This window comes from Zwartia lucis (assembly GCF_965234455.1).
Lineage (GTDB): Bacteria > Pseudomonadota > Gammaproteobacteria > Burkholderiales > Burkholderiaceae_B > Zwartia > Zwartia lucis.
Genome location: NZ_OZ248472.1, coordinates 173,014 through 403,699, shown reverse-complemented (window position 1 = coordinate 403,699; position 230,686 = coordinate 173,014). Strand labels below are relative to the sequence as shown.

The following is a 230,686-nucleotide window of genomic DNA, read 5'->3' as shown; positions in this document are numbered from 1 at the left end:
TGCGACATGGCTGCGTCACCTAATGGCTGTGATGGCCGTACTGGGTAGAACTTCAAGCCGTAATGGAATTCTGACTGCGTTATCGTTTGTATGCGGCCCTCAGTCGCCAGTGTTTTATATGGCTATAGTGAGGGGTTTGCGCGACAAAGTCGGGAAGGACTTCAATGAATGAAATTTGTGCGTTGGTGGCAGCTGCAGGTCGAGGTAATCGGGCAGGCTTGACTTATCCAAAGACGCTATTTAAGTTGAAGGGGAAACCAATTTTACTTCGGATCATCGACCTGTTGGCACCTTACGACGTGAGCCCCACGGTTATAGTCAGTCCTGAAGGTGAGGGTCCTATTCGGGAATGCCTAGCAGCGGAACATTACGCTGCTCACCTTGTGCTGCAACCTGTAGCAAATGGAATGGGGGACGCAGTGTTGAGCTTTGAACACTCACCTGCGTACGCAAAAGCTCAGCACATTTTGCTGATCTGGGGAGACATTCCTTTCATTCAGCCTAAAACTGTTGCGGCAATTGTTGAACGGCATCTAGAGCATGGAAACGATTTTACATTTGCAACGCGCCCGGTTGATGCAGCCTACACCGTGGTGTCCCGCGATATGGCTGGCCGGGTTACCGGCGTTGTTGAAACTCGGGAGGCAGGCATCTCTGACCCACAGCAAGGCGAGCGTGACATTGGGTTGTTTGTGTTCCGCAAGCAGATAGTCTTTCCAGCATTGCGCAAGGAACTTCCCTGTAAATGGGGTGCCAACACGGGCGAGCATGGATTTCTCTACATAATTGGACATTTGGCAGCCCGTGGCTATCAGATTGAGGCGTTACCTGTAGCTACAGAAATGGATCTTGTATCCTTAAACAGTATGAGTGACGTTTGTGATTTTCTATAAGAACCCTGTGATGCTTTCATTTTAGAATTCTATCGAATGTGTGGATTTTCTGGATTTTTTTTAACTAAGCCCTGTGCATCAGGAAGTATGGCGGAGCAAGTCACTCGCATGGCGTTGGCAATAGCCCATCGTGGCCCGGATAATGCGGGAGTCTGGACTGATGATCGGGCGGGAATTGGATTGGGGCACAGGCGCCTTTCGATTGTTGACTTGTCGGCTGCAGGTCATCAACCTATGCACTCAAACGCTGGACGCTATGTGATGGCTTTCAATGGGGAAATTTATAACCATCTGGAGTTGCGCGCTGAGTTGGGAGGCATCGAGTGGCGCGGGCACTCTGATACCGAGACTTTACTGGCCGGGTTTGAGGCTTGGGGGGTGGTAGCAACTCTTAAAAAGGCCGTGGGCATGTTCGCCATTGCTCTTTGGGACCGGCAAGATCGTGTGCTGACATTGGTACGGGACCGTTTTGGAGAGAAGCCGCTGTATTACGGTTGGGTGAATGGGGCATTTGTGTTTGGCTCGGAGTTGAAGGCGTTGCGGGCTTTCCCTGGGTTTGACAACCCTGTGAACCTCGAGGCACTGGCGCAGTATATGCGGTTTACTTATGTGCCTGCGCCGCTGTCGATTCACCAAGATATTTATAAATTGGAACCTGGGTGTTTGTTGACCTTGCATGGATTGCCGCGCTTCGCTCGCAATGAGCGTGATGACGGCTCGCGTAATGACGGGATACAGATCACGCGCTGGTGGGATTTAGCGGATGTGGTGCATGCTGGGCAACAGAACCAGTTTACTGACGATATCCAAGCGGTGGATGCGCTGGAAAAGTGTTTGGGTAAGGCTGTGCAATTGCAGTCTTTGGCTGAAGTGCCCTTGGGAGCGTTCTTGTCGGGCGGAGTAGATTCTTCAATCATTGTAGCCTTGATGCAGCAGCAGGCAACGCGGCCAGTCAAAACCTTTACCGTGGGTTTTGAAGAGGCTGGGTTTGACGAGTCACCACACGCCAAGGCGGTGGCGAAGCACTTGGGTACCGAACATAATGAGTTATTTGTGTCGTCGGCAGATGCTCGGGCGGTAATACCGAAGTTGCCCATTATGTACGACGAACCCTTTGCTGACTCGTCTCAAATTCCAACGCACTTGATCTGCAAGGCTGCGCGCCAGCAGGTAACGGTGGCACTTTCGGGCGACGCAGGAGACGAGCTGTTTGGCGGCTACAACCGCTACTTTTGGGGGCCGCGCATTTGGAATCGGTTGGCCTGGATACCTTACCCAATTCGCCAGGTTTTGGGCAATGCGATTGCTGGTGTGCCTGCGAGCGTGCTTGAAGTGCTGGGTAAGCCCTTAAATGCTATGCTGCAAGGCTCACAGGGCATATCCCTCTTTGGTGACAAGGCGCACAAGCTAGCGGCGCGGCTGCAGGGTGTGCGCAACATGGATGACCTTTATACGAGTTTGGTATCGGAGTGGCAAGATCCGGGGAGTGTGGTGAAGGGGGTAGGGGATAATGCCGACGAGATAATCCGTGTACCAGCAAACTTATTGCCTGAAGAAAGAATGATGTACCGGGACAGTATGAACTACTTGCCTGACGACATTTTGTGCAAAGTGGACCGTGCCGCCATGGCCACCAGTCTCGAAACACGCGTGCCGTTTTTGGACCACCGGGTAGCCGAGTTGGCTTGGCGCTTGCCGTTGCATATGAAGATACGTGGTAATCAAGGCAAGTGGGCCTTGCGCCAGGTGCTCTACAAATATGTCCCTCGCAAACTCATCGACCGGCCCAAGGCCGGTTTTGGTATACCCGTGGGTCAATGGCTTCGTGGGCCTCTGCGCGAATGGGCTGAGGGCTTGCTTGATGAGCAAAGACTTGAGCGTGAGGGCTACTTTTATCCAGCGCCTATTCGCACCAAATGGGCTGAACATCTGAGCGGTAAGAGGGACCATACGCCTAGCCTATGGGCTGTGCTGATGTTTCAGTCCTGGCTGGAGGGAAACAAATAGTATGTTGGCATATTGGTTGTTATTTGCTGTGTCCGCATGGCGCGCCGATTATCGCTTGCCCTATGGTGTGACGGCCACTACCAATTGGCCAAACTGGTGGCTTTTGATTTTTGGGTTGCTGGTGCTGATGATTGGATTACGCCACGAGGTTGGGGGCGATTGGGGGAATTATGTTCAGCAAATTTACGAAGCATCGTTTGATACCTTTCAAGAGTCAGTCATAAAGAAAGACCCGGCTTATAGCATCTTGAATTGGCTTTCCGCTCGGTTTTACTTAAGTCCTCATTATATCAATGCGGTGTGTGCTGTTCTGTTTTCTTGGGGCCTGATAGTGTTTTGCCGGGTACAGCCCTTGCCTTGGCTGGCCCTTACAGTTGCTATTCCTTATTTAGTAACCGTGGTGGCCATGGGCTACACGCGCCAAGGCGTGGCCATTGGGCTCATTATGATCGGGTTGGTGGCTCTTACTGAACAGAAAATTTTAAGGTTCATGGTGTTCGTTGCGTTGGCAGCTTTATTCCACAGATCGGCCATTATATTGATTCCGTTTGCGATACTAGCCGGTACTCAAAATCGACTTTTGACGGTGCTGTGGGTGAGCGGTTCGGGGCTTGTGTTACATTTTTTGTTGTTACAGGAATCGGTTGACAGTCTTTATGAAAACTATATTGTTGCTCAATACGATTCAAGCGGCGCTGCCATTCGTATAACCATGAATGCGGTGCCCGCAATGTTGTTTTTGTTGTTCAGGCAGCGCTTCGCTATGCCCAAAAAAGAACGCACTTTTTGGACCTGGATGTCTCTGAGCGCCTTGATGCTTATTGGCTTGCTAGTGGTGTCGCCCTCTTCTACGGCGGTAGACCGTGTGGCGCTGTACTGGATACCGTTGCAGTTATTTGTGTTGTCACGCTTGCCTGATGCGATGACGCGAAACCCTAAACGAAACATCATCTGGATTCGTTTGGTAATTTTTTATAGCGCAGCTGTGTTGTTTGTTTGGTTGTTTTTTGCCACGCATGCATCTTCGTGGTTGCCTTACCAGTTTTATCCATGGGTTCTATTTTGGCAGTGAAAGTACTAATTTGTCTGAATACAGCATGGAATCTCGTTAATTTCCGTTCTGGTTTGATCAAGGCCCTTGTGGCTCATGGCTTTGAAGTGGTGGCGGTGGCCCCGCCAGACGAATTTGTCAATCAGCTGTCAGCGCTGGGTTGCCGTTTTGTGCCACTGCCTATGGCCAACGGCGGCACCAACCCACTGCACGATGGTTTATTGCTTTGGCGCTTTTGGCGCTTACTCAAGCAAGAGCGGCCCGATGTGTTTTTGGGCTACACCGTCAAGCCAAATGTGTATGGCTCACTGGCTGCGCATTGGCTAGGCATACCCGTGATCAACAACATTGCCGGACTTGGCGCGGTGTTCATCAGCGGCGGCTGGTTGGTCAAGGTGGTGCGCAGCCTGTACCGCTTGGCGCTAGGTCGCTCGACAAAGGTCTTCTTTCAGAACCCGGATGACCGAGCGATGTTTGTGGAGGGCGGCTTGGTACGCGACGAGGTGACGGAACTGCTCCCTGGGTCGGGGATTGATTTGGTGAGGTTTACTCCGCCTGTCTCGTCGTTGCAAGTCAAGCTCGACCATCCAGCCAGTTTAGGTGATAAGGATTACCACGGCGCTGACACGACTCGCCATGACGCTTTAATCAAGTTTCGCTTTTTGTTGATTGCACGCATGCTGCGCGATAAAGGTGTGTACGAATACGTCGAGGCAGCCCGGCAACTGCGCAAGCGTTGGCCGCACGTCGAGTTCTGCCTGCTTGGGTTCTTGGATGTGCAAAACCCCGCGGCCATCGCCCGATCCGAGATGGATGCTTGGGTGGCCGAGGGCGTGGTGAATTACCTAGGTTCCAGCGATGACGTGCGCACTCACATTGCTATGGCCCATTGCATTGTGTTGCCCTCGTATCGCGAAGGCACCCCCCGCAGCCTCTTGGAGGCCGCAGCCATGGCCCGTCCTATTATTACTACTGATACCGTGGGCTGCCGTGAGGTCGTGGATGATGGCATCAATGGCTACCTGTGCAAGGTACGCGATGCAACAGATTTAGCTGAAAAAATGTCACTGATGTTGCAGCTATCTTGTGCGCAGCGCTCCGAAATGGGTTTGCGCGGGCGCGCCAAGATGGAAGCCGAATTTGACGAGCAAATTGTGATCGACAAGTATTTGGCATCGGTGCGGGAGGCTCATTCCCCGTTTGGTGTATTACGTGGTTAAATATTCTCTTTTGTACGAAAGTGGTTTTTGGCCTATTTTTTTGATACTTTTACTTTGATAGGAACGGTTTAATGTCGTTTTTGGTGAAATGGTTTAGACGCGGTCGGTTTTTGTTACCGCTCCTGGCGTTATCGTTGAGCGGCTGTTCGTTATTGCCGGGCATGTATGCTTCGTACGACAAAAAGCCCAAGATACTGGAGAGCGCTCAAGAGCCCGCTACGATGGATTACAGCTTGTTGCAGGTGACGCCAATGCTGGTGCGTCAACTTAATGAGCAATTTAGCGCGCTACAGGTGCCTATCAAAGGCCAACTACCAGCCCCTAAAATCCCAAGTCATCCTTATCGTTTAGGCCCCCAGGACACGTTGCGTATCTTTGTGTGGGGCCACCCAGACTTGACGCCGGTGACGTCTAGTGTAAGCACGGCTGGGTTTGCCAGCACACCTGCCGGGCGCACAATCGATAACAACGGTAACTTGTTTTTCCCCATGGTGGGTCAAATTAAAGCCTCGGGCATGACGATCAACGAGTTTCGTGGGCGCTTGGCAAAGGCCTTGTCGGCGTATATTCCTGACCCCCAAGTCGAAGTCGACGTCGCGGCATTTCGAAGCCAACGCATTTTTGTGGCGGGTGCGGTGAAAGCGCCTGGTGCGATTCCGGTGGCTGACCAGCCCTTGAGAGTGACCGATGCACTGGCAAGCGCAGGCGGTGCGCTTGATAATGCGGATTTGTATGACGTGGTGTTGACCCGTGGCAACCGTAGCGTGCGTCTGGATTTGGATGGCCTCTACTATAACGGTCGTTTAGAAAGCAATGTGTTATTGACCAATGGCGACATATTGTCAGTACCAGACCGTCTGACCCGCAAGATCTTCATGTTGGGTGAGGTTGGCAATTCCGTGGGTTCAAACCAAGCACGTTCGTACGTCATGCGCCGTGGACGTATGACGTTGACTGAAGTGCTGTCAGATGCGGGTGGCGCCAGTCCCTTCAGTGCTGCGACCAACGAGATTTATGTGTTGCGTGTTGATCCAACGGCTTCCTCGAGCATTGAGGGGGCACGGCTGCCCATCGTGTATCAAATTAATGCACTCAACCCAGAGTCCTTGGTGTTGGCCGATCAGTTTCCGATGTTGCCTCGTGACGTCATCTTTGTAAACCCAACAGGCCCCACGATGATTGGAAGGTTCTTGGGTCAGTTTTTGCCGGTGTTTTCGACGGTGAACGCTGTCAACAGTGCGAGCCCATTCTGATGGAAATGAATTCAACTTCAAATAATCAACAAAACAAACCCCTTATCCAGGGAGAAGACACGATTTCGATTGTTGATTTGCTGGATAACCTGATTTATTACAAGTGGTATTTTTTTGGGGTCACCATATTGGCGATAGCCTTTTCATTGGCTTACGCCATCATGGCTACGCCGATCTATACGGCCGATGCACTGGTGCAGGTAGAAGAGAAAAAAGGCACTTCGATGATTGGTGCGCTTGATCAGGTTTCTAATGCTTCGTTTGCGCAGCAATCTCCGGTAGTGGGCGAGATCGAAATCATTCGCTCGCGAACGGTGATTGGTCAGGCGGTTGAACGGTTGAAAGCTAACGTGGGCGTCACCGTCGAAAACCGTATGCCGGTGATTGGCAATTGGCTCTCGCGGGTGCTTGATAAGGATGAGCAGGGTTTGGCGATTGCCCCCACTAAAGCTCTGTCTTATGCTTGGGGTGGAGAGAGGCTTGAGATTGGTCTAGTGCGCGTGCCTCAGCGCATGAATGGTAAGCCCATGTTGTTAACGGTGGCGGAGGGTCGCCAGTGGGTCTTGTCGCTGGATGCAACGGGTGAGGTGTTGGCCCGAGGCCAAGGCAGTGGCGAGAGGTTTACAGGCATGGATGGCCAGTTTCAGTTTGAGCTAGGGGCTTTTGTGGCGAGACCCGGCACCGTGTTTCGGATGGTGGTCTATTCCCTGCAGTCTGAGATTCGTCGAACCTTGTCTAATTTGACGATGTCTGAGTCCAACCGTAGGTCCAATTTGATTTCGATGAAGTATACGAGTCCAAACCCAGCGTTTTCTGCATTGATGCTCAACACCATTGCTGATGCGTATCTTCAACAAAACTTGGCGCGCAGATCAGCCGAAGCCGACAAGACCTTGCAATTTTTGACAGGCGAGTTGCCAAGGCTCCGGCAAGAATTAGATGAATCTGAAGACTTATTAAACAAGTTTCGCATTGAAAGTCGTACGGTTGACATCACGTTTGAGTTGCAAGAGTTGCTCAAGCTCTCAGCGGACTTACAGACCCAGCAGTCACAGCTTGATTTAAAGCACAAAGAGTTGTCAATTCGCTATGATGCTACGCACCCTTTAAGGCGCGCTTTAACAGCTCAGACCAATGCGCTATCGGTACAGGGGCAAACGATAAATGACCGGATCAGCCGCTTGCCAGCGGTGCAGCAAGACTATCTTCGCTTGGCACGAGACGTGAAAGTGAACAATGACTTGTATGTGAGTTTGTTAAACAACACCCAGCAGTTGGAAATTGCCAAGGCCGGTACAGTGGGTAATGTGGCGATCATTGATCGGGCATTGACACCAGAATTTCCGACCCAACCAAAAAAGCGACAGATTGTTGCGATTGGTACTTTGGCAGGTTTACTCTTGGGATTTTTGCTGACCCAAATGCTTGCGATGATGGCCAAGGCCGTCAGAGACCCCAAGAAGCTGGAACTAGAAATTGGTATACCCACGCTTTCGATCATGCCTTTGGATGGTGAGCAGTCCAGTAAGCAGATGTTAGGCGCTCAATCGGTCTTTATGTTGGCCAAAGAGTCGCCAGATAGTGCTGGGGTTGAAGCCCTGCGCAGCTTGAGAACGGCGTTGATGTTTGCGCTGTCAGAAAAGCCTAGATCAAAGGTCATTTTGATTACCTCAGCAGTACCATCGCAGGGCAAGAGCTTCATTTCAGCCAATTTGTCTTATCTATTGGGCGCCACGGGTAAGCGTGTCTTGTTGATTGATGCGGATATCCGAAAGTCTAGTTTGCATCGCTATTTTGCTTTTGATACCAATACTCCGGGTTTGTCGTCGATACTGCGTGGCGAGCTCACGTCGGATGCCGCGATGATCAAAAACGCATATGAAAATTTGGATTTTTTGCCACCGGGTCCTCGGGTGCGTAACCCTGGCGATTTGTTGGCTGGCGAAGCGCTTCAAAAAGTGATCAATGATCTCGCTGAGCACTACGACTTTGTGGTGATTGACTCGCCACCGCTTTTACCTGTTCATGATGCCCGTGCTTTGGGAAAGGCAGCTGATGTGTCGTTATTTGTGGCACGCCAAGACAAAGTGAGTTTGACCGAAGTGCAGGACGCGATTGATGTGTTTAATAAGTCAGGCAATCGCTTTGATGGCGTGGTCTTTAACGGCTTTGTACCTTCGCGGGTGCGGTATGGCTATGGCTATGGCTATGGCTATGGCTATGGCTATGGCTATGGTAAGTATGGCCGTAAGTATGGTGGCAAGTACGGTAAATACGCCACCTACGGTAAATACGGGAAATACTACGATTCAGGCGCGAATGTGGATGCGCAGGATAAAAAGTAGTTTTTGTTGGGTTTACCGGTTCGCTAACCCAAAGCGGTAACCCAAGCCAACGGTGATGGTATTGGCTTTGAATTGACCATCAAAGGCTTGCATGCGCCCGCCGGAGAGCGTGAGGTCAAGATCTTTGGTGAGCCTGTAGCCCACACCTGCGTTCAGCTGCCAGACTCCACCCCTGCCGGTATCTAGGTTGCCACCCGCAGAGGCACCTAAGAGTCCCTCGGCCATCACGTACCAATCGCGGCTAATGGGTTGTAGCCAGCCAGCACCCAACAGGCCCGTGAGTTCCATCGCGGCAGTAACCGAGCCGTTTTGACTGTTCCCTGTATAGGCCACTAGTCCTTGTCCAGTGATGTAGGCGCGATCGTTTAGAAAGTAATCAAGACCGAAGCCTAAGTTGTTAATGGATGTATTGCTGTCGTTGTTGCGCCATTGGTCATCGGCTTGAAGGAAGGTTGCGTTCATGAGGCGAAGGCGCAGCGGCGCAGACGCGCCATCTTGTTGGCTAAGGCTGTTATGCGTTGCAGCACTGCTGGCGTTGGCGAGTCCAAAGGCGTAGCTTAGGGTGATGCCGTAGTTCCAGGCCTTAAACTCCCCTGTGGTGGCTTTGGCGCCACCGACCCCGATTTCAATGCCCCAGCGGTCGGTGAGCATTTGTTGTAGGGCAATCCCACCTCCGAGCAGTAATCCGCCACCCGTGCTGACCACAGCGTTGCCGGCGCCACCAGGGCCGGCAAGACCGTAGACTTTAAGACCGGTGCTCGCTCCCAGGGGCAGGCGATAGCCAATCCCTCCCAGAATCTGCACGTAGCCTGAGGTGCTGGCGGTGTATGAGCCATCGGCTTGCACACTCATATACCAACGGTCATTGAGGTATGAGGTCCATCGTACGCCGGCCAAGTCGATGTTTGCTTGCTTGGCACCTTGAGCGTTGATGACAGAGGAAGGAACCGAGTATCGGCTCCAGGTCAATCCAATTTCTTGACGTCGAGTGGTGTTGCTTGTATCAAGCAAGGTGTTTTGGGTGGCCGTGCCTGACTGTCCTGCAGGGCGTTGCCAGCCTTGCCAAATCAGGGTGTCAAAAGGGTATTCGTACATCAAGTAGGGTTGCGTGCTGCGAATGTCACCGCTAGGAAAGGTGATCCAAGATACACCCACACCAATGTTGCCATAGCCCTGGGTGAGGTAAGTCAGCCCTGCATCGGCTCTAAACATGAAGCCGTTGCCGGTTAAGGCGTAGCCTGCGGCACCGCCACCCCCCCCCACAAAAAGGCCCGTACGCACTCGCCAGCTGGGACTGATGTCATATTGGTATTCACCGGCCAGACCCATGGTCATGAGGCCGCCTTGCTCGCCTGTCAAGGCGCCATATGACGCCATGCCAAGCTTAAAGTTTGGGTGAACATCAAATAGTAGGTTGAGTCCCAGCATGCCGGCATTCTGGCCGTTGGGCAGTCGCCAATTTTCAAAGGTGGTGCGGATGCTGGTGGGAACAGCAGTGGACACTAAAGTGGAGTCAACTGAAGGTGTGCTCGAGGCTGTGTTGTTGTTAACTTGGCCTTGCGCGAGCGAACAGGTAGCCGCATAAGCCACAAAGACCCCCAACGCAATGGAAGCCTTTAAGGGTGAGATAGCCATCACATTGGCAGTACTTGGCGAAAACAAATGTTCAGGCGCAAACGGGCGAGTAGGTTTTTTTGTTTTCATCAGTGCCATTGAGCGTTATAGCCAGCGAAATCGAGTCAGGCGTCGGTACAGTAGGAGGTAAATAACGGCAGTGACAGCAATGGCCGCAATGCAGGCCCACGTGTTGCCATACAGAAATATACCCGCGAAAGCTGGACCCGCTGCAAAGAGCCACAGAAAAGGGGAGGTGAGAGCGTTGCGAGTGGTTTTGGAGGTATTAGGGAATAAACGGGGGATGAGACGCCGATAAACAAGGCTATGAAGGTGAGTGCGGTCAGGATGATCTATGCGGCGGTTGCTTAGAATGCGGCGCAACATAGAAAACAGTGTTTCGAGGATAGGGTAGGCGCAAATGAGAAAGGGCGCCCAGGGTGAGACGAGGCCGTCAGCGTCGCTCACGAGCATGACCGCGATCCATGCCAAGAAAAAGCCGAGGGTGTAAGCCCCCCCATCACCCAAGAATAGCTTGCCAAAGGGATAGTTCAATATAAAAAATCCCAAGACCACGGCGATCAAGACCAAGATAAGGTTTAACAGTTCAGTGTGATTGAGCTCGGCGGCAATCCAACCCAATGCCGTCAAGCAAATCAGGACGGTGCCAGAAGCCAAGCCATTAAAGCCATCAATAAGGTTGACCGCATGGGCCACGCCCGCCACAGCAAAAAAGGTAAAAATCACAGCCACGGGGGTAAAAGCCAATATGGCATCAACCCAGGGTAAGTCAACGGTTTTGATGGAGTAGCCAGTCAACCACCAAGCAATCAAACCACTGGCCATGGTGGCTACAAGCCGAAAGGTGGTGCTAATGGTTTTAGTGAGGTCTTCGGCAATGCCGAAAAGCCAAGTCGGTAACACTGCCAATAGCAACAAAAACATCAGCTGAGAGTCGGGTGCTGTCAAGAGAGCGGTGGCGGCTACTAAACTCAACAGAATTGCAAAGCCACCCACCCTAGGCACTGAACCGGAGTGTACATTTTGAATGCCATCAAGCCTGTCTTCAGTCAATCTCTTGAGCCAGCGATGCGTAAAGACCAGTAAAGCAGATAGCACTAAGGAAACAGCGAGTCCGAAGATTGTCGCAAAACCTAAAGTAGGATTGTAAAACATGGGCAAGAAGATTTCTGCTTAAATGCGTGAAATGGTGATTTTAAGTCTGAAGTACAGCGTTATGAGGTAATTTTAAGCGTGAAGTGCAAATAATTACTTTACATGAAAAATTGGCAATACTGATTTGCAATACTTGTTAGTATTACTTACCAAATATACCATTTTTAAGTAGGCTATTTGGCTTACTCGGTATTTATTTTTGAGGGTCCTAACGTAATGAGTCGATCTTTACGCATTCGCAGTCGCTCGGCGCGTTTTCTCGGGGCGCTGGTGGGATTGCTGCTGTTTATGTTGTTGGTTTTCTTATTGGAGCCGGAAAGCGCGGACCCCACCAGTAATTCGGGCTTGTGGTCGTTTTTGCTTGGGGCTGTGGTGATGATGGGTCTTGGGGCTTGGTTATTGCCTTGGATTCCACAGCGTTTTTCGGCACGCTATGCACGGCGCCGAGGTTTGAGATGAGTATGAGCCTGAAAGGACGTTGGAATGTTTAAGATTTTGGTGGTGTGCACGGCCAATATTTGCCGCAGTCCAGCAGCGCAACATTTTCTGCTGGAAGCGCTGCGTGGTAAGCAAGTGAAGGTGGAGTCGGTTGGGACCTTGGCGCTGGATGGTAATTTTGCGGATGCAACGATTCAATCGTTGATGCTTGAGCGCGGCTTTCAAGGGATTACACAACATCGCTCACGGGCATTGATGCCGTCGCATTTGGCGCAAGCGGACTTGGTATTGTGCATGGAACGTGATCACATGGCGCGAGTGCAGCGACTCAATCCGCTCAGCGTGAATAAAACGCGTTTATTTGGCCACTGGGAAAATCAGGCAGAGGTCGAAGACCCGGTAGGGCGCTCAGAACAGACTTACGCGCGCTCCCTAGACGAAATGCAGCGATTGACGAGTCAGTGGGTGGAAAAGATGTCGATGATGGGTATGGTGAAATAGTGGTTTTAGTTTAAGGTCAGCTTTTGTCTTTGCAATGAGCATCAGGAGAACTTCTAGAATGCGTTTTCCACCCATCATGGCATCAGTCGAAGAGCGGATCGCTCTGGCGGCTCGCTGTTCGGACAGCGATGACATCCCCAAGGTCTCGGGCGCTGGGCTTGTTTCTCTAGATGAGCAGGGTAGCCGTATTCAGACCATGCACAACGGGCTCAAGATATTGGCTGACGGTTATCACGGTGCATGGATGACCGAGCTCATTCGCCAATGCCGCGGTCACCATGAGCCGCAAGAGGAGCGTGCTTTTTACGAAGTGGTTCGCCGCCTACCCGCCGACGCAAAAATGATGGAGCTCGGTGGATTCTGGACGTATTACACCAACTGGTTCTTGATGGATCAGCCGCGACGTGCTGGCGTTGTGCTTGAACCGCGTCCAGGTAATCTCGAGCTAGGAAAGCTCAACGCATCCCTCAATAATCTCAGCCCCACTTTTTTCCATGGTTTTGCTGGTCGTCATGATGTGCCGGATGCTCGTTTCAACAGTGCTGAGGGCGTGGAGCTGAGCCTACCCTGTTATACGGTGCCGCAACTGTTGGCTGTCATGGGGTGGAAGCAGCTCGATTTGCTGCATTGTGATATCCAGGGCGCAGAGTTTGATATTTTGGAATCATGCGTGCCACTGTTCAAGGTAGGTGCGATTAACTGGATTTTCATTTCAACCCATGCGCATCATATCAGCGGTGACCCGCTCACTCATGAACGCTGCCTCGATCTTGTCAAAGCATGCGGTGGCGTGATCGAAGCGGAACACGACGTGTACGAGTCTTTTAGTGGTGACGGACTCATCGTTGCCAGGTTTAAACCAGCCCCTGAGGCTTGGCGGCCTATCCCCATCACTTACAATCGGCATTCGCAGTCGGTGTTTCGCTCGCTTTCCTACGATTTTGCCGAACACCAAAGTTAATTCTTATTAGGTTAACGCATGACGCCCCGCAAGTTCTTTTTTCTTCATAACCCGAAGGCGGGTGGTGTTTCTATCCGTTTTTTACTCAGCACTGTCAGCAATGGGGGAACGATCGCACCCCAATTCATGAATGCTCCTCAAGACTACTTATCGAGTCGCGACAAAATCAGTACGTTGCGAGGGTACGATTTATATTTTGGGCACTATGGGTACGAGGTGTATCAAGTTGTAAACGAAGGCCATACGCTTGTGACCAACTTTAGAGATCCAGCGCGACGCGTGCACTCTATGTACCGGTATTGGCGCCACAATGTTTTGGACATACATCTCGCTCAACTCCTTGAGAAAGACGCCTATCTGGTCAGGCTCGCCAAAGAAAAGAGTTTTTCTGAGTTCATCCGAGTCAAGGATGAGCACCTCTTGTGCTACATCAGCAATTTTCATTTCCGACAAATCTATATGACAGGTTGGCTTCAGCAACCTTACACGGATGCGGCAAAGTTGATGGTGTATCGCCGAATTAAAGACATGCCATGGTTCTTTGTGGCTGAAACGCCAGAGGCCTCGATGTCACTTTTTCGCTTGGCGTTTCCTGAGGTCAAGGATATGGATATGCCGATTGAAAATGTCTCTCTGGGAAATCGTGATGAAATCTCTCAACAAGATGTGGATTATTTGAAGTCACTCAATCGGTTGGATGATGATATTCATGCATACGCGTTGAACATTCAGTCGGAGCGACTCGCAAAAAACTCAAGAGGCTTTTAAGTTCAAGGCCGCTAAAAGCTGAGCGCTTGCCTCGGTCCAGCTAAGCGGTGGAGGAGCATCTTCGCATGGCGCGAGCTGCGGGTTGGCTGCGATCCAATGATGCAAGGCTTGTGCCAGCTGCGCAGGGCTCTCCGCACGAAAATATGTCACGCGATCTCCTGCAATCTCTTTGAAAATCGGCAGATCACGTGCGAGCACAGGGCGCTGATGTGCTAAAGCTTCCACCACAGGCAAACCGAAGCCCTCACCCTCAGAGGCAACCAAAACGCCACTGCAACGCGCATAGAGCTGCCCTAATAATCCGTCGTCCGGACCGTTGAACCAGAACAGGCGTTTGCCATTTTCTGGGTGTTCTGCAATCCGACTGATCAGCTGATCTAGTCCCCAGCCAACTTGGCCAGCGAACACGAGGTTGACATCCTCACCAGCCTGCCAAAGTCGCTCAAAGGCATCTAGGGTCTGCTCATGTCCCTTTCGCTTCCACAAGATACTGACTAGGAGTACTGTTGGTCTCTCCAAGAGCTGCTGTGGCAACTCGCCTTTTGGTTTGGTCGGAAGTTCACAGCCGAGATGAAACCAACTGACTCGGGGGTGCTGATGTCCGGGCAGGCGTTGCTGCAATTCGGAGAGTACATCCTCGGCAACGGTACGTGAAATGCAAACGAGATCGTCGAACTGCGAGAGAGTATCGAACCAGCGGTGATGCGCTTCGTCAAGCCCCGGAGGAAACCAATCTGGCCGTTGCAGAGGCAGTAAATCGTACACCAGCCCCGAAAGCCGTCCACCGGCTTGCCGTACCTGGTCCAGAAATGCTGTTCGGTGCACGAGAGAATGATTCAGGTCCATCGCGAAAAAATGGTCGCCTGGGCGCAGCTTAACCCGCTCCTCTCTGCCAACAAAGAATTCGCCGAGCAGCGAGGCCTGATAGCGTCGAGCGGCTCGAAAATGTTTCGGATCATCATCTGCCCTGATTGGCGTTACCGCTAGGCCTTGGGGTGGCCGTTTTAGCAGCTCGAACGTTAATCGGTTGACGACACGACCGATGCCACTGCTTGGCTGGTTCATACGCTGCGCCGTCCACTGAGTTGTCGTGTCCAACAGAAACCGCGGCGGGTTTTGCGAGGACCGTTGAACGAGGCGTTTTAGGGTGTGCAGAAGCGTATCACCTATCCGATACTTCATATTGAATGTTCCAATTCATATCCATAACCAAAACTGCGAAAGTCCTCTTCATAGGTTTCAATCAACAATTTTTGGGTGTCGGCATCTAATAAGTGCTTCAAGGGCGGACGGCGTGAAGCATTGATCACAGGTAGAGAGGCTTGAGTCAGTTCAAGCTTGCGGCAAACGGCGTCAAAGTCGTCGGCAAGCTGTTCGTATCTCATCAGATGAATGTTGAGCCCTGTATTGGACTTCAGGAAGCTGAGCTGGGACGGCACACCGGAGACCAGAAAATTGTGAAACTCGCTCTTGCTGAAACGATCTCTTGCCTCATCGGAGTGATCTTCAAGCCAAGAAACTTTGTGTTGGATCATCGCCTGTTTCATAAAAAAATAAGTCGATATCGCGCGATCGAACGGGTTTCTAACGGTACTGAATAGAAAATAATCGGAAATGCTCTTGCCCAGTAACGCATTCCACTGCTCAACGGAAAAGTGCTTGATGCTGCCATAGAGGGGGTCAAGGGGCCAAAAGTTTTCGCTGATGCCAAAACCTTTTGGGGAGTTCGCTGCCACGAACTTAATATCCGTATAGGGTTGTAATGCGGTAGAAACCGAATTGCCGCCCGTTTTTGGGACGTGAATGAAAAGAAATTTCTTTGTGTGAGAAATCATTTGGATCTAATGCGAGTGATTGATCAAACCAGTCATCATTGCGAGGGTCATTGTCTCTCCGATTGCGGAGCACGAATAATGAGTCCAAGAGAGGTAGAAACGTATTCGTTCGCAAGCAGCAGTCTCAGATGGGGCTCATCGAGATAGGGAGGGAGATCGACATAGCGCTCGAGTTCGTCTTCGCCAGAAGAGAAATCGATAGGCTCCACTTCAAAACCCTCAGCCTTAAGTTCACCAACCAACAACTCGATGTCACAGCGTCTAAAAATGACAAAACTCGGATTGTTATCCAACGTTTTTGAATTCGAAGTGACGTTATATTCGGTTGTATGAACCGCGATACCTCCCGGTTTTAACAATCGGGCTGAATTCATGACAAAATCCAATCCTTTACGGATCGAGCCAAGATGCTCAAAAGCACAAGATGACCAGCAGAAGTCGAAAGCGCCAATATCTTTTGGAATGTGATTCATGTCCACAGTCCGAAAGCTTGCTAATGCATTAAATTTTTCCGAATCACATAATTGACGCTCATTTAATCCACTCAGGTTGTCACTATGTTGATCCGAGGAAACCCAGCCCAACTCCTGCGCCTTGTTTAAGTCCAGATCTGTTGCTAAAACTTTAACGCCATGACTTGCGAAGTAAGACACAAGCGGTTCTTTACCCACTCCGAAACCGATCGCAGACAAGCCTTCTCGCAAATATCCTCGCTCAAAGAGCGTTTGGCATATATACACAAACTCCCATTGTTTTCTATTAAATCTCAGTGGTTCACCAAGTATTCTGGACCAATAGGTGTAGAGAGGCAGATGGAAATGCTGCTCTCGACAGAGCATCGATGAAAACACATAGGGCGCAGTGATCTTGGAGTAATCCGGAATGGTCGTTGAGAAATGATCAGATACTTTTAATTCCGCCGCTGACAAGAGCGGCTTGTCATTTGTGTGAGCATGCTCACTAGTAACCAATGCCTTCGTCAATAAATTTTTTATTCCTAAGCCATTCTCTTTTGTTAGATGCAGATCATTGTCTTTGAAAGATTTTTCTACAAAATCTCTAAAAGAGAGATAGCGCTCAGGCTGTCCAGGAACAAAATCTGAGTGTTTTTTTAGAATAAATTGTGCAGCCGTATGAGCCGTAATCTTCCAGGAAAAGCGTGAAGATTGCTCTAGGCCGCGTTCAATGAGTTGTGCGCGATATGTCTCATCAACCAAGCCTTTTTCAAGTTTATTTAAAAACTCAGATTCATTTGCAGGGTCAAATAAAGCATCCTGATGACCCACCACTTCAGGCAAACTCGCACGGTTAGATGAAATCGTTGGAATGCCTAGGGTCATGGCTTCAAGAGGCGGTAAACCAAATCCTTCGTCTAACGAGGGGAAAACAAATAAATGTGCATTCTCATACAAATGGATCAGTTGCTCATCATCTACAAAGCCAAAGAAAATCACCTGATTTTTATATAATTTTTTCCGTGCAACGTAATTTTCAAGCACCAATCGTCTCGAATCCGAGTTCCCACCTGCAAGCACAAGACGATAGCGATCGCGAATATCAGGAGCAAGCCTAGAGTAAGCAGAAATAAGACCCTCTAAATTTTTTCTCTTATCAAACCCACCGACGTAAAGAGCGTAGGGTTTTAATTCCAACATTTCCGTGGTGACGGCCACGGAGGCTTGATTGCTCCGACCATCTTTATGACCGAGATTTGTTCCTGCAGATATATTTTTTACAATTGAGTCAGGCAAATCCAGTCGTTTTAAAAGATCAAGTCGAACATACTCAGAGATCGCTAACAGCGCATCCGCACGTTTTAATTGCTGCAACCTATCTTCGTACCATTCTTTTAAAACGGTATTCGGGAGATAATGTTCAGGATCCGTCAGAGGGATCAAGTCATAAAATATGGCGGCACAAAAATAAGAACGATCCGCTGCGCTTGGGATCGTGCTAAGCGCATTAAATTCAAAGAGGCTAGTCACCAAAACAATATCAGGTGCCAGCGCTTCGATGAAACGCTCACGCATGATTTTGGACAGCCTGACTTCATCATCGTTTAAATAAAGCGCAGGGCTGACCAGTTCAGCAAGAGGGAACCGAATGGTGTGTTTCTCACCAATTTTTGACTGTATGGCTGTTAAGTCATACGAGTCTTCTTTTGTATCGTCACGTTCATGAAGCAAGACGAAGATGTCGTGATCTTTCAATTCATCAATCAGTGCCAAGGTCAAGGCAGCTGTATACCGACCAATACCACGATGTGCACTTTCTGTTTGCAAAGCTTGCAAGTCAATTAATATTTTCATTTCTGAGGACCCAAGCCATCAAGCACTTGAGAAACAATTTTTTCTTTTCTTATGTACGTGGATGAGCTGTAAATCTCTGGTTTGACGCCTGTTTGAGTGGAGGTTCTTGTGACGGATGTGACTTGCCCACGAAGGAGTAACTTTATCCGTGGAAATTTATTGAGAACCAAGAGAGAAAACTTTTTAAGGGCTGGCTTTCGCTCCACAAGCACTCTCATTTTATTGAGTAGGCGCTTAAATAATACGCGTGGCGGCAATTTGGCGATTTGCATGAAGGCAAGCTTTATAAATCTCTTTAAACGCCCTGCATAAAGTGAGCTGTGGCGCAGGGGCTTGGTGACTTTCCATGACCTACTTTCTATTACGGAGGTCAATTCGTTTGATAAGGCAACGGCCCGCGCTTCTGCGGCTAAGGTCCGCGCTCCGACTCCTACTTGAGACGCCAGCGTAAATTTGTCAAACACATTGGGTGGATATTTAAAATAAACCAACAGGTCTAAGTGCTCATTCTTTACGTAAAACCGATTGAGTCCATCTGCATACGCAAAGGTATAGGAGGCAGCCAATAATTGAGGTTCCCAGGTGTGATGGCACTCGACTTGACTCATGGGGAGGGTTGATTCGACGACAATGATCCATGGCCGATAAAGAGACCAATCGTTACTAGCCAAAACTTTGGCCTCTAGACCCTCAATATCAATTTTTAAAAAGTGAATCTCTTGCTTATTCGGCAAAAATCTTTGAAAGAGACTAGACAGTGTTGCGGTCGTAACACGCATGGAAACACGTTCAAATTTATTTTTGACGTGTTCCTTGGCCACTTCTTCATCTAGTGTGGATAAGCCAGTTTCAGAAAAAAGATTAAAGTTGCCCTCACCATCTTGATCGGATACTGCGATCCGAAGATTGATATCTCTAGGTCGCTGTGCACAAAGGCGAGCGTAAAAATCAGGATTGGGTTCGACATTGATCCCACTCCATCCCTGATCATAAAATAGCTTTGTCACCGAATCCGTATCTGGCCAAGCGGCACCCACATCAACATAGAAGCCATCATTGACATTTTTCAAGGCACGCCAAAGCATGACGTCCTCAAAATTTTGGGAGTAAGAAACTAGATTCATTGTGTGACCCCAGATTATGAAGGGGAGGTTAAGCTCGTTAAGGATTAAAGAGGTGCCCGGCTAATCTGGTTAAGCCGGGTTGGCTTTAAAAATGAACTGCAGCTAACGATGTGCAACTTTGATTGATAAAGCAGATAAACTAAGTTTATTGTAGCATGTCAGAATGATTTGGATCTTTGGCTGAGTGAGGAACAAAGCTGCTCAATGCGAACATGGAAATGCAGTGCACACCAAGCTCTCACACGACATCTACTGCCAGATTGGCAGCTTATCCCACTGAGGCGGGAAGCCCATCGCGGAAACAGGGATTTTGTGCTGATTGATAAGGTCTTGTAACCTAAGCCTCCATCTATGCTGAGGAGCCACGACGTTCATGCAGTACAGCAGAATGACTAGCGAGTTGTAAAGCTTGCGAGAGCCAATATTAAATTGTGATGTCAATGACGAGGGCTTATTACGCGGCAGCAATGGCGTTATTGTGAAATCACGGTTCCATAGACGGCTGTGGTGGGCACATGTGTTGCGCACCAGAGCCAAGTGATGCAGCCAAGAGCCTAATACCTTTTCATCCAGGCCATACGTCGAGGCGATTGCACGACGTGTTTGCATAGGCTTGAGGTTGCCTACCAGCGTGAGAGCAGGCCCATGGCGATGTGCCAGATGGTAAGCCCATTGGCTGCGAGCGGAGACTTCTATGCACTCAATAGCATCCAGAACCAATAGGCGAAGGTTGCGGTCAAAAACGTACAGGTTCAGTACTTCATCAAACCGAGTGCCTGGATGAAATTCATGCGGTTCATGACTTAGTTCAAAAGGCAGCCAATAAGCACTAAGGCGATAGTAGTTTAGGTGCTGAAGGAAAAATTCTGCAGAGGCTGGGTCATCAACACGGATGCCGCGTTGCTGAAGAATGGAAACCTGTTCGGCATATGTTGTTGCTGGTTTGGGAAAAGGAAGTTTAAAAGTCGGCATGATGAAACCATGCCGTATTTGGCGCAGCTAGAGTAAAGGCCAGAAAAAAGTAACCCGCCGGTTTGAGGATTCGCTTTCGCGCATAGCCTTGGCGGGTTTTGTAAATTTAATTATACCCGCATTGAGGTGTCATTTGAACACTCATGCCATGAAAAAAAGCTGCGTATTACACGCAAACTGGACGCTCATTTCACAGCAAACTGATCAACGATCCCACGGCAAATTGGGTAGTTATTGCCGGGCAGTTTCAAGTACTAAGTGCTTCGTTGATCAATGAAGCAGGTTATCCGCTCCACCACAAAAGGCATCCGAATTTCAATATTAAAAATTCAGTGTCCTGTAATGACCATCTGAAAAGAACGCCAGCGTCCGACATCATCGGCTTGTCCGTCTTTGACCTGAATCTGCCAGCCTTGTTGCAACTGCCCCAGCGATGCGTTTTGCGCTGAACCTTGAAGGCTCTCGCCCATGTGTCGGACGCTAGTAAAAGTCCATCCACGTGACAAGTCGCCACAAGGCGCGGTCTGAATAGCAGGGCAGGAGTGCGGTCTTGCGAGTTGGCTGCGCGTGCCGGAGGGTGAAATCAGCATGACATCAAGATCGGCGACATAGGTATGATCTACTGTTAGAGTCACCTCTACAGACTCCACAATGTTGAGAGCGCAATCCTGGAACCGGGTCGTCGTGATCAGCGCAGGAGCTGGGCTGTCACCGATCGCCTGGTCCAGCTGCTGCACACCACTGTCGCAACGCTTTTCAGCAGGAAGCCCAGCAAAGCCGCGCGCCGCAGAGATCGCGTCACCGGCATGTACACGCCCATACCCCACTCGTGGATGAAATCCCTGCGCATTCATGACCGAGGGTTCGGCCTTCTCTGGCAAGAGATCGGCTGGACGAGCTGATCGCGCTAGCAGCCATCGCACATCACGCCAGCTCAGCATAGGGTTGGCCTCTAGCATCAGCGCCACCACACCAGACACCATAGGCGCTGAGGCCGAGGTGCCTCCCGGAAAAGGGCCATAGTCTGCGTTTTCTGCTAGGGCACCAGTTGCTAAACCACGTGGACCGGAAATGTCGGTAGTCCAGATATCTGCCCCAGTGTCGGAGCGGCTCGGAAGGCTAAAAGAGGGCGCACTGATTAAGATGTTGGCACCAGGCTCGGAATACGACGATGGACGGCCACGGTGATCCACAGCCCCCACCGTCAGCACGCCCGGGTAATTGGCATAACCATCTCGGTTGCTGTCTTCATTCGGGCCGCCATTGCCTCCAGCAAAAACCACTACAGTGCCAAGGCCTCGGCGTCCTTGACTCAGCGCCTCTGCCATGGCCTCGCGCCATACAGGATCGCTTCTTAGATAGGTCTCTGACCGCCCGGTTCTAGCGTCAAGCGTACCCCAACTATTATTGACGATATCAGCACCCAGGTTGATGGCCGAGCGCAATGCCGGACCCACCAAGCCTGTTGCAACACCGTCGTAAGCCAAGAATTTAGATCCCGGCGCAACACCCCGACCCCCCAAGCTGTTATTGGCGCTGGCCACAGCAATACCGGCTACGGCCGTGCCGTGTGCGTCATCCCATTGACCCGCACTAGGGTTGTAAAATGCATCAGGTGGTGCTGGAGATGGCGAGGGATTCTTGGTCGGCAGCATGCCATTGATAGTGAACACATTAGCCACCAAATCCGGATGGCTCAATTGCACCGCGCCATCTACAAAAGCCATCAAAACATCACGCCCCGTTTCTTTGACACCTTGTAAACCTACGTCCATGCCTGGCACGCCACCACTTTGCCCAGTGTTAAACAAGTGCCATTGGCGTGCGAGCAAAGGGTCAGGACCTTGTTTGACGGGCGGCACCACGGGTGCGGGCGACAAAACTTGTTTGTCGTCCCTGCTATCACCACCGCATCCGGCCAATAGACTCAACAGCAGTAAAGATGCCATCGTTGTTTTCATGGCCTTACTCCGCGGCTTGAAATACAAGTTCGATCGCATACTCGGTGGCTTGGGGGCCAGTCTGTTGGAACCACAGCGTCATGGGACCCGAAGTCAACTGTTCGGGCGCCAACTTATCAAGCACGTTACGCTGAAGGTCTGGCGGCCCCATGTGCCCATACACCAACATGCGATTCACATCGATACCCGCATCGAAAACCGGTGATCGTTGCAAGGCAAAAAATGCGACCTTATCGGGAGAAACATAATGATACTGCAGCAACAAGCATGAGCCGACCAGTAGGATAATCAAGGTACGAAAACATTTCTTGTTGCCCTTTAAATTTGAAAGGGCCACCACAAGGGTGGTGGCCCAAGCAAAACAACAGTTCTAAGTTGGCAAGCCAACCATGGCTATGTACATCAGGTACCGATCACGCCACCGTCGTTCTTACGGATGACCACTGTGCCCGAGCGTGGGCGACCACCCGTTGGACCATCAGGCCATTTTGAAAAGACAGTTGGATTCTTAGAAACCCATTCCCCTTGCAAGACAGCATCGTTGCCGACATCCTTATAGGCTTGAGGCGCATTAGGATGACTACCGATTTCACCTGGATGCTGGATATTGATGAACATGGTACGACCATCGGGTGTCCAGCAAACGCCTGTGACTTCGCAGCCTGAAGGGCCCACCAAGAAACGGGTGATTTTTTTGGTGGAGAGGTCGGCCACTAACATTTGGTTATTGCCCTGATTAAGGTAGTCACCCGTGTTGGAGAAATTGCCGTCAGATTGGATCCAGAGACGGCCTTCGGGGTCGACCTGAATGCCATCGGGAGAGTTAAAGGTGTTACTGGCATCGATGTTGCTCGAGCCCTTCTTGGCACCGTCCAAAGCCGGGTTACCGGCAATCACGAAGATGTCCCATTTGAATGCCAAGGCCGCATGGTCGGCGCCCGTTTCATTAATACGGATGACATGACCCCAGTTATTCACAGCACGGGGGTTGGCTTCATCAATCGCTGGTTTAGCATCACCAGCCTTGGTCGAACCGTTGACCATGTTAGAAGTCGCAGGTGACGCGCTGCCACGACGGTTGTTGTTAGTGCAAGCCAGGAACACTTCACCGGATTTTGTGCGGTTAGCAGCCACCCACTCTGGGCGATCCATCATGGTGGCGCCGACGCGGTCAGCGGCCTGGCGGGCCTTAATCAACACCTCGGCCTGGTCAGCAAAGTCATTCTCGGGAGTCAAGCCGTTTTGGCCATGAACCAAAGGTATCCAAACGCCCATGCCCTCGTTGTCGCCCGCCACAGTACCCGCTTCAAATTTAGCCACATACAAGATACCGCTATCCAACAGGTCTACACCGCTGGACTTGTCTGCTGGCATGTAGGTGCCGGTCGACACGAATTTGTAGAGGTACTCATTGCGCTCGTCACAGCCTGAATATACGACTGCTTTGTTTGTATTGGACAGGACACATTCGGCGTTTTCGTGCTTAAAGCGGCCCAGAGCAGTACGCTTTTTGGGCTTGCTGCTAGGTGTGTAAGGATCGATTTCTACGACCCAGCCGTGCCGGTTGGGTTCGTTGGGGTTTTCCTTCAGGTCAAAGCGAGAATCGCCCTTGTGCCAGTTGTAACCAAAGCCGGTTTTAGACAGACCGTAGCGGTTTTGCAGGGTATTGGGTTTCCAGGTTCCGTCTTCTGTACCAAAGTAACCGTTGAAGTTCTCTTCACAGGTGATGTAAGTGCCCCAAGGAGTCTGGCCAGCGCCACAGTTGTTGAGCGTACCCAGAACCTCTGTACCTGTTGTGTCAGCGGTGGTTTTGAGCAGAGCGTTGCCGGCAGCTGGGCCAGTGATAGTGATGGGTGTATAGCCGGTAATACGACGGTTATAAGTGGAGTTTTTGACGTATTCCCACTTACCTGAAGCATTGCGCTGAACTTCGATGATCGACACACCATGGGCAGCGAGCTGCTTTTTTGTGTTGGCAGGAATGTTAGGCTTGTTGTAATTGGCTACGTCATGGAAGTACTCGGGGTTGATGTACTCATGGTTCATGGCGAGGATACCGCGGCTGCTGCCATCGGTACCTGGAAATGGGAAAAAGTTAATGCCGTCGTGGTTGTCACCGGACTGTTGTTCTTGCTCCTGCCAAGACTGGCTTGCATCGCCCAAGAACGCAGGGGCGTTGAGACTGATTGGGTCACCCCAGCGATACAGTATGTCGGCGGTGTAACCTTCGGGCACAACAATGGCATCGCCGGAGCTGACTGCTACGGCTTTGAAGCCGATACTGCCACGCGCGGGTTCAGAGCTGATGATAGCTGGGTCAGAGCTGCCGCCACAGGCCGTCAGGGCGCTGCCGAAAATACCGAACAAACCCAAAGCTGCGCCGGATTTCAACAAGCCGCGGCGGTTGGGGTTGCGAACAATTTCACGTTCGATCAGATCATGCAAATGATCGTTAGCTGACTGATTAGATACACCATCATCATCACTAATATAGCTAGACATATTCTCACTCCAGTGGGTTAAGAATAGTCATCTTAAAAACTGAATATTATTTTTTTATGACAAAGAGATTAAGTTTTCGAGACTTATTTGATAGGACTCCTGTCAGATCAAGTCGCAGTTATTACACGCATGCGCAGCGCAATTTGAGTGGCCATTTTTTTCGCAACAATAAAATTGCCATAGGGATTTAAGTGATCGGTATCGATATAGACTTGTTGCGGCGTTGAATCGAAGATATCTCCAAGATCATCACTTGATGAGGACTTGAGGTTTGTTCCTGCGGAAATATTTTTTACAATGGAACCAGGCAAATCCAGTCGTTTTAAAATATCAAGTCGAACATACTCAGAGATCGCTAACAACGCATCAGCACGTTTTAATTGCTGCAACCTATCTTCGTACCATTCCTTTAAAACTGTATTTGGGAGGTAATGTTCAGGATCAGTCAGCGTTTCTTTAACAACGATCGCCGAAGGTTTCATTGGTAGCCTAGCGTTCAGCGAACTGAGCGCATTGCACCGTGCATGAGTTAAGACTATCTTGAAGAATAAATTTAAAGTTAATTGAGTGCTATTTAGATTTAAAAAATAAGCCTAAAAACTTTAAATACATTACTTTGCAGTGGTTTCAACGATATCGACTACTACCAATAAATAAACGATGAAGTGGGAGTCTTCTGACTTTAATGAGTCTAGAAGCTGATTTGCATTTCGGGCAGATTGGGGTGATGGCAGATTCTCGATAACATGACTGTTAAATAATAGATTTAGATATCTTTAGCGATTCATTTACGTCTTGCTCATTTGTAACACGATTTGACCGGCAATTTTTTCCGCAACAATAAAGTTGCCACAGGGATTTAAGTGACCGGTATCAATGTAGACTTGTTGTGGCGTTGAGTCGAATACATGTCCTAGATCATGAAAATACCCTGGTGTCGCGCTCGCGACCACCTGCGCATAGAATGCATGCTGAACACCGCCCATGGGGGGGCTCTGGTTCACAAACTCTTGCTCTCCGGCTGTCATGGGTTTATTGCCCCATGAAAGACAGGGTTGTATAAAATTTAAAAATCCGACGTTTTCGGCCTGGCAGCATGCTTGAGCCAGTTTTGAGAGTCGTAGATAATCTTGCGCGCAGTTTGTCGCGATTTTCTTTGTATCGCCAACGGTAATAGCGTCGATAATCTCTGGAACAAATGAGTGACTGACGTTTGGGTCTAATCTAAGGAAATGATTCAAAACGGTACGACATTTTTTTGTTTGAAAGAGTGCGGCTATTGTTGATAATGTTTTGTTGAGGGAAAGCCAGATTGTTCTCTTTAAGCTGGCTAACCCGTTAAATTGCTGACTCAATTGCATGCCATGCTCAATGTGCCTCGTACTCATGCCAAGGTAGGTATTTGAGGCAACAGATCGCAGTTGATCATCCAATAAGGCAAGGACAGCGGACTGATTGAAAACGCAATTCCAGCCCGTATAAAAAACGACCAAATCTGGGGGAGTTCGAAGCTCATCGGCGACGAGCATATTGAACGAATCCTGAGAGGTCATACCCAAAATGCCACGATTGATGCAAACAGCATCAATGTGATGTTTGAGGGACAGAATTTGTTCGACTAAGGCCGGGATGGTAAATGCAGGCAAGCGACACCCCGTCCCCATAATGGTCGAGCCACCGAAAAAAGTAATGATCTTTTTATTGGATGCGCGTGCGTGCGCTCTTCTTTTCTGGGTGTCGTCGTCAGTGGTTCGGTTTTTGACGATGCCTTCTCCATCGGTGACCAATAGGTCTATATCTTGTGCACCCAAGGCATCGACATCGATGAGGACGTTTTGATTTGCGGCGAGTCTCGTTCCATAAAAAGCGTTCGGCTTAAACACAGATCTTGCTAGTAGCACGTTGTCGATTAAACGTTCGCTCGTAATGCTCCTAAGCTTTTCATTAGACAGTGTTTGCGCGACAGACAGAACATCGTCATTGGTGATGCCAGAGGCAATGCGCGCGCGCAAGGCTTCTAGCGAGGGTTGACCACCATCAAGTGCTTGTAATCTCTGCATTTTTGGATATACTGATTAAGACATTGTTAAAAGGGTTGGTCATGGTCCATCTAATGAGTTCTTTCTTATTGCGTATCGTCTATTTTTTGATCTTAGCCCCGATCGCCATCGTTCTACGTTTAATTGGTTACGACCCTTTAAAACTCAATCCTCAACAATCATCAAGCTATTGGTTTAATAGAAAGCCATCCAAGTACGATGCCAATTTTTTCCACAAACAAGGCTAATTCATTGGTGTGAGGTTCTCATGAAATCATTATTAAATTGGATCAAGGGCAAGTTAAGCGGTTTTTTGCCTAAAAAGAAGAAAGAAAAAAAGCCTGCCAATGCAACGTATCCTCTGTGGTAATTTTTAATCCAGTTCATAAGCATTTTTGTAGTCGAGCTTTAAAGCAGGATCTTGATCCTCTTTGCGCATAATAGAATTTCCCACGACCAGAAATTCGATCTCTGTTCCCATCAAGCAGCGAAAGGCATCCTCGGGGGTGCTGACAATCGGTTCGCCACGCACGTTAAACGATGTATTGACGATGACGGGACAGCCCGTCAGTTTTTTAAACGCTGTCAATAAGTCAAAATACTTTTTATTCGTTTCTTCGTGTACGGTCTGAACCCGAGCTGAGTAGTCCACGTGCGTGACGGCAGGAATACTTGAGCGCGGAACGTTCAATTTATCAATGCCAAATAAATTTTTATCTTCATTTTTTTCAGGTAAACGTTTTGAGGGATGAACGTCTGCCACTAAAAGCATGTAGGGGCTGTCGACATCGAGATCAAACCATTGTGCGGCGTCCTCTTTTAATACGCTCGGTGCAAAAGGTCGAAAGGACTCACGATATTTCACTTTGAGGTTCAATAGTTTTTGAACGGAGGGCGAACGTGGGTCCGCGATAATCGAACGTCCGCCTAAGGATCTTGGTCCGAACTCCATACGTCCTTGATGCCAACCGACCGCTTTCCCATCGCTGAGCGCTTGCGCTGTGAGCGCTATGGTTTCTTCATACGAGTGAGACGTAAAACGTGCACCGACGCTCGTTAATCTTTTCTCTATATCAGTTTGCTCATAGCTTGGCCCAAGATATCCTCCATGCATGCCATCTTGCTGGTCTTTTGGAACGATGCGAGGCTGCTCGAGCATCAAATAATAGCCAGCTAACGCCGCGCCTACGCTTCCGCCCGCATCTCCCGCGGCTGGTTGGATCCAGATATTTTCAAAAATCTTTTCTCGCAACAGTTTTCCGTTTGCCACGCAGTTAAGTGCGACACCTCCCGCGAGACAGAGATTTTTTAAACCCGTGGTCTGGCGAATATTGCGTGCGATCTTGATGACGATTTCTTCTGTTACAAGCTGTATGGAGGCGGCAAGATCCATTTCTTTTTGGGTGAGTGCCGACTCTTCGCTCCTGCGTGGTCCACCAAACAAGTCATCAAAATGATGATTGGTCATAGTGAAGCCCGTGCAATAGTCGAAGTAATGCATGTTGAGTCTAAAGGAGCCATCATCGCTGACTTCGATGAGATGTTTGCGGATCAGGTCGGCGTAACGAGGTTCACCATAGGGGGCTAAGCCCATGACTTTATACTCGCCGGAGTTCACTTTAAAGCCGGTGTAGTAAGTGATGGCGGAGTAGAGCAATCCCAGGGAGTGAGGAAAGTGAATTTCTTTAATCACCTCGATGTTTGAGCCACGGCCAATCGCTAACGATGTGGTCGTCCATTCTCCAACGCCATCCATCGTCAATATGGCGGCCTCTTCAAAGGGAGAAGGAAAAAATGCACTGGCGGCATGGCTCAAATGGTGTTCAGAAAAAAGGAGTTTTTTCTTCCAATCGACGTTGGGATCAAGGGTATCTTTTAATGCGGTAATCACGCGATTTTTTTGAAAAAGTTTGTCCTTTAACCAGATCGGCATCGCCGTGGCAAAAGACTCAAACCCCTTGGGTGCGAAAGCCAAGTAGGTTTGAATTAAGCGATTAAATTTAAGCAAAGGCTTGTCATAAAACACAACATAATCAATATCCTTGGCTTGACACTGTGCGGCTTCAAGACAGTAAGAAATGGATTGCGCAGGAAAGCTTTGGTCATGCTTGATGCGGGTGAAACGTTCTTCTTGCGCAGCAGCGATAATTTTTCCATCTTTGATGAGACACGCGGCCGCATCATGATAAAAAGCGGAAATTCCGATAATAGTGGTCATTTTTTGCTGTCCATTTCTTTTGAGCGGATGACGTTGACTGACGTCTCGGCGTTGAGGTGTTGAACGATCACGTTGGCAATCGCAATACTGGGTTCTGTTTCCCACATTGCACTATGTGATGATTGGATCTCCACGTGTGAGACACCATTCTGTGTATGAGTGGACCAGTCAAACATGGACGGATCTTCCGGTATCGGTTCCATGCCAGCACGAACAAAAATAATAGGGGCTTCGCACGGTTTGATCGAATGACTTGCAGTGAGTTTGGTGGCACTGATCATTTGAGTGACGGTTCGTTTAAATGTTTCAGGCGGAGTGGATTCTGGGATCAGTCGATGTAGAGACATTTTATGAATCAACTTTTTAATGAATGACTCGTTATTGATGTCGATCACTTCATCGGTGATGCCTAACGATTGTGCGGAGCTTTCAAGAATCTTGTTTGACTGTTCTTCATCCGAGCGTGCATCGTTCTGAATCAAATTGGGTTGTGCCACCGTGTCGAGTAAAACAAGCAGACTGACTTGTTGAGACATGGCCTCGAGTTGGACGGTCATTTCTTGTGCGATCGTGCCTCCAAAGGACCAGCCCAGCAGATGGTAGGGGCCTTCGGGTTGTATGGTTTGGATGGCCTGAATATACGCTGTGGCCATTTCAGACACGTTTGCATGGGGAAGCTCATGCTCTTCAAGCCCGCGCGCTTGTAAAGCCCAGACAGGATAGTCCTCAGGCAACGCGTCCTTGAGGTTTTGGTAAACCGTACCGTTTCCACCTCCAGGGTGAATACAGAAAATAGGGTGGCGAGTTCCTGTTTTTCTGAGCGGAAGGAGGGGTTCGTAGGTCCAATTTGAGGAGGTTTCCAAATTGGCCGCAAGCTGTCTAGGCGTTGGATGCTCAAACAGCACTCTCAAATTGAGTTTGATACCGAGTGATAGTTTTAAATGGCTCACTAACTGCATGGCCAAGAGAGAGTGACCGCCAATATTAAAGAAACTATCGTCGATACCCACAGGATCCGTACCGGTGAGCTGCGCAAAGAGGCGGCAAAGATAAGCCTCGCGGGCTGAGCGCGGTGAGGCGTAGTCATCTGTTCTTGTGGCGGCGCTTGGTTCGGGTAGGGAGCGTCGATCTAACTTACCATTCGGCGTCAGGGGAAGTGCGGGCAAGTCGATAAAGTGTGCTGGAACCATGTAATCCGGTAAGGCTTGCGTCAACCAGGCACGGATCGCATGCAAGTCAGGCAAAGGATGACCAGCATTCATCACAATATAGGCAATCAAGCGTTGATGGCCATTCGCAACGGATGCGATCACCGCAACCTGACTGATTTGAGGAATCAGCTTGAGCAAAGCGGCCTCGACCTCGCCAAGTTCTACTCTGAACCCGCGAATCTTGACTTGATCATCGACACGACCCACGTAGTCAATGTCACCGTCAGGCGCTCTGCGTGCCAGATCGCCTGTGCGGTACATCCTTGATCCGGGAGGACCGTATGGATTGGCGATAAATCGTTCTGACGTCAGCGCTGCTTTGTTGAGATAGCCTCGGGCGAGCGATATTCCTGCAATGTATAACTCACCCACGACGCCCTCTGGCACCAAGTTCAGTGACGGATCAAGAATATAGAGCTGGGTATTCCAGATCGGTTTACCGATGGGTGGAAACTCATCCCACTGTTGGGGTGTTGTGGATAACGTGAACGCACTGACAACGTGCGTTTCAGTCGGTCCATAGTGGTTATGTAGGACCGTTTCGGGATGCTTGCTAAATATTTGGCGGATTTCAGGTGTGATTTTCAATTGCTCGCCTGCCGTGATCACTGCCGCAGGCCATGTGTCTTTGAGGTCGTGTTGACTCGCCTGAGCCAGATTACTAAGAACGACATAAGGAACATGTAAAACGTCGATTTTTTTCTGATCGAGATATTCAAGCATGGCGAAGCCGTCTTTTCTGGACTCCTCATCGATCAGAACGAGCTTCGCACCTCTTGTTAAGGTGGCGATAATTTCCTGGGCTGAAACGTCAAAGCTGATAGGTGAGTATTGAAGGACGCAGTCAGGCAGATCGGGGACGGTGGCGGCTTGCCATCGAATGAGGTTGGACAGTGCACCATGAATAAATCCAACGCCTTTCGGACGGCCCGTGCTGCCCGAGGTGTAAATGACATAGGCCAGATCATCTAAACGGAGCGGACGATGACGATCCGCGTCGGTCACGGGCGACGCTGAATATTGCGCTAAGTGTTCAGACTCCAATGCCTTGGAAATCATGGTCACGTGACGATTCACAAGCATCTCCGGGTCTAGTGAATCAATCAGAAGCGTCTCGGTGGAAATAAGGAACGCCGCTTTAGAGTTCTCAAGCATGTAATTCAGTCTATCGTTCGGGTAACTTGAGTCAAGCGGCAGATAAGAGCCTCCAGCTTTCAGCACCGCCAGAATCGCGAGGATCAATTCTGGTGATCGATCCAACATGATGGCCACGACTTGATCAGGGCCAATGCCTTGCGCAATAAAATGTCGCGCCAGACGATTGGTGATCAGATCAAGTGAGCCATAGCTCATTTCACGATCAACATTGGCCTGGACATAAGAAAGCGCGATTCGCTCTGGTGTGTTGCGTGCTTGCGTACTTAATAAGTCCACAAGATTGGGCTGCGCGTGTCGGTCAGTCGTCACAGGTCCACTTGATCGCTCGAGGATTTCCTCACGCTCAAGACCTGTCGTCAGAGGCAATGCTGTTAAGTCTGCATGGATGAAAGAAGGAAGTTCTTCGAGCATCGCTTCTAAACGGCGCACTAACTCCTGCGCATACGGATGATCAAGACGTGACTGATCATAGGTCAAGCGCAGCAGAATCGATGAACCCGGAACAACAGAAAGTGCAATAGGGTAGTGATTACCATCAATCGCTTGAGCATGACTGACGACAAGTTCGCCCGCTGCATCTTTAACGGTATTGACTGGATAATTTTCAAAAACAAACAAGGCATCAAAGAGAGATTCAGAAGAGAATCCTGATAATGCTTGAATCTCTGTCAGTCCGAGATGCTCAAAAGCCTCTTGTTCGACAAGCTCAGATTGTTGCGCGCGTAACCAATCTGCGAGCACCGTCCCGGGCCTCATATGATGATAAAAAGGCAGGGTGTTGATAAATAAACCGAGCGCGCGATCGATCCCCGCAAGCATGCTTGAGCGGCCATGTCTGACGCAGCCAAGGACGATTTCATCAAGCCCGTTCATTTTGCCCAACAAGAGTGCGAACATGCCTTGAAAGAGGGTGGCTTGTGTCACCATCAGTTCGCGCGCGACTTGATTCAAATGCTCAGAAAGCGCAGGGCTCAGCGTGCGTTGAACTTCACCCATTCCTTGAATGGGTTTGCTAGGTGGTGGAAACTCAATTCTGCTGGGCACAGTGAGTTCCGAGAGATGATTTTTCCAATAGGCGCAGGCTCTATCGTGATCTTGAGAGGCCACCCATTGCAGGTGCTCTTGCCAGTTAAAAGGTGCTTCTAGTTCAACCCTAGAGCCTGTTCGCTCAGCCTCATACAAGGCTGACAACTCATTGCCCAAGATCGCGCTTGACCATCCGTCCAAAATGAGATGATGATTACTTAACAGGAGAGCATGGGAATGCGCGTCAAGCTCGCATAGATACATTTTCGCGAGTGGGCCTGTTTCAAGTGAAAAGGGCTGTGAGAGGTCATGTTGTAGCAATGCTGCTTTTCTTTCGGAGGGTGAGCCCGTCAAGGTGACGGATTCCATACCAAGACCTGTGGTGCGACGAATGACTCCGAAACCTGGCGCGACGGCAGCGGGCACCATCGCTAGGCGTAGGATGCTGTGTCGCGCTGTCAGCGTGGTCCACGCACGCCACATCGCTTCTTGATGGATTTTTCCATGAAGCGTCAAAATAATCTGGACATGATAGGGGTCACGGGCAGCGGGCTCAAGCGCCGAGCTTTCATAAGCAAGTCCCTGTTGGAGCGCCGTTAACGGAATGATGTCCTCGACATCGGGATACAAATTCAACACCGTATCGAGTTGCTGCTGATCAAGACGCGGTTTAAATTCATTATCCAACGGGATGCTTGTAAAGTCTGAAGGCGTATGACATATCCTCAAAGGATTTGTCAAAGATTGTGAGGTGATGTGCGCAAGCATGGTCTCAAATCGCTTGGCGAATTGAGTCATGACTTTCTCGCTATGTAAGAGCGTTGAATAGCTCACGCCAAAGACAAATGCCCCTTCGTGATTGATCATGGCATTGATTTCGAGCGCGTACAGTCGTGGGCGATCCGCCGAATCTCCTGAACTCGTTAAACCATTTTCGGCGAGGCTCCATTCGCCGGCTTGAATTGTTGATTGTTCAAATCGACCTAGATAATTGAATAAGACTTGTGGCGGACATGAAGCAGCTTGCTTAAGACTACTTTCTGCGTCCAAGTGACGCAATATTCCATAGCCCATGCCTTTATCAGGCAGTGCGCGCAAGCTTTCTTTGACGCGCTGAATCGCGCGGCCCATTGAATCGGGCGTCAAGGGTGTTGAAAGATCTGCAACCTTTAAGCGCAAGGGAAAGGACGTCGTAAACCAACCCACTGTTTTTGAAACATCTTGGTCACCTTCGCGGCCGTGCCCTTCGAGCATGATGACTGGATCACCTAAATCATATTCAAATTCATCCAAAGACCATTGAGAGAGTGTCAGGCCTAATGCCGCCAGCAACACATCATTGATACCACCAAAATAAAGGTCAGGGACGCGTAAAAGTTGTGTCGTGATTTCCCGTGTCAATTTTCCAGACACATGAGCGGCATGCTCTAAGGTGTCTGTCTTGTCTGTCATAAAAGTCGTTGGCAACGGCTGGATATGCTGAACCTGTGATAGCCAAAGAGGTTCTTCGCGACGACGCTGACCCGTCAAGCCTTGCTGAGAAATAAAATGACACCATGCGACAAAGGACATGGTCTTAGGGGCTGCGCCTTGTGTTTGCGCGGATAAAAGATCATTCAGATCTTCGATCAAAATCCTCCAAGAGACGCCATCAATCGAATAATGATGAATGGTCAACACCAGCATCGGGGGATGCGCCTGTCGGCATACCCAAAGTGCAGACACCATTTGGCCATGCTCGGGTGAGAGCGTCATGCTTAAGTCATGGATGGCCTCAGTCAGCGCACGTTCAGCGTGTTGCTCCTCAAGGTGGGTCAGATCAAGAAGCTTGAGGGACGGTTTTTGGTTTGACCAGGGGTCAATCAAGAATTCTAATTTTTCCTCATGTTGAACGGTTCGCATGCGCAGTGCGGCATGACGCGTCATCAGCGTTTGAAGATAGACCCCAACCTGTTCAAAGGTGACCACAGGCGGTGCGATTAAACAAGCGGTTTGATTAAACCGCTTCAGCGAACCACCCGCATCGATAAAATCATGATAAATGGGAAGTGGGATGAACTGTCCATCCTCAGGCCAGGCAGGCGCTGCACTTTCTTGATTCGCTGAGCGCGCGATATGAGCTAACTCTGCGGGTGTCTGATATTTAAAGATATCTTTGACAGTAATAATCAGATGCTGTGAGCGTGCGCGACTCACTAAACGGATGGAAAGAATACTATCGCCACCGATCGCAAAAAAACTATCGTCAGGATTGACGTGTTCGCATCCAGTCAGGCTTTCAAAGAGTGCACAAAAAATTCTTTCTCGTTCATTTTTTGGTTCAATCAAGGTCTTGAGCGTATGCTCTGGAATCGGCTCTGGAAGTTTGCTTCGGTCAAGTTTGCCATTGGGTGTTAAAGGCAAGGCATCGATCGTGATAAAAGTAGTGGGTATCATATGCTCAGGCAGATGTTGCCCAAGCACTGTTTTGATCGTTGCGGCATCCACAGGTTTTTTATCTGTGATCGGCACGAGATAGGCGACCAGTCGCAAATCGTCCGCCATCTTTTTTGTGATCACGACAGCATGCGCCAAATCATCGATATGATTCAGGAGCGCTGTTTCAATTTCGCCAAGCTCGATGCGATAGCCTCGAATTTTGACTTGGTCATCTACGCGACCCAGATATACAAGCACGCCATCTTCACGTCGTCTGGCCAAATCACCTGTACGGTACATGCGTGCGCCTGGTTCACCAAAAGGGCAGGCAATGAAGCGTTCTGACGTCAGCCCTTGGCGTCCCAAATATCCTCGCGCCAATCCCGAGCCACCAATATAAAGTTCTCCAACAGTTTCATCGGACACAAGGTCTAAATGTGGATCTAAAAGATAGAGTTGAGTATTCCAAATAGGCATGCCGATTGGAATGACGCCGTCTCGCGAGGTCTGTTCACTGACTTCGTATACGCAGCAACCTACGACCGTTTCAGTCGGACCATACTCGTTAATCAATCTTGTCTTGGGGGCATATTTGCGCCAAAACTCAACCGTAGCGGCGGTTAACTGTTCGCCGCCAATCACATAGGAATGTGTTTGATGAGCTAAAGTTTCAGAGGGCAATAAATGACGCAATGCATCAAGATGGACAGGTGTCAATTTAACGAGTGAATAATCTTGATGGCTTTGTAGACTTTCTGCCAAGGCTTCAATTTGATTGTTTTTGTCTAAAAAGTGAACCGTTTTACCGGAAATCAAAGGAAGCCATAAACTGGTGATGGTCGCGTCAAAAGCGATCGAGGTATTGATGGGTGCGCCATTTCCAGTATCGAGCTTGTACGCGTCCATCGCCCATGAGACATAGTTGACCAAGCCAGAGTGTGACAGTGCGACACCCTTTGGCAAACCAGTACTGCCCGAAGTATAAATAAGATAGGCTAAATTCTCAGCGCGTAATGGCGACTTCCTTTCATGATCGAGCACAGCCGTCACCGCATAGGTATCGAGGCGCTTGATGAGGGCAGGATCTGATAAATCGAGCATGTCGGGAATCGATTGATTCCCTGATTGTTGAAAGGCTTGGGCGATCGAGGCGGTACTGATAAATTGCTTGGCTTGGCTATCGTGCAGCATGTAAGCCAAGCGCTGTGTGGGATAGTCGGTCGCGAGCGGCAGATAGGCCGCACCTGCACGCATGATGCCCAGTAAGGCGACAACCAGTTCAGCCGAAGGATCGAGCATGATGCCCACAATATCATCGGGCCCCACGCCTCGAGCCATCAAATGCCGAGCCAGTTGATTGGCGCGTGCATTGAGTTCGGCAAAAGTCATGTTGACGGAAGTAGACGGATCTTGACTCGACAATGCCAGCTTGTCAGCACAGACGGTAAATTGTTTGTCAAAGATATCCAAAATTGACAAAATGGAGGGCTCGACAAGAACATTTTTACCTGCGCCGCTTTCAAGCAAGGCTTTGCGGTCAGTGACATCAATCAGTGGAATGGCGGCGAGTGCCATCTCGATGATGTTGGGCAAATTGCGTATTAATCGCGTGATTTGCTCCAAAATTTCTTGTGCCTGACTGAGGTCCAGTTTTGTCTGATCAAACCCTAGGCGTAAGGTCAAAACTTCGCCAGTGAGTGCAGACAGCCCGATTGGATAATGATTGCCATCCTCACTTTGAGCATGTGTGAGCGTCAGTTGTCCGATTTTTTGAACAGACTGTTCAACAGGGTAGTTTTCGAAGACAAACATGGCTTCAAAGAGTGGCGTGCCAGTCATACCAACAATGTGCTGAATCTCTCTTAAGCCAATATGTCCATAGGTATCTTGATCCGCCATCGCGATTTGCTGTTCGCGAACCCATTCAATGAGTGTTTGACCCGGATGCAGGGTGGTAAACATGGGCAAGGTGTTGATGAAAAGACCGGTGCCTCGATCAATGCGTGCGAGCGGACTGGTCCGTCCATTGCGAACACTTCCAATCACAATTTCATCGAGTTTACTTCTGCGCGCTAAAACCAGTGCGAAGAGACCTTGTAAGAGTGAAGCTTGCGTCACACCTTGTTGTCGAGAAACGGTTTCAAACGTGTGTGAAGTGGTTGCATCAAGGGCCAACTCGATGTTTGCCATCCCTATTTTTATTTCTTTTGGGATGGGCAGATCCAGTCGATTAGGACTTGTCAGCTCGCCCAGATATTTTTTCCAGTAGTCACGCGCACTCACGAAATCTTGGTCCGCAAGCCATTGGAGATGATTCCGCCATTCAAACGGCGTATCAAGGGCGATGGCGACTTGCGCACATTCGGCTTCATACAATTGAGCGAGTTCGGAGGTGAGAATAGGGAGAGACCAACCATCCAAAATAAGATGATGGTTGGAGATCAAGACTGCCCATTCATGGGGCCCTAAGGATGCCTCATAAAACCTGATGAGCGGACCTTGAGTGAGATCGTAACGACGTTGAAAGTCGATCTCTTTAATTTGCTGAATCCGCTCCTCTGAACGACCTGTTAATTCAAGGATTTGATAGTCGATGGCATCTTGATGCAAGACAATGCCTAAGCCGCCGGGTGACCAAGCAGGCGCTACGGCAAGTCGCATCACAATATGACGCTTAACAAGTGCGCGCCAAGCTCTTTGCATGGCATGACTGTCGAACTGTCCGGTAAAAGTCAGTAATAGATGAACGTGGTATGGATCTTTTTCGTTGACCTCTAAGGATAAGCTTTCAAAAGCCAATCCTTGTTGAAGAGGGGTAAGAGGCACAATATCTTCAAAATCAGGATAGAGATCCCCGATCGTATTGAGCATGCCTTGATCGATGTGGCTTGCAAAGTCCGGATTTTGATGGAGAAATTTAAAATCAGACAATGTGCGACGATGAGCGAGGGGGGCATCCAAGCAATGATCGCTCAGCGCGAACAGTTGCTCTTGAAATCGTTTTGCTAAGTCCTCAACATCACTCAGCTCATGTGCGAGGGTACTAAAGGTGATGGAAATCGTTAAACAACCAGAAGGATTGATGGCTGTGTTGAAGTCAAGAACATGCATGCGTTGACGATTTGGATCATCTTTAGCACCAATCAGTCCACCTTCAGCCATGTTCCAATGACGTGCATTGACGGTTGATTGCTCGAATCGCCCGAGGTAATTGAAGCCGATTTCTATGCCTGGGGAAGGCATGCGCGAAAGTTGACTATTCGGATCGAGATATTTCAAAATCCCATATCCGAGACCCTTGTCGGCCATGCCACGAAGGACCTCTTTAACGCGCTGTATCGCAATGCCTAAGTCATTGGAGTGTTGCGCATTCAGATCATCGATTTTTACGCTAACCGGAAATAGGCTCGTGAGCCATCCGACGGTCCTGGACAACTCCGCGTCGAGCTCTCGACCGTGGCCCTCGAGATGCACAACCACATTGCCGACAGGATGCTGAAAGCGGCTCTCAGACCACTGTGCAATTGAAAAACCGAGTGCCGTCAGGAAAAGATCATTGATACCACCTTGATAGATGGCGGGTGCAGAGACGAGCCTTTCGGTGTCCTTCAAACTGAGGGTGCAGTGATAAGTCTCGGAGGCGCCAACGGTATTGAGCTCTTTGTCAAAGTGCGCCTTGACAGGCAGAGTGGAGACGCTTTGAATTTGCTCAAGCCAAAAGGCTTCTTCGCCTCGACGGGACCCTTGTAATCCCTGTGATGCGAGGGTTTCCGCCCAGGCGCGCAAGGACATGCTTGGCGCTGGCAACGCCTTGAGCTCTGGGCTTGTCAGAGCCTGAAGATCATCAATGAGCACACGCCAGGAAACACCATCCACAGCATAGTGATGAATGACTAGTGCAAGTTGGTGCGATCCGTCAGGTTGAGTGATCCAGAGCCCAACCATCAGCGCGCCGGGCTGAGCGGGATCGAGATCGTCGCTCAGATTGAGAAATCTTTCTATGAGTTGTTGTCGAGCCTGAACAGGTTCTTGGGCACTCAGGTCCAATTCAAAGAACGCGATGGGTGGCAGCTTGTCGACTTCATCGATTACGAGTTGATGGGCGTGATTGACCGTTTCGCAATGAAGTCGAAGCGCGCCGTGATGCGCCCGTATTTGTTCTAAAGCCTGCTTGACCATGGAGGCACCGACATGGGCGGGTGCATCCAATAAAACAGCTTGGTTAAAGTGTTTGAGTGAGCCTTTTTGTTCCCAAAAGGCCTGAAAGACCGGTAACGCAGGGACCGCACCATTTTCTTGCCAAACAATCTGTGTGCTGGCTTGTTCGACGGGTTGGGCAATGGCGGCCAATGCTTCAGGTGACTGATGCGTAAAGACGTCTCTAACAGTCAATGACAAGCCTTTTGCGCGAGCAAGACTGACCAAGCGGATCACCGAGATACTGTCACCACCGAGGGCGAAGAAATGATCATCGACGCTGATGTTTTTGTGATTAGTGAGCGTCTCGAAGATCTCGCATAAGATCTGCTCCTCTTGGGAACTTGCCGATTTTTTGGCGCTTGATCCAGTTTGCTGCGTGGGTGCGGGTAGGGTGCGGCGATCTAGTTTTCCATTCGGTGTAAAGGGCAATTCTGAAATGATGACAAAATAGTTTGGCACCATGTATTCAGGTAAAGACGCAGCGAGTCCTTGTTTTAACGCATCAATCTCAAGTGCGGGTTGATCTTCTGTTTGAACGATATAGGCGACGAGTTTTTGATCTGCGCCCATTTCACGCGCGATGACGGCAACTTGGGTGAGAGAGCTATCTAAGGCACGAATCGCGGACTCGATTTCTCCGAGCTCGATACGGTATCCATGGATTTTGACCTGATCATCCTTGCGCCCAATAAACTCGATCGCACCATCGTCGCGTCGACGCGCCATATCGCCTGTTCGATACATGCGCATCCCTGGTTCACCAAAAGGACATGCCACAAAACGCTCGGCCGTTAAACCTGGTCGGCCGATATAGCCTCGTGCTAAACCCGTTCCAGCGACGTAGAGTTCGCCTTGCATGCCGTTTTGAACGGGTTGCAGGGAGGGATCAAGCAGGAAGACTTGCATATTGGCAAGCGGCTGACCAATCGTGACGGGTCCTGCGCCTGGATAAGCATCGATCTCTGGGTTCAATGCTGGACTGATGGTCGCGCAGACGGTGGTTTCCGTCGGACCATAAGCATTGAACATCTTTAAATGGCTTGCAAAGCGAGCAACAATCTCAGGCGAGCATGCCTCGCCCGCAACCACGAGTGTGTTGAGAGATTTCAGGACCTCGATATCTAAGGCTGCAACCAATACCGGAGGCAGTGTTGCATGCGTCACACCAAAAGTCTGAAGATCAAGGGCGAGTCGAGCAGCCGCATCTGTGCGGGTGGATTGCTCAGGAATCACCAAAGCTGCGCCTGAGCCAAAGGCGAGCAGCATTTCCCAAACACTTGCGTCAAAAGCTTGAGAAGCAAACTGTAAAACTCTGTCTGTATGATCCAGTTTAAAAATACTGAGCTGTGCTTGCGCGAGATTGACCGCGGAGAGGTGAGAAATACCTACGGCTTTGGGTTGACCTGTTGAGCCAGAGGTGTAGATCAAATAAGCCAGTGATTGAGGGTGGAGTGGGGCGATTCGATCGTGATCTTGGATGGCGGATTCAAGTTGCATCGATAGTCGAATTTCGAGGATTGGATCTTCAAAATCCAACAACTCTGGAAGTTCAGACTCGATCGAACTTTGCAATGCGTCGTACAGTGCGTTATTACTAATGACACATTGCACTTGACTGTCTTTTAGGATGTATTCGAGCCTGGCTGCGGGATAGCCGGGATCAAGAGGGAGATATGCCGCGCCAGTCTTCAGGACGGCCAAGGTGGACACGAGTAACGCCTCAGAGCGCTCCAGCAGCAAGGCAATGATTTGTCCAGGACCGATCCCTTCGTTTATGAGATGTCTCGCTAACTGATTCGTGCGCGCATCGAGCTCAGCGTAACTGAGCGTCATCACATGCTGCTGATCCTGAGTCATCAACGCTGGTAAATCAGGTTGAACAGAGACTTGCTGAGCGAAAAGTGCGGTCAGGTCGACGATAGACGCATCCGCAGGGATCACGCTTCCCTTGGACTGGTTGATGAGCTGTTGTTCTTCGGGCGCCTCGAGCAATGCAATCGCGGCAAGCGGGGTATGCGCAATGCGGGGCAATGATTGAATTAAGTGGCAAAGACAGTCTAAAAGATGCTGAGCATCTGAAGCCTTAATACGCGTTAAGTCATAGGTCAGGCGCAGAGAGAGCGTGTTGCCCGGTATAGCACCGAGCGCTAAAGGATAGTTTGTACCGTCATGGCCTAAGCTTTCAAGGACTTTCAAATCCCCTACAGGAATCGTTGCGGTATCGGTTGGAAAGTTTTCAAATACAAAAAGTGCTTCAAATATGGACGAACCCGGGAATCCCGCTAAGCTTTGTATCGCAGCGAGTCCGATGTGCGAGTGCGCATCCTGCTCGGATTGTGCCGTTTGTTGCTGTAGGAGCCACTGAACAAGAGACTCACCTGCAGGCAAATGCATGAAAAGAGGCAAGGTATCGATAAATAAACCGATCGCTTGATCAATACCACTCAGGCTATTGGCACGACCGTTGTGCACACTGCCGATGACGATGTCAGAAAGTTGGCTCGTTCGGCCCAGCACAAGCGCATACAGTCCCATGAGAACGCTCGCCTGCGTCAGACCGTGCTGCTTAGAAAAGGCCTCGAACTGATCATTTAAGGCTTGGTCAAAATTAAAGTAAAGCGCTCCAGTGCCAGGCGTTGATGTATTGGGTGCTGAGAGCTGCAATCGACTGGGTTCAGTCAGCTCGCTGAGATGTGCACTCCAATAGCGTCGGGCGACCTCAAGATCTTGCGCGGCGAGCCATTTCAAATACTCCTGCCACATGAATGGTCGGTTTAGTTTTTCTGGTAAACCACGGACATCACAATCGTAGATGTGCGCAAGTTCTCGCATCAGGACGGGCAATGACCAGCCGTCAAGAATCAAGTGATGTTTAGAAATCAAGAGCGCATGTTTTTGATGGCCGAGATCCCCAATTCTCAGTCGCACAAGGGGCGCTTGTTCAAAAGAAAATTTTTCGTCTAAGTCAATTTTTTGAATTTGATCGAGACGCTCAGCATAATCGCCATGCAGATCTAGAATTTTCTGGTCATAGGTTAACTCTCCACCGATGATGCCAAGTCCTGGCGCGATTTCCGAAGGAGCCAGTCGTAAACGTAGGATGGCATGTCTTTTGATGACACGCGACCACGCCCGTTGCATTGCGGGTATATCTAATTTTCCTTGAACAATCAGAATAATTTGAATGTGATAGGGATCTTCAGACCCGACAGCCCGGGCCATACTTTCAAACGCGAGACCTTGTTGCGAGGGTGTGAGCGGAACAATATCTTCGAGGTCTGGATATTGCTGCACCAATTGATCTAGGACACGTTGCTCTAAAAGTTGACCGTGATGTTTGCTCAGTGAAGTCAGAGGATAGTCGGAAGGGGTATGCGTATTTTCAAGTGGATGATGCAGGCAATGCTCCGCAACCGCGTTGAGGCTCAACGTAAAGCTTTGGAGCAGGCGTTCCATAGAAGCCTTTGAATAGGCTGCGCTACAGAAATTTAAATTAAATTGCAGTGAACCCGTGGCGTCAATATTGGCATTGATGTCGATGAGGTGTAGACGCTTTCGATCTGGTGCGTCCTGAGAGGTGCTGGCATAGCCTTCTGCAACGCTCCATTGGTCGATGTTTGAGATTTTTTTCTCGGATTGACCTAGATAATTAAAGACTAATTGCGGTTGTGCAACATTGGACTGCGCAATCTTGCTGCTTTGATCCAAATAACGCAGCACGCCATAGCCAAGACCTTTGTCAGGCATCGAACGCAGCCGGTCCTTAACACGGCGAATCGCATGGCCAGGACTCTTTCTATCCTGTGGATTCAGATCGCCTACTTCGAGTCGGAGGGGAAAAATACTAGTTAACCAGCCGACTGTTTGTGAAAGATCGGTATCGTTTTCACGTCCATGACCTTCGAGCGCTATTAAAAAATCGCCGAGTGTTTGTTGATATTGGTCAAGACTCCATTGCTTGACACCGAGCCCGAGTGCCGCAAGCAAAATATCGTTCATGCCACCGTGATAGACGGCTTGCGATTGAACCACTTGGTCTGTTTGAGCTTTATTGAGTTGCCCATGAATGGTCACGACGGACTGCTGTGTATTCGCGTCTGATGCGATAGCATGATCCTGAGGTAAGGTATCGATACCTTCCTCCTGCAGCAACCAAAGTGCCTCTTCGTGACGACGCTTTCCAAGCTGACCTTCGTCGCTCAAGCTTTGCGCCCAAGCGCGTAAAGACATCGTTCTATCAGGTAAAGATCCGACTGGATTCGAGGTGAGTGTTTTTAAATCATCGAGCAAGATGCGCCAAGACACGCCATCGACGACAAAGTGATGAAGTGTGAGGACAAGTAACGCGGGGGCATTGTTTCGTTTGACCCAGAGCGCGGCTTTCATCAACCCTGGAAGGCTTGGATTGAGCTTGTCACTCAAGGTGTCAATCGCTCGATGTAACGCAAGCTCGGCCTGAGCAGGATCATGCGCGGATAAATCAAGAATATCGATCTTTGAGTTCAGCGCTGCATCGACAGGATCAATAATAAAAGTTGTTTGTAGACCTTCACCTTCGGTGCGCAGGCGCAGTGCGCCATGATGTTTGGAAAGCGCGTGGTAGGCCTGACAAACCGACTCGTAAGATAATGACTGAGGTGCTTGCAACACAACGGTTTGGTTAAATTGATCAAGTCTCTTGTTGATGCTGAGATATTCAAGGTATATGGGGAGTGCTGGAATCTCTCCTTCAATTTCCCAGACAACTTTTGGTGCGTCAGTTTGAGTTTCTTGCAGGACAGGCGCAAGTAAAGCGGGACTCTGGTTTTTGAAAATATCACGGACATTCAATAGAAAACCATGAGCACGGACTCGACTCACGAGCCGAATGGCTGAAATACTATCTCCACCCAGCGCAAAGAAGCCATCATCGATGCTGACCTGTTGAGCACCTGTGATTTCAGCAAAGAGTTTGCAGAGCAAGTCTTCGGAGGTATTGCGCGGTGCGCGATAGGTCTCTGACACACGTCCAATCTCTGGGTCTGGCAGTGCGCGCCGATCGAGCTTGCCGTTGGCGCTCAGAGGAAAGGCGGGCACGTAGACAAAGTAAGAGGGCACCATGTATTCAGGCAAGGACGCCAGCAAGCCATTGCGCAGCACTTCGGCCTGCACAGCGTCTTGACCCTGACGCGTCACCAGGTAGGCCACTAGTCTCTGATCACCCTGGATCTTGCGCGTGATGACTTCCGCTTGAGCAAGCGCTGGATTTTGTGCCAGCAAGCTCGCTTGTATCTCTCCAAGCTCAATGCGATAGCCGCGGATCTTGACTTGATCATCGGCGCGTCCCAAGTATTCGATCGCGCCATCTTCGCGTCGGCGTGCCAGATCGCCTGTGCGGTACATGCGCGCGCCCTTGGCCGCGAAGGGACACGCGATAAAGCGTTCCGCCGTCAAGCCGCTGCGCCCGAGGTATCCACGGGCGAGGTTCGTTCCAGCGATATAGAGCTCACCCACGACCCCGTTCGGGAGGGGTTCGAGCATGCTGTCCAAAATAAAGAGCTGCGTATTCCAGATCGGGTACCCGATGGGAGGGGTCAGTGTGTCATCGGCTTGGCGACAAGGCCAGACCGAGACGTCGATCGCCGCTTCGGTCGGACCATAGAGATTCCACAAACGGGTCTGGGGCAGCTGACGAAAGGTCTGGGCCTGGACCGCACCACTGAGCGCCTCGCCACTGGTGACGATTTGCTTGAGCGAGGGGCAGTCCTGCGCCTCGAGCGACTCAAGAAACACCGCCAGCATGGAGGGCACAAAGTGCATGACGCTGACATGGTGTTGTTCGATCACAGACTTGAGATACGCCGGATCCTTTTGACCCTCTGGGCGGGCAATGACTAAAGCAGCACCCGCCATAAGAGGTAAAAACCACTCCCAGACGGCGACATCAAAGCCGATCGCGGTTTTTTGTAAAACCCGGTCGCGTGACGCCAACTGCATGGTGTCTTGCATCCAGATCAGGCGATTGACGACCGCTTGATGGGTATTGCCCGCACCCTTGGGGGTGCCTGTCGAGCCTGAGGTGTAGATCAAATAAGCAAGATGCTCAGGGTCAAGCGCCTGAGTGCGTTCATGCGGCGCAATCGCAGTGGCAGGAAGCGCACTGAGCTCAGCGACAATACGCGGATCATTCAGATCCCGATGAGCGGGCATGGCAACGTCGTGCGTGGACGCTCCGGCAGAGGCAAGCCGCTCCAAGAGATTGCTGTCGCTCAGGAGCAAACGCGTCTGACTATCTGCGAGCATGAACTGCAGGCGTGAGGTCGGCAGCTCTGGGTCAAGGGGCAGATAGGCGGCTCCGGCTTTGAGGACAGCCAGCATGGCCACGATTAATTGTGGCGAGCGATCGAGTAACACGGCCACGATATGGTCGGGACCACAGCCCAAAGCAATGAGGTGACGCGCGAGTTGGTTCGATCGAGCATCGAGCTCGGCAAAGGGCATACTCGCGTGCTCTCCTATGCTCTGTTCAAAGAGGAGTGCTGGAGCGTGAGGGCTGGCCGCAACCTGAGCGGCAAAGAGGGCGGCAAGCGTGAGAGGCTGGTCGGACAAGTCCCGCACGGGGCCGCAAGACTCCTCAATGATGCTCGCGCGTTGCGAAGGATCGAGTAATGAAAATGAGGCAATGCTGTTTTGACCGTGGAACGGTAAAAGTTTAGTGAGTTGAGCAATATTGACTAAGTGCTGATGCGCCTGCAAAGCGGTATACCGCTTTGGGTGATAGGCAAGACGAAGTTCGATTGGACCCTCATCATTTCTATCAAAAATGAATAATTGCAAGTCTGCAACAGGTTCGGAGGACTCCGTATACAGAGAGCCTTGCGCCGTTCCAAAGTCAGCATGATGATCAAAACTTTCAAGATTGACCAACATTGAAAAGGGCTCAGACTGGTTTTGCTGGAGTCGTTGCTTAACGATTTCTCCAAAGGGAAATTGCCTGTGTCTAAGTGCTTGTTTGAGTTGAAGAGAGAATTGGCGTGCAACAGCGAGAAGAGTCGCTTGAGCAGCGACATGACTACGTAGCGAAAGTACGTTTGTCAGCATGCCTGGTGTTGAACGAGTCTTTCGATTGCGCCCATCTGTTGGGCAACCTAAGCAGAGATCTTGCTGACCCGTCATGCGCGATAGGTAAGCCGCAACTGCGGCAGCAAAGCAAGGGTAGGGGCTCAGGTGATGTTCTTTTCCCCAAGAGAGGATGCGTTCAAAATCTGTTCTTTCTAAATGAACACTGGTGGTTTGACAAACCTGTAGATCGCCCAGGATCGCAGGCTGAGAGGTGAGACTCGCCGGGACTTCGATGCCGGTTAAGGTTTCTTGCCAATATTGACGATCTTCATCCCATTGCGGACTATGTCTGTAGTCGTCATCTTCTTGAACGGCTTCTAGCCAAGAAAGAGCCGTTTTAGGAGGTATTAATTCGTTTGCACAGTACGACTGAACCAATCTTGAAAACATACTTGCAACACCCGCGCCATCCATGATGATGTGGTGATAAAACCAAAACCAAATCCAGCGTTGCTCCGCAAGTCTAATCAGACCAAAACGAAAAAGAGGGCCCTCTTGAAGATCAAAGGGGAGATGTTGTTGCGTGTGCAGTAGGTCTTGACTAGCAAGCTCCGGATTAGGCTCGTTTCGGAGATCCCATTGCGCGAGAGCGGGAGCAGATAAAGGAAAAAAGGTCTGATACGGTGTTTGATCAACCTCTACGAAGCGAAGACTCAGGATCTCAGTATCTTGAACAAGCTTTTTTTGAATACGGTCAAGTCTTTCTGTGTCAAGGTCACCCTCGATCACGATATGTTGACCCGCATTGTAGGCAGTCGCGTTTAAATCGACCTTTTGATGAAACCAGACATTTCGCTGAGCGCCGGTGAGTGGAAAGAGTTTTTTGTTTTCTAACTCAGTCATTTTTACTGACATTTTTCGGAAACATCCATGATTTTTGCTAAATAAAAACCCGCATTTATGACTCTACTATGGATAACCTGCCTTTAAATTACGACATACATGGATTGAGAGAAACTGTGTGCTTTGACCGCTCCCACCTCTCTTTTTTGTGAAAAAAACAGCAACATTTAAGCGAACTCCTGACAAGACGCGAAGCTCTAAAAATTATTTTGATTGTGCTTGTCTTTTAAGCGTTGAAAGTGCAGCGAGTGATATGAATACTAAATATTAATTAGCCTTTAGGTCTTATTAAGTAAATGTTAATGTTGAAGGTATTACTTAGCGAAAGGAGGCATTCAAATGTCCAGTAAGAATAAAAACATCGCCCAGCCTTCAGAGAACACTCTTGACGCTCAAGCCGTCAGTGATAGACGTAAATTCATTCAGGGGGCTGGTCTCAGCGCGGTTGCCGCAGCAGCGGGTTCATTGATCGCTTCAAATGCGACCGCTCAAACAAAAAATACAGGGCCGCGGGCTGCACAGCCAAATATCGTTTTTATCCTGACCGATAACTTAGGTTACGGCGAGGTAGGGTGTTACGGCGGCGGCATCACGCGAGGTGCCGCCACACCGCGTATTGATTCCTTGGCTAAAGAGGGGACAAAACTTCTTAACGCGAATATGGAAACCCAATGAACACCTAGCCGCTCAAGCTTGATGACGGGTCGTTGGGCAATTCGGTCCGGCACCCATTCCGTTCCATTTGGAGGTGTCGCGGATGGACTCACGCAATGGGAAATCACGATCGGTCAGGCTCTTTGCGATGCGGGATACGCGACAGGTTATTACGGCAAGTGGCACCTCGGTAGTTTTGATGGCCGCCTACCAAATGACAAAGGCTTTGATGAATGGTTTGGCATTCCTCGCACAACCGATGAGGCGCTTTGGCCATCCTCGCCCGGTTGGCGTCCTGAAATCATGTCGCCTGAGCACATCATGGAGGGCAAGAAAGGCGAAAAGAGTCAGGTGCTCAAGGTTTACGATGTTGATCAACGCAAGCTGATTGATGCCGAGGTCACCCGACGTTCCGTTGCCTTTATTGAGCGAGGAGCCAAGTCTGGAAAGCCATTTTTTACCTACGTGGCCTTGACGCAACCCCATCTGCCTTCACTTCCGAATCCTAAGTTTGCGGGTAAAACAGGGAATGGGGAATGGGCAGATATGCTTGCCGAGATGGATGCGAACGTTGGTCAGATTCTGGATGCAGTCGACAACGCCGGTGTACGTGAAAATACAATCGTTGTGTTTACGAGTGACAACGGTGCGGAGTTCTATAAGCCTTGGGATGGCTGGTCGGGTCCGTGGCGTGGGCAATATTTCACGGCGCTAGAAGGGGGGATTCGTGTCCCTTTCCTCATACGTTGGCCCGGACAGATTCCTGCTGAACGCATTAGCAATGAGATTGTTCATGACGTAGATATGTTCGCCACTTTCGCAAAAATTTGTGGTGCAAAAATTCCGAATGATCGACCCATAGACAGTGTGGATCAGTCTGATTTCTTGCTTGGAAAAAAAGAAAACTCCGCGCGCGAAGGATTTCCGATCTTCTGTGCAGAGCGTCTTCAGGCCGTCAAATGGCGTAATTGGAAATTGCACTTCATGAGACAGGATACGATGTTCGACCCGCCAGTCAAAAATCCTGTACCGACGATCTTTAACTTATTTACTGATCCTCGAGAGGAAAAGCCGGCGCTCGATACTTGGGTGGTCGGACCAATGTTAAAAATAGTCGGAGAGTTTGAGCAGAGTGTTAAGCAAAACCCTCTCATTCCGATGGGAACGCCCGACCCATATATTCCGACCAAAAACAAACGTATGTCATAAATATTTATACTCGGTTTTGTGCCTGTATTCCTTCATGTATTTTCTATATCAATTAGAGCATATCGGTAGAATTTTTTTAAATGTATTGGATGGGTGAAAATGCAGGCTTTATTGCAGAGAGTCTCTGAAGCAAGTGTCTCAGTGGAAAACGCTATTGTGGGTCAGATCGGCCAAGGGTTACTCGTACTTCTATGTGCCGAGCATGGGGATACTAAAGAATCTTCACTTCAGATGATGGAGAAAATATTAAAGTTGCGTATTTTTTCTGATAAAAATGGCAAGATGAACCTGTCCGTTCAAGATATTAATGGGGCATTGTTAATCGTGTCGCAGTTCACATTAGCTGCTGATACTTCAAAAGGTAATCGGCCTAGCTTTGGCCGAGCAGCTTCTTTTTTAAGTGCCAAAAATTTATATGATGAATTTGTATCGCTTGCTCAAGAGAGCGGCATCCACGTAGAAACGGGTGTTTTTGGTGCTGACATGAAAGTATTCTTGATTAACAACGGTCCCGTAACAATTCCAATGACTGCTTAACGGGCAATCACGAAATCAGGTACTAGATAATTATCACCAGTTCTCCTCTATGAGCTGCCATCAAAGTCCTCCGTCATTTATTCGGTACCAAGTGACTACTGCATTGACGTAAAGTCTTCGAAGACCATAAAGAGGAAAAGATTTTGCAACAGTAATTGGGAATGGAAGTTTTAGTTTATCTCCACTGGTGACGTATTCTGCTATTGCACGCCCCATACTAGTTTGGAGACCGACACCTCTACCCATACAGCCAATATCAATTAGAAGTCCTGGTGCAGGTTCGTGCAGATGAGGTAGATAATCTCTTGTTACTGCTACGCGTCCACACCATCGAAACTCAATCGGTTGGCCTTTTACTTGAGGAAACATTTTGTACATGACTCGTTCGAGATGAGCCCAGTCTGCATCGCCTTTGGGTTCACGAAATGGTCCACGTCCCCCCATCAATAACCGTCCCTGGTGATCCAGCCTAAAGTACAGAAGCAAATTACGTGTATCCGAGCAAACATGGCCTTGAGGTAGGATAGTTTGCCTAATATGGTCGGGGAGGGGTTTGGTTGCGACCTGAAAAGTATTGGCATCAATAATTGTAGTTTTAAGTTTTGGCCATAAGTCGCCGCCGTAGGCATTTGTGCACATGACTACTCGATCTGCTGTGATACTTGCCCCGTTATTTACTCGAACAGACCACTTTCCATCTTTTAGAGATAAGTGTTCAACAGGTGATTGAGTGTAAATGTTTGCGCCAGCATTTATGGCAGCACGCCCCAATTCTCTAACGTAACTCAGTGGCTGAACAGCTCCAGCGCGTTCATCAACCCAACCACCTAGGTATCTATCCGTGCCAAGTAAGGATTGTGCCTGTGATTGATTGAGATATTTTACAGGTGCACCGTGTCGACCCCATTGCTCAGCTCGCTGATTTGCAAGACTCAAAGCAGCTTGCGTGTGCGCACCTTGTATCCAGCCGTTTCGTACGTGTGGAACGTTCATTTTATTACTATTAATTAAATCAAAGACTGAGTCTGCTGTACTTCCAGCAAATTTAATTAAATGACTACCGCGCTCAGATCCATACATGCTGATCATTTCTTGAGGATCGTATTTAAGCCCTGGAATGACTTGTCCTCCATTTCGACCAGATGCTCCAAACCCAATCTCTTGCGCTTCAAGAACGGTCGTTTTTACGCCTTTCTGTGAAAGATGAAGCGCAGTGCTTAGGCCTGCGAATCCACCACCAATCACCGCTACATCACAATGATGATTTTTTTCTAAGGAATCAGTTTGAGGCGCAGGTATTGCAGTGGCTGACCACAGTGACGGAGATAAGGGGAATGGAATTGGGTACATGATAAATCCTTAAATTCAGATCGGATGCAAAACACGTCGTAAAAAGTCTTGTGTTCTAGGATGCTTTGGATGATTGAGGATGTTTGCAGCAGGACCTTCTTCGACAATAACGCCCTCGTCAATGAACATCACCCGATCAGCGACTTCTCGTGCAAATCCCATCTCATGGGTGACGACGACCATAGTCATTCCTGATTGGGCTAGTTTGCGCATTACGCTCAATACGTCACCGACTAGTTCAGGGTCTAAGGCAGATGTAGGTTCATCAAATAAAATAGCTTTAGGTTGCATTGCAAGCGCTCTGGCGATAGCTACGCGCTGTTGCTGACCTCCGGAAAGTTGCGGGGGATATGCATCCTCTTTATCTCCTAGGCCTACACTCACTAAAAGAGCACGTCCTCGCTCAAAAGCAGAATCTTTACTTTCTTTTTTTACGTAAATGGGTCCCTCAACTACATTTTCTAACGCAGTTCTATGGGGAAAAAGGTTGAATTTTTGAAACACCATTGAAACCTGTGTACGTATCATTCCAATTGATTTTTTCTCGCTGTCAACGATTACGCCATCTATCGAGATTTCACCGGATTCATAACGTTCAAGACCATTAATACATCTTAAGATTGTGGATTTCCCTGACCCTGAAGGGCCTATGATGCATACGACTTCACCCTTGCAAATTGATGCTGAAACGCCTTTTAATACCTCATTTCGTCCAAAGCTTTTATGCACATTTTTTAATTCAATCATTTTGCAGCATTCCTTTTTTCCAGGTGTCTGACCAAAATAATGAGAGGGATGCACATAATGAGATACATCAGAGCTACTAAAGTAAACACAGTTGCATTTTTAAAGTTTGATGCTGCGATAAGTTTTCCCTGAAGTGCCAGCTCTGCAACAGTAATCGTGGATGCTTGAGACGAATCTTTTAACATCATGATCATTGTGTTTCCATAAGGAGGAAGAATGATGCGTACTGCTTGCGGGAGAATTACCCGTCTCATTGTCATTGATTTATTCATTCCCATCGCCATCGCTGCTTCAACCTGTCCTTTATCAATTGCCTCTATTCCAGCTCTGAAGTTCTCAGCTTGATAAGCTGAGTAAGCAATGCCAAGGCCTATGATTGCAGCATGAAGTGCAGAAAGAGATAAACCAAAATCAGGCATGACAAAGTAAATATAGAACAGCAGCACAATGATCGGAATTCCTCTTAAAAGATTAATCATTGTGGTGCTGAACCATACCAATGCGTGTATTTTGGATACACGCATTAATGCCCAAATCATTCCAAGCACGGTTGAGAAAATTAATGATCCAGTTGTTACTAATACAGTCAACTGAGCACCTTGGAGCAAAATCGGAACGAATTCGACTGCATCTTTAAAAAATTGAATCATATGATTGGCTCTTCTGGTGCTGTTGAGACTTTGTGTAGACGTTGTTATCTTGTTTTCGAATTATTTTTTATACACCAAGTCCCCATTTTTTCAAGATCGTATCGATGGTTCCATTCGCCTTAAGTTTAGCCAGGGCAGCATTTACTGTTGCTAACAACTGAGGGTTATCCTTATTTGCGGCAATTCCGATATTGCCCATTATGGTTGGCTGATAAGACTTATCAAGCCGAACATTAGGGTTATTTCCTTGGCTCAGGATGTAAGCCGCAATGGGGTAGTCCAATAAGCCAGCTTCAATTCTGCCTGCATTAAGGTCGCGGATCATGTCCCCCGATCCGTCATAAAGTTTTACTTCTTTAATCCCCTGAGTTTTTTTCAATGGTTCGACAAATGCTGTTCCAACCTGCACGCCAACTGTCATTCCTTTTAGATCAGCAAAAGATGTATATGTTTTTTGAGCAACCTTGGTACTTAACATCAAACCCTCACCATATCGATAAATAGGTTCGGAGAATGCAACAACCTCTTGCCGAGGAGGAGTGATGAACATCGCAGCTGAAATAAGGTCGATGCGCTTAGATGTAAGGGATGCTATCAGTGTTGAAAAAGGCATTGGTTCAATCTGTACAGTAAATCCTGCTTCTTTACCAACAGCTTTTATAATATCAACCATCGCGCCTTCAATTGTGTTTGTTTTTGTATCTAAGAAAGTGAAGGGGATACCTGTCGGTGTTGAGCCGACTTTTACTACTTTTTGGGCAAGAGCATTTGTACTAAGTGCGAATGCGACTAAAGATACTAGAGTTAATGTAAGTGACTTTATTTTCATGGTGCTTCTCCTGAGGTGAGTAAGATTTTTTAACTAGTTTGAATGTTTGAAATAGCCCAAATAACTTCTGCTGTGGAAGTTCCTGGGTTGCGCCATCGACGAGGTGTTCGACTGCTATAACAAAAACTATCTCCTGCATTGAGTAACATAACTTTATTGTCAATCCATAGTTCTAGTGCTCCACTTAAAACCATTCCAACCTGTTCTCCTTTATCTGTAGAAAACCACTGATCACCAGAAGATGCGCCAGGTTGAATCAGGGCACGGCATAGGTCCAAATCTTTAGCGAGTGCTGGCGTGACGATTTCCTTTGCAATTCCTTTGTCCTCTAAGTTCAAACGCCTATGTGACCCCGCACGAGCGATCGCTCCTTCAGCATTGTCATTTTCCAATTCAGCATTTCTGATTAGCGAATCAGGCGACACGCCAAGCTCATTGGCGAGTAAATGGAGAAACTTGATTGATATGGAGCTCATGCCTCTCTCTATCTGACTTAATAGTCCGACAGACATTTGACATGCACTGGCAACCTCTACAAGCGACTTTTGTCGGCTCTTGCGAAGTTGCCTAATGTGCTGCCCAAGCCACATATCAACGGCAGATTGAGCCTTTAAAGGTTTATATGTTTTTGGAATGACGGAAATGGGTTCTTTTTGCACGTTATTGAAATTTTCATTTTTGTATAATTTTCAATATTAAAGATACTGTAATGTTTCACAACCTAGTAAATACCCTATGCCGCTTGTTAATGGACTAATCAGTTCGTTCAATATCACTATGCTGCTGAACTTAAGCGGTTCTAAACAAAGCATCGAAGAAGAGAGTCATCAAAAGCGAAATGTTGATAGTTAACTGCGGTTAACATTTGGGCTTCTACTAGTAAAAGCGTTCACATGCAAAATCTTAGAAAAATAAGTGCTGGTGTACTCGAGATCGCCTATGCCGAATCAGGACCTGCGGAGGGGCCACCCGTTTTCTTGATGCATGGATTTCCCTACGATATTCATGCCTACAGCGAAGTGGCTCCTATACTCGCCAAAGCAGGTTGCCGGGTCATCGTGCCATATTTACGCGGTTACGGTCCCACTAGATTTTTAAATCAAGAAACACCGCGTTCTGGTGAACAAGCCGCATTAGGTGCAGATCTTCTTGCCTTGATGGATGCCTTGGCGATTCCTCAGGCTGTATTGGCGGGGTATGACTGGGGTGGACGCGCTGCCTGTGTGGTGGCTGCGCTGTGGCCAGAGCGCTGTAAAGGCCTTGTATCCTTTAATAGCTACAACATTCAAAATATCGCGCAAGCGATGGTGCCAGACTTGCCTGAAAACGAGCATCGTCTTTGGTATCAATACCATTTTCATAGCGAGCGAGGCCGTGCCGGTCTTGAAAAGGACCGTCGCGCTGTCACGCATTTACTTTGGAAACTTTGGTCGCCGACGTGGCGTTTCAATGAAGACACTTTTGCAAAGAGTGCTGCGTCTTTTGATAACCCTGACTTTGTCGACGTTGTGATTCAGTCTTATCGACATCGTTTTGGACTGGTCGAGGGAGATCCTGCCTACGCTCAGATTGAGGCTCGACTGGCGCAGCAGCCTGCGATTACAGTACCTACCATCACTTTCGATGGAGAAGACGATGGTGTACGTCCACCCTCTAGGGTTGGACCCCATGCTCAGCGCTTCACGGGGTCACGCTCTCATCGCGTCATCCCAGGGGTGGGGCATAACATGCCGCAGGAAGTGCCTGAGATATTTGCGAATGCGGTGCTTGAGCTTTTAAGTTCTTCAGCGAAGCGTTCGTGATAAAAGCGTTCTTGATAAATAATTCACAAATTGACGCAACCCCAATGTAAAATTACTAACCGGATATTTTTATTATTGAGTGTGGCAACATGACAGCGTCTAAAGATAATGATCTTTTTGGTATTCCGGATGAATTAAATATTCCTTCTAAAAATACCAAAAAAAAGACTGATCGAAAAACGACCACCAAGCAAACAACTCTCGCCACAAGGTCGGGTAAGCCACCCAAAGCTGGGACATCGACTGCTGCGGTTTCCACATCCCCTTTACCGGGACAGGGTTTTTTGCCGGGCTTATCCAGGAGAGGCCGCCCCAGACTCGCCAAACCGATATCCGCCGTTGAGCGCACAGCCGAACATCGTCGCAAACGCATCGCCAATGGCGCAAAGCGCGTGGAGATTATTCTGGATGCTGATGTGTCGCAAGCCTTGGATCGACTCGCATCACATCATCAAGAAGCGCGCAGTGAGGTGATCGCAACCCTTATCCGCAAGGCTGCGTCACGACTCAAAGTTTAGCGATCACCTTTCCGGTTAGCGGGGCCACCGCGGTTAGCACCTTCTTCAGGTCGATCTGCACCCCTGCCGGGAGCCACCCCCGCGCCAGGTGCACCTACACCTCTACCTGGAGCCACCCCCGCGCCTGGAGCACCTGCACCTCTGCCAGGAACCACCTCCGCGCCTCGTGCACCTACACCCGGACCAGGCAGAACTCCAACGCCTGGTGCACCTACACCCGGACCAGGCAGAACCCCCACACCTGGTGCACCTACACCAAGGGGTTCAGCGACACAGCCGACAGGTAAGCCTGGAGCGGTGCACACAATGCGAGCGTTTGCATGGCTGGTAAAAAGCGTGAGGGCGGCGACAGGCGCCATCAGGCCGAGCATCACTGAGCGTTTCATATTTTAAGACCTATAGGCGTGGATGTGAGACCCACCCACTATAGCAACATGCTGACATCCGCATATCATTTTTGCTAGTCTTTGAGAGGGTTCAGCGCTTTGAACGTTCGTATCTCTGGGCATAATGCCAGCCAATATCAGCAAGTGGTCGCGCTTTACTACCGGTTTCCTTCGCATCAGGCGCTGAGGCTGTACCATCTGCCGCGCGTCTCGCAATCCCTTGCAAAATAGCGGCCATGCGGAACAGGTTGTAGGCGATATAAAAGTCCCAGTGTTCTTCTCCGGCAAAACCTGTTGCGTCGGTATAGCGCTTGACATACGTGGTCTCGTCTGGAATCCCTAACGCAGCTAAGTCCAAGCCTGCGATGCCACGCCAAAGCGAGGCAGGAATATGCCAACTCATGCAATGATAGGCAAAATCAGCCATGGGATGACCGAGGGTTGCGAGCTCCCAGTCCAGTAAACCCAGCGCGCGTGGCTCGGTTGGATGGAACACCAAATTATCCAAGCGATAGTCGCCATGCACGATTGACGTTTGATCGCCCGCAGGAATGTTTTGAGGCAGCCACTCAATCAATGCGTGCAAGGACGCAATGTTTTCAGTGTTGGCTTCCAGATATTGGCGGCTCCAACGTGCAATCTGACGTTGAAAATAATTACCGGGTTTGCCAAAGGTCTCAAGACCCACTGCGCCAGGATCAACTTGATGGAGCGCTGCAATCACGCGGTTCATTTCTTCGTAAATCGCGCCACGTTGCACAGGGGTCATGCCCGGTAGCGACTGATCCACAATCACACGTCCCTTGAGGAACTCCATGATGTAAAAAGGCGTGCCGACAATCTCAAGGTCATCACTAAACGCATGCAGCTTCGGCACAGGCACATCGCTGTCTTGCAGCGCCTTCATCACGCGATACTCACGGTCGACCGCGTGCGCAGAGGCCATCAAGACGCCGGGCGGTTTTTTACGAAGAACCAGTTGTTGCGCGCCGTTAGTCAACAAAAAAGTAGGGTTTGATTGCCCCCCCGTCAAGGGCTGACAAGAAAGCGCGCCGCGCTCAACAATCCCTTGCGCACGCAGCCAGTCTGCCAACACTTCAAGCTTAAACTGTCCGTAGGTGTTTGAGCCGCCAGGTTGCTGAGCAGAAATGTCACTCATAGCGAGCTCACCAGATGCCCCCAGTCGACGGGTAAGGTCGTTCCAGTCATTGCTTGACTTGCTTCCGAAGCAAGTAAAAGCAAGGGGCCGTCCAAATCTTCCATCTGACAAAAGCGCCGAAAGGGGATGCGTAACTCGAGTTTTTTCCCCGCTTCGCTCGCTAAAAATTCGCGATTAAGATCCGTGACAACATACCCCGGCAAAATCGCATTCACACGGATCCCGTAGCGTGCAAACTCCAGCGCAAGTGCTTTAGTGAACTGGATCACGCCCGCTTTCGACGTGGCATAGGCGACAACAGCGCCAGCGACTCGCTCGCCTATGATCGACGAAATATTAATGATGCTGCCTTTCTTCTTGTGCTTGACAAGCCGTCGAGCCGCCTCCGTATCCACCATCCAACAACCTTTTAAATTGGTGTCAATCACATCGTCCCAATCTTGCTCGGTGTGATCAAGCGCAGGTTTTGCAACGGTTGTGCCGGCATTGCTGATAATGACATCTGCCACGAGTCCAAGCGATTCGATTTGATCAAAGCAGGCCTTGACGCTGTCAGCGCTTGTCACGTCGAGTGACACTGCAGAGGCTTGTGATCCCGAGGCTTTGAGTTCGTCGACAAGTGCTTGAAGCTTGTCCACGCGTCGGGCAGCGACAATGACATGAGCGCCCGCCTGTGAGAGCGTTTTTGCCATGTGGCGGCCGATGCCGCTTGAGGCGCCCGTGACCAGTGCCGTGCGACCCTGCAGACTAAATAGTGTGTGATGCAAGGCTGTGGCGCTCATGCTTTGACTCCTGTGTGCACTCCTGCGCGTTTATCTGCTGCGTCCAGGATCTTGCGGGCCATGCTCCAGCGATGGACTTCGCTTGGACCGTCATAAATCCTGAAGGCGCGCATATCCAGAAAAATACGCATCACAATCGTTTCGCCTGTGACACCTTGACCACCCAGCATTTGGACGCAACGGTCCACAATGCGCCATTCGGCCTCTGAGCACGTGACCTTTGCGCGGCTTGATTCAAAATTACAAGTTTGTCCTTGGTCAAGGAGCCAGGCCGTGTGCGCGATATGCAAGCGCGAAGTCTGAATATCCATATCGTTGTCCGCAAGCATGAAGCCCACGCCTTCGTGCTTACCTAACGCGCGTCCAAACGCTTGGCGCGTGCGCGCATACTCTGTGGCGATATCATGCGCACGGCGAGCTTGTCCTAGCCAGCGCATGCAATGTGTGAGTCGAGCAGGGGCCAAGCGCACTTGCGCGTACTTAAAGCCACGGCCGATTTCTCCAAGCACGTCGGTTGCTGGAATACGAACATTCGTAAACTCCATGACGCAATGACCACCGGTAAAACAGCTATCCATCGCATCCATTTGGCGGGTCACGCTGATGCCGGCGCAATTCATATCTGATAAGAACATGGTCGCAGAGCCATCTTCCATTTTTGCCATGATGATGACGTAGGTGGCCCCTAGCGCACCCGTGATAAACCATTTGGTGCCGTTGATGACATAGTCGTCACCGTCTTTGACCGCAGTCGTCAGCATCATCGAGGGGTCCGCGCCCGCACCGGGATGGGGCTCAGTCATTGCAAAACAAGAACGCGTCAATCCCTGCACTTGTGGGCGCAACCAGCGCTCTTTTTGTTCTTCGGTGGCCACCATCTCCATCAGGTGGATGTTGCCTTCGTCGGGAGCATGGATATTCATGGCCGTTGGGCCGAGTGTCGAATAACCGGCTTCTTCAAAGACGATCGCCTTGTCCGTATGTGTCAGTCCCAAGCCACCCATGTCGATCGAGGCATGGGGGGTCAGTAAACCTGCTTCGCGGGCCAGGCCCACAAGTTGAGCGCGAAGCTCTTCAGTCGGTCCATGAGAAGTCGCCCGTGGGTCTTTTTCAAGAGGAATAATCTTGTCGGCGATAAAGCGTCGAGTGCGGTCTTGCAGCTCGAGTTGTGCGGAGGTCAGGGAAAAATCCATGTTACGTGTCCTGTTTGCTGAGTAGGGCGAATCTAGCGCATGCTGACGCAATCTTTAATATTACCCAATCAACGACAACGCGTACGACGTCGGCAATAATCGCTATGATCTCCATATCGAACATTCATCCTCTTTAAATGTCCACCATGCGTCACATTGCCCACCCCGGAATACCCGATTCGCAGCGTATTTTTTATGTGCCTACTTCTGCACGTACTCTGCAAGGTTCGCTCTCTACAGGGCAAACCTTATTACGCGCAGTCACCGAGTTGGCTGAGATGCATGGTGTAAAAAGTGGTGCGTTCACGTTAAATGGGGGTGCGTTCGGCTCATTTAGCTACGTAATGCCGGCTCTTTCAAAAAATCCTGAACATGCCGTCTATTTTAGCGACACCTTTTTTGTTGAGGGCCAGGTCGCGCTTGAAACGGCCACCGTCACCTACGGACTCAAGGAGGGTCGTCCCTGGTTGCACTCTCATGCCGTCTGGATTGAGCCCAGCGGTCGACGTCATTGTGGCCATTTATTGCCCGATCAAATCATTGTGGTAGCCCCCATCGCACTGAGCGGCATTGCACTTGACACCGCAGCCTTCACGGTTTGTCCCGACGCAGAGACAAACTTTTCATTATTTATGCCTTTGCCGCATGGTGCGCAAGTGCCGCCTCCTAAGACCTCTGTGACGAATCATCAGACTGCGTATGCGCTGAGGCTCGCGCCCAATATTGATTTCTGTACGGCCTTGGAGGACTTTTGTCGCGCACACGAGATTGAATGTGCGACAATTTTCGGCGGTGTCGGTAGCACTGTGGGCGCGGTGTTTCAGGATGGTAGCGTGGTAGAGCCTTTTGTCACGGAGTTATTGATTCGCTCAGGATGTATCGTGTCCGGACCTCAAGGGCACGCGCTTGCTGAGCTTGATGTCGCGATGGTGGATTACAAAGGTGGCATCTCAGAAGGGCGACTTGCCAGAGGCTCGAACCCTATTCTGGTCACCGCCGAGCTGGTGATTTGTCCAAATTAAAATCAAGCAAAAAAGGGAGCAATCGTGCATACAGCACTGACAAAAAAGCTGGGAATCGAACATCCCATTATTCAGGGAGGCATGCAGTGGATCGGTCGGGCCGAGCTCGTCGCCGCTGTTTCCAATGCGGGGGCTCTAGGCACGTTGACGGCGTTGACCCAACCAACACCCGAAGCCTTACGAGATGAAATCGCGCGCTTACGCACGATGACAGACCGTCCTTTTGCCGTGAATCTGACATTTTTACCGACGCTCAAACCCATACCTTATGAGGCTTACCGGGATGTGATCATTGACTGCGGCATCAAAATTGTGGAAACCGCGGGCAATAATCCTTCTGCCCATATGCCTGAGCTCAAGGCCGCTGGCATTACCGTCATCCACAAGTGCACGACTGCCCGTCATGCACTGAAGGCTCAGCAAATCGGTGTGGATATGGTGAGCATTGATGGCTTCGAATGCGCAGGTCATACCGGCGAAGAAGACATTCCCGGGCTCATCTTGATCCCTTCGGCCGTTGCAAAACTAAGCATCCCTGTGATTGCTTCTGGAGGATTTAGTGATGGTAAGGGTCTGGTTGCGGCCTTGGCGCTTGGTGCAGAGGGCATCAACATGGGAACCCGCTTCATGTGTACCCAAGAGTCCCCGGCCCATTTAAATATCAAGCAAGCGATTGTCGATAACGCCGAGACAGATACGGCGCTGATTCTACGTAGCCTACGCAACAGCAGTCGTGTTGCCCGTACGCAGCTGGCCCAGAGCATTATCGACATGGAAAAGGCAGGGGCGACTATCGAGGAGATTGGTCCAAAAGTCTCAGGCGCCAAAGGGCGACGCGTCTATGAGGAGGGTGATATTGAAGGCGGTATTTGGACAGTCGGTATGGTTCAGGGCCTGATTCATGATATCCCGACCTGTGCGGTATTGGTGCGTCGTATTGTCGACGAAGCAGAAGCCATCATTGAGCAGCGACTCATGGCGTTGACGGGGCGGAGCACGGTTTAAGTATGAAGACGCTAGATTTAGACAATCACCCCATTTATAAAAAAGCCAAGCGGTCGATTGCACTCACACGTACGCCCGGCTATCACTTTTGCGGCAACTTCTTTGATTTTGTCTACGACAACGCCAGCTCCGAGCATTCCGAAGTACATATCGATCCAGAGCCGCAAAATACCGACCATGATCAGAGCGTGCACCTTTTTTTACTTGCTATTTTGGCGGACATGGGCTTGGCGACAGGCATACGTTTCGGACGGGATGACCACACCCGATTAGCCACTGTTTCCTTGAGTCTCCAATTCACGGGCGCAAGACCGACGGGACGTGTGGTAGCTGTGACAGATACCCAGGGCTACTTACAGGGTGCCAAGGGGGGTCAAGGGGTGAGCTTGACCCATATCAAAGCCGATAACACCTTGATCGCGGTGGGCTATGGTGCCTTCATGATCTTGCCCGTACCCAACGGCGCCACGCTCCCAGCCGTACCTTGGGTTGAAAAAAAAGCGCCTGTCGATCCGCCGCTGGATTTACAAACGCTGACAAACGATGAAAAGTGGATCCTGGAGCGCGTCAAGGCCAGTATCGAATATTGCGAGCGGACCGGAGAAGAGTTTGCTTTACACTTTTTAAATTTTCGTCCCTCTCCGCAAGAGCGCGGTGCATACTGTGAAGTGTTAAATGGTCCTCACATTGCCAATCGGGTTGGATATGTCCAGGGCGGCGTCATCCTTGCGCTTGGCATGGTGACAGCCAATGCGGCTTTAGGTAAAGAATGGATGCTCTCGGGTGTCACGGCAACGTATATCAGTCCGGGCGAGGGCGAGGCCATTCGCGCAGAGTCGAAAATCATCCATCAGGGAAGAATGACGGCTGTGGTGCAAACCTCGATCTATAACAAAACCGGCCGTCTGGCTCTCGAGGTCCTCAGTACGCATGTCCGTAAAGCGGATTGAGCGTCTGATTCATTGCACTCGAAGTTTTTTAGACTTTGGCGCCTTGTAGCGGTGGTAGCCCCACAGATACTGCTCAGGCATTTTGCGAATCATTTCTTCCATTTCGGCATTGACCGCGCCCGCAGCAGCTTCGATGTCATCGGGTAGGGGTTCGACCAGCTCCTTGTATTCGAGCGTATACCCTTTACCAATCCCATTGCGTTTGGCCGCCAGCACAAAGATCTTCGCGCCTGTCAGTTTTTGCAGGCGTTGAACCAAGGTCATCGTATAGGCCGGACGTCCAAAAAAAGGTGCTAGAACGCCTTCACCATCGGGTGGCACCTGATCGGGCAATATTCCGATGGTGTTGCCCCGCATCAGTGTTTTAACGAGGGCGCGCACACCTAATTGATTGGCAGGCGCCATCTTGAGATGTGGTCGCGAACGCATCTCAATAATCCAGTCTTGCAACCACACTTTTCTAGGGGGTCTAAACAACACCGTCGAAGGGAAGTGACTACTGTAGACGGGCCCAAGCAATTCGAAGCAGCCCGCATGTGGCGAAAGTAAGATGACGCCTTTTCCTTTGGCCAGTGCAAGTCGAAACTGATCCCAGTTGTCACAGTGCAGTTTGGTATTGATAAAAGGGAGATTGCGACGTGTCCACCAGAATGGCATTTCAAATATCAGCTGCCCATTACTAAGCATTGCTGAGCGAAGCGTGGCGCGTGTGGCCTCGGGAAAAGCTTGGCGCAGGTTGACCCAGGCCCGCTCTTTATAGCGACTGGGCAGTATCCAGGCGACCCATCCGGCGCAAACCCCGATGACTTGCAAGAGGGTCAGAGGCAACATACCGAGTGACTTAAACAGCGCAGTGAGCAACTGCGGGGTAATTTTATTGAGCATTCTGAAACAAAAAGAGTAGAGGCGCCCACGCGAAAGCAGCTAAAAGCGCGTAGAGATAGAATAAGCAGGTTCACAGCCTTTCTGCAAATGCACAGATCCTATATGAAAATCTCAGATCTCTCTACCCCCGCTGCTTTAATTGATATTGCCCGTATGGAACGCAATATTAGCCGTATGCAAACGCGTATGGATCGGTTGGGTGTCAGTTTTCGGCCACACGTTAAAACCTCCAAATGCGTCGAGGTGACCCAGACGCAAATCAAAGCGGGTGCTCGCGGGATTACAGTCTCCACCCTCAAGGAAGCAGAGCAGTTTTTTGCGGCCGGGATCACGGATATTCTTTATGCTGTGGGCATCACGGCCAACAAGTTTCCCCAGGCGCTTGCCTTGCTTCGCAAGGGATGCGACCTCAAGATTTTGACCGATAGCGTACAGTCCGCAGCCGCGATTTCAGCCTTTGGGATCGCCAACGATATTCGCTTCAAGGTCATGATTGAAATTGACACCGATGACCATCGCTCCGGTATAAAACCCGACAGTCCTCAGCTGTTAGACGTTGCCCAAGCACTGGCCGTCGGAGGTGCAGAGTTGTTTGGCGTGATGACGCATGCGGGCTCAAGCTACGACCTCAATACGCCTGAAGCGCTTGAGCAAATGGCTGAGCAAGAACGCGCCGGCTGTGTGCGCGCGGCCCAACGTTTGCGCGAGGCCGGCTTTCAATGTCCCGTCGTCAGCGTAGGCTCGACACCCACGGCTCTGTCGGCACGTCAACTTGAGGGCGTCACCGAAGTGCGAGCTGGCGTCTATGTATTTTTTGATTTGGTGATGCATAACGTTGGTGTGTGTGCGACGGATGATATTGCACTGAGTGTGTTGACAACGGTCATTGGGCATCAAGAGGAAAAAGGATGGGTCATTGTCGATGCAGGATGGATGGCCATGAGTCGCGATCGTGGTACTCAAAAGCAAACGACGGACTTCGGTTATGGCCAGGTGTGCGCCGCTGACGGTACGCCACTCTCAGGCTATATGATGACGGGCGCCAATCAAGAACACGGCATTATTTCCCGTCGCGATGAGCCCGACCTTTCGATTGCGACGCGTTTTCCGGTGGGGACTCAATTACGTCTTTTGCCTAATCACGCTTGCGCGACAGCTGCCCAATTTCCTGAATATCAGGTGCTGACAACCCAACAAAATATTCAAACCTGGCCGCGATTTTACGGATGGTAGTTCTTAGCTAGGTCAATGACCTGGCTTAATCGAGCCATTGTGGGTGTTGCGAATTGAGTTAAAGCAACGCACTCTGCACACTACGTCTCTTACTTTTAATGAGAGGCTGGTGTGCACACAACAAGCAAACAATCAAGACGACCCGGGTATACGCTCGAGCGCCAACGTGGCCAGGGAATGACTGAGTACATCATTATTGTGGCGCTCGTTGCCGTGGCGGCGATTGCGGTGTATCAATATCTCGGACAGGTATTGCGCTCACAGACTGCGGCTGTTGCGAGAGAACTCGCGGGCGAAGACGGCACCCAACAAACCCGAACCGCCAAAAGTGCCTCGCAAGGCGCAAAAGATCAAGCGAAAGCAAAGTCACTAAAGAGCTTCACTGGCAACGCCGGTGCAGCCAAGCGCTAATGTCGCGCAATAGCCGACAGACAGGACAAGTCATGTTGATGGGCTTGGTGTTGTGCGGTGCGGGCGTGTTGGCCTGGGGTTTGATGCTTGAACTAGGTCGGCGTGTGCATGATCAGTCATCATTAAATCGCGCAACGGATGCTGCGGCTTATACCGCAGCACTGATTCAGGCACGCGCGCTCAATTTGCATGCCTACCTCAATCGCGCGCACATTGCCCATCAGCTCGGCATGGCCCATATCATCGCTGTGGCAACCGCGACACAATACCGCGCCAAGCTTGCACGTCAGGCACGGATCCGAAACCCTCCACCCAGCCTGATCGGTGCATTTTTTGGTCCACAGCACGCGCTGGCCTATACCTCAGCGCTGAGAGGAGGGCTCCCAGACTTAGATTCGCTGCAGACGTTTAGAGATGCCTTTTTACGCCATGAGCGACACGTGCATCAAGTCATTGCCCAGGTCAGGCAGCTTCAAATAAAGGATTTTGAGCGTCAGCGCGAACAAGCGATTCAACAAGTGTTGATTGCCAATGTCGGGCATAGCGGAGGAGCGTTGAGGGGAGACTCACTCCAGCAACTAGGCTTGAAGGTTGACCTGACTTTAGATGACTCTAAAGGGCTCGTCGTCCAACACTCTGCCAACACACCTATTTGGCGAGATTTTTTATCGACACTCGTCGAGCAGTATGATTTTTTATCAGAGAGAAAACATACGCAACGCAATGTATGGATGATCAATCCACGCTGCCCACTCAAACGACATGAGCTGCGCAGACAAGGTCATGTGCGATTAGGTCGCGATGGGCAGTGGCGGTCTGAGGAAACACTATCGTTTCATGCCTTGCGCTACAACAAAATAGTAGGTTGTTATCACCGAGAGTATCCGATGGGTTGGGCCGCGCTTTCTACCCAAGGATCTCAACAGAGCCTTGAGATGACAGGCATTAAATTGCCAGACTTCTCACGTCAGGTCTTTTGGCGCTGGGCTAAAACCCAACGTAGCGGCGCATCACTGACCCAGCTTTTTGGACGAAATGCCGAAACCAAGTGGGTCTCCAAAGGCGTGGGGCAATATGCCGCGCTGGCAACGGGTCGCGACGATAAACCCGTGCGCATCGCTCTAAAGGTTTCGCAGACACTCGATAAGCATTCGGTGATCAGCGCCCTCGCCACGGCACACGCTTATTTTCAGAATCCAACACAGAGTCGATCGCCTAGCATTTTCGAACCCTATTGGCGCGCCACACTCATCCCGAATCTCACTTCGCCATGATGTGTCGACAACACAATTTTCAGCTCGGACAAGCCATGTTCGAAGCGCTATTTATTCTCTTGATTCTGATGACATTAATGTTTGCCATTCAGTATTCCGGTCAACTCCGGTCACATTCATTAGCGTTGCTAGGAGAGAGTAGCTACCTCAGTTTTATAAAAAGTACGAAAAAAAATGTTCTTCCAGAACGGTCAAAGGCTGAGCTCTCAGAACAGCTTTTAGAAATAGAGGAGCATCGTTTGCTCAAGGTCCAAAGCAATCAAAGTGATGTTCCCTATAAAAGATCGGCTGCACATCGACTCTTTCCCTTTTCTCCGATACAGCGGAGCAGTTACCTGCAGATCGATGCTGGCGATAGCCCTTCGGCACAAGAGACTCAGTCTCGTATTGCACGTTCAACATCCGCCTGGAGTGTGGTCGCGGATAAAACACACAGAGTGATTCAACCGCAAAGACCATCCCTGTCAAAGATGGATACGCCTTGGGGGCGTGGGCATCTGACCATGGATTGGTTGACGCGTTGGGCAGGGCAGTCACCCGGGAGGGCGGCAAAAGGACGAGCGCCGTGAATATGTTCATTGCACGCTTTTTCTATGGCATGATTTTTTTCGGACATTGCTTTGCGTATAGCGCTGAAGTACTCAGTATCGCTCGACAGCACCTGCTCGGGCCTCCGCATTCGCTATCGAGTCAACACAAGATATATCTCAGTGATCATGAGCTCACTCTGACTCGCTGGAGTTTGGCGCAGCAGCTTGATGATGTCATACAGCACTTTTCAAGGCAAGTGCCTGAGGATACGCTTGCCTGGAGTGACGGTTTGGTCATGCAGATGCTTTGGACCTCAGCCGAGCACTCCCATGTGCTCGCGCTCAGACCAGAGAGCGATGAGCGAGTGACGGTCATTCTCTCCAGTATGCGTCTAAAACCCTTAGTTTCAACCGGATCGATCAAAAGTCTTTTTTCAAATCCTCGTCTCGCAGCGACTTTGATGCTTGACGTGAAAGATATTTCAGAGGATGTCGCATCTTCAACCATGATTTTTTCCTCTGGACAGTCCATTCCCTTTTTGTATCAAGCGCTAAGGGACATTCTCAGTCTTGAACATTGGTCTGTGTCAGAAGACTTTAAAAAAGTCCTCACACGATCGCATTCACAGAAAATCCAAGCAAGGCTTCGTCGGACTGTGATGAACATCGATTTGATTGATCACTTAGGTAAAACATTTATATATGTCCAAACGTCAGAGGGAGATCCACGTTGAACCTATCGCAAACTAAAGCGAAGTGGGGGTTGATGGTGTTGTCAATTGTCTTGGGTGGTGTTTCAGCCTGGGCAATTGAACAACATTTAAATGATAAAACGCAGGAGATTGAGTCTCGCGCCAGACTAGAGCAGCTGACTTTGTGGGTGGCTGCGAGAGATTTGACGCGTGAGACGACGATTGAGGCGTCTGATGTGGTCGCTGAGATGTTTCCCGTCAAATGGGCGCCCGATGACGCTATTTTCCAAGAGCAAGCTGATACCTTGATTGGAAAAAAACTCGTGTCTGATGTGCGTGCTGGGCAACCCTTGCTGCATATCCATTTGCAGGATTTGGAGCCGCCCGGCGTATCGACCTTATTAGAACCAGAATTTAAAGCGGTCTCTATTACGGTGGATCCCAGTAGCGCGGCCTCAGGTCTCATCCGGGGAGGCGATCGGGTTGATTTATTTGTTTCTTTAGATCATCAGGGCAAGCGTCTAACGCTAGGGCTATTGCAATCCGTCCGGGTCCTGGGTGTTGGTCATTTATCGATGGCGTATCCCCGTAACGAAAGTGCCTCATCTTCGTCAGAGGCCCATATCACTTTAGCGGTATCTCATGCAGAGGCAGTCAAACTCGTCGCTGCACGAGAGGCCGGTTCGATCAGTGCGGTCTTGAGTTCACCGGGCAATGCAGAACAAACGCTGAGTCTTCGATCAAGCGCGGGGGATTTGGCCGCCTTGCTTGGCCTGCCGAGCAAGCCTGTTGAGCGTGTTGTGCCAATCCTGTATGGAGACCGATTAACTTCTGCATCCACGCACGAAGATGATCCTGACGCGTCAAGTATTTTGCCGCGAACGGTGGGGACACGATGAGTTTCGTCATCGGATGTTTGGCCTCAATCGTGTTGTTGTTACCGTTTAACGCGATGGGACAGGAAAGTCTGAAGCTCGAAGTCGGCTCATCGACCGTATTAAAGCTTGCAAATGTAGAACGCTTGGCGATTGGCAATGGCGAAGTGGTTCAGGCAACAGTGATTAATCAAAATGAAATTGTTGTGTTTGGTAAAAAATCTGGCTCCACCACGCTGGATATTTGGCGCACGACGGGAAAAAGAGTGTCATATCAGATTCGTGTTGCACCTGAAGGCTTTTCTCGTGTTCAGGAAGACATCAAAAGCTTGCTCAAAACGATCCCGATGGCCAGAAGCTCAGTCGTTGGCGATAAATTAATCATCGAAGGTGAAAATTTGTCTGACTCCGATCAAGCAAAAATTTCAAGGCTGGCGCAGCGCTATCCTGAACTACTCGACTTCACGAGTCAGGTTGGTTGGGACAAAATGGTTCTTCTGGATGTCCAGGTGATCGAAATCCCCTCTGCGCGACTGCAGGAAATGGGGGTGCGGTGGGATAGTAGTTTGCCCCTACCTTTAAGCGGAGCAGGAGGACTGCCTGGAATGAGGGGGTTATTGTCAGCGCGTCTGAGCGCGCTCGCGCAGACGGGTGAAGCCACCATTCTTGCGCAACCCCAACTGCTTGCGCGTAGCGGGGCGACAGCGAGCTTTGAAGCAGGCGGGGAGGTTCCCTACACAACGACGAACAAGGATGGCAGGACGTCGACCTCTTTTAAAAAATACGGTGTGTCCCTCAACATCACCCCTCAAGTTGATCGCAATCTTGCTGTCCGTTCAAAAATTGACATCGAAGTCAGTTCAGTTGATCAGACGCTAGCGTCCTCCTCTGGTCCCGCGCTCAAGGTTCGACGCGCCTCAACTGAGTTTAATGTGCGTTCAGGTCAGACGCTGGTATTGGGTGGCTTTCTGTCTCGCGAACGAACGCGTGATAGGGAGGGTGTGCCCGGTCTCTCAGAAATACCTGTCGTGGGAGGTTTGTTTGGCGTCAATCGGGATCATTATCGAGAGACTGAGTTGGCCATATTTGTGACACCAGTCGTCGTCAATGCGGAACATCCAGGTATGACACAGCGTGTTGATAATGCCGCGATGATAGTAGAGCAGGAATTTGGCTCTTTACCGAGACTCAATACTCCGGTGATGCCCACGCAAGAGCAACCGAGTTGGCATCAGAAACAGTCTTCATTTTCACAATGGGACGCCAACGAGCCTGTGCTTGATCAATGGAGCAAATCTGAATGATGGACTTACTGATTCTTTATGAAGATGGGCGTCGCGAAAGAATGCAACATACGGTCCCGTTCGTCTTGGGGCGTGGCATAGAATGCGAGGCGCGTATTCCCCACTGGCGTGTGGCGCGTCGCCATTTACGTGTCACAAAGAGTATCGACGGATACCAGGTGGAAGATCTCGGTTCTTTGTATGGAACGCGAGTAAATGGACGAAAATTTTCCCTCCATAGTCCACTGATGGAAAGCGACGAATTTGTTGTGGGTCCTTGTCTGATCCGTCTATTCCCTGCTGCGCGCACAACGAATAGTTCATGTCGTGACATTGACTCAGAAGTATGCGCACCCGAGGCCACAGTGCTTGCGCAACCTTCACAGATATCGAGCAAAGATTTTCGCGATATTAGACGCGACTTACATACCGGATTGCTTAAAGCGTTTGACTTGAGACGCAACGACATCGCTGCTTTATCTGAACAGGCACTCAGGGAGCAAGCCACTCAATGCGTCTCTTCGCTCCTCGACGATCACTTAAATCCTCTTGTGGGTGCGCAAAGGCTTGAACTAATCGATCTTGTGGTGGATGAAGCGATCGGCTTGGGTGTGCTTGAGCCGATGCTCGCAGATCCGTTGATTACAGAAATTATGGTGAACCGTTTTGATGAAATTTTTATCGAACGTTGCGGACGGATCGAGCCATGTCACGCTCAATTTAGTGGTGAACAAGCCGTGCGAGGTGTCATTGAACGTATTGTTTTTCCACTCGGTCGAAGACTGGATGATGCAGCGCCGATGGTGGATGCCCGTTTGCATGATGGTTCAAGGATCAATGCCGTCATTCCTCCTGTCGCACTCAGAGGTGCGAGTATGACGATTCGTAAATTTACTAATAAGGGAATTGATTTAGAGGGCTTGGTTCAAAATAAGACCCTCAGCGTCGAACTGGCTCAGTTTTTAAGTCTATGTGTTCGTCAAAAGATGAATATTCTTGTCTCGGGAGGAACAGGTTCAGGCAAGACGACCTTGCTGAATGTTTTAGCGAGTTGCGTTCCGACCGATCAGCGCATTGTCACGATCGAGGATTCGGCCGAGCTACAGATCAATCATCCGCATGTCATGGCGCTCGAGGCACGTCCAGAAAACGCAGAGGGACGAGGCGCGATTAGCTTGCGTGCACTGGTCAGAAACGCACTCCGAATGCGTCCCGACCGCATTGTCGTTGGAGAGGTTAGGGGGCCAGAGGCAATCGATATGCTGGCTGCAATGAATACCGGTCACGAAGGATCTCTGACGACGTTACATGCCAATACCCCTCGAGATGCACTTTCTAGACTAGAAACGATGATTTTGTCTGCGAATGCAGGACTCCCTCTCAATGCCATACGTGAACAAATCGGTTCGGCGGTTCATTTGATTGTTCAGCAAGCGCGTCTTCCAGATGGAAGGCGAATGATTCATGATGTCGCCGAAGTCGTTGGTGTAGAGTCGGGATGCATTCAAATGCAGACATTGGTGGCTTTTGATCGAAAGCGTGGCCTGGCGACGCCACAAGGACTGATTCCGCAATGTTTTGAGCATTGGGACTCTGAGATCGATTCAAGCTTATTGCACTGGTTCGCTTGCGCATGATTTATGTCGGGTTGCTATTTTCTTGCCTCTCTGTCGCGATAGCGTGTTGGCTGATTCATTATCTCGCAAACCTTGCTTGGACGCGCTATCGCAGTTCCGTGACAGAACATGCTCAAACGAGTTTGTCCGAATTGTTTGTCTTTATCGATACGACACATTTGTGGCAGGCGTTGTGTTGTCTCTCTTTTACGATGGGGTTAGCAGTCTGGTTATTTAGCAGTAGTGTGGTGCTTGCCTTGGTATTAAGCGCATTGACCCTCGTGCTACCAAGGGTCATCTTGACTGCGGCGCTCCGTCGTCGCATGGAACGTTTCGATGCGCAATGGCCAGATGCACTGACAGCGATCGCGGGTGCGTTGCGCTCTGGCGCGAGTATAGGGATTGCGCTTAAAAACTATGCTGAGGATGCGCCTGCGCCGATGTCACAGGAACTGAGTTTAGTCTTGAGAGAACATCGCATGGGCTTGCCATTAAATCAGGCTTTAGATGCACTCAACCAAAGAATGCCGACTGAAAGCGTAGAGTTAGTCACTGCACTGTTGGCGGTCGGTCATGCGTCGGGCGGTTCACTCGCTGATTTATTAGAGCGCTTATCTGCAAACCTACGTGCGCGACAGCATGTCAATGGCAAGATCCATGTTTTAACGGCGCAAGGAAAAATGCAAGCTTGGGTCATGGGCGCCTTGCCACTGTTGTTGTTGGCGGCTCTGAGCCTCATTGATCCTGACTCAGTCCAATTAATGTTTTTGAGTACTACCGGTCAATGTATGCTGGGTGTCGTATTGTTGCTTGAGGTGTTGGGGATTGTTTGGTTACGTCGCATTTTGACGATTGAGGTTTAACAATGGTCTATCTTGCAACAAGCTGTGCCGTTGTCGCCGTTTTTTTGTTCACGATTTTGTTATTACCCTTGATCAGCCGTTTTTTTAAAAAGTCCTCCTCTGTATCCGCCGCGTATATTAAAAACGCGGCTACGCAGTCGGACGGTATCGCTTCAACGTCTTTCAGTATGACTAAGGAACGCCATCCTTTGTGGCGAATTTCTAAAACCTTGGGCGATCCCTTTCAACCTGCTGTGACATGGGGACAGCGCAGGAGAATATCCAATCATTTAGAACGCGCTGGCTTGAGTGATTGGACTTTTTCACAGGTCTATTTTTTGCAATGTGTGGCTGCTTTGCTGTGTTTGATGACCGCTATTTGGTGCTTGTTGTCTTCACTGATCGCCTTGCGGGTAACGGCTTTTTTCGCTTTGATTGCTTGCGGTTGTTGCGGTTGGTGGATGCCGTTGTGGTGGTTAATGCGTAGGCATCAGCTTCGGCTTCGTTCCATTAGCCGTCAATTCCCGTTTTTTTTAGATATGGTTGGCTTGGGACTAGATGCCGGACTGAATCTTCAGGCCTCAGTTCAGATTGCTCTGGAACACGTGGGTGAGGGTGCCTTGCATCAAGAATGGTCAAAAATGCTTGCAGAGATGCGTGCAGGACAATCTCGCACCCAAGCCTTACGCCAACTGAGCCAGAGACTTCAACTTCCGAGTATGCGTCAGTTGATTTCATCACTTATACAAGGAGAGTCGATGGGGTTCAGTTTGGGACGCATCATTCAGGTGTATGCCGATCAGCAAAGAGCGCAGCGCCTGATGCACGCTGAAAAACAGGCCTTACAAGCGCCTGTCAAAATGTTGTTTCCCATGGCGCTTTGTATTTTTCCTTGCACGTTTATCGTCTTGGGCTTTCCCGTCGTTGTTCAGCTCATGGCGCTGCAATGAACATTATTAAAGCCAGTACCTGGTTGAGTCGAGCCGGTGGACTTCTTGTACGACCATCTCTAAAACAAGGCGAAGTGCTTTGGCTCACCCCCTGCAACGCGATTCACACCTTTGGCATGCGCTATCCCATCGCTGTGTTTTTTTTAGATCAGCAAGGTCAGGTGATTGAGGTGCGCCCCAGCGTGATGCCCAATCGCATTGCTTACTGCTTAAGTGCGCACTCTGTATGTGAAATGTTGCCAATAAACGTTGATCAGACCGGAGTTGTTTCGTCGCTGCTTTCTGTAGGGATATTGTCAAAGACGGCGACGTAGCTTGTATAAAAACTACAGTACAACACCGAGGTTGCAACCACATTGAGCGGTACCTGGACCGTCGCAGCAGTAGATGGAGAAAGGCCAATGAGTTCGAGCATACTGACAAGAGTATCGATACCTAAAAAAACCGCGAGCCAACAGAGTCCGTAAACTAAAAATGCCCATTTGTTGCGCCAACAGGCGATCCAACTAAAAAACAGTGCTTGGGTGATACGAATACCGTGCCATCCGACCAACGCTGGCGCAAACCAAAAGATCGCCGCCATGACGACATACATGAGCGCGAAAATCACCATCGGTGTTCGCACAGCTTCCATCAAAGGCAATAAGTCATTGGTTTTTTCTACATTTCTGAGCGCTTCCGTGACCTCACCTGAAAAGGGCATAAAAACCGCCAAGCCTAGCAGCAGGCAAAATACGACGTAGAGCCCACCCATGCCTAAAAGGCGACGAAAAATCAGAGGTTGACGAAGGGGTTCAATCCACGTGCCAAGCAATATCCGACGTCCTTCTGTCGCATGCCGTCCCGCAGATAATGAAAGCAGGGTCGCTGTGGGCATCAGGACAATAAAAAAAATGGGACCTATTGGAGGCGTGATCGTGGCGATCATCAGCAGTAAGCTCACGAACATTGCCCAAGAAAAAAAGGCTAAAGGCTGGCTTTTAAAAAGCAACCAGCCATCGCGAACCCACATCCATCCTGAAAGTGCTTTTAAAGGGACTGCTTGCATCAATGTTCCTTAGGTAGCGCGGGTATTGCGCCGGTTGTTCTTTCGATCAATATGCGCTCAAAATGACCAGGATCATGGGGTTTGAGCGTTTGTGCGGGTCGAGGGAGATAAAAGTCATACAGCCTAGAGATCCAGAAGCGTAAAGCCGCGCCTCTGAGCATGGCCGGCCAGACTTGCCTTTCAGCGTCCGTAAAGGGACGAATCTCGGCATATGCGGCGAGCCAAGAGTCGAGGAGATCCGGTTGCAAGATGCCGTTCGCGTGTTCGATACACCAGTCATTGACGCAGACGGCAACGTCAAAAATCCAAGTGTCGACCCCGGCAAAATAAAAATCTATGAATCCGCCCATGACGGGCGCCTCATAGGTTCCCGCAAACAGCACATTGTCTCGGAACAGGTCGCAATGCGAGGGGCCGCGAGGCAGTGACAGATAGTCCGCTGTCAGGGCAAGCGCTTGCTGTTCAGCGAGGGCAACTTTTAAGCGCTGAGCTAGTGCTTGATCTAAAAAGGGCAATACCGTGGGAGCTGTTTGCGCCCACCATGTCAGACCGCGTAAATTGGGTTGAGGAATGCCAAAGTCCTTGCCCGCTAGATGTGCACGGGCGAGTGTCGAGCCTGCGATCGCGCAGTGCTTGGCACTTGGTTTTATTTCATAACTGCCGGGTAGTTTAGAGACGATCGCTGCAGGCTTGCCGTGCAGGGTAGAGAGTCTCTTACCATCCAGACGGGTTTGAGGTTGAGGGACAGGAATCGCCTGTTGAGCAAGGTGATTCATCAGCTCGATGTAAAAGGGTAACTGCTCAGCCTTTAACACCTCAAACACAGTTAATACATACTCTCCCCGCGACGTTGTCAGGAAAAAGTTGCTGTTTTCGATCCCTGCGGCGATACCTTTTAACGCAAGGAAATCCCCGATTGCGTAATCAGCTAATAAAGCGCGGGCGTCATTTTCGCTGACTTGAGTAAATACTGCCATAGATGTAGGGTAAAGCACATTGAGAGATCTTTCGATTTTAGCAAGGATGCCCTCGCCGGATTCCTCATTGGTCGATTTGTTTTTAAACAATAGGTTCCAAGGCATATAAAATGCGGATTGTTTCGAATTGTCCGGTTTGGGCGGTTCCAAGTTTTAAAGACACACATGCCTGCGATTGAAAAAAAACTGATGGCACAGCAAGATCCCAGCGGTTGGAGGCTAAATGTTGCCCCCATGATCGATGTTACGGATCGCCACTGTCGTTTTTTTCATCGTTTGCTTGCGCCGCATGCGCGGCTTTACACGGAAATGATCACGACGGGCGCCTTGACGCATGGTGACATACAACGGCATTTGGACTTTAGTGAGCAAGAACATCCCGTCGCCTTACAGCTCGGTGGAAGCGAGCCCGAAGCGCTCAGCCGTGCGGCTCGCTTAGGCGAAAAGTGGGGCTATGACGAAATTAACCTCAATTGCGGCTGTCCGTCAGAGCGTGTCCAAAAGGGGTCTTTTGGAGCCTGTCTGATGGCAGAGCCCGTTTTGGTCGCTGACTGTGTCAAAGCCATGCAAGATGCGGTAGGGATTCCAATTACCGTCAAGCACCGCTTAGGGCTTGATGACAACGACGATTATGGCTTTGTCAGAGACTTTGTTGGCACCTTATACGACACCGGCTGCCGTGTTTTTGTTGTGCATGCCCGCAACGCAGTGCTAAAAGGTCTAACTCCTAAAGACAATCGCGAGATTCCACCTTTACGTTATGCGGATGCGGCAAGACTCAAAGCCGATTTTCCTGAAGCGATTGTGGTGCTTAACGGAGGTTTGACGGGGGTTCACGACTGTACGCTTGCCTTAAAAACCTTCGATGGCGTCATGCTGGGTCGCGCCCCTTGGCACAACCCCAGTGTCTTGAGTGAGCTGTCATTAGCGTTGTGGCCTTTTGAGTCGCAGCTCGAGGAGTCTCTGCTGATTGATCAGCTCGTTGATTACGCCGCTTCGCAAGTTGCGCTTGACACCCCCTTGAGAATCGTCGTTCGACCTTTGCTAGGCCTTTTTAACGGTAGACCTCGTTCTCGTTTGTGGCGCAGAATTCTTTCTGACTCAAAGCTACTCAATACCAACGACGCTAACTTGATTCGCCGAGCATGGTCAGAGATCGGTGGCTTTAAGCCGCTTGATTCATTTGTCGCCTGACAACGTGAACGAGTACCTTAGGCGTTCGGGACTGGTTTTTCTTCGTCGGGCCAGTCTCGTATGTAGGCTTTCAGCATGGAGTTCTCAAATTTTTGTGCTGCAACGATGGCTTGAGCCATGTCGTAAAAGGAAATCACGCCCATCAATACAGTGCCATCCATCACTGGGATATAACGAGAGTGGTTTTCGAGCATGAGGCGCTGCACCTCGTCAGCCGCGGTATCTGAGGAGACGCAGACAGGTTTAGCATCCATAATGCTGCGAATCGAAGTGGCTCCCACTGCACCATGATTGTTATTGACATGCCGAATAATTTCGCGAAACGTCAGCATACCTGCCAATTGACCGCGCTCCATGATGACAAGTGACCCGATGTCTTGTTCGCTCATGGTCTCGAGCGCTTGAATAACGGAAGTATCGGGTGAGGCGGTAAAAAGGGTATGACCCTTCACGCGCAAAATTTCACTGACCTGCAACATGATGCGTCTCCTTTGTGCTGCTTTTATTTGATTGTACGGTCAGGGTGTCAGACTTGTCATTTTGCAGCAGCACATCCGCCAAGATTGAGTCTTGATTATCTTTCAAATAAAGAAGCAATGCCTGTTTGAGCGCAGGATTTTCCTCCAACTTGAGGGGGCTGCGATTCACTAAAAGCCTCTTGATCAGAGGATTGATGCTAGTTGTACTTGGATTGCAGACAAGAACCCACACCTCTCGCTTGCGAACCTGTGCCTGGGCGACCCAGCCAAGGTCTTGTAGTGAAGCGAGCGTTTTATCTATTTGATCTTCAGTGAGCTCAAGCGTTTCAGACAACGATCGGATACTCAGGCCCGACGAACTTTGTGAACGGGATTGATCGAGTAAACGCAGGATGCTAAGCGCTTCATTGAAAACGTCATTTGATTGGTTGAGGCCGCGTGCTCGAACGTGACGAAAATAGGGCAGATTCGCCGCGACAATGGCGCCAAAGAGCACACTGAGCCATGACAGATACACCCAAATTAGAAAAACAGGAAGTGCGGCGAAAGCACCATAAATCATCGTATAGGTGGAAACTTGCGAGACATAATAAGCAAAGCCAAGCTTCATGATCTCTAATAGCGCTGCGACCAATAGTCCGCCAATCATGGCATCACGCGGGGTTACTTTGGTGTTCGGAACAATCACGAACAGTGCGGCAAAACCGGCGGCACTGACAAAGAAAGGCGAGACCTTAAGTGTGAATTCCAGAAGTTCGGGTATTTGAGCGATCACTCCGAAGGATTCGCGGGCAAGGAGTGCGGTTGCCCAGAGGCTCGCGCCCGTCATGAGAGGGCCAAGGGTTAACAGTGCCCAGTAAACCAAGAGTCTCTGACCGATGCCACGGGGTTTTGTGACGCGCCATATTTCGTTTAACGCTTTGTCGACGGATAGAATCAAGAGAAGTACGGTGATCACCAAAAAACTGCCGCCAATCGCTGTGAGTCGACTCGCCTGTTTCGCAAAGTCGTTCAGGTAAGACATGACATTTTCTGAAATGACAGGGGGCATCAGGCTATTGGTCAAAAATGCCTGCAGTGCGTCGCTGAAATCATGGAATTGCGGGAAGGCGGTGAACAATGCAAGCGCCACAGCCAAAAGAGGGACAATCGCCAATACAGTCGTAAAGGTGAGGCTGCCCGCCAAGTCAAAGGCATCCACTTGGCCCAAGCGTTGCGCACTCGATAAAATCACCTCGCGCCATACTTTGAGACGTTGTGGGAGACTTGTCAAAGAGGGGGGTTGCGTCTTCACAAAAAAATACAGCTCCTTACGCTGTTGACAAGCAAGCAGGGGTTCACAGGATTTTTGCTGCTTGCCCGAGCGATAATAGCAGTATGAAGCTTAATGAACCCCCTTTGATCCCCCCTCGCCCCAACCTTAATGTTGCGCTGCAGCGCATCGCGATGGTGTCGTTGTTCGCCTTATTTTTACTATGTCTGCTCTGGGAGATCTGGCTTGCGCCTTTACGCCCGGGCGGGACCTTGCTCTTCTTAAAGGCGCTTCCCCTAACGTTTGCCTTTCGCGGCGTTTCAAAGGGGAGTCTTTACACGATTCAGTGGGCGTCCATGTTGGTTCTTGTTTACCTCATGGAGGGCGTGGTCAGGGCGATGTCCGATCCACCTGGACCATCGATCTTGATGGCTTGGCTAGAAATTGTTCTTTCCTCTGTTTTTTTCTTGGCGGCCTTGTTTTATGTCAGGCCGGCTAAACGCTATGCCAAACAGCTTAAAGCTCAGACTGAGGCTCAGGAACGCTCAGGGCAGGCGCTCACACCTATCACTGCAGTGCAAAAATCGGACTCAGCATGAAGGTACAAACACAAAATAGTTTTGCCGCGCTTGGGATGGATTTTTATACCAAGCTTGCGACAACGCCTCTTAAAAACCCGCGTCTTGTCCATGCGGACTTAGACGTGGCTTCTCTCTTGGGCTTGAGTGCGCTTGATCTCGATGACCCTGCGTTTTTATCCATTGTCAGTGGCTCAGCGCCCTTGCCGGGCGGGGAGACGCTGGCTGCCGTCTATAGCGGTCATCAGTTCGGTGTGTGGGCAGGTCAGCTTGGAGATGGGCGTGCGCATTTGCTCGGCGAAATCGTCGGCCCCCATGGAAACTGGGAGGTGCAACTTAAAGGCGCTGGGATGACCCCATATTCTCGAATGGGGGATGGACGTGCGGTCTTGCGCTCCTCCGTGCGTGAGTATCTTGCGAGCCAAGCGATGCATGGTTTGGGTATTCCCACGACTCGCGCTTTGTCACTGGTTTCTGCGGACAATCCCGTGATGCGCGAAACAGTGGAAACTGCGGCGGTTGTGGCGAGGGTTGCGCCTAGTTTTGTGCGTTTTGGCTCTTTTGAGCACTGGGCCTCCCGCAAACGACCCGAATTGGTGCGTCAATTAGCGGATTATGTGATTGAGCGTTTCTACCCGGAGTGTCTGAGTGCCACCTCGGGTATGGCAGAGACACCCGAAGCACGTTACGTCAGGTTTTTGGAAGCAGTTGTTCGACGTACGGCTCTCCTCATGGCGCAATGGCAAGTGGTGGGTTTTTGTCACGGTGTCATGAATACAGACAATATGTCGATCCTGGGGCTGACGCTTGATTACGGGCCTTATGGCTTTATGGATGGTTTTGATGCGCGTCACATTTGCAACCATACGGATACAAATGGTCGCTATGCCTGGCATGCTCAACCGTCGGTCGCCCACTGGAATCTCTATCAGTTGGCCAATAGCTTGTTTTCGATTGTGCCGGATGCCGAGGCATTAAGAAATGCTTTGGATTCTTTCGAGCCGACCTTTCTTAATGCCATGCAGACTCAGATGAGTAAAAAATTAGGTCTCAAGACGTGGCAAGCAGGGGATGAAGTGCTGATCGATGACCTTTGGAGTGTGATGCAGGCTAGTCATGCGGATTTTTCAATGACGTTTCGTCAACTTGCGTATGCGCCCGGCTTGACTCAGGCGACCCCAGGCCAGTTGGCCTTTGATTTAGGCGGTACGGTTGGGGATGGGTCGGGCTCGCTGCAACCTTTTGTTGATTTATTCGTCGATCGAGAGGCGGCTGGGGCTTGGTTGATGCGTTATCGCGACAGAGTCGCACTCGAATCTTCGCCCTGGCAGCAGCGCGTCTCGGACATGCTTGCGGTCAACCCTCTCTACGTTTTGCGTAACTATCTCGCTCAACAGGTGATTGAGACCACGCAGCGCGGTGATTTCTCCGAGTTAGAAAACATGATGGACTTGCTGGCAGACCCGTTTTCGGCGCGAGCAGGGATGGAACGTTATGCGGCTTTACCGCCGCATTGGGCGAGCAAAATTGAGGTTAGTTGCTCTTCCTAATGCAATAATGTGGCTTTGCCGCGTGTCTCTCTTTGAGCGCGCTCAACTTTGACGGTTCGCATCCCATGTCTGGCAACACTTTAGGTACATTATTTTGCGTCACCAACTTTGGTGAGTCACACGGTCCTGCAATTGGCTGTGTGGTGGACGGGTGCCCACCCGGACTGACCCTGGCCGTTGAGGATATCCAACTAGAACTTGACCGTCGTCGCCCTGGTACCTCGCGTCATGTGACGCAGCGCCAAGAGGCCGATCAGGTCGAAATTTTGTCTGGCATCTTCGAGGGTAAAACGACTGGAACGCCGATTGCGTTGCTGATCCGAAACGTCGATGCTCGGAGTAAAGATTACAGCGCGATTGCAGATACTTTTCGTCCAGGTCACGCTGACTATGCGTATTTTAAAAAATATGGTGTCCGCGATCCACGCGGTGGCGGTCGTTCGTCTGCTCGATTGACAGCCCCAACGGTCGCTGCGGGCGCCATTGCCAAAAAATGGCTCGCCGAGCAATACGGGGTCACGGTGCGCGGTTATATGAGCCAGCTTGGGCCGATCCCCATGCCCTTTATGAGTTGGGAGCACGTGCCTCACAATCCTTTTTATTCTGCCAATCCGGATATTGTTGCTGAGCTTGAGTCCTATATGGACAAGTTACGCAAAGACGGAGACTCAGCAGGTGCTCGGATTGAAGTGGTCGCTGAGGGCTTGCCAGCGGGTTGGGGCGAGCCGATTTATGATCGTCTTGATGCCGATATTGCGCATGCCATGATGGGTTTGAATGCGGTAAAAGGCGTAGAGATTGGTGCTGGATTTCATAGCATTGTTCAACGTGGCTCAGAGCACGGCGATGAAATTACCCCCGAGGGTTTTTTAACCAACCACGCTGGCGGCGTGTTGGGGGGTATTTCAACGGGTCAACCTATCACGGTGAGTTTAGCCATCAAGCCGACCTCAAGTATTCGTCTCGAGCGACGTTCGATCGATCGCGCCGGCAACCCCGTTTCTGTTCAGACGTTGGGACGCCATGACCCTTGCGTCGGTATTCGTGCCACCCCCATCGCAGAAGCCTTATTGGCGATTATTTTGGCAGACCATGCGTTACGTCATCGCGCCCAGTGCGGCGATGTGTCTGCCAGAGGTTAAACCCTCTGTCTCCTATGGCATAATCAAGAGCTAAACCTATCCAACGAATGTGACAGCGACATGAAAAAAACCTTATACGACAAGTTATGGGATGCCCATGTGGTTCACGAAGAATCAGATGGCACCGCTATTCTTTATATCGACCGTCATCTTCTCCATGAAGTGACGAGTCCCCAGGCCTTTGAGGGTCTTGATCTGGCCGGTCGTAAGCTTTGGCGCCTCAACGCCAACTTGGCTGTGGCCGACCACAACGTGCCGACGGTGGATCGCGCTCAAGGCATTACGGACCCTATTTCAAAGCTCCAAGTCGATACACTCGACGCCAACTGCGAAAAGCATCAGGTCATTGAGTTCAAAATGAATGACCTGCGTCAGGGGATTGTCCACGTGATTGGCCCCGAGCAAGGCGCAACCTTGCCTGGCATGACGGTGGTCTGTGGCGACTCGCACACCAGTACCCACGGCGCTGTGGGTGCTTTGGCGTTTGGTATCGGCACGTCAGAAGTCGAGCACGTGATGGCCACGCAAACCTTGCAAGCCAAGAAAAATAAAAACATGTTGGTGCGGGTTGATGGCACGTTACCTGCTGGCTGTACAGCCAAAGACATTATTTTGCACATCATCGGTGTGATTGGCACTGCAGGCGGCACCGCGCACGCCATTGAGTTTGCAGGGAGTGCGATTCGCGACTTGTCCATCGAAGGTCGCATGACCTTGTGCAATATGTCGATCGAGGCGGGTGCTCGTTCTGGCATGGTGGCTGTTGATCAAAAGACCATCGATTATTTTGTGGGTCGTCCCTTTGCTCCGAGTGGTGCACTTTGGGATCAGGCGGTTTCCTACTGGAAAACCTTGCACACAGATGAGGGTGCGCACTTTGACCGCGTAGTAGAAATCGATGCACGTCAGATCGTGCCTCAAGTCACTTGGGGCACTTCGCCCGAGATGGTTCTTCCTGTGACCGGTCGTGTGCCTGATCCAGAACGCGAAAAGGATGAAGCCCGTCGCAGTGGCATGGAGCGTGCACTGGAGTACATGGGTCTTAAACCCAATACAGCAATCGAAGACATCAAGATTGATCGTGTGTTTATTGGTTCTTGTACCAATTCAAGGATCGAAGACTTGCGTGCGGCAGCTGTTGTTGCGCGTGGTAAACGTGTGGCTAGCAATGTCCGTCAGGCGATGGTCGTTGCAGGTTCTGGCTTGGTCAAAGCCCAAGCTGAGCGCGAAGGCCTCGACAAGATCTTTATCGAGGCGGGTTTTGAGTGGCGCGAGCCAGGCTGTTCGATGTGTTTGGCGATGAATGCCGATCGTCTCGAGCCCCAGGAACGTTGTGCCTCGACTTCTAATCGCAACTTCGAAGGTCGTCAGGGCCAAGGTGGTAGAACCCATCTCGTGAGTCCAGCCATGGCAGCCGCTGCTGCGATTGCTGGTCATTTTGTCGACGTACGTAACTTCCGGTAAACAGACATGGACGCATTTACAACACACCAAGGACTGGTCGCTCCACTCGATCGTGAAAACGTCGATACGGACCTCATCATCCCCAAGCAGTTTCTCAAGTCTATCCAGCGCTCTGGCTTTGGCCCGAACCTCTTTGATGAGATACGTTATTTGGATCACGGCGAACCTGGCATGGACAATTCCAAACGTCCGCTGAATCCTGAATTTATTCTTAATCACTCCCGCTATAAGGATGCCTCGATTTTGTTGGGCCGCAAGAACTTTGGGTGTGGTTCGAGCCGTGAGCATGCACCGTGGGCGCTCGCGCAGTATGGATTCCGTGCTGTGATCGCTCCATCCTTTGCAGACATCTTTTTTAACAATAGTTACAAGACGGGTTTTTTACCGATCGTGCTGACTGAGCTCGAAGTTGCCCGTTTATTTGACGAAGTGCGTGGCTTTGTCGGCTACAAGCTCACGATCGACCTCGAAAAACAAGTTGTGATCGCACCAGATGGTCGTGCAATGAATTTTGACATCACGGCTCATCGCAAATATTGCTTGTTGAACGGTTTGGATGAAATTGGTCTGACCTTGCGCCATGCCGACAAGATCCGTCAGTTTGAAAATGAGCGATTGGCTCGTCATCCTTGGTTGGACGTCGTGCCAATCGGTGCCAGATAAAAACGACCTGTATATCGGGCCGGTTCGCCGGCCCATTATTTTTTAGATGAGTCAAACATGACAAAGAAAATTGCTGTCCTACCAGGCGATGGTATTGGTTCTGAAATTATCGAACAGGCTGTTCGTGTATTGCGTGTAGTAGCCCCTTCGCTTGAAATCAATGAAGCGCCTGTCGGTGGTACCGCTTACGATTTGCATGGACATCCGTTGCCTCCTGCGACGTTAAAGCTCGCCCAAGAATCCAATGCTATTTTGTTTGGTGCGGTTGGCGATTGGAAATATGACAAGCTACCGCGTGAGCATCGTCCGGAGCAGGCCATCTTGGGCTTGCGTAAAGCGCTTGGCTTATTTGCAAATTTACGTCCTGCTATTTTGTATCCAGAGCTTGCGAATGCCTCTTCACTCAAGCCAGAAATCGTATCCGGATTGGATATTTTGATTTTGCGCGAGCTCACAGGTGATATCTATTTTGGTACGCCGCGCGGTATCCGTACTGCGACGGATGGCCCTTATGCAGGGTCTCGTGAAGGTTTTGACACGATGCGTTATGCAGAGCCAGAGATTCGTCGCATCGCGCACCTTGGCTTTCAAGCTGCACAAAAGCGCAAAGGCAAGTTGTGTAGTGTCGACAAAGCCAACGTGCTTGAGACCTCTCAGCTTTGGCGTGACATTGTCATTGACGTTGCGAAAGACTATCCCGATATCGTGTTGACGCATATGTATGTGGATAATGCTGCCATGCAGCTCGTGCGTGCGCCGCGCGAGTTCGATGTGATCGTCACTGGCAATCTATTCGGTGATATTTTGTCTGATGAGGCCGCGATGTTGACGGGTTCGATCGGCATGTTGCCTTCGGCGTCTCTCAATGCGTCCGGTCAGGGTCTTTATGAGCCTAGCCACGGATCCGCTCCCGATATCGCAGGCCAAGGGATTGCCAACCCGCTCGCGACCATCTTATCCGCTGCGATGATGTTGCGTTACTCGCTGGATGGTGCCGCGCTTGCCGACCGGATTGAGCAGGCTGTGCAAAAGGTCTTGCAACAAGGTCTGCGAACTGCGGATATTTATGAGCCGGGTATGACCAAGGTCGGTACGTCCGCCATGGGTGATGCCGTTCTGAAGGCCTTGGCTTGAGGTGACTTAGCAGTGACTTAGCCCTGTAGCCTCATTTTCTGAGGTCACTGGGCTAAAATGATTTATACCTTTTATCTTTAGTGGTTTCTTTGAAATGAAAAAGTCAGTCGGATTGGTAGGTTGGCGCGGTATGGTTGGGTCTGTTCTCATGCAGCGTATGCGTGCTGAGGGTGACTTTGAACTGATCGATCCAGTGTTTTTCTCCACCAGTAATGCCGGTGGGCGTGCGCCCGACTGGGCGGGTTCTACTGCGCTGTCAAATGCTTTCGATCTCGACGCTCTTAAAAAACTACCGATTATTGTGACGGCCCAAGGTGGTGACTACACCAGCGAGGTGTATCCAAAGTTACGGGCAGCGGGATGGACAGGTATTTGGATTGATGCGGCGAGCACGCTGCGCATGAAAAGCGATGCCATCATTGTTTTGGATCCCGTCAATCGTGCTGTGATTGACGCGGCACTACAACGTGGAGTGCGCGACTATATTGGTGGTAATTGCACCGTCAGCTGCATGATGATGGGACTTGCTGGTTTGTTCAAGCATGACTTGATCGAATGGATGACCAGCATGACGTACCAGGCGGCTTCGGGTGGTGGGGCGCAACACATGCGTGAGTTGCTGACACAGTTTGGTTTACTCAATGCCTCAGTGAAGGCCGAGCTCGCCGATCCCGCTTCGGCAATTTTAGACATCGATCGTAAAGTTCTCTCCGCGCAGCAGCCCGGTCAATTACCAACCGAGCATTTCGGTATTCCTCTGGCAGGCAATTTGATTCCCTGGATCGACAAGGATCTCGGCAACGGCATGTCCCGCGAAGAATGGAAGGGCGAAGCCGAGACCAATAAAATTTTAGGTCGAGGCGAGGGCTTTGGTACAACACCGATTCCGATCGATGGTCTGTGCGTCCGAGTGGGTGCAATGCGCTGCCATAGTCAGGCATTAACCATCAAACTCAAGCGCGATGTCCCGATCGACGAGCTTGCAGATATTGTTGCCCAAGGCACAGCCTGGGCCAAGTTTATTCCCAACACCAAAGAAGACACCTTGCGTGCTTTGTCACCCGTGTCAGTGACCGGAACCATGGATATTCCTGTTGGACGAATGAGAAAGTTGTCCATGGGGCCCGAGTATCTCGGTGCTTTTACGATCGGTGATCAGTTGTTGTGGGGGGCTGCAGAGCCTTTGCGCCGCATGTTGCGCATTACGCTGGGCGAGCTCTAAATCAAGGAAATATGAATATGGCAAGGCAATTGAATTCTTCCGGTAGCGTCCTGAGACGAGCCGCTTCTCCGATTTGGCTGTCCATCGGAGTTTCGCTCGCAGCGCTGATGGGGGGCGCCATGGCTGCTCAGCCTGGTCACGGTCGAGTCAATTCTGCTCCCGGCACGCCTCTCGAGGTTGCAATTCCCTTACGTGGTCTGAGCGCCGATGATATCAAGGTCTTGAGTGCAACGGTGGCGGATGCAGCGGCCTGGGCGCAAGCGGGTTTGACTTTGCCTGCTGCCATGGAGACTCTTTCCGTGACGGTTGAGCCAGGTTTTGAGTCGTCTTCGCGCACTGTTGTTCTCAAGTCGACTCAGGCGGTCAACCGTCCTGTCATCGATGTATTGATTCGACTTTCGACGGCCTCAGGCACGAGATCCATCCAATCTAGCTATTTGGTGTTAACCAAAGATACCTCGGCGGGTTCTGCTAGTTCAGTTCGTGTTGTGCGTGGCGATACGTTGTACGCGATCGCGCTGACCAAAGCTGTACCCAATGCTGATATTTATCAAGTCATGTGGGCGATTTACGAGGCGAATCCTCAAGCCTTTATGAACGACAACATGAATTTATTACGCGCGGGTACAACGCTTAATATTCCCGATGCCGCAACGATACGTGCTGTTGATGCCAAGTATGCGCGCTCGATGTTTGTTAAACACGATCAAGCTTTTAGGGCTCGCCGTGGAGCAGGGCAGGTGAGTGTGGCTGTGCCTATTGCTGCGACGACTTCAACACAATCAGGTGTGGTTACAGCCCCCGTGACATCATCTAGTGCCGTTGTACCGACCGGTGATCAAGTCAAGCTTGACTCAACGAGTCCTGCGGATCAAATAGCTGATGCACTTGTTGCTAACGTCAACGAACTGAGTGAAATGAAGTCTCGTGTCGAGTCCCTCCAAAAAAATGTCGAAGAACTTCTTTCCGCACTGCAAAAAAGTCAGGCTGCTGCATTAGCCCTGAAAAAAAATCAAGCTGCTGCAGGGTCAGTTGGATCGAGCAACGGATCGGTCGCTTCAGGTGCTAGCGGCTCAGCGGGTGTTTTAGGTTCTGCAGGAACTACGGGAGCACCGGGTGTTGCGGGTGTTCCAGGTGCTGCGGGTGTTGCGGGTGTTCCAGGTGCTGCGGGTACTGCGGGTACTGCGGGCGGTGCAGGTGCTCCGGGTACTGCAGGTGCTGCTGGTACTGCTGGTACTGCTGGTACTGCAGGTGCTGCTGGTACTGCAGGTGCTGCTGGTACTGCAGGTGCTGCTGGTACTGCAGGTGCTGCTGGTACTGCAGGTGCTGCTGGTACTGCAGGTGCTGCTGCTACTGCGGGTACTGCTGGTACTGCTGGTACTGCTGGTACTGCAGGTACTGCAGGTGCTGCTGGTACTGCTGGTACTGCTGGTGCTGCTGGTGTTGCTGGTACTGCAGGTGCTGCTGCGGGTACTGCAGGCGCTTCTGGTACTGTAGATGCTGCTACAGGTGATACAGGTGCTTCGGGTGCTACAGGTGCTGCAGGTGCAGCAGGTGCAGCAGGAACTCCGGGTGCTGTCTCAACGCAGCAAGTGACTCCTGCTCAGGATACTGGGGCTGCAGCCGCACGTGAAGTTAAAACCGGTCTTGCCAAAGTCAAGCAATACGCTTCTGATCATGTTCTTGGACTCGTGCTGGGCATTTCTGCTTTGCTTGCTTTGCTGATTGCCTTTTTATTAAAACGATCTGGAAATAATGCGCGTACTGAAGAGTCAGACCAAGTTCCGCATAATGCCCCGGGTCTTGCATCGGATTTCGATCAGAAGCTTCAGGCCATTGACTTGAATTTGTCAGCGGAGGACAAGCCCACGCCCACACCCACACCCACCTCTGGATCTACTAAAACAAGTGCCTGATTCTCCCGCTTTGGCTTTGGCGCAGCCTTGTGAACTAGAGGCAGCAAAAGCCTCTGATACAGGCGGTGAGCTCAAGAGGATGGCTCTTGGCATCGCTTATGACGGTCGCTCATGGCAAGGTTGGCAAAAACAAACACACGGTCAGACCGTTCAAGATACTCTTGAACGTGCACTCCAGGCCTTTGTAGGTGCACCAATCAATACTGTCTGTGCTGGCCGAACAGATACCGGTGTCCATGGGTTGAATCAGGTCATCCATCTTGATACGTTCGTCACGCGCAGCCCAGAGTCTTGGGTGCGAGGGACCAATGCACATTTGCCAGATTCAATTTCGGTGCAATGGGCTCAGTCCGTGCCTGCTGAGTTTCATGCGCGCTTTTCAGCAACCGCACGCGCCTATACATATGTCTTACTTAATACTAGGGTGCGCCATCCTCTGTGGCAGGGCAGAGCAGGTTGGGTATTTCAGCCGCTCAATGTCGAGGCCATGCAACAGGCGGCGCATTGCCTCCTCGGTGAGCATGACTTCAGCAGCTTTAGATCTTCACAATGCCAAGCTAAATCTCCTGTCCGAACCCTTTACGAGCTGGGCATTACTCAGCATGGGGCTCGTATCGTTGTCCAATTTCGAGCAAATGCTTTTCTGCACCACATGGTACGCAATATGATGGGTGCTCTCGTTCAGGTTGGACAAGGGCGAGAGCCTGTAGACTATGTGAAACAGGTGCTTGAGGCTCGGGATCGCACTCAGGGTGCCCCAACTTTTGCGCAGGATGGTTTATATCTAACGGATGTGACATATCCAGGCTATGCGTTACCTGTCGTGACAGCGCGTTCAGTGGGTTTAGACTTTCTAGGGTATTGAGGGGAAAACGATGCGTACGAAAATCAAAATTTGCGGCATTACGCGACACGAGGACTTGACGTGCGCTGTCAATGCGGGAGCCGATGCGGTTGGTTTCGTATTCCACCCTTCGAGTAAGCGCTTTGTTTCAGCTGAGCGTGCTGCTCAGCTTGTGCACGCTCTCCCTGCTTTCGTGAGTTCTGTCGCGCTTTTCGTGAATCCCGAGCGACAGGTTGTTCAAAACGTCATTGACACGATGCGTCCCACGCTTTTGCAATTTCATGGCGAAGAACCACCGGAGTTTTGCGCATCTTTTTCGACCCCTTATATCAAGGCCTTTCGTGTGGGCGCGCCGGGGATGGATACTGCGCAAAGCCTGATCGAGTCCTGTTTACAGTTTTCCGAGGCAAGAGCTTGGTTGTTTGATAGTTATACGCCTGCCTATGGTGGTAGTGGTCACACTTTTGATCATGCGCTGTTATCAGGACTATTAGCGCTTGATCCTGCACAACGCGCACCGATTATTTTATCCGGCGGCCTCAATGCGCAAACCCTGCTTGAGCCGCTGCACAATATCCGACCTTGGGCAGTCGATGTCAGTAGCGGCGTTGAGTTAGAGCCTGGGATCAAATCAGCTCAACGCATCGCTGAGTTTGTTTCTGCAGTTAAAAAAGCGGATGCGTCATGCTTTTGACATCCATTCGATAAAACCGATATAATCTTCCTCTTTGCAGGCGGTTAGCTCAGCTGGTTAGAGCGCCACGTTGACATCGTGGAGGTCGCTGGTTCGATTCCAGTACCGCCTACCAATGATCGAAAATCATGCCCCGGACTCGGGGCTTTTTTTCGTCTTGGCTGTTCATGACTATCTAAGACTGATTGGATTTAACTTGCTATCCATCTCCTCCCAGAAATTGCATTTGTGATTGGACACTGCGTTAATTAATTTGACATCATTAGGAATAAACTGCATCACGTTCTGGTTCATTGTGGCCTCATTAAATTTAGGCCAATTATTCAAGCCCGTGCTGTTTGGCGAACCTGTCTTTACAAATTGTGTCCACATTTGAACCATCTGATTGGCCAGTAATTGTGAAGGGCCTGGCAAATTTGGAGCATCAATGGCCGCTGTGTTCGATAAATTCGGAAAGAGGTAATTCAGCGCAGCTGAATGAACAGGGCCGAGGGACATTCTTGGATCCTGACCCTTGGCGATACCAACCCCTAAAACAAGTGCATTGGGGTCTGCAAACTCCCATTGGTATAAGGGCATGATTTCACTAAAAGTCCTCGCTGTTTTTAAAAATGAGCAGTGATTAATACCAACAACAGGGGTGTAGTCCGAAACCATGGATCCAAATCCGTCAGCGCTAATAGGACCATCACCAAAATACTCATTAATAATAGTAGTGAATTTATCAGGGCTCCATCCGCCTGAGGGAGGAGATGAATCCAGGGAATAGTAAAGAAATAACTCAAAGTCTCTGAGAGCCGAAGGAATATCTGAGGTATTCGCAGAAGGATCGGCGATCATGTCATAAGCGATATACAAACGTAGCTCATCCTTAGCGCCACCATAAAGCATAGGAATGGCATGAATATTGGCTTTTAAGCTTGCCACAGAGAAATCAGCTAAAGGGATGGTTCCGTTTGCACCGCTATCAATAACGGGCGCAAAAGGGAATAGGGGCACAGCTTTATTGACCTCACCCTGGGCTAAGACTATATCTGGAATGGATTTTTTACGCATACAATTTAATTGCGCATCCCCGGTATATGCGGAGCACCCTAACTCATTGGCCATGCGTTGATAGACGGGTGTTCGTCCACCGGACAAGGCGATGTTGGACTCTGTTAACGCAGACGCCAATGTCGGCCATTCATATAAGCAGTTATAGCTGAGTAGCGCTGCCTGCTGAAATAATTCATTTGTTTTTGTCTGACTAAGAACATGTAGACATGTTGAAGCTGCACCGGCCGATTCACCCGCAAGCGTTATTTTTGTTTGATCACCACCGAATGATTCAATATTATCTTTAATCCACTGCATGGCTAAACGCTGATCTTCAAGCCCGAGGTTTCCATTCCAGCCTTCCACGATCGAGGGGTGCGGCATAAATCCAAGCGCCCCGACTCGATAATTAATCGAAACGACGATGATCTGACCCTCGTGCGCAAGCTTGTCCAAGCGATATAAATTAGAAGAGCCCCCTATAAAAGCACCCCCCGGAATCCAAATGACGACCGGGAGCTTTACAGAGTTGTCACTACGAACGGGTTGAGCGATGTTTAAGCTTAGGCAGTCCTCATTGAAGCTCGCTTCTGTTAAATCAAACCGAGCCTGCTGAGGACAAGCTGCACCAAACTCATATGCTTTAAATACTCCGGATCCCAAGGACGTTGCAGGCTTAGCAAGCCGCCATCGGTCCTCGGGAGTTAAGGCTTGAGCATAAGGAATACCGCGATACTCATATACGCTATAAGAAGCTGAATCACTAAAAGATCCGTTGCTTGCGTTGGGCAGAGGATAGGAACGTTCAAGACCCTGAATTGAACCTAATGAAGTCTGCACTGTTGGCGCTAAGCTTTTAGATCCATTGGTATCTTGGCTATCAGACGAACCACCGCATCCTGAAAGCGCCATAAATAGCGAGAGAAATGAGGGGGCAAGAAAAGGGAAAATTTTCATTAGAAATTCTCAGTATTTTTAATACACAGTGTGTCAGTTTCAAGTTCCAAGCGCTTTACGGTTTAAAAACTGGTGAAATACTTGTTATTTAAAGTTGATTAACGTTGAGTATGTAAATCATTGCAGCCGGGCAGAGTCAGCTCCGGCCTATACTCAAAATGGATACTGTCATAGTGCCACCATTTTCCGCCCCACACAAAGCCCTTTGATTCAAAGATGTTTACGATTTGATTGAAATCTGTATCGAGCAGGATTTCTGAGGGAAATTTTCGGGTTTGACCTTGCGAGACGGTGTCCCACCTCCAATAGCGTCCGAGGGTATTGGGCAGTTTGAAATCAATCGCCACCCCAAGAGCATGCATACTCAAGCGTTGCGTGCCTGCGATATTTCTCCATTGATACGTTCCCAAGCTTTGTTGAACGTATTTCGATAAGCCTGCTTGGTGAATCTGATGACCAACGGCCTCTAGGGCTTGAGCCGCCCCATTTACCCGAGAAAACTGGATCTTGCATTGGCATGGTGCCCAGTCAATAGCGATGAGATTATTAGCCACCTCGGTGGAAGACTTGCCATACATATCCATAAATAGAGGCATGTGACGCAAGCGACCTGGATCCTCGTTGGGTTGAGGTGGAGTGTCTAGCAAGCCTTTACGATAAGTCTGACGCAGCTGACTAAAAAGGTCGGCATTGTCGAGTTCGTCTTGAAAGTTTTTATATTTTTTCTCAGGCTGATACGGATAGTGTTGCCCAGTTTGCTCTGAGCTCAATTGATTGTCTAAAGAAAGCAAAAGCTTGTCAGGGTAAGCCTCAGCCAGGCATGACAGAGGGTGTTTGACAGTGGGGCTTGTTTTGCCTGTGATGGGCATGAAAAAAAGAATGCCGATCAGGAGCCATTCGATTTGCTCAAGGTTAAAACGTACACGGAGGTGGCAGGGTATGCGCAAGAGTAAGACGAAGTGTTGGTTTGATTTCCACTGATTCTAGCTTTAATGCGCTTCTTGGAGGGGTCATTGCCCCCAATAGCGACTGCTCAGAATGGTAAACTTATGGATTGTCGCTTAGATACAGGATTCGCATAGATGCTCTCAATTACGCTCCCCGACGGGTCGCAGCGTCAATACCCAGGACCGGTCACGGTCGCTGAGGTTGCTCAGTCGATCGGTGCTGGTCTGGCGCGTGCCGCGCTTGGTGGTCGTGTCACACATGGTGCCGAAAGCCGTTTGGTCGACACCACGCATCGCATCGAAAACGATACGCATCTTGCCATCATCACGCCCAAAGACGCGGATGGACTGGATTTGATTCGTCATTCGACGGCACATTTGCTGGCGTATGCGGTCAAATCATTATTTCCCGAGGCACAGGTCACGATTGGTCCAGTGATCGACAATGGTTTTTATTACGACTTTTCTTACAAGCGTCCCTTTACCCCCGAAGACTTGGTTGCGATTGAAAAGAAAATGACCGAGCTCGTTAAAAAAGACGAGGTTGTCACGCGTGAGGAATGGTTGCGTGATGATGCCGTTACTTTTTTTAAAGGGATCGGCGAGGCTTACAAGGCTGAGATTATCGGTGCGATTCCTGGCAACGAAACGATCAGTCTTTACCGCGAAGGCGACTTTATCGACTTGTGCCGTGGCCCCCACGTGCCGAGCACTGGCAAGTTAAAAGTCTTCAAGCTCATGAAGGTCGCGGGCGCCTATTGGCGTGGCGATAGCAACAACGAGATGTTGCAACGTATTTACGGTACCGCCTGGGCCACCAAAGAAGACCAGGATGCGTATCTCCATATGCTCGAAGAAGCTGAGCGTCGCGACCACCGCAAGATCGGTCGTGACCTTGATTTGTTCCATTTCCAAGAAGAGGGCCCAGGCCTGATTTTCTGGCACCCCAAAGGGTGGGCGATTTGGCAGCAAGTCGAGCAATATATGCGAGCCGTGTATCGTGATAACGGGTATCAGGAGGTCAAAGCGCCTCAGATCCTGGACATTTCCCTCTGGAAAAAAACCGGACACTGGGACAATTATCGCGAAAATATGTTTACCACTGAGTCTGAAAACCGTGTCTATGGCCTCAAGCCCATGAACTGCCCAGGACACGTCCAAATTTTCAATTCGAGTTTGCATTCGTATCGTGACTTGCCACTGCGTTATGGTGAATTTGGTCAGTGCCACCGCAACGAGCCCTCAGGTTCCCTGCACGGCATGATGCGCGTGAGAGGTTTTACGCAGGATGATGGTCATATTTTCTGCACCGAGGATCAGTTGCAGGATGAGTGTGCCGCCTTTACTTCCTTGCTTCAAAAGGTCTATGCCGATTTTGGCTTTACCGAGGTGCTTTATAAAGTTGCGACACGACCTGAAAAGCGTATTGGTAGCGACGAGGTGTGGGACAAAGCAGAAACGGCTCTGATGGAAAGCCTTAAACGCACGGACTGTGTATTTGAGGTATCGCCAGGTGAGGGTGCTTTTTATGGCCCCAAGATTGAATACACCCTCAAAGACGCAATCGGTCGTCACTGGCAGTGCGGGACGATTCAGGTTGATTTCTCAATGCCCCAGCGCCTTGGTGCGGAGTTTGTGGATGCGACTGACCAGCGCCGTGCGCCCGTGATGCTTCACCGAGCCATTCTTGGTTCTTTTGAGCGTTTCATCGGTATGTTGATTGAAAATCATGCCGGTGCGATGCCCGCATGGTTGGCCCCTGTTCAAGCCGTCGTATGCTGTATTTCGGAGCATACGGCCGATTATGCGGCAGAAATCACACAAAGCCTGAAGAAACAAGGCTTTAGAGTAGAATCAGATTGTCGTAGCGAAAAAATTACCTATAAAATTCGTGAACACAGTTTGCAAAAGGTCCCTTATATCTTGGTGGTCGGTGAAAAAGAGCGCCAAGCAGGGACTGTCGCAGTGCGTGGACGTGGTGGGGTAGAGCTTGGTGTGATGCCTTCTGCTCAGTTTTCCTCACTACTAAACGAAGACGTGGCATTACGCCGCAATTCCGGTTCGTCTGCACCGCAGTCGGCCTAACTACTAGGAGTCGTCAACATCGCAACAGAAAAACCACATCGCATCAATGGTGAAATTCGTGTTTCCGAGGTGCGTTTATTAGGCATAGAGGGCGAACAGCTCGGTATTGTTAAAATTTTCGACGCCATCCGCATGGCCGAGGAAAATGAGATCGATTTGGTTGAGATCGCGCCTAACGCTGATCCACCAGTCTGCCGTTTGATGGATTACGGTAAATTTAAATACCAAGAACAAAAGCGCTTAGCCGAGGCGCGATCCAAACAAAAGATCATTCAGGTCAAAGAGGTGAAGTTCCGACCTGCGACCGACGAAGGCGACTATCAGGTCAAGCTTCGTAACCTCAAGCGCTTTCTCGACGAGGGTGATAAAGCCAAAGTCACGTTGCGTTTCCGTGGGCGTGAGATGGCTCACCAAGAGCTAGGGATGCGTGTTCTGGAGCGTGTGCGCGACGACTTGACCGATATGGCTGTGGTCGAAGCCATGCCCAAGCTTGAAGGTCGTCAAATGGTGATGGTTCTTTCTCCTCGCAAGAAGACAACTACAAAAGAAGCCGCGGCTTAACTCATGCATGTATTGTTTGTTCTAGATCCGCTTCCGGGTTTAAACGCTTACAAGGACAGCTCTGTAGCGATGATGCAGGCACTAGTCGCCCGCGGTCATCACTTCAGTGTTGCCTTGCAAGGTGATGTCTTCATTGAGCGCGGGCAAGTACTCGCACGTGCGACGCAGATCAATTTGGTCGCGGGTGCAGATTTACATGCGCATCACTGGTGGACCGAAGTTGGCGCGCCAGTGGAGACGCCACTGAGCACATTTTCTGCTGTGTTGATGCGCAAAGACCCTCCCTTTGATATGGAGTACGTTTATATCACGCACATGTTTGATTATGCGCAAGCTCAAGGCGCGCGCATCTTTAACAGTGGTGCAGCGATTCGAAACCATCCGGAAAAGCTTGCGATAACTGAGTTTTCGCAGTTCACGACGCCAACGCTTGTGACTCGGGACATGGCGCGTATTAAAGCTTTTCATCAACAGCACGGCGATGTGATTGTCAAACCCCTTGATGGCATGGGTGGCACTGGTATTTTTAAACTTGCTGTCAACGAACCTAATCTCAACGCTATTCTTGAGTCTTTAACGTACGATGGACAGCGCTCGATCATGGCGCAGCGTTACATCCCCGAGATTACTCAAGGTGATAAACGCATTTTATTGATTGGTGGCGAACCCGTTCCCTATTGCCTCGCTCGGATTCCTCTGGCTGGCGAAACACGTGGAAATTTGGCTGCAGGTGGTCGTGGCGTTGCCCAACCTCTCTCTAAACGTGATTGGGAAATTGCACGAGAAATTGCCCCTCAGTTGAATGAAAGGGGACTGTTACTCGTGGGGCTTGATGTGATTGGTGACTACGTCACTGAAATCAATGTGACGAGTCCAACGTGTTTTGTTGAAATTACAGAGCAAACGGGCTTTGATGTTGGGGCGCGTTTTGTCGAAGCCCTCGAACAAGCGGTTGCTCAGGCAGCTTAATGCGATGATCGCCATTTTTGTGGTTGCTCACTTGCCTCTTGCATCGGCCTTGGAGTCCTGCGCTAGGCATGTACTCGGTGCTGAACCTAATATCCAGGTTTTTGATATCCAATCCAGCGAATGTGCCACCGAATCCTCACCCCGTTTGGCTGCGGCGATGATTGCCGCAGATCAAGGCGATGGTGTCCTTGTTTTGACGGATTTGCCCGGTGCCACGCCCTCTAATATCGCAGCGACTGCTTCAGCCTATGTGCGTGAGAGGGGCGTTGCTTGTCAAGTACTTGGGGGGGTCAATCCTTCCATGCTACTCAAAGCAATTACTTATCGCACCGCAGCATTGGATATTGTCACGGACAAAGCACTTGCTGGCGCTACGCAGGCTGTGTTGCGTGTAGACTAATGTCATGTGCGTAAGCTAACTCCATTTTTATAGTTTCGATATGCCTGATCTCGATATCGTCGTGTCTAACAAACTTGGTTTGCATGCTCGCGCTGCAGCCAAGCTCACTCAGCTTGCAGGCCAATTCAGCAGCGAAATTTTTATTTCAAAAGGCGCTCAACGCGTGAATGCGAAAAGTATCATGGGTGTCATGATGCTCGCCGCCGGTATCCGCACTAATGTCAAAGTTCAAGCCATTGGCAGTGATGCAGACCGGGCGCTTGAGGCTATTAAAAAGTTGTTTGATGACAAATTTGGCGAAGGCGAATAGCCAACCGGACGATTCACGTCCCGCTCCGATGGTTTGCCTGTATGGGCAGGGTGCTGCGCGTGGGTATGCGATTGGTCGTGCCCTCGTCATGGGCGCTGCCGCGCTTGAGGTTGCGCATTACCGTGTTCCTCTAGCGCTAATAGAAGCTGAGCAGCTTCGGCTGCGTCGTGCGCTTGAAACGACCCGCAGCGAAATGATGGAACTTGCCCAAACCCTGCCTGAGGATGCACCGCGTGAGTTGGCGGCTCTTCTGAATGTGCATGGTATGTTGCTCTCAGATCCGCTACTCGCTGATGAGGCGCTGAACCTGATTCACGAAAAACATTACAACGCTGAGTGGGCGCTCACGACACAAGGTCAAATTCTCGGTGAGCAATTCGCTGCAATGGAAGACGAGTATTTGCGGGAGCGAGGCGCCGATGTGCGTCATGTGATTGAACGTGTATTGCATGTCTTGTCGGGTACAAGAGCCTTAAGTGCGTTTGATCTTGCGGGCGAAACAGATGAACCCTTGATCGTGATTGCGCATGACATTTCACCGGCTGACATGATTCGTTTGCGCGGAGGTCGTTTTGCGGGTTTCGCAACCGACCTTGGTGGAGCAACATCGCATACGGCGATTGTGGCCCGCAGTATGTCTGTACCTGCAGTGGTAGCGTTAGGTCATGCACGAAGTCTCCTTCGCGATGGCGATACAGTCATCATTGATGGTGTTAAAGGTGCCTTGATTGTTAATCCTTCACCTCTCGCGTTAGCGCAATATAAAGTTCTTCAAGAGCAATACTTGGGGGATCGTATGACGCTTGTGGCACTAAAAGACATGCCCGCTGAGACGATCGATGGTATAGCAATTTCTTTAGAAGCCAATATCGAGCTGCCAGATGAGGTGGATTTGGCGTTGGCGCATGGTGCCACGGGTATTGGTTTGTTTCGAAGTGAGTTTTTATTTATCGGTCGTTCATCATTGCCCACCGAAGAAGAGCAATACCTTGCCTATTCCTCGGTCGTCAAAGCCATGCAGAATCGTCCTGTCACGATTCGTACGCTCGATATTGGCGCCGACAAGGCCTTGGATGGTGAGGCAACGGTTGCCACTAATCCCGCATTAGGGCTGCGGGCGATACGTTACTGCTTGGCGCATCCAGATCTATTTGCCACACAACTCAGAGCGATTTTGCGTGCTTCTGCTCATGGTGTAGTCCGTATTTTGATTCCGATGGTCGCGCATATGCACGAGGTCAAGGCCGCGAAAGCGGCCATAGAATCTGCCAAGAGAGAGCTCGATGCGAGAGGGCAAGCGTACTCGGACAATATTCAAATCGGCTGTATGGTTGAAATACCGGCGACAGCGATTGCCATTGATCCCTTCGCCGATGCTTTGGATTTTCTCTCTATCGGAACGAACGATCTGATTCAATACACGCTGGCGATTGATCGAGCCGATAACGAGGTCTCTGCGCTTTATGATCCCTTGCATCCAGCCGTTTTAAAATTGATCGCAAATACGATCAACGCTGGTATGCGCGCGGGCATTCCTGTGGCGGTATGTGGTGAGATGGCAGGGGATCCCAAGCTCACACGCTTGTTGCTTGGCTTAGGTTTAACGAATTTTTCGATGCATCCGCAGCAACTGCTAGATGTCAAACGTGAAATTAGACAAGGGCATTCCAACGCGCTGCGCCAACAGGTTGCCACTGCGCTCAATCGCCAAAGCACGATTGATCCTTCAGTTCTTGAATAGTGTCACTTTATAAGTAAGTCAATAAGTAAATAAGCAAATCGCCGACTGTTACGAGCTCAGTCGGCGATTTGCTTGCAACAACGATCCTACACGTTATTAGCGATGGTATGCAGACTCACCATGAGTCGTGATATCGAGTCCTTCGCGCTCCATGTCTTCGCTGACACGAAGGCCACACATCATATCTGCAATCTTAAAGGCAAGGAATGCCACGACACCAGACCAGATAATCGTAATCACAATGCCTTCAAGTTGGACGAGCAACTGTGGGCCGATCAGGCTGATTGAGTCAAGACCTGGTCCGCCGAAGGCCTTAGCATTAAAGACCCCAACGAGAATGCCTCCGACGATACCGCCCACACCATGAATGCCAAACACGTCGAGCGTATCGTCTGCACCCATCATGCGCTTGAGACCGTTGACGCCCCAAACGCAGATCACTCCAGCGGCAACACCAATGACGAGTGCTCCGATGGGACCCACCATGCCAGCAGCGGGTGTGACGCCAACAAGACCAGCAATCGCTCCAGAGGCAGCACCCAGCATCGAAGGTCGTCCTTTAAGGGCCCATTCAGTAAAGACCCAGGCCATGATTGCGCCAACTGTGGCAATCAGTGTGTTGAACAAGGCTAGCGCGGCAATCTCGTTGGCGGCAAGGGAAGAGCCAGCGTTGAAGCCAAACCATCCGACCCACAGCAAGGATGCGCCCATCATTGTCATCGGAAGATTATGTGGCTGCATGGCTTCTTTGCCATAACCCAGACGTTTGCCGACGACAAAGGCACCCACTAACGCTGCAATGCCTGCGTTGATATGGACAACGGTGCCACCCGCAAAGTCTAGGGCGCCTTTGGCCGCTAACAAGCCTTTGGTGCCATCTCCGGCAAACCAGATCATGTGTGCGATAGGGATGTATGCAAAGGTGAACCATAAGACTGTAAAGACCAAGACTGCAGAAAAACGCGCCCGCTCTGCAAAGGCACCAACAATGAGTGCGCAAGTGATGCCCGCGAAGGTAGCTTGGAAAGCCGCATATAAAAACTCTGGGATGGAGCCAGTCATTGAATACTGACCATCTGCGGGATTAAACATGCCACCAAAGAATGAACGTGAAAAACCACCCACAAAGGCATTACCTTCAGTAAAGGTAAGTGAGTAGCCATAAGCGAACCAAAGCAACACGGCAACTGAGAACGTGCAGATGACTTGCATCAATACCGAGAGAACGTTCTTTGAGCGAACTAATCCGCCATAAAACAAGGCGAGACCAGGCACTACCATGAGTAGAACCAAGAGGGTTGAGACGCCTACCCATGCGACATCGGCTTTATCCATTTTAATGCTCCATTGATTCAAAAAATTAGAGTGCGGCTTCGCCGGTTTCGCCGGTACGTATTCTGATCACCTGCTCAAGAGGGGCGATAAATATTTTTCCGTCGCCGATTTTTCCTGTGCGTGCGGCTTGCTCAATTGCATCGATCGCTTGGTCAACAAGTTGGTCCGCAACGGCGGCTTCGACCCGCAACTTAGGTAAAAAGTCGACGGCATATTCCGCTCCCCGATACAATTCCGTATGGCCCTTTTGTCGTCCAAAACCTTTAACCTCGGTGACGGTGAGGCCCTGAACGCCCAATGTCGAGAGTGCGACTCTGACCTCGTCTAGTTTGAACGGCTTGATAATGGCAATAATGAGCTTCATGTATGTTTCCTCGAGTAAGGGTGTACCGAGGTAAAGCAAAAGGCGTGCCAGCTTCGCGCTTGCAGTGATTCATCATCGTATCCACAGATACGCAGCAGCTTTTTATATAGGCTAGGAGCGAAACTGGTGCAATATGAATTGGAATGCACCAAACTAGTGCGGAGTTGAGTATTTTTTTCTGAACGCTTTCAGCTAGACTTCGTCAGCTAGACTTAAAATAGCGATATTCGTAACAGGAGTGATTAAAGATGAAATCCACAGTTTGGCTGGAAGAGTTTCAAAAAAAAGTTTCTGAAATCATCGCAAAAAGTCCAGCGGCCGACATCCAACGCAATGTCAAAGCCTCTATGGGTCAGGCCTTTAACCGGATGGATCTCGTGACGCGCGAGGAGTTTGATGTGCAGACCGACTTGCTGAGTCGAGCACAGGTGCGTATCGAGGCGCTTGAACAACAACTCCACGCTCTAGAAGCTCGCGTGGCAGAACTTGAAGCAGCCAAATAGCTGCTCCAGTTTTAAACATTATCTACCCAACGACCTTTTTTGGGCGCTCTGCACCAAAAAGACCAGTGACTTTTTATAACTTATCGGGTCTTCTAGATTGGTGGGGTCGGCGGAACAGTTGTAACGGTTGCGTCAAATGGTCCGTTGCCGAATTTTGATATTTGCGAGGGAGTCACTCCAGATTGCGTTGATATTTGTGAACCTAAGGTGTTGTTGTAGCCAATCACAAGACCAGTTGTAGCAGCATTCACTGTCACGCCACCATTAGGAAGCGTAATCACTCCAACAAGCCGCTTGACACTACCCATGGTGTTGACTAATTGCATCGCAACAAGCTTGCTATCAGTGCCGATTAGGAATGCGTCTAACGTGGATGGGCCACCCGCAGTCGTGGGTATATTTGTCATCGTGGTTACGAAACCTGTACCACCTGATCCAGAGTCATCACTCAGGGAATTAAAGAACACGCTGGTAGCGCCAAATATGGTTGCTGCTTCGCTGCCACATTCCGTTGCATCAGGCAAGCTACCCTGAAAATTTGACGCGAAGTTATAAGTGTTTGCCTGCTTGGTCCAGCAATAACGTCCTGAAGAAGTCCCATTCGTACTAGCCATATCTATATCGAACTTCGCTGAAGATTTGATCTTAACCTCTGGGTTTAACTCAACGTATAGATGTGTGTAAGTGCCAGCATCAGGAACACGGACTATTCCGTTCGTTAAAGCTGTTGTTTGATCAAGTGTGATGGAGACTTCTGAGCCAGCACTGTTGGTACTGTCAAAAATAGCCTGACAAGAAGATAAATCGCTCACAGCTTTAAGGCTTGGGGCACTGGGTTTGTTTCTGCACAGTTTGATAGAGTAGATAGCGATCCTCTGCTCATCTGGCCGAATGTTGCAGTTCGCTCCTGGTATTGGTGGGATTACCTCAATCTGCCCGTTAACCGTCCTTGTCGAGCACGATGGATAGGCATCCTTTACTTCGGCCCCAGGATAAGCAGCCGCGAAATCGATACTACCGCCTGAGACGGGAGATGGAGGAGGAACAAAAGCAAACGAGGCTGAAAAAGCGGCGGCTGAAATAGCGGCAGCTGAAAAGAAAATTGATTTTGTTTTCATTTAAAAACCCTTAACACCAACAGTGAAATTTACAGCTGATGGTGTGCCGGATGTGCCACCACTTGAGGGGGTGTCGGATGAGCCACCACATGCTAAAAGCATGCTGCTGACACAAATGAGCAGTAGAGAATTTAGAAGCAAACTCTTTGATTTTTTTATCTTTTTCATAAGAACTCGCAAACTTTTATAATTTAGTTACAAGAACATATAGCAATTTATCTACATGCTGTCAAGTGTTTTACGGGGTGGAGTGATTTATCCTAAGCCCTGTCGCTGAAAGGTTCCCCAACGCATACTGAGTGGATTTGGGTGAAACCATGTCTCTGGCAGTCTTGTTGAGCCGATCTTTGCTCGGTTTAGATGCCCCGACCGTTCGTGTTGAGGTCCACTTGGCTCGGGGTCTTCCGAGCTTTTGCATTGTGGGTCTTGCTGATGCGGAGGTGCGTGAAAGTCGTGAACGCGTTCGTGCAGCGATTCAAAGTAGTGGTTTTGAGTTCCCTTTAGGACGCCTCACTGTCAATCTATCACCCGCAGATATTCCCAAGGAGTCTGGTCGTTTTGATTTGCCTATTGCACTGGGCGTTTTATTAGTGTCTGGCCAGGTCGCGATTCCGGAGTGCAAAAAAGACTCTGCGCAGGATCGCTCAGTGCTGTTGGCGCAGCTAGTGTTAGCAGGCGAATTATCCTTGACAGGCGCTCTTGTCTCGACAAAAGGTGCGCTAGCCATTGCCTTGTCTATCGCCCGTTCTCAGCCCGAGGCGACGCTTTTATTGCCCTTAGAAGATGCTGAGGATGCGGCTCGCGTCCCGGGTGTCATGGTTTTGGGTGCAAGGACGTTGTCCGAGGTGGTCGGTCATCTTGAGGGTACGGGCCCTTTGCTCGCGACAGGCGTTTCAGAGACTGTCGAGCTTGCACCTCGCCAGCTGTGCTTGTCTGAGTTGCGCGGTCAGCTCATGGCGCGCCGAGCCCTCGAGCTCGCTGCCGCCGGGGGACACAGCCTGTTGCTATCAGGTACGCCTGGTGTTGGAAAAAGCATGTTGGCGAAGCGACTGCCTAGTATTTTGCCTTTTCTTAATCAGGCACAATCTTTAGAGGTTGCATCCATTGCGACATTTGCAGGTGTGACGCGTCCACTAAGTAAGATTCGTCCCTTTAGAGCGCCGCATCACTCTGCGTCAGTCGCTGCCATGATTGGAGGCGGCATCAAACCCAAGCCTGGCGAAGTATCCTTGGCGCATCGCGGTGTATTGTTTTTGGACGAACTTCCCGAGTTTGATCGTAAAGTGCGCGAAGCGCTGCGTGAACCGCTTGAAAACTATGAAATCGCTTTGGCCCGCGCCAATTTGAAAGTCGTCTACCCGGCGGACTTTCAGTTGTTGGCGACCATGAATCCATGCCCTTGTGGTTGGAGTGGACACCCTAAACGTGCTTGTCGGTGTCGACCTGAACAAGTATTGACCTATCAGTCGCGCGTCTCCGGACCCTTGATAGACCGTATTGATTTGCATATCCATGTGACACAGGAAAAAGAGAAATGGATGGATCTGCCTCTTGGTGAAACCTCCCTCCAAGTGCGTGCGCGCGTCGATCGGGCTTGGGCGCTTCAACAGTCGAGGCAAGGGGGGCTCAATGCCAGATTGAGTGATGGACATCTCGATCGTTTTTGCCCGATGGACACAAAAGCTAAAAATCTCTTGGATTGCCTGATTGATAAGTATTATCTCTCTGCGCGCGCGATACAGCGCGTTCGTCGCGTAGCACGCACGATCGCAGATCTTGATGCTCGACCAGGGATCGAAGCAGAGCATTTTGCCGAGGCTTTTCAATATAGATTCAAGTCACTTTAAGACGCATTCAAGGCGGGATCCTCAAATCTCAGCAAAAACTAAAAATATGTCATATAATCAAAGGCTTTCCCGTAATACTTATGCGGGGGAAGAGTAATGCAAAAAAGGTAATGCAAAAAAGTACGCTGGGGTTAACAAGAACTGAAAGTCAGGCTGGATCGTGCGATCGAGCACCCTTTTCAGGGCACCTGCAGTGTACAAGTTCAAGTAACAGGAATTGATATGCCCAAGATGAAGACCAAGAAAAGTGCTGCAAAGCGCTTTCAGGTTCGCGGTAGCGGATCGATCAAGCGAGGCCAGGCTTTCAAACGCCACATCCTCACCAAAAAAACCACCAAGAACAAGCGTCAGTTGCGCGGTTCAGCAGCGGTCGATAAAACAAACGTGGCTTCAGTTAAAGCCATGATGCCTTTCGCTTGATAGGAGATTAATCATGCCTCGCGTAAAACGTGGTGTAACGGCTCGAGCCCGTCACAAAAAAGTTATTTCAGCAGCCAAAGGTTATCGCGGTCGTCGTGGTAATGTATTTCGTATCGCCAAACAGGCGGTCATGCGAGCTGGTCAGTATGCATACCGCGACCGTCGTAATAAAAAGCGTACATTCCGCGCTCTGTGGATCACGCGTATCAACGCGGCAGTCCGTGAGCATGGCGTGACATACAGCGTCTTTATTGCTGGTCTGAAAATGGCGGCTATTGAGCTCGATCGCAAGGTCTTGGCAGATATGGCCGTTCGTGACAAGGCTGGTTTTGCTGCCGTCGTCAATCAGGTCAAATCTGCGTTGGCTGCCTAAGCTCTGACTAGATGTATCTGTAAACGGGGCCTCTTGGGCTCCGTTTGCATTTTTAAGCTTCGTTTCTCTAAGGTTTTAAGCGATGACCCAGATAGTCAATGACCTGATTGAGCAGGCCCAACAGCAATTTGCACAAGCCACAGATGCTGCCGCACTGGAAAACGCCAAAGCGCGGTTTTTAGGCAAGCAGGGCAGCTTGACTGAGTTGATGAAAGGCTTGGCAAAGCTCGATCCCGAGGCCAAGCGCGAAGAGGGTGCGCGCATCAATCAGATCAAGCAGCAAATTGAAGCCTTGCTCAATGCACGCAGAGCGGCTTTAGCTCAGGCGCAGTTGGATGCGCGCCTTGCGGCGGAGACGATCGATGTGAGCCTGCCTGGGCGTGGGATGCGTGCTGGTGGCATCCACCCGGTCATTCGCACGTGGCAGCGTGTCGAGGAGATTTTTAAGTCGATTGGTTTCGAGGTGGCTGACGGCCCCGAAATCGAAAATGATTGGACCAACTTCACCGCGCTCAACAATCCAGAAAATCATCCGGCACGCTCGATGCAAGATACGTTTTATGTTGATATGAAAGATGACAAAGGCTTGCCTTTGTTGTTGCGCACGCATACGAGCCCGATGCAAGTTCGCTATGCGCGGATGAACAAACCCCCGATCAAGGTCATTGCGCCAGGACGGACATATCGTGTTGATAGCGATGCGACACACTCACCGATGTTTCATCAGGTCGAAGGGCTTTGGATTGACGAAAATATTTCCTTTGCCGATTTAAAAGGTGTGTACACCAACTTTTTGCGTTGTTTCTTTGAAACCGAAGACCTTGAGTTGCGTTTCCGCCCTTCGTTTTTTCCCTTTACTGAACCTTCTGCAGAAATCGACATGATGTTTACGTCTGGTCCCAACAAGGGGCGATGGTTAGAGATCTCTGGTTCTGGTCAAGTCCACCCAGATGTCATTCGCAATTTCGGTCTGGATCCTGAGCGTTATATTGGTTTTGCTTTTGGCTCAGGGCTTGAGCGATTGACCATGCTGCGTTATGGGGTCAATGATCTCAGACAGTTTTTTGAAGGCGATCTGCGCTTTCTTCGCCAGTTCAACAATTAATGTAGTACCGACCCGAGATGGTTCACCATGCAATTTCCTGAGTCCTGGCTACGCGCCCTTGTTAATCCTGAAATCTCTACTGAGGAGCTGTCACACCGCTTGACGATGGCAGGTCTAGAGGTTGAGGAAACCAATCCTGTCGCCCCAGCTTTTTCTGGTGTGGTCGTGGCGCATATTTTGAGCGCTGAACCACATCCCAATGCAGACAAGTTACGCGTATGCATGGTTGATGCAGGTGCAAGCTCGCCGATACAAATCGTCTGTGGTGCTCCCAATGCGGCTGCCGGAATCAAGGTGCCCTTGGCAACTGTGGGTGCAACACTGCCGGGCGGCATGAGTATCGGCATCGCCAAGATGCGTGGTGTTGAGTCATCGGGAATGTTGTGCTCTGCTCGTGAGTTAGGTTTATCTCAAGATCATGGTGGCTTGTTAGTATTGCCAGAGAGCGCAGTTGTGGGTGAAAGTATCCGCGATGCACTGGATCTTGATGACACACTCTTTACACTCAAGCTCACGCCAAATCGTGCAGATTGCCTCTCAATACTAGGTGTTGCCCGCGAGGTCGCTGCCTTGACGGGTGCTGAATTGTGCATGCCCGCGATGACCCCGGTTCAGGTCACATTGGATGAAATACTGCCTGTCGAAGTGTTGGCCCCCGATCTGTGTGGTCGCTTCGGCGGTCGAGTCATACGTGGCGTCAATGCGCGTGCAGCGTCGCCCGCTTGGATGGTTGAGCGTCTCGAGCGTGCCGGACAGCGCTCGGTGACGGCTTTGGTTGATATTTCCAACTATGTCATGCTTGAGCTTGGTCGTCCCACGCACGTGTTCGATCTGGACAAGTTGCCTGAACCGAAGATGGAGATTCGCTGGGGGCGTAGGGGTGAAACGCTGACGCTGCTCAATGAACAGACGATTGAACTGGACGAGTCCTATGGCGTGATTGCCAGCGGTGATGTCGCAGAGAGTTTGGCTGGCATTATGGGCGGTCTCGGCGTCGCCGTTTCATTAGATACACAAAATATATATCTCGAAGCGGCATTCTGGTATCCGGATGCGATTGCAGGGCGTGCCCGGAAACTCAAACTCAATTCCGAAGCCAGTCATCGTTTTGAGCGTGGAGTTGACTTTAATAATATCCCGGAACATATTGATTTTATTACAAATTTAATTATTGATATCTGTGGTGGACAGGCAGGGCCGATTGATGATCAATTGATCAATTTGCCTCAACGACTTCCCGTCAACATGCGCTTGGAGCGTTGTTGCCGCATTCTTGGTGTCACTGTTAGCCAAGCCGATGTTGAGCAAACCTTTACGCGTTTGGGGTTTTCTTACACCGTGACAGACGAGGTGTTTGTCGTTGAGCCACCTTCTTATCGCTTTGATATTCAGATCGAAGAAGATTTGATAGAAGAAATCGCCAGAATTATTGGTTTTGAAAATATTCCCGCTGTGCCCCCGATTGCGGCTGCACGTATGCGTATGGATCCCGAAGTCACTCGGTCTGCGCACACAATTCGCCATCAAGTGGCCGGCTTGGGTTATCAAGAGGTGATTAATTTTTCCTTTGTAGAGACGGCGTGGGAAGAGGGGATGTGTGGACAACCAGATCCCATCCGCTTGCTCAACCCGATCGCCAGTCAATTAGCAGTCATGCGGTCATCTTTGCTACCTGGCTTGATTGCAAATATTCGATATAACGCCAATCGCAAGCAAGCACGTGTGCGAGTATTTGAACTCGGTCGTGTCTATATGAAAGATACCTTAGTCAAAGATGGACCTTTGACGGTCGCCGGTATCCATCAGCCTCAACATCTTGCACTTGCTGCTTGGGGTTCTGTGCGCGAGGATCAGTGGGGCGAGCCCTCGCGTTCGGTTGATTTCTATGACGTCAAGCACGACCTCGAAACGCTCTTTGGTGTCAAAGCCTCAGCCCTGCGCTTCAATGTCAAACAGCACCCCATTCTGCATCCAGGACGCAGTGCTGAAATCGTGCTTGAGGGTCAGCATATCGGTTGGATTGGGGAGCTGCATCCTCGCTGGGTGCAGGAGCAAGAGCTTTCTACTGCGCCCGTTGTACTCGAGGTTCACCTTGATGCACTGACGGCCATTGCGATGCCAGAAGTCCGGGAGCTTTCGCGCCAACCTCTGGTTCAAAGAGACTTGGCTATTTGGGTTTCTACCGATACGCCTGTACAGGCTTTATTGGATACCATAGCAAAAACGATCGCCAGTGATACCAATCTGAGTGTTGTTCAGCATGTTAGTTTGTTCGATGTGTGGCGAGATCCCGCAAAGAGCGAGTCGAATGAAAAGAGTGTAGCTTTTAGAGTGTCGTTGCAAGACAATGAAGTGACCCTTGATGATGCGCGTGTGGATGCTTGCATGAGTAAAATCCGCGAAGCCCTTGAAGTCGGTCATCAAGCACGTCCACGATAGTCTTGGTTAATCGCCCAATATTTGATAGTTGATAAAAATGACCGAACCAAGAACGCTGACTAAAGCTGAGCTCGCTGAGATGTTGTTTGACCGTGTTGGATTAAACAAGCGCGAAGCAAAAGATATTGTGGATACGTTTTTCGAAGAAATTCGAGATGCGTTGGCGCGTGGTGAACCGGTCAAGCTCTCTGGTTTTGGTAATTTCCAAGTCCGTCACAAACCTCCTCGTCCTGGTCGTAATCCCAAGACGGGTGAAACCATTCCAATCGCTGCCAGACGTGTGGTAACTTTCCATGCAAGCCAAAAGTTAAAAGGCGCGGTAGAACATCCAGGTGAACCCGTTTCCGCCAGTTAGAGATACACTGGCTTTACTGTATTGAGCAATTCGACTGGGTTATGACTATTTCTGATAAGTCCGTTGTGCTTCCCCCCATCCCCGCAAAGCGCTACTTCACGATTGGTGAAGTGAGCGACTTATGTGGCGTCAAGCCACATGTGCTGCGCTATTGGGAGCAGGAATTCACGCAGCTCAAGCCTGTCAAGCGTCGCGGTAACCGTCGCTATTATCAACATCACGAAGTATTGTTGATTCGCAAAATCCGCGAGTTGTTGTATGAACAAGGTTTTACGATCAGTGGTGCTCGTAACCGTTTGAGTGAGGGACGCGATACTGCGCAGGATCCTGATGCGGCAGTGCGTTTGACTGCGCTAGAACTCAATGCTTTGCGAACTGAGTTGATGGGCATCAAAGATCTTCTCTCGAGCGTTGCACCGACCCTGCGTAAGTCTCTGATATAATCTTCGTCTTTCGGGGCGTAGCGCAGCCTGGTAGCGCACTTGCATGGGGTGCAAGGGGTCGAAGGTTCGAATCCTTCCGTTCCGACCAGTCATATCAAGGGGTTAGTGTTCACAAGACACTAACCCTTTTTGTTTGTTTGGGCGGTTTCAATGAGCAAGTGCAAATAATGAGGCATGGTGCTGTTTGAAGTCAAACGCCTCAGGCGTAAACATCTCAGCTGGACACTTCCAACCCATACTTTTTCTCGGTCTAGTATTAAGTCGCCAAGCAACGACATCCAATTCCTCTTGAGTGAATCCGCTCAAATCCGTGCCTTTTGGAAAGTATTGTCGCAGTAGTCCATTTGTGTTCTCGTTGATCCCTCTTTGCCAGGGGCTATGAGGATCAGCGAAATAAACTTTTACTCCTGTCTTCAACGTAAGTTCTTCGTGTTCCGACATCTCTTTGCCCCGATCATAGGTCATCGATAAACGTTTTTGAGCTTCGATGCGATTGAGAACGTGTGCAAAGCCATCGACCGCTGAGGCAGCACGGGCATCAGGCATCTTAGCCAGCACCGTAAATAATGTGGTTCGCTCTACAAGAGTCCCTATAGCCGAACGGTTGTACGCGCCTTTAATTAAATCCCCCTCCCAATGCCCTGGTACTAGTCGCTCATCGATCTCTGGAGGACGGTCATGAATGCTCACCATATCAGGTATCTGACCGCGTCTGTCCTCGCCCCTCGCTCTGGGGCGGCGTTTAGCATGACCCTGGCGCAGCCAACCAACCACCTCCGTGCGTAGCTCTCCGCGGGGCATGGCATAGATGGCTGTGTAGATGGTTTCGTGGGAGAGTGCCAGAGACCTGCTCTGGCGAATAGCCTAATTTCCAAAGAGCATTCCCTAACTGTAAACGACTCTGCACTCTTGGCTTTATAACGCAGGTGACTGCCCTGGCGTGAGCAATGGGTGCACTGTAACCACCTGAGACTGAAGGCCTTCCTCTGGATTTGATCTTAACCGGACGAACCCATCCATTTCTTTGGAGTTCCCGGGTTACAGTTGAAGTGGAGCGATCCAGTTCAACGGCTATTTGGGCGGGCAATAAACCAATAGATAATCCAATCTGAATTACAGTTCGTTCTTCAATCGTTAAATGTTTGTAATTTTTGAGCATGCAACATTTTCCTATATAAAAAGTTGCACTTACAATTTGAGCGCGCCCCCCTATTTGTTGGCGCCGGTTGAATACTGAGGGGGCCAATTCGACCGAGTTTAGCTTTTATGGTGCACTCCCTTGGAGACGCTTTGGATTAATCGGCTTTGATGTCACCGGCCTTGACGACCCCACCCCACTTGTCGAGCTCCGACTTCACGTAAGTGGTGAATTGCGTCACATTCATATCGCCAGCCTCAGCTCCTTGCGCTTTTAAAGCTGAGATTAATTCGGCAGTCTTCAACGCTTGGTTAAGTGCAACGCTTAGTTTCTGCACAATCTCACGAGGCGTTTTGGACGGAACAAAAATACCGTACCAATTATCTACGCTATAACTTGTACCTCCTAACTCAAGAACTGTTGGCGTGTCCGGAAACTCTGGCATGCGAGACTTGCCAGATACGGCGATTAGATTTACTTTGTTCGACTTGATTAAACCTAGGGCCGGGGGGGCAGTCACAAACATAAGTTGTACTTGTCCTCCCATCAGGTCAGATAGCGCCGGGCCGGTGCCTTTGTACGGCACGTGCGTCCATTTCAAATTATTAATATTTTTGAATAGCTCACCAGACAAATGTGTGATGGTGCCGTTGCCAGCAGAGGCCACATTAATTTCACCAGGTTTCTGGCGTGCAAGCGACTCAAGTTCTTTGATTGTTTTTGCTGAAAATCCAGGCGCTGAAACGATCATAATCGGTGATGTAGCCACCACCCCGACAGGAGTCAAATCAGTCGCAGTGTCGTAGCTCAAGCGATATAGATTCGGATTGACCGCAATTTCAGAGGTTGATCCCAACAGCAGCGTATACCCGTCTGGGTGCGCTTTGACGACAAATTCGGTTCCGATTGAGCCGCCGGCACCGCTACGATTATCTACGACAATTTGTTGCCGCAACACATCCGAAAGTTGTTTTGCAATGATTCTTCCTACGACATCGGACCCGCCGCCCGGGGGAAACGGTATTACCAATCTCAATGACTTTGTCGGCCACTCTTGAGTTTGAGCGACCGAAGAAAAGTGACAAGATAGAGCAACTAAGGTAAGCGCGAATTTAATAAAAATACTGATAGTCGATGGCGTGCGTGCGTTCATGTTTCAATTTCCTCTGGCGCTAGGGCCTGCAAGCGTATCTCAAGTATCTCAAAGATAAATTCAGTGATAAGCTGCTTGGTAACAACTGAATCGAAGAAAGTGCTAGGGTGCTTCGCTATGCTGAATGTGTGATGAAACGATTAACGTAGGCGTTCTAATTTGCACCAAGCGCCGACGTGATTTGATACAAATGTACCAGACTAAGACGCATCTCAGGGGCGCAGACTGTCGCCACCTGCGACGTTGATTAACAATTAACACACATCACATCCTTGATCACATGCTTGGTTACGAATCAAGCTTCAGGCGTTGCCGATATAGCGGATCAAGTTCAACCAAACGACCTAGTCGCAATTGCTCTGCCACGGGTACCGGAATTGGTACGGGTGCGTCTGCCGGGGTAGTGCCTATTACCCCTTGCTCGGCCATCGTCGCGATCTCTGCTTCACCCAAGCCCAATAGCTCCCTTAGTACGTAGTCGTTGGCCTCACCAAGACGCGGTCCCGCCGCTGGCGTCGGAACCTCGAAGGCAGAGAAGCGCCAGGGACGCCCGAGCTGCGGGCGACACCCAACCTCGGTCTCTTGCGAGTGCTCGATGTGATCAAAAAACTTTCGTGCCGCCAGATGCGGATCCGAAAATAAATCGCGGGCATCTAGTACCGGTCCTGCCGGCACACCAACGGCTTGAAGCCTGTGAGCGATCTCGTATGGGTCTAGAGACATAGTCCACTTAGAGATCATTGCATCGAGTGCCTCTTGATGCTTGAGACGAGAAGGGCCATCCATGAAGCGAGCATCAACTGCGAGCTCGGGGATAGCGATGACTGCGCATAATGCTTGCCATTCTGTGTCATCAGTGACAGCAATCGTCACCCAGCGGTCGTTGCCTAGGCAAGGATAGGTGTTGTGCGGTGCATGAACTTCATGGCGATTACCCATCCATCGATTCGCGCGACCATTAAAGGCGTAATCCAGCAGACCTTCGCCCATGAACGCGGTTCCTACTTGATACATCGCCAGATCAATCCAAAGCCCCTTACCAGTGCGAGTGCGGTATAGAAGCGCCGCCATCACCGAGTACAGGGCGGTCCAAGAGGCAAGAAAATCAGTGTAAGAGTTACTAATCTTATTTGGCGGCCCGCCTTCGTAACCAATGAAAGCTCCACTGCCGTGCGTAGGCTCGAGCGATGCGGCCATGGCTCCGTAACTGCTGAAGGACCCAGAATGCCCGTATCCAGTGTTGGATACCATAATGACATCAGGGCGAAGCGTTCGAAGGTTGGGGTAGTCTAGTCCGAACTTTTTCATCACCCGCGGGGTGAAGTTTTCAATCACGATATCGGCTGTGGCAATGAGCTTCTTAAGAGTCTCAAGACCCGCAGGTTGATTGAGATCAAGGGTCACGCTGCGTTTGCCACGGTTAAGGATGTGGAAGACGCCATTACGTTCCCAGTGGAGTTCTCCTGGCGTGTCATCTGCCCACGGACCCCCGAAAGGCCCCCCAAGACGAGTATCTGCGCCAAGAAAGGCGCAGCCCTCTACCTTGATCACCTCGGCCCCCAAGTCGGCTAAAAATGCCGCTGCGTAAGGCATAGCAAACACTCGGCTCAAGTCGATGACGCGCAATCCCTTTAGAGGCAAATTCACCACTGACACGCTCCTGTTAGATAACCGCCAAACTGCGGAGTTGCTCGATCTCTGCATCACTGAGTGCCAAGATCTCTCGAAGCACTTCTGTTGTGTGAGCTCCTAATAGCGGCGCTGGATGCCGTGTGTCGAAGGATTCCTCACTGAGGTGAATTAAATTACGTGGATACTCCGCAGCCCCAGCAATAGGATGATTGACAGACGCAAAGAACTCACGTTCGTTCAAGTGTGGGCAGTTATACAACTCGTTGGGTTCTTGCGCTTGGCCGAATACGAGCCTTTGTTTGTTCGCTGCATGAAACAGTTCATTCTTTTTCCAGTGGGCGAGCCCATCTAGGATGAGGTGTTCGAGCGCTTCACCGTTGACGATGCGGCCTTCAGCGGTTGCAAACATTGGCCCCTTTAGTTCTTCGAGCCCAATCAGATCCGCAACTGTATTGAAGGGCTGAGAGCCTTGCGCAGACACGACTACGTGCCCATCCTGACACGGCATCAGCTCCTCAAGCGGAGCGCCGTGCGCGGGTCTCCGTCCCCTTAGGCCACCGGTGTAAGCGTAGGACGCAGAAGCTTGTACCAAATGAGCTGTCATGCACTCTGCAACCGACACGTCTACGCGCCCGCCCTTGCCTGTGTTGAGTCGATGGTAAACAGCCACTAACGTGGCTGCTGCCGCATTGATACCAGCGACGTAGAGAGATTGGGAAAGAGCGCTGCGCAGAGGCTCTCTGTCAGCATTGCCGGAGTGGTACATTAGTCCACTGATCGCGCTAGTGATAAGGTCGGTAGCCTTCCAGTCACTATAGGGTCCGGTGCTACCAAAATTAGAGATTGAAGTCGTCACCAAGCGAGGGTTGGCCGCGGCAAGAGACGCATCGTCTAGGCCGAGGGATGCGCGAAGCTTAGGCTCAAAATTTTCTACGAGAACATCAGCCCAGCGCACCAAGGCATGCAACAAAATACGCCCTCTGGCGGTGGACAGGTCAAGTGTGATGCTGCGCTTGTTTGTGTTCAGATAAAGAAACGGAATACTTTTTTCACTGTGCGGCTCGTTTCCAGCGAACGGGCCCATGCGACGCGCCAGTTCTCCCCCAAGCGGTTCAACTTTGATCACCTCAGCGCCCTGATCTGCCAACAGGCGCGCACAGAAAGGCCCCGAAACGCCTTGACCAAGGTCCAAAACCCGGACGTTGCTGAGCAAGCCTCCTGAAGGGGCTCCAGACTGTGTAGGTCTCTCTTGATTTGTATCAGTCGCCATCTACAGCCATACCTCTCTTGATTTGCATCGTTTTCTCTCTATTGCGATAGCTGAGCAGATTCTTATCATTCGCTGCCTGCAGCGTGACCTCGCGCGCTTTTGTATGGCTCGCTATTTACAGCCAAACGAGTGGAAGGTGTTCTTTGCCTCTTGGCAACACGATCTCAGCCCAACCTCGCGCCGTCTCGCTACGATTGTTTCGCAAACCAATTTCACACTTCAAATACCCAAGACCTTCGCGCACCGTTTTCTCGGTCACTTTGCCAGTGATGGTCAGCGTATCGCCGGGATGATCCATCCCACGATGCTCTAGGTACATCTCTCGCACCCAGCCTGCCTCGCCAGCAAAGCGCTGCAACAATATGTAAAGGTATTCATTTTTGAGCGAGCCGTTAACGACCAGGTTTGAAAGGCCTTGACGCAACATCGCGTACGGCAGATCCCAGTGGATGCGGGCGTAGTTGCCGTTGGCCGAAGCCCAACGAACGAGATGACCAGTTGTCATTGGCCCTCTCACCACAGGTGGTAGGTCGTCTCCCACATTAATTTGGTCGAAGGTCCGCTGCGGTTGCGCGTTCCATGTTTTCTTGTCCACTACCTGACCACGTTCAGGAGGAGAAACATTGGGCAAATGTACCGAATTCGAAATCTCCGGCTGGTCTGCCACTTCTGTCTCGGCGCGCTTGCGAAAAATACTAGTGTGACGAATGGTCAAAAGTAGTTCGCCCTTTTGATTGACCTGAGTGATCTCACGGGCAATGAAAACGAGTTGTCCGGTGCGCCCCGGCCTTTCTGAGATATCAACAATTTTTTCGGTTTTGGTGATGTGATCGCCGACGCGAACTGGCCGATGAAACGTCCACTTACTCCCGCCATTGAATCCGTAGCTCTTGAAAGGAAGTGGAACCTCGAAATGGGTATCCTGACCCGCTCCGAAATAGTCGATGCGGGGAGCCCAGTCCTTCCATCCAGCCAATTGCGGGCACAGCAGTCCACCAAACCGACTGTTCTTGGCGTAGTCCGCATCCAGATAGAGTGGGTTGGGTTCTTCGATCGCATCGGCCAGTTCGAAGATCATCTCTTCGCTGACTGGAAAACGATTCGTGATTAAGCGACTCTGGTGCCCCACGTACGCCGTGACAGCGGGTGTTAACAATGTTTCAGCCATGATGTGTGCTCCGTTCTTGTTATTGATAAGGGTTCAGGTGCCAAGCGAGCCTAACAAAATCGAACATACATTAACCGATTAATGCTTCGGTCTCGCTCAGTAAGCCTGCTACCGCTTGAGGAGTAATATACATCACGTTATTTAAAATTTGGATGGTAATTAAAAAGTCATCGCTAGTTTTAAAAACGTTGAATGAACAATAAGAAGAGACAGGCAGGTTCGAAAAAATGACGAGTGCAAATCAAGCAGAATGATTTAAAGGGCTTCGCTATTTTGGCGTCTCTCTGTAAGTTTTGCGCTAGCGTTATTCGTAATCTATACAAGCGGTTGTCGACGGTAGCGCCGACAATCGCGGCAACAATATTGATCTGTCTAACACTTGGGCTAGCAATTTTGCCGTGCGGGCTCCTAAAAAGGCCCTGAGTGGGAAAATCTGAAAATCCTGATAAGAGGTGTACCCGCGGTCTAACCCGCAACATTTAATTTTTCTCACCGCACTAGAAGACGTTCATGTAAACTAAACTTGGCTAAGGAACGCTTGTAACCAGACAGGCGCCCGAGATAAAGCAAATCTACAAGGAAAAATCCGTTGAATAGCATCGCGATTGAACTCTCTGGCGCTGCCCCCGCGGCGCTCGTCAAAGACCGATTTGACAATCGCATTGATCCGACGGTGTCCTATCCCTGCGAAGAGATCTTGCGCAATAACGCAGGCGAGATCTTGCGACAGCGCCAGGCCTACAACATTGGACGCGAGCGTTGCGCCGCACTAGAACCTGATTGTGCCTATAACCTGACCGGTCTGATTCGAAGCTTTCGATTCAAGCCAGAAGATTTGCTTGGAAGGTACTCCTAATTTACTTTGGCGTGCTTGATCATATGTGTCTTAGTGCTTCGTAGACTTCTACTGTAATTTCAATTTATTGGAATTTTATTTCTTGCTTTCTTTTTAATTATTCTCGATACTAAGTCGAATCAACCTCTTGGAGTTAGATGAGATGAAAGCCCTTGCTTCCTCCGCACGCCACGTCCACGATCAGAGCGTATGGACATCAAGAGATTTTGGACCCCCTCGGTCGTGGGTGCGGCAACTGTCGGCAGAGGCGATTGCTGAGCTTTTGCACTACACCTCAGCGGCCCTAGCGAAGGGTCTGACTTTTGAAAATGTTGGGGTGTACGACTTTCCGCTTAAGCATGCCGCGAGTCTTTTAGAAGACGTGCGTGATGCACTTGAAAACGGTAAAGGCTTCGCTGTAATCGGAGGGTTCCCGGTTGAGCAGTTGTCTTACCAAGGGGTGTTACTTGCTTACGCGGGGTTGTGCGCTCACTTAGGTGTCTTAGTCGATCAAAGCTATGCCGGCGCGATGAAGGCTGATGTGAAAGATTTGGGTTTGGCCTATGGTAAAGATGTTCGAGGCTATCAGAGTAATGCCCTGCTGCGGTTTCATACTGACGGTGCAGCTTATACAGGGCTCTTGTGCTTGTCTGAGGCGCTAGAGGGCGGCTTGAGCGTTCTGACGAGTTCAGGTGCGTTAAGTAATCGTATTTTGAAAGAGCGGCCAGATATACATGCGCTTTTGGTTGCTGGGTTCTATCACCACCGCCGCGGAGAACATGCGCCCGGTGATAATCCTGTGTCGGCCGTACCCATTCCGGTATTTGGTTTTTATGACGAATTATTGCACTGTACTTACGATCGCAATCAATCGTTGTGGGCAATTGAAGAAGGCATTACATTTAGCGCAGAGCAAATTGAAGCGATGGATTACCTTGATGCGTTAATGGCAAGCCCCGAGTATCAATTGCACATGGAAATGCGGCAAGGTGATATTCAGTTCGTCAATAATTTTACTGTCATGCACGCTCGGACAGAATACCGTAACGGGCCTGGCAAAGAGCGGCACCTGGTACGCTATTGGATTGATGCACCAGATGGAAAACGTCGTGGCTTGACTACGCGTGATCTGTATGTGCGAAACAGCTTGTTAGTGGAGTAGTTATCGTGGCTTGGTAGGCCCCTCGGTCTATCAAATTTTTAGGAGAAAATCGTGATGCAGAAAATATTGAGAATCATTGCCGTCGCTGCGTTGTTATTGACGGGCTCGGCGCAGGCGCAAGAAAAATCTAAGCTCGACGAAGTACTGCAACGAGGCAAAGTTATTGTTGGGGTTACCTCGGAGGCTCCTCCTTTTGGCTTTGTCGATGAAAAAGGTGTGCTTGTTGGTTTTGATATAGATATTGCCCGCTTGCTAGCCAAGTACCTGTTTGGTAAAGATGAATCACCTAAGCGAATTGAATTTTTAAAACAGGGGTTCGCGGCCCGTTGGCCCAATGTTGAATCGGGGGCCGTTGATTTCGGTATTCAAGTCACGACTATCTTGCCGGATCGTGTTTTAAGAGTTGGTTTTACCCGACCCTATATCGATAGCGGTATTGTGATGATTGTGAAAAAAGATTCAAGCTTTAAAACGCTCAAAGACCTTGATGATGCGAAGTACACCACTGCAGTTTTGACTAATCCGCAGCAAGCTGAGCGTGCCAAACAATTTTTTCCAAAAGCAAAGGTCTTAGTTTTTGACTCGGTGGCCGCAGAGTTCACTGCACTTAAAACGAATCGAGCCGACGCGGCACAACTTGATACTCCGGTTGCACAGTGGTACGTCAAACAAAACCCCGAGTTTCGCATTCTTGAACAAGCCCTGATGCCTCCGACCAATAACGCAATATTCTTAAAGCTCGGTGATTTTAAGTGGTGGCAGGTGTTAGATACGCTTGTAGGTGAAATGACCGGCGGTAGCCTTTACCCAGAGTATTCCGCTATTTATGAAAAGTGGTTTGGTACTAAACCGCTCCACAGCAAGTATTACGTGAAGTAACTAGCTCTAAAAGTTCATGACACGCAGCAGGCGCACACGATAATGGATTTTTTGCTGATGAAGTTGCGCATGATCGGAAGCTTGTATCCGCTTTTGCTCGAGGCCTTACAAGTAACGATGGGCATCGCAGCAATGGCATTGCCGCTTGCTGTGATGATGGGAGTGGCGCTAGCGGGACTCAGATGGTTTGGCCCTCGGTGGTTGAAGCTACTGTTGGGTGGCGTTATTGAATTTTTACGTAATACACCCCTGTTACTTCAGATGTTGGTACTTTATTTTGGTGTTGCTCAACTGGGCTGGCGTCTGGACGGGTTTTATTGTGGTGCTTTTGCGATCGCTCTGCAACACTCCGCGTTTTTAGCTGAAACCTTTCGTGGTGCAATTGAGGCGGTCAGCCGGCAGCAGTGGGAAGCCACTCGGGCACTTGGTATCTCTGAACGAAGCTCCTTATTGCATATCATTTTGCCTCAGGCTGCGATTAGAGTCGCGGCGCCAATTGGCAATCAGCTGATTATTCTTGTGAAAGATACTTCAATCGTTTCTGCGATCGCGGTAATGGATTTAACCTTGACCGGTAAAATTATTATGGAGCGCAATGCTGCCTCCTTTGAGGTGTTTATCGTGGTGGCGACTTATTACCTGATATTGACAGTTTTGTTCGGTCTATGCGTGCGATGGATCGAGCTGCGCATGCGTACAAGGATTGGGTAAAGCGTGGATATTCTGTTGCAGAATCTTCCCTATCTGGCTAAGGGTGCAGTACAAACCATCTGGATGGCTGCTGTAACGATTTTAGGCGGCACCTTGGTTGGCCTCGGCTTAGGGTTTTTAGCCGTTTCGCGTTTCAAATTTTTGCGAGTAATGATTGATGGCTATATTTTTTTGACACGCGGCATCCCCGTGCTGATAGTGATGTTTATTACGTACTACGCTTTCCCAGCGATGGGTTATAGAATTTCTAGTTACGCCGCTGTGACGGTTGCTTTGGTGATTTACGCAGGGGCTTTTTATGCCGATGTGGTTCGCGGGGCCTTATCTTCATTACCACGCGGTCAAACCGAAGCTGCATTGTCGTTGGGAATTAGGCGAGGGCGGATTCTATTTCACATTTTATTACCCCAGGCACTAAAGCCTTCGATGGCACCTTGGTTAAATATCTCGATTGTGATGGTCAAGAGTACGTCTTATGCGGCGATCGTGGGTGCTTGGGAACTCACTTTTGCTTCACGAGAAGTTGTTGAGCGAACGTTGGCAACCTTTGAGATATTTTCTGCTGTGATGGTCTTTTATTTCATTATTTGCTATCCCCTTTCATTACTTTCACGACGCCTTGAACAACAACTAGTCATTTCAAAATAACGGACTGTGAGCATGGGAAATATGATCGAAGTGCGCGACGTCGTCAAAAGCTTTGGAACGCTTGATGTACTCAAAGGTGTTTCGTTCGACGTCGGTGCCGGAGAGGTGGCAGTGATCATTGGTTCGAGCGGGTCTGGCAAGTCGACCATTCTACGCTGTATGAATTTTCTCGAAGAATTTCAGAGTGGTTCGATTAAGGTACAGAATGAGTTCGTTGGCTACGATTTATTGCAGGGCGTTCGTAGTAAGCAAAACGAACAGCGTATCGCCTTGCATCGTCAACAAGTAGGGATGGTCTTTCAAAGTTTTAATTTGTTTCCTCATAAGACTGCGATTGAGAATGTAATGGCGGGGCCCGTGCTGGCTAAAGGTGTAAGCCGTGACGAGGCCCGCGCTCTAGCAGAGGGGCTTTTGTGCAAAGTGGGGCTGTCTGAAAAACTTGATGCACATCCGACCAATCTTTCGGGGGGGCAACAACAGCGCGTGGCAATTGCTCGTGCACTGGCGATGCAACCCGAGGTTATGCTTTTTGACGAGGTGACTTCAGCGCTCGACCCCGAGCTCGTTGGTGAAGTGTTGCGAGTGATACGCGATCTGGCAAACGAAGGCATGACGATGGTTTTGGTCACCCACGAAATGTACTTCGCGCGTGAAGTTGGAGATAAACTTTTGTTTTTTGATGCTGGTAGGATCGTCGAGCAAGGCGATCCAAAACAGGTCCTAGATGACCCCCAAAGTGACCGGCTGAAGATGTTTTTGCGTCGATTTTCAGAAAAGAATTTTCTTTAAACTTCAGCGTTCGCAAAACGTTATAGTGTTGGGTGCGTGTAGTGTCGCACTGTATTTAGAGTCATTCTCGGTAGTAGTTCAATCATCGTCATATCGTATGTAGCGACAGCTTCGAGTGCATCGATTGAGGCGTCACCCTGCCGTCCGATAATGACGACTTCGTCGCCCGCGCATACGCCGGCGATATCACTGACATCAATCACAGTATGCTCGGTTGAACGCAGCCCAATGATGCGAGCGCGCTGACCTCGCACGAGTACTGTACCGCCTGCAGGTTGTCTAGGTAAGCCGTCTTTAAAGCCAAAGGCGATCACAGCAGTTTTTAGTTTGCCAGGACGTGCAAGGTGCACAGGGTCGTTCATAGGAAATTCTACAGGGATGGTTTTCACTTGTAATACTCGAGATTTGATCGCTACAATCACTGGCTTGAAAGGGGTATTGATTAGCCATGGGGCCTCGACCATGCCATAGAGCCAACGTCCCGGATTGACGGCGTTCAAATTCAGCTCGGGATAGCCCGACAAGACACGACTGCTCGCGGCCATCCGTTCTATGTTTGAAAAGCCAGCCTGAGCGGCAAGAGCGCTAGCTTGATTAAAGAGTATTGCCTGTTGAGCGACGAGGACAGGATCCTCAACTTGAGCCAGATGGGTATATATTCCGACAACGCTCAGCGTATTGGCTCCGCGTAAACATTCAAACATCCGAGGCCACTCGTCAGGCGTAAAACCGAGACGCCCATAGCCACAATCCAGCTCGACATGCACTTGTGTGCGTAGACCGGTAGCAGCATAAGCGCTTAGGCTTTCGAAGTCGTGTACGGTAACAATCAGCTTAAGTTCAGCGATGTCTCGCGCCATGTCTGGTGTTGACGCAGCGTATAACAAAATCGGAGCCACAACACCTGCGTCACGGATGCGAAGAGCATCTGCCGGATCAGATACGGCAAAGGCGTTGGCACCGGCTTGCAGCATCGTAGTTGCTGTCTTGCGAGCACCGCAACCGTAGGCATCATTTTTGCACACCGCGTAAAATTTTACGTCTGGAGCGAGCATGCTTCGAATGGTACGTACATTGTGCGCCAACGCATCAAGGTTGATTTCGCTCCAGGCGGGACGTTGCGTTAGGCTCGCTAGCATGTTGGCTCTCTCGTTAAAGTGATGCGCGCTACGTATTGGTTGGACAGTGCTCTAGTAACTTTAATCGCTGCTCTGAAAGAGTCCATCTTTTGGAACTTTAACATCCGTTTTTCGAATACTACCGCTAATAAAATAATTAAAAAACAGATATTTCATGGTGGTGACAAAAGGTGGCAGATATCCGCTACATCTAAGCCCTTGAGTATTGCATCACGCCGTTTGCGTATATTTTGAAGACTCTCATCAGGCCAGATGCCAACCCCGATGGTGCGGTGTGTGCTTTGCTCCTCAGCACGGTGTTTTCTACGATAGCGATATTCGAACCCAACCACGACAACACCAGATTGCTTTAATCGCACCTTGCCTGTCAGCCCACCAGTATCAGATAACGATCTCTTCTCGTCAGCTGCGGTGAGCGCTTTCACTTCAAGTTCGGTGAGCATTTCAATCCTTTTCACACACGTTTCACACACAGAATTGTGCGCTTATGTGATCTTGATTGCAACTGATAGACTCAATGAGTTAATGTAAGAGCCTTAATCCATGTAGTTTTAGAAAAATTTGATTTTAACTGATCTAGCGCCGCATCCTTATGGGGTGCAAGGGGTCGAAGGTTCGAATCCTTCCGTTCCGACCAGTCATATCAAGGGGTTAGTGTTCACAAGACACTAACCCTTTTTGTTTGTTTGTAATAAGTAGGATTACTTACATTTAATAAGTATGTTGTATTTAGGTCAGAATTTATGACGCAAACCGAAACCGATTAGCGAATATGTCAGTCCTTGACTCAAGCTGTAGTTGGTCGAGTAAGCACCCATCGCATAGATGTTAGTTCGCGGAGTGAAGTTATAGGTGTAGGCAAAGCTATAAACAGTTTGAGTGCTGATAGGGAAATAACTATTTGACAGCATACCGCTAGAAGGTTTCGCCATCTGCCATGAAAGAAAAACATTGGTCACTTTATTAGGTGAGTACGTTAATCCTAATAAGTAGGAATCAACAGCGATATTCTGATCAAAAATAATGCTGTCGTTTGTCGTGCCAAGATTACTCGGCTCTGCGAAAGTTTGAATAAGCTGAGCTGGATTTAACCAAGCATTTCTTGTTTGCCCGTAAGCACCAGATACTTTAAAAAGTCCGATATCGTAAGCCGCGCCTAATATCCATGCGGATGCATTGGGAACTTGTCCTTTTGCGGTTACAGCATTTGGATAATATGAATCGTAGGTGGCTGTCGCATAAAGAGGACCACTTTGGTATTGAATACCTGACGAGAGCACGCGCAAGTTATCTTGGCTTGCGAATTTGTAATCCCTTGAATCACCAGGCACCAAAGGGTATGCCCCATCAATCACATAAGCCGAAGGGATCTGGGAGGAAAACGTATAGCCAATACCTGCTTTAAAACCTTCAATACGATCGGTCTCTAAGCGAATCATATTGCTAAAGCGTTCAGCACTCGCAGAACCAAAAGAAAGACCCAGTGATGAAGAAGCAAAATCACCCGGTCCGAAAGGTGTTAATTCAGAGACATACTCGTTCGCAAAATCATACTGACGACCGAGGCGAAAGTTGCCTAATCCTTTATAACTCGCACCGAACCAAGCTTGTCTACCGAAAATGCGTCCACTCTGGCTCATCGTACCGTTACCGATATTAAACCCGCTTTCCAAGACGAAATTTAAATCAGTATTGTCAGAAATTTTTTCTTTGCCTTTGAGACCAAAGCGATTGCCAGATTGTCCACCACTAATTTGAGCAAATCGCGATTCGCTACCGTAGGTTCCTGAATTATTTGCAGAGTGATTTTGATATGCAAAGCCCGTATCTAAGGTGCCGTAAAGCGTCAGTGACGACTGCGCAATCACAGGTGATGTGGCAAAAGTGAACATCACGCAGCAGACATAGAGAGGGAGCGATCGCATGAATAAATTCTTATGTATATTGATTAGATAAGTGGATCTCAGAAAATCAGCGTATAACTTAGACTTGTCATCAGTCATGTGAGTGATTGAAAGGAAAATAAAAAATGATGCTAAGCACTAGTGTTTTTTATGAATAAGTGGCTGACTGACTCCCTGCACACCAGCGACAGCCAATGCCGTCAACAAACCTACCTGAGATCCCTTGTATCCATCGGTTGGGTCCAATGATTCGTCAAGTGAGTGAAAGCCCTCGAATACACCTCCTGGCGGAAGAATGACGGTAGGTATACCTAAGGAAATGGGAACGCCCGCGTTCGTACTTGATCCAATAAGCAACAACTCTTTTTGTCCTAACGCTCGTAATGACTGAAGTGAAGCTTGAATAATGGGGGAGGTATGCGGTGTCATTCCTCCGGGGCGATCACCGATTTTTTTGAATGAGACTTTCACTAAATTTGTGCCAATCCGCATGAATGGCTGCCCATGCCTGACGGAATTGTTCTCATCTTTGACCGCCTGTCCGATTATATCCAACACTTTCTTATGAAGATCATCAAGCTCTTGTCCACCATCACTGCGCATATCAATCTCCATGATAGCGTCAGGAGAGATCGTATTCACAGAGGTTCCACCATGAACGATTCCCACATTGAACGTTGTGCGAGGGACTTGAGGCACTTTGATCTCTGCAATTTTTGCAATCGCACGTCCCATCGCATGAATCGCGCTAGGCACTTCACCGAAAGCTCCGTAACTGTGTCCACCCGGTGCAGAGAAACTCACCTCGTAACGAACGGATCCGGTATTCAACATTACAATTGCGCCCATCGGGATAGGCTCCAGCCCGATAAATGCATCAACGTTTCTATGATCTCTTAAGAGTGCTTTAACACCGCGCAGGTCGCCATTACCTTCTTCGCCGACACTGCCGACGAACATTAAATCTCCTACTGTCTTGATGTCATTTTTATTGAGTGCTCTTATCCATGAAGTCAAGACAGCAAGACCTCTTGTATCATCTGTGATCCCAGGGCCGTAATATTTGCCATTTTTTTTGACCACCTTGATATCTGTGCCAAGGGGAAAGACTGTATCGAGATGCGCATCAAGGACGACAAGAGGCCCGTTGCCAGTCCCTTTTCGTACACCGATCGCATTGCCTTCTTGATCGATATAAGCGTTTGTGATTCCAGCGGCTTTCATCATCTCAAGAAAAGCCTGCGCTTTTTTTTCTTCGTGAAAAGGAGGTGCTGGAATCTCACTCAGCATGATGTTTTCTTTAAGCGTGAGATCTTCGTCAGCTTTCAAAGAATCCATCGTTTTCATGATGTTTTTATCAGAAAGAATACGCTGGATACTTTGCTTGACGATGTCACTGACCCCAGGCCATGGCGCAACAGGTTTAGCCCAAGCAGGGAGATTGTTACCCGCAGTACAAGTGTTATCTCCAGGACAAGCGAAGGTCAAACCAGAGACAAACAACAGGCACAAAACTGCAAATTTTTTCTTTATCAGTTTTATATTCAAACAGATTTTCATCACGCCTCCTAAGGAATACTTATAATCAAAGAGTGCTGTAATGCCTTAATATTCTAACGAGTTATCAGACTCGGAATCTGACCAATTACGACATTCAAATACTCGCTCTCATCGTTTAAGTGATCATATGAATAAAATCAATGTTGAATATAAAAAATCTTTACTTACAAGCTTTCTTGTGGGGATGTTGATGATTTTTATTGCTGGAGCGAGTCAGGCACAGCAACCTATATTTGACGTGGTATTCAAACAAGGTCGAGTCATCGATCCAGAGACAAAATTGGACGCTATTCGCGATGTGGGTATTACAGGGAAAAAAATTATTGCTGTCTCGACTGAACCACTAAAAGGAAAAGTCGAAATTGATGCGAAAGGAAAAATACTTGGTCCAGGATTTATTGATTTACACGTCCATGGCGTCAATGTACCGACATTTTGGATGCAGGCTTTTGATGGCGTCACCACTGCTCTTGAACTAGAAGCTGGCGGATTTCCAATTAAGAAAGCCTATGCAAACGCCGCAAAACTTAATCTTCCCTTGAATTATGGATTTAGTGCTTCTTGGGTTGGAGCAAGGCTTTCCGTCGCAGACGGTATCAAAGATTTGGATGGCAGCCTTGAAACAGCCACTAAATATTTTGGATGGCCTAAATGGTCAAAACTATTACCCCCAGATCAATCACAAGCAGTCGTCACGTTAGTCGAACAAGAAATGTTGGATGGCGGGATGGGTATCGGCGTTGTCACGGGATACGCACCTGATACCAACCGGGAAGAGTACGTCGCCTTGGCAACACTCGCAGCGAAATATGACGTACCTACCTATACACATCTGCGTACAAAAAATACCTCTGAACCAAATGGTGCGGTTGAGGGCTTCATTGAACTGCTCGGAGTTGCGGCAGGGACGGGGGCAAGAATGCATATTTGTCACATTAACAGTACCTCCTTGAGAAAAATCGTTGATGTCATCCCCTTGATTGAAAAAGCACAAGGTAAAAAACTCCTTGTGACAACTGAAGCATATCCATTTGGAGCGGGGTCAACGGTCATTGGGGCCCCCTTCTTACGACCTGAGAACTTGCCTCAGGTAGGGATCAAGTCTTCAGATATTTATTATTTACAAACAAAAGAACGTGTCGCCAATGACACTCGCCTCAGTGAAATACGATCCCAAGATCCTGGCGGTCTTATCGTTGTTCATTATCTAGATGAAAAGAAGCCAGAGGAGATGAAGTTCATCGATACGGCTGTATTGTTTCAAGACACAATGATCGCCTCTGACGCGATGCCTTTCGCCATCAATGGAAAGGAAATAAAAGAAGAAGTATGGCCTCTGCCAGAGCAGGCCTATTCGCATCCTAGAACTGCAGCGACATTTACAACGGTCATTTCACGCTATGTCAGAGAACAACAATCCATGAGTCTCATTGACGTTTTCAGACGTGGCAGTTTGCTGCCTGCAAATCTGGTTGCGACGGCATCGGATCAGGCGAAATATAAGGGACGCATCCAACCTGGTATGGATGCAGATATTATTGTGTTTGATCTCAGTAAAGTTGAGCCACGTGCGGATTACGAGAATCCCCGGCAACCCTCTCAAGGCATGGATTATGTCATGGTGAATGGAAAATTCGTGATTCGAGATGGAAATCTACTCAAAGACTCTCGCCCTGGTGAGGCACTCATGAGTACACTTAAAAAAAATCCACAATAATTTAGATTATTAACGTGGTGTGAAAGACCAAATTGCGAATGAGGGCAACTACTTTTACAAGGTCTTGAAAAATGTCTGAATCTCATCAGGATTATTTGTCTTAGTTAGAGCAAGACCAAGCAACACGCGTGCCTTTTGAGGGTTTAGGTTGTCTGCGCCGACCATGCCTTGATCACGCAAATACGTGCGCCGAGCGACGCGTCCGCTTCCGGCTCGAGTGGACTGTACGACAACAATGCCAGCAGCAGCGGCGCGCTCTAGAGCCTTGCGCTCAAGCGGTGCGGGGATGCCGGGGGCAAGCCCGGCCGAAATAATTCCTTTTGCTCCCACAGCGACAAAAGCCTCAACTGCACAACCGTCCGCGCCGCCATAGGAATAAGCGATGTCTACACGCGGTACTGACGTGATGTTGGCGATATCGAAGGGACTTTCCAGTGTGTGCTTGCGCAGAGGCGAACGGTAGAACGAAACTTGATCACCATCCACATGTCCTAGCAGACCAAAGTCGTGACTTTTAAAAGTTTGGAGGCGATAAGTTGATGTTTTCGTCGCATCGCGTGCGCTGTGAATTTCATCATTCAGTACGATTAGCACGCCCATGCCGATGGCTTCTTCGCTGATGGCGGTGCGGACTGCGGAGAGGACGTTCATGTTTACATCGGTACTGACTGCACTGGCCGGCCGTTGAGCGCCAACGAGGACGACTGGCTTGTCAGTCTTTAACACTAGATTGAGAAAATATCCGGTTTCTTCGATGGTGGCTGTTCCATGCAGAATGACAAAACCCCGGATGTGCGGTTGTTCGGTTGCAGTTCGACTGATGAGTTGCGCAAGCTCGATCCAGTCCGCAGGGCCGATCGCCGTGCTGCCTACGGAGCGGAACGGCAGGGTCTCATAGTTCGCAAAAAGCGTCGCCTCGGGAATGCGGGCGATGGCCTCAGCTGGCTCCATCTTGCGGCTTATATCTGGGTAGTTCAGTACGTCAAGCGAGTCGTCCACGACGGAGGAGATGGTGCCGCCCGTGCCAATGATCGCAACAGTGGGTTTGCTCATAATGGATAAAGCCTTTTATGCGGATACTAAACGTTGGGAGTTGCGCTCTGCGGCGACGATATTAACCTCGGCTTCGATCGTGTCGAGTAAGAGTTCGGGCCAACGCGCGGGAATATTATGGCCGATCAGCACGATGCGACTGCGCCGGTCGGAGGACGGCCAAGCGGAAAGCCATTGTGGCGTATGCACCATATGCTGAACGGCATGGACAACCATCGGTTTATCTGAGTCCTCCTTAAGCGCGATGAAGCCTTTGAGGCGTAGCAGGCGATCGCCAAGGTGCGCCGCCAGCCCTTCTAAAAATAGGGGAACAGCTGACGCTGCAATGGGCGACTCGCGTACGATACTGACCGTGCAATAGCGATGGCTATGCAGCGCTTTAGCGTCGTTAGGTGTCGGTTGTCGTTGCGATCGATGGATTGTGTTGTCAACAGCCACTCCAAGCCAGTCATGCGCGTTCATGATGGTGGCCGTGGAGTTCAGTGCGTCAAGTCGAGCTCGCAGTTCTGAAACATCATCATTGAGATCGGTTTTAGACACTAAGAGCATATCGGCCATGGCGATTTGGCGGCGCGCCTCCTCATAGCCGTCGATGGTTTGTGCACCGGCCACAGCATCCACGACAGTGACAACATTTGACAGAACGAAAGCCATGGCGATCACACTGTCAGTGCTCAGTGCGTGGAGGAGGGGAACAGGATCGGCAAGTCCTGAAGTCTCGATGATCACGCGCCGAAACGCGATTTCTCCATCGTCGCGTCGACGACGCAAATCATCTAGCGTGGCTGCGAGATCCGACGAGGTCTTACAACAGAGACACCCGTTACCAAGCGTGATGATCGTCTCGTCAGCACTGCGTAACAACTCATGGTCAATGCTGACTGCACCGAATTCATTAATGATCACCGCGGTGTCACGAAAGTCCTCGCTGGCGAGAAGACGTGACAGAAGGGTGGTCTTACCACTGCCTAGAAATCCGGTCAATAAAATAACGGGTGTCATCACGAGACTCCCATGACGCCAAGTCGTAGTGGTAAACCGCTACGATGCGTTGTGTCAAGAATATCTCTCACGGCTGCGAGCACGCCAAGCACTGAGCTGCAAACGAGTGAAGAACCGTCCGGGCGCGTAATCGACCACCGCGCGATATCGCGAAGAGCGATTGGAGTTTGGGAGATGCGGACGCACTGTCCGTCCGCACGGCATAACGCAATCTTTCCCTCAGAGATCTCAACAGTCATCAAGTCCTTTACATCCCATAACGGTAAAGAAGCTTTTAAAAGTACTTGTAGACGAATCAAGAGGAGATATTCTTGCATCATATCTCCTCTACAGACGAGGGCCGTCGATAAAGGACTGATCAATTTTGCGTTTCTGAAACTGACCACCTCCCTGACGTGCGTGCAGGATACCGTTCTCAACTGCTACGTGGCCTCTAAGAATAGTCAGCGATGGCCAAACAGCGACCTCTCTTCCTTCCCAAGGTGAATAGTCGGTTTCATGCAGTTCATCTGCCTTGAGTGTGCGGCGGAGTGCCGGATCGAGCACGGTAATATCTGCATCGCTGCCTGGGGCGATAGCGCCTTTCTTGGGGTAGAGACCGAGGATCTTGGCGGAGTTGGTGGAAACGAGATCGACGAAGGTTTCTAAACTGTAGCCGCGCAACTCAACCATCTCCGTGTACATCATGGATACGCGTGGCTCGACCGCTGAGTTGCCACCTGTTGTATCGTCGATTCTCTTGCCCTGCGTCTTTCGCGCGAGATTGCAGCAGAGTTCGTCTGTCGCGATGACGTTAATGCTGCTGTCCAACGTGCCAGCCCACAGCGCTTGTTGATCCTCTTTTGACTTTAAAGAAGGGTAGGTGTGGTACATCTGACCGTTCGGACGCTTGTAGTCCTCGCTGGTGTACAACATATATTGATGTAACGACTCACCGTAGATGGGTAAGCCCCTGGCGCGCGCGTCGCGGATCGCTGCCACACCGCTTGCAGCACTCACATGCATCATATATAGCGCCGTACCCGGCACCTTTTCGGCTAAGCGTATGACGCGTCGAAACGACAGATCTTCTGACAGCGTGTTGTGCACTTCAGCCATATTTTCAAAACCGACCCGTCCTTCACTGATCAACTTATCGTACATGTGCATGACAATATCGTTGTCCTCGGCGTGGATAACACCCATGCCGCCATGCGCAGCGAGAACTTTAAAGACCTCCCAGATATCACCAAAATCGACCATACGCCCGCGAGTGGAGGGACGGATATCAGTCGTGAATATTTTGATAGTTGGATATCCTGCCTGAATGGTCTCAGCGAGCTGACCAAAAATATCGGGTGGTAACTGGCCCTCTACCATGACGTGATAGGCGTAATCGCAATAGGATTCTCCGATCCAGTCTTGATCGCGTTGTTCTATGGTGCCTTGGATGGTGTTGCCATGTGTCCAGCGCGCGAAATCTATGATGGTGGTTGTGCCACCGTGCAGAGCCGCACGGGTCACAATCGGTGGAGGATCAGACAAGCCGGCAGTACCATCTGGATTAGGTAAGTGCCATTTGCAATGAACATGTGGGTCAATACCGCCCGGCATGACGATCTGACCGGAAGCGTCGATGATACGGCCGCCTTCACGGGGAGTTAAACTACCAAAGGTCCCCACGGCAATAATTTTTTCACCGGAGATAGCGATGTCATGAGCGCCAACGCCATGCGGCGTGACCACGCGGTCGGAACGCAAAACAAGATCAATCATCGAGGTACTCCCAAAAGAATCGTGATCATGATCCCGACGTACGAGAGATCATGTAGTTTTAAAAATGGGAAAAAAAATTAGATCACTGCGTCAAGTGACGCACTCAATAATCGTCTCCAGGCACAGTACCTTTTGGCAAGCTCTCGATATGGCGGCAAATATCAGCGGGGCGGGTGAGCCAAATCTGGTCTCGGTGTTTTTGTATATGCTCAAAAGCGCGGCGAAGCTCGGGCATGCGGTATGGACGACCCACCACGAAGGGATGGAGCGATACCGGGCATATTAACGGCTGGTGTTTTGACTGCTTAAGCATCTCGTCGAAGGACTCAATGATGAGGTCTGTAAATTCCTTTGAGTTGTAGCGATACCAGACAAGGGCGCGATTGTCGTTAGTTTCTACTGGGTAGGGCATCAGGAGGATCTTGCCGCTGCGCGTCTTGGCCCAGACCGGCTGATCGTCCGAGGTCCAGTCCATGACGTAGTGATAGCCCGCTTCTTTTAGCAGATCAAGAGACTGGTTTGAGTTTGAAAGCCAGGGGCTCATCCAACCAGTCGGAGCTTGACCCTCTTCTTTTGTGATGCGGGCTGTGCAGTCTTGGATTAGCTTGCGCTCATCCGCCTCGGACAGGCCGCCTTGCTCATCGGAATTAGTGTACCCGTGACCTAAGATCTCGTCGCCGTGCTCGCGGATACGTTCGACGATGTCGGGATGATGTTCATAGATCGCGGTGTTCAGTTGGTGCTCGAGCGGGATATCCATCTCTCGAAACATATCCATCATGCGCCAGAAGCCGACGCGGTTCCCATAGTCGCGATAGGAATACACGCTGTGGCTGTTGGCCTGATCGGGCGGTGCAATGGCAGCACCCTTACCCTTGCCAAAGCGGAACACCTCAATGTTCATCGCAACGTAAACAGCAAGTCGCTTACCGTTGGGCCACTCATAGGTTGGTCTTTTGGTGATATTGGAATATTCGAAACGACCGTGGTGTTCTAACATGTTCATTCTCCAAGCTGGTTCAGGTTGCAAGGCGTGCGTTTATGGGCGCCCAAAGATGAAAATCGAACGTTTCTCATGACCTTGTAAACTCATGACATTAAGTTCGGCAGAAAAGTTGAAAGTTGCGGGAAATAAATCAAGACCGCAAGAACCATAAAATCCATGACGACAAAAGGCATCACTCCTGCGAAGACGTTCTCAAGAGTAATGGGAACAGGAGAGGCACTTCGCACAACATATACATTTAGACCGACAGGAGGTGTGCAGAGCGAGATCTCTGCCAACTTGATGGAGATGATGCCGAGCCAGATCGGGTCGTAGCCTACGCCAATGAGCACCGGGTACATCACTGGCAAAGTCATGACCATGATAGCGATGGCCTCGATGAACATGCCTAGAATAAGGAATATCACGATGAAACAAAGGAGATAGGTCGTGGGCGCAAGATCCAGCGAAATCATGTAGGCAGTAATATCGTTCACGATTCCGGTGTAAGTCAGGAATCGGGAGAACAGCATACCCCCGATAATAATAATGAAGATTGTCGTGCTGCTGATGCCTGCATCCTTGATGATCTCCAGCATGGACTTGCCAGTAAGACGTCGCTTGAGGACTACGATCACAAGTGCGCCAAAGGCACCGATTGCACCGGCAAAAGTCGGTGTGAACAAACCTGCATAGATGCCACCGATAACCAGTGCGAATAGTGCGCAAATTCCCCAGACGCCAGTGAGTGATTGAAAGCGTACTTTCCAAGGTATTATTTCTTTTGGTATGGGGGCGAGAGAAGGGTTGAGTTTGACGCGAACATAGATGCCGGCCATGAATACGAACGCGGTGAACACACCCGGGATAATCCCCGCGAGCATGATCTTACCGATCGATTGTTCTGTGATGATGGCATAGACAACCATGAGTATGCTTGGCGGAATCAGGGCCGCTAACGTCCCTGAGGCAGCGATACAACCTGCACTGAGCCCCTTGTCGTAGCCGAGTCGCGTCATCTCCGGTAGCGCCATGCGCGTAAAGACCGCTGCATTGACAATTGTGGAGCCAGAAGCGGCACCAAAGGCGGCTGAGGCAAAGGTCGTGGCGATGGCGAGTCCGCCGGGTAGTCGTCCTAACCAGGCATAGGCAGCTCTATAGAGATCGGTGGTGAGGTTTGCCTGGTTAGCGAAGGATCCCATCAGAATAAAGAGTGGAATGACCGCCAGTAGAAACGAGTTTGTGGTGGCAAAGGGCACCATGGCGAGCTGCGCCCAGGCCGCGTCCGGACCAATGGCGAGATACATGCCGAGTACCCCAACAAGACCAAGCGCTACACCGATGTGGGTGCCGATGATGAGAAGGGTAAAAAGTAAGACGACGACAATAATGCCAGTTGTTGAGGGATCAAGCACGATGCTGCGCTCCTTCTTCCATGAGGGCTCTGATTTCGTCTGAAATCAGATCTTCCTTGCGACCGCCAACTCCAGTGATAAGACGGTGTGTGTCATCGATCAAATCGAGCGCCATTTGAACGAGGAAAAGGCAGATACCAACGACCAAGAGAATGCGTGCAGGATAAAGCGGAAAGCGGATCAGACCGCTCGTCGCTTCGTTAATATTGATGCTGTAGATGGCCTCATTCCATCCTTGCCAGGCCATCAAACCGAAAAAAATGAGCGCAGCAATATCTGCGAAGATGTCCATCGTTGACTGTGCCCGCGGACCCATGCGCAGGTAGACCAGTTCTACACGAATATGTTTGCGTTTAATTTGTGCGTAAGTCAGTCCGCCGAAGACGACGAGAACCATGGAGCTTTCAGTGAGCTCATAGGCACCGGGCACGGGGTGTCCTAAATAAGTACCCACCACATCCGCGACACCAAGCCCCATGGAGAGCAGTAATCCGATACCGCCGACCAGGACGGTCGCCCAAGCTAGCTTTTCAATTAAGCGTGAAAATGGGAGCATAGAATCTTCATCATCATGGTTGAGAGTGGCGTGACCATGAGCGGTCACGCCCGTAAAAAGCGAATTACTTAATCAATTCACGCCAGCGGGCTGCGATCTTTGCAGCATCTGGACCCTTACCGCGTTTGGTCATATCGTCAACCCAGCTTTGGATGAGGTCGGGCGAAGCTGCTTTCCACTTCACCATTTCATCAGCCTTGAAGGGTGTGATTTTGATGCCATTATTATTGATGATGTTAAGGGCTTTATTACCGTTGATGTCGACCCACTCGAGGTAGCTTTGCTGGGCCGCCGCCGCTTCTTCCATAATAATGTCTTGGTAGGCTTTCGGCAGACGGTTCCAAGTTCGCTCGCCAATGGTCATCATGTGACCACTAAAGGTCATGATCGGACCGCAGATGTTCTTGCCGACCTCATAGAGTTTGAGCGAGGCAATATTACCGACGTCAGCATTGGCATAGTCGATAACACCGCGTTGAACGGCCTCGTACATCTCCGTGGTCGTGAGCGTCACGGAGACACCGCCTGCTGAGGAGATGATCTTTGGAATTTCTGAACCGAAGGCCCGGATTTTTTTACCGCTCAGCCCTGCCATCGTATCGCAGCCTTCTTTTGAACCGACAAAGTAGTAATTACCCAAGGGCTGCTGAAAAAGGAAGCGGACTCCCATGCCTTTCATCTCTTGGTCGAAGACAGGGAACTCCTTTCTCAAGACCTTGAAGGTCTCAATCGCTTGCTTTGGCGAATTGAACACAAAAGGTAACTGTGAAGCTTTCCAGAACGGGAGGCTGTCAGGGTAGTAGCCAGCCGCTGAGGTTGCAAAATCAACCGCTCCTCGACCCGCCAATGGCAAGATGACACCCGGCCCTCCAAGACCGCCGGCATATGTGGCTGTGATCTTTACTTTACCATTGGTGCGCTTCTCAACATTCTCAGCGAACTTGTTCTCAATTTCTAGAAAGGGTCCGTTAGGCAGATAGTGTGCCCAGCGAAGATTGAATTGGTCTTGAGCGGTTGCGAGGGTTGGTATGAAGGAGAGGGCGGTGGCGATTAAGGATGCGGAAAGTAGTCGTTTCATCTTAAGTTCCTATTATGTTAAGTGAATGATACGTAAGGTGCGACAAGTATCGCAATAGACATTTAATTCTTGGTCATTTCGCGCCAGCGATCTACGACAGTGTTTGCGGCAGCCCCTTGACCACGTTTTGTCATATCCTCTTTCCAGGCTTGTAGCAGGTCAGGCGACTGGGCCTTCCATTTGGCAAGCTCTGCTGGCTGAAACGGTTTGACGATATGACCGACTTGCTGCAATGTTTTCATGGTGTCTGCGTCGTTCTTGACCACCCAGGCAATGTAGTCCTGCTGCGCTTTTGCTGCTTCTTCAGTGATAATTTGCTGAATATTGGCAGGCATGCGGTCCCATACGCGCTTGCTGAGTACCACCATATGACCACCGATAGACATAATCGGACCGCAGGTGTATTTGGCAACCTCTGGAAGCTTGTTGGCGACAATATTGCCAAGATTCAAAAAGGAGTAGTCCAGGGTCTTGCGCTGTAGCGCCTCATAGATATCAACGACCTGGATAGTGACTGGCGTAGCTCCCGTTGCGCTGACTACCTTGGGAATATCAGCACCAAAGGCGCGCACCTTTTTGCCTTTGAGGCCGGCAAGCGTATCGCAGTTTTCACCAGGACCGGTAATATAGAAAGAGCCGAGCGGTTGCTGGAAGAGGAAGTGGACGCCCAGTTTGTCTAACTCTTGTTTATAGGCAGGGATTTCTTTTGCTGACGTCGTGATCACCCCGATTGCTTGCTTGGGTGAGTCAAAGACAAAGGGGATTTGTGAGGCCTTCCAAAACAGCAGTTGGTCTGGAAAATATCCAGGAACTACAGCCGCCATATCGACGCCTCCCCGGCCGACAAGACCAAGCACTTCGAAACCGCCACCAAGGCCACCTGAGTAGGTGATGGCGATTTTTACCTTACCGTCGGTGCGCGCTTCGACGCGTTTGGCGAAATTTTCTTCTACTTCAAGGAAGGGACCTTTCGCAAGGTAGTGCGCATAGCGAAGGTTGATGGTTTGCGCTGAGGTCACACCAATCGCACCTAAACTGATTAAGGCAGCTAAACCATAAGTCAAAAGCTTTTGATGCATATCGCGCTCCTTGAAGTATTGAATGATCTTTAAAGGTTTTAGTTCCTGTGCTGTAGCTAGAAGTCGTTATTTGAAATTCTTGTTGTCATCATTTAATGTACTGGTGTAACCATCTGTGTACCCACCTGTATACAAATGTATCAGTATCATTTATGCCAAGTCAAGCGGTATATTGCGCAACGATTTAGAGAAAAATCGCTAATATTCCAACTCATCATCCATTTTTTGAGCATAACTTTTAAAAGTTAATCCCCTTTTGCTTGAGTACTTTTGAGATTAATTTCGCATTTTGAGGACGTCTTGTTTTTTGAGTAGGTCTAGTTGTTAGCAAGGATAGGCATCTTTCATTGCGAATATCAAAATGATCGATATTTCGTCGGTAGGTTTGAAACTATTCTTAGCGATGAATTTGGCCAGAACGGTATTTGTCAGGTCTCCCGTAATTTGCAGTGAATTCGGAGGACAAAAAATCATCGGTATTTTTTGTGTTTTGTTATAGACGTTTGCGAAAGTGACGCCTTGGCCCATGCCGGCCGTATAAGTATTGAGCATTTCTTTTTTGATTGGGTCCCGATTCCACTCTCGATACTGTGCAAGAGTAAGCCCTGAGGCGGAGGCATTCGCAACACTTGCAAGACCCAGTATGGCGATACACATTAAACGAATCATCATTGTGTTCATATGTATTTTATTCATATGCGTGATCTTAAAAAAAGTTGGAAATTAGATTGGAAGCCTTTGTTAAGTCTGTGCGTGTCTCGCAAGTAATGTCAATAATTGATTGACCTCATCCTCAGTCGTGTCCCAGCGACAAACAAATCTAGCAAGCTCTGGACCACGCCTGTAATACAACACTCCGTCGCGCGCGAGATGATCCAGCGCGTTGGCGCTCATTTCAACAAAAAGCTCATTGGCCTGCACCGGGGCGATGAGACGCGCGCCGGGCGTGCTGTGAATGCCTGTTGCTAATCGCTGAGCCGCTGCATTGGATTGGCGAGCGAGCTTTAACCAGAGATCATTTTCTACATAAGCTAAAACCTGAGCCGAGGCAAAACGCATCTTGGACCAGATCATGCCACCACGGCGAAGATGAAAGCCTATGTTTTCTGCGATCTCTGGATTAAAAACGACGATAGCATCGCTCAGTAACCCACCATTTTTAGTGACACCAAGTGAAAGAATATCTACGCCTGCTTTCCAGGTCATTTCTGCAGGGCTACAACCGAGATAGGCAAGGGCATTCGCAAAACGAGCGCCATCCATGTGCACCGTCAGATTTTTACCATGGGCGAGGGCACTGATACGGTTGATTTCTTCAACGGAATAAACAGCACCTAGATCAGTTGCCTGGACAAGGTTGACCGCGACGGGTTGACTCTTGTGCGCTTGCCCAAAGCCCGCATTGTTAAGCTGTGTTTCAAGCGACTCAGGGCAAACCTTGCCGTGAATCCCGCCAATGGGAGTGACCTTCAGGCCGCTACCAAAAAAACCAACGGCATTGCACTCAGAGGTATTGATATGTGCTTCAGGGCTGCAGTAAACAGCGCCAAACGGTGTACCTGTCGCGGCCAGGGCAAGTGCATTAGCGCCTGTGCCAGTTGGAATCGGAAAAACGCGCACAGAGGTTTCAAAGATTGTGCTCAGTGTCTCGTTGAGCTTGCGTGTGAGATCGTCCGCGCCGTAGCCGATGGCATTGCCTTGGTTCGCACGTACGATGGCCTCTACGATTTCGGGAGCAGCACGGCCACAATTGTCACTTCTAAATTCAAGCATGTGTTGAGTCATTTTTGGCAGGATTTCAGATCAAAGAATGGTTGTCATACCCATTACCTTAACCGAGATTGGCTGTCTCTTGAAGCCAGAGCGCTTCGTTCAGTGAGACTTGTGCGTGTAGCGCCTCAGGATGATGATGCGCCAAGGCGAGGATGTGACCAGAGGGCAGGATGCACTGCTTAAACTGCCAGTTTTTTGCGAGCGTATCCTTTGGAGATAAAAACCGGATGATAGGCTGAGGCTGTGCCTCTAGATCAAACTCAAAGGTTTGAAGTCCAGAGGTCAATCCCAGGCCCGTTGCTTTAACAAAGGCCTCTTTGAGCGTCCAGTACTTGAGCAGTTGAGTATGTTGATCTGTTTTAGCTTGTTGGTTTAAATCGAAATATTCGTTTGAGGTCAAAATGTCTAGTGCAATCTCAGAGATATTCTGTTCGCGTGATGTCGATTCAACGTCGATGCCTACAGGCCCAACCCTTGTCAAGGCAAGGGCGACCATGCCCTTGGTTTGAAACTGCCAATCTGCAGGTTTGATATCCGTATAGCTTGAGAGTGCCGCCCTTAACAAAGCATGCGCCACGAGATATGTAAGTCGGTCTTGTTCAAAGCGAAATGCCTTGAGAGAAGCGCGTTCAGTTTCAGAGAGCCAAGAGTGAAATTTCTGTTGTGTGGCTTGGTCGTTGAATTCTTCAGGCTTCGCGTACTGAGCGTGGATTTCGTTCGGGAATAAGAAAAAAGCGGACTAGGTCCGCTTTTTATTTTCGGCAAGAGTGAAGCACTCCTGCCACTAGCATGAAGTACAGACAACAGTTTAGGCAGCTACAGCGGCTTCTTTTTCAGCTTCGGCAGCAGCTTTTGCTTCGGCCTTCGCAGCTTTTGCAGCAGCACGTTTTTCTACGTTAGCTTGATATGCACCAGAAGCATGATCCCACAGAGATTTGTCAGTCACGGACTTTGAAAAAGAGTCAGCACAGACGAGTACGACACCAATCGGACCGAACGCGATGCGCGCGCCAATGCCAGCGACGGAGTGAAGGGCGCCATTTACAAATTGGCCGTCTAGCAACAAGCTAGCACCTGGCAAAACAGTTTCGCCAATAATCTTGACACCATTAGCAAGAACATTACCTGCGTTGGTGGATTGAACATCACTGCTGAGGGATTGAGCTTGGGTCATGAGTCTTCTTCCTGTGTGGGCGAAAAGGGCTACTGGACAAAAGGCCAGTCATCGAACGTAGTATGGCATTGTTTATTTGTGTAGACAACGAATTTCCTGTCAATTCCACACAAAAGGATGTTTTTCTTTCCAGTGTTGCGCAATATCAATACGTCGACATACCCAGACTCTGTCATGACGGGCGATATGGTCAAGGAATCTTTGCAAGCCAATCATTCTCCCAGGTCGACCGAGTAAACGGCAGTGCATACCAATGGAAAGCATTTTGGGGTGATCTTCACCCTCGGCGTAGAGCACGTCAAAGCTGTCACGCAAATATTCAAAAAAGTGCTGCCCCGTGTTAAAGCCCTGAGGGGTGGCAAAACGCATGTCATTCGTATCTAGGGTGTAGGGCACCACCAAATGAGGAAGTTTAGCCCCATCAGACTTGGTCACTTGTGTCCAAAAAGGCAGATCATCACCATAATTGTCACTATCGTATTCAAAACCGCCTTGCTCGACGACAAGTTGGCGGGTGTTGGGACTGTCTCGCCCCGTATACCAGCCCAAGGGCCATTGACCTTTAGTGAGGTCTTTAATGATGGCCGTGGCAGCTTGCATGTGCGCGCGCTCAGTATCGATGTCGATATTTTGGTAATGCAGCCAACGAAGGCCATGGCAGGCAATTTCATGGCCTTGCTCGAGAAAGGCCGCAGTCAGTTCTGGATGGCGCTTGAGGGCGACAGCAATGCCAAAGACCGTCAATGGAAGCTTTCTTTGCTCAAATTCTCTTAGTATTCGCCAAACGCCTGCGCGAGAACCGTATTCGTAGATCGATTCCATGCTCATGTGCCGTGCTGGATAGCTCTCGGCCCCAACAATTTCCGATAAAAAACGCTCCGAGCCTGGATCACCATCTAAAACCGTGTTTTCAGCGCCTTCTTCGTAGTTCAAGACGAATTGAACGGCGATTTTGGCTCGACCAGGCCAGTTGGCTTGGGGCGGGGTGGCGCCGTAGCCAACGAGGTCACGGGGGTAATGGTCGGCATGAAAGGAGGGGAAATGTTTCATCGGTAGGTCTCGAATTTTGGATTTTGAATTGCAACTGATATGACGCGGTCAAGATTGACAAGATAATATCTCTAACTCAACCATTTATCTCATTTTAATCGTGTTGTCATCATCAAAAAGAGCAATGACTTTTTGTCTCTTATCGATTCGTCTAGTTCTGCTAGACCAGCTCCGAAATAAGCCTTACGCTGCGGCGCAGCATCTTCAGGCGCGTATGTAGTCTGAAGGAAAAGAGTAAGATTCTGTATCTTTCAACAAGGGGATTAGCGCATGAGTCGCCCATTTCGTATTGCAGTATTGCCTGGTGATGGTATTGGTAAAGAAGTGATGCCTGAGGGCTTGCGGGTCTTGAAAACCGCCTCTGAAAAATTTGGTCTCAATCTTGAGTATCGTCATTTTGATTGGGCCTCTTGCGATTACTACGCCAAGACAGGCGAGATGATGCCCGCGGACTGGAAGAGTCATCTGCAAGATTGCGATGCCATTTATTTCGGTGCGGTGGGTTGGCCAGCGATTGTGGCCGATCACACTTCGTTATATGGCTCGCTCCTCAAATTCCGTCGCGAATTTGATCAATACATCAACTTGCGTCCAGTCCGCTTGTTTGACGGCGTGCCTTGCCCGCTTGCTAACCGCAAAGCAGGCGATATCGATTTTTTCGTTGTACGTGAAAACACCGAAGGCGAGTACTCTGCTGTCGGTGGAAAAATGTTCGAAGGCACTGACCGCGAAATCGTTCTGCAAGAATCGATTTTCACGCGTATCGGTTGCGATCGTGTTTTGCGCTTTGCTTTTGAAATGGCTAATCGTCGCGCACGCAAGCACCTGACCATCGCCACTAAGTCAAACGGTATTGCGATCAGCATGCCTTATTGGGATGAGCGTGCGGCTGAGGTTGGTAAAGATTATCCTGGCGTGACCACGGACAAGCAGCACATCGATATTTTGTCTGCACGTTTTGTGTTGCAGCCTGATCGTTTTGACGTGGTGGTGGCGTCCAACTTGTTTGGTGACATTCTGTCTGATCTAGGTCCTGCATGTACGGGCACCATCGGTTTGGCGCCTTCGGCCAACCTGAATCCAGAGCGTAAATTCCCTTCCTTGTTTGAGCCCGTCCATGGCTCGGCGCCGGATATTTACGGCAAAAATATCGCCAACCCGATCGCGATGATTTGGTCGGGCGCGTTGATGCTGGATTACCTTGGACGTGGTTTGCCTGCTGCCAATCAAAAGCCTTATCTTGAGGCGCATGATGCGATCGTGACCGCGATTGAACAAGTGTTGAGCCAAGGTCCTCACACACCTGACCTCGGTGGAAAAGCCAACACCACGCAGATCGGTGAGGCTATCAGCAAAGTTCTGTCTAAGTAATTTACCGTTATCAGTAATAAAGCCAAGGATCTCAGATGCCTGATTACACCAATCGGTTCAAACAATCTCTGAAAGCAGGGGAGGCAAACATCGGTTTATGGGTGTCGCTTCCCGATGCTTTCGCGACTGAGATTTGTGCGACCGCGGAGTTTGACTGGATGTTGTTGGATGGTGAGCATACGCCCACAGATCCGCTGACGATCCTTGGCCAGTTGCAGGCCTGCGCGGCTTACAACACGCAGGTTGTTGCGCGTCCGCCTATTGGTCAGACCCATTTGATTAAACAGCTGCTGGACTTAGGTGTTCAAAACCTGTTGATCCCGATGGTGGACACCGCTGAACAAGCCCAGGAGCTTGTGCAGGCGGTACGTTATCCTCCCCATGGCATCCGTGGCGTAGGCTATGGTTCCGCGCGGGTCTCCCGCTGGGACTCTCGCAAAGACTACGTCAAGGTGGCCAATGATGAGATATGTTTACTGGTCCAGGCTGAGACCAAGACGGGCCTGAGCAACCTAGATGCGATTTGTGCCGTGGAGGGTGTCGACGGCGTGTTTCTCGGCCCATCAGATATTTCTGCCGCACTCGGTCACCTGGGTAACCCCGGTCATCCTGAGGTTGTTGCGACGATCGAAAAAGGGATTGCCACCATCCTCAAGCACGGCAAGGCAGCAGGAATCTTGACGCCTGATAGGACCTTGGCGCAACACTACTTAAAATTAGGCTGCACGTTTGTGGCTGTGGGTGTTGATGCACGGGTGTTGGCCTTGGGTGTGCGAGAACTACGCGCGGCGTTTAAGTAGTTTTTTAACTGTCCTGCTCCATAGACTCTGAAAGTCCACGCATCAATCCAAGCATTAATTCGCAACGTGGTGCGGGCACACCATGTTCTTTGGCTAAGCCCACCGCAATGCCTAAGATAGCTTCATGCTCGAGCGTCCGTCCCGCCAAGACATCTTGCAGCATGGACGCACGATTCGAGCCTGAACGCTTGGTCGGTGTACACAGCTCATCGAGATCGATTTTGCCGCGAAGATCGGTACCGCAAGCCAAGGCAATATCCGTGACTTCCAGCATCACAGCTTTACGTAGCGCGATGATGTGGGGATTTTTATTCATCAGTGGCGTAGGCAGTCGCGTCAAAGCGGCCACGGGATTCAAGCCACAATTGATGAGTAGCTTGTACCAAATCTCATAGCGTAACTCTGTCGTCGCCAGCCCGCGAATACCTGAGGATTGAAAAATCTCGGCAACTTGGTGCAAGCGTTCCGTCTCTGTGCCCTCTGGTTCGCCAAGCATCCAACGATCTTTAGGTGCGCTGCGGATCACGCCAGGCTCAATGACCTCGTTTGGCGAATAAATCACACATCCCAAGGTTTTATCGCGGAGGCGATGCCAAAGCTCTCCTTGGGGGTCAAGAGGAAAGAGGGGAGTTTGAGGGACGTTCAGTCCTTTGTGCCACCACCAAGGGATCCCATTGAGAGCAAAGACTGCGACGCCGTTGGGTGCGAGTAAGGACTCGATCGAGGCAGCAGCCTCTGGTAAAGCTTGCGCTTTCAGGGTCACGATGACGACATCTTGTGGACGTAAAGTGCTTGGATTGTCCGTGGCATGTTGCGGGCGACCTGTATGGATTTCCTCACCGCGGGAAACTGTTAGGCCACGCTCTTTGATCGCTTGAAGTTGTGCACCGCGGGCAATCACTGAAATCTCATGTTTCCCGGCGGCACAAAGGCGTGCAGCCAGATGACCGCCCACAGCGCCAGCACCATAAATACAGACTTTCATCTACTCGCATCCTTTACTTTACATAATATACATTATGCGGTTATTACGTATGGATCATTTGATCTCTTTTAGGTTTTAATGCATCAGTCTCAATCATACCGAATCGCCGATTAAGATGCGTGACGTTAATAAATAAAGGAAACTGAATGAGCCACTTCGATGACTATGGGAAACTTGTGCTTCGCTTGTCTGTTGGTATCTTGATGTTGATGCATGGCTTGCACAAGATGATGAACGGCATTTCAGGAATAACCGCCTTGGTGCATGCCAACGGCTGGCCGGCCTGGGTGTCTTACGGGGTGTTTGTAGGCGAAATCATCGCTCCCGTTCTCATCATTATTGGTTTTATGACACGTCCAAGTGCACTCGTTTTGCTGCTTAACATGTTAGTTGCCGTGTATCTCTCACATACACACCAACTCTTTCATCTGACAAAAAATGGTGGATGGCTGTTGGAGTTACAAGGCTTGTATTTATTTGGCGCACTCTCGATTGCGCTGCTCGGTGCGGGTCGTTTCAGTGTTGGCGGGCTGAAGGGGCGCTTCAATTAAGTCGCCCTCTTAGCGAAATAGTCACCCTCTTACTTAGCGACTGATCCCAAATCTTGCTTTGATCTCTGCCATTTCTTTTACATACTCTAAGCGAGTCTGCGCGAGGCAGACTGGCTGATCTATTGGGGGTAATGTTTTGCACATGTCTACAGCGACTTGTTGAGCGGCAACAGATTCATTTCGAGCTGTTTCATACTTTTGCTCTGGCGAGACATCCTCTTGTGTCCAGCGGGCAGGCTCTGCGGGACGTTCATCTGGCCAAATAATGGGTGGAGGCGGAGGCAATGGCAGGTAACGTTGTGCGTGGCTGACGCCTCCTAGACTCAACCCAGACAAAATAGCTAAAAAAGATAATGTAACAATCAAGGATTTTTCGTATGGTTTAGTCATGTGATTCACCGTTGCGAGTGATAAATTGTTAATCTCAATTCATTCATCTATTCGTGTACGTTTTAAGATTTTTATGCTTAATCTCTGGGGCGAGGCCGTGATGCCAATATTGAATAAAGTTCTCCGTTTACTGAGCGCCCTGCTACTTTTCATCCCCGTAAGTACATCATACGCGCAACTGAAGGCTGGACAGGACGCGCCTGCGTTTGTTCTTGACGCTGCGTTGGCAGGTAAACCTTACCGATTTTCTTTACAGGATAATTTAAAAAAAGGTCCTGTGATCGTTTATTTCTATCCTAAAGCATTTACGAGCGGTTGCTCCATTGAGGCGAATCTTTTTGCTGAGGCCGCCGAAGAATTTTCTAAATACGGGGCCACAGTTGTAGGTGTTTCTGGTGATGACATCGAGACTTTGGAAAAGTTTTCACTTGGACCGTGCGGTGGCAAATTTGCGGTGGCTTCTGATGCAAAGCGCTCGGTGATGCGAGCGTATGAGGCGACTCTTTTTTTCACCACGAGTATGGCGAGTCGAATTTCATATGTTGTGACACCTGACTCTAAAATTTATTTTGTGCACAGTAGCTTGAACCCAGATCAACATGTGAGTAGCACGCTCGCTGCTGTCAAGCGCTGGCATGCAAGGTAACGGACTATGACGACACTTTGCTGGTTTCGAACAGATTTACGGCTGAGTGATCAACCTGCTCTCACCGCCGCCATGTCTCAACAAGATGCGCTTGGCTTGTTCATCATTTCGCCCTCTCAATGGGCTGAGCACGCAGACTCCCCTCATAAAGTGGACTTTTGGTTGCGTGCGTTACGCACGCTCTCTACATCATTAGCCAAACTAAATGTTCCACTCAACATCCTCACTGTTCCAGCTTGGTGCGATGTTCCACAAGCCTTGTTGACGTTTTGTCAACAGCATGCAGTGACGAAGGTACATTGCAATCGTGAGTTTGGTGTCAATGAGCGTCGGCGCGATCGAGCCTCCTATGCACGATTAGCCGAGCACGGCATTTCTCTCGTCGGTCATCACGGTAATACTCTGCTTATCCCGGGGACTGTTAAAACGGGCTCGGAAAATTACTACCGTGTCTTTACGCCTTTTTCTAAAGCCTGTCGTGAAAAGCTTCGGGTCGCACCTTATCACCCCTTACCGATTCCTCAGCCCCAAGCAAACATCTCAACGCTTGCGTCGGATCCGATTCCTGAGCGACTTGTTGGCTGGAGCCCTTCGACGCAGGCGATCGTTTCGGGTTGGCCTGCAAGTGAACAGGAAGCCCTGGACAGGTTGGCACAATTTGCAGATGAACGGATGTCGCAATACAAGCGTGATCGAGACTTTCCCGCCATTCCGGGTACCAGCACGCTGTCACCCTATCTTGCGTCGGGTTTGATTTCAGCCGCGCAATGCTGGCAACAAGCCTTGCGACTCAATCACGGTGAGCTTGGCACCGGCCAAGAAGGCATCACGACATGGATGAATGAGCTGCTATGGCGAGAGTTTTATCAGCATCTATTGCACGGATACCCTTCTCTTTCGATGCACCAGCCGATGAGGCCAGAGACCAACGCAGTCCAATGGCGTCAAGCGCCGACAGATTTTGAGGCATGGTGTCAAGCTAAAACGGGAGTGCCTATTGTCGATGCAGCAATGCGGCAACTCGTTCAGACGGGCTGGATGCATAATCGCTTGCGCATGGTAGTCGCGATGTATCTGACAAAAAATCTTCTGATCGATTGGCGTCTGGGGGAACGATTTTTTATGCAACATCTGATTGATGGTGAACTCGCCGCCAATAACGGCGGTTGGCAATGGAGTGCCTCGACAGGTGCCGATTCTGCGCCCTACTTTCGCGTCTTTAATCCGATCAGTCAATCCGAAAAATTTGATCCAGAAGGAGCCTTCATTCGCCACTGGTTGCCTGAGCTTGCTTCCCTTTCGAATAAAGAGATTCACGATCCGACCCCCATATCACGTCAGTCACTGAATTATCCCAATCAAATTGTCGATCTACGCAGCAGTCGGGTACGTGCGATCGAAGCCTTTTCATCCCTTCGCTAAGGACATCATCATGACTTTACCCGTCCTCGGTCTGCATACAATCACCGGCGATGAAGAGCCATTGAGTGCGTTTGTTGGAAAAGTGCTCTTGATCGTCAATGTCGCTTCAAAATGCGGTTTTACTAAGCAGTACAGTGGTTTGCAGTTGCTGCATGAGGAGTTTGCTTCGCAAGGCTTGGTCGTGATGGGTTTCCCATGCAACCAATTCGGACACCAGGAGCCGGGCGATGAAAAGGATATTCAGAGCTTTTGCGCCTTAAATTATGGTGTGAGTTTTCCGATGTTTGCCAAAATTGAGGTCAATGGTGCACAAGCCGATCCGTTGTATCAATGGCTTAAAAATAGCCGTCCTGGCCTACTGGGTACAGAGGCGATTAAATGGAATTTCACAAAATTTCTGGTGGGTAGGGATGGCGCGGTGTTAAAGCGCTTTGCACCCAATACCGCGCCAGAAGCGCTTCGCGACAACATCAAGGATGCCCTAAGATTCTGACGTTTCATTTCATTCGTTTTTTACTATTAGGTAGTGTCCTAGTCACTTTGATGGGATGCTATGACTCGAATGCACGTGCGAAAAAGAATCAACCCATTCCCAAGGTTGCGGTCAAAACAAATACAGCCTCTTCGGCTTTAGCCTCGAGCTTAAAACGTGGGCCTCATTATCGAATGTTGAGTACAACGCTGACCAAACCCAATTGTTCTGGTGAGGAGTGTCCTTCGATTACCTTTAAACGATTAGATTTTGACGCGCACCCTCGATTCAATGCATTTCTAGTGCGTTCGCAGCTCGAAATTGCCTTGATGGATGTCGGTCATAGCAAAACATTCATCAATTTAGGTGATTTGGCGAATACCTTTTGGAAAACTGCGGACGACCGTTACGAGATCGTTCTGACAGCTGAGGTCATACGAGATACGGCTTCGATTGTTGTGACTGAGCTCCATAGTTATGCTTACGCGGGCGGTGCGCATGGGATGTCAACGGCGATGTATGTGAATTGGTCCCCCACTCTGGATAAGATCTTTACTTTGAACGATTTTGTATTATCGGGACGGATGAAGGCTTTCGAGGAGGTGCTTAAAAAGAAGCACGCCGAGTGGCTGAAGGACAACGAGTTTGCCCAGGCGGATTTTGCGGCTTATCTTGAAACATGGCCCTTTGAGCTCTCTGACAATGTCGCTTTGATGCCAGATGGTATTGCTGTGACCTATGGACACTACGTCTTGGGGCCTTACGCTTTAGGAATGCCTACTATTTTGGTGCCCTACTCTGAGCTCAAAGGGATCATCAATAGAGGTTTATTGAAAAGGTTGAGAGCTCAGGACTAATTTTTCGCTTTTCGACTCTCAGCAATTTTTTCAAGTGCTGTGGCGAGCGACCTTCGACCTTCAGACTGCGCAGTTTCAATCGCATTTTGTGCTTTGAAATTTGAGAGTAAAGGGTCTGCGCCAGCTTTAATCAACGCTTGAACAGTGTCAGCATTGCCTGAGCGCACCGCTAAAATTAATGGCGTATCTCCATCTAAAGAGTGTTCATTGACGCTTGCGCCTTTGCTAATCAGCAATGACACTATTTTTGAGTGTCCCTTAATCGCTGCGTAATGCAATGCTGACCAACCAGGTTGGTTGACCTTGGCGCCCTTTGATAAGACTTGCTGAGTGCGTGGAAGATCCCCCACCAGTGCGGTGTACATCAGCGGCGTTTCGTTATACGCATTGGGTAGGTTGACATCGATTTTTGGGCTGGCCAACAGTACATCAAAGGCTTTCCAGGAGTTTTCCCTTGCCGCTAGGGTGAGCGGTGTTTGCTGATTAGGACTTTTCCTGTTTGGATCCATGCCTTTGCGGAGTAAATCCTTGAGCTGTTGATCATGATCGTTAATGATATAAAACCAGAAGTCTTTTGGATCGGCCGCCTTCGCAGGGCTCAGCAGAGCCATCCCGAGGCCGCCTGTCAGCAGCATCAGAATGAGTGTTTTGGAAGCGTACTGTCTGAGGTTCGAAAAAGTTAAAATCATAACCGGATCGCTTAAGTTTATAAATTGTTTAAATACAATAAGTTAAGTTAATAATATAAATAAAACATTAAATAATTTACTAAATATATTTAACTTGAAGTTATGTTTTTAACTTATTGAATAAATTGAAAAAATTGTTAGTTGAGGCATCCTCAATCTCTTTGGTGGTCGTGCCACGTAAAGTCGCGATCATTTCCGCGACATGAATGACTTTTGATGGGTCATTGAGCTTGCCACGGTGTGGCACAGGAGCCAAATAGGGTGAGTCAGTTTCAATCAGTATACGATCCAAGGGCATGCGCCGCGCAACGTCTTGCAGTTCGGTGGCCTTCTTAAAGGTCACAATCCCCGAAAAAGAAATGTAAAAACCAAGGTCCATCGAGGCTTGCGCGACTTCCCAGGACTCAGTAAAGCAATGCATGACGCCTCGTGCCTCTTGAGCCCCCTCTTCTTTCATAATATCCAGAGTATCTTGAGACGAGGAGCGGGTATGGATAATCAGGGGTAATTGAGTCTGCCTCGCCGCCCTGATATGCCGCCGAAAACGCTCACGCTGCCAAGAGAGATCACCCGTTAGGCGGAAATAATCCAACCCTGTTTCACCGATCGCGATGACTTTCGGATGGACGCTGCGCTCGATCAGGTCCTCGACGGTAGGCTCGATCGTGTCTTCATAGTCTGGATGTACACCAACAGACGCGTAGAGCTCGTCGTGTTGTTCGACAAGCTTAAGTAAACCTGGCCAATCTGGAAGATTGACACTCACGCACAGCGCTCGCCCGACGCCATTGTTTTTCATACGCTCCAAAATGTCAGGCATTTGGGCGGCAAGCTCAGGGAAATTGACGTGGCAATGTGAATCAACAAACATTTATATATATCCGGATACTTAAACTTGACAGGACTGCAAAAGTCTCTGCAGGACCGCCTGGGCAAATAGCTTTGCATTCAGGGGGTGACCCGCCACGCGCTTTTGCTCGTTGAGCCACGTTGTCAGCTGAGCCAATGAAACGGTTTGCTCGCGAGATCCGATAGCTTGGAGTTGCTTTTGCATAGAGGGATAGTAGCGACATGGCAGCCCATGGGCACTGAGATTCAGATCAATGGAGAGGCGTTGAAGTGCATCGAGCCAAGTTTTGGGGCTTGATTTAGCGAGTTTGTCTGCAATCGCACCCGTATCGATAGCGCGATTTTGTGCCAAACAAGTCAGAATATCAACAATCCAATCGGGGCAAGGACTGCTTTCGTTTTCTGATTGCTGTTTAGCTAAAAGCGGCGCCCCTCCTGCTGCAGCGAGCCATTCCTCCGAATGTGCGACGCCATTGACATTTAACCATTGTCGGGCAGACTCAACGCTTGGAGTCGCCAGAGGCAGACGTCTGCAGCGTGACAACAGTGTTGGTAAAAGTCGATCAGGTGCATCGGCCACCAGTAAAAAAATTGTTGAAGGTGGCGGTTCTTCGAGGACTTTGAGTAAAGTGTTACCAGAAATTGTTGTGAGCGACTCTGCGGGATAAATCAAGGCGACACGCCAGCCGCCACGATGGGTCGCATTGTTAAACCAAGGCTCCAGCGCGCGAATTTGCTCAACACGAATATCTTTTGAGGGCGCGCGCTTAGTCGAACCTCCGGGTTCGGGGGCGGAGACCTCCTCGACCGTCCCGGTCTCGTCCTCGACGCCAAGCTCAACGCCCTCTTCGACGGCGACGGCTTCGGGGCGGATCCGTTTAAGGTCTGGATGATTGCCTTTGGCAACCCAACCACAAGCTGGACACTGTCCGCAAGCAAGGCCTTGACGCGTCGACTCGCAAAGCAGCGAGGCGGCTGCCGCAAAGGCAAACTGACGCTTTCCGATCCCAGCGAGACCATGAATCAGCCATGCATGCGCAAAGCGTTCTTTCGCGCCAAGCCACTCGCGCGCAATATCAGTATGCCAAGGTAAAAATTGAGCTTGCATCAGACTTGTTCGCTCCGCACGACCAAGACATCAAGTTTTTGAGCCAAAGAAAGGCGAATGTCATCGATTGAGGCGGTAGCATCCACCACAAAAAAGCGCTCGGGATGCATGGCGGCTCGAGCGAGATAGACGGCACGTGTGCGAAGGAAAAAAGTATCCGCTTCTTGTTCGAACCGGTCTTTATCACGCGTACGCTCTAACCGCTCTCGTGCAATCTCAAGAGGCACATCAAAAAGCCAAGTGCAATCAGGTTGTAAATGTGGATGAACCCACTGTTCAAGTATGGCAATGCGTTCTGTGCCCATTTCACGACCTCCCCCCTGATAGGCAAAGGTTGCATCCGTAAAGCGGTCGCACACCACCCAGGACCCTGACGCGAGGGCGGGCTCAATGACCTCTCGGAGATGTTGGGCACGCGCGGCGAACATGAGAAGTGTTTCGCACTCTAAACTCATCGGTTCATGCAAGAGAAGCGCTCGTAGTTTTTCCCCAAGTGCAGTGCCTCCAGGCTCGCGCGTTGAGATGACATTGATGCCTTTGGCTTGAAGTTGTTCGACCGCCCAGCCGACATGGGTGCTTTTGCCAGCGCCATCGACGCCTTCAAAAGTGAGAAAAAGGCCGCGACGATGTTGATTCATGGTTTGCGACCTAAGATATATTTCGACACATTTTTATTGTGCTCGGGGAGTGTGCGTGCAAACGCGCTATTGCCGTCACCTTTTGACACGAAATAAAGAAAATCGTGTTTTTCTGGGTTCAGTGCGGCTTGAAGGGATGCGACGCCAACGCTAGAAATAGGACTCACCGGCAAACCTCCACGCGTATACGTGTTCCAGGCATGATCTGTCTGAAGATCTTTTTTACGAATTCTTCCGTCAAATGCTTCTCCCATGCCATAAATCACCGTCGGATCAGTTTGTAACGGCATATTCAGACGCAGTCTATTGATAAAAACACCGGCAATGCGCGCACGATCCGACGCTTTACCCGTCTCTTTTTCAACAATGGAAGCAAGAATCAGAGCTTGGTAGGGAGTACGCAGGGGCAAGTCCTCTTGTCGAGCAGCCCAAGCTCGGTCAAGAATGAGTTGCTGGGCGCGTGCTGCACGTTGAAGGATCTCAAGATCGGTTGTACCAATTGGAAAAATATATGTATCCGGAAAAAATAAACCTTCGGCGAAGGGAGCATCTAGGCTAATTTGTGTCAGCAGCTCTTTATCTGATACACCTTGAATGCTTTGCTTGATATCCGTATGTTGAGCAAGTGCAGCACGGATTTGCCGTAAATTCCAGCCCTCAACGAGCGTGATTTGACGCGACGTCACATCACCTTGCGCCATTCTGCGTAGTATCCGAAGTGGGCTATCGCCCTGAACAAGCTGGTATCCCCCAGCTTTTATTTTCGTATCCAACTCAGTCAATCGCGCCATGAGAACAAAGGCGCCTGGGTTGAGGGTCACGCCCGCTTGATTGATCTGAGTGGCGATACTGGCTGGGGTGGCCCCTTTGGGCACCAATAGATCGATTTTTGGGCTAGGTAAAGACAGTGGTTGGTTGACCCAGTAGTAGACCGCACCCATTGCGAAGGCAACGGCTACGATTAAAGGCAAGACCACATACAGGAATAGTTTATTCACGGCGCTCATAAGAGTGACAGTTTAATATGAGGGAGGAGTTTTCTAAACCAACTCCCTTAATATTGGCTTTATCTTGTTTGTTTTCTTTAAAAGTGATCGTGCTTCGAGGCCTTATGCATCCGTTTCTTCATTCTTCTGCTTGTCAAACTGCGTTGACTCAGGCCTCCGTATCCGTTTTTCCTTTGGCGATGCTGGGTGTCTTTGAGGCAAAAGGACAAGATGCGTTGACTTTTTTGCAGGGTCAGTTGACCAACGACATTGTGGCACCAGGCATCGGTCAATCCCGGTTGGCGGGGTATTGCACGGCGCAAGGCCGGTTGCTTTCGACCATGGTGATTGGGCAAGCACCCAGCACCGATGGGGTGCCTCTTGTCCGTGGCTTGATGCGCCAAGATATCTTAGCGAGTGTTTTAAAGCGCTTGTCGATGTTTGTGATGCGCTCTAAGGTTGTTATAAAACAGGCCGAACTCGAGGTCGTCGGAGTGGCGGCTTTACACGCAGAGATCCCTTCCTTGTCGACCGCACTCGGGCATCCCCTGCCACAAAATGCGTGGGAAACTTTTCATACTTCAACGGGGACTTGGATCGCAGTCCCTAATCTTATGAGTGCTCCCGCAGATGCGGTTCCCACCACCCGTTGGTGGTGGATAGCAGGACCAGAACATCAAATCGCTTGTGACAAGCTTGTTTTATATTGGACACAAGGTTCAACTGCGCAATGGGAGGCTCAAGACATACAGTTAGGTTTTCCTTGGATTGAGTCACTGACGCAGGATCTTTTTATCCCTCAGACACTCAACCTCGAGTTGATTGAGGGCGTGAGTTTCACTAAAGGCTGTTACCCAGGCCAGGAAATTGTGGCGCGGAGCCACTATCGCGGTACCGTTAAAAAACGCATGGCTTTGGGTAAGGTGACAACCAGTGCTGAGCTTGCACTGCTGCCAGGTTCAGATATTTTTGAAGCTAGTGATAGCGACCAAGCATGCGGTCGCTTGATTAATATTGCAACGATCGGCACAAGCACAGAAACAACACATTGGGTGCTCTTCGAAACATCATTCGATGCCTATGATCGACAACAGCTTAGAGCTTCTGCGCCGAATGGTCCTGTCATAGAAACCGTTGCACTACCCTATCCGACCCGAGAATCAGCATCCGGGTCTTGAGGTGCACAGTTGCGCTCAGTCTTCTCGTTTGATGAGGTTGACAATGCTGGAAAAATCTAGCTGACCATTGCCTTGGCTGCTATGCAGGGCGAAGAGATTTCGGGCCAACTCACCTAGCGCGATCACCGAGCCTGTGCTGATCGCGGCTTCTGAAGCAAGCCCGAGGTCTTTGAGCATTAAGTCCACACCAAACCCACCCGAGTAGCCTTTTGCGGCCGGCACGTTTTCCAGCACGCCAGGCCAAGGATTGTATTTTTCGATTGACCAGTTACACCCTGTACTTTTGGTAATAATTTCCGAAAGTACCTTTGGGTCCAGGCCGTTTGCAACGCCCAGTGCAAGCGCCTCAGCGGTCCCCGCCATGGCGATGCCAAGCAGCATATTGTTTGCAATTTTGGCGACTTGACCTGCACCCGCCGCGCCAGCGTGGAAAATATTTTTACCCATTTTTTCGAGCAGGGGGCGCGCTCGAGCGAGATCCTCAGCATTGCCACCAACGATAAACGTGAGTGTTCCGGCGATCGCTCCTCCCGTTCCACCGGAAACAGGCGCGTCAATCATTCTCAGCCCAAGCTCAGAGGCGGCATGCCCGACGCGGCGCGCGCTGTCGGCAGCGATCGTACTGCAATCGATCACTAGCGCTGTGGGTGGACAGTGCTTGAGCAATCCGTTGTCGCCGAGGTAAAGACCCTCGACATGTTTGCTTGCTGGCAGCATTGTGATGACAAACTCGGCATTTTCGACGGCTTGAGCGGCCGACGTGGCGCCATGAGCGCCCTGCTCTGTCAAGGTCAGTACAGATTTCGCCACGAGATCAAAGACGGTGACTTGATGGCCAGCTTTTAACAAGTTAGAGGCCATCGGACCGCCCATATTGCCCAAACCGATAAATGCAATTTTGCTCATGTAGTGTCTCCAAGGCGATGCAAAGGATGTTGTTCAGAAGGGAAAGGAAGTGAAAAGAATTTTTTAACCCAGTCCTCATCGGCTTGCGCAAGCGTTGGAGGATCCCATTTTGGTTGTTTGTCTTTATCAATCAGTAATGCGCGAATGCCTTCAGCAAAGTCGCCATGTGCAGCAGCCATCAGCCCTGCCAGCCACTCCACGCGATAAACATCAGCTAACGAGAGTAATTGGTTGTGCTCAAGCAAAGCAAAGGTTAGACGCGCTGAGCCCGGAGAGCCCGTCGCGAATGTTTTCGCGGCACGCTGAAGCCATGGATCTTGATGATCCGCGAGCTGCAAAATGTTGTGTGCAATTCTGTTGAGATCTGTTCCACCACAACATTGACGAATCAGTGCGAAATGTTCTTGCAAAGGCTTGATCGAGGGATCAGGCGCACAGGCGTGTTGCAAGATTAAAAGATGCAGACGATCATGATTGCGCGAGAGGGATTTTTTTTGATCCTCTGAGAGTGCGGCATCGCTCAACTCTGCCACAGGTTCCCAAGTTTCAGCGCAGAGTGTTTCTACAAGCGTGTTGAGCGTGTCACGTCTCAGGTGATAATCAGCCATACCTGCAAAAAGAGCATCGTTTGCACCGAGTTGAGCGCCAGTCAGTCCGAGAAACAAACCCGCACGACCAGGGATTCGACTCAGTAGCCACGTTCCGCCAACATCCGGAAACAACCCAATCGAAATCTCAGGCATCGCCATGCGCGTGGTTTCCGTGACAATGCGATGGCTTGCACCCATCATGAGCCCCATTCCACCTCCCATCACAATGCCGTCTCCCCATACCAAAATGGGCTTTGCGAAGGTGTGAATGCGATAGTCGAGTGCATACTCTTCAGCAAAAAAAGTGGCGGCATAATGGTTATCGACGGGATTCCCTGAGATATTTTCTTTCATGCTGTGATGCAAGGAGTGAAGATCACCTCCTGCGCAGAATGCCTTATCACCGGCACCTTTGAGTATGACGAGCGCAATCTTTGGGTCTTGGGCCCAAGTTTCTAATTGACGACTCAGTTGTCGCGTCATTTCCAAGGAAAGACCATTGAGTGTTTTAGGTGCATTCAGTTGCGCAATACCAATGTTGCAGCCTCCAACACTGCTTAGCTCCTCAATCAACACTAAATCTTGTAGGCCCGCCGTCATTTCAACTCTCCATTTTTATCTAGGTATTGGCGCGCAATGATGACGCGCATAATCTCATTGGTTCCCTCAAGGATCTGGTGTACTCGTGTGTCGCGCACCAGCCTCTCGATTGGGTAGTCCTTGAGATAGCCATAGCCACCCAGTAATTGTTGCGCATCCAAGCAAACATTAAAGCCTGCGTCTGTCGCAAACCGTTTTGCCATTGCGCAGTAGGTTGTTGCATCTGCTGCGCCAGCGTCGAGTTTACAAGCGGCAAGCCTCACCATTTGTCGTGCTGCGACCGTGTTGGTGACCATGTCCGCAAATTTAAATTGCAGCGCCTGAAAGCTTGTGAGAGGTTGATTGAATTGCGTACGGTTTTGCATGTAATGTCGAGCTGTCTCGATGGCTCCTTGTGCAGCACCGACTGAGCATGTCGCAATATTGATCCGACCCCCATCAAGGCCTCGCATCGCAATTTTGAAGCCCTCGCCCTCTTGGCCCAAAAGATACTCAAGAGGAATATTGACATGTTCAAAGGTGACAGACCGGGTGCTTTGGCTGTTCCAACCCATTTTTCGTTCTTTGCGTCCGTAAGTGATACCCGGGGAGTTGCTAGGAACAGCAAAGGCTGAAATACCACTCGCACCCGCGGCACCGGTACGCGCCATGACGATTAAGAGATCAGTTTCACCTGCACCGGAAATAAAAGCTTTGGTGCCATTGAGTACGTAACGTCCTTGTTCGATTTTGGCAGAGGTGCGTAAAGAAGCAGCATCTGAGCCCGCTCCAGGCTCAGTGAGACAATATGAAGCGAGCTTTTCGCCCGTCGACAAGGAAGGGCCCCAGGTTTGGCGCAGCTCTTCACTGCCCCACTGGCCCACCATCCACGTGGCCATATTATGGATCGTTAAAAAGGCTGTCGTTGAGGGGTCGATGGCCGCCATTTCTTCGAAGACAAGACTCGCATCTAAACGTGAGAGCCCGAGCCCGCCAATCTCTGTTGAGGCATAGAGACCACAAAAGCCAAGTGCGCCCGCTTGGCTCAGCGCTTCACGTGGAAATATCTCGTTTTCGTCCCAAAGTGCAGCTTGCGGAGCAAAAACACCTACGGCAAAATCTTTAGCAACTTGGACAAAAGCGATCTGTTCTTCGTTGAGTTCTATGTCCATCCTTATCTCCTCACGTTCTTCTGATCCTGAATGACCTGTCAAAGCAGCAATTATTGAGTCAGGTCATTAACGGGCATTTTCTTTTTAATATTTCTAACTTTTTCCCGATGCGCAGCGCGCCGTCTTCTGGCAATTTTCGGGTCTACACGTAAAGGCGCGTATATTTCTACCCGATCATGATCTTCGAGCGGGTGGTGGAGAGGCAAATGCTTACCAAAAATACCGACGCTGAGCTGTTCGATTGATCTGGCTGGAAAGTCACAAAAATAGCCTGAAGCACTTAGCGAGTGTTCAATCTTGGCGCCAGTTGGCAAGGTGAGTGAACGTTGCCAAAGGTTTCCCTGATGCATGGTCACCACCATGATTTGGATCGTGACTGTGCTCATCCTTAGAGTATCTGCCTCTTTCATTCGCCGTAACAAACGAGAGCGCGCTGTGTAAAAGAATCGATGAAGCTTGAAGCGATACGATTAAAAATGGGTCCCACCAAGGTTTCAAGGGTACGGTTAGAAAACTGATATTTCAATGTAAACAGTACCTTACAAGCATCTTGTGATAAAGAAATGAACTCCCATTTCCCCGTAAGATCAGAGAATGGACCATCTACGAGCTCGAGTTCGATGCAGCTTGGGTACTGATGCTTGTTACGGGTCGTAAAGGTTTGCTTGATGCCTGCAAAGGAAATGGTGATGGACGCCTGCATGCCATGTGCATCATGGGCAGACACAGAAGCGCCGCCACACCAGGGCATGAATTGAGGATATTTTTCAACATCTGCTACGAGGTCAAACATTTGACTGGCACTATGCAGCACCAAAACGGAACGCTCTACGGAATGCATTGTTAGTCGCGATTGGCTAGAATGATAGGATTTTACCGTTAGACGTTAATCTTAGGGAGCGTCTTTCAGCTTGAATAAGGGCTGAACTCATGTATGGACTTTCCACCAAGGCTTTGTTGTCGAGCCTTTGTCTCTTTTGTGTCATGTTGTCTGGCTGCGGTTATGTCAGTCAATCCACCGCGAACGATTTCGATGCGCAGAGCATCGCGCGGACTCATCGCCAGGCTGTCAGCATTTGGGTACCCATGAAAGAAGGGTTTGCTTTGGCTCCGCTTCATTCACCGATGGTCGAGCGTCAAATCAAGTTCTACACTGCGAGCGGTACGCATCTCCAAGACTCGCTTGAACTCTCCAGACCTTATTTGTATTTTGTCCTAGAAGAAGTCAAAAAAAGGAACATGCCGACGGAGATCGCGCTCCTACCTTTTTTGGAAAGCAGCTTCAATATTCGTCGAGGCAAAGGTCTGAATCCTGCTGGCTTATGGGGGTTGATGCCTGTTGCGGCAAGACATCTCAATTTAGCCCAAACCCCTTTTATGGATGAGCGTCGAGATATCGTGCGTTCAACGCAGGCGGCTCTAGATTTAGTGCAAGAGCTCTACGAAAAATTCGGAGATTGGCATCTCGCATTAGCTGCCTATAACTGGGGCCCAGGCAACATGAGCCTGGCCATTGCAAATAATCAGCGCAGAAAGCTCCCAACAAACTATCTTAGTTTGAGTATGCCAATCGAAACGATGGTATTTGTGCCTAAGTTGCTTGCACTAAAGAAAATAATCGAAGATCCGGTTGCATACAACATCGCATTACCAGATATTTTAAATAAGCCCTATTTTGAGAAAATTGAAGTCAAGCATGCCATTGATATCAGTGTCGTGACTCAATTAGCAGGAATTTCCCGAGACGAATTTATCGACCTGAATCCTTCCTTTAACAAGCCGTTGATTCCTGCAGGCAAAAATCAATTCTTACTTTTGCCAGTCACACATTTCGAGGCATTTCAAAAGAACTATCGGCAATTTGAGCAACCTCTTTCGCTCTGGCGATCGGTCATCGTTGAACAGCCACAATCTCTCGAAGTGTTTGCTAAGCAATGGCAGGTTGATCCTAACCGCACGCGACAGATGAATGGTTTGCCAATGGGTATCACCCTCAAGGCCGGGATGATGTTAGTCATCCCAAAGCCTAGCCTCAAAGACGATTAGTTCATCGTATTGGTACGAGAGACAGAATATGCGGCGTGCGGCGGATTTGAAGTGCACGTTGCGTAATGGCTTGACTGGCGGAGTCGATCCATGTGTTTGTAAAATCGGTATATGTCGATAGACGCACAGATCCGAAATCTGGAAGATCTCGAACACGGTCTGGACGCATCAGCATCCTCAGTTGGTCTTTTTGATAGAGCATGTCAAATAAACAATCGAAGTCATTCAAAAAAACATATTGATCTTTGTGATCGCAGGCTTTAAGTTCACGTTTTTCGACGACAGAAAGTTGCTTGCGATTGCTATCGGTTGGTATCAGATCGATTCCGCGCCCTAACTCCGTGGCGCTATAACTCCCCACGTTGACCCCATCAATCTGTACATGATAACGGGCCCCTTGTTCGAGTCCTTTGATGCGCCAAGTCATCCCTCTGAGTGCCTCGAGAGACTTATTCCCAAGGAGTTTCGTCTGTTCGGAGCTAGCAAGCATTGGAACCGGTGGCACCGCGCTTGCGATGTCAATGCTCGCTCCTTTTGCTCGATCCATGGTGGTGCGAATCTTGTCTATTTTTTTTGCATCCTTATCGACCCTATGAAACTCAGTCTCAAGAGTGGCATCGCGAAGCGTGCTTTCGATCAATGCGGGTTCCATATTGGCTCCGATCTGACGAAGAAACTCAACCGCCATGATCGCATGACCTGCAGCACTTGGATGAATACGATCCGGGATCAGCTTAAAGTCTGGCTTTGTAGCCGTAGCATTCAAGGCTTGTTTCATCGGTTCATGCCATTGAACCTTGATCACATCCGCAGAGACCTTGTGTCGACTCATCTCACTGACAAGTCGTTCAAGTTGTCGTTGTCTATCTATGATTTTGGCTTGTGCAGCGACACCAGCGATATGTGCGGGTGTGGGCTCCACCCAGATCACACGCTGGACGCCACCTTGTCTCAAACGATCAATGATGGCATCAATATTTTGGATAAAAGCGGCGTGTGGGCTACCTGCTGGATATCCCGCATCATTCATGCCAAAGTTCACCACCACAACGGTAGGTCGATGCGAGAGAACGTCTTGATCCAGGCGATTTAGACCATTGAGTGCAGAGTGTCCACCAATACCGGCATTAATAAAGGTCAGGTTAAGGTCTGGCCTTCTGAGTAAAAAAAATGTTTCTACGTAACGACCATAGGTGTGGGCAGCGGTAATGCTGTCGCCAAGCCAAACAATCCTGTCACCAGGTACAAAAAGCAAGCCGCTCGTTGGCCTCGGGCCAGTGGGACGCGCAGGAGTAGATGTATTTTTGTCAGAACCTTGCGTCAGCCCAGAGTTACTTGTTGTCACGCGCTCAGATTGAGCGCAAGAGGCCATGGTAAAGCTTAAGGTGGAAAGCAAGCAAACCAGCGCAGCCCTGCCACGCCTTTGGTGTGTGGATGTCATGCTAAACAATAATCTCTTGAACATCGGAATCTCCTGTTAATGCGATCTTTGATGCTATTGAGCAGCATCCTCTTGTTGTTTCTTGAGGCGCTTTTCCGCCTCGGTCAGCCAGGCCGTTGAACTTCCTCGCGCCACTTGCCGCATCCTCTCTTGGTGCGCACCGGAGTTTGCTGTAATCGTCGCATTAACAAATACTAGGTCGGTCACACCAAATGAATCCACAATATCCTGGATATTTCTAGAAACATAGCGATAGTCTAAGACGACGACACGATCAAAGTGCGGTAATAAATACGGTGCGAAAGCATTACCATAGGAATTTTTGATGACAAGTGCTGTTCTTCCGGTGCCTGCATTGGTATTTGAGGCCAATAGAGGAATATCACCGCCAAGAAACACAATATATCCTCTGCTTTTTTCAGCAAAAAAAGGTTGAGGCACAGGTGTTTTTTGTTGTGGTCCAGTATATTGCGTACCATCAAAGGTCACTGTTTTCGGGACATAATAATAAGATTCCTTGTCAGCGTGACGTAGCTCTGGTGCTTGGGTCAAGCTCCAATAAGAGCCTGCTACACCTGGCACAGATCGTTTGTCAAAGTCGGATAGTTCTAGGGGGACCACACCTGCCACTTTAGCCCAGGCGCGATAAGCATAGTATGCCCCGAGCCCAGTCCAATGGTGGTCAGATTTATAAAATAAGAACTGATCTTGATGCCCTTCCATTTCTTTAATGACATCTGCAAAGCGAACTTCCGGTAATAAAGCATTTCGCAGTGCTGTCAGATTTTTTTCCTCCGAGGTTGTGCGCGCGCGTGCGGCGGGAGGTAAGTAGAAATGACTGCTTGTTGGCGTCACGACAACGGTGGATGTCATCCCGGCTCTCTTTTTAGCAACAAGCTCAACCCAAGTATTCACCGCATTGGCGTAGCCTTGAGCACCCCGGTCTGTACCTTGAAACATAAACAGCGCTTGTCCCTCATGTAAAAGCACGCCTCCTACGACATTAAGAGGTTTTTGTTGAGGAGCTGCTTTGGTCTTAATGACAATCCCCACATGTTCATTTTCATCTGCAACAAAAAAATCGCTTTCTGAGGAGACCTCAGAGACCGCGATCACCTCTGGCACAACTTCAGGAACAATATCAAAAGCAATATCAGAAGCGGTTTCAATAACAGTTTCAACAACAGTTTCAACAACAGTTTCAGGAGCAGTTTCAACAACAGTTTCTGAAACTGTTTCAGGCACAGTTTCAGCGACGGCCCATTGACTCACGTTATCGAAAGCGGTTTCCATATCTTTAACTTGAATCACGCGATTTTTGAGTTCAACACCACGATAGGTTCGAATCATAAAGGCAACTTCAGTTAGCCAAGCACGTCCAGGAAAATGGTCAGCGACATAGGTTTCTACGCCTTGGGCGAACTGCCCATTCAATACGCTTTCCTTGCTAAGAGTCGGCCACTGCGCAAGGCGCCGATTTTCTAACTGGGATACTTCCTGATTAAATCGAAATGTATATACAAAAAGAATGCCAACACATATGACAACGCCGATCAGCATCAAGGCATGAAACCGAGACGAACTCTGATACTTGTTCAATGATATTTTAGAGTCTGCTTGCATCGCTAGAACCTAAAATAGATAAAGGGGTTGTAGCTTTGACCCACCAAAAGCGCTGTAGATGAAACAAGCAATATCGAGTCCACGATCAATAAAACGATGGATTGTGTACTAGGACGCCATTGCTCGAAGCGAAGCCACTGGATGTTGTCTTGAAGCCATTGCCCAAGGGGCATGCACCAAAGCACGGCGAACACAAGCCAGAGTGCATGCGAGGATAAATCACTCATTGTTGTGATACCTGTCATCTCTGCATCGGTATAACCAAAAATGATGTACAAAAAAGTTGTCAGGCGTGACAAGTCAGTGAAGTAAAACAATGCCCAACCAAGCGTCACGATAAACATCAGATAAAAATGACTGATCGCAACCGGAAGAGCCTGTAGTAAGCGTTCTATGAATAGTCTTTCGAGAGCAATCCATACGCCAAAGTAAAGCCCCCACAGCATGAAATTCCAACTTGCGCCATGCCAGAAACCTGTGAGGGCCCAAACGATGAATAAATTGCGTAATCCCCAGCGTTGATTCCCTCCCAGAGGGATATAGACATAGTCTCTAAAAAAAGTACCCAGAGAAATATGCCAGCGTCGCCAGAAATCCGTAACCGATTTGGCGATGTATGGATAGTTAAAATTCTCTCTATAGTGAAAACCAAACATCATTCCCAAACCAATTGCCATATCGGAATATGCTGAAAAATCAAAATAGATTTGAATCGTAAACATGGCCAGTCCAAGCCAAGCATCGGCGACTGACAAGGTGGACAAGTCACCCCCAAGCGTGCGTTGAGCCCATTCCCCAGCTACGTTCGCGATAAACACTTTTTTAAAAAGACCCACACATACACGATGCAGCCCGAGACTGAAGTCGCTCCAGGTATGGACGCGGTGATTAATTTCATTGGCGATGTGCACATAACGCACGATCGGACCTGCGACAAGCTGATGAAAGAGGCTGACATATAAAAGAAAATCTAGAAATTTTCTTTGCGCCCTGACCTCGCCTCGATAAACATCGACAACATATGAGAGAATTTGAAAGCTATAAAAAGAGATGCCGATGGGTAATGCGAACCCGGGGTTATCAAGCCCAGTAATAAAAGCATAATTAATATTTTCAACAATAAAGTCGCTGTACTTGAAAATGGCCAGCAAACCTAAGTTCGCCAAGATAGCGAATGTAACGGCGATTTTTTTTCCAAAAACTGTTTTGCAACGTTCTAACCAAAGTCCAACGAGCCAACCTACAGAGGAGCTCAGTATGAGTAGAACCACCCATATCGGTTCTCCCCAGCCGTAAAAAAAGAAACTGGACGCCACTAAGATCAGATTTTGAGCCTGGGTGGCATAGCTGTGATCTGCTAAACCGCCATGTTCCGTGCGTCGACCGATCTTTGAGCCTATCAAATAGTAGATAATGAGGCAGACCGGCAAAAACAGATATAAAAAGACCAGCGAGGAAAAAACCATAACAGCCCGATATCGACTTTATCGCTGAGCGCCTGAAAGCTGGAGCTTAACGTCTGTAATTTTTTGAAAAATTTAGTAACCAGAATTTTAACGATTTTTCGTTATGATTGAGTGTTTAGAGACAGTTTAGTTTGTCGGTCATCCAATACCGGTTGTTTTTGTTGCATATGCGTCAGTGACGCAGGGATCTTATGAGTATTATTGAAAACCGGAAGGCTTTTCACGACTACACCATCGAAGAGCGCTTTGAAGCAGGTCTCGTGCTTCAGGGCTGGGAAGTCAAAGCTATTCGTGCGGGTAGAGCCCAACTCAAAGAAAGCTATGTTGTGGTTCTTGATGGCGCACTTTGGTTGCTGGGTATGCACATCAGTCCTTTACATTCTGCCTCCACACACATCCATCCGGATGCAATGCGGACACGAAAGCTTTTGCTCAAAGCCGAAGAAATCAGCAAGTTGATTGGCAAAGTAGAACAACGAGGCTTTGCACTTGTTCCTATCAATTTACATTTTAAGAACGGTCGTATCAAGCTCGACTTCGGACTTGGAAAAGGTAAAAAACTCCATGATAAGCGCGATGCAGCCCAAGAAAAAGACTGGGCTCGTGAAAAAGAGCGTCTGATGAAACACGACACGAAAACAAGAGACTCATAGATTGCACCGCCTATAGATAGCTAGGCCCCTTCTTGATAGAGGGGGCCCAATCATTTTTTAGACTCGACTATTCCGCAAGCTTTTTCCAAGTGTCGACAACGGTATCTGGATTGAGCGACATAGACAAAATGCCTTCGTTTTTTAGCCAGATCGCAAAATCTGCATAGTCGCTAGGTCCTTGACCACAAATGCCGACATATTTGCCTGCCTTCAAACACGCCTGAATCGCACGCCGGAGCATGAATTTGACAGCTTCATCACGTTCGTCAAAGTCAAGGGCGAGTAACTCCATTCCAGAGTCACGATCCAGTCCCAACGTCAGTTGTGTCATATCGTTCGAACCGATCGAAAATCCATCAAAATGCTCGAGAAACTGTTCAGCCAAGATTGCGTTTGAGGGAACCTCACACATCATAATGATGCGCAAGCCATGTTGACCCCGCACCAAACCGTGAGAAGCCAAGAGCTGAATCACACGTTCGGCTTGTTTAACGGTTCGAACAAAAGGCACCATGATTTCGACGTTCGTGAGCCCCATCTCTTGGCGCACGCGCTTTAGCGCTTCACACTCCATTTTGAAACACTCCGCAAAGTCTGCGGAAATATAGCGTGAGGCACCGCGAAAACCCAACATTGGATTCTCTTCTTCGGGCTCATAGCGTGAACCGCCTACAAGCTTTCGATATTCATTCGACTTGAAATCAGACAATCTAACAATGACGGGCTTGGGATAAAACGCAGCACCAATCGTCGCGATGCCATCCGCAAGTTTGTCAACAAAAAAAGCGCGTGGGCTGGAGTGGCCACGAGCCGCCGACTCGACTGCGATTTTGAGCTCAGCATCGACGTTTGGATAGTCCAGCACGGCTTTTGGATGGATACCAATATTGTTATTGATAATGAACTCAAGACGAGCTAGACCCACACCGTGGTTAGGGATCTGAGAAAAATCAAAGGCTAATTGTGGGTTGCCGACATTCATCATCACTTTGAGGCCTACATCGGGCATCGCACCGCGTCGAACCTCTTCGATTTCAGTCTCGATCAATCCATCGTAGATTCTGCCCTCGTCACCTTCTGCGCATGAAACGGTGACTTGCTGATCTTCTTTTAAGCGATCGGTTGCATCCGCGCAGCCTACGACAGCAGGTATGCCAAGCTCACGCGCAATGATGGCGGCATGACAAGTGCGACCACCTCGATTCGTCACGATGGCCGATGCACGTTTCATCACGGGTTCCCAATTGGGATCCGTCATATCTGTGACCAATACATCCCCGGCCTGCACCTTGTCCATTTCAGAAAGATCGCTGACAATACGGACGGGGCCTGAGCCGATCTTCTGACCAATCGCGCGACCCGTCACGATCACTTTCCCCGTTGCTTTTAACTTGTAGCGTTGTTGGATATCACTGTGACCTTGCTGTGACTTGACCGTCTCAGGGCGTGCTTGGAGGATATAGATTTTGCCATCGACGCCATCTCGTCCCCATTCAATATCCATGGGGCGCTGATAGTGCTTTTCAATAATGACTGCGTAACGCGCGAGTTCGTTGACTTCATCATCAGTGAGCGAAAAGCGATTGCGTTCAGAGACAGGCACGTCCACGGTGCGAACCGCCAGTCCCATGGCTCGCGTGGGATCAAATTCCATTTTGATCAATTTGGAGCCGATACGCCGATTGACAATTGGATAATGTCCCGATGCAAGCGTCGGCTTAAAGACGTAAAACTCATCAGGATTGACCGCACCCTGTACGACTGTTTCACCTAAGCCGTAAGAAGAAGTGATAAAAACGACATCCTCGAAACCTGACTCGGTGTCGAGGGTAAACATCACACCCGCGCTGCCCTTGTCAGAGCGAACCATGCGTTGAATGCCGGCGGAAAGTGCGACATCCGCATGGGCATACCCCTTGTGAACACGATAGGAAATCGCACGGTCGTTATAGAGCGATGCAAAAACATGACGAATCTTGTCAATGATGTCGTCAAAGCCGACAACATTTAGAAAAGTTTCTTGTTGACCCGCAAAAGAGGCATCGGGTAAGTCTTCAGCTGTGGCTGAAGAACGCACGGCAAAAGAACCGTTGCCCTCTGCATCAAGCAAGGCAAACGCTTTTTTAATATCTGAGTGCAACTGATCTGGCAAAGGTGCCTCAACAATCCACTGACGAATCTGCCCTCCTGCCAAAGCAAGTTCGCGAACATCCTCGGGATTGAGCGTAGAAAGGCGCTCAGCAATACGGACGTCAAGACCTGTTCCGGACAGAAAGTCACGGAAGGCCTGCGCAGTGGTGGCAAAGCCACCAGGTACACGAACTCCAGCATCTGAAAGCTGGCTAATCATTTCGCCTAAAGAGGCGTTCTTTCCTCCAACAGAGTCAACATCCGTCATACGGAGCTGCTCAAAAGACACGACATATGACATGAAAGTCACCCTTTTACAATGTGAGAAAGCGAGTTTGGTGAGAACAGTCAGCGTTTCGTCTCGCAGCAATGTTACAAAAATGCGTGCATGCGAGTGTTTACGGGTGTTTACGAGTGCTTACGAGTGCTTACGGGTACTCACCAAACTGGCCTTGGCCGTTTTTGGGTGACAATCTAACGAGCTCATGTTGCACTGCATTATACTACTCAAGACTCTGACTTTGGACCTTCTGAAATGAATATGAGTGCAACTGAACGGACTGTTTTCATTATTTCAGATGGAACGGGTATCACTGCAGAAACCTTTAGTCACTCCGTCCTATCCCAGTTTGAGTCAGTGACGTTTAGACAGGTTCGAGTGCCATTTATTGACTCTGTTGAAAAGGCAGATACCGTGGTGCAGCGTATTAATCGCTGCGCCGCAGATCAAGGAACTGCCCCGATTGTCTTTACAACACTCGTCAATCCTGATGTGTTAGGACGGGTCAAACTCGCCAATGCTTTGTTTTTAGATTTGTTTGGTGCCTTTGTAGAGCCCCTCGAACACAATCTAGGTATGAAATCGAGCCATTCGATCGGTAAATCCCACAAAGCCGCTAGCTCGATGCAATACAGAAATCGCATCGAAGCCATCAACTTCAGCCTGGCACATGATGATGGGCAATTTGTGTCTGGACTCGCTCAGGCTGACGTGATCTTGATCGGTGTCTCTCGCTGTGGGAAAACACCAACAAGCCTCTACCTGGCGATGCAATATGGGGTCAAGGCCGCTAATTTTCCATTGATTCCAGAGGATTTTGACCGAGGTGCTCTTCCCTCAACGTTGATGCCCTTTCGAACAAAGCTCTTTGGGCTCACGATTCAACCAGAACGCCTGATGGAAGTTCGCCAAGAGCGACGTCCTGACAGTCTTTATGCTTCACTCCCCCAATGTCGTCACGAAGTTGCAGAAGCAGAACGCCTGATGCGCAGAGAGTCCATCCCTATGCTCTCAACCACCACCAAGTCGATCGAGGAAATCTCGACCACGGTATTGCATGATGTTGGACTAGATCGACATTCCGCGTATTGATCAAATGTGCTTCGTTTATTGAGAGAGGTGGTGTTGACGCCTTTGTTCAAACAAACAAATGGCAGAGGCCACGGTGACGTTCAGGGATTCGACAGCACGATCATGCATGATTTTGATTCGTAGGTCGGCGCGTGCAAGAAGTTCAGGGTTGACTCCTTGTCCTTCGTTACCGAATACCCACGCTGCATGTTTAGGCAAGTCTGTCATATAGAGATCACGCGCATCCTCAAGTGTTGTCACAATCATGGGCACTGCCAATGACGACGACAGACTTTTCAGATCTGTCTGTTCATGCAGCTTCAATAGGAAATGCGCGCCTTGCGCACTACGCAGCACCTTGGGCGACCACAATCCAGCTGTACCAACAGAAGCAAACACACGCTTGATGCCTGCAGCAGCACAGGTTCGTAAAATAGCACCTACATTGCCGGGATCCTGCAGTCGATCTAGCAATACGATTGTTTCAACTATTTTTTCTGGAATCGGATGAATCGTTGGTTGCGCAACAAACAATACACCTTGATCCGTATCGACGCTGGAGAGGTTGCCGAGCAGGGATCCAGACATCGTGAGGCATACGTCTGGATTTAATTTTTCGATTAAACCGGATAGCTGTGACTGAGACACGCGCTCAAGGTCGAAAATGGCATATTTAGGTTGTTTGCCCAAGGCGAGCCAAGATTCGCATAGATGTATGCCTTCAAGCAAAATAGGTTCATCTCTCCTGCCTGCGCTTGACTGCCATTTGTAGAGCTGCTTATAAAGTGGATTTGAGCGGGACTCGATATGTTTCATGTTGTTTCCAAACAAGCGCGCACTGGCGCAAAACTGCGCCGATGTACTGGACTCGGACCATACTGCTTAAGTCGTGCCATATGTAGTGCTGTTCCGTAGCCTTTGTGCTGATCGAATGCGTATTGTGGATAGAGGATGTGAAGACGTTTCAGGTCATGATCTCTCGCTGTTTTTGCGAGAATAGACGCAGCCGATATCGCTGGAATCAGCGCGTCACCTTTGATGATGGTTTGAACTCGGCAACTCAGACGAGGCGGCTGATTACCATCGACCCAAGCGAGTTCAGGCTGAATTGAAAGCCCTTCAACAGCACGCTTCATCGCCAAAAGCGTCGCTTGTAAAATATTCAAGCGATCAATTTCCTCAACAGTGGCAATGCTCACTGACCAACACAGCGCGTGGGCTTTGATCTGTTCGGCGAGAAGCTCGCGTTTTTTCTCTGATAGGACTTTTGAATCAGCAAGTCCCTCGATGGGATGATGACGATCGAGAATCACAGCGGCTGCGTAAACATCGCCTGCCAGCGGACCCCGACCCGCCTCATCAACGCCAGCGGCATAAAGCGTTGTTTCTTTCTGTAAATCAAAAAGACTGGCTTGAGATGCATGCGGAGTTGATTTTGCCATTTGATTTAACGGCGATTGAGGGCGATCGACTCAATAACCTGTGCCACGCGAACAGGTGTATTGCAACGCAGCGTATGATGCATTTCAGTAAAACGACGACTGATGCGCTCACAACGATTCGCATCATTTAATAAAGCCAAAAGTTCCTGAGCCAAGTTTTCGGGTGTGGCATCCTCTTGAATCCGTTCGGGAACGACAAAGTCGTTGAGCAAAACATTAGGCAAACCCACCCAAGGTAAATAAGGACGTTCCTGCCCTGATTTCCAGGCCATGATTTTGCGCACTAAGGGTGAGACTGCATAGGAAATCACCATGGGTTTTTTGAATAACGCTGTTTCGAGCGTTGCGGTACCGCTTGCAACAAGCGCAACATCACACGCCTCAAGAACAGACCAGGCGATCGGCTCAGCCATGCCGATTGCTTGGGGTTGCGACCTCACGATTTGCAAGTGATTAACTGGATATTGCGTTAAAAAAACCTTGAATTCGCGTTCTCTCTGCTCATTGACCATGGGGACAACGAACTGTAGAGAAGGATCATGCTTTTGTAAGCGTTGGGCTGTTTGTAAAAATCGCGGCGCAATCAGTTTGATCTCTGAAGCACGGCTACCAGGTAAAACTGCAATCACTCTCGCTTGTTGATCCAGCCCCAGGCGCGTGCGCGCTGCTTGTTGATCTGGTTCTATCGCAATCGCATCGGCCATGGGATGACCAACATAGGTAACAGGAATACCTTCTTTTTTGTAAATAGCCTCTTCGAAAGGAAACAATACGAGCATGTGAGAAACAGCTTCACGAATGAAATGAATGCGCTCGTAGCGCCAAGCCCAAATTGACGGACCTACAAAATGCACAGTAGGGATACCCGACTTACGTAAGCGATGCTCCAAACGTAAATTAAAGTCTGGAGCGTCGACCCCTAAAAAAACAGAAGGCGGCTCTCGCAACCAGCGGTTCTTAACGTTTTGGTAAATATGAAATAAAGAAGGTAAACGCTTGATTGCATCCACATATCCAAAGACACTGAGCGCATGCATAGGATGCCAGACGTCCAAACCTTCGGCCGTCAAATGCGGACCGCCTATCCCCTCTGGGCGAACCAAGGGATCTGCTTGTTTAAGTCCTGCCAATACTTTAGCGGCGATGATGTCACCCGAGGGCTCGCCCGCAATGAGCCCAAGGCGCCACGTCATGGTCGAATGATGCCGCGCGCACTCGCCTCTACAAAGTCGAGCAAGGGTTGAAGCGCTTGGGCAACGCCGGGTTCAAGTTGTTGTCTGTTGCGAATTTCAGCGCAAGCATCCCCTAGGCTTAAACCACGTCTATAAATAATCTTGTAGGCATCGCGCAGTGCACTGATTGACTCAGGAGAAAATCCACGGCGTTTAAGCCCTTCGACATTAATACCAACCGGGACGCAGGGATTGCCAGAGCCCATCACAAAGGGTGGAATATCCATATGGAGCGCGCTTTGACCGCCCGTCATGCTGTGTGCGCCGATCTTGCCAAACTGATGTACCGCAGCAAGACCACCGACGATGGCCCAATCACCGATGTGGACATGACCACCCATTTGAACGCCATTGGCAAGAATCGTTTGGTTGCCAATCTGACAGTCGTGCGCGACATGGACATAGGCCATGATCCAGTTGTCCGAACCAAGTCGAGTCACACCGCCGTCCTGAACTGTGCCGGTATTAATCGTGACGTATTCACGCACCATATTGCGATCACCCATGACAAGTTGGGTGGGTTCGCCTGCATATTTTTTATCCTGAGGCATGCCCCCAATCGAGCAAAAACGATAAAAATGATTGCCTTGACCAATGGTCGTCTCACCATCAATGATGCAATGAGGACCAATAATCGTATCAGCACCGATACGGACACCCGGTCCGATGATGGAGTAAGCCCCGACTGAAACCGAAGGATGTAAATGCGCTTTGGGGTCAATGAGAGCGGTCGGATGGATGATTGCAGCCATTTATTATTCCATTGGTCTGACAGCACACATCAATTTAGCCTCAGCGACGACTTTTCCATCAACAAAGGCATGACCTTGATATTTACAAATACTACGACCCAAGCGCTCGGCAACAACCTCAATGGACAGTTGATCACCTGGTAATACAGGTTTGCGAAATCGAGCGCCGTCAATTCCAACAAAATAATACAAAGTCTCCTCATCTTTGGGTTTGAGGCCTGCCTCATCTGCAAAAGAAAATATTGCAGCGGCTTGTGCCATGGCCTCAAGAATCAGCACACCTGGCATCACTGGATGATGAGGGAAATGTCCTGCAAAAAAAGGCTCGTTAATAGATACATTTTTAAGCGCCTTGATCGATTTTCCCGGCACCATGTCGATCACGCGATCAATCAACAACATCGGATAACGATGAGGAAGTCTGTCGAGAATACTTTTAATATCAAGTTGCATAACTTATCCTAGTTGCTGTCGCGCTCAAGTGCTCTGACCCGCTTGCGCAGCCCAGATAACTGTGTGATGACCGCAGCATTTCGCTGCCATTCTTTGTGTTCTGCATAGGGGTAAACACCGGTATAACGCCCCGGTTGATCAATGCTCGCGATAATGCCTGTTCCGCCTGAGATATGCACATCATCACAAATCACGAGATGACCTGAAACGCCGGCCATCCCGCCAATCGTGCAACGTGACCCAATCACGGTCGATCCAGCGATACCCACACATGCTGCAATCGCGGTATGCGCACCAATCACGCAATTGTGACCAATCATGACTTGGTTGTCGATTTTGACGCCATCTCCAATGATGGTGTTATCGAGCGCTCCTCTGTCAATGGTTGTGTTGGCGCCAATTTCTACGTCATGACCGATCAGCACAACGCCTAACTGTGGAATTTTCCCCCAAGCACCTTTTGAAAGGCTTGGATCGGGTGCAAAACCAAAGCCGTCCGCTCCTAGTACGACACCGCTATGGATGATCGCTCGATCACCCACTTTGACGCCATAATAAATAGAGACGCGAGGATATAGGTTAGAGGAAGAGCCGATCTCGACATCATCACCTAAAAAACAACCTGCGCCAATCTGAGTCATTGCCCCTACAACACAACGTGCTCCAATGACCGCATGGGGGCCAATGCGTGCACTTGGGGAAATAATCGCCGTAGGGTCAACGACTGCAGTCGCATGAATGTCAGGCTCATAAGACGGCCGACTCGCCCATTCGAACCATTGAGAGATTCGGGCGTAAAGAAGATAGGGATGCCTACAGACAATGCGCGTAAATTGAGGCGCTGGGGATGTTTGAGCGAGCTTTTCTTCGATTTCAGGAAGAACAATCACCGCGCAAGCGCGTGTGCGTGCTAAGTGATCAAGATATTTAGGATGAACAATAAAGGAGATCTCAAGCTCACTCGCATGAGCAAGAGAGCCTAAACCGGCGATACGCGGATCATTATCGAGACCCGCAGACACCACATTTTGAACTAAGCCGCCGGGAACGGCACGTAAAAGTTCAGAGAGAAGAGGTGCCCGTGCAGGGTCTAACAGGACGGGCATGAGTTGATCTTATTATTTGGCACCCAACGCTTGAATCACCTTTTCAGTAATATCAATACGTGGGTTAACAGTGACTGCATCCTGCAGAATCATATCGTAATTGTCTTTTTCAGCGATAAGCTTGATCGCTGTATTGGCGCGCTCGATGATGGTCGCGAACTCTTCATTGCGGCGACGGTTAAAGTCTTCTTGGAGCTCGCGACGCTTACGCTGAAGGTCTGCATCGATATTGGCCAATTCGCGCTGACGCTTATTGCGATCAGATTCAGAAAGAACAGGCGCGTCTTTTTCAAATTTTTGAGCAGCAGTGCGTAGATTGTTGCCGAGTCGCTGAATTTCTTCTTCGCGTTTCTTAAATTCGGCTTCAATTTTTGTTTGAGCTGTTTTGGCAGGCGCAGAGTCTCTCAAAATTCGCTCCGTGTTGACAAAGCCGATTTTAGAACCCTGCGCATGTGCAACATTACCCAAGACCACAGCGAACATGACGCATGAAAAAACGATGACCCACGCCAAGCGGTGTTTGACAAAGCCAATAGGCGTAGCGCGCATTTGTAACTGGGGGACGTAAGTTGCAACCATTATTAAATTCTCTCGATAAACGAATACAGATTGGTATTGTGCCACTAAAAAGTACTATCTAAATTTTTAGAAACCTGTCCCGATTTGAAATTGGAAGATTTGCGTATTGTCACCCGGCTTGGAGTTCAAAGGCCTGGCAAAAGATAACTGGAGTGGTCCCAAAGGCGAAACCCAAGACAAGCCGATACCAGCAGAGTATCGCATCTGGCCAAAGTCAATGGCTGTATCATTGCCTAAACCGTCAGTACCAAAAACCTGACCTCCGTCAGCGAAGGCAAACCAGCGCAGCGAACGATCCTTCTGGGTGCCAGGGAATGGGAGGTAAAACTGAACATTACCCACTACCCGCTTGGATCCACCCAGATACGTGCCAGTAAAGGGATCGGTTGGGCCGAGGGAGTTTTGTGAATAACCTCTAACAGTGCCAATACCACCTGCGTAGACGTTTTTAATGATGGGATAGGGATAATCAGTCTTGTAACTGTTACCGAAATCAAACATCCCATTGAATGCGAGGGTAAAGTCGCGGCCGATTGGAACATAGGTCTGGTGTTGCGCACCAAACATATAGTAATCCAAGCTACCTGTGCCAACATCGAGCTTGAGCCGAGTAAAGGAGCCCTTGGTCGGACTCAGGGCGCTGTCACGATTGTCTTTTGACCAACCCAAATTCAGAATCGCGGCCGTCGTTGTCTCACCATAGTCTCTCACGTACTCGCGATAAGCCAGCGGAGAGTTATCAAACAAACCAATCGAATTTCGTTCGAGGTTGACACCTAAGAAAATCCGATTAAATTCGCTGATAGGTATACCAAAGTTCAAACCTAAACCACCCGTCGTGACTTTATAGTTACCTGGGTTGTTGGAATAAGGCGTCATCGTGCGATAGTAAATTGAACTCGTACGACTCACGCCGTCATTGGTAAAGTACGGATCAGTATGTGCCAACACAGCGCTGCGGTTAGAGGCCCCTGTGTTGAGGTTGAGCGTCAAGTTTGTACCGCTTCCGAAGACGTTATCTTCGGAAATACCCGCAGACAAAAGTACTCCGTCGACTTGTCCGTAACCGACTCCTAAATTCAGCATACCCGTTGGCTTTTCTTCAACGGTCAGATTGATATCGACCTGATCTGGTGACCCAGGAACAGGATCGGTTCCTACTTTAACTTCTTTAAAGTAGCCAACACGGTCAAGTCGATCCCGTGATAATTTGATTTTGCCTGCATCATACCAAGCAGCTTCAGGCTGACGCACTTCACGGCGAATCACCTCATCCTTGGAGCGATGGTTCCCAACGACTTGGATCCGACGAACATATACACGTCGACTTGGATCAATGTAAAAAGTGACTTCCGCTGTTTGATTTTCGCGATTAAGCACTGGGTTGGGATTGACGTTGGCAAATGCATAACCTAAACCACCAAGATAATCAGAAATGCCTTTAGCTGTCTCATTTGTTTTTGTGCCAGAAAAAATTTGCCCGGGTTTTAACTGAACAAATTGCTTGATTTCACTTTCAAGCCCTAACAGGTCACCCGCCAGCTTGACCTCAGAAACTGTGTACGGTTTACCTTCAGACACTGTCAAGGTGATGAATATGTCTTTTCGGTCACCGGAAATAGAAACCTGAGGAGGTTCTATTTTGAACTCTAGATAGCCGCGATCAAGATAAAAGGATTTGATGGCTTCGACGTCTTTTTCAAGCTTTTCTCGTGAGTACTTATCGGAATCGGTATACCAGGTCAACCATCCAGGAGTCGTCAGAGACATCAAGTCGCGTAACCTGCTCTGAGTAAATGCGGTATTTCCAATAATATTGATTTCACGAATACGTGAAACCCCGCCTTCGAAAAGGTCAAAGTTGATGCCGACTCGATTTCGTGGCAAAGGGGTGACGGTCGGCGAGATTTCAACCGCGTACTTTCCTTTATTGAGATACGCTTGACGCAACTCAAACTGTGCTTGCTCGAGCATGGATTGGTCAAACACACGTCCTTGCGCAAAACCCACTTGCTTGAGATTGCCAATAATGGCATCTGTCTCAAACTCTTTCATACCCGTAAACGTGATCGCGGCAATCGTCGGACGTTCTTGAACCGCAACAACCACAACACGATTTGCGGTCTGAATGCGAACGTCAGCATAAAGACCTGTCGCATAAAGTTTTCTAATCGATTCTGTGGCAAGCGCTTCAGTAAATCTCTGGCCAACTTTAAAGGGGAGCTGTGCAAAGATCGAACCTGGTTCTGTGCGTTGCATTCCTTCGACCCGAATATCGCTCACCACGAAAGGTTCGAAGGCTTGCGCACCAAAAGGAATAAGCAGTGATGCCAACAAAAGCACCTGACACAAGGCATGCGTCATCAAGCGCAGGGCTTTGTCGAACAGATATGGCAAACGAACGAGCATCCCGGGTAATCCTCAAATATCTTCTGTATAGGTGAATGTTGAGCTGAAAAAAAACAGCATTTTGTTGATTTTAAGTCAGAACGGCCTTAGGTGAAAATGCGAATGAAATCGTTAAACAGAGCAAGGCCCATCAGGCCTGCGAGCAAGGACAAACCAATTTTATGGCCCCACTCCATGACATTCGCTGAAACAGGTTTGCCACGAACCATCTCCCAGAGATAATACAGTAGATGCCCTCCATCTAGCATAGGGATGGGTAGGAGATTAAGAATGCCGAGGCTCACGCTGACTAGCGCTAAAAAAGCGATGTATGCAGCCCAGCCAATCTTGGCGGACTGTCCTGCATAGTCAGCAATGGTGACAGGTCCACTAATATTTTTAAGCGAAACATCGCCTGTGATCATCCGCCCCATCATGCGCAGTGAAAACCATGCCGTATCAAAGGTTTTGACAGCACCATGGATCAAACTGTCAATCGGTCCATAACGAACGTTGACCATCGCGACATCGGCGCCAATTTGAATACCTGCACGACCAACAACCTGACCATTTTCAAGGGTAAAGGGAGCAGGAATCAAAGAAAACTTAATTTTTTGCTGACCACGTTCAACGTCAATGACAATCTCACGACCCGCATGCTGCTGAATCGTTCGGACCAGAGTTCCAGTATCTGGACGATCAATCTCTCCGATTCGGACAATTCTGTCTTGTGTCTCGAGTCCCACCCGTTGAGCAATGCTACCCGGTACGATTCCGCGAACAAATGGAGGACCGCTCGCAAGACCTAGACCTAAATCTCTCATCGGATCGGCCTGTGACGGGTCCGCAAGTGTTGGCAGCTTGAGTGTTCGGTTGAGTTTGGCGCCACCTTGGTCTACCGTGATTTGAGTTTCCCCGCCGTCAGCGAGTCGTTGTAATAAGTTCCAGCGGAGTTGCGGCCAGGAGGCGACGGGTGTTTGATTGATGGCAATAATTTTGTCACCACCCTGGAGACCTGCTTGTGCAGCGGGTGAATTGATCGTCGGTTGAGCCAAAATTGCTTCGGGTTCTTCAGTTCCTGCGAGATTGATCCCTGCGTAAAGTAAGACGGCCAACAAAAGGTTAAACAAAGGTCCTGCAGCGACAATGGCAAACCTTCTGGATACCGGCTGTGATTGAAAACTGGTGCCGCGTGGATCATGATCGGTCGACTCCAACACTGGATCTGAAGAACTTGAGGTAGAGCTCACTTTCGTTGGCGCTAAGTCGTCCTGGTCAAGCATTTTGACGTAACCGCCCAAAGGGATCGCCGATAGCGCCCATTCGGTTCCATTTTTGTCGACACGCTTAATTAAAACCTTGCCGAATCCAATTGAAAAGCGCAAAACTCGAACGCCGCACCAGCGTGCGACCCAATAATGACCTAGCTCATGAAAGGTGATGAGAATGCCAAGGGTCACAAAAAAAGAAAGAAGTGTCGTAAGCATAGTCCTAGCCCAAAAATCGTTAAATACTCAAACTCATGCACAGGCTATCAGTGCATCACATCAAGCTAGGGTGATATCCATTGCGCAGCATACCGGCGGACTTCGGCATCTAGCGCCATGACATCCTCAAGCGAATTCAGGGCGCAGCGGGGTCGTCCCGCATGCCAAGTCAGCGTGTTTTCAATCAGAGTCGCAATACTTGTATACGACAATTTTCCATCCAAAAACGAGGCGACAGCTATTTCATTGGCTGCATTGAGAGTGATGCATGAGCCTTGTCCGCTGCGTAATGCCTCAAAAGACAATTTGAGACAGGGAAACTGTTCAAGATCGGGTTGTTCAAAATCAAGCCTACCGGCAAGCGCCAAATCAAGAACACCGACACCGGATGATATGCGTTCAGGAAATCCTAAGCCATAGGCAATCGGAGTGCGCATATCTGGCTGACCTAACTGTGCGATCACTGAACCGTCCTCGTACTCTACCATGGAGTGGACAACACTTTGAGGGTGTATGACGACATGAATACGGTCTGCGGGCATCGCAAACAACCAGTGCGCTTCAATGACCTCAAGCCCTTTGTTGAGCATGGTTGCGGAGTCCACTGAGATTTTTTTTCCCATACTCCAGTTGGGGTGGGCGCAGGCCTGTTCAGGCGTGACATGATTCAGTTCGACCCATTTCTTTGTTCGAAATGGACCGCCTGATGCCGTCAAGATCAATCTTCTGACGCCCGCGCTAGGACAGGTTGGAGCACTCGCCCTGCCATCATGGGGTAAACACTGAAAAATCGCGTTATGTTCGCTATCAATGGGAAGGAGTTCAGCCCCACTCTCTTTGACTGCAGCCATAAATAATGAGCCCGCTGCAACCAGTGCTTCTTTGTTTGCAAGCAAAACTCGCTTGCCGGCTCGCGCAGCGGCCAAGGCTGAAGGCAGGCCAGCCGCCCCAACGATGGCGGCCATCACAACATCAGTCTCGTGATCAGACGCCGTATCAACGAGGGCTTGTTGCCCAACGCGGATTTCAGGAGAAGAAACTCCCGCAGGCCAAGATTTTTTAAATAAATCAGCAGCAAGATCGTTGGGCACAATCACTATTCGCGCACCAGTTTCCAATGCCTGAGCAGCAAGCTTTTCTATTCGCGAATGTGCGGAAAGCGCGTACACGACAAATCGTTCTGGATGACGCGCGATCACATCTAGGGTATTGAGACCAATCGATCCCGTAGAACCGAGGATGGTGATGCGTGCGGGATTCAAAGTTTCCATCCCCCAGTCAGCAGGTATGCGAGTGGTACAACCGCCACAACAGCATCTATGCGGTCAAAAACACCGCCATGACCAGGAAGAAGCTGACTCGAGTCTTTGACCCCTGCCCTTCGCTTAAGTAATGACTCGAAAAGATCACCAGAAATTGAGAAGATCGCAAGCAAAATGGCCAGCAGAATAGAGCCCAAAAGTCCCCAGCGACGCATTAAATCTGCGCCAAAGCTTTCTGGCCATTGCGCTGAGACAAGAAGCCAAATCACAACACCCGCGATACCCGCCATGGCGCCTTCGCGGGTTTTACCAGGACTAATAGTAGGAGCCAGTTTGTGACGACCTATAGCGCGTCCAACGAAATAAGCGGCAATATCTGCCACCCAAATCACAATGAGAAGAGTGAGGATGTAAAAAACGCCATGTTCTTGATATCGATCGGCTAAAGCTCCCCATGTCGCGAACAATGTGATGCAAGCAAAGACACTCCAACCCATCGGAGCGGTTATTGTGGTGACCTGTGCCTGATAGAGCGCACGACTAACGGCAGTGAACCAAAAATAAACGCTTATCACAGCACAGAGCTGTACAACCACAGTATTGCTCGCCTCTTGCTTAAGCCAAAAATACGCCTGAACGAGTGTGAGTAACAAAAGGCCGATCCCAAGAACGGGGGGCCAAACGGATGAACGCCCCAACGTAATACGCGTCCACTCCCACCCAGCAAGAGCACAGGTGATGGCTAAAAATCCAAGAAAAGGTAGAGCGGAATTTGCAGACAATACGATCGCTAAAATCGCAAACAAAACGATAGCCGTGAGGATACGATGTTTGAGCATGTGTCTTAGAGAGGTGAATCAGTATGTAATTGTGCGCTCGTTCGACCAAAGCGGCGCTCACGATTGCGGTACCACTCAAACGATTTTTTTAACTCATCAATGCCAAAATCAGGCCAATAACAATCAGTAAAAAACAATTCGGTATAAGCCAACTGCCAGATTAAAAAATTCGAAACGCGTTGTTCGCCGCCTGTTCTGATAAACAAATCTGGCTCTGGCGCCCAAGCCATTGAAAGATGTTGTGCAAGTGCTGGCTCATCAATGCGCTCGGGATGCACGCCATAATCGGGATTGTTTTGCAGCATTGTTCGTGTTGCTTCCAACATATCCCATCGTCCGCCGTAATTTGCAGCAATTGTCAGGTGAAGTTTGTCATTATGTGCTGTCTTTTCTTGAGCTTGTATGATGAGTGCCTGGAGATGCGGTTCAAAAGCCGAAAGGTCGCCAATCACGCGAAGTCGAACACCTTGCTCCTGCAGCCGGGAGACCTCACGCTCAATGGCTTGAACAAACAAGCGCATAAGTAAAGAAACTTCATCGGCAGGACGCCGCCAGTTTTCAGAGCTGAACGCAAAAAGAGTTAAATAACGAACGCCAAGCTTTCCGCAGGACTCTACTGTTGAACGCACGGATTGCACTCCACGCGCATGACCTGCAGTGCGTGGCAGGAGACGTTTGGCTGCCCACCTTCCGTTGCCATCCATAATGATGGCAACATGTTGCGGAACAGCTGTGGTTGCGGGAATATCGATCGTTGAGCTGAGGGCCATAGTGATGCCGGTTTACACCGTCATGATCTCGGCTTCTTTTTGCATGATCATTTTGTCGATTTCAACAACGCAACGATCCGTCAATTTCTGGACGATGTCTTGAGCACGTCTTTCATCATCTTCAGAGATTTCTTTTTCTTTAACCAGCTTTTTAAAAGCCTCATTGGCATCGCGACGAAGGTTACGAATGGCTATTTTTGCATCCTCGCCTTCAGACTTTACAACCTTGTTTAAATCACGACGACGGTCTTCGGTTAAGGCAGGCATAGGCACACGAATGCTATCTCCCATGCCAACAGGATTGAGACCCAGATCGGAATCCCGAATTGCTTTTTCTACAGCGGCACCTAGATTTTTTTCCCATACTGAAACACTGAGCGTGCGAGCATCCATTAATGTCACGTTTGCGACCTGACTGATGGGTACTGGAGAACCATAGTACTGAACTTGAACATGGTCCAAAATACCAGTGTGGGCACGACCTGTTCGAATTTTGGCAAGATTTGCCTTAAGCGTTTCGAGGGATTTGCTCATTCGGCTTTCGGCTGATTTTTGAATGTCCGCAATACTCATGTTAAATCCTTTAGACGTGAACGAGAGTACCCTCGTCCTCACCACTGACGGCGCGTCGTAATGCACCTGACTTGTTTATTGAAAAAACTTTAATTGGAAGCTTTTGATCGCGACATAAGGCGAAGGCCGTGGCATCCATGATTTCAAGTCGCTTGACGATGACTTCATCAAAGCTGATGCGCGTATAGCGCGTCGCCGAAGGATCCTTGTTGGGATCCGCGCTATAAATTCCATCGACTTTTGTGGCCTTGAGAACGACTTCCGCGCCTATTTCGGCACCACGTAGCGCCGCCGCTGTATCAGTAGTGAAAAATGGGTTACCAGTACCTGCGGCGAAAATAACAACCTTGCCTTCTTCGAGGTAGCGAAGCGCTTTGGGACGAATATAAGGCTCAACTACCTGCTCGATATTGAGTGCAGACTGAACGCGGGCATCTACGCCTCGATGTTTGAGCGCATCTTGGAACGCAAGTGCGTTCATGACTGTCGCCATCATACCCATGTAGTCGGCAGTGGCACGATCCATGCCTTGGGCACCTGGCGCAACTCCGCGGAAGATATTGCCACCGCCGATCACGATGGCAAGTTGCACGCCCATCTCTGAGACCTCGGCGACCTCGTCCGTCATGCGCATGATCGTGGCACGATTGATGCCGAACGCATCATCACCCATCAAAGCTTCGCCAGACAGTTTGAGGAGAACTCGTTTATGCATTCTGCTGGTCATATGGGGATTTATTCCGGAGTGTTAAACACAATTAAAAGTGTAAACGAAAGCCGGGCGGCCAATGATGCGCCGCCCGGCTTTAGGTACAAAATTATGTGTTACCTGAAGCCGCAGCGGCCACTTCGGCAGCAAAATCGCTGGTTTTCTTCTCAATGCCCTCACCGACCACGAACAGGGAAAACCCTGTAATTGCAGAGGATTTTTCTTTGAGCATCTGGGAGACATTTTGCTTGTCGTTCTTGACAAAAGGCTGAGAAAGAAGGGCAACCTCTTTCAAGTACTTTTGGACAGCGCCTTCTACCATTTTCTCAACGATTTCAGCAGGTTTGCCGGACTCGGCGGCCTTTTGACGGGCAACTGAACGCTCTGTTTCTTTGTCAGCGTCAGAAACACCGGTTTCATCCACTGCGCGAGGCTTGGTTGCTGCGATATGCATGGCTAAGTCTTTGCCAACTTCGTCGGCACCAGAAAACTCAACGAGAACGCCAATTTTGCCGCTATGGACATAGCTGGCAAGTTTGTTTGGCGTATCGTAGCGCTGGAACCGGCGAATGGAAATATTTTCACCAATTTTGCCAATGAGGACAGCACGAACGCTATCTACCGTGCCATCTGCCATAGGCGATGCGGATAAAGCTACAACATCAGCGACACCCTCAGTCGCCACGAGTTTGGCTAGATTAGCAACAAAGGCAACGAAGTCGTCGTTTTTGGCAACAAAGTCGGTTTCACAGTTGACTTCGATGACAGCGCCCTTTTTGGCATCAGGAGAGATATATAGCCCAATGAGGCCTTCTGCTGTGACACGACTTGCTGCTTTGCTTGCTTTGCTACCCAGTTTGACACGCAAAATTTCTTCGGCGCGTGCCATATCTCCAGCAGCTTCAGTCAGCGCTTTCTTGCACTCCATCATGGGTGCGTCAGTTTTTTCGCGCAGTTCTTTGACCATTGCGGCGGTAATGTCAGCCATGTTTGCTCCAGTATCAATAAAAGCACCCTGAACCGCATGGTCAGGGTGTGAGAGGGATGCGTTCGATATAGATCGAACGCGATCGATGATTAGGCCTTTGCCTGATCAACTTCGACGAACTCTTCGCCCTGGGTCAGTTCTTCGACCAAGCCATTGATATTGTCACCACGTCCAGCAATCACAGCATCCGCTACGCCTGAGGCATAGAGAGCAATTGCCTTGGCCGAGTCATCGTTGCCAGGAATAATGAAATCAATACCATCAGGTGAGTGGTTAGTATCCACCACTGCAACCACTGGGATGCCAAGACCATTCGCTTCGGCAACAGCAATTTTGTGATAACCAACATCAATCATGAAGATGGCGTCGGGCAAGCCATTCATATCCTTGATGCCGCCGATCGACTTGTTGAGCTTGTCAAGTTCGCGCTGAAACATCAGGCCTTCTTTTTTGCTCATGCGCTCTGTCGCGCCTTCGGCAATCATGATTTCCATGTCTTTCAAACGCTTGATCGAGCTTTTGACCGTTTTAAAGTTGGTCAGCATGCCGCCGAGCCAACGGCTATCAACAAAGGGCATTCCGGCACGTGCAGCCTCTGCGGCCACGAGTTCGCGTGCAGCACGCTTGGTACCAACGAACAATACCGTACCGCCTTTTGCAGCAACCTGACGCAAATACTTCGTCGCATCTAGATAGTTTGCAACGGTTTTTTCGAGGTTGATGATGTGAATTTTGTTCCGATGGCCAAAAATGAAAGGGGCCATCTTGGGGTTCCAATAACGGGTTTGGTGACCAAAGTGCACACCCGCTTCTAACATTTCACGCATTAAAGACATAGTAATAAAGCTCCGAGGGTTGGGTCTAATGTCATGTCTGCACCTGCATAAGCAGGCACCCTGGTGACATGACACGCGATTTTTAAGGTATGGATAAGTCTAGGTAAGCCTATAATTCTACTATCTTTCACTACATTTACTCAAGTCACTATGAGTCTTGTCACAAATCCCGAAGATCAGGCCAAAATGCGGGCCGCCTGTCGCGACGCAGCAAAAGTCTTAGATTTCATCACGCCTTTTGTTAAACCAGGCGTGACAACCGCTGAGTTAGATCAGTTGTGTTTAAAGTTTTTAACGGAGGTGCTCAAGGTAAAATCAGCCACAGTCGGCTATGCGCCTCCCGGTTACCCCCCCTTTCCCGGAGCGATTTGTACCTCCATCAATCACCAGGTTTGCCATGGTATACCTGGCGATAAGGTGTTGAAAAATGGAGATATTTTAAACATTGATGTCACGATTATCAAAGACGGTTGGTTCGGTGATACGAGCCGAATGTACGCGGTGGGCGAAACCTCGATTCTTGCCAAGCGCCTGACCGAAGTCACGTATGAGTGTATGTGGCTGGGCATTGCTCAAGTCAAGCCCGGAAACACGCTGGGAGATATTGGAAATGCCATTCAAAAATATGCTGAACAGCAGGGTTTTTCGGTTGTGCGAGAGTTTTGCGGTCATGGAATCGGTCAAAAATTCCACCAAGAACCGCAGATTTTGCATTATGGAAAAGCAGGGACGGGGCAAAAACTTGAACCGGGTCTCATTTTCACCATCGAACCGATGATCAATGCAGGAAAGAAGGATATCCGCCAATTAGCCGATGGCTGGACAGTTGTGACGCGCGATCACAGTTTGTCGGCACAGTGGGAGCACACGATTATGGTGACTGACTCGGGATTCGAGGTGTTGACGCAATCACCGGGAATGCCTGCGCTACCCTCCTTCATCACGCTTTAGATTTTTTCATTCAATTTTTGCATTCATTGTTTGACTCGTTTTTAAGCCAATAGGTGTTTGGATGACTGAACAAAACGGCCTCACTGAAGTATTGAATGAAAAAATAGGATCGATTCGGACTCAAATCAAGTTTGAGAGAGAAGCCGCCTTTACTCGCTATCGGCTCAAACCGCGCGCAGACGCATTATTAACCGACTTGAGGCGGACAGCCGATCAAGCGTTACGTTTACTGCTCGAACTATATCCCTTGCCCAAGGGGGCCGCACTCGCCGCAGTAGGTGGTTTTGGCCGTGGAGAGCTCTATCCTTTTTCAGATGTCGATTTGTTAATCTTGCTGCCGAGAGATCCTAGCCCCGCTGATGAAGCAACGCTCAGCGGACTCGTTGCCGCCATGTGGGATGTGGGCCTAGAGCCTGGTTGCAGCGTTAGAACGATTGAACAATGTTTGAGTGAAGCAAGCGCAGACATTACGGTCGAGACATCGCTGTTAGAGTTGCGCTGGATTGCGGGAAGTCGCTTACTAACAAAGCGCTTTATGACGTGCATGAATGAGCAACTTGATCCTCGCAGTTTCTTTCAGGCTAAGCGCAGCGAAATGCAGCAGCGTCATGCGCGCTATCAAGAGACGCCCTACTCTCTTGAGCCGAACTGTAAAGAATCCCCTGGGGGCTTACGCGATCTTCAGGTCATTCAGTGGATGGCCAGAGCGTCTGGTTTCGGAAAAAGCTGGAGTCAAATTGCACAGTCTGGTTTGCTCACACGCGCCGAAGCGCGAGATCTTCATCGAGCGGAACAGGCGTTTAAGCGACTTCGCATCGAGTTGCATTTGTTGGCGAATCGTCGAGAGGACCGGCTTCTTTTTGATTTACAACATGGCTTAGCAGAGGCTTATCAAATCACGGCCTCGGCCACGAGACGGGCCAGTGAAATCCTGATGCAAAGGTATTACTGGGCAGCGAGGCTCGTGACACAGCTCAATACTTTGCTTGTTCAAGCCATAGGAGAGCATTTATTTCCACTTTCAGGCGACGATGTTCGAACATTAAATGAGCACTACTTCGCGCAGCATAATCGCCTAGACATCAAAGACGACTGTCTTTTTGAAAAACATCCTTCTGAGTTATTGCGTATATTTATTGTGATGCAGCAACATCCTGAGTTGACGGAACTTTCAGCGCGCGCTTTAAGGGCGATTTGGCATGCAAGGCACCTAATTAATGCCTCATTTAGGAGCGATCCGACTAATCGGCGTTTGTTCATTTCAATACTGAAACAAAACCAAGGCATTGTGCACGCACTTAGGCGTATGACGATGCTCAATATTTTGCCGCGATATTTGCCCGTATTTCGTCGAGTCGTGGGGCAGATGCAACATGATTTATTCCATGTGTATACCGTTGACCAGCATACATTGGCCGTGCTTCGAAACATTCGAAGATTCACGATGCTTGAGCATGCGCAAGAGTATCCGCTTGCAACACGCCTCACCGCGGGTTTCGATCGGCACTGGTTACTTTACGTTGCTGCACTTTTTCATGATATTGCCAAAGGGCGCGGCGGTGACCACTCAACGTTGGGTGCCGAGGAAGTCAGGAAATTTGCACGCACGCATTATTTAGATCGTGATGAAACTGAGCTAGTCATTTTCCTAGTTAAGAACCATTTGCTGTTGTCCCAGGTTGCACAAAAAAAGGATTTGTCAGATCCGCAAGTGATTCAAGACTTTTCTTTGCTTGTTCAAACGCCTCGAAAACTGACTGCGCTTTATTTGTTAACTGTAGCGGATGTCCGCGGTACAAGCCCTAAGGTCTGGAATGCTTGGAAAGGCAAGCTGTTTGAAGATCTTTTTAATCTGACTTTAGCCGCCCTGGGAGGCTCATCTGGCGACGCCAACACAGTGTTGCAAAAGCGCATGGATGATGCAGCGAGTCTGACTCGTCTTGCTGGACTTCGCGATGATGCGCGCCAAGCCTTTTGGAGTGAGCTCGATATCGCATACTTTTTACGACACGATGCTCCAGAAATTGCATGGCATACAAGACATCTTTATCATTGTTTTCTTACGGAAAATACCGTGGTGAAAGCGCGTCCAACCGAAGGTGGGGATGGCTTGCAAGTATTAGTCTATACAAAGCATGATAAAAATTTATTCGCGCGCTTAAGCGGATATTTTGGTTTCCGTGGTCTGAGCATTCAAGATGCACGAATACACACCACCAAGGGTGGCTATGCTTTGGATAGTTTTATTGTCTTGCCGTCAGACCTCCAAATTGATTTGCGCTCTGAAGCGACAATGATTGAGCATGAACTGGCGACGCAACTCGATCAAATGCAGTTAAAAGATTTTAAAAACCGTGTCGGCATGCGTGGTTCGAGGTTATCCAAAGCCTTTCCATACCCCCCTTCTGTCGCCATTAAGCCAGGCGAGAGCAATGCGTCTTGGGTGATCGATATCACTGCGGCTGATCGTCCGGGTTTATTGAGCGAGTTAGCGCAAGTATTTATTTCTTTCAATATTAATTTGCAAACAGCCAAGGTTATGACGCTTGGAGATCGTGTAGAAGATATATTCGTCGTAAGAGGCGATACCTTGTCGCAGCCTCGAACTCAAAGACAGTTTGAACGCGCACTTCTCGAAACCTTAACGCAGGAGCAACACAGTGCAGCTTGAGTTGAATCTTTTACGGCTGATCAGTGTGTTGAGTTTTAGCTCGGTGTCGATCGCACTTGTGTCACAGTATGTCTTTGACATGCAGCCATGCGCTTGGTGTGTTTTTCAACGTCTTTTGTATCTGATGACCGGAGCGTTTGCATTTGGACTTAGCATTGCCAAACCTACTCGCGTGCGTATAGCGCTTGGCTCCGCAAGCATTGTTGCGGTGACGCTCATGGGGGTAACTGCTGCCTGGTATCAGGAAAAAGTAGCTGCCAATACCTTTTCTTGTGCGCAAACCTTGGCGGATCAAATCATGACTAAAAGCGGCCTTGATAGCGCCGCTCCTTGGTTGTTTGGCATTTACGCGAGTTGCATGGATGCGCGCGTTAAGCTTCTCGGCATTGAATATGCATGGTGGAGCTTAGCCATGTTTAGCTTGCTTGGTACGATTGCTTTGGTTGCCTTAAAAAAACAATTTCGCTAACGTACTTTTTCAAGACTTGCTTAATTGTCTTCGGCGGCAAAACCCATATTGAAGAGCAATCCGTTTGCTTCCTCTTGAGTATGACCCCTATTGCGCCCTACGCGCTCAAGATACTCCGGTGTAATGTCACCTGTGACATATTCACCTGTAAAGCAAGAGTTATCAAAACGCGTCAGTGCGGGATTCAGGTCTGAAACAGAGCGCTGCATTGAGTCAATATCTTGGTATACCAAGGCATCTGCACCGATAATTTTAGCAATCTCGTCTTCTTGACGTCCCGTTGCAATCAGTTCTTTTTGTGTTGGCATATCGATACCATATACATTTTGATAACGAACTGGCGGAGCCGCAGAGGCCAAGTAAACCTTGTTGGCACCCGCAGCGCGTGCCATCTCAACGATTTCGCGACTCGTTGTTCCACGCACAATTGAGTCATCAACCAACAGCACGTTTTTGCCTTTAAATTCCATACCAATAGTATTCAGTTTTTGGCGAACAGACTTTTTACGTACAGCCTGACCTGGCATGATAAAAGTACGGCCAATGTAGCGATTTTTAATGAGTCCTTCGCGATAGTTCAAGCCAAGTCTGTCTGCGAGCTGCATGGCTGATGGCCGTGAAGAGTCCGGAATCGGCATCACGACGTCTATGTCACCTAAACGCAGTGTTTTGGCAAGTTTGTCGGCAAGATACTCACCCATTCTGAGGCGAGAACCATAGACTGAAACACCATCTAGTACGGAGTCAGGACGCGCAAAATAGACATACTCGAAAATACAGGGTGCGTGTATAGCGCCTGGTGCACATTGCTCGCGACTTAATTTACCGTCGAGAGTGATAAAAATAGCCTCGCCGGGCTCAATGTCGCGCACAAACTGAAAACCTGAGCCTTCAAGTGCGACAGACTCGGAGGCCACCATCCATTCAGTTCCGTGTGGTGCTTCTGACTGACCAAGACAGAGGGGTCGAATCCCATGAGGATCACGGAATGCGACTAAGCCATAACCAGAAATTTGAGCAACAACAGCATAAGCACCTTTGACACGTTGATGCACAGCTTTGATCGCTCGGAAAATCGCCGATTCATCCAGAGAAACACCATTGGCTGCGCGCTGCAGTTCGTGAGCAAGGACATTGAGCAAGACTTCGGAGTCAGAGTTTGTGTTGATATGACGTTGATCAACCCTGAATAAGGATTCACGTAATTCCTGCCAATTCGTCAAATTTCCGTTGTGCGCGAACGTGATGCCAAAAGGTGCATTGACATAAAAAGGCTGCGCTTCCTCAACACTTTCAGACGAACCCGCTGTGGGATAACGAACTTGGCCAATCCCCGAGGTGCCGGGAAGCGAGCGCATGTTGCGTGTTCTGAAAACATCTCGAACAAGCCCATGGGCTTTGTACATATTAAAAAGGTTGCCATTTGAGGTCGCAATTCCTGCGGCATCCTGACCTCGGTGCTGAAGCAATAAAAGCGCGTCATAGATCAGCTGATTAACAGGCCCACGCCCCACGACACCAACAATTCCGCACATGAAATTTCCTGATTACAGTTAAACCAAAATTAAATAAATTTAAAGCATTAATACGGTAGCCAGTCATTGATGGGTGGCGGAAGCCTAAGCTTTATTTGCTGTACGACACTCACAACCTGTTTGGAGAACATGGCATTTTTCCACCACGGCTCCTCTGGCAATGGCGTGTAGCCTGCCAAAATAACAAGTACTAAAACGAACAAGACACCTCTCAGTAAGCCAAACATTGCACCTAAACCGTGATCCGCTGGCGCGAGTCCTGTTTTACTTAGGAGGGACGCGAGCGTCATGTTAATGACGCCGATAGCAAGCAAAACGACGATAAAAACACCAAGATACGCAAGAGCCATGCTGACGAAAGGCTGTGAAATCCACTGCGTTAACCATTCAGATACTGTAGGTCCCCACCAAATTGCTGCCAAAAAAGCTGATGCATAAGCGACTAAAGACAAGACCTCTTTGAGGAGGCCGCGTAACAATCCTAAAACGACCGAGATCGCGAGGATCGCTAACAGGACAAAGTCGAAACCGGTCACTGGGTGGCAATGAAAGCGCCACCGTAACCTTGCGTGCGCAGACGTGTCTGCGCGGCTTGGGCGGCTTCACGAGACTGAAAGGGACCGACTCTCACGCGGTATTTAGGTCGACCATTGACGTCCACTGGCCCGTCAACAAAGGCATTATTGAGACCCGCGGATATGAGAACGTTACGTTGCTTTTGAGCCTCTGCGGAGGAGTCGAGCGACATCGCTTGAACAACAAAGTTGCCTCGAACAGGAGGATTAGCGCTGGGGGCACTCGCAACGGGCGATCGACCTTCGAGTAGGGCAAGTGCACGTGCGGCATCATCACGGCGTTGTTGGGCGGAGGGTGCAGCAGGAGGGGAAGTTGTGGCTGGACGACTTGAGTCCTGGCTAGGTGTTAAGGCAGGTTTAGAAGCGGCATCCGGTTTGGTTTGCGGAGTTGTGTTTGCGGAAGCGGGGGTGGCCTCTGAGGACGCGGTTACCTGGCCCGATGTTGAAGCGGTCGCTGTTGGGGCTGCGGAGGTACTGGGTTCGGACAGGTTGGGTTGGAATGGTGATTGGCGATCTGGAATACGTATTGGAATATTGCTTGCAACAGGTGCAGGCTCGGAGTCCAGCAGCATAGGCAACACCACGACCGCAGCAAGAATGAGAGCGACAGCACCCGCTAAGCGTCGTCTGGCTTTGATGCGCAAATCGGCTGCTTGGGCCTCACTGGTGACAGAGGGGCGCGGCTTGCCAATAGGCTTGCGCGAAGGGGCACTATCTTTTCTTGAAAACAGTCCCATTTTAAAACATCCTGACTTTCGAGTTAAGTGCCTCGGCGACCGTTAAAAACGATCCAAACACTACGATTCTATCATCCGGGTTGCATTTGTTGCGCGCAGCTTCGAAAGCATCCTTCACACTCTTGAACCCTGAAACCTCAACGTCTTTTGGTGCTTTGGCCTCTGGATCGGTCAAAATGCTTTTAACCTTGGTCTGGATAGTCTCGTATGACAAACCGCGAGGTCCTGGCAATCCCGCGCAGTACCAGTGGTCAATACGGGGAGCCATATGGCGTACGACTGCCTCAATATCTTTGTCAGAGAGCATGCTAAAAACGGCATAGGTATAGGGATGAAAACCCATATTGCTAAGGTTTTTTTCCAACACGGCAGCTGCATGAGGGTTGTGCGCAACATCCATGATGATGGTTGGCTGTCCGGGCAATATTTGAAATCTGCCAGGTAAAGAGGCTTGGAGCAAGCCTTGGCGGACTGCCTGCTGCGGCACAGCCATGCGGTCGCGAACCGCCTCAAGAGCGGCAAGCGCTGCAGATGCATTGAGAAGTTGATTAGCGCCCCGCAAGGCTGGATAGGCGAGCGCATTGCGTCGCTGTTCACGCCCACCGAAAGCCCATTGTTGTCGATCTCCCGAATAATTGAAGTCGCGACCAAAGAGCCGCAAGTCTGCACCTATTTTCTCTGCATAATCCAACAATGACTGGGGTGGCGCAGGGTCACTGACAATGGCAGGACGACCCGCTCGAAAGATATGTGCTTTTTCAAAACCAATTTTTTCGCGGGTATCACCTAGCCAGTCGACATGATCGATATCAACACTGGTAATGATTGAGCAGTCAGCATCGACAATATTGACCGCATCCAGTCGACCTCCAAGCCCAACCTCAAGCACCATTGCATCTAATTTCGACCCGGCAAAGAGTTGCAGCACGGCTAGGGTGGTGAATTCGAAATAGGTCAATGAAATACCGTTTCTAGCTGCCTCGACCTGTTCAAAATGAGAAATAAGCGTGGCGTCACTCACAATATCGCCATTGACACGCGCCCTCTCATTAAAGGTGATCAGGTGGGGTGAGGTGTAGAGCCCAACTCGGTAGCCTGCCGCCAATAACATTGACTCGAGCATTGCACAGGTCGAGCCTTTTCCGTTGGTGCCTCCAACGACGATTTTGACGGCATTGGACTGGATGGAAAGACGCCCTGCCACCTCGCGAATCCTGTCTAGCCCCATGTCAATTGCGTTGGGGTGTAAGGTTTCGAGGTACTGTAGCCAAGCGTCAAGCGTCGAGCCAACAGGGGGGTGCGCAATCGCCATAGGAATATGCATGAATCAATGAGCTACAAAAATATGATTTTAACAGTGCGGCGAACTGTATTTGCTATCTCCCAGCTATGTGTAAAATTAGTGGTCATAAAGGAAATGCATGACCCCCTCGCGTAAACCGTTAGACGCAACTGCCTATCTGTGCATTGCCATGCTTTGTACGCTTTGGGGTGGTCAACAGATTCTCTTCAAGCTCAGCATCAATGACATCAGCCCAGCGATGCTGATCGCTTTGCGCTCGAGCTTGGGTTGCGTTCTTTTAGCAATATTTATGTGGTACCAAGGCACATCGCTCGCACTCTGGCGGGGACCGTGGCGTGCGGGGATGTCCGTTGGCTTGCTGTTTGGACTCGAGTGGTGGATGATCGGTGAGAGTCTGCGTTTAACGACGGCTTCTCATACGGTTGTTTTTCTCTATACCGCACCCATCTTTACCGCATTAGGTCTTCATTATTGGGTGCCAGAGGAACGCATGAGTCTTCGACAATGGGTAGGCGTCTTTGTCAGTTTTCTCGGAATCGGAATCAGCTTTGTCGGAGGGGCCACTCAGTCCCATTTTGATATCAACATGCTGTTGGGTGATTTATTCGCAGTTGGCGCGGGTCTTGGATGGGCGATCACCACCATCTTAATTCGCACGACAGGTTTGGCCAAACTGCCCGCGACGCAAACCACATTCTATCAACTGTTTTTCGCCACCCTCGCCTTGCTATTTGGATGTCTACTCACAGATCAGTGGGGCGTTCGCTGGAGTACTTTTTTAGCGGTGAATATCGTCGGACAGGGTATTTTTATTGCTTTTTTGAGTTTACTTATGTGGTTTTGGCTTTTAAAACACTATCTTGCGTCACGCGTGTCAATCTTTACCTTTCTGACGCCATTATTGGGCGTCAGTTTAGGTGTTTTAATTTTGGACGAACCTCTACATGCAGAGTTCGTTTGGGGGGCTTTATTAGTGATGATCGGTGTGGTCATGGTGAACTGGCCATCAAAAGTCGCAGCCTTGGCTGAACAGGTATAAACAGTCTAATTTATGTGTCTTGCCATTATTGCGTTCAATTGTTTGACTGATTGGCCACTGATTGTGATCGCAAATCGGGACGAGTTGCATAGCCGCCCCACGCTACCTGCCGAGCCATGGTCAGATGCGGGCAATATCTTGGGAGGTCGTGATCTAAATGCGGGTGGCACTTGGTTGGCAATGACGACAAGCGGAAAACTAGCGCTTTTGACGAACTACCGTGAACCGGGACGTCATGATCCCATTGCCCCGTCTAGAGGTTTACTGACCGAGCAATACCTGCGCGGTGGATCTTTGGCAAAAAATTTTGCTCATGAGGTTCAAGACCAATGTCATCGCTATAACGGCTTTAATTTGATCATCGGCGACGGCTCTGATTTGTGGTACTGCTCTAACCGTAGCGATGTTCCTGTTCAGCAAGTTAAAAGCGGCATTATGGGTATTTCAAATGCCTCGCTTGATACGCCATGGCCAAAGCTGACAAGAACTCGAAATGCCGTGTCAGCAATTCTTGCGCAGCACATACCTTCCGTACCGCCCGATCCCGCTTCTTTTTTTGACATCATGCAAGACACACGCTCAGCCTCTTTGAGCGAGTTGCCACAAACTGGGGTTGGACCTGAGCGTGAAAAGCTGTTGGGGAGTCCCTTTATCAAAAGTGAACGTTACGGCACGCGCTGCATCACGCTCATCATGCAGCGCTCGGATGGATTGGTTCGATTTCACGAAAAAAGCTTTGATGCGCAGGCACTGGTTAGCGGTGAAAGCTTTTGGACCATCGATACTATAAAAAATAACATCACACCCGGAACACTCGATCGTTTTAACTTTTAAGCGGGTCGTGCGTGAGACGCTCTATAATTCCCATTCGTTTTCATTTGCCTGAAGGTCAACTATGTCTGAGCTAAAAATCCGAATTTCCGACTCTGTCAAGGACGCTATGCGTGCCAAGGCGGCTGATCGTTTGGGAACATTGCGTTTTCTTCAGGCTGCGATCAAACAGCGCGAAGTTGATGAGCGCAAGGAGTTATCGGATGCAGAGGTCACTGCGATCATTGAAAAACAGATCAAACAACGGCGCGAGTCCATTGCTGCGTTTGAACAAGCCGGGCGTGTTGAAACCGCTGCCCAAGAAACTGCTGAAATGGTCATCCTGAAGGAGTTTTTACCTCAGGCCGCGACCCCAGACGAGGTCGCCACTGCCATGGATGCCGCCCTTGCCGAGGTTGCGGCCCAAGGTGTAACCGGCGCACCTGCAATGGGTAAGGTTATGGCGCTTTTAAAGCAATCACTTGCCGGACGCGCGGAGATGTCCACGCTTTCTGCTCAGGTCAAAGCAAAACTAAGCTAAAGGCTTGATCTTGAGGACTTTAAAGGCTGCGCTCGCTTTTGCAATCACATTGCCTGCTGTATCTAAGACCTCACCTTCACAAAAAGCAATGGAACTGCCGCGTCGTATGCAGCGTGCCTGAACAGTCAGATCCGTGATGGCAGGCTCCAGGCAGGTGGTATGCATATCGATGGTTGCCATGCCAAGGCCCAAGGGATCGCTTGCTCGCCCAGCGGCACTGAGTGTGAAATCAAGAATGCTCATAATGGCACCGCCGTGAATATGTCCCCTGCTATTTTTTAGCTCATCACGAATTTTGATTCGCGTCACGGCTTGGTCGTCTTGGCAGAGCACGGGTTCAAGCTGAAGAAAATCTAAATATGGAATGGTTAATCCGAAATAAGATTTTGTATTTGATGATGACACGTTGACACTCTTAATAATCAAGCAATGGTTAATGATAAAACTAAGTTTAATATAATGCTTTGAATGGATCTTTACCCTAAGTCAATGTTGGAAAAAAAAGATTATTCCTTTCAATGGATCGCTGTCGCTGCTCTTTTGGGTTTGATGGCTGTCTCAATGGGTGCAATCGCTGCCCATGCACTCGCGGACCCTAAAGCAATCGCCGCTATTGAAAAAGCAGCTATTTATCAACTCATTCATGCTTTAGTTCTGATCATGAGTACTTTACTGACAGGAACTCTTGTGCAGTGGAGTCGAGTATTTATTTTAATCGGCATATTCTTATTTTGTGGCTCGATCGAGTTGAAGTATCTTTTGAACCTCCAGCATGCCACTGTTGTGGCACCAACGGGAGGAATATGCCTGATGCTAGGTTGGGTCTTGCTCGGAGTCGCGAGTTTACGTCAGCGTCGGACACAATAACCCTATACAAAAACCTAAAAGTTTAAAAAAATTCGTGCATAACAGTGGTAAAAAGACGGACGAGACTTCATTTCTTTCACAACTAAATATCTAAACCAATGACTATTCGAGACAAAGCATATATCGTCGGTGCATATGAACACCCTACGCGTAAAGCCCCAGACAAATCCGTCGCGCAGTTGCACGCGGAATCAGCCAAAGGTGCCCTGGAGGATGCTGGCTTATCACTGAGTGACATTGACGGTTATTTTTGTGCAGGCGATGCACCAGGCCTAGGCATGTTAAACATGGCCGACTATATGGGGCTCAACAAGCTGCGCCATGTTGACTCCACAGAGACCGGAGGCTGCTCTTATCTCATCCATGTTTCTCATGCAGCCCAAGCCATCGCTGCTGGAAAGTGCGACATCGCACTGATTACTCTAGCTGGACGCCCACGTTCGGCAGGCTCTTCTGGATTACAGCCTCGGAACTGGGGCAATGATTTGCCGGACGTACCTTTTGAGGCGCCCTTTGGGCCAGTGACTGTCAACAGTTATGCAATGGTCGCCGCCCGACATATGTATGAGTACGGCACGACTTCTGAGCAACTTGCATGGATTAAGGTTGCGGCCTCACACCATGCGCAACATAATCCACACGCCATGTTGCGGGATGTCGTGACCGTTGAGGACGTGATCAATTCCCCTCTTGTATCCACTCCCCTTCATCGTCTCGACTGTTGCGTGGTGAGTGATGGTGGTGGTGCTTTGATTGTGGCGCGTCCTGATATTGCCAAGTCACTCAAGCGACCTCTCGTCAAGCTTCGCGGTGCTGGAGAGTCATTCAAAGGACAACTCGGTGGTCGTGTTGACCTGACCTATTCGGGTGCTCGCATGTCTGGAGCCAATGCCTTTGCAGAAGCCGGCCTGACGCCCCAAGATATCAAATATGCCTCGATATATGACAGCTTTACCATCACGGTTTTGATGCAGTTAGAGGATCTTGGGTTTTGTAAAAAAGGCGAAGGCGGTAAATTTGTATCTGATGGCAACTTGATCTCTGGCGTAGGCAAACTGCCCTTTAACACTGACGGTGGTGGTCTGTGCAACAACCACCCGGCTAATCGGGGTGGTATCACTAAAGTGATCGAGGCTGTCCGTCAATTGCGCGGCGAAGCGCATCCTGCCGTACAGGTCAAAAATTGTGACATTGCCCTTGCCCATGGCACAGGCGGTTTACTTGGTTCGCGCCATGGTAGCGCAACACTGATCATGGAGCGTGAATAATCATGACGATGATGTATCAACCCAATCCTATTCCAGCCCCTGCTGAAGAGCAAGGAAATCAACCTTTTTGGGAGGCTGCCAAAACGGGTAAGTTTTTAGTCAAATATTGTAAATCTTGCAAAGAGCCACATTGGTATCCTCGTATTCTCTGCCCCTTTTGTTTTGGTGAAACCGAATGGAAAGAAGGCTCAGGTCAGGGCACGATTTACTCTCTGAGCGTCATGCAGCGCGGCAATCCCAATCCTTATTGCATCGCCTATGTGACACTCGACGAAGGTGTGACGATGATGACCCAAATCGTAGATTGTGATTTGGCTGCGCTAAAGATTGGACAAAAGGTCAAGTTGGTTTTCAAGCCAACAACCGGGGAAGGTCCTCCTGTTCCAATGTTTACGCCAGTTTAGTAAACGTTTTAAAAGAGGCGTGACGAGAGTCGTTAAAAAAGAGGATCTTCGGATCCTTTTTTTTTATGCTCAGTTGTTGATCAAAGATCAAGTGCAATATTAATCATATCGTCAAGAAATTTAAGATTATCTTTTACGTTAAAGATTTTACCGTTCACTGACAGCGCACCATTGGTAAATCCAAAACTTGTTTTAAGACCTTCAGGCGTTTTAACGGCCAGTCCAAGCATCAAAGCCGTTGTCTGCTGTGCTTTGTCCAATACTCCCCTACCATTTAAGACAACTTGTCCTGTCGCACGCAGACGCTCAGAAGTGGAGAAAGCTGGCGGGGTTCCATCGGCCTTTAATACTTCAATGTTCAAGTCTCCGCTCAGGGATCCGCCCTCTACTTTAGTCATTAGGCGAGGTATGCCAATCGAAAAACCTTTATTAAACAAATCTCGTAAAGATTTGGAGAGCGTGGCCCGTTCTTCTCCCGACATTTTATTGAAGCTTTTAGCTTCGCGAAAAATAGCTGAGATCGCCATGACGCTGTCTTTATCCAAGCCACGTATAGCAAACTCTTGATCAACATCACTTAGCTTGAATTTCTCATAAGAGTAGCGCTTAATGGTTTGAGAAATAGCTAGATTGAAAAGATCATTATTTAAACTGGCGGTTTTAGTGAGTTTCATACCTTCAAAGGCGGATGATGCACTGTTGCCTTGTTCGATTTCAAATGCATACGTACCTAATCCCAGATTACGATTAGAGAGATTGATATCAATACTCATACCCCGCCAATCTGTGACGACAGAATCCGTTCGTGCACTGAGATGCTCAGAATGAAGTTTTAATTTAAGTGTCTGATTATCCCAGGTCGCAGTCCCAGTCAGTGGCGTGAGCTTTAAGGCAGTTTGTGGATCTTTGAATAAAAGCTCTGAGAGTTCAATGCTTGAATGACGCTGACCACCATACCCAATATGCCCTTTTCCATGCATCGTCGGGCCTTGCCCAAAAAGCTGTTTGAGCACGGGATCGATCGAATCGACACCCGTCATCTTCCACTCAAGTCGACCTGCAGAGTCTGGCATGAGGAGGTTTGATATTTTGTATTGAATGATTAAGCCGATTGCTGTTGGTCCTGCGTCGGAGATTGGAGCGAAATTTGGAAAACGAACTTCAAACTTCCCTGATGAAGAAAAAGCAGATTGATGGTGTTCAATTGTTTTGATGTGTATGGAGTCATTCTGTTTATAGAGTTCAGGTAGAGAGGTGACGTATTGACCCGTGGTGTACGCCGAGTAAAAACTCGCACCTAGCCAAATAGCCATGAGCGCACCAATCACTGCGACAAAACCAATCACTTTTTTCACGTGAGTATTCCAGTTATTTGATAAGTAACAATTTAATTTTAAAAAATTAAAAGGGATTTAGACACCGAACTCTTTGGAGAGTTCGGCAGCGCGACGATCTGCGGCCGTCATCGCTTTCGTGACAATCTCTAGAAAATGCGACTCGTGAAAGACAGACAGCGCAGCAGCAGTCGTGCCTCCTTTTGAAGTGACACGCTCTCTAAGGGTTGAGGGTGTATCAGACGATTCACATGCAAGTTTGGTTGCACCGACTAGCGTTGCCATGGCGAGTTCTTTAGCTTGGTCAGAGGTCAAGCCAAGAGCTTCCCCGCCTTGGATTAACGCTTCAAGAAATAAGAAAACATAAGCAGGACCGCTACCTGAAAGTGCCGTGACAGCATCGATGGCGGCATCGTCCTTGACCCAAACGGTTTGACCTACAGCCGCCAAAAGATTGGTCGCGCTCATTCGATTCTCTACCGAAAGAACTGAAGGCGCAGCGAGCCCTGTTACCCCGGCTCCTACAAGCGCGGGTGTATTGGGCATACAGCGAACAATATTGTTAAAGGGCGCGTGCGGGGAACCTAACCAATTGGCAAGCGAGGCAATAGAAATACCCGCAGCGATACTAATCACCAAGGTTTCGGGCGTCATCCAGGGTTTGCATAGCAAAACTACATCTTTCATTTGTTGCGGTTTGACAGCAAAAATCCAAACCTGATGGTTTCGTAGATGCGCATCTGGCGACGCGCTTGTACTCATGCCACGCTCTGACCACGTTTTGCGTAATGGATCTGCCACCTCAACGATGTGCACTTGTGATGAGGGGCAATGCTGGGCGAGCAAGCCGGAAACTAAGGCATTGGCCATATTGCCACCGCCAATAAAGGCCACAGAGGGAAAGTGAGTCATCAAAATACCTTTAGATTAAAACTTCAAATGCAATACCTATAAAAATGACAGCACCAATCCACGTATTATGCAGAAAGGCTTTAAAGCAAGCTTGACGGTCACGTCCTTTTATCCAATTCATATGCTGAGCGGCAATCATGGCCGCAACAGAAAGTGCGGCATAAAAAATCCAACTATATTGGAGCCAGGCGCCAGCGACGCCCAGTAAAACAAGGGTCATGGCATAACACAGTCCTACGATCATTACATCATAGCTTCCAAAGGTGATGGCAGAGGATTTGACGCCTAAACGTACGTCATCATCACGATCGACCATTGCATACTCAGTGTCATAAGCCATCGCCCAAAAAATATTCGCACACAGTAACAACCAGGCTACGTCAGGAATCTGATCTTGAATAGCGGCAAAACCCATGGGTATTCCAAAGCCAAAGGCGATGCCGAGATAGGCTTGAGGAATCGCAAAAAAGCGTTTGAACAGTGGATATGTGATCGCTAAAATTGCAGCAATCACTGCTAAAAAGATCGTCAGGGTATTTGTCGTTAAAACAAGAAGAAAACTGAGTAATCCCAATACTGCGGCAACGTAAAGCGCTTCTCTTGGTTTGATCGCGCCCGTTGCTATGACTCTAAGCTGAGTACGTTTGACATGTAGGTCGACTTCGCGATCGAAATAATCATTCATTGCGCAGCCTGCCGAGCGCATTAAAACAGTACCTAAAACAAACACGACCAAAATATGAAGATTAGGCATCCCGTCGGCGGCGGCAAAGAGCGCCCATAACGTTGGCCAGAGTAAAAGCAAGATACCAATCGGTTTATCGATTCGAATCAATTGACCGTAGAGTTTTAATTTAGAAATCACGGTCAGATCCTAGGGCGCCTGTGTATGTACTTGTAACTGCTGAGGCAACATTTTGACATCTTGTAACTCACAGGCATAGACTGCTTGAGCGAGGGCATCAATCGCAGCGGCGCGGGGAAAGCTTTTACGCCAAGCGAGTACGACACGTCGATCTGGAATCGGACGATCAAAAGGGATGTAGCGTAATAATTTGTTATTGCGCTCTTCTTTTGGTACCGACGTGCGAGGCATCACAGTGATACCGATACCTGCTGCAACCATATGGCGTATCGTTTCAAGCGAGGATCCTTCAAAAGTTCTTTGAATGCCTTCGCTAGAGGCTGCAAAACGCGATAACTCGGGGCAAACTTCAAGGACTTGATCCCTGAAACAGTGGCCACTTCCAAGTAGCAACATATTTTGTTGTTTCAAGTCTTCGGCAGAAATTGTTTTACGCGTCGACCAGGGGTGGCTCGCTGGGATCACGACGATAAACTCTTCATCATAAAGAGGCTGAGTCATTAAGCCCGCATCTGGAAGTGGCAGTGCCATGATGGCACAGTCGATCTCTCCTTGTCGAAGCAGTTCAATCAGGCGAACAGTAAAGTTTTCCTGCAAAATCAAAGGCATTTGTGGCGTTCGTTCGATTTGAGTAGGAACAAGTTTGGGTAAGAGATACGGACCAATCGTATGAATCACGCCAACACGCAATACACCGGCCAAAGGATCGTGTCCCAATCGTGCGAGCTCTTTAAGATTGGCGCTTTCCTCGAGTACTTTTTGTGCTTGAGACACAATTTGCTGACCAATAGGTGTCACACCGACCTCAGTGCCACCACGTTCGAATAAGGTAATACCGAGTTCGACTTCGAGCTTACGAATGGCAACAGAGAGCGTTGGCTGGCTGACAAAACAGGCCTCCGCAGCCCGCCCAAAATGACGCTCTCGCGCGACGGCAACAATATATTTCAGTTCGGTCAAAGTCATCAAAAATCCAACTTTTCAATAAACACGTCGTTTGACTGCAAAAATAGCTATTTCTAGGATAAGTAAAATCTCAACTGAAACCTCAACTACGCAAAAAATTCTCCCGACCGCGCATCCATCGATCGAGGTGCTTTTCAACCACCTCAGGTGCGTATTGACGGAGATCCTTTGCTACTTCACGCGCTAGATTGACAAGACTAGAATCGGTCGCGAGATCAGCGAACTTGAGTAAAGCCATACCCGATTGTCGTGCGCCGAGCAATTCACCAGGTCCACGCAACTCAAGATCACGTTGCGCGATTTCAAATCCATCCTGGGTTTCATACATCGCTTTAAGGCGTTGACGGGCAATCAAAGATAACGGTGTCTGATAAAGCAGGACACAGACAGACTGCAGTGCCCCTCGCCCGACTCGACCTCGCAATTGATGTAGCTGCGCCAAACCAAAACGTTCGGCATGTTCGATCACCATCATAGAGGCGTTTGGAACATCAACCCCGACCTCAATCACTGTCGTCGCGACGAGTACATCAATTTCTCCCATCCGAAATGCCTGCATCACGCGTGCTTTTTCAGCGGTCGGCAAACGACCGTGCACAAGACCGACATTGAAGCCTACTAGCGCTTCGGTCAAGTCTTTATGCGTATCCACTGCGGTTTGTAAATCTAAAGCTTCACTTTCCTCGACGAGGGGACAAACCCAATAGGTTTGTTGCCCTTTGTCGCAAGCCTGAGCGATATGTTGAATCAACTCACTGCGACGGTCAGACGCGATGAGTTTAGTCACGACAGGTGTGCGTCCTGGTGGCAACTCGTCTATTGAGGAGACCTCTAAGTCGGCATAAAACGTCATCGCGAGAGTGCGTGGAATGGGTGTCGCGCTCATCGTCAGCTGATGAGGGACCCAGTCTGTTAAACCGACGTGCTCACCTTTGCGTGAAAGTGTTAAACGCTGAGTCACACCGAAACGATGTTGCTCATCCACAATGATCAGTCCAAGCGCTTGAAAGTCCACACTCTCCTGAATAAGTGCCTGTGTACCAACCACTAATTTTGCTTCTCCAGAACGAATGGCTTGCAAGGCTTCACGGCGATCCTTTGCAGACACGCTTCCAGCGAGCCAACATACTCTGATGCCTAAAGGATCGCACCAAGACTTGAGTTTGACGTAATGTTGTTCGGCAAGTATTTCGGTCGGTGCCATTAATGCGACTTGTGCGCCATGATCGATAGCCTGAAGAGCAGCAAGAGCCGCAACAACGGTCTTGCCACTTCCAACATCGCCTTGCAACAAACGATACATTGGAAAACTTCGTCCTAAATCAGCTGCGATTTCATCGGATACACGGTGTTGAGCTCCTGTCAGTGTGAAAGGGAGCGAATTTTTAAGTTTGGCGACAAGACTCTGATTGATTTTGTGCGTAAAGGGCTGAGCCTGTTTACTTTGACGAGCTGCTCGCGCGGCTGCGAGTGATAACTGCTGAGCAAGTAATTCATCAAATTTAATTCTTGTCCATGCGGGATGTTCATGTTCCATCAACGCATGAGCATCCATCTCGGGTGTTGGTGCATGAAGCGTACGGACTGCCTCTTCAAAGGGCATCAAGTCGAGCTTTTCAAGGAGAGCAGCAGGCAAGGTGTCTTGCATGGCTGCACTACCCAATGCTTGTGTAATGGCCTTGCGCAAGCTTGGTTGAGAGAGACCGTCCGTTGTCGGGTAGATCGGGGTGAGAGCCACGGATAAAGCTGCACCAGGTGCTGAGATGCGTGGATGTATCAACTCATAGCCGTACAAGCCACCTCGAACTTCTCCTCGGACCCGCCAACGTTTACCTGCTTGCATTTGTGTCTGCTGACTAGGGTAGAAAGTGAGCCAGCGCAGCCCAACCTCAGCGGTGTCATCTCGTAAAACGGCGGTCAACTGGCGTCTAGGTTTGAGAATGACATCAGAGCGCACAATCACGCCTTCGACCTGCGCAGACATACCAGGACGTAAAGCTGCGATATCTTGAATCTGTGTTTCATCTTCGTAGCGAAGAGGAAGGTGCAAGATCAGTGATTCAGGCGTTGTCAAACCGAGACGTTCGAATTTTGAACGTACAGACATATCAGACGATGCACCACGTTTAGGCGATCGACCAAACGAACTAGGCATGACAACTCCTGCGGCACATGCGCATCGTCAAATAACGATAATCGCTTCTATCTCAAACTGTGCATCTTTAGGCAGACTGCTAATCCCGACGGTACTCCGTGCGGGGTATGGCTCGGGAATGAGCTCGGCCATAATGCTATTAGCGACAGGAAACTGCTTGAGGTCCGTGAGAAACAACGTCAGTTTGACGATATTTTCAAGACGTCCGCCCGCCGCTTCGATCACGGCTTTCATATTCGCGAAGGATTGGCGTACTTGCGGCTCGAAACTGTCAGAAACCATGAGGCCGGTTTCTGGAATCAGCCCAATCTGACCTGATAGAAAAACCATTTTCCCGGCAGGTGCGGCCACAGCTTGTGAATAAGGACCAACAGCTGCGGGTGCGGCATTGGTGTGGATAATTTGTTTAGACATGTTTGCTCCCAATCAATAACTATTGGATTTTAACGTTCAATAGTCGAAGTCGATAGCTTAGTGCCTAAAAACAAAGAAAATAATCAGTTCGTCAGTTCAGGTTGGTTGTCGGCATAACCCGAGTCCATTCCCAACTCTCGAAGTTTTCGAGTAATAGTATTACGCCCCATGCCAAGTCTGGCGGCAGCCTCAACGCGGCGTCCACGACATACCTCGAGAGAGGATTGCAAAATTGTGCGCTCGAACTGTCTTGTTAAAGCAGACCACACTTCCGGGTCAGAGCGTGAAAGACGGGTATTTGCTTCGATGGCAAGGAGTTGCTGCCAGGTCTGGGAGACCGCAATGCCTGGAAGATTAGGGTGTTTTTGAGGAAAATCGGCGGAACGAACTTCGACAGGAAGATCGCTAGCCTCTACAGTTTGACCTGGAGCCATGACGGTCAGCCAATGACAGAAGTTCTCCAATTGTCTGACATTTCCGGGAAAATCGAATTGAGCCAAAATCTGCATAGCTTGATCAGAAATACGCTTGGCTGGAACGCCTAGTCCGCGCGCACACACAGATAAAAAATGCCTGGCGAGTTCTGGAATATCCTCACGCCGCTCTCTCAGAGGGGGGAGTCGCAAGCGAATGACGTTCAGACGATGAAATAAATCCTCACGAAATTTGCCTTCCCTCACACGCTCTTCAAGAGGCTGGTGTGTGGCGGCAACAATGCGGACATCGACACTCACGGGCTGTGCCCCCCCTACCCGATAGAAAGTGCCATCAGACAAAACACGCAGCAAGCGAGTCTGTAATTCGAAAGGCATATCGCCAATCTCATCCAAAAACAAAGTTCCGCCACTCGCCTCTTCGAAACGTCCGCGACGTAAAGAATTGGCGCCCGTAAAAGCACCGCGTTCATGACCAAATAATTCGGCTTCAAGAAGGTCTCGTGGAATCGCTGCGGTATTCAAGGCAACAAAAGGGCCTTTCGAGCGCATGCCATGGCTATGTAATGCACGAGCCACAAGTTCTTTGCCCGTACCGGATTCACCCGTAATCAAAACAGTGACGTTTGAATGGGCTAAACGTCCAATCGCCCTGAAGACTTCCTGCATCGCCACGGAGGAGGATTGGGTCAAGATACCTTTGTCAGACGGTCTTGCAGAAGTAGTCGTTTGCCCAGAAGTTGGAGAGAGACTCGCGCCATCGCTGGGCGAAGGCTCTCGCACGGCGCGTTGAATGAGCGCAACAGCCTCATTGATATCAAAGGGTTTGGCCAAGTAGTCAAATGCCCCCCCCTGAAATGCACTAACTGTGGTGTTAAGATCACTATAGGCCGTCATGATGATGACTGGCAAACTAGGATATTTTTCCTTGACTAACTTGAGCAATGTAAAACCATCCGTGCCTGGCATCCGGATATCAGAAATCAGTGCAGCGGGAAGCTCGGACTCAAGCGCAATCGATACATCACTGGCCCCGACGAAGCTGCGTGTCGTCATGCCAGCGCGGCTCAGAGCTTTTTCAAGCACCCAGCGGATGGCTTGATCATCATCCACAATCCAGACTGGTTTCATAAAGACTCCATGGGTAACATTAAACGAAACTCAGTGTGACCAGGTCGAGAATCAAACTCAATCACCCCACCGTGCTGTTGAACAAAATCCTGAGCGAGACTCAGACCTAATCCTGTGCCGCCTTCGCGGCCTGTCACAAGCGGGTGAAAAATACGGTCCTGAAGATTCAAGGGCACACCAGGGCCGTTATCAGTGACCGATACCACGATCGCCATCTTGTGTTGCTTATGTCTCAATAAAACTTGACGTGCAACTCTGGTTTTTAAAGTGATTAGAGGTGAGGCTACCGGTATGGACCCGGTCATCATTTGAGCCGCATTTCTGACTACATTTAAAAGTGCTTGCACCAGCCTTGCAGGGTCAGCGCGAAACTCAGGCATGGAGGCGTCATAATCACGTACAAGTGCGACATCTCTAAACTCCGCACGCACCAAGGCGCAGACGCGCTCACACACTTCATGAATATTGACAGACTGCCATTGAATCGGCATCCGCTGTGGTGCGGCTAAGCGATCGACTAAAGCCTGCAGACGATCAGCTTCTGAAATGATGACCCGTGTATATTCTTGTAAAGCAGGATCAGGAAGTTCGGACTCAAGCAACTGTGCTGCGCCGCGTAAACCTCCGAGAGGATTTTTGACCTCGTGCGCAAGATTACGCAAAAGTTCGTGCTGCGTTTCAATGTCGTCAACAAGCCTGATACTTCGGTCAACTAATACACGTTGTTCAATGTCCTTGATCTCGAGTAAAGCTGCCCAGGGCTTGTTTGTTAAAGCAATGGAAGTCACACTGACTTCAACAGTCTCCGAGCCACGACGCATGCGCGCGAACTGACGACAATCATCGACTTCGCCCTCACAGGCTTGTCGAATAGATTGTTCTAAGGCTTTATCACGTTCAAAAAGAAATCCTGCCGACGAACCAATAATGTGTCGTCGAGATCTGCCGAACATCATTTCTGCTGCCGAATTAGCCTGCAAAATCTCGCCACGGCGATTCAGTAATAAAACCGTCGTTGCAAGGAGATCAAAGGCTTCAAAAGCAATCATGGGTATCGGGCCGGGAGGCCCGACCCCAAGTTTTGTCGGCCGTTTAGAGGCTGTAATACATATCGAATTCGACGGGATGTGTCGTCATACGAAGACGATTCACTTCGTTCATCTTTAACTCGACATACGCATCCAGCATTTCGTTTGTAAAGACTCCACCGCGTGTCAAGAACTCACGGTCCTTGTCCAGCGACTCAAGAGCCTGCTCCAACGAGCTGCAGACTGTTGGGATCTTTGCATCTTCTTCTGGTGGCAAATCGTACAGATTCTTGTCAGCGGGATCGCCGGGGTGAATCTTGTTTTGCACGCCATCTAGACCAGCCATCATCAAGGCAGAGAAGGCCAAGTATGGGTTGGCAAGAGGATCAGGAAAGCGCGCCTCGATACGGCGACCTTTTGGATTGGACACGTGAGGAATACGAATCGAAGCGGAGCGGTTGCGTGCCGAATAGGCAAGCTTGACTGGAGCTTCGTAGTGAGGAACCAAACGCTTGTAGGAATTAGTGCCGGGGTTAGTGATGGCATTCAACGCACGAGCATGCTTGATAATGCCGCCGATGTAGTACAGCGCAAATTCTGACAAGCCGGCATAACCATTGCCTGCGAACAAGTTTTGACCGTCTTTCCAGATGGACTGGTGAACGTGCATGCCTGAACCGTTATCACCAACGATTGGCTTAGGCATAAAGGTTGCTGTTTTGCCATAAGCGTGTGCCACGTTGTGGACTGTGTATTTCAAAATCTGAATCCAGTCCGCGCGTTTGACGAGCGTGCTAAATTTGGTGCCGATTTCCATTTGGCCAGCACCAGCGACTTCGTGGTGATGAACTTCGACGGGGATGCCGGCTTCTTCGAGCAAAATACACATTTCCGAACGCATGTCTTGCATTGAATCCACGGGAGGTACTGGAAAGTATCCACCCTTCACGCGCGGACGGTGTGCGAGGTTGCCGCCTTCGTTGTCAGCGCTTGAGGACCAGAAACCCTCGTCGGATTTGATTTTTACGTGGCAACCAGACATATCGTCACCCCAGGTGACGCCGTCAAAAACAAAGAACTCTGGCTCAGGTCCAAAGTATGCGGTGTCGCCTAAACCGCTAGATTTGAGATAGGCTTCAGCGCGTTTGGCGAGAGAGCGTGGATCCCGCTCGTAACCTTTCATATCAGTTGGCTCAAGCACGTCGCACGTGATGATCATCGTGGACTCTTCGCGGAATGGATCCATATGTGCGGTAGAAGGATCGGGCATCAGCAACATGTCAGAGGCTTCGATACCTTTCCAGCCAGCAATCGACGATCCATCAAAGGCATGACCATCGCTGAACTTGCCCTCATCCATATGACTCACAGGCACGGAGACGTGCTGTTCTTTGCCAAGGGTATCTGTAAAACGGAAGTCAACAAATTTGACTTCGTTTTCAGTAATCTTTTTCAACACGTCTTGTGAGGTGCTCATAATATGACTCCGCTAAAAAAAAGAGGTAATGTACAAAAAATCAGTCGCAGAACGTATGTTCTGCATGCTTCGATACAAGCAAATTTTATGCCAACTATCGAACACTGGGATTCGCCCCGAAAAAGAGCACAATAAAGCACTATATTAGTGCTTATGCACCAAAATATGCACTATGTTGGTGAATGATGCATGATTGCGGATTAAATCAAGACAAGAAAATACTTTGTAATTCATTTAAAAAGCGCCAGCCTGTGTCTGTCGCCTGAAGCCTTGAAGGATCTGCGGTTAAAAGTTTCTTTTGTCTGGCTAAAGCTAAACGCTCGGCAAGATCGCCATAAGACAACCCTGTTCGCTCATTAAAAAGATCCAGAGCGACACCCTCTCGTAGACGAAGTGCATTAAGCATAAACTCAAAGGGCAAATCTTCGCGGGTTACGATCTTTTTCTCTGAGAGTTGGCTGCCGTTTCTCAACACACTCGCTTGCATCCAACTTTCTGGGTTGCGCAGGCGAACCTCACGCTGAATGCGATCTGGAAAAGACACTTTGCCATGGGCGCCAGGACCGAGCCCAAGATAATCACCAAATTGCCAGTAGTTGATATTGTGACGGGCACGTGCTCCGTGACGAGCAAAAGCAGAAACCTCGTAACGGTCAAAGCCTGCCTCAGATAACAAGGACTCAATGCCCTCTTCCATTGAGACAGCCAAGTCATCGTCTGGCAATGGAGGTGGAAATTTGGCAAAAATGGTGTTCGGCTCAAGCGTCAGTTGATATATCGATAGGTGCTCTGTTCCAAATGAGAGTGCCTCGCGCGCATCAAACATACAGGCTTCTAAGCTTTGACCAGAAAGGGCAAACATCAAATCAAGATTGACACGCTCAACAGCCGCCATCGCCATTTCGATGGCGTTGCGAGCTTGGGTGCCGTTGTGCACACGGCCTAATTTTTGAAGTTGCCCATCATCAAAGGTCTGTATCCCTAATGAAATCCTGTTGATGCCACTCTCAGCATAAGACTTAAAGCGCCCTGCTTCTGCCGCGCCTGGATTGGCCTCTAGGGTGACTTCTGCATCGGGCCAGAGATTAAAGTGCGCTCTGAGCATACCCATTAAACGATCGATGGCGGAGGCAGACAATAAACTCGGCGTTCCGCCGCCAATAAAAACCGTGTGCACCTGCCGGCCCCAAACATCGGGCAGAGCCTGTTCAATATCAGCCTGAAGTGCAGCCAAGTAGCGCTCTTCGGGTATGTCACCTTTAGCTTCGTGAGAATTAAAGTCGCAATAAGGACACTTGCGAATACACCAAGGCACATGGATGTAAATAGACAATGGAGGTAGAGTGCTTAGCATCTGCCCTGAATGCAAACGTGAAGACATGTGCTCTGGCGCGACCAAGCGATCGATCTCTGAGCCTGTTGGCTTCCAGTTTTCAGAGTGAATAGGAATTGTGCGCATCATCAGGAGCAGTAGCCTCGCTCACGCATTTTAGAACAAAGCAATTGCATCGCTTGGCCACGGTGACCTATACGGTTTTTAAGAGTGGGTTCAAGTTCTGCAACGGTGCATCCGTGTTCAGGAATAAAAAAATACGGGTCATATCCAAAGCCATGAGCACCTCTTGGCACATCAACAATCTCGCCATACCAACTTGCTTCGGCAATCAGGGGCTGAGGGTCTTCTGCGTGCGTTAAAAATACTAAGACAGCGACATACCAAGCTTTTCGGTCTGTGATGTTTGCAAGTTCATGAACCAGTTTTTGGTTATTCGCCAAGTCAGAACGCAAACCCTGTGCTGTTTGCGCATAGCGGGCAGAAAGTATGCCAGGAGCCCCCCCTAGGGCGCGAACGCATAGACCGGAATCGTCGGCGATCGAAGGCTGACCCGACAAAGCACTGGCATGTCTGGCCTTTGTGAGCGCGTTTTCGACGAAGCTTGGGTGAGGTTCAGGTGCATCGATGATGTTGAGCGATGCTTGAGGAATCAGGGAGATTCCAAGCGGTTGGAACAATGTAGCGAATTCTTTAATTTTTCCGGCATTACCGGAAGCGAGAACAATGGATGTCAGCATGAAATGAATCTTAAATTTAAGCTGTTTGAACGTCTTCAATCAACATATTGACGAGATCTCTTGTAAAGCTAGGTAATTGTTGGAGATTGCGCACGCAAATTTGAAGTTTTCTTTCTGACCATTCGTCAGAAAGGCTCACGATCTTAATGTTGAGTCGCTGTGCATAACGTTTGGCCACTAGCTCGGGAACCACCCCGATACCAACACCCGCCTCGATCATTCGACATACGGCCTCGAAACTACCCACTTCCACACGAAAACGAAATGGATACCCAAGCTTGTCTGCCGCTTGAATTAAAAATGCATGAATCGCGCTCCATTCGGAGAGACCAACGTACTCAAAGGCGAGCGTATCTGAGAACGCGACCTCGCTCAGTTCACTCAAAGGGTGTTCAAGCGGTGTCACGAGCACTAAGCGATCTTCGCGATAGGGAATGTATTCGAGCTCCGAGGAGGCAGGCTTGCCCGCAACGATCCCGATGTCTGCAGAACCTTCTGACACAGCCTTAATCACCAAATAACTCAAACGCTCTCGCAGCTCAACCGTGACATCAGGGTGAGAAGCCAAGAACCGGCTAAGCACTGCGGGCATGAACTCGGTCATGGCGGTTGTATTGGCCAGCATTCGCACTTGACCTTTAATACCACGCGCATACTCGTGGATATCCCCCCGTAAATGATCAATTTGACGCAATACTAATCTGGCGTGACGTAAAAATGCTTCACCAGAGGGCGTGAGTGTCACGCCCTGACTATTACGGTGAAAAAGCCTAGTGCCGAAGTGGTCTTCCAGGTTTTTGACTCTATTACTCGCTGCGGGGAGTGATAAGTGTGACTTTTCAGCACCACGCGTCAGGCTACTGGCATCTCCGATATTCACAATGAGCTGTAAATCTGTCAGGTCGAAATGGTTCGCCATAGGGTTGGCAGTCTCTTAAGCAATCAAAAAGCCCGGGTTAACCAAACATAAATAGTCAAGTTTGACGCCGTGGGGCACATTAGCATCTGAATAACATTTGCCATCATAAAACAATCATGAACTCCAACGTTGATCAGTATCAGGATATCCGTGACGCGATAAGGGATCTGTGCAAACAGTTCCCAGACGAGTATTTTCGTAAAGTGGACGAAGCCAGGGGTTACCCCGAAGCGTTTGTCAATGCTTTGACTCAGGCCGGCTGGATGGCTGCGCTGATTCCTCAAGAATACGGCGGTTCGGGACTTGGTTTGACCGAAGCCTCCGTGATTATGGAGGAAATCAACCGTTCCGGAGGTAACTCAGGTGCCTGTCATGGTCAGCTCTATAACATGGGCACCCTGCTGCGCCATGGTTCAGCCGAGCAGAAAAACTTTTATTTGCCAAAAATTGCTGCCGGTGAATTGCGTTTGCAATCTATGGGGGTGACAGAGCCCACAACGGGCACGGACACCACCAAAATCAAGACCACCGCTGTTCGTAAAGGTGACCGATACGTGATTAATGGTCAAAAAGTATGGATTTCACGTGTCCAGCACTCGGATTTAATGATCTTGTTGGCCCGTACGACACCGATTGATCAAGTCACTAAAAAAACCGAAGGCATGTCGATTTTTATCGTTGATTTGCGTGATGCGATTGGTAAGGGTTTGACAGTTCGTCCGATCTTGAACATGGTGAACCACGAAACAAATGAATTGTTTTTTGACAATCTCGAGATTCCTGCTGAGAACCTGATTGGCGAAGAAGGCAAAGGGTTTAAATACATTCTTGATGGCCTGAACGCAGAACGCGCGTTGATTGCCGCCGAATGTATCGGTGACGGTTACTGGTTTGTGGATCGTGTGACCGCTTACGTTAAAGATCGTATTGTATTTGGACGTCCGATCGGTCAAAACCAAGGCGTGCAATTTCCGATCGCGCGGGCGCATATCAACGTTGAGGCCGCAAGCCTGATGCGTTACGAAGCTTGCCGCTTGTTTGATGCAAACCTCCCGTGTGGTGCCCAAGCCAATATGGCAAAACTTTTAGCTGCTGATGCTTCTTGGGAGGCGGCCAATGCCTGCTTGCAATTCCATGGCGGCTTCGGATTTGCGTGCGAATATGACGTAGAGCGTAAATTCCGCGAAACGCGCTTATATCAGGTTGCGCCGATTTCGACTAACCTGATTTTGTCTTATGTTGCCGAGCACATTCTCGGTTTGCCACGATCCTTTTAAAGGAGAAGTTGATGACTGCTGCGCGCTCCCCTGTTGGTGCGACTGTGTTGCACCCTAGTGCTGAATTAGCGAAATTTTCTTCCGAACTCAAGTATTCAGATATTCCTGAGTCCGTGCGTATGCGCTGCGAAGATTTGTTCTTGGATACTCTGGCTTCTATCCTCGCGGGCTCTTCTGCACGTGCGGTGAAATCCGTGGCCAAGTATGCAGAGCTGATGGGGCCCTCTGACGGCAAGTCTGAAGACTTCGTCAACAGACGTTTGACTTCCCCTGTGTTTGCCGCCATGGTGAATGCTGCTTCCTCACATGTTGTCGAGCAAGACGATGTGCACAACGGCTCTGTTTTTCATCCTGCAGCGGTTGTATTTCCCCCAGCACTTGCCGTCGCCCAAGCGATTGGTGCCTCTGGTGAGGAGTTTATTACCGCTTCTGTCGTAGGCTATGAAGTTGGCATTCGTATCGGAGAGTTTCTAGGTCGTTCGCATTACAAAATTTTCCATACGACAGGTACAGCGGGAACCATTGCAGCGGCTGTGACCGTTGGTCGCTTGCTCAAGCTCAATCCTGAGCAAATGCTCAATGCAATAGGCTCTGCCGGCACAACGACAGCGGGACTTTGGGAGTTTTTACGTGACGCGGCTGACTCCAAGCAATTGCACACAGCGCATGCAGCCTCTACTGGCATGACCGCAGCCTATTTAGCGCAAGATGGTTTTACCGGTGCCCGCCGTATTTTAGAGGGCACACAAGGCTTAGCGGCAGGCATGTCTACGGATGCGGACTTGGGAAAACTTACAGATCGTTTGGGCTCACGCTGGGCGCTCGCTGAAACTTCTTTTAAATTCCATGCTTCGTGTCGTCATACACATCCTGCTGCAGATGCGTTGCAGCAGGCGATGAAAGAGCACGGACTCAAGGCGAGTGACATCGCTTCAGTCGTCACGCATGTCCATCAAGGCGCGATCGATGTCTTGGGTCCTGTCGTTGATCCGAAAACGGTACATCAGTCCAAATTCTCGATGGGTACGGTGCTTGCACTGATCGCTTTACGTAACTCTGCGGATTTGGCTGGTTTTGATCAAGCACTCAAAGACGGCGCTGTGACCGCGTTTCGCGACAAAGTCACCATGGAGCTCGATGATGAGGTCGATACCGCTTACCCACAACGTTGGATTGGTAAAGTCACGGTCAAGACCACCGACGGTCGTACCTTGACTGGCCGTGTCGATGAACCCAAAGGGGATCCAGGCAATACCCTTTCCCGACCAGAGATCGAAGAAAAAACATTACGCTTAGGGACCTATCAAGGTGCAGCAACGGAATCACAAGTTAAGAAATTGACTCAAACGGTGTGGGAAATCAGAAAGCAAGCCAAGCTAGGACAGTTATTAGCCGCTGCATAATGAATATAAGGGCCTGATGATCAGGCCCTTTATCTTTAGGAGTCCAAGAATGATGCGTTTAAAGGGTAAAGTTGCAATCGTCACTGGCGCTGCCAGTGGATTTGGTGCTGAAATCGCTCGCAGTTATGCCCGCGAAGGGGCAAAGGTTGTGATTGCAGACCTCAATGAAGTCGGTGCTCAGAAGGTCGCGAATGAAATCGGAAACGCCGCCGTTGCTGTGAAATGCGATGTCAGCAAACGCGCGGATATTGATTTGGCGGTCAAGGCTGCACGCGATCATTTTGGTGAGATCGATATCGTCGTCAACAACGCGGGATTTACCCACAAAAATCAACCATTCTTAGGTGTCGACGAGGCCACCTACGATCGCTGCTTTGACGTCAACGTCAAAGCCATCTACCACATGATTAATGCCGTCGTGCCTTCAATGCGTTTAAAGAAATCCGGTTGCATCATCAACGTTGGTTCAACCGCGGGGATGCGTCCGCGTCCTGGTCTGACTTGGTATAACGCCTCCAAAGGTGCGGCTAATTTGCTCTCGAAGTCTCTCGCAGTCGAATTGGCGGGTGACAACATTCGCGTCAACGTTATTTGTCCTGTCATGGGTGATACAGGGATGCTTGGAGATTTTATGGGGGTTCCTGACACCCCGGAAAATCGTGCCCGTTTTATCGCCACGATCCCGATGGGACGCCTGAGTGTGCCAAAGGATATCGCCAATGCAGCCGTGTTCTTGGCCTCCGAGGAAGCTTCGTTTTTGACCGGCCTAGAATTGCCCGTGGATGGTGGCCGAACAATTTAACTGACCTTAAGTTTGACGGGCGGCCCTCTGCTTTTCTTTGAGGGCTTGTATTCCCTGCTCCGCCAGACTCAATAAGGCATTGAGTTCCTGTCGATCAAAAGCATGCCCTTCAGCGGTACCCTGGACCTCGACATACCGACCTGCACCCGTCATGACGACATTCATGTCTGCGTCACAGCCCGAGTCTTCGGGATAATCAAGATCTAAGGTTGGATGGCCATTGACCATACCGACCGAAATTGCCGCGACGGAGTCCTTGAGGGGGTTATTGACGATCTCACCGCGTGAGAGCAGACCCTCGATCGCATCGGCTACCGCAATCCAGGCGCCAGTAATGCTTGCGCAACGTGTTCCACCATCCGCTTGAAGGACATCACAATCGATTTGGATGGTTCGCTCGCCTAGTGCCTCCATATCAATGACTGCTCGCAGGCTTCTTCCGATGAGTCTTTGAATTTCCTGAGTACGACCGGATTGTTTACCTTTGGCGGCCTCTCGATCCGAGCGGGTATGCGTCGCGCGAGGCAGCATCCCGTATTCGGCGGTCACCCAGCCTTGACCCTTGCCCTTTAAAAAGGGAGGGACTTTTTCAAGTACGCTTGCGGTACAAAGGACTTGCGTTTCGCCCATACAAAATAAAACCGAACCTTCCGCATAGCGGGTAAAGTTTCTTTGAACCTTGACGATACGAAGTTCATCGAGATTTCTGCCGGAAAGGCGGCTGGGACTAGTGCTAGTATTTGACACGTTGAGCGCTCACTTACAAAGACGATTGGATGACCTTGATGCAAAACAACCAAAACCTGATGCATCTGCCGCACAGTATACGCAGCAGGCCTTTTGCTGTCTTGCTCGCTGCCTTTTTATCCTGCTATCTGGTGTTTCCTTTCAAACTTTACGCGCAAGCAGCCGAGAACATTGCCATTACCCGCTATGACAATAGCCTTGAGATTTTTCATCCTGTCAGAGCAACAGGCGGCATGGTGGCCTCTGATCATCGACTCGCCAGCGAAATCGGCGCAGAGGTCTTGCGTCAAGGAGGAAACGCCGTTGATGCAGCAGTGGCCATTGGTTTCGCCTTGGCCGTCGTCTTGCCCTATGCGGGGAACCTTGGCGGTGGTGGATTTATGCTCGTTCGAGAAGCAAAGACAGGCGCTATGAACGCCTTAGATTTTAGGGAAACCGCTCCGACTGCGGCCCGTCAAGACATGTTTCTCGATCCTCAAGGTCAGGTCATAGCAGGTAAATCGACAATTACCCCCTATTCCGTCGCTGTTCCAGGAACCGTTGCCGGCCTTATTTCTGCACTGCAACAGTTCGGTACCTTACCTCCTGAGCAATTGTTGGCACCGGCGATTCGTCTGGCTGAAGATGGATTTATCGTCAGCCCTGTGCTCGCCCAACAATTCGCCGTGCAACGTAAACATCTCGAGCGTTGGCCGTCAACGCGCGAAGTATTTTTCAAACGTAAACCTGATGTGCCAGCGTGTCTTATGCAAGACTGCCCGCTTTCTAGTCTAGTCACTTACGAAGCGGGAGAGCGACTCTTTCAGCCAGACTTAGCAAAAACGCTACGATTGATTGCACAACAGGGTGTGGATGGCTTTTATAAAGGAAGCGTAGCTCAAAATATCGTTGACACGCTAAGCACATCGACGCGCCCTATGAGTCTTGAGGATCTTGCAACATATCAGATCGCAATGCGGGCGCCTGCCAAAGGCAACTACCGTGGCTATGACATTTACTCCATGCCAGCACCCAGCTCGGGAGGTGTGCATCTCATTCAAATGCTTAATATATTAGAGCGCTTCCCTCTGTCTGAGTTTGGACCAGGAAGTGCCCAAACGATTCACTTGATCGCAGAGAGCGCACGTTTGGCTTATGCCGATCGGTCTGAGTATTTAGGTGACCCGGATTTTGTAAAAGTCCCTCAGCGCGGACTGACAGCGAAGTCCTATGCTGACACACTGGCAGCACGTATCAATCTTGAGCGTGCCACGCCAAGCAAACAGGTCAGACCAGGACCCGCTCGAGATTTTGAAAGCGAACAAACTACCCATTTCTCAGTCATGGATGCTCTGGGCAATGTTGTCAGCTGTACCTACACGTTGAATCTAAATTTTGGCTCTGGCATCGTCGCGCGCGGGACCGGCGTGTTGCTCAATAACGAAATGGATGATTTTTCTGCCAAGCCAGGCGTGCCCAATGCCTTTGGATTGTTAGGTGGCAGTGCCAACGCGATTGAGCCTGGCAAGCGTCCGTTGAGTTCGATGACGCCCGTGATTGTGCTCAAGGATGGGAAACCATGGTTCGCAACAGGCACACCAGGGGGGGCCAGAATTATTACAACTGTTTTGCAAACGGTACTTAACACGATCGATTTTAAAATGAATATTGCAGAGGCTTTGTCGATGCCTCGCGTTCACCATCAATGGATGCCAGATTTTCTACGTATTGAAAAAGGCTTGAGTCCTGACACCATTCGGTTACTCAAAGATAAAGGTCACGAATTGCGTGTCATGCCTACAATGGGGCGTGTGCAGACGGTTCAACAACAACATGGATTTTTATTTGGCGCGACAGATCCACGCAACCCAGATGGCGCCGCAATTGGTATTGAGAGAGTGCAATGATCACAAGTATGACTGCCTTTGGCAGTGGTAAATCCGAACAAACTTTTGGTTCGGTCACTGTTGAGCTTAGATCGGTGAACAGTCGATTTTTGGATATTCAGTTTCGACTGCCCGATGAATTAAGAATGGCAGAACAGCCAATAAAAGAACGTATATCTACAGAGCTGTCGCGTGGAAAAATTGAGGTGCGCGCGCATTTCAGTCGTGCGCAGGCTGCGGCTTCAACAGAGATTTCAGAGGATGCTTTATTGCTTGTAGCCCGACAACTTTCGCAGGTTAGAAAAATATTACCTGAGACTGCCTCTCCAAGCTTTTATGAAATGCTGAGTTCGCTGAGTGCGCAGCATCCACCAATCGATCCTGAGCTTTGGCTGGCTGCCTGTCAACAAGCTTCGACAGCGGCGCTCTCAGAGCTTCTTTCCGGACGACAGCGCGAAGGACAACGCCTCAGTCTTGCGATGCTTGATATTGCAAAACAAATGAGTCGGATTGTTGATGCGGTCGAACAGCAAATGCCTTTACTTATCCAGACACAAAAAGATCGCCTCGCTCAGAAATTACGAGAAACCATTCATCATGCCTTCCCCTCTGGGTTCAGTCATATTTCGGGGCCAGAGCTCTCAGAGCGTCTAGCCAGTGAATCAAGTTTATTTGCCTTGCGTATCGATGTCGCCGAAGAGCTTACGCGCTTGAAATCCCACCTGACTGAGCTGGAATTTTTACTCAAGGACACGCCTGATTCATCTGGCAAACAAAAAGGAAATCCCTCTCGAGGAAGTGCAGGGAAAAGACTCGATTTTTTGTTTCAGGAGATGAACCGTGAGGCAAATACACTTGGCTCAAAAGCAGGCAGCCTTGAAATGTCCAAGGCTGCGATTGATCTAAAACTACTCATTGAGCAAATGAAAGAACAGGCAATGAATATCGAGTGAACCTACCCTCGCCTGTTCTATTTCTGGTTGCGCTAGGTTTAACCTCTTCCGACAAACGGCATCGTCGTCGCCATGATTGTGACGAACTGTACATTTGTTTCCAATGGAAAACTCACCATTTGAGTGATAGTCTGCGCGACATGGTTAACATCCATGCGTGGCTCTACGCGCGTGGAGCCATCAGGTTGAGGAACACCTTTAGTCATGCGCTCGGTCATAGGAGTCGCAGCATTACCAATGTCAATTTGGCTGCACGCAATACGATAGGCACGTGTATCGAGCGAGATGGACTTGGTCAGACCCGTGACCGCATGCTTGGTCGCCGTATACCCAATCGAGAAAGGCCGCGGCGCATGCGCGGAAATCGAACCATTATTAATGATGCGACCGCCTTGTGGTGATTGAGATTTCATTATACGAATCGCAGCTTGCGCACACAAAAACATACCGGTCAAGTTGATGTTGACGATGTCTTTCCAAATCTCGACAGGTAGGTCCTCAATCGGAACTGGGGGACCGCCGCGTCCGGCGTTATTGAATAAGACATCCAAGCGTCCCCAGCGACGAACAACCTCGGCAAACAGCGCATTGACGGATGCTTCGTCACTGACATCGGTCACGATCGGATGCAAATTCGCAGCAAGCGCGCCGCCTTCCTTTTTAGTTTCTTCAAGCGCATCTAGACGACGGCCTGCTAACGCAACCTGATAGCCCGTTGCAGCGAGATGGATTGCTACGGCGCGTCCAATGCCAGAACCTGCACCTGTTATGACAGCGACCTTGAGATCAGACATTTCTTCTTCCTTTTGTTCAATGTAATAAGTGTTTATTTTAAGATGTTGCTTGGGCAGGACCCGTTTCGATTAAGGTATCTGGCTGTGCGCACCACTCACTCCAAGAGCCGCCATACAGCGCCGCACCTTTCAATCCCGCAAGTTCCATCGCAAGCAAAAGATGGCATGCGGCAACGCCGGATCCACAACTTGCAATAACGTGCTCTGGAGAATGACTCCCAAACAAGGACAAAAACTCTGCTTTAAGCACTTCGGAAGATTTGAAACATGCGTTTGCATCAAGATTTTTCTTAGAAAACCGACTGAGAGAACCAGGAATATGACCTGCTTTCGGGTCGAGTGTTTCATTCAGGCCTTCGAAACGATCCTCAGGTCGACCATCGATAATCAGTCGGTTTGTGTGACCCAGTCCTGCACGTAACTCAGCGTATTGAACCAGTTTCGTGAGTGACTCGCCACGTTTAAAGTTACCCGCAGCTCTGGCCGAAGGCGTTTCTTTTGAGAGTGGTTGGCCAGCTTGAACCCATGCCTCAAGCGAACCATCGAGCACAACAACATTGGCGTGACCGACCCAGCGCGCGCACCACCACAAACGCGCTGCATAGGATGCACCAGGAGAATCATAGGCCACGATGAGTGTGTCTGCATTGACGCCTAGTGCAGCGAGGTCCAAAGCAAGACGGTCAGGATTTGGCAAAGGGTGTCGTCCATTAGTCCCAGTCGAAGAACCACTTAAAACTTTACCTAAATTAAGATAGATCGCACCTGGGATGTGGCCAGCTTCATACGCACGAAGCCCGAGCGCCGCATCCACCAAATCGTATCGGCAGTCACAAATCAGTACTTTTGAGGGATTTTTGGCCAACTGCTCCTGCAACTCAGGAACCGAAATGAGGTGTTGGTTCTTCATATCTTATGCAATCCTTGTTTATTCAATGGTTTGTCTAACGAGGCTCTCTGCTATGCTTTAAGCTTAATTCACTTCTTTGCATTGTCACCTATGTCACTGGCTGCCGGAAACGTTTTTATGGTTGTCGCTCCAAGTGGAGCGGGTAAATCTAGCTTGGTGAATGCGCTTTTGGCGCGTGATCCAACGCTGTGCTTGTCTGTTTCTTGTACAACACGGCCCGCTCGCTCCGGCGAAACCGAAGGTAAGGACTATCGTTTTGTCACCAAAGAGCAGTTTGATGCAATGCGTCATCAAAATCAGCTCTTAGAGTGGGCCGAGGTACACGGCAATTTTTATGGCACACCACGAGACAAAATCGACCAAGCCATCGCTTTTGGACAGGATATTCTGCTCGAAATTGATTGGCAAGGTGCTAGGCAAGTTAAACAACTATTTCCCCAAGCGATCGGTGTTTTTATCCTACCTCCCGCCATTTCAACGCTTAGAGAGCGTTTGACCCAACGCGGTCAGGATGCAGAGGCGGTGATCCAACGCCGTATCGAGGCTGCAAGCGAAGAGATTTCACATGCGTCTGAGTTTGAATATGTTATTATTAATCAAGACTTTAGCATTGCGCTCACGCAATTGAGTCAGATCATCGAAACGGCAAAATTGCGTTATCAGCGCCAACTTGCCCGACATCCTGAGCTTTTCAGATCCTTCGATTTACTCCCTTGAGCGTTCGCTAAAGCTATACTCAACGATCAATGCACTTTTTACCTTACTGACAGGACTTCCATGGCCCGCATCACTGTTGACGATTGCCTCGCGCACATTCCTAATCGCTTCAAGCTCACCTTGGCAGCCACTTACCGTGCGCGCGAACTCGCTCAAGGTCATGCCGCTCGAATCGATAGCAAAGACAAACCCACCGTGACCGCTTTACGCGAGATTTCAGCAGGTTTGACCGGCATTGAAATGCTGCGCAAGGTTCCCACTTAAGTAGGATTCCAATGGCCTTTCCCGGACTTCGGTACGCTTCTTCCGGGTTATTGGCCGCCCTGCGCGTTGGTTCACGCCTCACCCGCAGGCCTGCAGCACCTCAAGAACGATTAGGTTCAGTTTCTGGCTCTGCCACACCCGTCGTGACGGAGGCAGAGCCTGCAATTGCCTCTATGGCCTCTCTTCAGCTTTTGCTAGATGGATACCTCGATACAAAAGAAGTCGCTCTTGTCCGAGATGCCTATCGCTTTTCAGATCAAGCTCACCTTGGTCAGTTTCGCTCAAGCGGTTCCCCTTATATCAGTCACCCGATCTCTGTCGCAGAGATCTGCGCTGGCTGGAAACTCGATGTCGATGCCATTCGTGCCGCTCTCTTGCATGATGTCATGGAAGACCAAGACATTGCCAAACAAGAACTTCTTGAAAAATTTGGCTCAGACGTCGCAGAGCTGGTGGATGGTCTCTCAAAATTAGACCGGCTCGAGTTCGCCAGCAAAGCGCAACAGCAAGCGGAAAGCTTTCGAAAAATGCTGTTAGCGATGGCACGTGATATACGTGTCATTCTCATAAAGCTTGCAGACCGACTACACAATATGCGCACACTGGACGCAGTCAATCCAGATAAAAGAAGGCGCATCGCGCGCGAGACATTGGATATTTACGCTCCGATTGCACATCGGCTCGGTCTCAATGCCTTATATCGCGAATTACAAGATTTATGTTTTGCCGCTATTCATCCAAATCGCTATCTGGTTTTGGAAAAAGCGGTCATGGCCGCACGTGGAAATCGACGAGAAGTATTGACACGTATTGATGAACAAATCAGAAGCGCTTTACCTACAGCGGGCATAGAAAGCGAAGTTCGTGGACGTGAGAAAACGCTTTATGCCATCTATAACAAGATGGTTAAACAAAAAAAGAGCCTCTCGAATGTTCTGGATATTTATGGGTTTCGCGTGATTGTGCGGACCTTGCCTGAATGCTATATGGCGATGGGTATTGTGCATCAGCTCTATCGCCCTGTACCCGGAAAATTTAAAGATTACATCGCCATACCAAAAATCAACGGTTACCAATCGTTGCATACAACATTGGTAGGCCCATTTGGCACCCCAATCGAGTTTCAGTTTAGAACACACGATATGCATCAAATTGCCGAAGAAGGCGTTGCAGCACATTGGCTTTATAAAGGCGATCAGTCCAACCTCCAAGAAATACAAAGCCGGACGAGTAAATCATTGCAATCCCTACTCGATATACAAAATCAGACCGGAGACTCGACAGAGTTTCTTGAACACGTCAAAGTTGACCTGTTTCCAGATGCTGTTTACGTGTTTACCCCCAAAGGAAAAATTGTTTCCTTGCCCCGTGGTGCGACGGCCATCGATTTTGCTTATTCGATTCATACTGATGTCGGAAACCATGCCGTTGCTAGTAAAGTCAATGGCGAAGAGGTTCCCCTACGCACTGAGCTCGCAAATGGCGACTCTGTTGCCATCACTACCTCTCAAACTTCTCGTCCGAGTGCACAGTGGTTGAATTACGCACGCACTGGACGTGCACGCTCAGAGATCAGGCACTACCTTCGAACCGTTCAATACGATGAGTCTGCGGCCTTTGGAGAACGGCTGCTGACCCAAGCTTTAAGCGACCTTAAGTTAAATCTTCCTGCGAGTGATGATCCGATTTGGGAAAAGCTCGCTCGCTCGAGCGGTGCAAAGTCACGTGAAGAGATTCTGGCAGACATTGGTCTTGGCAAACGTCTTGCGGCGGTAGTCGCCCGACGCTTTGCGCCTGACCATCCCTTAATCGCCACCACTGCCGCTGCTGATGATGAAATGAGATCGGCAAAGCTCACTCCGATTCAAATCCATGGAAACGAGGGACAAGGTGTTCAATTAGCACCCTGTTGTGGCCCTCTTCCTGGTGACCAAATTATTGCTGGCATTCGAGTGGGTCATGGCCTCGTGGTGCATACGGCCGAATGTCCAGTGGCTCTGCGCGCACGTCTCAAAGAGCCAGAACGTTGGGTGGACGTCGCGTGGGATCAAGAAACGGCCAAGCACCTTTCTGCTCGCTTCGATATTATTGCTAAAAATGAGCGTGGTGTTTTAAGCCGTATTGCAGCCGAAGTGGCGCAGGCAGATTCAAATATTATTCACGTGACGATGCATGACGATGCGATGGCAACCGTTGTTCTCAATCTCACTGTCCAGGTCGACAGTCGAAGGCATCTCGCCCAAGTTTTTCGTTCTATACGACATGTACCTCAAGTCAAGAAAATCATACGCGCAAAAGGTTAAATAAAAAATTTTCTTTATTTTGAATTTCACTTGTTCTTGAGAAGCTTGCCGATCGTTTGATTGAAGTCCGTGACACAAGCATCGGCACAACGCTCAGACCATTTTGGTAAAACCTTTTGCGTTGAAATACGTTTGATTGTTGCTATATCTGCATTGGATGGTGTCACTAATCTCATCTGACCGCGAGGCATTGAAAGACATTCTTTGCTGCCAGTGTTGCAATCGACGCCGCGTTGAGTGAGTTTGTCAGAAAAATCCCAAAGATTTTGAATCAAAAATTCAATATTGGACTCAAGGAATTTCTGCACTGGCTCATCTAGACTATCCCATACCTTTTGGTTAACAGCATGGACTTCTTGATTCCAGCCGACAGGCATGGCATAGAGATGTGTCGACCCTCGGTACCATTTTGCTGTGTAACCCGAGTAGGCACCCCCAATCGCACAGGAGATATTTTTTAATTCCAGTGCTTTTAAGACTTCAGAAAAAGGCAAGCCTATGCTTTTTGCGCCAAGCGCTTCGACTAACTCAGCTTGCGTTCTGGTAATCGTACGAATCGTTTGACCTTTCAAATCTGCAAGGCTACGAATCTCGACATTACAAAAGAAAAACTGCGCTCCGTAAGGGGCAACACCCAAAAGCTTCACCTGATGTGTAGCAGCCAAATAATGCTTAAGCACTGGGTAAAAGGCGTTGATGGACTCTTTTGCAATGTTCTGATTTGGTACAAGTCCTGCGATATCGACCGCCTCAAAAAGTGATGCTTCTCTGGCGTAGTATGAGAGAGGAATCGTTCCGAACTCAATGACACCTTGGCGCATCAAGCGAATTAATTCTTGACCTTTGAGGCCTAACTCGTCAAAACCTTTGATTTGAGCAGTCACAGCGCCCTCGGACCGCTCGGCAATGGAATGATTCCAGAAAGGTTTTTCAATTTCCAAATAAGCGGGACGGCTGCTAAGTCCTCCAACAACCTTGAGCTCAGTTTGAGGCAGAAGTTGTGCCATGGCGATACTGAAAAAACTGGAAAGTAATAAAGCCAGTCCAAGTTGCCCAAAGAGTACGCGAAACATAAGTTCGCGCACAACGGCAGAGTTTAGGGTTAAGTTCTTCATAGTTGTCGATTTTAACAATCCCTAGGCGCGACACAAGTTAAATAACGCAGGTATGATCATCAAGGTACCGTGATTATTCACGCTTTCCTACAATCCAACACATTACAGGAGCTCGGTTGATGCCTCGGGTATCTGCACTGAGTGCTGCATCCTCCGCATTCGCCCCGCCGGCTCAACGCCCTCTGCTTGGCATGCTTACCTTCCTATTTTCGCTTATTTTTTTGACAAGCTTAGATGGCATGGGAAAGTGGATCATGTCCGTTGGTGTGCCTTTGCTCGTTTTTTGCTGGTTTCGATACGCCATTCATCTCGTTTTGTTGATGTCGATCATTTTACCTAGCCGCGGATTGGGTGTTTTTAAAAGCAAAATGCCCAAATTACAGTGTCTGCGAGGCGCAGCCATGCTGGGCTCAGCATTGACATTTTTCACAACGCTGAGTTATTTACCTCAAGCAGAGGCAACAGCACTTATTTTTCTTGCCCCCCTTTTAATGCTGTCTGTCGCACCCTGGGTTTTAAAGGAACCTTCCCGTCAATCACGCTGGATCGCTGCTGGCATCGGACTGGTCGGCGTGTTGATTGTTGTGCGTCCTTCAGCGGGATTGCCCCTGATAGGAGTGATCATGGGGCTGATCACCGCATGCCTCTTAACTGCACAACACTTAATCTCAAGAATGCTCGCGCGAGACAGTGCATTTACCACTGTGCTTTGGGGAGGGGCGATTGGGACTGGATCCTTGACGCTGTGTTTGCCCTTCGTTTGGTCCTCCGCAGTGAGTAGTCTACAAACCTTGAGCGTCTGGAATTGGACCATTCTTTTGCTATCTGGTGCGACGGGAGGGCTAGGACATCTGCTACAAATTCAGTCATATCGCAACGCACCTGCGTCGCTCCTCGCTCCCTTTATATATTTACAAATCATCTTTGCCGCAACAATTGGGTGGCTTGTCTGGTCTCACCTTCCCGACACCACCACATGGATAGGCATCATCATTATTTGTGCAAGCGGCATCGTCAATAGTCTGATCGAGTGGCGCCGCAGCCGAAGCTAGGCGCCATATTGGATCAGGAAACCACTCGACCGCCCTGCAGGACTAATTGTCGATCACAGCGAGCTGCCAGAGAGAGATCGTGCGTCACCAGAACAAGCGTTGTGTTTTGTTGTGCGGCGAGCTCGAACATGAGATCAATGATCGTCGCTCCAGTCACAGCATCCAAGCTCCCCGTGGGCTCATCGGCAAAGATTAAAATCGGACCTTGAACAAAGGCGCGAGCAATTGAGACGCGTTGTTGCTCGCCGCCAGACAGAGTCGAAGGATAGTGATGTAGCCGCTCACCAAGCCCTACGCGTTGCAACATCGAGTTTGCCGCCGCTGCGGCAGGTTTTCCCGCAAGTTCAATCGGTAACATCACGTTTTCAAGAGCAGTCAAATTAGGAAGAAGCTGAAAAGATTGAAAAACAAATCCAACATGACTGGCTCTGAAGGCCGCTCTGCGATCCTCATTCATTTGAGTCAGTGATTGTCCAAGCAAATGAACTTCTCCCCCGCTTGGTTGGTCCAAACCAGCAAGAAGACCTAAAAGAGTTGATTTGCCAGAGCCAGATGCGCCAGTAATTGCAAGTGACTGTCCCACCGAAACCGAAAAGCTTACGTCATCTAAAATACTCAATACTCCCGTAGCATCAATCACTTGCTTAGAAAGTCGCTCGACTACAATCGCTTTGGTCACATCATTCATGAATTCATTCTCTCGCTATCGACGTCACATTAACCTTGGAATGATCGGGCTTGCCATGCTTCAAGGTTTAGCCGCGTACGCACAAACCCCACAATTTTCCAATCATCCCACAAGAATATTAGTCGTGGGTGACAGTCTATCTGCAGAATACGGATTAAAGCGTGGAACCGGCTGGGTAGAGTTGTTAAAAACATCTCTTTCAAATGCGCATCCAAAAATAGAAATTATCAATGCAAGCATTAGCGGTGACACAACGAGTGGTGGACGAACGCGCTTGAAGGCATTGCTTGAACGCACAAGTCCCAATATCGTGCTGATTGAGTTAGGCGCGAATGATGCGCTTCGAGGATTGCCACTTGAGATGACAAAAAACAATTTGCTTGCAATGGTTCACTTGGTCAAAGCGACGGGTGCCAAGCCCATCATTGCAGGCATGCAAATACCCCCCAATTATGGAAGGGAGTACACGACTGCATTCAAAAGATTATTTGAAGAAGTTGCCTTGAGCGAAGAAACAGCACTCATACCGTTCTTTCTAGGGGGTATTGCGGAAAATCCGGCCATGTTTCAGGCCGATACAATCCATCCCAATGAGGAAGCACAGCCGATTTTGTTGGGTAATGTGCAAAAAATACTTTTACCCATGCTCAAGCCATGAGAGCAACCATGACAGCGGCTACGCGTTAAAGCTTCGCCGCGTCAAGCTCTCCACTAATGAGTTTCGATGCATCCGGAAGCATTTTGACTTTAAATTCCTTGCGTAGCACCTTTAGAGCAGCCTGTTCTTCAGCTACGCCCCATGCTTGAGAAAGCTGCGCTTGTAATTGACTCAATTGCGCTGGCTCAGGTTTGGGGCCTTCTTGAACTTTAGACAGTCTCAAAATAGTGTATTGCTCAGCACCTGCAACGCCAACATAGGTTGGTAAGGGTGCCGTCTTCGATGACATCACCGCTTCGAGCTGTTCGCGATTTAACGTAACGGGCTGCTGTCGAGTGACTTCGATAGCGGCCTCAAAATCCTTGGGCTCAGTTTGAGGTGCGGCTTTGAGCAGTTCAAGCTCTTTAAGGCCAGACGCTTGCGCAGCAGCCAAAGAAAGCTCATTAGTCAACTGTTGTTTAATTTGTTCGGAGACGGCTGCCAAGGGAGGAATGTACGATGGATGAGTCGCTACGATTCGAACAGCAACAATCACATCAGACGACACCTCGATCAAACCTGAATTTAATTTTTCTTTTAAAACATCAGCAGAGAAAACCGCTTGCCGAACTTTCGGATTACCAAAGATCAGTTGCTCCTCTTCGGTGATAGCAGCAGCAGAACGCTGAGAAGCCGGTAACAAACCTTCACGCGTCAATCCGGTCGCAGTTAAAACAGGGAGACTGAGCGCTGTGGCAATTGGGGCCAGACTATCGCGTTGATCATAGACGAGGCTGGTGAGCTTGTTAGCGAGCTGAGCAAATTGTTCGGCAGCCAGTTGTTTGCGAATTTCACTAGTGATGTCCTCTTTGACCTCAGCTAAAGGCTTGATCGAAGCAGGCTGGACATCAATAACATTAATCACGTGAAAGCCAAATGGACTCTCAACGACCCCAGAAATTTTGCCTCGGTCAAGCTCAAAAACAGACGTTTCAACCTGTGGAACCAACATATTTTTACTAATCCAACCTAGGTCACCGCCTTGGTTTGCAGAGCCACTGTCTTGGGAGAACTCTTTGGCAAGCGCTCCAAAATTTTCAGGCGCAGCGAGCGCACGATTGGCTATGTCTTGGGCTTTGGCACGCGCTTCTGTTTTCACAGCATCGTTTGCTGAAGCAGAAAGTTCAATCAAAATGTGACTCACGCGCCGGCGCTCAGGCTGACCATAGCGCGCTTGATTTTGTTTATAAAAATTTTCGATATTTTGTTCGCTCACCTTGATATCTTTTGTGGCGGCTTTCTCGTTGAGCACAACATATTGCACGTCGACGTTTTCAGGAACTTGCAGCTTTGCCTGATTGTTGTCATACCACTTTTTAATATCCGCCTCAGAGACATTGATGGTGTTTACAAATGCGGAGGCCGCAAAACTACGACGCTCGACCGTTCTTTTTTCAGTCAAAAGTAAAAGAATTTTCTCCGTGACTTCTGAAGGAACGCGAGCGGTCAAACCGATTGGCTGAAGAACCTGAGCAAAGGCGAGATCACGTCTGAGGCCAAGCTCAAAACTCGTGGGAGTCATGCCCTGGGCGGCAAGAACATCACGATAGCGTTGAGACGAAAATTGACCGTTTTCCTGAACGGCAGGAATGGTAGCGATTGTCCGACGCAGTGTTTCATCAGAAACGGAATAGCGACCTTTTGCCGCAGCGAGCGCGATCGTGCGTTCATCAACCATCCGATTTAAGAGCTGCTCGCGAAACTCAGGCGTGTCAAAGGCTGCAGGATCAAACTGCGCACCTAAGGCATTGCGAACCTGTTCAAGTTGCGATGTGCGGGCCTGATTGAACTGCCCCAAGGTAATGGGCTGTTCTCCGACAGAGACTAACTCTGGCTCTGAGGACATAAAGCCCGAATATCCCTGAACACCGAAAAAAACGAAAGAAGGGACAATAAGAAGCAGTAGGATCAGTTGCATCCAACGCTGATGATTACGAATGAAATCAAACATAAATGAGCCGCACACCTAAAAAGTAAGCCGCCGAAGTTTACCACCGGCTTACGCTATGCTTAAAGAATCTTTGAAAGTGAGTATGTATTCAATACGACTGACTTAAATTGAACAGATCTTTAAATCATACAACGACATTGCCTTAAGTACTACATGAATTTATTTATTTAAATAATTGATTTATAATATAAATATATATTTCGGAGAGTCATTTGTTTAGTTATCGACACGGTTTTCATGCAGGCAATCATGCCGATGTTCTCAAACATATCGTTCTCACCCATATTCTTCAGTATTACAACCAAAAAGAAACGCCTTATTGGTTTGTTGACCTCCATGCCGGCGCTGGCTTGTATGACCTAGGAGGAGAATGGGCACAAAAAAAAGGCGAGTATCTCGATGGTATTGCGCGTGTTTGGGATGCCAAGTCTCGTCCGCCAGCAGTCATGCAGTATCTTGATGTCATCAAAGAGTTGAATCCCGATGGCGAGTTACGAATCTATCCTGGCTCTCCTTGGATCGCCCTCGAAGCCTGTCGCGCGCAAGATAAGTTGCGTTTGTTTGAAATGCACCAAAACGAAGCTGACATTCTTCGTCAAAACCTTGATCAGCGCGCATCGAGAGTGCCAAGACAAACTTCAGTCTTTGGGGATGATGGCTTTGCAGGCCTCAAGGGTCATATTCCACCACCAACACGACGTGCGATTGTTTTGATCGATCCTTCCTACGAAGATAAGCAAGACTATCGACGCGTGGTCGAAACGTTAAAAGACGCGTTGTTGCGTTTTCCAACGGGCTGTTACGCTGTGTGGTATCCGCAGGTTCAACGCCGCGAAGCGCAAGAACTTCCAAGACAAGTAGAAAAGATATCCGGAAAAAATTGGACACATGTCAGTGTATCCGTACAAAAGCCCTCCTCGGATGGCTTAGGTCTTCATGGTAGCGGTATGTTTATCATCAATCCGCCCTATACATTAACTGCGGCAATGAAAGAAACATTGCCATGGTTAGTCAAAACATTGGGGCAAGATGAACGTGCGCATTACAAATTGGATTTTCTCACGCACTAGTAACGGAGCCTAGTTAAAACCGTTCGTTGGTACCGAGGAAGCGCCACTGGCCCACAGGCAAGTCCGAAAGCTTCACACCACCGATCCGAACGCGTTTAAGTCCGAGAACCTTGAGACCAACGAGTTCACACATTCGACGAATTTGTCTTTTTTTTCCTTCACGCAAGACAAACTGCAACTGATCCTCATTTTGCCAACGCACTTGAGCGCGTTTGAGGCGTTTTCCATCCAGCGAGAGACCTTCATTGAGGAGCTCTAGACTGCCAGGCGCTAAACGGCCCTGCACGCGGACAAGATATTCTTTTTCAATCTCTGAATCCTCACCAATTAGTTGGCGAGCAATGCGACCGTCTTGCGTCAATACCAACAAACCTGTCGAATCGATATCGAGCCGACCGGCGACAGCGAGTCCCCTGAGCTGTGATCGATCGAACTTGAGAGGACTTCGATCCGATTGAGCGCGACTCGTCGCATTAATCAGGGCAACAGCAGGCGTATAACCGTCCTCCGCTTGACCTGAAACATAGGCCATCGGCTTGTGAATAAGGATCGTGACACGAGAGGTTTGTTGCGTCGCGACATTTTTATCGAGCGTAATAGTTTGGGTGGGCAAAGCACGCTCCCCCAAGCTCGCGACCACGCCATCGACCTTGACCCAGCCTCGCTCGATGTAACTATCTGCCTCGCGTCTTGAGCACAGTCCACGGTCTGCCATTAATTTTGATATGCGTAACTTTTCCATAAGTTGGATAATACACACCCATGCATCCTTTTGACTCCTCCAGACCGTGGCGATCGCGCCCTGCACCTTCTTTATCGGTGCTTCAAAAACAGTGGCTGACCCGTCCCGGCGCCCTCACAGTGGCCCTGCGCGCGCTTGGTAACCTCAGATTGCGCGTCTTGGCCGAATATCCAGCGGGAGCGCAGCCTGACGAAGCCTATCGTCTTGGAACGACTGTGCAAGCGCCCGTATGGGTAAGAGAAATTGTGATGGAGATCAAGCAAACCGAATGCGTTGTTGCACGAAGCGTGACGCCACTGCAGGCGTCGCACGGTGTTTGGCAAGGTGTTCGTCGGCTCCAAAGCAGACCTCTCGCTGACATCTTATATGATGATGTCGCAATATTGCGTTCGGATTTCGAGGTCGCTCGTTTAACGAAACAAATTCCTTTGTATCGAACCGCGCAACGCACCCTCTTTCAATCCAACGGGATGCATGCGTGCTGTAAACCTTTGCTAGCAAGACGATCCGTATTTTGGCGACAAGGCACTCCACTTTTGGTAGCGGAGTGTTTCTTGCCCGAATTCTGGCAGCTTTTACGGTCGCTTAAAACCCAACAGCCTGGCCATCTCGACGACTATCACTGGCCACAACATAGCCGTCTTGCAGGTCCTTGGACAAGCGCCAAATAAACTGCCCCGAACCAAAGTCCATATACGGATCATCGATCGCTTTGAGCGAATGGCCAAGCTTTTCCAACCCTGCAATCGTCGTTGCACGCATCGTGGATTCGACGTCTAGCGTGAAATCTCGATTCACCTTCCATCTGGGTGCATCACATGCTGCTTGAGGCTGCTGGTGATAGTCCACCATTCGGATGACTGTTTGAATATGTCCCTGAGGCTGAATATCGCCACCCATCACTCCAAAGCTCATCACGGGCTCACCGTCACGCGTTAAAAATCCGGGGATGATGGTGTGGAAGGGTCGCTTGTGACCTTGGACGACATTGGAGGACTTAGGATCCATGGAAAAACCAACGCCACGGTTCTGAAAACTGACACCGGTCCCGGGCACCACAACACCAGAACCAAAACCCATGTAATTGGACTGGATAAAAGAAACCATCATGCCATTTTCATCGGCCGCAGTCAGGTAAATCGTACCGCCTGTCGGTGGCATGCCTGGAGGGAAATGTGTTGCACGATTGAGATCGATCAGTTTTGCACGCTCAGCGAGGTAATCATCATCGAGCATTTGAGAGGCAGAAACTTCCATGGCGCGCGGATCTGCAACATAACGATAAAGATCAGCCATGGCGAGTTTCATCGCTTCGATTTGGACATGCTGAGATTCGACAGAGTCAACCTTCATGTTGGCGAGATCGAAATGCTCAAGCATGCCAAGCGCCTGCAACGCGGAAATTCCCTGACCATTCGGTGGAATTTCATGAAGCGTATAGCCGTGATAGTTTTTTGAAATCGGCGTCACCCACTCTGGGCGATATTGACGAAAATCCTCGATTGTGTGGGCACCGCCATGCTCACGGATAAAAGCGACCAGTTTTTCTGCGGTCTCACCTTCGTACATGTCCCGCCCAAGTGACGCACCAATTTTTCTTAGTGTTTGTGCGACATCCTTAAAGACAAAACGCTCACCTACTTTCGGTGCACGACCTTCAGGCATGAAAGTATGCGCAAAACCTGGTTGGTTTTTGAGTTCTGGAACTGCAGCAGCCCACTTTTGTGCAACCACGGGAGGCACCGAATAGCCTCGCTCTGCGATTTCTATTGCCGGCTCCATCAATTCGGCGAAAGCAAGCTTGCCATAACGCTCGTGCAAGGCAGCCCAGCCCGCAACTACGCCAGGTACTGTGATGGCGTCTACGCCTCGTTTGGGTGCTTTAGCAAGCCCATTGACATCAACGCCGTATTTCCTTTTGAAATAATCAATATCCCAAGCTTTAGGGGCATAGCCGGAGGCGTTAAGCCCTTGAAGCGTTTTTCCATCCCAGACAATCGCAAAAGCATCCCCTCCAAGCCCACAGGAGACAGGCTCAACCAACGTAATGGCTGCTGCAGCTGCGATCACGGCATCCACCGCAGAACCGCCTTTTAAGAGCATGCGCAAACCGGCTTGCGCAGCTAAAGGGTGCGAGGTAGATACAACGTTACGGGCGAACACCGGGATACGAATAGTTGGGTACGGGTTGGCCCAGTTAAAAGATTTCATTTGGATATGACTCAAAAAATTAAAGAAAAATCACAGCGCAGCGTCACCGCTCTCGCTTGTACGGATTCGAATGGCTTGTTCGACCGCGGTCACAAAAATTTTGCCATCACCAATTTTTCCTGTGCGGGCGGCACGAACAATGGCCTCAATCACACGATCAACCGCCTCGTCGGCTACGACCATCTCAACCCGAATTTTAGGAAGAAAATCCACTACGTACTCTGCACCGCGGTAGAGCTCAGTATGACCTTTTTGACGCCCGAAGCCCTTGACCTCCGTGACGGTCAATCCGTTCACACCCACTTCGGCCAAGGCTTCACGCACTTCGTCAAGTTTGAAGGGCTTAATAATGGCAGTCACTTGCTTCACGATGAGTCCTATTTTTGTGAAAAATTATGTTTAGTCTCGAAAACCATTAGACAAAGGATAACGCCAATCACGTCCAAATGCCCGTTCCGTAATACGAGGACCAAAGGGACCCTGCTTGCGCTTGTACTCGTTAATGCGGATCAAGCGTACTACCTGCTCCACAGCGGCGAGTGGGTATCCTGCCGCCACAATTTGTGCAGTCGAAGCATTTCTCTCAACGTAATGTTCAATAATCGCATCGATCACATCATATTCAGGCAGGTTGTCCTGATCAGTTTGATCTTCTCGCAGTTCAGCCGAGGGTGGTCTCGTAATGATTCGAACAGGAATGACTTCGCCAAACGTGTTTCGCCAGCGCGCAAGGCGGTAAACCATTGTTTTCGCGACATCTTTCAGAACAGCAAAGCCGCCCGCCATATCCCCATAAAGGGTGCAATAGCCTGTTGAAAGTTCGGATTTATTACCTGTCGTGAGAACCAGATGACCAAATTTATTGGAAAGAGCCATCAACAGCATACCGCGCAGCCTTGCTTGGATGTTTTCCTCGGTGGCATCAGGCGCGCGACCAGCAAAAATGGGGGCAAGCACCTGATCAAAACTGCTTGCAAGGTCTGCGATCGCGATTTCACGATAATCCACGCCCAACCGTTTAACCATGTCTCTCGCATCGATTTGTGAGATGTCTGCCGTATAACGGGATGGCATCATCACAGCATGCACACGATCAGCGCCAAGGGCATCGACGGCGATGGCCATTACGACTGCAGAGTCGATACCGCCTGATAAACCTAAAATGACACTACGGAATCCATTTTTTTTCACATAATCGGTCAAGCAAACCTTGAGTGCTTCCCATATTTGGGCTTCTTTGGACAAAACCTCCGCAGATAACTGCATGCCTTGGTGATGGTTTCCTATCTCAGACGAGGAAACGACACCCTCA

General features: G+C 49.6%; 208 protein-coding genes, 2 tRNA genes and 2 pseudogenes (2 of these 212 running past the window's edge). 97 read left to right on the top strand and 115 right to left on the bottom strand.

The features are described from left to right. The 7 genes from AC8GE9_RS01880 to AC8GE9_RS01850 all read left to right on the top strand — a co-directional run. A protein-coding gene (locus tag AC8GE9_RS01880) for a glycosyltransferase (RefSeq protein ID WP_506676302.1) crosses the window boundary here: on the top strand, nucleotides 1-172 show its 3' end. 842 nt of this gene lie to the left of the window's left edge; 172 of the gene's 1,014 nt are visible here — the last part of the coding sequence; its start codon lies beyond the left edge, outside the window; its stop codon occupies nucleotides 170-172. After that, the gene (locus AC8GE9_RS01875) at nucleotides 165-893 is read left to right on the top strand and encodes an NTP transferase domain-containing protein (RefSeq protein WP_506675411.1); all 729 of its coding nucleotides are present in this window, start codon (nucleotides 165-167) and stop codon (nucleotides 891-893) included. Before AC8GE9_RS01880 ends, AC8GE9_RS01875 begins: the two co-directional genes overlap by 8 nt. A 36-nt stretch (nucleotides 894-929) precedes the next feature. Further along, a complete protein-coding gene (asnB, locus tag AC8GE9_RS01870; RefSeq protein WP_506675410.1) occupies nucleotides 930-2,900 on the top strand; it encodes an asparagine synthase (glutamine-hydrolyzing) in 1,971 nt (656 codons plus the stop codon). Between the two features lies 1 nt (nucleotide 2,901). Continuing rightward, entirely contained in the window at nucleotides 2,902-3,972 is a 1,071-nt protein-coding gene (locus AC8GE9_RS01865; RefSeq protein ID WP_506675409.1) for an EpsG family protein, read from the top strand. After that, nucleotides 3,951-5,171, top strand: a complete 1,221-nt coding sequence (locus AC8GE9_RS01860) for a glycosyltransferase family 4 protein (RefSeq protein ID WP_506675408.1) — start codon at nucleotides 3,951-3,953, stop codon at nucleotides 5,169-5,171. The genes AC8GE9_RS01865 and AC8GE9_RS01860 overlap by 22 nt, the downstream gene beginning before the upstream one ends. A gap of 71 nt (nucleotides 5,172-5,242) precedes the next feature. Then, on the top strand, nucleotides 5,243-6,424 hold the full coding sequence (locus tag AC8GE9_RS01855; protein ID WP_506675407.1) for a polysaccharide biosynthesis/export family protein: 1,182 nt from the start codon (nucleotides 5,243-5,245) through the stop codon (nucleotides 6,422-6,424). Nucleotides 6,425-6,429: 5 nt separating this feature from the next. After that, nucleotides 6,430-8,769, top strand: a complete 2,340-nt coding sequence (locus tag AC8GE9_RS01850; protein WP_506675406.1) for a polysaccharide biosynthesis tyrosine autokinase — start codon at nucleotides 6,430-6,432, stop codon at nucleotides 8,767-8,769. Between the two features lie 12 nt (nucleotides 8,770-8,781). Here the strand turns inward: AC8GE9_RS01850 and AC8GE9_RS01845 are convergent, their stop codons facing one another. Together AC8GE9_RS01845 and AC8GE9_RS01840 are read right to left on the bottom strand one after the other, a co-directional pair. Continuing rightward, nucleotides 8,782-10,482 (bottom strand): putative outer membrane beta-barrel protein, encoded by a 1,701-nt coding sequence (locus AC8GE9_RS01845; protein ID WP_506675405.1) that lies wholly within the window; start codon nucleotides 10,480-10,482, stop codon nucleotides 8,782-8,784. 6 nt (nucleotides 10,483-10,488) lie between these two features. Beyond that, entirely contained in the window at nucleotides 10,489-11,559 is a 1,071-nt protein-coding gene (locus AC8GE9_RS01840) for an MraY family glycosyltransferase (protein ID WP_506676301.1), read from the bottom strand. A 216-nt stretch (nucleotides 11,560-11,775) separates the two neighbouring features. On the opposite strand from AC8GE9_RS01840, the gene AC8GE9_RS01835 reads away from it, so the two are divergent. Genes AC8GE9_RS01835 through AC8GE9_RS01820 form a run of 4 tightly spaced genes read left to right on the top strand, consistent with a single transcriptional unit; the run spans nucleotide 11,776 to nucleotide 14,227 of the window. Continuing rightward, nucleotides 11,776-12,018, top strand: a complete 243-nt coding sequence (locus AC8GE9_RS01835) for a hypothetical protein (RefSeq protein WP_506675404.1) — start codon at nucleotides 11,776-11,778, stop codon at nucleotides 12,016-12,018. Nucleotides 12,019-12,042: 24 nt separating this feature from the next. Beyond that, the gene (locus AC8GE9_RS01830; RefSeq protein WP_506675403.1) at nucleotides 12,043-12,498 is read left to right on the top strand and encodes an arsenate reductase/protein-tyrosine-phosphatase family protein; all 456 of its coding nucleotides are present in this window, start codon (nucleotides 12,043-12,045) and stop codon (nucleotides 12,496-12,498) included. Between the two features lie 58 nt (nucleotides 12,499-12,556). Then, on the top strand, nucleotides 12,557-13,459 hold the full coding sequence (locus AC8GE9_RS01825; RefSeq protein ID WP_506675402.1) for an FkbM family methyltransferase: 903 nt from the start codon (nucleotides 12,557-12,559) through the stop codon (nucleotides 13,457-13,459). 18 nt (nucleotides 13,460-13,477) lie between these two features. Continuing rightward, the gene (locus tag AC8GE9_RS01820; protein ID WP_506675401.1) at nucleotides 13,478-14,227 is read left to right on the top strand and encodes a hypothetical protein; all 750 of its coding nucleotides are present in this window, start codon (nucleotides 13,478-13,480) and stop codon (nucleotides 14,225-14,227) included. On the opposite strand, the gene AC8GE9_RS01815 is transcribed toward AC8GE9_RS01820, so the two are convergent. The 10 genes from AC8GE9_RS01815 to AC8GE9_RS01770 form a co-directional block, all read right to left on the bottom strand. After that, nucleotides 14,213-15,292 (bottom strand): glycosyltransferase family 4 protein, encoded by a 1,080-nt coding sequence (locus tag AC8GE9_RS01815; RefSeq protein WP_506675400.1) that lies wholly within the window; start codon nucleotides 15,290-15,292, stop codon nucleotides 14,213-14,215. The two genes, AC8GE9_RS01820 and AC8GE9_RS01815, sit on opposite strands and share 15 nt — an antisense overlap. A 113-nt stretch (nucleotides 15,293-15,405) precedes the next feature. After that, nucleotides 15,406-16,062 (bottom strand): sulfotransferase family 2 domain-containing protein, encoded by a 657-nt coding sequence (locus AC8GE9_RS01810; RefSeq protein WP_506675399.1) that lies wholly within the window; start codon nucleotides 16,060-16,062, stop codon nucleotides 15,406-15,408. Nucleotides 16,063-16,109: 47 nt separating this feature from the next. Beyond that, nucleotides 16,110-18,371 (bottom strand): glycosyltransferase, encoded by a 2,262-nt coding sequence (locus tag AC8GE9_RS01805; protein WP_506675398.1) that lies wholly within the window; start codon nucleotides 18,369-18,371, stop codon nucleotides 16,110-16,112. After that, a complete protein-coding gene (locus tag AC8GE9_RS01800; RefSeq protein ID WP_506675397.1) occupies nucleotides 18,368-19,495 on the bottom strand; it encodes an FkbM family methyltransferase in 1,128 nt (375 codons plus the stop codon). Before AC8GE9_RS01800 ends, AC8GE9_RS01805 begins: the two co-directional genes overlap by 4 nt. Before the next feature lie 249 nt (nucleotides 19,496-19,744). Then, nucleotides 19,745-20,467 carry an Abi family protein gene (locus tag AC8GE9_RS01795; protein ID WP_506675396.1) on the bottom strand — a complete coding sequence of 241 codons (723 nt, stop codon included), beginning with the start codon at nucleotides 20,465-20,467 and terminating at the stop codon, nucleotides 19,745-19,747. 329 nt (nucleotides 20,468-20,796) lie between these two features. Then, entirely contained in the window at nucleotides 20,797-22,428 is a 1,632-nt protein-coding gene (locus AC8GE9_RS01790; protein WP_506675395.1) for a S8 family serine peptidase, read from the bottom strand. Between the two features lie 4 nt (nucleotides 22,429-22,432). Continuing rightward, a complete protein-coding gene (locus AC8GE9_RS01785; RefSeq protein WP_506675394.1) occupies nucleotides 22,433-22,690 on the bottom strand; it encodes a hypothetical protein in 258 nt (85 codons plus the stop codon). 140 nt (nucleotides 22,691-22,830) lie between these two features. Next, nucleotides 22,831-24,930, bottom strand: coding sequence for a PhoX family protein (locus AC8GE9_RS01780; RefSeq protein WP_506675393.1), 2,100 nt, complete (start codon nucleotides 24,928-24,930; stop codon nucleotides 22,831-22,833). A 107-nt stretch (nucleotides 24,931-25,037) separates the two neighbouring features. Continuing rightward, complete coding sequence (locus AC8GE9_RS01775) at nucleotides 25,038-25,412, bottom strand: hypothetical protein (RefSeq protein ID WP_506675392.1); 375 nt, start codon at nucleotides 25,410-25,412, stop codon at nucleotides 25,038-25,040. A gap of 306 nt (nucleotides 25,413-25,718) precedes the next feature. Continuing rightward, nucleotides 25,719-26,990: an SGNH/GDSL hydrolase family protein gene (locus tag AC8GE9_RS01770; protein WP_506675391.1), complete on the bottom strand. Its 1,272-nt coding sequence runs from the start codon at nucleotides 26,988-26,990 to the stop codon at nucleotides 25,719-25,721. A 41-nt stretch (nucleotides 26,991-27,031) separates the two neighbouring features. Here AC8GE9_RS01770 and AC8GE9_RS01765 point away from each other — a divergent pair, with 41 nt between their 5' ends. Then, complete coding sequence (locus tag AC8GE9_RS01765) at nucleotides 27,032-27,217, top strand: SxtJ family membrane protein (RefSeq protein WP_506675390.1); 186 nt, start codon at nucleotides 27,032-27,034, stop codon at nucleotides 27,215-27,217. 125 nt (nucleotides 27,218-27,342) lie between these two features. Here AC8GE9_RS01765 and AC8GE9_RS01760 read toward each other — a convergent pair whose 3' ends face one another. Both AC8GE9_RS01760 and AC8GE9_RS01755 read right to left on the bottom strand, forming a co-directional pair. Further along, on the bottom strand, nucleotides 27,343-29,187 hold the full coding sequence (locus tag AC8GE9_RS01760) for a carbamoyltransferase family protein (RefSeq protein WP_506675389.1): 1,845 nt from the start codon (nucleotides 29,185-29,187) through the stop codon (nucleotides 27,343-27,345). After that, nucleotides 29,184-47,144, bottom strand: coding sequence for an amino acid adenylation domain-containing protein (locus AC8GE9_RS01755; RefSeq protein ID WP_506675388.1), 17,961 nt, complete (start codon nucleotides 47,142-47,144; stop codon nucleotides 29,184-29,186). The genes AC8GE9_RS01760 and AC8GE9_RS01755 overlap by 4 nt, the downstream gene beginning before the upstream one ends. Nucleotides 47,145-47,483: 339 nt before the next feature. On the opposite strand from AC8GE9_RS01755, the gene AC8GE9_RS01750 reads away from it, so the two are divergent. The 3 genes and pseudogenes from AC8GE9_RS01750 (at nucleotide 47,484) to dtd (ending at nucleotide 49,544) form a co-directional block, all read left to right on the top strand. Further along, nucleotides 47,484-47,819, top strand: a complete 336-nt coding sequence (locus AC8GE9_RS01750; protein WP_506675387.1) for a twin-arginine translocation signal domain-containing protein — start codon at nucleotides 47,484-47,486, stop codon at nucleotides 47,817-47,819. Between the two features lie 12 nt (nucleotides 47,820-47,831). Next, a pseudogene (locus AC8GE9_RS01745) lies at nucleotides 47,832-49,007 on the top strand (sulfatase-like hydrolase/transferase); the annotation flags it as partial. Between the two features lie 99 nt (nucleotides 49,008-49,106). After that, nucleotides 49,107-49,544 carry a D-aminoacyl-tRNA deacylase gene (gene dtd / locus AC8GE9_RS01740; RefSeq protein ID WP_506675386.1) on the top strand — a complete coding sequence of 146 codons (438 nt, stop codon included), beginning with the start codon at nucleotides 49,107-49,109 and terminating at the stop codon, nucleotides 49,542-49,544. A gap of 60 nt (nucleotides 49,545-49,604) precedes the next feature. Here dtd and AC8GE9_RS01735 read toward each other — a convergent pair whose 3' ends face one another. The 5 genes from AC8GE9_RS01735 to AC8GE9_RS01715 all read right to left on the bottom strand — a co-directional run bounded on the left by AC8GE9_RS01735 (nucleotide 49,605) and on the right by AC8GE9_RS01715 (nucleotide 53,779). Then, entirely contained in the window at nucleotides 49,605-50,894 is a 1,290-nt protein-coding gene (locus AC8GE9_RS01735; RefSeq protein ID WP_506675385.1) for an NAD(P)/FAD-dependent oxidoreductase, read from the bottom strand. Between the two features lie 15 nt (nucleotides 50,895-50,909). After that, the gene (locus AC8GE9_RS01730; RefSeq protein WP_506675384.1) at nucleotides 50,910-51,641 is read right to left on the bottom strand and encodes an amino acid ABC transporter ATP-binding protein; all 732 of its coding nucleotides are present in this window, start codon (nucleotides 51,639-51,641) and stop codon (nucleotides 50,910-50,912) included. After that, entirely contained in the window at nucleotides 51,638-52,291 is a 654-nt protein-coding gene (locus AC8GE9_RS01725; RefSeq protein ID WP_506675383.1) for an amino acid ABC transporter permease, read from the bottom strand. The genes AC8GE9_RS01730 and AC8GE9_RS01725 overlap by 4 nt, the downstream gene beginning before the upstream one ends. A gap of 67 nt (nucleotides 52,292-52,358) precedes the next feature. Further along, a complete protein-coding gene (locus AC8GE9_RS01720) occupies nucleotides 52,359-53,120 on the bottom strand; it encodes an ABC transporter substrate-binding protein (RefSeq protein WP_506675382.1) in 762 nt (253 codons plus the stop codon). A gap of 29 nt (nucleotides 53,121-53,149) precedes the next feature. After that, nucleotides 53,150-53,779 (bottom strand): helix-turn-helix domain-containing protein, encoded by a 630-nt coding sequence (locus AC8GE9_RS01715; RefSeq protein WP_506675381.1) that lies wholly within the window; start codon nucleotides 53,777-53,779, stop codon nucleotides 53,150-53,152. A 234-nt stretch (nucleotides 53,780-54,013) separates the two neighbouring features. Between AC8GE9_RS01715 and AC8GE9_RS01710 the strand changes: the two genes are divergently transcribed. Both AC8GE9_RS01710 and AC8GE9_RS01705 read left to right on the top strand, forming a co-directional pair. Then, nucleotides 54,014-54,922 carry an alpha/beta fold hydrolase gene (locus AC8GE9_RS01710; RefSeq protein ID WP_506675380.1) on the top strand — a complete coding sequence of 303 codons (909 nt, stop codon included), beginning with the start codon at nucleotides 54,014-54,016 and terminating at the stop codon, nucleotides 54,920-54,922. A gap of 89 nt (nucleotides 54,923-55,011) precedes the next feature. After that, nucleotides 55,012-55,440: a hypothetical protein gene (locus tag AC8GE9_RS01705; protein WP_506675379.1), complete on the top strand. Its 429-nt coding sequence runs from the start codon at nucleotides 55,012-55,014 to the stop codon at nucleotides 55,438-55,440. On the opposite strand, the gene AC8GE9_RS01700 is transcribed toward AC8GE9_RS01705, so the two are convergent. The 4 genes from AC8GE9_RS01700 to AC8GE9_RS01685 all read right to left on the bottom strand — a co-directional run bounded on the left by AC8GE9_RS01700 (nucleotide 55,437) and on the right by AC8GE9_RS01685 (nucleotide 58,960). Then, complete coding sequence (locus AC8GE9_RS01700; protein ID WP_506675378.1) at nucleotides 55,437-55,826, bottom strand: hypothetical protein; 390 nt, start codon at nucleotides 55,824-55,826, stop codon at nucleotides 55,437-55,439. The genes AC8GE9_RS01705 and AC8GE9_RS01700 overlap by 4 nt on opposite strands. A gap of 91 nt (nucleotides 55,827-55,917) precedes the next feature. Next, on the bottom strand, nucleotides 55,918-56,985 hold the full coding sequence (locus AC8GE9_RS01695; protein ID WP_506675377.1) for a phosphotransferase: 1,068 nt from the start codon (nucleotides 56,983-56,985) through the stop codon (nucleotides 55,918-55,920). Next, on the bottom strand, nucleotides 56,982-57,767 hold the full coding sequence (locus tag AC8GE9_RS01690; RefSeq protein ID WP_506675376.1) for an SDR family NAD(P)-dependent oxidoreductase: 786 nt from the start codon (nucleotides 57,765-57,767) through the stop codon (nucleotides 56,982-56,984). The genes AC8GE9_RS01695 and AC8GE9_RS01690 overlap by 4 nt, the downstream gene beginning before the upstream one ends. After that, nucleotides 57,764-58,960 (bottom strand): acyl-CoA dehydrogenase family protein, encoded by a 1,197-nt coding sequence (locus AC8GE9_RS01685; protein WP_506675375.1) that lies wholly within the window; start codon nucleotides 58,958-58,960, stop codon nucleotides 57,764-57,766. The genes AC8GE9_RS01690 and AC8GE9_RS01685 overlap by 4 nt, the downstream gene beginning before the upstream one ends. 146 nt (nucleotides 58,961-59,106) lie before the next feature. On the opposite strand from AC8GE9_RS01685, the gene AC8GE9_RS01680 reads away from it, so the two are divergent. Genes AC8GE9_RS01680 through AC8GE9_RS01670 form a run of 3 tightly spaced genes read left to right on the top strand, consistent with a single transcriptional unit; the run spans nucleotide 59,107 to nucleotide 61,937 of the window. Continuing rightward, complete coding sequence (locus tag AC8GE9_RS01680) at nucleotides 59,107-59,982, top strand: PCC domain-containing protein (protein ID WP_506675374.1); 876 nt, start codon at nucleotides 59,107-59,109, stop codon at nucleotides 59,980-59,982. A gap of 24 nt (nucleotides 59,983-60,006) precedes the next feature. Continuing rightward, a complete protein-coding gene (locus tag AC8GE9_RS01675) occupies nucleotides 60,007-60,987 on the top strand; it encodes an NAD(P)H-dependent flavin oxidoreductase (RefSeq protein WP_506675373.1) in 981 nt (326 codons plus the stop codon). 2 nt (nucleotides 60,988-60,989) lie between these two features. Further along, nucleotides 60,990-61,937: a PaaI family thioesterase gene (locus AC8GE9_RS01670; protein WP_506675372.1), complete on the top strand. Its 948-nt coding sequence runs from the start codon at nucleotides 60,990-60,992 to the stop codon at nucleotides 61,935-61,937. Nucleotides 61,938-61,946: 9 nt separating this feature from the next. Here AC8GE9_RS01670 and AC8GE9_RS01665 read toward each other — a convergent pair whose 3' ends face one another. Continuing rightward, nucleotides 61,947-62,822, bottom strand: a complete 876-nt coding sequence (locus AC8GE9_RS01665) for a lysophospholipid acyltransferase family protein (protein WP_506675371.1) — start codon at nucleotides 62,820-62,822, stop codon at nucleotides 61,947-61,949. Nucleotides 62,823-62,924: 102 nt separating this feature from the next. Between AC8GE9_RS01665 and AC8GE9_RS01660 the strand changes: the two genes are divergently transcribed. The 11 genes from AC8GE9_RS01660 to AC8GE9_RS01610 all read left to right on the top strand — a co-directional run bounded on the left by AC8GE9_RS01660 (nucleotide 62,925) and on the right by AC8GE9_RS01610 (nucleotide 72,842). Next, nucleotides 62,925-64,055: a DSD1 family PLP-dependent enzyme gene (locus AC8GE9_RS01660; RefSeq protein ID WP_506675370.1), complete on the top strand. Its 1,131-nt coding sequence runs from the start codon at nucleotides 62,925-62,927 to the stop codon at nucleotides 64,053-64,055. 177 nt (nucleotides 64,056-64,232) lie between these two features. Further along, nucleotides 64,233-64,466 (top strand): hypothetical protein, encoded by a 234-nt coding sequence (locus tag AC8GE9_RS01655; protein ID WP_506676300.1) that lies wholly within the window; start codon nucleotides 64,233-64,235, stop codon nucleotides 64,464-64,466. After that, a complete protein-coding gene (locus AC8GE9_RS01650) occupies nucleotides 64,466-65,740 on the top strand; it encodes a hypothetical protein (protein ID WP_506675369.1) in 1,275 nt (424 codons plus the stop codon). Before AC8GE9_RS01655 ends, AC8GE9_RS01650 begins: the two co-directional genes overlap by 1 nt. Before the next feature lie 35 nt (nucleotides 65,741-65,775). Continuing rightward, nucleotides 65,776-66,309, top strand: a complete 534-nt coding sequence (locus AC8GE9_RS01645; protein ID WP_506675368.1) for a hypothetical protein — start codon at nucleotides 65,776-65,778, stop codon at nucleotides 66,307-66,309. Next, a complete protein-coding gene (locus tag AC8GE9_RS01640) occupies nucleotides 66,306-67,004 on the top strand; it encodes a hypothetical protein (protein WP_506675367.1) in 699 nt (232 codons plus the stop codon). Before AC8GE9_RS01645 ends, AC8GE9_RS01640 begins: the two co-directional genes overlap by 4 nt. Continuing rightward, on the top strand, nucleotides 67,001-67,861 hold the full coding sequence (gene cpaB / locus AC8GE9_RS01635; protein ID WP_506675366.1) for a Flp pilus assembly protein CpaB: 861 nt from the start codon (nucleotides 67,001-67,003) through the stop codon (nucleotides 67,859-67,861). Before AC8GE9_RS01640 ends, cpaB begins: the two co-directional genes overlap by 4 nt. Continuing rightward, a complete protein-coding gene (locus AC8GE9_RS01630; protein WP_506675365.1) occupies nucleotides 67,858-69,141 on the top strand; it encodes a type II and III secretion system protein family protein in 1,284 nt (427 codons plus the stop codon). Before cpaB ends, AC8GE9_RS01630 begins: the two co-directional genes overlap by 4 nt. Continuing rightward, nucleotides 69,138-70,757 (top strand): TadA family conjugal transfer-associated ATPase, encoded by a 1,620-nt coding sequence (locus AC8GE9_RS01625; protein WP_506675364.1) that lies wholly within the window; start codon nucleotides 69,138-69,140, stop codon nucleotides 70,755-70,757. The genes AC8GE9_RS01630 and AC8GE9_RS01625 overlap by 4 nt, the downstream gene beginning before the upstream one ends. Beyond that, the gene (locus tag AC8GE9_RS01620; RefSeq protein ID WP_506675363.1) at nucleotides 70,754-71,599 is read left to right on the top strand and encodes a type II secretion system F family protein; all 846 of its coding nucleotides are present in this window, start codon (nucleotides 70,754-70,756) and stop codon (nucleotides 71,597-71,599) included. Before AC8GE9_RS01625 ends, AC8GE9_RS01620 begins: the two co-directional genes overlap by 4 nt. A gap of 2 nt (nucleotides 71,600-71,601) precedes the next feature. Beyond that, the gene (locus AC8GE9_RS01615; protein WP_506675362.1) at nucleotides 71,602-72,528 is read left to right on the top strand and encodes a type II secretion system F family protein; all 927 of its coding nucleotides are present in this window, start codon (nucleotides 71,602-71,604) and stop codon (nucleotides 72,526-72,528) included. Further along, the gene (locus AC8GE9_RS01610) at nucleotides 72,525-72,842 is read left to right on the top strand and encodes a DUF192 domain-containing protein (protein ID WP_506675361.1); all 318 of its coding nucleotides are present in this window, start codon (nucleotides 72,525-72,527) and stop codon (nucleotides 72,840-72,842) included. Before AC8GE9_RS01615 ends, AC8GE9_RS01610 begins: the two co-directional genes overlap by 4 nt. On the opposite strand, the gene AC8GE9_RS01605 is transcribed toward AC8GE9_RS01610, so the two are convergent. Continuing rightward, nucleotides 72,782-73,576: a BPSS1780 family membrane protein gene (locus AC8GE9_RS01605; RefSeq protein WP_506675360.1), complete on the bottom strand. Its 795-nt coding sequence runs from the start codon at nucleotides 73,574-73,576 to the stop codon at nucleotides 72,782-72,784. The genes AC8GE9_RS01610 and AC8GE9_RS01605 overlap by 61 nt on opposite strands. Continuing rightward, nucleotides 73,576-74,553: a homoserine kinase gene (locus AC8GE9_RS01600; RefSeq protein ID WP_506676299.1), complete on the bottom strand. Its 978-nt coding sequence runs from the start codon at nucleotides 74,551-74,553 to the stop codon at nucleotides 73,576-73,578. Before AC8GE9_RS01600 ends, AC8GE9_RS01605 begins: the two co-directional genes overlap by 1 nt. A gap of 189 nt (nucleotides 74,554-74,742) precedes the next feature. Between AC8GE9_RS01600 and dusA the strand changes: the two genes are divergently transcribed. Then, a complete protein-coding gene (gene dusA, locus AC8GE9_RS01595) occupies nucleotides 74,743-75,747 on the top strand; it encodes a tRNA dihydrouridine(20/20a) synthase DusA (RefSeq protein ID WP_506676298.1) in 1,005 nt (334 codons plus the stop codon). Between the two features lie 17 nt (nucleotides 75,748-75,764). On the opposite strand, the gene AC8GE9_RS01590 is transcribed toward dusA, so the two are convergent. Together AC8GE9_RS01590 and AC8GE9_RS01585 are read right to left on the bottom strand one after the other, a co-directional pair. After that, entirely contained in the window at nucleotides 75,765-76,226 is a 462-nt protein-coding gene (locus AC8GE9_RS01590) for a CBS domain-containing protein (protein ID WP_506675359.1), read from the bottom strand. Continuing rightward, nucleotides 76,210-77,520 (bottom strand): YihY family inner membrane protein, encoded by a 1,311-nt coding sequence (locus tag AC8GE9_RS01585; protein WP_506675358.1) that lies wholly within the window; start codon nucleotides 77,518-77,520, stop codon nucleotides 76,210-76,212. The genes AC8GE9_RS01590 and AC8GE9_RS01585 overlap by 17 nt, the downstream gene beginning before the upstream one ends. A gap of 83 nt (nucleotides 77,521-77,603) precedes the next feature. On the opposite strand from AC8GE9_RS01585, the gene AC8GE9_RS01580 reads away from it, so the two are divergent. The 11 genes from AC8GE9_RS01580 to AC8GE9_RS01530 all read left to right on the top strand — a co-directional run bounded on the left by AC8GE9_RS01580 (nucleotide 77,604) and on the right by AC8GE9_RS01530 (nucleotide 88,800). Then, the gene (locus tag AC8GE9_RS01580; RefSeq protein ID WP_506675357.1) at nucleotides 77,604-78,077 is read left to right on the top strand and encodes a DUF2069 domain-containing protein; all 474 of its coding nucleotides are present in this window, start codon (nucleotides 77,604-77,606) and stop codon (nucleotides 78,075-78,077) included. Beyond that, a complete protein-coding gene (locus AC8GE9_RS01575; protein ID WP_506675356.1) occupies nucleotides 78,074-79,606 on the top strand; it encodes a protein adenylyltransferase SelO in 1,533 nt (510 codons plus the stop codon). Before AC8GE9_RS01580 ends, AC8GE9_RS01575 begins: the two co-directional genes overlap by 4 nt. A gap of 65 nt (nucleotides 79,607-79,671) precedes the next feature. Further along, the gene (gene aroC, locus AC8GE9_RS01570) at nucleotides 79,672-80,748 is read left to right on the top strand and encodes a chorismate synthase (RefSeq protein ID WP_506675355.1); all 1,077 of its coding nucleotides are present in this window, start codon (nucleotides 79,672-79,674) and stop codon (nucleotides 80,746-80,748) included. A 60-nt stretch (nucleotides 80,749-80,808) separates the two neighbouring features. Then, nucleotides 80,809-82,212: a 3-isopropylmalate dehydratase large subunit gene (gene leuC, locus AC8GE9_RS01565; protein WP_506675354.1), complete on the top strand. Its 1,404-nt coding sequence runs from the start codon at nucleotides 80,809-80,811 to the stop codon at nucleotides 82,210-82,212. A 6-nt stretch (nucleotides 82,213-82,218) separates the two neighbouring features. After that, nucleotides 82,219-82,875, top strand: coding sequence for a 3-isopropylmalate dehydratase small subunit (gene leuD / locus AC8GE9_RS01560; protein WP_506675353.1), 657 nt, complete (start codon nucleotides 82,219-82,221; stop codon nucleotides 82,873-82,875). Between the two features lie 57 nt (nucleotides 82,876-82,932). Continuing rightward, nucleotides 82,933-84,009: a 3-isopropylmalate dehydrogenase gene (gene leuB / locus AC8GE9_RS01555; protein WP_506675352.1), complete on the top strand. Its 1,077-nt coding sequence runs from the start codon at nucleotides 82,933-82,935 to the stop codon at nucleotides 84,007-84,009. Nucleotides 84,010-84,103: 94 nt separating this feature from the next. Further along, a complete protein-coding gene (asd, locus tag AC8GE9_RS01550; RefSeq protein ID WP_506675351.1) occupies nucleotides 84,104-85,231 on the top strand; it encodes an aspartate-semialdehyde dehydrogenase in 1,128 nt (375 codons plus the stop codon). 17 nt (nucleotides 85,232-85,248) lie between these two features. Beyond that, on the top strand, nucleotides 85,249-87,147 hold the full coding sequence (locus tag AC8GE9_RS01545) for a FimV/HubP family polar landmark protein (protein WP_506675350.1): 1,899 nt from the start codon (nucleotides 85,249-85,251) through the stop codon (nucleotides 87,145-87,147). 79 nt (nucleotides 87,148-87,226) lie between these two features. Beyond that, nucleotides 87,227-88,012, top strand: a complete 786-nt coding sequence (gene truA, locus AC8GE9_RS01540; RefSeq protein WP_506676297.1) for a tRNA pseudouridine(38-40) synthase TruA — start codon at nucleotides 87,227-87,229, stop codon at nucleotides 88,010-88,012. 10 nt (nucleotides 88,013-88,022) lie between these two features. After that, entirely contained in the window at nucleotides 88,023-88,685 is a 663-nt protein-coding gene (locus AC8GE9_RS01535; RefSeq protein WP_506675349.1) for a phosphoribosylanthranilate isomerase, read from the top strand. A 38-nt stretch (nucleotides 88,686-88,723) separates the two neighbouring features. Next, nucleotides 88,724-88,800, top strand: a tRNA-Val gene (locus AC8GE9_RS01530). 56 nt (nucleotides 88,801-88,856) lie between these two features. Here the strand turns inward: AC8GE9_RS01530 and AC8GE9_RS01525 are convergent. Beyond that, nucleotides 88,857-90,680 carry a carboxylesterase family protein gene (locus tag AC8GE9_RS01525; protein WP_506675348.1) on the bottom strand — a complete coding sequence of 608 codons (1,824 nt, stop codon included), beginning with the start codon at nucleotides 90,678-90,680 and terminating at the stop codon, nucleotides 88,857-88,859. 98 nt (nucleotides 90,681-90,778) lie between these two features. Beyond that, nucleotides 90,779-91,627 carry a M15 family metallopeptidase gene (locus AC8GE9_RS01520; RefSeq protein ID WP_506675347.1) on the bottom strand — a complete coding sequence of 283 codons (849 nt, stop codon included), beginning with the start codon at nucleotides 91,625-91,627 and terminating at the stop codon, nucleotides 90,779-90,781. 135 nt (nucleotides 91,628-91,762) lie between these two features. Between AC8GE9_RS01520 and thrS the strand changes: the two genes are divergently transcribed. Genes thrS through ptsP form a run of 6 tightly spaced genes read left to right on the top strand, consistent with a single transcriptional unit; the run spans nucleotide 91,763 to nucleotide 97,693 of the window. Then, on the top strand, nucleotides 91,763-93,712 hold the full coding sequence (gene thrS / locus AC8GE9_RS01515) for a threonine--tRNA ligase (RefSeq protein ID WP_506675346.1): 1,950 nt from the start codon (nucleotides 91,763-91,765) through the stop codon (nucleotides 93,710-93,712). A gap of 18 nt (nucleotides 93,713-93,730) precedes the next feature. Further along, the gene (gene infC / locus AC8GE9_RS01510; RefSeq protein ID WP_506676296.1) at nucleotides 93,731-94,273 is read left to right on the top strand and encodes a translation initiation factor IF-3; all 543 of its coding nucleotides are present in this window, start codon (nucleotides 93,731-93,733) and stop codon (nucleotides 94,271-94,273) included. A gap of 3 nt (nucleotides 94,274-94,276) precedes the next feature. Further along, entirely contained in the window at nucleotides 94,277-95,242 is a 966-nt protein-coding gene (gene gshB, locus AC8GE9_RS01505; RefSeq protein ID WP_506675345.1) for a glutathione synthase, read from the top strand. Beyond that, nucleotides 95,202-95,642, top strand: coding sequence for a PTS sugar transporter subunit IIA (locus AC8GE9_RS01500; RefSeq protein WP_506675344.1), 441 nt, complete (start codon nucleotides 95,202-95,204; stop codon nucleotides 95,640-95,642). The genes gshB and AC8GE9_RS01500 overlap by 41 nt, the downstream gene beginning before the upstream one ends. Nucleotides 95,643-95,682: 40 nt before the next feature. Continuing rightward, on the top strand, nucleotides 95,683-95,952 hold the full coding sequence (locus AC8GE9_RS01495; RefSeq protein WP_506675343.1) for an HPr family phosphocarrier protein: 270 nt from the start codon (nucleotides 95,683-95,685) through the stop codon (nucleotides 95,950-95,952). A 28-nt stretch (nucleotides 95,953-95,980) separates the two neighbouring features. Beyond that, the gene (ptsP, locus tag AC8GE9_RS01490) at nucleotides 95,981-97,693 is read left to right on the top strand and encodes a phosphoenolpyruvate--protein phosphotransferase (RefSeq protein WP_506676295.1); all 1,713 of its coding nucleotides are present in this window, start codon (nucleotides 95,981-95,983) and stop codon (nucleotides 97,691-97,693) included. A 96-nt stretch (nucleotides 97,694-97,789) separates the two neighbouring features. On the opposite strand, the gene amt is transcribed toward ptsP, so the two are convergent. Both amt and glnK read right to left on the bottom strand, forming a co-directional pair. Then, complete coding sequence (gene amt / locus AC8GE9_RS01485) at nucleotides 97,790-99,028, bottom strand: ammonium transporter (RefSeq protein ID WP_506675342.1); 1,239 nt, start codon at nucleotides 99,026-99,028, stop codon at nucleotides 97,790-97,792. A 25-nt stretch (nucleotides 99,029-99,053) separates the two neighbouring features. Further along, complete coding sequence (gene glnK, locus AC8GE9_RS01480; protein WP_506675341.1) at nucleotides 99,054-99,392, bottom strand: P-II family nitrogen regulator; 339 nt, start codon at nucleotides 99,390-99,392, stop codon at nucleotides 99,054-99,056. Nucleotides 99,393-99,640: 248 nt separating this feature from the next. Between glnK and AC8GE9_RS01475 the strand changes: the two genes are divergently transcribed. Continuing rightward, entirely contained in the window at nucleotides 99,641-99,895 is a 255-nt protein-coding gene (locus tag AC8GE9_RS01475) for an accessory factor UbiK family protein (RefSeq protein WP_506675340.1), read from the top strand. Between the two features lie 92 nt (nucleotides 99,896-99,987). Here the strand turns inward: AC8GE9_RS01475 and AC8GE9_RS01470 are convergent, their stop codons facing one another. Beyond that, nucleotides 99,988-101,013: a hypothetical protein gene (locus tag AC8GE9_RS01470; RefSeq protein WP_506675339.1), complete on the bottom strand. Its 1,026-nt coding sequence runs from the start codon at nucleotides 101,011-101,013 to the stop codon at nucleotides 99,988-99,990. Between the two features lie 317 nt (nucleotides 101,014-101,330). Between AC8GE9_RS01470 and AC8GE9_RS01465 the strand changes: the two genes are divergently transcribed. The 8 genes from AC8GE9_RS01465 to AC8GE9_RS01430 all read left to right on the top strand — a co-directional run bounded on the left by AC8GE9_RS01465 (nucleotide 101,331) and on the right by AC8GE9_RS01430 (nucleotide 108,083). Then, a complete protein-coding gene (locus AC8GE9_RS01465) occupies nucleotides 101,331-102,860 on the top strand; it encodes a YifB family Mg chelatase-like AAA ATPase (RefSeq protein ID WP_506675338.1) in 1,530 nt (509 codons plus the stop codon). Between the two features lie 222 nt (nucleotides 102,861-103,082). Next, complete coding sequence (gene rpmI / locus AC8GE9_RS01460; RefSeq protein WP_259659572.1) at nucleotides 103,083-103,280, top strand: 50S ribosomal protein L35; 198 nt, start codon at nucleotides 103,083-103,085, stop codon at nucleotides 103,278-103,280. A gap of 13 nt (nucleotides 103,281-103,293) precedes the next feature. Next, a complete protein-coding gene (gene rplT / locus AC8GE9_RS01455; protein WP_506675337.1) occupies nucleotides 103,294-103,653 on the top strand; it encodes a 50S ribosomal protein L20 in 360 nt (119 codons plus the stop codon). 82 nt (nucleotides 103,654-103,735) lie between these two features. Continuing rightward, nucleotides 103,736-104,758 (top strand): phenylalanine--tRNA ligase subunit alpha, encoded by a 1,023-nt coding sequence (pheS, locus tag AC8GE9_RS01450; protein WP_506675336.1) that lies wholly within the window; start codon nucleotides 103,736-103,738, stop codon nucleotides 104,756-104,758. A gap of 27 nt (nucleotides 104,759-104,785) precedes the next feature. Then, nucleotides 104,786-107,197 (top strand): phenylalanine--tRNA ligase subunit beta, encoded by a 2,412-nt coding sequence (gene pheT / locus AC8GE9_RS01445; protein ID WP_506675335.1) that lies wholly within the window; start codon nucleotides 104,786-104,788, stop codon nucleotides 107,195-107,197. Between the two features lie 37 nt (nucleotides 107,198-107,234). Further along, the gene (locus tag AC8GE9_RS01440) at nucleotides 107,235-107,552 is read left to right on the top strand and encodes an integration host factor subunit alpha (protein ID WP_422244355.1); all 318 of its coding nucleotides are present in this window, start codon (nucleotides 107,235-107,237) and stop codon (nucleotides 107,550-107,552) included. 41 nt (nucleotides 107,553-107,593) lie between these two features. Continuing rightward, nucleotides 107,594-107,995 carry a MerR family transcriptional regulator gene (locus AC8GE9_RS01435; protein ID WP_506675334.1) on the top strand — a complete coding sequence of 134 codons (402 nt, stop codon included), beginning with the start codon at nucleotides 107,594-107,596 and terminating at the stop codon, nucleotides 107,993-107,995. Between the two features lie 11 nt (nucleotides 107,996-108,006). Next, nucleotides 108,007-108,083, top strand: a tRNA-Pro gene (locus AC8GE9_RS01430). Between the two features lie 59 nt (nucleotides 108,084-108,142). Here the strand turns inward: AC8GE9_RS01430 and AC8GE9_RS01425 are convergent. From AC8GE9_RS01425 to AC8GE9_RS01405, 5 genes and pseudogenes are all read right to left on the bottom strand, one after another. Further along, a pseudogene (locus AC8GE9_RS01425) lies at nucleotides 108,143-109,154 on the bottom strand (IS30 family transposase). Nucleotides 109,155-109,290: 136 nt separating this feature from the next. After that, on the bottom strand, nucleotides 109,291-110,286 hold the full coding sequence (locus AC8GE9_RS01420; protein WP_506675333.1) for a Bug family tripartite tricarboxylate transporter substrate binding protein: 996 nt from the start codon (nucleotides 110,284-110,286) through the stop codon (nucleotides 109,291-109,293). A gap of 288 nt (nucleotides 110,287-110,574) precedes the next feature. Beyond that, on the bottom strand, nucleotides 110,575-111,933 hold the full coding sequence (locus AC8GE9_RS01415; RefSeq protein WP_506675332.1) for a CaiB/BaiF CoA transferase family protein: 1,359 nt from the start codon (nucleotides 111,931-111,933) through the stop codon (nucleotides 110,575-110,577). 16 nt (nucleotides 111,934-111,949) lie between these two features. Beyond that, the gene (locus AC8GE9_RS01410; RefSeq protein ID WP_506675331.1) at nucleotides 111,950-113,188 is read right to left on the bottom strand and encodes a CaiB/BaiF CoA transferase family protein; all 1,239 of its coding nucleotides are present in this window, start codon (nucleotides 113,186-113,188) and stop codon (nucleotides 111,950-111,952) included. A gap of 115 nt (nucleotides 113,189-113,303) precedes the next feature. Continuing rightward, nucleotides 113,304-114,344 carry a MaoC family dehydratase gene (locus AC8GE9_RS01405; protein ID WP_506675330.1) on the bottom strand — a complete coding sequence of 347 codons (1,041 nt, stop codon included), beginning with the start codon at nucleotides 114,342-114,344 and terminating at the stop codon, nucleotides 113,304-113,306. A gap of 601 nt (nucleotides 114,345-114,945) precedes the next feature. Between AC8GE9_RS01405 and AC8GE9_RS01400 the strand changes: the two genes are divergently transcribed. The 6 genes from AC8GE9_RS01400 to AC8GE9_RS01375 all read left to right on the top strand — a co-directional run bounded on the left by AC8GE9_RS01400 (nucleotide 114,946) and on the right by AC8GE9_RS01375 (nucleotide 119,380). Then, the gene (locus AC8GE9_RS01400) at nucleotides 114,946-115,212 is read left to right on the top strand and encodes a hypothetical protein (protein ID WP_506675329.1); all 267 of its coding nucleotides are present in this window, start codon (nucleotides 114,946-114,948) and stop codon (nucleotides 115,210-115,212) included. A 142-nt stretch (nucleotides 115,213-115,354) separates the two neighbouring features. Next, nucleotides 115,355-116,353 (top strand): TauD/TfdA family dioxygenase, encoded by a 999-nt coding sequence (locus tag AC8GE9_RS01395; protein ID WP_506675328.1) that lies wholly within the window; start codon nucleotides 115,355-115,357, stop codon nucleotides 116,351-116,353. A 54-nt stretch (nucleotides 116,354-116,407) separates the two neighbouring features. Next, nucleotides 116,408-117,232, top strand: coding sequence for a transporter substrate-binding domain-containing protein (locus tag AC8GE9_RS01390; protein ID WP_506676294.1), 825 nt, complete (start codon nucleotides 116,408-116,410; stop codon nucleotides 117,230-117,232). Between the two features lie 42 nt (nucleotides 117,233-117,274). Next, nucleotides 117,275-117,943 carry an amino acid ABC transporter permease gene (locus tag AC8GE9_RS01385; RefSeq protein ID WP_506675327.1) on the top strand — a complete coding sequence of 223 codons (669 nt, stop codon included), beginning with the start codon at nucleotides 117,275-117,277 and terminating at the stop codon, nucleotides 117,941-117,943. 3 nt (nucleotides 117,944-117,946) lie between these two features. Continuing rightward, complete coding sequence (locus tag AC8GE9_RS01380; RefSeq protein WP_506675326.1) at nucleotides 117,947-118,591, top strand: amino acid ABC transporter permease; 645 nt, start codon at nucleotides 117,947-117,949, stop codon at nucleotides 118,589-118,591. Between the two features lie 21 nt (nucleotides 118,592-118,612). Beyond that, nucleotides 118,613-119,380, top strand: coding sequence for an amino acid ABC transporter ATP-binding protein (locus tag AC8GE9_RS01375; RefSeq protein WP_506676293.1), 768 nt, complete (start codon nucleotides 118,613-118,615; stop codon nucleotides 119,378-119,380). A gap of 20 nt (nucleotides 119,381-119,400) precedes the next feature. Here the strand turns inward: AC8GE9_RS01375 and alr are convergent, their stop codons facing one another. The 4 genes from alr to AC8GE9_RS01355 all read right to left on the bottom strand — a co-directional run bounded on the left by alr (nucleotide 119,401) and on the right by AC8GE9_RS01355 (nucleotide 123,983). Continuing rightward, nucleotides 119,401-120,519, bottom strand: a complete 1,119-nt coding sequence (gene alr / locus AC8GE9_RS01370; RefSeq protein ID WP_506675325.1) for an alanine racemase — start codon at nucleotides 120,517-120,519, stop codon at nucleotides 119,401-119,403. A gap of 152 nt (nucleotides 120,520-120,671) precedes the next feature. Continuing rightward, nucleotides 120,672-120,962, bottom strand: a complete 291-nt coding sequence (locus tag AC8GE9_RS01365; protein WP_506675324.1) for an Arm DNA-binding domain-containing protein — start codon at nucleotides 120,960-120,962, stop codon at nucleotides 120,672-120,674. Between the two features lie 291 nt (nucleotides 120,963-121,253). Beyond that, nucleotides 121,254-122,411, bottom strand: a complete 1,158-nt coding sequence (locus AC8GE9_RS01360; protein ID WP_506675323.1) for a porin — start codon at nucleotides 122,409-122,411, stop codon at nucleotides 121,254-121,256. Between the two features lie 150 nt (nucleotides 122,412-122,561). Then, nucleotides 122,562-123,983 (bottom strand): M20/M25/M40 family metallo-hydrolase, encoded by a 1,422-nt coding sequence (locus tag AC8GE9_RS01355; RefSeq protein WP_506675322.1) that lies wholly within the window; start codon nucleotides 123,981-123,983, stop codon nucleotides 122,562-122,564. Nucleotides 123,984-124,110: 127 nt separating this feature from the next. On the opposite strand from AC8GE9_RS01355, the gene AC8GE9_RS01350 reads away from it, so the two are divergent. Further along, entirely contained in the window at nucleotides 124,111-125,700 is a 1,590-nt protein-coding gene (locus tag AC8GE9_RS01350) for an amidohydrolase family protein (protein ID WP_506675321.1), read from the top strand. A gap of 54 nt (nucleotides 125,701-125,754) precedes the next feature. Here the strand turns inward: AC8GE9_RS01350 and AC8GE9_RS01345 are convergent, their stop codons facing one another. From AC8GE9_RS01345 to puuE, 14 genes are all read right to left on the bottom strand, one after another. Further along, the gene (locus tag AC8GE9_RS01345; protein WP_506675320.1) at nucleotides 125,755-126,753 is read right to left on the bottom strand and encodes an asparaginase; all 999 of its coding nucleotides are present in this window, start codon (nucleotides 126,751-126,753) and stop codon (nucleotides 125,755-125,757) included. Between the two features lie 15 nt (nucleotides 126,754-126,768). Then, complete coding sequence (locus AC8GE9_RS01340; protein ID WP_506675319.1) at nucleotides 126,769-127,755, bottom strand: CobW family GTP-binding protein; 987 nt, start codon at nucleotides 127,753-127,755, stop codon at nucleotides 126,769-126,771. Next, nucleotides 127,755-128,072 carry a hypothetical protein gene (locus AC8GE9_RS01335; protein WP_506675318.1) on the bottom strand — a complete coding sequence of 106 codons (318 nt, stop codon included), beginning with the start codon at nucleotides 128,070-128,072 and terminating at the stop codon, nucleotides 127,755-127,757. The genes AC8GE9_RS01340 and AC8GE9_RS01335 overlap by 1 nt, the downstream gene beginning before the upstream one ends. A gap of 10 nt (nucleotides 128,073-128,082) precedes the next feature. Then, nucleotides 128,083-129,510 (bottom strand): amidohydrolase family protein, encoded by a 1,428-nt coding sequence (locus AC8GE9_RS01330; protein WP_506675317.1) that lies wholly within the window; start codon nucleotides 129,508-129,510, stop codon nucleotides 128,083-128,085. A gap of 103 nt (nucleotides 129,511-129,613) precedes the next feature. After that, entirely contained in the window at nucleotides 129,614-130,510 is an 897-nt protein-coding gene (locus AC8GE9_RS01325) for a polysaccharide deacetylase family protein (protein ID WP_506675316.1), read from the bottom strand. 89 nt (nucleotides 130,511-130,599) lie between these two features. Next, nucleotides 130,600-131,910, bottom strand: coding sequence for a TRAP transporter large permease (locus AC8GE9_RS01320; RefSeq protein ID WP_506675315.1), 1,311 nt, complete (start codon nucleotides 131,908-131,910; stop codon nucleotides 130,600-130,602). After that, complete coding sequence (locus tag AC8GE9_RS01315) at nucleotides 131,903-132,466, bottom strand: TRAP transporter small permease subunit (protein WP_506675314.1); 564 nt, start codon at nucleotides 132,464-132,466, stop codon at nucleotides 131,903-131,905. Before AC8GE9_RS01315 ends, AC8GE9_RS01320 begins: the two co-directional genes overlap by 8 nt. Nucleotides 132,467-132,530: 64 nt before the next feature. Beyond that, nucleotides 132,531-133,544, bottom strand: coding sequence for a TRAP transporter substrate-binding protein DctP (dctP, locus tag AC8GE9_RS01310; RefSeq protein ID WP_506675313.1), 1,014 nt, complete (start codon nucleotides 133,542-133,544; stop codon nucleotides 132,531-132,533). A 62-nt stretch (nucleotides 133,545-133,606) separates the two neighbouring features. Further along, nucleotides 133,607-134,623: a TRAP transporter substrate-binding protein DctP gene (gene dctP, locus AC8GE9_RS01305; RefSeq protein ID WP_506675312.1), complete on the bottom strand. Its 1,017-nt coding sequence runs from the start codon at nucleotides 134,621-134,623 to the stop codon at nucleotides 133,607-133,609. A 324-nt stretch (nucleotides 134,624-134,947) separates the two neighbouring features. Continuing rightward, nucleotides 134,948-135,319 (bottom strand): hypothetical protein, encoded by a 372-nt coding sequence (locus AC8GE9_RS01300; protein WP_506675311.1) that lies wholly within the window; start codon nucleotides 135,317-135,319, stop codon nucleotides 134,948-134,950. A 45-nt stretch (nucleotides 135,320-135,364) separates the two neighbouring features. Continuing rightward, nucleotides 135,365-136,396, bottom strand: coding sequence for a threonine aldolase family protein (locus AC8GE9_RS01295; RefSeq protein ID WP_506675310.1), 1,032 nt, complete (start codon nucleotides 136,394-136,396; stop codon nucleotides 135,365-135,367). A gap of 58 nt (nucleotides 136,397-136,454) precedes the next feature. Next, the gene (locus tag AC8GE9_RS01290; RefSeq protein ID WP_506675309.1) at nucleotides 136,455-136,973 is read right to left on the bottom strand and encodes a 4'-phosphopantetheinyl transferase family protein; all 519 of its coding nucleotides are present in this window, start codon (nucleotides 136,971-136,973) and stop codon (nucleotides 136,455-136,457) included. A 231-nt stretch (nucleotides 136,974-137,204) separates the two neighbouring features. Further along, nucleotides 137,205-137,570 (bottom strand): DUF6072 family protein, encoded by a 366-nt coding sequence (locus AC8GE9_RS01285; protein ID WP_506675308.1) that lies wholly within the window; start codon nucleotides 137,568-137,570, stop codon nucleotides 137,205-137,207. Nucleotides 137,571-137,669: 99 nt separating this feature from the next. Continuing rightward, nucleotides 137,670-138,620, bottom strand: a complete 951-nt coding sequence (gene puuE, locus AC8GE9_RS01280) for an allantoinase PuuE (protein WP_506675307.1) — start codon at nucleotides 138,618-138,620, stop codon at nucleotides 137,670-137,672. Between the two features lie 270 nt (nucleotides 138,621-138,890). Here puuE and AC8GE9_RS01275 point away from each other — a divergent pair, with 270 nt between their 5' ends. After that, nucleotides 138,891-139,991: a tartrate dehydrogenase gene (locus AC8GE9_RS01275; protein ID WP_506675306.1), complete on the top strand. Its 1,101-nt coding sequence runs from the start codon at nucleotides 138,891-138,893 to the stop codon at nucleotides 139,989-139,991. A 35-nt stretch (nucleotides 139,992-140,026) separates the two neighbouring features. Then, nucleotides 140,027-140,791 (top strand): aldolase/citrate lyase family protein, encoded by a 765-nt coding sequence (locus AC8GE9_RS01270; RefSeq protein ID WP_506675305.1) that lies wholly within the window; start codon nucleotides 140,027-140,029, stop codon nucleotides 140,789-140,791. Nucleotides 140,792-140,795: 4 nt separating this feature from the next. Here the strand turns inward: AC8GE9_RS01270 and AC8GE9_RS01265 are convergent, their stop codons facing one another. Then, nucleotides 140,796-141,776, bottom strand: coding sequence for a ketopantoate reductase family protein (locus AC8GE9_RS01265; protein WP_506675304.1), 981 nt, complete (start codon nucleotides 141,774-141,776; stop codon nucleotides 140,796-140,798). A gap of 146 nt (nucleotides 141,777-141,922) precedes the next feature. Between AC8GE9_RS01265 and AC8GE9_RS01260 the strand changes: the two genes are divergently transcribed. Further along, complete coding sequence (locus AC8GE9_RS01260) at nucleotides 141,923-142,327, top strand: DoxX family protein (RefSeq protein WP_506675303.1); 405 nt, start codon at nucleotides 141,923-141,925, stop codon at nucleotides 142,325-142,327. Nucleotides 142,328-142,360: 33 nt separating this feature from the next. Here AC8GE9_RS01260 and AC8GE9_RS01255 read toward each other — a convergent pair whose 3' ends face one another. After that, nucleotides 142,361-142,717, bottom strand: a complete 357-nt coding sequence (locus tag AC8GE9_RS01255) for a hypothetical protein (RefSeq protein WP_506675302.1) — start codon at nucleotides 142,715-142,717, stop codon at nucleotides 142,361-142,363. 73 nt (nucleotides 142,718-142,790) lie between these two features. Here AC8GE9_RS01255 and AC8GE9_RS01250 point away from each other — a divergent pair, with 73 nt between their 5' ends. From AC8GE9_RS01250 to AC8GE9_RS01235, 4 genes are read left to right on the top strand one after another with little or no spacing between them, the layout of a single operon-like run. After that, entirely contained in the window at nucleotides 142,791-143,363 is a 573-nt protein-coding gene (locus AC8GE9_RS01250; RefSeq protein WP_506675301.1) for a peroxiredoxin, read from the top strand. A 6-nt stretch (nucleotides 143,364-143,369) separates the two neighbouring features. Beyond that, on the top strand, nucleotides 143,370-144,785 hold the full coding sequence (phrB, locus tag AC8GE9_RS01245; protein WP_506675300.1) for a deoxyribodipyrimidine photo-lyase: 1,416 nt from the start codon (nucleotides 143,370-143,372) through the stop codon (nucleotides 144,783-144,785). A gap of 10 nt (nucleotides 144,786-144,795) precedes the next feature. Next, nucleotides 144,796-145,278, top strand: a complete 483-nt coding sequence (locus AC8GE9_RS01240) for a glutathione peroxidase (RefSeq protein WP_506675299.1) — start codon at nucleotides 144,796-144,798, stop codon at nucleotides 145,276-145,278. A 50-nt stretch (nucleotides 145,279-145,328) separates the two neighbouring features. Next, the gene (locus tag AC8GE9_RS01235) at nucleotides 145,329-146,114 is read left to right on the top strand and encodes a DUF3298 and DUF4163 domain-containing protein (protein WP_506675298.1); all 786 of its coding nucleotides are present in this window, start codon (nucleotides 145,329-145,331) and stop codon (nucleotides 146,112-146,114) included. Here AC8GE9_RS01235 and AC8GE9_RS01230 read toward each other — a convergent pair. The 5 genes from AC8GE9_RS01230 to mltG all read right to left on the bottom strand — a co-directional run bounded on the left by AC8GE9_RS01230 (nucleotide 146,111) and on the right by mltG (nucleotide 150,405). Continuing rightward, the gene (locus tag AC8GE9_RS01230; protein WP_506675297.1) at nucleotides 146,111-146,803 is read right to left on the bottom strand and encodes an ankyrin repeat domain-containing protein; all 693 of its coding nucleotides are present in this window, start codon (nucleotides 146,801-146,803) and stop codon (nucleotides 146,111-146,113) included. The two genes, AC8GE9_RS01235 and AC8GE9_RS01230, sit on opposite strands and share 4 nt — an antisense overlap. A 100-nt stretch (nucleotides 146,804-146,903) precedes the next feature. Then, a complete protein-coding gene (locus AC8GE9_RS01225) occupies nucleotides 146,904-147,674 on the bottom strand; it encodes a TatD family hydrolase (RefSeq protein ID WP_506675296.1) in 771 nt (256 codons plus the stop codon). Between the two features lie 18 nt (nucleotides 147,675-147,692). Beyond that, nucleotides 147,693-148,763 (bottom strand): DNA polymerase III subunit delta', encoded by a 1,071-nt coding sequence (holB, locus tag AC8GE9_RS01220; RefSeq protein WP_506676292.1) that lies wholly within the window; start codon nucleotides 148,761-148,763, stop codon nucleotides 147,693-147,695. Further along, nucleotides 148,760-149,398, bottom strand: a complete 639-nt coding sequence (gene tmk, locus AC8GE9_RS01215; protein ID WP_506675295.1) for a dTMP kinase — start codon at nucleotides 149,396-149,398, stop codon at nucleotides 148,760-148,762. Before tmk ends, holB begins: the two co-directional genes overlap by 4 nt. After that, entirely contained in the window at nucleotides 149,395-150,405 is a 1,011-nt protein-coding gene (gene mltG / locus AC8GE9_RS01210) for an endolytic transglycosylase MltG (protein ID WP_506675294.1), read from the bottom strand. Before mltG ends, tmk begins: the two co-directional genes overlap by 4 nt. A gap of 104 nt (nucleotides 150,406-150,509) precedes the next feature. Between mltG and ygfZ the strand changes: the two genes are divergently transcribed. After that, nucleotides 150,510-151,562: a CAF17-like 4Fe-4S cluster assembly/insertion protein YgfZ gene (ygfZ, locus tag AC8GE9_RS01205; protein WP_506675293.1), complete on the top strand. Its 1,053-nt coding sequence runs from the start codon at nucleotides 150,510-150,512 to the stop codon at nucleotides 151,560-151,562. 15 nt (nucleotides 151,563-151,577) lie between these two features. Here the strand turns inward: ygfZ and mmsB are convergent, their stop codons facing one another. The 5 genes from mmsB to AC8GE9_RS01180 are packed head-to-tail and all read right to left on the bottom strand — an operon-like array spanning nucleotide 151,578 to nucleotide 155,650. Further along, a complete protein-coding gene (mmsB, locus tag AC8GE9_RS01200; RefSeq protein WP_506675292.1) occupies nucleotides 151,578-152,468 on the bottom strand; it encodes a 3-hydroxyisobutyrate dehydrogenase in 891 nt (296 codons plus the stop codon). Then, nucleotides 152,465-153,658 (bottom strand): enoyl-CoA hydratase/isomerase family protein, encoded by a 1,194-nt coding sequence (locus tag AC8GE9_RS01195; RefSeq protein ID WP_506675291.1) that lies wholly within the window; start codon nucleotides 153,656-153,658, stop codon nucleotides 152,465-152,467. The genes mmsB and AC8GE9_RS01195 overlap by 4 nt, the downstream gene beginning before the upstream one ends. After that, nucleotides 153,655-154,809, bottom strand: coding sequence for an acyl-CoA dehydrogenase family protein (locus tag AC8GE9_RS01190; RefSeq protein ID WP_506675290.1), 1,155 nt, complete (start codon nucleotides 154,807-154,809; stop codon nucleotides 153,655-153,657). Before AC8GE9_RS01190 ends, AC8GE9_RS01195 begins: the two co-directional genes overlap by 4 nt. Nucleotides 154,810-154,859: 50 nt before the next feature. Then, entirely contained in the window at nucleotides 154,860-155,195 is a 336-nt protein-coding gene (locus AC8GE9_RS01185) for an RnfH family protein (RefSeq protein ID WP_506675289.1), read from the bottom strand. A 20-nt stretch (nucleotides 155,196-155,215) separates the two neighbouring features. Continuing rightward, a complete protein-coding gene (locus AC8GE9_RS01180; RefSeq protein ID WP_506675288.1) occupies nucleotides 155,216-155,650 on the bottom strand; it encodes a type II toxin-antitoxin system RatA family toxin in 435 nt (144 codons plus the stop codon). Nucleotides 155,651-155,739: 89 nt separating this feature from the next. On the opposite strand from AC8GE9_RS01180, the gene AC8GE9_RS01175 reads away from it, so the two are divergent. After that, entirely contained in the window at nucleotides 155,740-156,855 is a 1,116-nt protein-coding gene (locus AC8GE9_RS01175) for a transglycosylase SLT domain-containing protein (protein ID WP_506675287.1), read from the top strand. 1 nt (nucleotide 156,856) lies between these two features. On the opposite strand, the gene AC8GE9_RS01170 is transcribed toward AC8GE9_RS01175, so the two are convergent. From AC8GE9_RS01170 to AC8GE9_RS01160, 3 genes are all read right to left on the bottom strand, one after another. Next, a complete protein-coding gene (locus AC8GE9_RS01170; protein WP_506675286.1) occupies nucleotides 156,857-158,320 on the bottom strand; it encodes an SGNH/GDSL hydrolase family protein in 1,464 nt (487 codons plus the stop codon). A 30-nt stretch (nucleotides 158,321-158,350) separates the two neighbouring features. Continuing rightward, entirely contained in the window at nucleotides 158,351-159,856 is a 1,506-nt protein-coding gene (locus AC8GE9_RS01165) for a DHHW family protein (RefSeq protein ID WP_506676291.1), read from the bottom strand. 65 nt (nucleotides 159,857-159,921) lie between these two features. Next, nucleotides 159,922-161,385: an MBOAT family O-acyltransferase gene (locus AC8GE9_RS01160; protein ID WP_506675285.1), complete on the bottom strand. Its 1,464-nt coding sequence runs from the start codon at nucleotides 161,383-161,385 to the stop codon at nucleotides 159,922-159,924. A 191-nt stretch (nucleotides 161,386-161,576) separates the two neighbouring features. Between AC8GE9_RS01160 and smpB the strand changes: the two genes are divergently transcribed. Further along, entirely contained in the window at nucleotides 161,577-162,038 is a 462-nt protein-coding gene (gene smpB / locus AC8GE9_RS01155) for an SsrA-binding protein SmpB (protein WP_506675284.1), read from the top strand. A 67-nt stretch (nucleotides 162,039-162,105) separates the two neighbouring features. Here the strand turns inward: smpB and ppsA are convergent, their stop codons facing one another. Next, nucleotides 162,106-164,469, bottom strand: a complete 2,364-nt coding sequence (ppsA, locus tag AC8GE9_RS01150) for a phosphoenolpyruvate synthase (RefSeq protein ID WP_506675283.1) — start codon at nucleotides 164,467-164,469, stop codon at nucleotides 162,106-162,108. Nucleotides 164,470-164,703: 234 nt separating this feature from the next. On the opposite strand from ppsA, the gene ppsR reads away from it, so the two are divergent. Further along, nucleotides 164,704-165,540 carry a posphoenolpyruvate synthetase regulatory kinase/phosphorylase PpsR gene (ppsR, locus tag AC8GE9_RS01145; protein ID WP_506675282.1) on the top strand — a complete coding sequence of 279 codons (837 nt, stop codon included), beginning with the start codon at nucleotides 164,704-164,706 and terminating at the stop codon, nucleotides 165,538-165,540. A gap of 15 nt (nucleotides 165,541-165,555) precedes the next feature. Here ppsR and AC8GE9_RS01140 read toward each other — a convergent pair whose 3' ends face one another. The 16 genes from AC8GE9_RS01140 to rpsB all read right to left on the bottom strand — a co-directional run bounded on the left by AC8GE9_RS01140 (nucleotide 165,556) and on the right by rpsB (nucleotide 180,935). Then, the gene (locus AC8GE9_RS01140) at nucleotides 165,556-166,335 is read right to left on the bottom strand and encodes a TrmH family RNA methyltransferase (protein WP_506675281.1); all 780 of its coding nucleotides are present in this window, start codon (nucleotides 166,333-166,335) and stop codon (nucleotides 165,556-165,558) included. After that, entirely contained in the window at nucleotides 166,332-166,961 is a 630-nt protein-coding gene (gene rnhB / locus AC8GE9_RS01135) for a ribonuclease HII (protein ID WP_506675280.1), read from the bottom strand. The genes AC8GE9_RS01140 and rnhB overlap by 4 nt, the downstream gene beginning before the upstream one ends. 5 nt (nucleotides 166,962-166,966) lie before the next feature. After that, nucleotides 166,967-168,154: a lipid-A-disaccharide synthase gene (lpxB, locus tag AC8GE9_RS01130; RefSeq protein ID WP_506675279.1), complete on the bottom strand. Its 1,188-nt coding sequence runs from the start codon at nucleotides 168,152-168,154 to the stop codon at nucleotides 166,967-166,969. Next, the gene (lpxA, locus tag AC8GE9_RS01125) at nucleotides 168,151-168,945 is read right to left on the bottom strand and encodes an acyl-ACP--UDP-N-acetylglucosamine O-acyltransferase (RefSeq protein WP_506675278.1); all 795 of its coding nucleotides are present in this window, start codon (nucleotides 168,943-168,945) and stop codon (nucleotides 168,151-168,153) included. Before lpxA ends, lpxB begins: the two co-directional genes overlap by 4 nt. A gap of 3 nt (nucleotides 168,946-168,948) precedes the next feature. Further along, complete coding sequence (gene fabZ / locus AC8GE9_RS01120) at nucleotides 168,949-169,398, bottom strand: 3-hydroxyacyl-ACP dehydratase FabZ (RefSeq protein WP_506675277.1); 450 nt, start codon at nucleotides 169,396-169,398, stop codon at nucleotides 168,949-168,951. Between the two features lie 8 nt (nucleotides 169,399-169,406). Beyond that, nucleotides 169,407-170,504: a UDP-3-O-(3-hydroxymyristoyl)glucosamine N-acyltransferase gene (gene lpxD, locus AC8GE9_RS01115; RefSeq protein WP_506675276.1), complete on the bottom strand. Its 1,098-nt coding sequence runs from the start codon at nucleotides 170,502-170,504 to the stop codon at nucleotides 169,407-169,409. Nucleotides 170,505-170,516: 12 nt separating this feature from the next. Beyond that, entirely contained in the window at nucleotides 170,517-171,083 is a 567-nt protein-coding gene (locus AC8GE9_RS01110) for an OmpH/Skp family outer membrane protein (RefSeq protein ID WP_506675275.1), read from the bottom strand. A gap of 66 nt (nucleotides 171,084-171,149) precedes the next feature. Then, nucleotides 171,150-173,447 carry an outer membrane protein assembly factor BamA gene (gene bamA, locus AC8GE9_RS01105; protein ID WP_506676290.1) on the bottom strand — a complete coding sequence of 766 codons (2,298 nt, stop codon included), beginning with the start codon at nucleotides 173,445-173,447 and terminating at the stop codon, nucleotides 171,150-171,152. Nucleotides 173,448-173,578: 131 nt separating this feature from the next. Further along, nucleotides 173,579-174,958: an RIP metalloprotease RseP gene (gene rseP, locus AC8GE9_RS01100; RefSeq protein ID WP_506675274.1), complete on the bottom strand. Its 1,380-nt coding sequence runs from the start codon at nucleotides 174,956-174,958 to the stop codon at nucleotides 173,579-173,581. Nucleotides 174,959-175,023: 65 nt separating this feature from the next. After that, nucleotides 175,024-176,229 carry a 1-deoxy-D-xylulose-5-phosphate reductoisomerase gene (ispC, locus tag AC8GE9_RS01095; protein WP_506675273.1) on the bottom strand — a complete coding sequence of 402 codons (1,206 nt, stop codon included), beginning with the start codon at nucleotides 176,227-176,229 and terminating at the stop codon, nucleotides 175,024-175,026. Then, on the bottom strand, nucleotides 176,217-177,059 hold the full coding sequence (locus AC8GE9_RS01090; RefSeq protein ID WP_506675272.1) for a phosphatidate cytidylyltransferase: 843 nt from the start codon (nucleotides 177,057-177,059) through the stop codon (nucleotides 176,217-176,219). Before AC8GE9_RS01090 ends, ispC begins: the two co-directional genes overlap by 13 nt. 5 nt (nucleotides 177,060-177,064) lie before the next feature. After that, complete coding sequence (gene uppS, locus AC8GE9_RS01085) at nucleotides 177,065-177,829, bottom strand: polyprenyl diphosphate synthase (protein WP_506675271.1); 765 nt, start codon at nucleotides 177,827-177,829, stop codon at nucleotides 177,065-177,067. A gap of 12 nt (nucleotides 177,830-177,841) precedes the next feature. Then, nucleotides 177,842-178,402 carry a ribosome recycling factor gene (frr, locus tag AC8GE9_RS01080; protein WP_506675270.1) on the bottom strand — a complete coding sequence of 187 codons (561 nt, stop codon included), beginning with the start codon at nucleotides 178,400-178,402 and terminating at the stop codon, nucleotides 177,842-177,844. Nucleotides 178,403-178,412: 10 nt separating this feature from the next. After that, nucleotides 178,413-179,129: a UMP kinase gene (gene pyrH / locus AC8GE9_RS01075; protein ID WP_506675269.1), complete on the bottom strand. Its 717-nt coding sequence runs from the start codon at nucleotides 179,127-179,129 to the stop codon at nucleotides 178,413-178,415. A 91-nt stretch (nucleotides 179,130-179,220) separates the two neighbouring features. Further along, the gene (gene tsf / locus AC8GE9_RS01070; protein ID WP_506675268.1) at nucleotides 179,221-180,099 is read right to left on the bottom strand and encodes a translation elongation factor Ts; all 879 of its coding nucleotides are present in this window, start codon (nucleotides 180,097-180,099) and stop codon (nucleotides 179,221-179,223) included. Nucleotides 180,100-180,188: 89 nt separating this feature from the next. After that, on the bottom strand, nucleotides 180,189-180,935 hold the full coding sequence (rpsB, locus tag AC8GE9_RS01065) for a 30S ribosomal protein S2 (RefSeq protein WP_506675267.1): 747 nt from the start codon (nucleotides 180,933-180,935) through the stop codon (nucleotides 180,189-180,191). A gap of 150 nt (nucleotides 180,936-181,085) precedes the next feature. Between rpsB and map the strand changes: the two genes are divergently transcribed. The 3 genes from map (at nucleotide 181,086) to AC8GE9_RS01050 (ending at nucleotide 185,026) form a co-directional block, all read left to right on the top strand. Then, a complete protein-coding gene (gene map / locus AC8GE9_RS01060) occupies nucleotides 181,086-181,886 on the top strand; it encodes a type I methionyl aminopeptidase (RefSeq protein ID WP_506675266.1) in 801 nt (266 codons plus the stop codon). Between the two features lie 61 nt (nucleotides 181,887-181,947). Further along, a complete protein-coding gene (locus AC8GE9_RS01055; RefSeq protein WP_506675265.1) occupies nucleotides 181,948-184,557 on the top strand; it encodes a [protein-PII] uridylyltransferase in 2,610 nt (869 codons plus the stop codon). Continuing rightward, nucleotides 184,547-185,026 (top strand): disulfide bond formation protein B, encoded by a 480-nt coding sequence (locus AC8GE9_RS01050; protein ID WP_506675264.1) that lies wholly within the window; start codon nucleotides 184,547-184,549, stop codon nucleotides 185,024-185,026. Before AC8GE9_RS01055 ends, AC8GE9_RS01050 begins: the two co-directional genes overlap by 11 nt. A gap of 20 nt (nucleotides 185,027-185,046) precedes the next feature. Here the strand turns inward: AC8GE9_RS01050 and purF are convergent, their stop codons facing one another. Genes purF through folC form a run of 4 tightly spaced genes read right to left on the bottom strand, consistent with a single transcriptional unit; the run spans nucleotide 185,047 to nucleotide 189,185 of the window. Continuing rightward, nucleotides 185,047-186,561: an amidophosphoribosyltransferase gene (gene purF, locus AC8GE9_RS01045; RefSeq protein WP_506675263.1), complete on the bottom strand. Its 1,515-nt coding sequence runs from the start codon at nucleotides 186,559-186,561 to the stop codon at nucleotides 185,047-185,049. Nucleotides 186,562-186,608: 47 nt separating this feature from the next. Then, nucleotides 186,609-187,097 (bottom strand): CvpA family protein, encoded by a 489-nt coding sequence (locus AC8GE9_RS01040; RefSeq protein ID WP_506675262.1) that lies wholly within the window; start codon nucleotides 187,095-187,097, stop codon nucleotides 186,609-186,611. After that, nucleotides 187,094-187,873, bottom strand: a complete 780-nt coding sequence (locus tag AC8GE9_RS01035) for an SPOR domain-containing protein (protein WP_506675261.1) — start codon at nucleotides 187,871-187,873, stop codon at nucleotides 187,094-187,096. The genes AC8GE9_RS01040 and AC8GE9_RS01035 overlap by 4 nt, the downstream gene beginning before the upstream one ends. A 1-nt stretch (nucleotide 187,874) precedes the next feature. Continuing rightward, nucleotides 187,875-189,185: a bifunctional tetrahydrofolate synthase/dihydrofolate synthase gene (folC, locus tag AC8GE9_RS01030; protein ID WP_506676289.1), complete on the bottom strand. Its 1,311-nt coding sequence runs from the start codon at nucleotides 189,183-189,185 to the stop codon at nucleotides 187,875-187,877. Nucleotides 189,186-189,294: 109 nt separating this feature from the next. Here folC and AC8GE9_RS01025 point away from each other — a divergent pair, with 109 nt between their 5' ends. The 3 genes from AC8GE9_RS01025 (at nucleotide 189,295) to AC8GE9_RS01015 (ending at nucleotide 191,566) form a co-directional block, all read left to right on the top strand. Then, nucleotides 189,295-190,215 (top strand): DMT family transporter, encoded by a 921-nt coding sequence (locus AC8GE9_RS01025; RefSeq protein WP_506675260.1) that lies wholly within the window; start codon nucleotides 189,295-189,297, stop codon nucleotides 190,213-190,215. 12 nt (nucleotides 190,216-190,227) lie between these two features. Beyond that, on the top strand, nucleotides 190,228-191,049 hold the full coding sequence (locus AC8GE9_RS01020) for an NRDE family protein (RefSeq protein ID WP_506675259.1): 822 nt from the start codon (nucleotides 190,228-190,230) through the stop codon (nucleotides 191,047-191,049). Nucleotides 191,050-191,110: 61 nt separating this feature from the next. Beyond that, on the top strand, nucleotides 191,111-191,566 hold the full coding sequence (locus AC8GE9_RS01015; RefSeq protein WP_506675258.1) for a GatB/YqeY domain-containing protein: 456 nt from the start codon (nucleotides 191,111-191,113) through the stop codon (nucleotides 191,564-191,566). Here the strand turns inward: AC8GE9_RS01015 and AC8GE9_RS01010 are convergent. Continuing rightward, on the bottom strand, nucleotides 191,558-191,971 hold the full coding sequence (locus AC8GE9_RS01010) for a PaaI family thioesterase (RefSeq protein WP_506675257.1): 414 nt from the start codon (nucleotides 191,969-191,971) through the stop codon (nucleotides 191,558-191,560). The genes AC8GE9_RS01015 and AC8GE9_RS01010 overlap by 9 nt on opposite strands. A gap of 84 nt (nucleotides 191,972-192,055) precedes the next feature. Between AC8GE9_RS01010 and AC8GE9_RS01005 the strand changes: the two genes are divergently transcribed. The 3 genes from AC8GE9_RS01005 to AC8GE9_RS00995 all read left to right on the top strand — a co-directional run bounded on the left by AC8GE9_RS01005 (nucleotide 192,056) and on the right by AC8GE9_RS00995 (nucleotide 194,105). Beyond that, nucleotides 192,056-192,433, top strand: a complete 378-nt coding sequence (locus tag AC8GE9_RS01005; RefSeq protein ID WP_506675256.1) for a DUF423 domain-containing protein — start codon at nucleotides 192,056-192,058, stop codon at nucleotides 192,431-192,433. Between the two features lie 98 nt (nucleotides 192,434-192,531). After that, nucleotides 192,532-193,701, top strand: coding sequence for a thiolase family protein (locus AC8GE9_RS01000; protein ID WP_506675255.1), 1,170 nt, complete (start codon nucleotides 192,532-192,534; stop codon nucleotides 193,699-193,701). Nucleotides 193,702-193,703: 2 nt separating this feature from the next. Next, nucleotides 193,704-194,105 (top strand): Zn-ribbon domain-containing OB-fold protein, encoded by a 402-nt coding sequence (locus AC8GE9_RS00995; RefSeq protein ID WP_506675254.1) that lies wholly within the window; start codon nucleotides 193,704-193,706, stop codon nucleotides 194,103-194,105. 80 nt (nucleotides 194,106-194,185) lie between these two features. Here AC8GE9_RS00995 and AC8GE9_RS00990 read toward each other — a convergent pair whose 3' ends face one another. The 12 genes from AC8GE9_RS00990 to AC8GE9_RS00935 form a co-directional block, all read right to left on the bottom strand. Further along, nucleotides 194,186-195,460, bottom strand: a complete 1,275-nt coding sequence (locus AC8GE9_RS00990) for a DUF945 family protein (protein WP_506675253.1) — start codon at nucleotides 195,458-195,460, stop codon at nucleotides 194,186-194,188. A 57-nt stretch (nucleotides 195,461-195,517) separates the two neighbouring features. Beyond that, a complete protein-coding gene (gene proC / locus AC8GE9_RS00985; RefSeq protein ID WP_506675252.1) occupies nucleotides 195,518-196,351 on the bottom strand; it encodes a pyrroline-5-carboxylate reductase in 834 nt (277 codons plus the stop codon). 10 nt (nucleotides 196,352-196,361) lie between these two features. Next, nucleotides 196,362-197,216, bottom strand: a complete 855-nt coding sequence (ubiA, locus tag AC8GE9_RS00980) for a 4-hydroxybenzoate octaprenyltransferase (RefSeq protein WP_506675251.1) — start codon at nucleotides 197,214-197,216, stop codon at nucleotides 196,362-196,364. 9 nt (nucleotides 197,217-197,225) lie between these two features. Further along, nucleotides 197,226-198,182 (bottom strand): LysR substrate-binding domain-containing protein, encoded by a 957-nt coding sequence (locus AC8GE9_RS00975; RefSeq protein ID WP_506675250.1) that lies wholly within the window; start codon nucleotides 198,180-198,182, stop codon nucleotides 197,226-197,228. Between the two features lie 82 nt (nucleotides 198,183-198,264). After that, nucleotides 198,265-200,289 carry an ATP-dependent DNA helicase RecG gene (gene recG, locus AC8GE9_RS00970; RefSeq protein ID WP_506676288.1) on the bottom strand — a complete coding sequence of 675 codons (2,025 nt, stop codon included), beginning with the start codon at nucleotides 200,287-200,289 and terminating at the stop codon, nucleotides 198,265-198,267. Nucleotides 200,290-200,364: 75 nt separating this feature from the next. Beyond that, the gene (locus AC8GE9_RS00965) at nucleotides 200,365-200,751 is read right to left on the bottom strand and encodes a Rid family detoxifying hydrolase (protein ID WP_506675249.1); all 387 of its coding nucleotides are present in this window, start codon (nucleotides 200,749-200,751) and stop codon (nucleotides 200,365-200,367) included. Between the two features lie 83 nt (nucleotides 200,752-200,834). Beyond that, nucleotides 200,835-202,316 (bottom strand): nitrogen regulation protein NR(I), encoded by a 1,482-nt coding sequence (gene ntrC / locus AC8GE9_RS00960; protein WP_506675248.1) that lies wholly within the window; start codon nucleotides 202,314-202,316, stop codon nucleotides 200,835-200,837. After that, nucleotides 202,313-203,365, bottom strand: a complete 1,053-nt coding sequence (gene glnL, locus AC8GE9_RS00955; RefSeq protein ID WP_506675247.1) for a nitrogen regulation protein NR(II) — start codon at nucleotides 203,363-203,365, stop codon at nucleotides 202,313-202,315. The genes ntrC and glnL overlap by 4 nt, the downstream gene beginning before the upstream one ends. Nucleotides 203,366-203,408: 43 nt before the next feature. Then, complete coding sequence (gene glnA / locus AC8GE9_RS00950) at nucleotides 203,409-204,821, bottom strand: type I glutamate--ammonia ligase (RefSeq protein WP_506675246.1); 1,413 nt, start codon at nucleotides 204,819-204,821, stop codon at nucleotides 203,409-203,411. A 205-nt stretch (nucleotides 204,822-205,026) separates the two neighbouring features. Next, on the bottom strand, nucleotides 205,027-206,283 hold the full coding sequence (gene hemW / locus AC8GE9_RS00945) for a radical SAM family heme chaperone HemW (RefSeq protein WP_506675245.1): 1,257 nt from the start codon (nucleotides 206,281-206,283) through the stop codon (nucleotides 205,027-205,029). Further along, nucleotides 206,283-206,894 carry an RdgB/HAM1 family non-canonical purine NTP pyrophosphatase gene (gene rdgB, locus AC8GE9_RS00940; RefSeq protein WP_506675244.1) on the bottom strand — a complete coding sequence of 204 codons (612 nt, stop codon included), beginning with the start codon at nucleotides 206,892-206,894 and terminating at the stop codon, nucleotides 206,283-206,285. Before rdgB ends, hemW begins: the two co-directional genes overlap by 1 nt. 16 nt (nucleotides 206,895-206,910) lie before the next feature. Beyond that, nucleotides 206,911-207,813: a LysR family transcriptional regulator gene (locus AC8GE9_RS00935; protein WP_506675243.1), complete on the bottom strand. Its 903-nt coding sequence runs from the start codon at nucleotides 207,811-207,813 to the stop codon at nucleotides 206,911-206,913. A 116-nt stretch (nucleotides 207,814-207,929) separates the two neighbouring features. Between AC8GE9_RS00935 and AC8GE9_RS00930 the strand changes: the two genes are divergently transcribed. From AC8GE9_RS00930 to AC8GE9_RS00920, 3 genes are read left to right on the top strand one after another with little or no spacing between them, the layout of a single operon-like run. Then, entirely contained in the window at nucleotides 207,930-209,090 is a 1,161-nt protein-coding gene (locus AC8GE9_RS00930; protein WP_506675242.1) for an acyl-CoA dehydrogenase family protein, read from the top strand. Nucleotides 209,091-209,101: 11 nt separating this feature from the next. Beyond that, nucleotides 209,102-210,493: an MmgE/PrpD family protein gene (locus AC8GE9_RS00925; protein ID WP_506675241.1), complete on the top strand. Its 1,392-nt coding sequence runs from the start codon at nucleotides 209,102-209,104 to the stop codon at nucleotides 210,491-210,493. A gap of 49 nt (nucleotides 210,494-210,542) precedes the next feature. Further along, a complete protein-coding gene (locus AC8GE9_RS00920; RefSeq protein ID WP_506675240.1) occupies nucleotides 210,543-211,295 on the top strand; it encodes a glucose 1-dehydrogenase in 753 nt (250 codons plus the stop codon). Nucleotides 211,296-211,301: 6 nt separating this feature from the next. On the opposite strand, the gene rph is transcribed toward AC8GE9_RS00920, so the two are convergent. After that, on the bottom strand, nucleotides 211,302-212,042 hold the full coding sequence (gene rph / locus AC8GE9_RS00915) for a ribonuclease PH (RefSeq protein ID WP_506675239.1): 741 nt from the start codon (nucleotides 212,040-212,042) through the stop codon (nucleotides 211,302-211,304). 38 nt (nucleotides 212,043-212,080) lie between these two features. On the opposite strand from rph, the gene ggt reads away from it, so the two are divergent. Both ggt and AC8GE9_RS00905 read left to right on the top strand, forming a co-directional pair. After that, nucleotides 212,081-213,928 (top strand): gamma-glutamyltransferase, encoded by a 1,848-nt coding sequence (gene ggt / locus AC8GE9_RS00910; protein ID WP_506675238.1) that lies wholly within the window; start codon nucleotides 212,081-212,083, stop codon nucleotides 213,926-213,928. Then, the gene (locus AC8GE9_RS00905; protein ID WP_506675237.1) at nucleotides 213,925-214,860 is read left to right on the top strand and encodes a YicC/YloC family endoribonuclease; all 936 of its coding nucleotides are present in this window, start codon (nucleotides 213,925-213,927) and stop codon (nucleotides 214,858-214,860) included. The genes ggt and AC8GE9_RS00905 overlap by 4 nt, the downstream gene beginning before the upstream one ends. Before the next feature lie 38 nt (nucleotides 214,861-214,898). On the opposite strand, the gene AC8GE9_RS00900 is transcribed toward AC8GE9_RS00905, so the two are convergent. Both AC8GE9_RS00900 and AC8GE9_RS00895 read right to left on the bottom strand, forming a co-directional pair. Further along, complete coding sequence (locus AC8GE9_RS00900; RefSeq protein WP_506675236.1) at nucleotides 214,899-215,654, bottom strand: SDR family oxidoreductase; 756 nt, start codon at nucleotides 215,652-215,654, stop codon at nucleotides 214,899-214,901. Nucleotides 215,655-215,691: 37 nt separating this feature from the next. Continuing rightward, nucleotides 215,692-216,564 (bottom strand): sulfurtransferase, encoded by an 873-nt coding sequence (locus AC8GE9_RS00895; RefSeq protein WP_506675235.1) that lies wholly within the window; start codon nucleotides 216,562-216,564, stop codon nucleotides 215,692-215,694. Between the two features lie 90 nt (nucleotides 216,565-216,654). Between AC8GE9_RS00895 and gmk the strand changes: the two genes are divergently transcribed. The 3 genes from gmk (at nucleotide 216,655) to AC8GE9_RS00880 (ending at nucleotide 219,848) form a co-directional block, all read left to right on the top strand. Next, a complete protein-coding gene (gene gmk, locus AC8GE9_RS00890) occupies nucleotides 216,655-217,281 on the top strand; it encodes a guanylate kinase (protein ID WP_506675234.1) in 627 nt (208 codons plus the stop codon). A gap of 60 nt (nucleotides 217,282-217,341) precedes the next feature. After that, complete coding sequence (gene rpoZ, locus AC8GE9_RS00885; RefSeq protein ID WP_506675233.1) at nucleotides 217,342-217,545, top strand: DNA-directed RNA polymerase subunit omega; 204 nt, start codon at nucleotides 217,342-217,344, stop codon at nucleotides 217,543-217,545. 173 nt (nucleotides 217,546-217,718) lie between these two features. Continuing rightward, nucleotides 217,719-219,848 carry a RelA/SpoT family protein gene (locus AC8GE9_RS00880; RefSeq protein WP_506676287.1) on the top strand — a complete coding sequence of 710 codons (2,130 nt, stop codon included), beginning with the start codon at nucleotides 217,719-217,721 and terminating at the stop codon, nucleotides 219,846-219,848. A gap of 26 nt (nucleotides 219,849-219,874) precedes the next feature. Here AC8GE9_RS00880 and AC8GE9_RS00875 read toward each other — a convergent pair whose 3' ends face one another. Continuing rightward, nucleotides 219,875-220,963: a TRAP transporter substrate-binding protein gene (locus tag AC8GE9_RS00875; protein ID WP_506675232.1), complete on the bottom strand. Its 1,089-nt coding sequence runs from the start codon at nucleotides 220,961-220,963 to the stop codon at nucleotides 219,875-219,877. A 119-nt stretch (nucleotides 220,964-221,082) separates the two neighbouring features. Here AC8GE9_RS00875 and AC8GE9_RS00870 point away from each other — a divergent pair, with 119 nt between their 5' ends. After that, nucleotides 221,083-222,015: a DMT family transporter gene (locus tag AC8GE9_RS00870; RefSeq protein WP_506675231.1), complete on the top strand. Its 933-nt coding sequence runs from the start codon at nucleotides 221,083-221,085 to the stop codon at nucleotides 222,013-222,015. A gap of 13 nt (nucleotides 222,016-222,028) precedes the next feature. Here AC8GE9_RS00870 and AC8GE9_RS00865 read toward each other — a convergent pair whose 3' ends face one another. Continuing rightward, nucleotides 222,029-222,703 (bottom strand): ABC transporter ATP-binding protein, encoded by a 675-nt coding sequence (locus AC8GE9_RS00865; protein ID WP_506675230.1) that lies wholly within the window; start codon nucleotides 222,701-222,703, stop codon nucleotides 222,029-222,031. Here AC8GE9_RS00865 and AC8GE9_RS00860 point away from each other — a divergent pair. Next, nucleotides 222,702-223,361 (top strand): arylesterase, encoded by a 660-nt coding sequence (locus AC8GE9_RS00860; RefSeq protein ID WP_506675229.1) that lies wholly within the window; start codon nucleotides 222,702-222,704, stop codon nucleotides 223,359-223,361. The two genes, AC8GE9_RS00865 and AC8GE9_RS00860, sit on opposite strands and share 2 nt — an antisense overlap. Before the next feature lie 25 nt (nucleotides 223,362-223,386). On the opposite strand, the gene AC8GE9_RS00855 is transcribed toward AC8GE9_RS00860, so the two are convergent. Further along, nucleotides 223,387-225,351, bottom strand: coding sequence for a SurA N-terminal domain-containing protein (locus AC8GE9_RS00855; protein ID WP_506675228.1), 1,965 nt, complete (start codon nucleotides 225,349-225,351; stop codon nucleotides 223,387-223,389). Nucleotides 225,352-225,563: 212 nt separating this feature from the next. Between AC8GE9_RS00855 and AC8GE9_RS00850 the strand changes: the two genes are divergently transcribed. After that, complete coding sequence (locus AC8GE9_RS00850; RefSeq protein WP_506675227.1) at nucleotides 225,564-226,421, top strand: 23S rRNA (adenine(2030)-N(6))-methyltransferase RlmJ; 858 nt, start codon at nucleotides 225,564-225,566, stop codon at nucleotides 226,419-226,421. A 13-nt stretch (nucleotides 226,422-226,434) separates the two neighbouring features. Here the strand turns inward: AC8GE9_RS00850 and AC8GE9_RS00845 are convergent, their stop codons facing one another. After that, on the bottom strand, nucleotides 226,435-227,163 hold the full coding sequence (locus tag AC8GE9_RS00845; protein ID WP_506675226.1) for a pseudouridine synthase: 729 nt from the start codon (nucleotides 227,161-227,163) through the stop codon (nucleotides 226,435-226,437). A 20-nt stretch (nucleotides 227,164-227,183) separates the two neighbouring features. Between AC8GE9_RS00845 and AC8GE9_RS00840 the strand changes: the two genes are divergently transcribed. Further along, nucleotides 227,184-227,834, top strand: a complete 651-nt coding sequence (locus AC8GE9_RS00840; protein ID WP_506675225.1) for a chorismate--pyruvate lyase family protein — start codon at nucleotides 227,184-227,186, stop codon at nucleotides 227,832-227,834. Here the strand turns inward: AC8GE9_RS00840 and AC8GE9_RS00835 are convergent. The 3 genes in view from AC8GE9_RS00835 to AC8GE9_RS00825 are tightly spaced (at most 30 nt apart) and all read right to left on the bottom strand, a layout consistent with a single transcriptional unit that may run on beyond the window. Then, on the bottom strand, nucleotides 227,749-229,374 hold the full coding sequence (locus AC8GE9_RS00835) for a gamma-glutamyltransferase family protein (protein WP_506675224.1): 1,626 nt from the start codon (nucleotides 229,372-229,374) through the stop codon (nucleotides 227,749-227,751). The two genes, AC8GE9_RS00840 and AC8GE9_RS00835, sit on opposite strands and share 86 nt — an antisense overlap. A gap of 30 nt (nucleotides 229,375-229,404) precedes the next feature. Next, a complete protein-coding gene (locus tag AC8GE9_RS00830; RefSeq protein ID WP_506675223.1) occupies nucleotides 229,405-229,743 on the bottom strand; it encodes a P-II family nitrogen regulator in 339 nt (112 codons plus the stop codon). Between the two features lie 30 nt (nucleotides 229,744-229,773). Next, a protein-coding gene (locus AC8GE9_RS00825; RefSeq protein ID WP_506675222.1) for an NAD+ synthase crosses the window boundary here: on the bottom strand, nucleotides 229,774-230,686 show its 3' portion. 737 nt of this gene lie beyond the right edge of the window; only the last 913 of its 1,650 coding nucleotides appear in the window; its start codon lies off the right edge, out of view; its stop codon occupies nucleotides 229,774-229,776.

Bases quoted from the DNA above. Each gene is read 5' to 3' on its own strand.
- AC8GE9_RS01875 (WP_506675411.1), top strand. From the start codon at position 165: ATGAATGAAATTTGTGCGTTGGTGGCAGCTGCAGGTCGAGGTAATCGG.
- asnB (WP_506675410.1), top strand. From the start codon at position 930: ATGTGTGGATTTTCTGGATTTTTTTTAACTAAGCCCTGTGCATCAGGA.
- AC8GE9_RS01865 (WP_506675409.1), top strand. From the start codon at position 2,902: ATGTTGGCATATTGGTTGTTATTTGCTGTGTCCGCATGGCGCGCCGAT.
- AC8GE9_RS01860 (WP_506675408.1), top strand. From the start codon at position 3,951: ATGGGTTCTATTTTGGCAGTGAAAGTACTAATTTGTCTGAATACAGCA.
- AC8GE9_RS01855 (WP_506675407.1), top strand. From the start codon at position 5,243: ATGTCGTTTTTGGTGAAATGGTTTAGACGCGGTCGGTTTTTGTTACCG.
- AC8GE9_RS01850 (WP_506675406.1), top strand. From the start codon at position 6,430: ATGAATTCAACTTCAAATAATCAACAAAACAAACCCCTTATCCAGGGA.
- AC8GE9_RS01845 (WP_506675405.1), bottom strand. From the start codon at position 10,482: ATGGCACTGATGAAAACAAAAAAACCTACTCGCCCGTTTGCGCCTGAA.
- AC8GE9_RS01840 (WP_506676301.1), bottom strand. From the start codon at position 11,559: ATGTTTTACAATCCTACTTTAGGTTTTGCGACAATCTTCGGACTCGCT.
- AC8GE9_RS01835 (WP_506675404.1), top strand. From the start codon at position 11,776: ATGAGTCGATCTTTACGCATTCGCAGTCGCTCGGCGCGTTTTCTCGGG.
- AC8GE9_RS01830 (WP_506675403.1), top strand. From the start codon at position 12,043: ATGTTTAAGATTTTGGTGGTGTGCACGGCCAATATTTGCCGCAGTCCA.
- AC8GE9_RS01825 (WP_506675402.1), top strand. From the start codon at position 12,557: ATGCGTTTTCCACCCATCATGGCATCAGTCGAAGAGCGGATCGCTCTG.
- AC8GE9_RS01820 (WP_506675401.1), top strand. From the start codon at position 13,478: ATGACGCCCCGCAAGTTCTTTTTTCTTCATAACCCGAAGGCGGGTGGT.
- AC8GE9_RS01815 (WP_506675400.1), bottom strand. From the start codon at position 15,292: ATGAACCAGCCAAGCAGTGGCATCGGTCGTGTCGTCAACCGATTAACG.
- AC8GE9_RS01810 (WP_506675399.1), bottom strand. From the start codon at position 16,062: ATGATTTCTCACACAAAGAAATTTCTTTTCATTCACGTCCCAAAAACG.
- AC8GE9_RS01805 (WP_506675398.1), bottom strand. From the start codon at position 18,371: ATGAAAATATTAATTGACTTGCAAGCTTTGCAAACAGAAAGTGCACAT.
- AC8GE9_RS01800 (WP_506675397.1), bottom strand. From the start codon at position 19,495: ATGAATCTAGTTTCTTACTCCCAAAATTTTGAGGACGTCATGCTTTGG.
- AC8GE9_RS01795 (WP_506675396.1), bottom strand. From the start codon at position 20,467: ATGCCGACTTTTAAACTTCCTTTTCCCAAACCAGCAACAACATATGCC.
- AC8GE9_RS01790 (WP_506675395.1), bottom strand. From the start codon at position 22,428: ATGAAAACAACGATGGCATCTTTACTGCTGTTGAGTCTATTGGCCGGA.
- AC8GE9_RS01780 (WP_506675393.1), bottom strand. From the start codon at position 24,930: ATGTCTAGCTATATTAGTGATGATGATGGTGTATCTAATCAGTCAGCT.
- AC8GE9_RS01775 (WP_506675392.1), bottom strand. From the start codon at position 25,412: ATGAAACCTTCGGCGATCGTTGTTAAAGAAACGCTGACTGATCCTGAA.
- AC8GE9_RS01770 (WP_506675391.1), bottom strand. From the start codon at position 26,990: ATGCAGAGATTACAAGCACTTGATGGTGGTCAACCCTCGCTAGAAGCC.
- AC8GE9_RS01765 (WP_506675390.1), top strand. From the start codon at position 27,032: ATGGTCCATCTAATGAGTTCTTTCTTATTGCGTATCGTCTATTTTTTG.
- AC8GE9_RS01760 (WP_506675389.1), bottom strand. From the start codon at position 29,187: ATGACCACTATTATCGGAATTTCCGCTTTTTATCATGATGCGGCCGCG.
- AC8GE9_RS01755 (WP_506675388.1), bottom strand. From the start codon at position 47,144: ATGACTGAGTTAGAAAACAAAAAACTCTTTCCACTCACCGGCGCTCAG.
- AC8GE9_RS01750 (WP_506675387.1), top strand. From the start codon at position 47,484: ATGTCCAGTAAGAATAAAAACATCGCCCAGCCTTCAGAGAACACTCTT.
- dtd (WP_506675386.1), top strand. From the start codon at position 49,107: ATGCAGGCTTTATTGCAGAGAGTCTCTGAAGCAAGTGTCTCAGTGGAA.
- AC8GE9_RS01735 (WP_506675385.1), bottom strand. From the start codon at position 50,894: ATGTACCCAATTCCATTCCCCTTATCTCCGTCACTGTGGTCAGCCACT.
- AC8GE9_RS01730 (WP_506675384.1), bottom strand. From the start codon at position 51,641: ATGATTGAATTAAAAAATGTGCATAAAAGCTTTGGACGAAATGAGGTA.
- AC8GE9_RS01725 (WP_506675383.1), bottom strand. From the start codon at position 52,291: ATGATTCAATTTTTTAAAGATGCAGTCGAATTCGTTCCGATTTTGCTC.
- AC8GE9_RS01720 (WP_506675382.1), bottom strand. From the start codon at position 53,120: ATGAAAATAAAGTCACTTACATTAACTCTAGTATCTTTAGTCGCATTC.
- AC8GE9_RS01710 (WP_506675380.1), top strand. From the start codon at position 54,014: ATGCAAAATCTTAGAAAAATAAGTGCTGGTGTACTCGAGATCGCCTAT.
- AC8GE9_RS01705 (WP_506675379.1), top strand. From the start codon at position 55,012: ATGACAGCGTCTAAAGATAATGATCTTTTTGGTATTCCGGATGAATTA.
- AC8GE9_RS01700 (WP_506675378.1), bottom strand. From the start codon at position 55,826: ATGAAACGCTCAGTGATGCTCGGCCTGATGGCGCCTGTCGCCGCCCTC.
- AC8GE9_RS01695 (WP_506675377.1), bottom strand. From the start codon at position 56,985: ATGAGTGACATTTCTGCTCAGCAACCTGGCGGCTCAAACACCTACGGA.
- AC8GE9_RS01690 (WP_506675376.1), bottom strand. From the start codon at position 57,767: ATGAGCGCCACAGCCTTGCATCACACACTATTTAGTCTGCAGGGTCGC.
- AC8GE9_RS01685 (WP_506675375.1), bottom strand. From the start codon at position 58,960: ATGGATTTTTCCCTGACCTCCGCACAACTCGAGCTGCAAGACCGCACT.
- AC8GE9_RS01680 (WP_506675374.1), top strand. From the start codon at position 59,107: ATGCGTCACATTGCCCACCCCGGAATACCCGATTCGCAGCGTATTTTT.
- AC8GE9_RS01670 (WP_506675372.1), top strand. From the start codon at position 60,990: ATGAAGACGCTAGATTTAGACAATCACCCCATTTATAAAAAAGCCAAG.
- AC8GE9_RS01665 (WP_506675371.1), bottom strand. From the start codon at position 62,822: ATGCTCAATAAAATTACCCCGCAGTTGCTCACTGCGCTGTTTAAGTCA.
- AC8GE9_RS01660 (WP_506675370.1), top strand. From the start codon at position 62,925: ATGAAAATCTCAGATCTCTCTACCCCCGCTGCTTTAATTGATATTGCC.
- AC8GE9_RS01655 (WP_506676300.1), top strand. From the start codon at position 64,233: ATGACTGAGTACATCATTATTGTGGCGCTCGTTGCCGTGGCGGCGATT.
- AC8GE9_RS01650 (WP_506675369.1), top strand. From the start codon at position 64,466: ATGTCGCGCAATAGCCGACAGACAGGACAAGTCATGTTGATGGGCTTG.
- AC8GE9_RS01645 (WP_506675368.1), top strand. From the start codon at position 65,776: ATGTTCGAAGCGCTATTTATTCTCTTGATTCTGATGACATTAATGTTT.
- AC8GE9_RS01630 (WP_506675365.1), top strand. From the start codon at position 67,858: ATGAGTTTCGTCATCGGATGTTTGGCCTCAATCGTGTTGTTGTTACCG.
- AC8GE9_RS01625 (WP_506675364.1), top strand. From the start codon at position 69,138: ATGATGGACTTACTGATTCTTTATGAAGATGGGCGTCGCGAAAGAATG.
- AC8GE9_RS01620 (WP_506675363.1), top strand. From the start codon at position 70,754: ATGATTTATGTCGGGTTGCTATTTTCTTGCCTCTCTGTCGCGATAGCG.
- AC8GE9_RS01615 (WP_506675362.1), top strand. From the start codon at position 71,602: ATGGTCTATCTTGCAACAAGCTGTGCCGTTGTCGCCGTTTTTTTGTTC.
- AC8GE9_RS01610 (WP_506675361.1), top strand. From the start codon at position 72,525: ATGAACATTATTAAAGCCAGTACCTGGTTGAGTCGAGCCGGTGGACTT.
- AC8GE9_RS01605 (WP_506675360.1), bottom strand. From the start codon at position 73,576: ATGCAAGCAGTCCCTTTAAAAGCACTTTCAGGATGGATGTGGGTTCGC.
- AC8GE9_RS01600 (WP_506676299.1), bottom strand. From the start codon at position 74,553: ATGGCAGTATTTACTCAAGTCAGCGAAAATGACGCCCGCGCTTTATTA.
- dusA (WP_506676298.1), top strand. From the start codon at position 74,743: ATGGCACAGCAAGATCCCAGCGGTTGGAGGCTAAATGTTGCCCCCATG.
- AC8GE9_RS01590 (WP_506675359.1), bottom strand. From the start codon at position 76,226: ATGTTGCAGGTCAGTGAAATTTTGCGCGTGAAGGGTCATACCCTTTTT.
- AC8GE9_RS01580 (WP_506675357.1), top strand. From the start codon at position 77,604: ATGAAGCTTAATGAACCCCCTTTGATCCCCCCTCGCCCCAACCTTAAT.
- AC8GE9_RS01575 (WP_506675356.1), top strand. From the start codon at position 78,074: ATGAAGGTACAAACACAAAATAGTTTTGCCGCGCTTGGGATGGATTTT.
- aroC (WP_506675355.1), top strand. From the start codon at position 79,672: ATGTCTGGCAACACTTTAGGTACATTATTTTGCGTCACCAACTTTGGT.
- leuC (WP_506675354.1), top strand. From the start codon at position 80,809: ATGAAAAAAACCTTATACGACAAGTTATGGGATGCCCATGTGGTTCAC.
- leuD (WP_506675353.1), top strand. From the start codon at position 82,219: ATGGACGCATTTACAACACACCAAGGACTGGTCGCTCCACTCGATCGT.
- leuB (WP_506675352.1), top strand. From the start codon at position 82,933: ATGACAAAGAAAATTGCTGTCCTACCAGGCGATGGTATTGGTTCTGAA.
- asd (WP_506675351.1), top strand. From the start codon at position 84,104: ATGAAAAAGTCAGTCGGATTGGTAGGTTGGCGCGGTATGGTTGGGTCT.
- AC8GE9_RS01545 (WP_506675350.1), top strand. From the start codon at position 85,249: ATGGCAAGGCAATTGAATTCTTCCGGTAGCGTCCTGAGACGAGCCGCT.
- truA (WP_506676297.1), top strand. From the start codon at position 87,227: ATGGCTCTTGGCATCGCTTATGACGGTCGCTCATGGCAAGGTTGGCAA.
- AC8GE9_RS01535 (WP_506675349.1), top strand. From the start codon at position 88,023: ATGCGTACGAAAATCAAAATTTGCGGCATTACGCGACACGAGGACTTG.
- AC8GE9_RS01525 (WP_506675348.1), bottom strand. From the start codon at position 90,680: ATGAAAATTTTCCCTTTTCTTGCCCCCTCATTTCTCTCGCTATTTATG.
- thrS (WP_506675346.1), top strand. From the start codon at position 91,763: ATGCTCTCAATTACGCTCCCCGACGGGTCGCAGCGTCAATACCCAGGA.
- gshB (WP_506675345.1), top strand. From the start codon at position 94,277: ATGCATGTATTGTTTGTTCTAGATCCGCTTCCGGGTTTAAACGCTTAC.
- AC8GE9_RS01495 (WP_506675343.1), top strand. From the start codon at position 95,683: ATGCCTGATCTCGATATCGTCGTGTCTAACAAACTTGGTTTGCATGCT.
- ptsP (WP_506676295.1), top strand. From the start codon at position 95,981: ATGGTTTGCCTGTATGGGCAGGGTGCTGCGCGTGGGTATGCGATTGGT.
- amt (WP_506675342.1), bottom strand. From the start codon at position 99,028: ATGGATAAAGCCGATGTCGCATGGGTAGGCGTCTCAACCCTCTTGGTT.
- glnK (WP_506675341.1), bottom strand. From the start codon at position 99,392: ATGAAGCTCATTATTGCCATTATCAAGCCGTTCAAACTAGACGAGGTC.
- AC8GE9_RS01475 (WP_506675340.1), top strand. From the start codon at position 99,641: ATGAAATCCACAGTTTGGCTGGAAGAGTTTCAAAAAAAAGTTTCTGAA.
- AC8GE9_RS01470 (WP_506675339.1), bottom strand. From the start codon at position 101,013: ATGAAAACAAAATCAATTTTCTTTTCAGCTGCCGCTATTTCAGCCGCC.
- AC8GE9_RS01465 (WP_506675338.1), top strand. From the start codon at position 101,331: ATGTCTCTGGCAGTCTTGTTGAGCCGATCTTTGCTCGGTTTAGATGCC.
- rpmI (WP_259659572.1), top strand. From the start codon at position 103,083: ATGCCCAAGATGAAGACCAAGAAAAGTGCTGCAAAGCGCTTTCAGGTT.
- rplT (WP_506675337.1), top strand. From the start codon at position 103,294: ATGCCTCGCGTAAAACGTGGTGTAACGGCTCGAGCCCGTCACAAAAAA.
- pheS (WP_506675336.1), top strand. From the start codon at position 103,736: ATGACCCAGATAGTCAATGACCTGATTGAGCAGGCCCAACAGCAATTT.
- pheT (WP_506675335.1), top strand. From the start codon at position 104,786: ATGCAATTTCCTGAGTCCTGGCTACGCGCCCTTGTTAATCCTGAAATC.
- AC8GE9_RS01440 (WP_422244355.1), top strand. From the start codon at position 107,235: ATGACCGAACCAAGAACGCTGACTAAAGCTGAGCTCGCTGAGATGTTG.
- AC8GE9_RS01435 (WP_506675334.1), top strand. From the start codon at position 107,594: ATGACTATTTCTGATAAGTCCGTTGTGCTTCCCCCCATCCCCGCAAAG.
- AC8GE9_RS01420 (WP_506675333.1), bottom strand. From the start codon at position 110,286: ATGAACGCACGCACGCCATCGACTATCAGTATTTTTATTAAATTCGCG.
- AC8GE9_RS01410 (WP_506675331.1), bottom strand. From the start codon at position 113,188: ATGGCGACTGATACAAATCAAGAGAGACCTACACAGTCTGGAGCCCCT.
- AC8GE9_RS01395 (WP_506675328.1), top strand. From the start codon at position 115,355: ATGAAAGCCCTTGCTTCCTCCGCACGCCACGTCCACGATCAGAGCGTA.
- AC8GE9_RS01390 (WP_506676294.1), top strand. From the start codon at position 116,408: ATGCAGAAAATATTGAGAATCATTGCCGTCGCTGCGTTGTTATTGACG.
- AC8GE9_RS01385 (WP_506675327.1), top strand. From the start codon at position 117,275: ATGGATTTTTTGCTGATGAAGTTGCGCATGATCGGAAGCTTGTATCCG.
- AC8GE9_RS01375 (WP_506676293.1), top strand. From the start codon at position 118,613: ATGATCGAAGTGCGCGACGTCGTCAAAAGCTTTGGAACGCTTGATGTA.
- alr (WP_506675325.1), bottom strand. From the start codon at position 120,519: ATGCTAGCGAGCCTAACGCAACGTCCCGCCTGGAGCGAAATCAACCTT.
- AC8GE9_RS01365 (WP_506675324.1), bottom strand. From the start codon at position 120,962: ATGCTCACCGAACTTGAAGTGAAAGCGCTCACCGCAGCTGACGAGAAG.
- AC8GE9_RS01360 (WP_506675323.1), bottom strand. From the start codon at position 122,411: ATGTTCACTTTTGCCACATCACCTGTGATTGCGCAGTCGTCACTGACG.
- AC8GE9_RS01355 (WP_506675322.1), bottom strand. From the start codon at position 123,983: ATGAAAATCTGTTTGAATATAAAACTGATAAAGAAAAAATTTGCAGTT.
- AC8GE9_RS01350 (WP_506675321.1), top strand. From the start codon at position 124,111: ATGAATAAAATCAATGTTGAATATAAAAAATCTTTACTTACAAGCTTT.
- AC8GE9_RS01345 (WP_506675320.1), bottom strand. From the start codon at position 126,753: ATGAGCAAACCCACTGTTGCGATCATTGGCACGGGCGGCACCATCTCC.
- AC8GE9_RS01340 (WP_506675319.1), bottom strand. From the start codon at position 127,755: ATGACACCCGTTATTTTATTGACCGGATTTCTAGGCAGTGGTAAGACC.
- AC8GE9_RS01335 (WP_506675318.1), bottom strand. From the start codon at position 128,072: ATGCAAGAATATCTCCTCTTGATTCGTCTACAAGTACTTTTAAAAGCT.
- AC8GE9_RS01330 (WP_506675317.1), bottom strand. From the start codon at position 129,510: ATGATTGATCTTGTTTTGCGTTCCGACCGCGTGGTCACGCCGCATGGC.
- AC8GE9_RS01325 (WP_506675316.1), bottom strand. From the start codon at position 130,510: ATGTTAGAACACCACGGTCGTTTCGAATATTCCAATATCACCAAAAGA.
- AC8GE9_RS01315 (WP_506675314.1), bottom strand. From the start codon at position 132,466: ATGCTCCCATTTTCACGCTTAATTGAAAAGCTAGCTTGGGCGACCGTC.
- dctP (WP_506675313.1), bottom strand. From the start codon at position 133,544: ATGAAACGACTACTTTCCGCATCCTTAATCGCCACCGCCCTCTCCTTC.
- dctP (WP_506675312.1), bottom strand. From the start codon at position 134,623: ATGCATCAAAAGCTTTTGACTTATGGTTTAGCTGCCTTAATCAGTTTA.
- AC8GE9_RS01300 (WP_506675311.1), bottom strand. From the start codon at position 135,319: ATGAATAAAATACATATGAACACAATGATGATTCGTTTAATGTGTATC.
- AC8GE9_RS01295 (WP_506675310.1), bottom strand. From the start codon at position 136,396: ATGCTTGAATTTAGAAGTGACAATTGTGGCCGTGCTGCTCCCGAAATC.
- AC8GE9_RS01285 (WP_506675308.1), bottom strand. From the start codon at position 137,570: ATGACCCAAGCTCAATCCCTCAGCAGTGATGTTCAATCCACCAACGCA.
- puuE (WP_506675307.1), bottom strand. From the start codon at position 138,620: ATGAAACATTTCCCCTCCTTTCATGCCGACCATTACCCCCGTGACCTC.
- AC8GE9_RS01275 (WP_506675306.1), top strand. From the start codon at position 138,891: ATGAGTCGCCCATTTCGTATTGCAGTATTGCCTGGTGATGGTATTGGT.
- AC8GE9_RS01270 (WP_506675305.1), top strand. From the start codon at position 140,027: ATGCCTGATTACACCAATCGGTTCAAACAATCTCTGAAAGCAGGGGAG.
- AC8GE9_RS01265 (WP_506675304.1), bottom strand. From the start codon at position 141,776: ATGAAAGTCTGTATTTATGGTGCTGGCGCTGTGGGCGGTCATCTGGCT.
- AC8GE9_RS01260 (WP_506675303.1), top strand. From the start codon at position 141,923: ATGAGCCACTTCGATGACTATGGGAAACTTGTGCTTCGCTTGTCTGTT.
- AC8GE9_RS01255 (WP_506675302.1), bottom strand. From the start codon at position 142,717: ATGACTAAACCATACGAAAAATCCTTGATTGTTACATTATCTTTTTTA.
- AC8GE9_RS01250 (WP_506675301.1), top strand. From the start codon at position 142,791: ATGCTTAATCTCTGGGGCGAGGCCGTGATGCCAATATTGAATAAAGTT.
- phrB (WP_506675300.1), top strand. From the start codon at position 143,370: ATGACGACACTTTGCTGGTTTCGAACAGATTTACGGCTGAGTGATCAA.
- AC8GE9_RS01240 (WP_506675299.1), top strand. From the start codon at position 144,796: ATGACTTTACCCGTCCTCGGTCTGCATACAATCACCGGCGATGAAGAG.
- AC8GE9_RS01235 (WP_506675298.1), top strand. From the start codon at position 145,329: ATGGGATGCTATGACTCGAATGCACGTGCGAAAAAGAATCAACCCATT.
- AC8GE9_RS01230 (WP_506675297.1), bottom strand. From the start codon at position 146,803: ATGATTTTAACTTTTTCGAACCTCAGACAGTACGCTTCCAAAACACTC.
- AC8GE9_RS01225 (WP_506675296.1), bottom strand. From the start codon at position 147,674: ATGTTTGTTGATTCACATTGCCACGTCAATTTCCCTGAGCTTGCCGCC.
- tmk (WP_506675295.1), bottom strand. From the start codon at position 149,398: ATGAATCAACATCGTCGCGGCCTTTTTCTCACTTTTGAAGGCGTCGAT.
- mltG (WP_506675294.1), bottom strand. From the start codon at position 150,405: ATGAGCGCCGTGAATAAACTATTCCTGTATGTGGTCTTGCCTTTAATC.
- ygfZ (WP_506675293.1), top strand. From the start codon at position 150,510: ATGCATCCGTTTCTTCATTCTTCTGCTTGTCAAACTGCGTTGACTCAG.
- mmsB (WP_506675292.1), bottom strand. From the start codon at position 152,468: ATGAGCAAAATTGCATTTATCGGTTTGGGCAATATGGGCGGTCCGATG.
- AC8GE9_RS01195 (WP_506675291.1), bottom strand. From the start codon at position 153,658: ATGACGGCGGGCCTACAAGATTTAGTGTTGATTGAGGAGCTAAGCAGT.
- AC8GE9_RS01190 (WP_506675290.1), bottom strand. From the start codon at position 154,809: ATGGACATAGAACTCAACGAAGAACAGATCGCTTTTGTCCAAGTTGCT.
- AC8GE9_RS01185 (WP_506675289.1), bottom strand. From the start codon at position 155,195: ATGAGCACAGTCACGATCCAAATCATGGTGGTGACCATGCATCAGGGA.
- AC8GE9_RS01180 (WP_506675288.1), bottom strand. From the start codon at position 155,650: ATGCATTCCGTAGAGCGTTCCGTTTTGGTGCTGCATAGTGCCAGTCAA.
- AC8GE9_RS01175 (WP_506675287.1), top strand. From the start codon at position 155,740: ATGTATGGACTTTCCACCAAGGCTTTGTTGTCGAGCCTTTGTCTCTTT.
- AC8GE9_RS01170 (WP_506675286.1), bottom strand. From the start codon at position 158,320: ATGTTCAAGAGATTATTGTTTAGCATGACATCCACACACCAAAGGCGT.
- AC8GE9_RS01165 (WP_506676291.1), bottom strand. From the start codon at position 159,856: ATGCTGATCGGCGTTGTCATATGTGTTGGCATTCTTTTTGTATATACA.
- AC8GE9_RS01160 (WP_506675285.1), bottom strand. From the start codon at position 161,385: ATGGTTTTTTCCTCGCTGGTCTTTTTATATCTGTTTTTGCCGGTCTGC.
- smpB (WP_506675284.1), top strand. From the start codon at position 161,577: ATGAGTATTATTGAAAACCGGAAGGCTTTTCACGACTACACCATCGAA.
- ppsA (WP_506675283.1), bottom strand. From the start codon at position 164,469: ATGTCATATGTCGTGTCTTTTGAGCAGCTCCGTATGACGGATGTTGAC.
- ppsR (WP_506675282.1), top strand. From the start codon at position 164,704: ATGAATATGAGTGCAACTGAACGGACTGTTTTCATTATTTCAGATGGA.
- AC8GE9_RS01140 (WP_506675281.1), bottom strand. From the start codon at position 166,335: ATGAAACATATCGAGTCCCGCTCAAATCCACTTTATAAGCAGCTCTAC.
- rnhB (WP_506675280.1), bottom strand. From the start codon at position 166,961: ATGGCAAAATCAACTCCGCATGCATCTCAAGCCAGTCTTTTTGATTTA.
- lpxB (WP_506675279.1), bottom strand. From the start codon at position 168,154: ATGACGTGGCGCCTTGGGCTCATTGCGGGCGAGCCCTCGGGTGACATC.
- lpxA (WP_506675278.1), bottom strand. From the start codon at position 168,945: ATGGCTGCAATCATCCATCCGACCGCTCTCATTGACCCCAAAGCGCAT.
- fabZ (WP_506675277.1), bottom strand. From the start codon at position 169,398: ATGCAACTTGATATTAAAAGTATTCTCGACAGACTTCCTCATCGTTAT.
- lpxD (WP_506675276.1), bottom strand. From the start codon at position 170,504: ATGCCCGTCCTGTTAGACCCTGCACGGGCACCTCTTCTCTCTGAACTT.
- AC8GE9_RS01110 (WP_506675275.1), bottom strand. From the start codon at position 171,083: ATGGTTGCAACTTACGTCCCCCAGTTACAAATGCGCGCTACGCCTATT.
- bamA (WP_506676290.1), bottom strand. From the start codon at position 173,447: ATGACGCATGCCTTGTGTCAGGTGCTTTTGTTGGCATCACTGCTTATT.
- rseP (WP_506675274.1), bottom strand. From the start codon at position 174,958: ATGCTTACGACACTTCTTTCTTTTTTTGTGACCCTTGGCATTCTCATC.
- ispC (WP_506675273.1), bottom strand. From the start codon at position 176,229: ATGGAAACTTTGAATCCCGCACGCATCACCATCCTCGGTTCTACGGGA.
- AC8GE9_RS01090 (WP_506675272.1), bottom strand. From the start codon at position 177,059: ATGCTCAAACATCGTATCCTCACGGCTATCGTTTTGTTTGCGATTTTA.
- uppS (WP_506675271.1), bottom strand. From the start codon at position 177,829: ATGGCCCTCAGCTCAACGATCGATATTCCCGCAACCACAGCTGTTCCG.
- frr (WP_506675270.1), bottom strand. From the start codon at position 178,402: ATGAGTATTGCGGACATTCAAAAATCAGCCGAAAGCCGAATGAGCAAA.
- pyrH (WP_506675269.1), bottom strand. From the start codon at position 179,129: ATGACCAGCAGAATGCATAAACGAGTTCTCCTCAAACTGTCTGGCGAA.
- tsf (WP_506675268.1), bottom strand. From the start codon at position 180,099: ATGGCTGACATTACCGCCGCAATGGTCAAAGAACTGCGCGAAAAAACT.
- rpsB (WP_506675267.1), bottom strand. From the start codon at position 180,935: ATGTCTTTAATGCGTGAAATGTTAGAAGCGGGTGTGCACTTTGGTCAC.
- map (WP_506675266.1), top strand. From the start codon at position 181,086: ATGAGTCTTGTCACAAATCCCGAAGATCAGGCCAAAATGCGGGCCGCC.
- AC8GE9_RS01055 (WP_506675265.1), top strand. From the start codon at position 181,948: ATGACTGAACAAAACGGCCTCACTGAAGTATTGAATGAAAAAATAGGA.
- purF (WP_506675263.1), bottom strand. From the start codon at position 186,561: ATGTGCGGAATTGTTGGTGTCGTGGGGCGTGGGCCTGTTAATCAGCTG.
- AC8GE9_RS01035 (WP_506675261.1), bottom strand. From the start codon at position 187,873: ATGGGACTGTTTTCAAGAAAAGATAGTGCCCCTTCGCGCAAGCCTATT.
- folC (WP_506676289.1), bottom strand. From the start codon at position 189,185: ATGGCGATTGCGCACCCCCCTGTTGGCTCGACGCTTGACGCTTGGCTA.
- AC8GE9_RS01025 (WP_506675260.1), top strand. From the start codon at position 189,295: ATGACCCCCTCGCGTAAACCGTTAGACGCAACTGCCTATCTGTGCATT.
- AC8GE9_RS01020 (WP_506675259.1), top strand. From the start codon at position 190,228: ATGTGTCTTGCCATTATTGCGTTCAATTGTTTGACTGATTGGCCACTG.
- AC8GE9_RS01015 (WP_506675258.1), top strand. From the start codon at position 191,111: ATGTCTGAGCTAAAAATCCGAATTTCCGACTCTGTCAAGGACGCTATG.
- AC8GE9_RS01005 (WP_506675256.1), top strand. From the start codon at position 192,056: ATGTTGGAAAAAAAAGATTATTCCTTTCAATGGATCGCTGTCGCTGCT.
- AC8GE9_RS01000 (WP_506675255.1), top strand. From the start codon at position 192,532: ATGACTATTCGAGACAAAGCATATATCGTCGGTGCATATGAACACCCT.
- AC8GE9_RS00995 (WP_506675254.1), top strand. From the start codon at position 193,704: ATGACGATGATGTATCAACCCAATCCTATTCCAGCCCCTGCTGAAGAG.
- proC (WP_506675252.1), bottom strand. From the start codon at position 196,351: ATGACTCACTTTCCCTCTGTGGCCTTTATTGGCGGTGGCAATATGGCC.
- AC8GE9_RS00975 (WP_506675250.1), bottom strand. From the start codon at position 198,182: ATGACTTTGACCGAACTGAAATATATTGTTGCCGTCGCGCGAGAGCGT.
- recG (WP_506676288.1), bottom strand. From the start codon at position 200,289: ATGTCTGTACGTTCAAAATTCGAACGTCTCGGTTTGACAACGCCTGAA.
- AC8GE9_RS00965 (WP_506675249.1), bottom strand. From the start codon at position 200,751: ATGTCTAAACAAATTATCCACACCAATGCCGCACCCGCAGCTGTTGGT.
- ntrC (WP_506675248.1), bottom strand. From the start codon at position 202,316: ATGAAACCAGTCTGGATTGTGGATGATGATCAAGCCATCCGCTGGGTG.
- glnL (WP_506675247.1), bottom strand. From the start codon at position 203,365: ATGATTGCTTTTGAAGCCTTTGATCTCCTTGCAACGACGGTTTTATTA.
- glnA (WP_506675246.1), bottom strand. From the start codon at position 204,821: ATGAGCACCTCACAAGACGTGTTGAAAAAGATTACTGAAAACGAAGTC.
- hemW (WP_506675245.1), bottom strand. From the start codon at position 206,283: ATGATGCGCACAATTCCTATTCACTCTGAAAACTGGAAGCCAACAGGC.
- rdgB (WP_506675244.1), bottom strand. From the start codon at position 206,894: ATGCTGACATCCATTGTTCTCGCTTCCGGTAATGCCGGAAAAATTAAA.
- AC8GE9_RS00935 (WP_506675243.1), bottom strand. From the start codon at position 207,813: ATGGCGAACCATTTCGACCTGACAGATTTACAGCTCATTGTGAATATC.
- AC8GE9_RS00930 (WP_506675242.1), top strand. From the start codon at position 207,930: ATGAACTCCAACGTTGATCAGTATCAGGATATCCGTGACGCGATAAGG.
- AC8GE9_RS00925 (WP_506675241.1), top strand. From the start codon at position 209,102: ATGACTGCTGCGCGCTCCCCTGTTGGTGCGACTGTGTTGCACCCTAGT.
- AC8GE9_RS00920 (WP_506675240.1), top strand. From the start codon at position 210,543: ATGATGCGTTTAAAGGGTAAAGTTGCAATCGTCACTGGCGCTGCCAGT.
- ggt (WP_506675238.1), top strand. From the start codon at position 212,081: ATGCAAAACAACCAAAACCTGATGCATCTGCCGCACAGTATACGCAGC.
- AC8GE9_RS00905 (WP_506675237.1), top strand. From the start codon at position 213,925: ATGATCACAAGTATGACTGCCTTTGGCAGTGGTAAATCCGAACAAACT.
- AC8GE9_RS00900 (WP_506675236.1), bottom strand. From the start codon at position 215,654: ATGTCTGATCTCAAGGTCGCTGTCATAACAGGTGCAGGTTCTGGCATT.
- AC8GE9_RS00895 (WP_506675235.1), bottom strand. From the start codon at position 216,564: ATGAAGAACCAACACCTCATTTCGGTTCCTGAGTTGCAGGAGCAGTTG.
- gmk (WP_506675234.1), top strand. From the start codon at position 216,655: ATGTCACTGGCTGCCGGAAACGTTTTTATGGTTGTCGCTCCAAGTGGA.
- rpoZ (WP_506675233.1), top strand. From the start codon at position 217,342: ATGGCCCGCATCACTGTTGACGATTGCCTCGCGCACATTCCTAATCGC.
- AC8GE9_RS00880 (WP_506676287.1), top strand. From the start codon at position 217,719: ATGGCCTCTCTTCAGCTTTTGCTAGATGGATACCTCGATACAAAAGAA.
- AC8GE9_RS00875 (WP_506675232.1), bottom strand. From the start codon at position 220,963: ATGAAGAACTTAACCCTAAACTCTGCCGTTGTGCGCGAACTTATGTTT.
- AC8GE9_RS00870 (WP_506675231.1), top strand. From the start codon at position 221,083: ATGCCTCGGGTATCTGCACTGAGTGCTGCATCCTCCGCATTCGCCCCG.
- AC8GE9_RS00860 (WP_506675229.1), top strand. From the start codon at position 222,702: ATGAATTCATTCTCTCGCTATCGACGTCACATTAACCTTGGAATGATC.
- AC8GE9_RS00865 (WP_506675230.1), bottom strand. From the start codon at position 222,703: ATGAATGATGTGACCAAAGCGATTGTAGTCGAGCGACTTTCTAAGCAA.
- AC8GE9_RS00855 (WP_506675228.1), bottom strand. From the start codon at position 225,351: ATGTTTGATTTCATTCGTAATCATCAGCGTTGGATGCAACTGATCCTA.
- AC8GE9_RS00845 (WP_506675226.1), bottom strand. From the start codon at position 227,163: ATGGAAAAGTTACGCATATCAAAATTAATGGCAGACCGTGGACTGTGC.
- AC8GE9_RS00840 (WP_506675225.1), top strand. From the start codon at position 227,184: ATGCATCCTTTTGACTCCTCCAGACCGTGGCGATCGCGCCCTGCACCT.
- AC8GE9_RS00835 (WP_506675224.1), bottom strand. From the start codon at position 229,374: ATGAAATCTTTTAACTGGGCCAACCCGTACCCAACTATTCGTATCCCG.